The 230,686-nt window shown below is 39.0% G+C and carries 210 protein-coding genes, 10 pseudogenes and 1 riboswitch (2 of these 221 only partly in view); of the genes and pseudogenes, 144 read left to right on the plus strand and 76 right to left on the minus strand.

The features are described from left to right. The 6 genes from BW986_RS20015 to BW986_RS20040 all read right to left on the minus strand — a co-directional run. Positions 1–350, minus strand: partial view of an MmgE/PrpD family protein gene (locus BW986_RS20015; RefSeq protein WP_076370060.1) — the start only. The gene continues 991 nt to the left of window position 1, outside the view; 350 of the gene's 1,341 nt are visible here — the first part of the coding sequence; the start codon lies at positions 348–350; its stop codon lies off the left edge, out of view. 5 nt (positions 351–355) lie between these two features. Beyond that, on the minus strand, positions 356–1,123 hold the full coding sequence (locus BW986_RS20020; RefSeq protein ID WP_076370062.1) for an amino acid ABC transporter ATP-binding protein: 768 nt from the start codon (positions 1,121–1,123) through the stop codon (positions 356–358). A 4-nt stretch (positions 1,124–1,127) separates the two neighbouring features. Continuing rightward, positions 1,128–1,799, minus strand: a complete 672-nt coding sequence (locus BW986_RS20025; RefSeq protein WP_076370064.1) for an amino acid ABC transporter permease — start codon at positions 1,797–1,799, stop codon at positions 1,128–1,130. A 24-nt stretch (positions 1,800–1,823) separates the two neighbouring features. After that, positions 1,824–2,624 (minus strand): amino acid ABC transporter substrate-binding protein, encoded by an 801-nt coding sequence (locus BW986_RS20030; RefSeq protein WP_076370066.1) that lies wholly within the window; start codon positions 2,622–2,624, stop codon positions 1,824–1,826. A 19-nt stretch (positions 2,625–2,643) separates the two neighbouring features. Next, positions 2,644–3,177, minus strand: coding sequence for a GNAT family N-acetyltransferase (locus BW986_RS20035; protein ID WP_076370068.1), 534 nt, complete (start codon positions 3,175–3,177; stop codon positions 2,644–2,646). Positions 3,178–3,262: 85 nt separating this feature from the next. Then, the gene (locus BW986_RS20040) at positions 3,263–4,591 is read right to left on the minus strand and encodes an LLM class flavin-dependent oxidoreductase (RefSeq protein WP_076370070.1); all 1,329 of its coding nucleotides are present in this window, start codon (positions 4,589–4,591) and stop codon (positions 3,263–3,265) included. Positions 4,592–5,017: 426 nt separating this feature from the next. Here BW986_RS20040 and BW986_RS20045 point away from each other — a divergent pair, with 426 nt between their 5' ends. Beyond that, the gene (locus BW986_RS20045; protein ID WP_221408334.1) at positions 5,018–6,160 is read left to right on the plus strand and encodes an amidohydrolase; all 1,143 of its coding nucleotides are present in this window, start codon (positions 5,018–5,020) and stop codon (positions 6,158–6,160) included. A gap of 24 nt (positions 6,161–6,184) precedes the next feature. Further along, a complete protein-coding gene (locus BW986_RS20050; protein ID WP_179086133.1) occupies positions 6,185–6,613 on the plus strand; it encodes a cytidine deaminase in 429 nt (142 codons plus the stop codon). A 52-nt stretch (positions 6,614–6,665) separates the two neighbouring features. Here the strand turns inward: BW986_RS20050 and BW986_RS20055 are convergent, their stop codons facing one another. The 3 genes from BW986_RS20055 to BW986_RS20065 form a co-directional block, all read right to left on the minus strand. Then, positions 6,666–7,235, minus strand: coding sequence for an MEDS domain-containing protein (locus BW986_RS20055; protein ID WP_076370076.1), 570 nt, complete (start codon positions 7,233–7,235; stop codon positions 6,666–6,668). 141 nt (positions 7,236–7,376) lie between these two features. Next, positions 7,377–8,012, minus strand: coding sequence for a FusB/FusC family EF-G-binding protein (locus BW986_RS20060; RefSeq protein WP_076370078.1), 636 nt, complete (start codon positions 8,010–8,012; stop codon positions 7,377–7,379). 158 nt (positions 8,013–8,170) lie between these two features. After that, positions 8,171–8,434, minus strand: coding sequence for a CD3324 family protein (locus BW986_RS20065; RefSeq protein WP_076370080.1), 264 nt, complete (start codon positions 8,432–8,434; stop codon positions 8,171–8,173). 357 nt (positions 8,435–8,791) lie between these two features. Here BW986_RS20065 and BW986_RS20070 point away from each other — a divergent pair, with 357 nt between their 5' ends. Further along, positions 8,792–9,436, plus strand: coding sequence for an SDR family oxidoreductase (locus BW986_RS20070; protein ID WP_076370082.1), 645 nt, complete (start codon positions 8,792–8,794; stop codon positions 9,434–9,436). A gap of 44 nt (positions 9,437–9,480) precedes the next feature. Here BW986_RS20070 and BW986_RS20075 read toward each other — a convergent pair whose 3' ends face one another. Beyond that, positions 9,481–10,047, minus strand: coding sequence for a sugar O-acetyltransferase (locus tag BW986_RS20075; protein ID WP_076370084.1), 567 nt, complete (start codon positions 10,045–10,047; stop codon positions 9,481–9,483). A gap of 364 nt (positions 10,048–10,411) precedes the next feature. Here BW986_RS20075 and brnQ (BW986_RS20080) point away from each other — a divergent pair, with 364 nt between their 5' ends. The 4 genes from brnQ (BW986_RS20080) (at position 10,412) to BW986_RS20095 (ending at position 15,939) form a co-directional block, all read left to right on the plus strand. Further along, positions 10,412–11,743, plus strand: a complete 1,332-nt coding sequence (gene brnQ / locus BW986_RS20080; protein ID WP_076370086.1) for a branched-chain amino acid transport system II carrier protein — start codon at positions 10,412–10,414, stop codon at positions 11,741–11,743. A gap of 494 nt (positions 11,744–12,237) precedes the next feature. Further along, positions 12,238–13,104 carry an ATP-binding protein gene (locus BW986_RS20085; protein WP_076370088.1) on the plus strand — a complete coding sequence of 289 codons (867 nt, stop codon included), beginning with the start codon at positions 12,238–12,240 and terminating at the stop codon, positions 13,102–13,104. Between the two features lie 15 nt (positions 13,105–13,119). Next, the gene (locus tag BW986_RS20090) at positions 13,120–15,036 is read left to right on the plus strand and encodes a vWA domain-containing protein (protein ID WP_076370090.1); all 1,917 of its coding nucleotides are present in this window, start codon (positions 13,120–13,122) and stop codon (positions 15,034–15,036) included. Positions 15,037–15,243: 207 nt separating this feature from the next. Further along, positions 15,244–15,939 carry a hypothetical protein gene (locus tag BW986_RS20095; RefSeq protein ID WP_076370615.1) on the plus strand — a complete coding sequence of 232 codons (696 nt, stop codon included), beginning with the start codon at positions 15,244–15,246 and terminating at the stop codon, positions 15,937–15,939. Between the two features lie 51 nt (positions 15,940–15,990). Here BW986_RS20095 and BW986_RS20100 read toward each other — a convergent pair whose 3' ends face one another. After that, a complete protein-coding gene (locus BW986_RS20100; protein WP_061465287.1) occupies positions 15,991–16,110 on the minus strand; it encodes a DUF4023 family protein in 120 nt (39 codons plus the stop codon). Positions 16,111–16,464: 354 nt separating this feature from the next. Here BW986_RS20100 and BW986_RS20105 point away from each other — a divergent pair, with 354 nt between their 5' ends. The 6 genes and pseudogenes from BW986_RS20105 to eutC all read left to right on the plus strand — a co-directional run. Next, positions 16,465–17,841 carry a sensor histidine kinase gene (locus BW986_RS20105; protein ID WP_076370092.1) on the plus strand — a complete coding sequence of 459 codons (1,377 nt, stop codon included), beginning with the start codon at positions 16,465–16,467 and terminating at the stop codon, positions 17,839–17,841. A 9-nt stretch (positions 17,842–17,850) separates the two neighbouring features. Further along, entirely contained in the window at positions 17,851–18,435 is a 585-nt protein-coding gene (locus tag BW986_RS20110; RefSeq protein ID WP_076370617.1) for an ANTAR domain-containing response regulator, read from the plus strand. Positions 18,436–18,580: 145 nt separating this feature from the next. Next, positions 18,581–19,852, plus strand: a complete 1,272-nt coding sequence (gene eutH / locus BW986_RS20115; RefSeq protein WP_076370094.1) for an ethanolamine utilization protein EutH — start codon at positions 18,581–18,583, stop codon at positions 19,850–19,852. A gap of 18 nt (positions 19,853–19,870) precedes the next feature. Next, a complete protein-coding gene (locus tag BW986_RS20120; RefSeq protein WP_076370096.1) occupies positions 19,871–21,277 on the plus strand; it encodes an ethanolamine ammonia-lyase reactivating factor EutA in 1,407 nt (468 codons plus the stop codon). Positions 21,278–21,295: 18 nt separating this feature from the next. After that, entirely contained in the window at positions 21,296–22,660 is a 1,365-nt protein-coding gene (locus tag BW986_RS20125) for an ethanolamine ammonia-lyase subunit EutB (protein WP_076370098.1), read from the plus strand. 32 nt (positions 22,661–22,692) lie between these two features. Further along, positions 22,693–23,418 (plus strand): annotated as a pseudogene (gene eutC / locus BW986_RS20130) (ethanolamine ammonia-lyase subunit EutC); the annotation flags it as partial. Positions 23,419–23,776: 358 nt separating this feature from the next. On the opposite strand, the gene BW986_RS20140 reads toward eutC, so the two are convergent. Then, positions 23,777–24,502 (minus strand): DUF4261 domain-containing protein, encoded by a 726-nt coding sequence (locus BW986_RS20140; protein WP_076370102.1) that lies wholly within the window; start codon positions 24,500–24,502, stop codon positions 23,777–23,779. A 262-nt stretch (positions 24,503–24,764) separates the two neighbouring features. Here BW986_RS20140 and BW986_RS20145 point away from each other — a divergent pair, with 262 nt between their 5' ends. After that, on the plus strand, positions 24,765–25,484 hold the full coding sequence (locus BW986_RS20145; protein WP_053536610.1) for a YebC/PmpR family DNA-binding transcriptional regulator: 720 nt from the start codon (positions 24,765–24,767) through the stop codon (positions 25,482–25,484). 99 nt (positions 25,485–25,583) lie between these two features. Here the strand turns inward: BW986_RS20145 and BW986_RS20150 are convergent, their stop codons facing one another. Continuing rightward, positions 25,584–26,990 (minus strand): polysaccharide deacetylase family protein, encoded by a 1,407-nt coding sequence (locus BW986_RS20150; protein ID WP_076370104.1) that lies wholly within the window; start codon positions 26,988–26,990, stop codon positions 25,584–25,586. 184 nt (positions 26,991–27,174) lie between these two features. Here BW986_RS20150 and BW986_RS20155 point away from each other — a divergent pair, with 184 nt between their 5' ends. After that, positions 27,175–27,690 carry an RNA polymerase sigma factor SigV gene (locus tag BW986_RS20155; RefSeq protein ID WP_076370106.1) on the plus strand — a complete coding sequence of 172 codons (516 nt, stop codon included), beginning with the start codon at positions 27,175–27,177 and terminating at the stop codon, positions 27,688–27,690. Then, complete coding sequence (gene rsiV, locus BW986_RS20160) at positions 27,675–28,544, plus strand: anti-sigma-V factor RsiV (RefSeq protein ID WP_076370108.1); 870 nt, start codon at positions 27,675–27,677, stop codon at positions 28,542–28,544. Before BW986_RS20155 ends, rsiV begins: the two co-directional genes overlap by 16 nt. Before the next feature lie 88 nt (positions 28,545–28,632). On the opposite strand, the gene BW986_RS20165 is transcribed toward rsiV, so the two are convergent. After that, positions 28,633–28,857 carry a hypothetical protein gene (locus BW986_RS20165; RefSeq protein WP_076370110.1) on the minus strand — a complete coding sequence of 75 codons (225 nt, stop codon included), beginning with the start codon at positions 28,855–28,857 and terminating at the stop codon, positions 28,633–28,635. A gap of 345 nt (positions 28,858–29,202) precedes the next feature. Here BW986_RS20165 and BW986_RS20170 point away from each other — a divergent pair, with 345 nt between their 5' ends. Further along, positions 29,203–30,696 (plus strand): peptide MFS transporter, encoded by a 1,494-nt coding sequence (locus BW986_RS20170; RefSeq protein WP_076370112.1) that lies wholly within the window; start codon positions 29,203–29,205, stop codon positions 30,694–30,696. 153 nt (positions 30,697–30,849) lie between these two features. Here BW986_RS20170 and BW986_RS20175 read toward each other — a convergent pair whose 3' ends face one another. Then, positions 30,850–31,122, minus strand: a complete 273-nt coding sequence (locus tag BW986_RS20175; protein ID WP_076370114.1) for a YesK family protein — start codon at positions 31,120–31,122, stop codon at positions 30,850–30,852. Positions 31,123–31,691: 569 nt separating this feature from the next. Here BW986_RS20175 and BW986_RS20180 point away from each other — a divergent pair. Then, entirely contained in the window at positions 31,692–31,883 is a 192-nt protein-coding gene (locus BW986_RS20180) for a hypothetical protein (protein ID WP_063234934.1), read from the plus strand. Positions 31,884–32,093: 210 nt separating this feature from the next. On the opposite strand, the gene BW986_RS20185 is transcribed toward BW986_RS20180, so the two are convergent. The 4 genes from BW986_RS20185 to BW986_RS20200 all read right to left on the minus strand — a co-directional run bounded on the left by BW986_RS20185 (position 32,094) and on the right by BW986_RS20200 (position 35,916). Continuing rightward, positions 32,094–33,041 (minus strand): hypothetical protein, encoded by a 948-nt coding sequence (locus BW986_RS20185; RefSeq protein ID WP_076370116.1) that lies wholly within the window; start codon positions 33,039–33,041, stop codon positions 32,094–32,096. Positions 33,042–33,266: 225 nt separating this feature from the next. Then, the gene (gene bioA, locus BW986_RS20190) at positions 33,267–34,649 is read right to left on the minus strand and encodes an adenosylmethionine--8-amino-7-oxononanoate transaminase (protein WP_076370118.1); all 1,383 of its coding nucleotides are present in this window, start codon (positions 34,647–34,649) and stop codon (positions 33,267–33,269) included. Continuing rightward, the gene (gene bioD, locus BW986_RS20195) at positions 34,646–35,353 is read right to left on the minus strand and encodes a dethiobiotin synthase (RefSeq protein ID WP_076370120.1); all 708 of its coding nucleotides are present in this window, start codon (positions 35,351–35,353) and stop codon (positions 34,646–34,648) included. The genes bioA and bioD overlap by 4 nt, the downstream gene beginning before the upstream one ends. After that, on the minus strand, positions 35,332–35,916 hold the full coding sequence (locus BW986_RS20200; RefSeq protein ID WP_076370122.1) for a biotin transporter BioY: 585 nt from the start codon (positions 35,914–35,916) through the stop codon (positions 35,332–35,334). Before BW986_RS20200 ends, bioD begins: the two co-directional genes overlap by 22 nt. 382 nt (positions 35,917–36,298) lie before the next feature. Between BW986_RS20200 and bioB the strand changes: the two genes are divergently transcribed. From bioB to BW986_RS20225, 4 genes are all read left to right on the plus strand, one after another. After that, positions 36,299–37,264 (plus strand): biotin synthase BioB, encoded by a 966-nt coding sequence (bioB, locus tag BW986_RS20205; RefSeq protein WP_221408335.1) that lies wholly within the window; start codon positions 36,299–36,301, stop codon positions 37,262–37,264. A 1,151-nt stretch (positions 37,265–38,415) separates the two neighbouring features. Further along, entirely contained in the window at positions 38,416–39,114 is a 699-nt protein-coding gene (locus BW986_RS20215) for a polysaccharide deacetylase family protein (protein WP_076370128.1), read from the plus strand. Between the two features lie 17 nt (positions 39,115–39,131). After that, positions 39,132–39,731 carry a DedA family protein gene (locus BW986_RS20220; protein WP_076370130.1) on the plus strand — a complete coding sequence of 200 codons (600 nt, stop codon included), beginning with the start codon at positions 39,132–39,134 and terminating at the stop codon, positions 39,729–39,731. Between the two features lie 131 nt (positions 39,732–39,862). Continuing rightward, positions 39,863–41,029, plus strand: a complete 1,167-nt coding sequence (locus BW986_RS20225) for an MGDG synthase family glycosyltransferase (RefSeq protein WP_076370132.1) — start codon at positions 39,863–39,865, stop codon at positions 41,027–41,029. 177 nt (positions 41,030–41,206) lie between these two features. On the opposite strand, the gene BW986_RS20230 is transcribed toward BW986_RS20225, so the two are convergent. Beyond that, on the minus strand, positions 41,207–42,127 hold the full coding sequence (locus BW986_RS20230; RefSeq protein WP_076370134.1) for a substrate-binding domain-containing protein: 921 nt from the start codon (positions 42,125–42,127) through the stop codon (positions 41,207–41,209). Between the two features lie 148 nt (positions 42,128–42,275). Between BW986_RS20230 and modA the strand changes: the two genes are divergently transcribed. The 4 genes from modA (at position 42,276) to BW986_RS20250 (ending at position 45,146) form a co-directional block, all read left to right on the plus strand. Beyond that, the gene (gene modA, locus BW986_RS20235; RefSeq protein WP_076370136.1) at positions 42,276–43,079 is read left to right on the plus strand and encodes a molybdate ABC transporter substrate-binding protein; all 804 of its coding nucleotides are present in this window, start codon (positions 42,276–42,278) and stop codon (positions 43,077–43,079) included. Between the two features lie 646 nt (positions 43,080–43,725). Next, the gene (locus BW986_RS20240; RefSeq protein ID WP_081395721.1) at positions 43,726–44,097 is read left to right on the plus strand and encodes a hypothetical protein; all 372 of its coding nucleotides are present in this window, start codon (positions 43,726–43,728) and stop codon (positions 44,095–44,097) included. Then, positions 44,094–44,594 (plus strand): hypothetical protein, encoded by a 501-nt coding sequence (locus BW986_RS20245; protein WP_076370138.1) that lies wholly within the window; start codon positions 44,094–44,096, stop codon positions 44,592–44,594. Before BW986_RS20240 ends, BW986_RS20245 begins: the two co-directional genes overlap by 4 nt. Before the next feature lie 39 nt (positions 44,595–44,633). Beyond that, complete coding sequence (locus tag BW986_RS20250) at positions 44,634–45,146, plus strand: GrpB family protein (protein WP_076370140.1); 513 nt, start codon at positions 44,634–44,636, stop codon at positions 45,144–45,146. 127 nt (positions 45,147–45,273) lie between these two features. Here BW986_RS20250 and BW986_RS20255 read toward each other — a convergent pair whose 3' ends face one another. The 3 genes from BW986_RS20255 to kduI form a co-directional block, all read right to left on the minus strand. Then, positions 45,274–46,281 carry a LacI family DNA-binding transcriptional regulator gene (locus tag BW986_RS20255; protein WP_076370142.1) on the minus strand — a complete coding sequence of 336 codons (1,008 nt, stop codon included), beginning with the start codon at positions 46,279–46,281 and terminating at the stop codon, positions 45,274–45,276. Positions 46,282–46,465: 184 nt separating this feature from the next. After that, the gene (gene kduD, locus BW986_RS20260; RefSeq protein WP_076370144.1) at positions 46,466–47,242 is read right to left on the minus strand and encodes a 2-dehydro-3-deoxy-D-gluconate 5-dehydrogenase KduD; all 777 of its coding nucleotides are present in this window, start codon (positions 47,240–47,242) and stop codon (positions 46,466–46,468) included. A gap of 48 nt (positions 47,243–47,290) precedes the next feature. Next, on the minus strand, positions 47,291–48,121 hold the full coding sequence (gene kduI / locus BW986_RS20265; protein WP_076370622.1) for a 5-dehydro-4-deoxy-D-glucuronate isomerase: 831 nt from the start codon (positions 48,119–48,121) through the stop codon (positions 47,291–47,293). 302 nt (positions 48,122–48,423) lie between these two features. On the opposite strand from kduI, the gene BW986_RS20270 reads away from it, so the two are divergent. From BW986_RS20270 to BW986_RS20310, 10 genes are all read left to right on the plus strand, one after another. Continuing rightward, complete coding sequence (locus BW986_RS20270) at positions 48,424–49,389, plus strand: sugar kinase (protein WP_076370146.1); 966 nt, start codon at positions 48,424–48,426, stop codon at positions 49,387–49,389. A gap of 84 nt (positions 49,390–49,473) precedes the next feature. Then, the gene (locus tag BW986_RS20275) at positions 49,474–50,499 is read left to right on the plus strand and encodes a 2-keto-3-deoxygluconate permease (RefSeq protein ID WP_076370148.1); all 1,026 of its coding nucleotides are present in this window, start codon (positions 49,474–49,476) and stop codon (positions 50,497–50,499) included. Positions 50,500–50,640: 141 nt separating this feature from the next. Next, the gene (locus BW986_RS20280; RefSeq protein WP_076370150.1) at positions 50,641–51,189 is read left to right on the plus strand and encodes a GrpB family protein; all 549 of its coding nucleotides are present in this window, start codon (positions 50,641–50,643) and stop codon (positions 51,187–51,189) included. Then, complete coding sequence (locus BW986_RS20285) at positions 51,170–51,583, plus strand: YdbC family protein (RefSeq protein ID WP_179086122.1); 414 nt, start codon at positions 51,170–51,172, stop codon at positions 51,581–51,583. Before BW986_RS20280 ends, BW986_RS20285 begins: the two co-directional genes overlap by 20 nt. Positions 51,584–51,591: 8 nt before the next feature. Then, positions 51,592–51,768, plus strand: coding sequence for a hypothetical protein (locus tag BW986_RS30325; protein ID WP_179086123.1), 177 nt, complete (start codon positions 51,592–51,594; stop codon positions 51,766–51,768). Positions 51,769–51,845: 77 nt separating this feature from the next. Further along, positions 51,846–52,601, plus strand: a complete 756-nt coding sequence (locus tag BW986_RS20290; RefSeq protein WP_076370152.1) for an AAA family ATPase — start codon at positions 51,846–51,848, stop codon at positions 52,599–52,601. A gap of 184 nt (positions 52,602–52,785) precedes the next feature. Next, complete coding sequence (locus BW986_RS20295) at positions 52,786–53,166, plus strand: GntR family transcriptional regulator (protein WP_076370154.1); 381 nt, start codon at positions 52,786–52,788, stop codon at positions 53,164–53,166. Continuing rightward, the gene (locus tag BW986_RS20300; RefSeq protein WP_076370156.1) at positions 53,163–53,849 is read left to right on the plus strand and encodes an ABC transporter ATP-binding protein; all 687 of its coding nucleotides are present in this window, start codon (positions 53,163–53,165) and stop codon (positions 53,847–53,849) included. The genes BW986_RS20295 and BW986_RS20300 overlap by 4 nt, the downstream gene beginning before the upstream one ends. After that, positions 53,846–54,673 (plus strand): hypothetical protein, encoded by an 828-nt coding sequence (locus BW986_RS20305; RefSeq protein ID WP_076370158.1) that lies wholly within the window; start codon positions 53,846–53,848, stop codon positions 54,671–54,673. Before BW986_RS20300 ends, BW986_RS20305 begins: the two co-directional genes overlap by 4 nt. A gap of 27 nt (positions 54,674–54,700) precedes the next feature. Beyond that, positions 54,701–55,915, plus strand: coding sequence for a hypothetical protein (locus BW986_RS20310; RefSeq protein WP_076370160.1), 1,215 nt, complete (start codon positions 54,701–54,703; stop codon positions 55,913–55,915). Positions 55,916–55,975: 60 nt separating this feature from the next. Here the strand turns inward: BW986_RS20310 and BW986_RS20315 are convergent, their stop codons facing one another. From BW986_RS20315 to BW986_RS20325, 4 genes are all read right to left on the minus strand, one after another. Beyond that, positions 55,976–57,175, minus strand: a complete 1,200-nt coding sequence (locus BW986_RS20315) for an MFS transporter (protein WP_076370162.1) — start codon at positions 57,173–57,175, stop codon at positions 55,976–55,978. A gap of 12 nt (positions 57,176–57,187) precedes the next feature. Continuing rightward, positions 57,188–57,616 (minus strand): MarR family winged helix-turn-helix transcriptional regulator, encoded by a 429-nt coding sequence (locus tag BW986_RS20320; protein WP_311316565.1) that lies wholly within the window; start codon positions 57,614–57,616, stop codon positions 57,188–57,190. A gap of 237 nt (positions 57,617–57,853) precedes the next feature. Then, positions 57,854–58,042 carry a hypothetical protein gene (locus tag BW986_RS29755; protein ID WP_142244698.1) on the minus strand — a complete coding sequence of 63 codons (189 nt, stop codon included), beginning with the start codon at positions 58,040–58,042 and terminating at the stop codon, positions 57,854–57,856. Between the two features lie 189 nt (positions 58,043–58,231). Next, positions 58,232–58,882, minus strand: coding sequence for a DUF6944 family repetitive protein (locus tag BW986_RS20325; RefSeq protein ID WP_076370164.1), 651 nt, complete (start codon positions 58,880–58,882; stop codon positions 58,232–58,234). A gap of 129 nt (positions 58,883–59,011) precedes the next feature. On the opposite strand from BW986_RS20325, the gene BW986_RS20330 reads away from it, so the two are divergent. The 10 genes from BW986_RS20330 (at position 59,012) to BW986_RS20375 (ending at position 69,285) form a co-directional block, all read left to right on the plus strand. Further along, a complete protein-coding gene (locus BW986_RS20330; protein ID WP_179086124.1) occupies positions 59,012–59,491 on the plus strand; it encodes a DUF4306 domain-containing protein in 480 nt (159 codons plus the stop codon). 262 nt (positions 59,492–59,753) lie between these two features. Next, positions 59,754–60,401 carry a pentapeptide repeat-containing protein gene (locus tag BW986_RS20335; protein WP_081395724.1) on the plus strand — a complete coding sequence of 216 codons (648 nt, stop codon included), beginning with the start codon at positions 59,754–59,756 and terminating at the stop codon, positions 60,399–60,401. A gap of 198 nt (positions 60,402–60,599) precedes the next feature. Beyond that, a complete protein-coding gene (locus BW986_RS20340) occupies positions 60,600–61,286 on the plus strand; it encodes a VOC family protein (RefSeq protein WP_076370168.1) in 687 nt (228 codons plus the stop codon). Between the two features lie 155 nt (positions 61,287–61,441). Then, positions 61,442–61,837 (plus strand): VOC family protein, encoded by a 396-nt coding sequence (locus BW986_RS20345; RefSeq protein ID WP_076370170.1) that lies wholly within the window; start codon positions 61,442–61,444, stop codon positions 61,835–61,837. Between the two features lie 708 nt (positions 61,838–62,545). Next, positions 62,546–62,746, plus strand: a complete 201-nt coding sequence (locus BW986_RS30330; RefSeq protein ID WP_063595989.1) for a DUF3311 domain-containing protein — start codon at positions 62,546–62,548, stop codon at positions 62,744–62,746. Next, positions 62,743–64,218: a sodium:solute symporter family protein gene (locus tag BW986_RS20355; RefSeq protein WP_076370172.1), complete on the plus strand. Its 1,476-nt coding sequence runs from the start codon at positions 62,743–62,745 to the stop codon at positions 64,216–64,218. The genes BW986_RS30330 and BW986_RS20355 overlap by 4 nt, the downstream gene beginning before the upstream one ends. 169 nt (positions 64,219–64,387) lie before the next feature. Then, positions 64,388–65,296 (plus strand): alpha/beta fold hydrolase, encoded by a 909-nt coding sequence (locus BW986_RS20360; RefSeq protein ID WP_260320912.1) that lies wholly within the window; start codon positions 64,388–64,390, stop codon positions 65,294–65,296. Between the two features lie 142 nt (positions 65,297–65,438). After that, on the plus strand, positions 65,439–65,753 hold the full coding sequence (locus BW986_RS20365; protein ID WP_076370176.1) for a thioredoxin family protein: 315 nt from the start codon (positions 65,439–65,441) through the stop codon (positions 65,751–65,753). A gap of 173 nt (positions 65,754–65,926) precedes the next feature. Continuing rightward, positions 65,927–66,433: an RrF2 family transcriptional regulator gene (locus tag BW986_RS20370; RefSeq protein WP_076370178.1), complete on the plus strand. Its 507-nt coding sequence runs from the start codon at positions 65,927–65,929 to the stop codon at positions 66,431–66,433. A 2-nt stretch (positions 66,434–66,435) separates the two neighbouring features. Further along, entirely contained in the window at positions 66,436–69,285 is a 2,850-nt protein-coding gene (locus tag BW986_RS20375; protein ID WP_081395726.1) for a YhgE/Pip domain-containing protein, read from the plus strand. A gap of 46 nt (positions 69,286–69,331) precedes the next feature. Here the strand turns inward: BW986_RS20375 and BW986_RS20380 are convergent, their stop codons facing one another. The 4 genes from BW986_RS20380 to BW986_RS20395 all read right to left on the minus strand — a co-directional run bounded on the left by BW986_RS20380 (position 69,332) and on the right by BW986_RS20395 (position 71,339). Further along, a complete protein-coding gene (locus tag BW986_RS20380) occupies positions 69,332–69,703 on the minus strand; it encodes an ArsR/SmtB family transcription factor (protein WP_061465208.1) in 372 nt (123 codons plus the stop codon). Next, the gene (locus BW986_RS20385; RefSeq protein WP_076370182.1) at positions 69,704–70,132 is read right to left on the minus strand and encodes an SRPBCC family protein; all 429 of its coding nucleotides are present in this window, start codon (positions 70,130–70,132) and stop codon (positions 69,704–69,706) included. It lies immediately after the preceding gene. 125 nt (positions 70,133–70,257) lie between these two features. Then, on the minus strand, positions 70,258–70,701 hold the full coding sequence (locus BW986_RS20390) for a DUF6376 family protein (RefSeq protein ID WP_076370184.1): 444 nt from the start codon (positions 70,699–70,701) through the stop codon (positions 70,258–70,260). Positions 70,702–70,733: 32 nt separating this feature from the next. Further along, a complete protein-coding gene (locus BW986_RS20395; protein ID WP_076370186.1) occupies positions 70,734–71,339 on the minus strand; it encodes a protein kinase family protein in 606 nt (201 codons plus the stop codon). 588 nt (positions 71,340–71,927) lie between these two features. Here BW986_RS20395 and BW986_RS20400 point away from each other — a divergent pair. Next, complete coding sequence (locus BW986_RS20400; RefSeq protein ID WP_076370188.1) at positions 71,928–75,026, plus strand: SH3 domain-containing protein; 3,099 nt, start codon at positions 71,928–71,930, stop codon at positions 75,024–75,026. Between the two features lie 46 nt (positions 75,027–75,072). Here the strand turns inward: BW986_RS20400 and BW986_RS20405 are convergent, their stop codons facing one another. Continuing rightward, the gene (locus BW986_RS20405) at positions 75,073–75,507 is read right to left on the minus strand and encodes an Rrf2 family transcriptional regulator (protein ID WP_076370190.1); all 435 of its coding nucleotides are present in this window, start codon (positions 75,505–75,507) and stop codon (positions 75,073–75,075) included. 313 nt (positions 75,508–75,820) lie between these two features. On the opposite strand from BW986_RS20405, the gene BW986_RS20410 reads away from it, so the two are divergent. From BW986_RS20410 to BW986_RS20445, 7 genes are all read left to right on the plus strand, one after another. Beyond that, a complete protein-coding gene (locus BW986_RS20410) occupies positions 75,821–76,510 on the plus strand; it encodes a DsbA family protein (RefSeq protein ID WP_076370192.1) in 690 nt (229 codons plus the stop codon). A 2-nt stretch (positions 76,511–76,512) separates the two neighbouring features. Further along, a complete protein-coding gene (locus tag BW986_RS20415; protein WP_076370194.1) occupies positions 76,513–76,923 on the plus strand; it encodes a disulfide oxidoreductase in 411 nt (136 codons plus the stop codon). A 410-nt stretch (positions 76,924–77,333) separates the two neighbouring features. Continuing rightward, positions 77,334–77,975 (plus strand): NAD(P)-dependent oxidoreductase, encoded by a 642-nt coding sequence (locus BW986_RS20420; protein WP_076370196.1) that lies wholly within the window; start codon positions 77,334–77,336, stop codon positions 77,973–77,975. 403 nt (positions 77,976–78,378) lie between these two features. Further along, on the plus strand, positions 78,379–79,266 hold the full coding sequence (galU, locus tag BW986_RS20425; RefSeq protein WP_076370198.1) for a UTP--glucose-1-phosphate uridylyltransferase GalU: 888 nt from the start codon (positions 78,379–78,381) through the stop codon (positions 79,264–79,266). A 155-nt stretch (positions 79,267–79,421) separates the two neighbouring features. After that, on the plus strand, positions 79,422–83,024 hold the full coding sequence (locus BW986_RS20430) for a CDP-glycerol glycerophosphotransferase family protein (protein ID WP_076370628.1): 3,603 nt from the start codon (positions 79,422–79,424) through the stop codon (positions 83,022–83,024). Between the two features lie 88 nt (positions 83,025–83,112). Further along, entirely contained in the window at positions 83,113–84,084 is a 972-nt protein-coding gene (galE, locus tag BW986_RS20435; protein ID WP_076370200.1) for a UDP-glucose 4-epimerase GalE, read from the plus strand. A 463-nt stretch (positions 84,085–84,547) separates the two neighbouring features. After that, positions 84,548–85,438, plus strand: coding sequence for a PhzF family phenazine biosynthesis protein (locus BW986_RS20445; RefSeq protein WP_076370204.1), 891 nt, complete (start codon positions 84,548–84,550; stop codon positions 85,436–85,438). 207 nt (positions 85,439–85,645) lie between these two features. Here the strand turns inward: BW986_RS20445 and BW986_RS20450 are convergent, their stop codons facing one another. Further along, positions 85,646–86,365, minus strand: coding sequence for a pentapeptide repeat-containing protein (locus BW986_RS20450; protein WP_076370206.1), 720 nt, complete (start codon positions 86,363–86,365; stop codon positions 85,646–85,648). A gap of 16 nt (positions 86,366–86,381) precedes the next feature. After that, positions 86,382–86,660 (minus strand): PadR family transcriptional regulator, encoded by a 279-nt coding sequence (locus BW986_RS20455; RefSeq protein ID WP_397222812.1) that lies wholly within the window; start codon positions 86,658–86,660, stop codon positions 86,382–86,384. 332 nt (positions 86,661–86,992) lie between these two features. Between BW986_RS20455 and BW986_RS20460 the strand changes: the two genes are divergently transcribed. The 3 genes from BW986_RS20460 to BW986_RS20470 all read left to right on the plus strand — a co-directional run bounded on the left by BW986_RS20460 (position 86,993) and on the right by BW986_RS20470 (position 89,912). Next, positions 86,993–87,613 carry a class I SAM-dependent methyltransferase gene (locus BW986_RS20460; protein WP_076370630.1) on the plus strand — a complete coding sequence of 207 codons (621 nt, stop codon included), beginning with the start codon at positions 86,993–86,995 and terminating at the stop codon, positions 87,611–87,613. 397 nt (positions 87,614–88,010) lie between these two features. After that, the gene (locus tag BW986_RS20465) at positions 88,011–88,706 is read left to right on the plus strand and encodes a class I SAM-dependent methyltransferase (protein WP_397222814.1); all 696 of its coding nucleotides are present in this window, start codon (positions 88,011–88,013) and stop codon (positions 88,704–88,706) included. Positions 88,707–89,078: 372 nt separating this feature from the next. Next, a complete protein-coding gene (locus BW986_RS20470) occupies positions 89,079–89,912 on the plus strand; it encodes an STAS domain-containing protein (protein WP_076370212.1) in 834 nt (277 codons plus the stop codon). A gap of 141 nt (positions 89,913–90,053) precedes the next feature. Here the strand turns inward: BW986_RS20470 and BW986_RS20475 are convergent, their stop codons facing one another. Both BW986_RS20475 and BW986_RS20480 read right to left on the minus strand, forming a co-directional pair. Then, positions 90,054–90,710 carry a potassium channel family protein gene (locus BW986_RS20475; RefSeq protein ID WP_076370214.1) on the minus strand — a complete coding sequence of 219 codons (657 nt, stop codon included), beginning with the start codon at positions 90,708–90,710 and terminating at the stop codon, positions 90,054–90,056. A 23-nt stretch (positions 90,711–90,733) separates the two neighbouring features. After that, positions 90,734–92,065, minus strand: a complete 1,332-nt coding sequence (locus BW986_RS20480) for a TrkH family potassium uptake protein (protein ID WP_260320913.1) — start codon at positions 92,063–92,065, stop codon at positions 90,734–90,736. A gap of 175 nt (positions 92,066–92,240) precedes the next feature. Continuing rightward, positions 92,241–92,383: riboswitch (cyclic di-AMP (ydaO/yuaA leader) on the minus strand. 331 nt (positions 92,384–92,714) lie between these two features. On the opposite strand from BW986_RS20480, the gene BW986_RS20485 reads away from it, so the two are divergent. Next, the gene (locus BW986_RS20485) at positions 92,715–92,906 is read left to right on the plus strand and encodes a hypothetical protein (RefSeq protein WP_076370632.1); all 192 of its coding nucleotides are present in this window, start codon (positions 92,715–92,717) and stop codon (positions 92,904–92,906) included. 241 nt (positions 92,907–93,147) lie between these two features. On the opposite strand, the gene BW986_RS20490 is transcribed toward BW986_RS20485, so the two are convergent. Then, complete coding sequence (locus tag BW986_RS20490) at positions 93,148–93,747, minus strand: TetR/AcrR family transcriptional regulator (protein ID WP_076370218.1); 600 nt, start codon at positions 93,745–93,747, stop codon at positions 93,148–93,150. Positions 93,748–93,865: 118 nt separating this feature from the next. Between BW986_RS20490 and BW986_RS20495 the strand changes: the two genes are divergently transcribed. The 4 genes from BW986_RS20495 (at position 93,866) to BW986_RS20510 (ending at position 97,937) form a co-directional block, all read left to right on the plus strand. Next, on the plus strand, positions 93,866–94,591 hold the full coding sequence (locus tag BW986_RS20495; protein ID WP_076370220.1) for an ABC transporter ATP-binding protein: 726 nt from the start codon (positions 93,866–93,868) through the stop codon (positions 94,589–94,591). After that, positions 94,588–95,604, plus strand: a complete 1,017-nt coding sequence (locus BW986_RS20500) for an ABC transporter permease (protein ID WP_076370224.1) — start codon at positions 94,588–94,590, stop codon at positions 95,602–95,604. The genes BW986_RS20495 and BW986_RS20500 overlap by 4 nt, the downstream gene beginning before the upstream one ends. Before the next feature lie 218 nt (positions 95,605–95,822). Beyond that, on the plus strand, positions 95,823–96,428 hold the full coding sequence (locus tag BW986_RS20505) for a VanZ family protein (RefSeq protein ID WP_076370226.1): 606 nt from the start codon (positions 95,823–95,825) through the stop codon (positions 96,426–96,428). A gap of 42 nt (positions 96,429–96,470) precedes the next feature. Beyond that, positions 96,471–97,937: an aminoacyl-histidine dipeptidase gene (locus BW986_RS20510; protein WP_076370228.1), complete on the plus strand. Its 1,467-nt coding sequence runs from the start codon at positions 96,471–96,473 to the stop codon at positions 97,935–97,937. Positions 97,938–98,404: 467 nt separating this feature from the next. Here the strand turns inward: BW986_RS20510 and BW986_RS20520 are convergent, their stop codons facing one another. After that, positions 98,405–99,010 carry a hypothetical protein gene (locus BW986_RS20520; protein WP_081395727.1) on the minus strand — a complete coding sequence of 202 codons (606 nt, stop codon included), beginning with the start codon at positions 99,008–99,010 and terminating at the stop codon, positions 98,405–98,407. A 380-nt stretch (positions 99,011–99,390) separates the two neighbouring features. Here BW986_RS20520 and BW986_RS20525 point away from each other — a divergent pair, with 380 nt between their 5' ends. After that, positions 99,391–100,089 carry a GntR family transcriptional regulator gene (locus BW986_RS20525; RefSeq protein WP_076370232.1) on the plus strand — a complete coding sequence of 233 codons (699 nt, stop codon included), beginning with the start codon at positions 99,391–99,393 and terminating at the stop codon, positions 100,087–100,089. A gap of 61 nt (positions 100,090–100,150) precedes the next feature. Here BW986_RS20525 and BW986_RS20530 read toward each other — a convergent pair whose 3' ends face one another. Beyond that, complete coding sequence (locus BW986_RS20530; RefSeq protein ID WP_076370234.1) at positions 100,151–100,738, minus strand: TetR/AcrR family transcriptional regulator; 588 nt, start codon at positions 100,736–100,738, stop codon at positions 100,151–100,153. A gap of 166 nt (positions 100,739–100,904) precedes the next feature. On the opposite strand from BW986_RS20530, the gene BW986_RS20535 reads away from it, so the two are divergent. Both BW986_RS20535 and BW986_RS20540 read left to right on the plus strand, forming a co-directional pair. Further along, a complete protein-coding gene (locus BW986_RS20535) occupies positions 100,905–101,822 on the plus strand; it encodes an ABC transporter ATP-binding protein (RefSeq protein ID WP_076370236.1) in 918 nt (305 codons plus the stop codon). Beyond that, complete coding sequence (locus BW986_RS20540; RefSeq protein ID WP_076370238.1) at positions 101,822–103,426, plus strand: ABC transporter permease; 1,605 nt, start codon at positions 101,822–101,824, stop codon at positions 103,424–103,426. Before BW986_RS20535 ends, BW986_RS20540 begins: the two co-directional genes overlap by 1 nt. 81 nt (positions 103,427–103,507) lie before the next feature. On the opposite strand, the gene BW986_RS20545 is transcribed toward BW986_RS20540, so the two are convergent. Next, complete coding sequence (locus BW986_RS20545) at positions 103,508–104,257, minus strand: sulfite exporter TauE/SafE family protein (RefSeq protein WP_076370240.1); 750 nt, start codon at positions 104,255–104,257, stop codon at positions 103,508–103,510. 818 nt (positions 104,258–105,075) lie between these two features. On the opposite strand from BW986_RS20545, the gene BW986_RS20550 reads away from it, so the two are divergent. Further along, positions 105,076–106,491, plus strand: coding sequence for a LysM peptidoglycan-binding domain-containing protein (locus tag BW986_RS20550; protein WP_076370636.1), 1,416 nt, complete (start codon positions 105,076–105,078; stop codon positions 106,489–106,491). Positions 106,492–106,767: 276 nt separating this feature from the next. Here the strand turns inward: BW986_RS20550 and BW986_RS20555 are convergent, their stop codons facing one another. Then, complete coding sequence (locus BW986_RS20555) at positions 106,768–107,352, minus strand: LysE family transporter (RefSeq protein WP_076370638.1); 585 nt, start codon at positions 107,350–107,352, stop codon at positions 106,768–106,770. A gap of 103 nt (positions 107,353–107,455) precedes the next feature. Between BW986_RS20555 and BW986_RS20560 the strand changes: the two genes are divergently transcribed. From BW986_RS20560 to BW986_RS20590, 7 genes are all read left to right on the plus strand, one after another. Beyond that, complete coding sequence (locus BW986_RS20560) at positions 107,456–108,010, plus strand: helix-turn-helix domain-containing protein (RefSeq protein ID WP_076370242.1); 555 nt, start codon at positions 107,456–107,458, stop codon at positions 108,008–108,010. A 1,067-nt stretch (positions 108,011–109,077) separates the two neighbouring features. Next, the gene (locus BW986_RS30845) at positions 109,078–111,888 is read left to right on the plus strand and encodes a bifunctional metallophosphatase/5'-nucleotidase (RefSeq protein ID WP_260320914.1); all 2,811 of its coding nucleotides are present in this window, start codon (positions 109,078–109,080) and stop codon (positions 111,886–111,888) included. Positions 111,889–111,941: 53 nt separating this feature from the next. After that, entirely contained in the window at positions 111,942–116,273 is a 4,332-nt protein-coding gene (locus tag BW986_RS20575) for an endonuclease (protein ID WP_076370246.1), read from the plus strand. A 299-nt stretch (positions 116,274–116,572) separates the two neighbouring features. Beyond that, positions 116,573–117,235, plus strand: a complete 663-nt coding sequence (gene sdaAB / locus BW986_RS20580; protein ID WP_076370248.1) for an L-serine ammonia-lyase, iron-sulfur-dependent subunit beta — start codon at positions 116,573–116,575, stop codon at positions 117,233–117,235. A 40-nt stretch (positions 117,236–117,275) separates the two neighbouring features. Then, positions 117,276–118,151, plus strand: a complete 876-nt coding sequence (gene sdaAA / locus BW986_RS20585; RefSeq protein ID WP_076370250.1) for an L-serine ammonia-lyase, iron-sulfur-dependent, subunit alpha — start codon at positions 117,276–117,278, stop codon at positions 118,149–118,151. Positions 118,152–118,443: 292 nt separating this feature from the next. Continuing rightward, entirely contained in the window at positions 118,444–118,590 is a 147-nt protein-coding gene (locus tag BW986_RS31420; protein ID WP_464683590.1) for a YuzK family famiily protein, read from the plus strand. A gap of 160 nt (positions 118,591–118,750) precedes the next feature. Then, positions 118,751–119,278, plus strand: a complete 528-nt coding sequence (locus BW986_RS20590) for a DinB family protein (protein ID WP_397222816.1) — start codon at positions 118,751–118,753, stop codon at positions 119,276–119,278. Between the two features lie 158 nt (positions 119,279–119,436). Here BW986_RS20590 and brnQ (BW986_RS20595) read toward each other — a convergent pair whose 3' ends face one another. Further along, positions 119,437–120,777 (minus strand): branched-chain amino acid transport system II carrier protein, encoded by a 1,341-nt coding sequence (brnQ, locus tag BW986_RS20595; RefSeq protein WP_076370252.1) that lies wholly within the window; start codon positions 120,775–120,777, stop codon positions 119,437–119,439. A gap of 281 nt (positions 120,778–121,058) precedes the next feature. Here brnQ (BW986_RS20595) and BW986_RS20600 point away from each other — a divergent pair, with 281 nt between their 5' ends. The 7 genes from BW986_RS20600 to BW986_RS20635 all read left to right on the plus strand — a co-directional run bounded on the left by BW986_RS20600 (position 121,059) and on the right by BW986_RS20635 (position 129,385). After that, positions 121,059–121,583, plus strand: a complete 525-nt coding sequence (locus BW986_RS20600) for a hypothetical protein (protein WP_081395728.1) — start codon at positions 121,059–121,061, stop codon at positions 121,581–121,583. A 28-nt stretch (positions 121,584–121,611) separates the two neighbouring features. Then, entirely contained in the window at positions 121,612–121,842 is a 231-nt protein-coding gene (locus BW986_RS20605) for a hypothetical protein (RefSeq protein ID WP_076370256.1), read from the plus strand. Between the two features lie 538 nt (positions 121,843–122,380). Next, a complete protein-coding gene (locus BW986_RS20610; RefSeq protein ID WP_076370258.1) occupies positions 122,381–123,481 on the plus strand; it encodes a GerAB/ArcD/ProY family transporter in 1,101 nt (366 codons plus the stop codon). Positions 123,482–124,426: 945 nt separating this feature from the next. After that, positions 124,427–125,365 (plus strand): agmatinase, encoded by a 939-nt coding sequence (gene speB, locus BW986_RS20615; RefSeq protein ID WP_076370260.1) that lies wholly within the window; start codon positions 124,427–124,429, stop codon positions 125,363–125,365. Positions 125,366–125,422: 57 nt separating this feature from the next. Further along, the gene (locus BW986_RS20620) at positions 125,423–126,790 is read left to right on the plus strand and encodes an APC family permease (protein WP_076370262.1); all 1,368 of its coding nucleotides are present in this window, start codon (positions 125,423–125,425) and stop codon (positions 126,788–126,790) included. Between the two features lie 270 nt (positions 126,791–127,060). Next, complete coding sequence (locus BW986_RS20630) at positions 127,061–128,704, plus strand: amidohydrolase (protein ID WP_076370266.1); 1,644 nt, start codon at positions 127,061–127,063, stop codon at positions 128,702–128,704. 102 nt (positions 128,705–128,806) lie between these two features. Further along, complete coding sequence (locus BW986_RS20635) at positions 128,807–129,385, plus strand: TetR/AcrR family transcriptional regulator (RefSeq protein WP_076370268.1); 579 nt, start codon at positions 128,807–128,809, stop codon at positions 129,383–129,385. Between the two features lie 358 nt (positions 129,386–129,743). On the opposite strand, the gene BW986_RS20640 is transcribed toward BW986_RS20635, so the two are convergent. From BW986_RS20640 to BW986_RS20660, 5 genes are all read right to left on the minus strand, one after another. Next, positions 129,744–130,274 carry a PadR family transcriptional regulator gene (locus tag BW986_RS20640; RefSeq protein ID WP_076370270.1) on the minus strand — a complete coding sequence of 177 codons (531 nt, stop codon included), beginning with the start codon at positions 130,272–130,274 and terminating at the stop codon, positions 129,744–129,746. A 46-nt stretch (positions 130,275–130,320) separates the two neighbouring features. After that, a complete protein-coding gene (locus tag BW986_RS20645) occupies positions 130,321–131,502 on the minus strand; it encodes a YhgE/Pip domain-containing protein (protein ID WP_076370272.1) in 1,182 nt (393 codons plus the stop codon). A 231-nt stretch (positions 131,503–131,733) separates the two neighbouring features. After that, the gene (locus tag BW986_RS20650; protein WP_076370274.1) at positions 131,734–132,942 is read right to left on the minus strand and encodes an MFS transporter; all 1,209 of its coding nucleotides are present in this window, start codon (positions 132,940–132,942) and stop codon (positions 131,734–131,736) included. A gap of 17 nt (positions 132,943–132,959) precedes the next feature. Continuing rightward, a complete protein-coding gene (locus BW986_RS20655; RefSeq protein ID WP_076370276.1) occupies positions 132,960–133,841 on the minus strand; it encodes a LysR family transcriptional regulator in 882 nt (293 codons plus the stop codon). Between the two features lie 509 nt (positions 133,842–134,350). Then, positions 134,351–135,256: a LysR family transcriptional regulator gene (locus BW986_RS20660; RefSeq protein ID WP_076370278.1), complete on the minus strand. Its 906-nt coding sequence runs from the start codon at positions 135,254–135,256 to the stop codon at positions 134,351–134,353. A gap of 132 nt (positions 135,257–135,388) precedes the next feature. Here BW986_RS20660 and BW986_RS20665 point away from each other — a divergent pair, with 132 nt between their 5' ends. From BW986_RS20665 to BW986_RS20675, 3 genes are all read left to right on the plus strand, one after another. Beyond that, positions 135,389–135,967 carry a LysE family translocator gene (locus BW986_RS20665; RefSeq protein WP_076370280.1) on the plus strand — a complete coding sequence of 193 codons (579 nt, stop codon included), beginning with the start codon at positions 135,389–135,391 and terminating at the stop codon, positions 135,965–135,967. Between the two features lie 136 nt (positions 135,968–136,103). Next, a complete protein-coding gene (locus tag BW986_RS20670) occupies positions 136,104–136,544 on the plus strand; it encodes a cell wall hydrolase (protein ID WP_076370282.1) in 441 nt (146 codons plus the stop codon). 58 nt (positions 136,545–136,602) lie between these two features. Continuing rightward, on the plus strand, positions 136,603–136,863 hold the full coding sequence (locus tag BW986_RS20675; protein WP_311316566.1) for a hypothetical protein: 261 nt from the start codon (positions 136,603–136,605) through the stop codon (positions 136,861–136,863). Between the two features lie 112 nt (positions 136,864–136,975). Here the strand turns inward: BW986_RS20675 and BW986_RS20680 are convergent, their stop codons facing one another. Continuing rightward, positions 136,976–137,338 (minus strand): hypothetical protein, encoded by a 363-nt coding sequence (locus BW986_RS20680; RefSeq protein WP_076370284.1) that lies wholly within the window; start codon positions 137,336–137,338, stop codon positions 136,976–136,978. Between the two features lie 634 nt (positions 137,339–137,972). On the opposite strand from BW986_RS20680, the gene BW986_RS20695 reads away from it, so the two are divergent. The 9 genes from BW986_RS20695 (at position 137,973) to BW986_RS30340 (ending at position 144,005) form a co-directional block, all read left to right on the plus strand. Next, positions 137,973–139,064, plus strand: coding sequence for a GerAB/ArcD/ProY family transporter (locus BW986_RS20695; protein WP_076370290.1), 1,092 nt, complete (start codon positions 137,973–137,975; stop codon positions 139,062–139,064). Between the two features lie 321 nt (positions 139,065–139,385). Then, a complete protein-coding gene (locus BW986_RS20700) occupies positions 139,386–139,568 on the plus strand; it encodes a hypothetical protein (protein ID WP_076370292.1) in 183 nt (60 codons plus the stop codon). Positions 139,569–139,651: 83 nt separating this feature from the next. Next, on the plus strand, positions 139,652–140,476 hold the full coding sequence (locus tag BW986_RS20705; protein ID WP_076370294.1) for an SAM-dependent methyltransferase: 825 nt from the start codon (positions 139,652–139,654) through the stop codon (positions 140,474–140,476). A 222-nt stretch (positions 140,477–140,698) separates the two neighbouring features. Further along, a complete protein-coding gene (locus tag BW986_RS20710; RefSeq protein ID WP_076370296.1) occupies positions 140,699–141,559 on the plus strand; it encodes a transporter substrate-binding domain-containing protein in 861 nt (286 codons plus the stop codon). Between the two features lie 261 nt (positions 141,560–141,820). Then, a complete protein-coding gene (locus tag BW986_RS20715) occupies positions 141,821–142,096 on the plus strand; it encodes a hypothetical protein (protein WP_076370298.1) in 276 nt (91 codons plus the stop codon). 63 nt (positions 142,097–142,159) lie between these two features. Continuing rightward, entirely contained in the window at positions 142,160–142,315 is a 156-nt protein-coding gene (locus BW986_RS30335) for a hypothetical protein (RefSeq protein WP_179086125.1), read from the plus strand. Further along, positions 142,302–143,093: a phosphotransferase gene (locus BW986_RS20720; protein ID WP_076370300.1), complete on the plus strand. Its 792-nt coding sequence runs from the start codon at positions 142,302–142,304 to the stop codon at positions 143,091–143,093. Before BW986_RS30335 ends, BW986_RS20720 begins: the two co-directional genes overlap by 14 nt. Before the next feature lie 107 nt (positions 143,094–143,200). After that, a complete protein-coding gene (locus tag BW986_RS20725) occupies positions 143,201–143,659 on the plus strand; it encodes a GNAT family N-acetyltransferase (RefSeq protein ID WP_076370302.1) in 459 nt (152 codons plus the stop codon). 196 nt (positions 143,660–143,855) lie between these two features. Then, on the plus strand, positions 143,856–144,005 hold the full coding sequence (locus BW986_RS30340) for a hypothetical protein (RefSeq protein ID WP_167555960.1): 150 nt from the start codon (positions 143,856–143,858) through the stop codon (positions 144,003–144,005). Positions 144,006–144,239: 234 nt separating this feature from the next. Here the strand turns inward: BW986_RS30340 and BW986_RS20730 are convergent. The 4 genes and pseudogenes from BW986_RS20730 to BW986_RS20745 all read right to left on the minus strand — a co-directional run bounded on the left by BW986_RS20730 (position 144,240) and on the right by BW986_RS20745 (position 149,334). Beyond that, positions 144,240–145,666 (minus strand): annotated as a pseudogene (locus BW986_RS20730) (spore germination protein). Positions 145,667–146,562: 896 nt separating this feature from the next. After that, positions 146,563–147,780 carry a Ger(x)C family spore germination protein gene (locus BW986_RS20740; RefSeq protein WP_076370646.1) on the minus strand — a complete coding sequence of 406 codons (1,218 nt, stop codon included), beginning with the start codon at positions 147,778–147,780 and terminating at the stop codon, positions 146,563–146,565. Between the two features lie 340 nt (positions 147,781–148,120). Continuing rightward, the gene (locus tag BW986_RS30345) at positions 148,121–148,279 is read right to left on the minus strand and encodes a hypothetical protein (RefSeq protein ID WP_179086126.1); all 159 of its coding nucleotides are present in this window, start codon (positions 148,277–148,279) and stop codon (positions 148,121–148,123) included. A 209-nt stretch (positions 148,280–148,488) separates the two neighbouring features. Further along, complete coding sequence (locus BW986_RS20745; RefSeq protein WP_142244700.1) at positions 148,489–149,334, minus strand: TVP38/TMEM64 family protein; 846 nt, start codon at positions 149,332–149,334, stop codon at positions 148,489–148,491. 793 nt (positions 149,335–150,127) lie between these two features. Here BW986_RS20745 and BW986_RS20750 point away from each other — a divergent pair. Further along, a complete protein-coding gene (locus tag BW986_RS20750; RefSeq protein WP_076370306.1) occupies positions 150,128–150,964 on the plus strand; it encodes an alpha/beta fold hydrolase in 837 nt (278 codons plus the stop codon). 903 nt (positions 150,965–151,867) lie between these two features. Continuing rightward, the gene (locus BW986_RS30350; protein WP_179086127.1) at positions 151,868–152,017 is read left to right on the plus strand and encodes a hypothetical protein; all 150 of its coding nucleotides are present in this window, start codon (positions 151,868–151,870) and stop codon (positions 152,015–152,017) included. Between the two features lie 560 nt (positions 152,018–152,577). Here the strand turns inward: BW986_RS30350 and BW986_RS20760 are convergent. Together BW986_RS20760 and BW986_RS20765 are read right to left on the minus strand one after the other, a co-directional pair. Further along, positions 152,578–153,471, minus strand: coding sequence for a prephenate dehydrogenase/arogenate dehydrogenase family protein (locus BW986_RS20760; RefSeq protein ID WP_076370310.1), 894 nt, complete (start codon positions 153,469–153,471; stop codon positions 152,578–152,580). Between the two features lie 20 nt (positions 153,472–153,491). Further along, positions 153,492–154,172, minus strand: a complete 681-nt coding sequence (locus BW986_RS20765) for an RraA family protein (protein ID WP_081395730.1) — start codon at positions 154,170–154,172, stop codon at positions 153,492–153,494. Positions 154,173–154,854: 682 nt separating this feature from the next. Here BW986_RS20765 and BW986_RS20770 point away from each other — a divergent pair. The 4 genes and pseudogenes from BW986_RS20770 (at position 154,855) to BW986_RS20785 (ending at position 159,882) form a co-directional block, all read left to right on the plus strand. Continuing rightward, positions 154,855–155,706: a MurR/RpiR family transcriptional regulator gene (locus BW986_RS20770; protein WP_076370312.1), complete on the plus strand. Its 852-nt coding sequence runs from the start codon at positions 154,855–154,857 to the stop codon at positions 155,704–155,706. 844 nt (positions 155,707–156,550) lie between these two features. Next, positions 156,551–157,849, plus strand: coding sequence for a CitMHS family transporter (locus BW986_RS20775; RefSeq protein WP_076370314.1), 1,299 nt, complete (start codon positions 156,551–156,553; stop codon positions 157,847–157,849). An 848-nt stretch (positions 157,850–158,697) separates the two neighbouring features. Further along, positions 158,698–159,254 (plus strand): annotated as a pseudogene (locus BW986_RS30355) (recombinase family protein). A gap of 187 nt (positions 159,255–159,441) precedes the next feature. After that, the gene (locus tag BW986_RS20785; RefSeq protein WP_076370316.1) at positions 159,442–159,882 is read left to right on the plus strand and encodes a cell wall hydrolase; all 441 of its coding nucleotides are present in this window, start codon (positions 159,442–159,444) and stop codon (positions 159,880–159,882) included. A gap of 264 nt (positions 159,883–160,146) precedes the next feature. Here BW986_RS20785 and BW986_RS20790 read toward each other — a convergent pair whose 3' ends face one another. Beyond that, complete coding sequence (locus BW986_RS20790; protein ID WP_076370318.1) at positions 160,147–161,283, minus strand: site-2 protease family protein; 1,137 nt, start codon at positions 161,281–161,283, stop codon at positions 160,147–160,149. 298 nt (positions 161,284–161,581) lie between these two features. Here BW986_RS20790 and BW986_RS20795 point away from each other — a divergent pair, with 298 nt between their 5' ends. Then, positions 161,582–162,049 (plus strand): hypothetical protein, encoded by a 468-nt coding sequence (locus BW986_RS20795; protein ID WP_076370320.1) that lies wholly within the window; start codon positions 161,582–161,584, stop codon positions 162,047–162,049. A gap of 409 nt (positions 162,050–162,458) precedes the next feature. On the opposite strand, the gene blaI is transcribed toward BW986_RS20795, so the two are convergent. Together blaI and BW986_RS20805 are read right to left on the minus strand one after the other, a co-directional pair. Next, a complete protein-coding gene (blaI, locus tag BW986_RS20800; protein WP_076370322.1) occupies positions 162,459–162,839 on the minus strand; it encodes a penicillinase repressor BlaI in 381 nt (126 codons plus the stop codon). After that, on the minus strand, positions 162,820–164,631 hold the full coding sequence (locus BW986_RS20805) for a BlaR1 family beta-lactam sensor/signal transducer (RefSeq protein WP_076370324.1): 1,812 nt from the start codon (positions 164,629–164,631) through the stop codon (positions 162,820–162,822). The genes blaI and BW986_RS20805 overlap by 20 nt, the downstream gene beginning before the upstream one ends. A gap of 303 nt (positions 164,632–164,934) precedes the next feature. On the opposite strand from BW986_RS20805, the gene bla reads away from it, so the two are divergent. Then, positions 164,935–165,867: a class A beta-lactamase gene (bla, locus tag BW986_RS20810; protein WP_076370326.1), complete on the plus strand. Its 933-nt coding sequence runs from the start codon at positions 164,935–164,937 to the stop codon at positions 165,865–165,867. A 158-nt stretch (positions 165,868–166,025) separates the two neighbouring features. Here the strand turns inward: bla and brnQ (BW986_RS20815) are convergent, their stop codons facing one another. Both brnQ (BW986_RS20815) and BW986_RS29370 read right to left on the minus strand, forming a co-directional pair. Beyond that, the gene (brnQ, locus tag BW986_RS20815; protein ID WP_076370328.1) at positions 166,026–167,369 is read right to left on the minus strand and encodes a branched-chain amino acid transport system II carrier protein; all 1,344 of its coding nucleotides are present in this window, start codon (positions 167,367–167,369) and stop codon (positions 166,026–166,028) included. 643 nt (positions 167,370–168,012) lie between these two features. Then, entirely contained in the window at positions 168,013–169,692 is a 1,680-nt protein-coding gene (locus tag BW986_RS29370) for a NucA/NucB deoxyribonuclease domain-containing protein (RefSeq protein WP_179086128.1), read from the minus strand. Between the two features lie 523 nt (positions 169,693–170,215). Here BW986_RS29370 and BW986_RS20825 point away from each other — a divergent pair. The 5 genes and pseudogenes from BW986_RS20825 (at position 170,216) to BW986_RS30360 (ending at position 176,162) form a co-directional block, all read left to right on the plus strand. Beyond that, positions 170,216–171,385 carry an MFS transporter gene (locus tag BW986_RS20825; RefSeq protein WP_260320915.1) on the plus strand — a complete coding sequence of 390 codons (1,170 nt, stop codon included), beginning with the start codon at positions 170,216–170,218 and terminating at the stop codon, positions 171,383–171,385. A 644-nt stretch (positions 171,386–172,029) separates the two neighbouring features. Next, positions 172,030–173,508 (plus strand): multicopper oxidase family protein, encoded by a 1,479-nt coding sequence (locus BW986_RS20830; protein ID WP_076370332.1) that lies wholly within the window; start codon positions 172,030–172,032, stop codon positions 173,506–173,508. A 761-nt stretch (positions 173,509–174,269) separates the two neighbouring features. Next, positions 174,270–174,451 (plus strand): annotated as a pseudogene (locus BW986_RS30850) (hypothetical protein); the annotation flags it as partial. A 420-nt stretch (positions 174,452–174,871) separates the two neighbouring features. Next, entirely contained in the window at positions 174,872–175,396 is a 525-nt protein-coding gene (locus BW986_RS20840) for a tubby C-terminal domain-like protein (RefSeq protein WP_076370334.1), read from the plus strand. Between the two features lie 616 nt (positions 175,397–176,012). After that, the gene (locus tag BW986_RS30360; protein WP_179086129.1) at positions 176,013–176,162 is read left to right on the plus strand and encodes a hypothetical protein; all 150 of its coding nucleotides are present in this window, start codon (positions 176,013–176,015) and stop codon (positions 176,160–176,162) included. A 628-nt stretch (positions 176,163–176,790) separates the two neighbouring features. On the opposite strand, the pseudogene BW986_RS20855 reads toward BW986_RS30360, so the two are convergent. Next, positions 176,791–176,907, minus strand: a pseudogene (locus BW986_RS20855) (YjcZ family sporulation protein); the annotation flags it as partial. 553 nt (positions 176,908–177,460) lie between these two features. Between BW986_RS20855 and BW986_RS20860 the strand changes: the two are divergent. Next, positions 177,461–178,429 (plus strand): hypothetical protein, encoded by a 969-nt coding sequence (locus BW986_RS20860; RefSeq protein ID WP_076370342.1) that lies wholly within the window; start codon positions 177,461–177,463, stop codon positions 178,427–178,429. Between the two features lie 312 nt (positions 178,430–178,741). On the opposite strand, the gene BW986_RS20865 is transcribed toward BW986_RS20860, so the two are convergent. Continuing rightward, positions 178,742–179,197 carry a YfmQ family protein gene (locus tag BW986_RS20865; RefSeq protein WP_076370344.1) on the minus strand — a complete coding sequence of 152 codons (456 nt, stop codon included), beginning with the start codon at positions 179,195–179,197 and terminating at the stop codon, positions 178,742–178,744. 346 nt (positions 179,198–179,543) lie between these two features. On the opposite strand from BW986_RS20865, the gene BW986_RS20870 reads away from it, so the two are divergent. From BW986_RS20870 to BW986_RS20885, 4 genes and pseudogenes are all read left to right on the plus strand, one after another. Further along, positions 179,544–179,879 carry a hypothetical protein gene (locus tag BW986_RS20870; RefSeq protein WP_076370346.1) on the plus strand — a complete coding sequence of 112 codons (336 nt, stop codon included), beginning with the start codon at positions 179,544–179,546 and terminating at the stop codon, positions 179,877–179,879. A 43-nt stretch (positions 179,880–179,922) separates the two neighbouring features. Next, positions 179,923–180,741, plus strand: a complete 819-nt coding sequence (locus tag BW986_RS20875) for an SMI1/KNR4 family protein (protein WP_076370348.1) — start codon at positions 179,923–179,925, stop codon at positions 180,739–180,741. A 270-nt stretch (positions 180,742–181,011) separates the two neighbouring features. After that, the gene (locus BW986_RS20880) at positions 181,012–181,683 is read left to right on the plus strand and encodes a hypothetical protein (protein WP_076370350.1); all 672 of its coding nucleotides are present in this window, start codon (positions 181,012–181,014) and stop codon (positions 181,681–181,683) included. Positions 181,684–181,936: 253 nt separating this feature from the next. Then, positions 181,937–182,098 (plus strand): annotated as a pseudogene (locus BW986_RS20885) (IS110 family transposase); the annotation flags it as partial. 162 nt (positions 182,099–182,260) lie between these two features. On the opposite strand, the gene BW986_RS20890 reads toward BW986_RS20885, so the two are convergent. Beyond that, positions 182,261–182,848 carry an SET domain-containing protein gene (locus BW986_RS20890; protein WP_076370351.1) on the minus strand — a complete coding sequence of 196 codons (588 nt, stop codon included), beginning with the start codon at positions 182,846–182,848 and terminating at the stop codon, positions 182,261–182,263. Positions 182,849–183,283: 435 nt separating this feature from the next. Between BW986_RS20890 and BW986_RS20895 the strand changes: the two genes are divergently transcribed. The 4 genes from BW986_RS20895 (at position 183,284) to BW986_RS20905 (ending at position 187,661) form a co-directional block, all read left to right on the plus strand. Beyond that, on the plus strand, positions 183,284–184,552 hold the full coding sequence (locus BW986_RS20895; RefSeq protein WP_076370353.1) for a saccharopine dehydrogenase NADP-binding domain-containing protein: 1,269 nt from the start codon (positions 183,284–183,286) through the stop codon (positions 184,550–184,552). 1,033 nt (positions 184,553–185,585) lie between these two features. Beyond that, a complete protein-coding gene (locus BW986_RS30855) occupies positions 185,586–185,759 on the plus strand; it encodes a hypothetical protein (RefSeq protein ID WP_260320916.1) in 174 nt (57 codons plus the stop codon). Further along, positions 185,699–185,836, plus strand: coding sequence for a hypothetical protein (locus BW986_RS31125; protein ID WP_311316567.1), 138 nt, complete (start codon positions 185,699–185,701; stop codon positions 185,834–185,836). Before BW986_RS30855 ends, BW986_RS31125 begins: the two co-directional genes overlap by 61 nt. A 472-nt stretch (positions 185,837–186,308) precedes the next feature. Further along, entirely contained in the window at positions 186,309–187,661 is a 1,353-nt protein-coding gene (locus tag BW986_RS20905) for a TrkH family potassium uptake protein (RefSeq protein ID WP_076370355.1), read from the plus strand. A 449-nt stretch (positions 187,662–188,110) separates the two neighbouring features. Here the strand turns inward: BW986_RS20905 and BW986_RS20910 are convergent, their stop codons facing one another. Continuing rightward, the gene (locus BW986_RS20910) at positions 188,111–188,755 is read right to left on the minus strand and encodes a YczE/YyaS/YitT family protein (RefSeq protein ID WP_076370357.1); all 645 of its coding nucleotides are present in this window, start codon (positions 188,753–188,755) and stop codon (positions 188,111–188,113) included. A gap of 255 nt (positions 188,756–189,010) precedes the next feature. Here BW986_RS20910 and paiA point away from each other — a divergent pair, with 255 nt between their 5' ends. Beyond that, positions 189,011–189,529 (plus strand): spermidine/spermine N(1)-acetyltransferase, encoded by a 519-nt coding sequence (paiA, locus tag BW986_RS20915; protein WP_076370359.1) that lies wholly within the window; start codon positions 189,011–189,013, stop codon positions 189,527–189,529. A 273-nt stretch (positions 189,530–189,802) separates the two neighbouring features. On the opposite strand, the gene pdxR is transcribed toward paiA, so the two are convergent. Beyond that, positions 189,803–191,182, minus strand: a complete 1,380-nt coding sequence (gene pdxR / locus BW986_RS20920; protein WP_076370361.1) for a MocR-like pyridoxine biosynthesis transcription factor PdxR — start codon at positions 191,180–191,182, stop codon at positions 189,803–189,805. Positions 191,183–191,355: 173 nt separating this feature from the next. Here pdxR and BW986_RS20925 point away from each other — a divergent pair, with 173 nt between their 5' ends. The 4 genes from BW986_RS20925 (at position 191,356) to BW986_RS20940 (ending at position 195,381) form a co-directional block, all read left to right on the plus strand. Next, complete coding sequence (locus BW986_RS20925; protein ID WP_076370363.1) at positions 191,356–191,967, plus strand: FMN-binding negative transcriptional regulator; 612 nt, start codon at positions 191,356–191,358, stop codon at positions 191,965–191,967. A gap of 348 nt (positions 191,968–192,315) precedes the next feature. Continuing rightward, positions 192,316–193,917: a bifunctional metallophosphatase/5'-nucleotidase gene (locus BW986_RS20930; RefSeq protein ID WP_076370365.1), complete on the plus strand. Its 1,602-nt coding sequence runs from the start codon at positions 192,316–192,318 to the stop codon at positions 193,915–193,917. A gap of 285 nt (positions 193,918–194,202) precedes the next feature. After that, complete coding sequence (locus BW986_RS20935; RefSeq protein ID WP_076370367.1) at positions 194,203–194,592, plus strand: cupredoxin domain-containing protein; 390 nt, start codon at positions 194,203–194,205, stop codon at positions 194,590–194,592. Between the two features lie 234 nt (positions 194,593–194,826). Next, complete coding sequence (locus BW986_RS20940; RefSeq protein ID WP_076370369.1) at positions 194,827–195,381, plus strand: hypothetical protein; 555 nt, start codon at positions 194,827–194,829, stop codon at positions 195,379–195,381. A 242-nt stretch (positions 195,382–195,623) separates the two neighbouring features. Here BW986_RS20940 and BW986_RS20945 read toward each other — a convergent pair whose 3' ends face one another. Continuing rightward, positions 195,624–197,042: a PQQ-dependent sugar dehydrogenase gene (locus tag BW986_RS20945; RefSeq protein WP_076370371.1), complete on the minus strand. Its 1,419-nt coding sequence runs from the start codon at positions 197,040–197,042 to the stop codon at positions 195,624–195,626. Positions 197,043–197,567: 525 nt separating this feature from the next. Between BW986_RS20945 and BW986_RS20950 the strand changes: the two genes are divergently transcribed. From BW986_RS20950 to BW986_RS20960, 3 genes are all read left to right on the plus strand, one after another. Continuing rightward, positions 197,568–198,176 carry a DedA family protein gene (locus BW986_RS20950; RefSeq protein WP_076370373.1) on the plus strand — a complete coding sequence of 203 codons (609 nt, stop codon included), beginning with the start codon at positions 197,568–197,570 and terminating at the stop codon, positions 198,174–198,176. Between the two features lie 265 nt (positions 198,177–198,441). Further along, the gene (locus tag BW986_RS20955) at positions 198,442–198,900 is read left to right on the plus strand and encodes a hypothetical protein (protein WP_076370375.1); all 459 of its coding nucleotides are present in this window, start codon (positions 198,442–198,444) and stop codon (positions 198,898–198,900) included. A gap of 325 nt (positions 198,901–199,225) precedes the next feature. After that, on the plus strand, positions 199,226–199,645 hold the full coding sequence (locus tag BW986_RS20960; RefSeq protein ID WP_076370377.1) for a VOC family protein: 420 nt from the start codon (positions 199,226–199,228) through the stop codon (positions 199,643–199,645). 345 nt (positions 199,646–199,990) lie between these two features. On the opposite strand, the gene BW986_RS20965 is transcribed toward BW986_RS20960, so the two are convergent. Next, the gene (locus tag BW986_RS20965) at positions 199,991–200,947 is read right to left on the minus strand and encodes a sporulation hydrolase CotR (protein ID WP_076370652.1); all 957 of its coding nucleotides are present in this window, start codon (positions 200,945–200,947) and stop codon (positions 199,991–199,993) included. A gap of 855 nt (positions 200,948–201,802) precedes the next feature. Between BW986_RS20965 and BW986_RS20975 the strand changes: the two genes are divergently transcribed. The 7 genes from BW986_RS20975 (at position 201,803) to BW986_RS21005 (ending at position 206,622) form a co-directional block, all read left to right on the plus strand. Further along, on the plus strand, positions 201,803–202,165 hold the full coding sequence (locus BW986_RS20975; RefSeq protein ID WP_076370381.1) for a hypothetical protein: 363 nt from the start codon (positions 201,803–201,805) through the stop codon (positions 202,163–202,165). 424 nt (positions 202,166–202,589) lie between these two features. Further along, positions 202,590–203,216 carry a YesK family protein gene (locus BW986_RS20980; RefSeq protein ID WP_260320924.1) on the plus strand — a complete coding sequence of 209 codons (627 nt, stop codon included), beginning with the start codon at positions 202,590–202,592 and terminating at the stop codon, positions 203,214–203,216. Positions 203,217–203,340: 124 nt separating this feature from the next. Next, positions 203,341–203,580: a hypothetical protein gene (locus tag BW986_RS20985; RefSeq protein WP_076370385.1), complete on the plus strand. Its 240-nt coding sequence runs from the start codon at positions 203,341–203,343 to the stop codon at positions 203,578–203,580. Positions 203,581–203,699: 119 nt separating this feature from the next. Continuing rightward, entirely contained in the window at positions 203,700–203,993 is a 294-nt protein-coding gene (locus BW986_RS20990; RefSeq protein ID WP_142244702.1) for a hypothetical protein, read from the plus strand. Positions 203,994–204,163: 170 nt separating this feature from the next. Then, a complete protein-coding gene (locus tag BW986_RS20995; protein ID WP_076370389.1) occupies positions 204,164–204,571 on the plus strand; it encodes a hypothetical protein in 408 nt (135 codons plus the stop codon). A 269-nt stretch (positions 204,572–204,840) separates the two neighbouring features. Beyond that, positions 204,841–205,191: a hypothetical protein gene (locus BW986_RS21000; protein WP_081395734.1), complete on the plus strand. Its 351-nt coding sequence runs from the start codon at positions 204,841–204,843 to the stop codon at positions 205,189–205,191. Between the two features lie 513 nt (positions 205,192–205,704). Continuing rightward, positions 205,705–206,622: a bifunctional helix-turn-helix transcriptional regulator/GNAT family N-acetyltransferase gene (locus BW986_RS21005; RefSeq protein WP_076370391.1), complete on the plus strand. Its 918-nt coding sequence runs from the start codon at positions 205,705–205,707 to the stop codon at positions 206,620–206,622. Between the two features lie 163 nt (positions 206,623–206,785). On the opposite strand, the pseudogene BW986_RS21010 reads toward BW986_RS21005, so the two are convergent. The 3 genes and pseudogenes from BW986_RS21010 to BW986_RS21020 form a co-directional block, all read right to left on the minus strand. Further along, positions 206,786–207,116 (minus strand): annotated as a pseudogene (locus BW986_RS21010) (tRNA-binding protein). Positions 207,117–207,134: 18 nt separating this feature from the next. Beyond that, on the minus strand, positions 207,135–208,037 hold the full coding sequence (locus tag BW986_RS21015) for a DMT family transporter (protein WP_076370393.1): 903 nt from the start codon (positions 208,035–208,037) through the stop codon (positions 207,135–207,137). A 268-nt stretch (positions 208,038–208,305) separates the two neighbouring features. After that, positions 208,306–208,419, minus strand: a pseudogene (locus BW986_RS21020) (helix-turn-helix domain-containing protein); the annotation flags it as partial. 140 nt (positions 208,420–208,559) lie between these two features. On the opposite strand from BW986_RS21020, the gene BW986_RS21025 reads away from it, so the two are divergent. Next, the gene (locus BW986_RS21025; protein WP_076370395.1) at positions 208,560–209,114 is read left to right on the plus strand and encodes a GNAT family N-acetyltransferase; all 555 of its coding nucleotides are present in this window, start codon (positions 208,560–208,562) and stop codon (positions 209,112–209,114) included. A 695-nt stretch (positions 209,115–209,809) separates the two neighbouring features. Here the strand turns inward: BW986_RS21025 and BW986_RS21030 are convergent. Genes BW986_RS21030 through BW986_RS21040 form a run of 3 tightly spaced genes read right to left on the minus strand, consistent with a single transcriptional unit; the run spans position 209,810 to position 211,150 of the window. Next, a complete protein-coding gene (locus BW986_RS21030; RefSeq protein WP_057214919.1) occupies positions 209,810–210,337 on the minus strand; it encodes a permease in 528 nt (175 codons plus the stop codon). Next, a complete protein-coding gene (locus tag BW986_RS21035) occupies positions 210,334–210,816 on the minus strand; it encodes a hypothetical protein (RefSeq protein ID WP_076370397.1) in 483 nt (160 codons plus the stop codon). Before BW986_RS21035 ends, BW986_RS21030 begins: the two co-directional genes overlap by 4 nt. Continuing rightward, a complete protein-coding gene (locus BW986_RS21040) occupies positions 210,809–211,150 on the minus strand; it encodes a PadR family transcriptional regulator (protein WP_076370399.1) in 342 nt (113 codons plus the stop codon). The genes BW986_RS21035 and BW986_RS21040 overlap by 8 nt, the downstream gene beginning before the upstream one ends. Before the next feature lie 369 nt (positions 211,151–211,519). On the opposite strand from BW986_RS21040, the gene BW986_RS21045 reads away from it, so the two are divergent. Together BW986_RS21045 and BW986_RS21050 are read left to right on the plus strand one after the other, a co-directional pair. Continuing rightward, positions 211,520–211,705 carry a hypothetical protein gene (locus BW986_RS21045; RefSeq protein WP_034306238.1) on the plus strand — a complete coding sequence of 62 codons (186 nt, stop codon included), beginning with the start codon at positions 211,520–211,522 and terminating at the stop codon, positions 211,703–211,705. Further along, a complete protein-coding gene (locus BW986_RS21050; RefSeq protein WP_076370401.1) occupies positions 211,702–212,208 on the plus strand; it encodes a hypothetical protein in 507 nt (168 codons plus the stop codon). The genes BW986_RS21045 and BW986_RS21050 overlap by 4 nt, the downstream gene beginning before the upstream one ends. 703 nt (positions 212,209–212,911) lie before the next feature. Here the strand turns inward: BW986_RS21050 and BW986_RS21055 are convergent. Both BW986_RS21055 and BW986_RS21060 read right to left on the minus strand, forming a co-directional pair. After that, positions 212,912–214,309 (minus strand): sensor histidine kinase, encoded by a 1,398-nt coding sequence (locus BW986_RS21055; protein ID WP_076370403.1) that lies wholly within the window; start codon positions 214,307–214,309, stop codon positions 212,912–212,914. A 6-nt stretch (positions 214,310–214,315) separates the two neighbouring features. Further along, positions 214,316–214,990: a response regulator gene (locus BW986_RS21060; protein WP_076370405.1), complete on the minus strand. Its 675-nt coding sequence runs from the start codon at positions 214,988–214,990 to the stop codon at positions 214,316–214,318. 558 nt (positions 214,991–215,548) lie between these two features. Here BW986_RS21060 and BW986_RS21065 point away from each other — a divergent pair. The 9 genes and pseudogenes from BW986_RS21065 to BW986_RS21105 form a co-directional block, all read left to right on the plus strand. Beyond that, positions 215,549–216,109, plus strand: coding sequence for an iron transporter (locus tag BW986_RS21065; RefSeq protein ID WP_081395735.1), 561 nt, complete (start codon positions 215,549–215,551; stop codon positions 216,107–216,109). A 79-nt stretch (positions 216,110–216,188) separates the two neighbouring features. After that, positions 216,189–216,725, plus strand: coding sequence for a DoxX family membrane protein (locus BW986_RS21070; protein ID WP_076370407.1), 537 nt, complete (start codon positions 216,189–216,191; stop codon positions 216,723–216,725). Between the two features lie 270 nt (positions 216,726–216,995). Continuing rightward, complete coding sequence (locus BW986_RS21075; RefSeq protein ID WP_076370409.1) at positions 216,996–218,498, plus strand: FTR1 family iron permease; 1,503 nt, start codon at positions 216,996–216,998, stop codon at positions 218,496–218,498. Further along, positions 218,485–218,904, plus strand: a complete 420-nt coding sequence (locus BW986_RS21080) for a hypothetical protein (RefSeq protein WP_076370411.1) — start codon at positions 218,485–218,487, stop codon at positions 218,902–218,904. Before BW986_RS21075 ends, BW986_RS21080 begins: the two co-directional genes overlap by 14 nt. Positions 218,905–219,095: 191 nt before the next feature. After that, positions 219,096–219,479: a DUF1259 domain-containing protein gene (locus tag BW986_RS21085; protein WP_076370413.1), complete on the plus strand. Its 384-nt coding sequence runs from the start codon at positions 219,096–219,098 to the stop codon at positions 219,477–219,479. A gap of 430 nt (positions 219,480–219,909) precedes the next feature. Then, positions 219,910–220,497 (plus strand): annotated as a pseudogene (locus BW986_RS21090) (ArsR/SmtB family transcription factor). Between the two features lie 11 nt (positions 220,498–220,508). Beyond that, complete coding sequence (locus BW986_RS21095; protein WP_076370415.1) at positions 220,509–221,786, plus strand: MFS transporter; 1,278 nt, start codon at positions 220,509–220,511, stop codon at positions 221,784–221,786. 674 nt (positions 221,787–222,460) lie between these two features. Then, on the plus strand, positions 222,461–223,561 hold the full coding sequence (locus tag BW986_RS21100) for a CotS family spore coat protein (protein WP_076370417.1): 1,101 nt from the start codon (positions 222,461–222,463) through the stop codon (positions 223,559–223,561). Continuing rightward, positions 223,558–224,691 (plus strand): annotated as a pseudogene (locus BW986_RS21105) (glycosyltransferase family 4 protein); the annotation flags it as partial. The gene BW986_RS21100 and the pseudogene BW986_RS21105, both read left to right, overlap by 4 nt. A gap of 529 nt (positions 224,692–225,220) precedes the next feature. On the opposite strand, the gene BW986_RS21110 reads toward BW986_RS21105, so the two are convergent. Then, on the minus strand, positions 225,221–226,561 hold the full coding sequence (locus BW986_RS21110; protein WP_076370421.1) for a nucleobase:cation symporter-2 family protein: 1,341 nt from the start codon (positions 226,559–226,561) through the stop codon (positions 225,221–225,223). Positions 226,562–226,808: 247 nt separating this feature from the next. On the opposite strand from BW986_RS21110, the gene BW986_RS21115 reads away from it, so the two are divergent. After that, complete coding sequence (locus tag BW986_RS21115) at positions 226,809–227,996, plus strand: PucR family transcriptional regulator (RefSeq protein WP_076370423.1); 1,188 nt, start codon at positions 226,809–226,811, stop codon at positions 227,994–227,996. Between the two features lie 111 nt (positions 227,997–228,107). On the opposite strand, the gene BW986_RS21120 is transcribed toward BW986_RS21115, so the two are convergent. Continuing rightward, a complete protein-coding gene (locus BW986_RS21120) occupies positions 228,108–229,298 on the minus strand; it encodes a PucR family transcriptional regulator (RefSeq protein ID WP_076370425.1) in 1,191 nt (396 codons plus the stop codon). Positions 229,299–229,536: 238 nt separating this feature from the next. On the opposite strand from BW986_RS21120, the gene uraD reads away from it, so the two are divergent. Both uraD and pucL read left to right on the plus strand, forming a co-directional pair. Beyond that, positions 229,537–230,034 carry a 2-oxo-4-hydroxy-4-carboxy-5-ureidoimidazoline decarboxylase gene (uraD, locus tag BW986_RS21125; protein WP_081395737.1) on the plus strand — a complete coding sequence of 166 codons (498 nt, stop codon included), beginning with the start codon at positions 229,537–229,539 and terminating at the stop codon, positions 230,032–230,034. 13 nt (positions 230,035–230,047) lie between these two features. Continuing rightward, on the plus strand, positions 230,048–230,686 hold the 5' portion of the coding sequence (gene pucL, locus BW986_RS21130; protein WP_076370427.1) for a factor-independent urate hydroxylase. 345 nt of this gene lie beyond the right edge of the window; only the first 639 of its 984 coding nucleotides appear in the window; its start codon is at positions 230,048–230,050; the stop codon falls past the right edge of the window.

The following is a 230,686-nucleotide window of genomic DNA, read 5'->3' on the forward strand; positions in this document are numbered from 1 at the left end:
CCGGTCATTTCAGGCTCTCCAACTGCTAACAATGCAGACAAAATGACTGCGCTTGGATGACCTCGTACATCTGAATGTACATCATCATAATCTAGTAAATGAGCTTGAAAGCCATTGAAGAGTGCTGCTTGGGATCTTGTTGCATGCATGTGACTTCCAATCAAGTAACTCGTCCCATTTCCGCCTTCTTCCAAAATGATTTGCTTTAAAATTGTCATTTCCTTTTCGGATTTTGTTTGATAGGAAACAGCAAGATAATCAAGAAGCCCTTCGATTGCAGCCTGTAATACTTCTTCATTTACCAACGGATTGGAATGATAAATCATTTCAGATAACCTTTCCGTGTTCATGCACTTCACTTCCTTTTTTGCCTGGCAGGTCCGTCCGTTTCATCTCCCATTTGCCGTAAAAAACGCTGAGTTCGCGGATTAAGGGAATGCTCAATTACTTGTTCTGGGGTGCCTTGTTCGATAATATGTCCGTCTGCCATGAATATGACATGGTCAGCAACTTCCTTCGCAAATTGCATTTCGTGCGTCACGATCACCATTGTGGTATCCTCTTTCGCTAACTCCCGTATTACTTGTAAAACCTCATTAACCAATTCGGGATCTAGAGCGGAGGTAGGTTCATCAAATAAAATGGCATGTGGTTTCACAGCTAATGCTCTAGCGATGCTGACACGCTGCTGTTGTCCGCCGGATAAGGTAACGGGGTATTGCATGGCTTGTGTTTCCAAGCCAACCCGTTTCAATAAATCCATGCCGATTTGAATGGCTTCTTCTTTTTTCATCTTTTTGCTGACAAGCAAAGCTTCAATCACGTTTTTTAGGGCCGTTTTATTTTTAAAAAGGTTATAGTGTTGGAATACCATCGCTGTTTGCTGTCTTAATTGGTACGCGTCTTTCTCTTTATATTTTTGGGTATCCAATTTTACATCCTTGATTTCGATGGTGCCGCTGTTGGGCTTTTCCAACAGGTTCAGGCAGCGTAATAACGTTGATTTTCCAGAACCTGAAGGGCCAATGATGGCGACAACTTCCCCGGTTCTAATATCCAAGTTAATATCGTTCAATACTTGTTTATCACCAAAATATTTAGATAAGTTTCTTACTTTTATCATATGATCACCTTCTAAGTGGTTTGCTGAGCCAAATTTCCAGGTATTGTTGTATCCAAGAATAAAGAATAACCAATAGCCAGTAAATCAAGCCAACCACCAAATACGTCTCGAAAAAGCGCATGTTAGCGGATGCAATAATTTTTCCCTCTGCAAATAGTTCCGTAATTCCTAATGTAAAGGCAAGGGATGTTTCTTTAATCAAAGATATGAATGTATTCCCTGTTGCTGGCAATGCATTTAAAGCAGCCTGTGGTAATATGATTCGCGAGTAAATCTGCACTCTTTTCATGCCGGTTGCAAGGCCCGCTTCCATCTGCCCTTTGTCCACGGAATTCAATCCGGCTCGGAAGATTTCTGCTAAATAAGAGGATTCTTTCAAACTGAATCCAATGATCGCAGCTGTCATTGCTTCCATCGTAGACAACGACGGGAATAACTGTGGTAAACCGTAATAAATGATGAATAATTGTACTAACGTTGGCATACCTCGGAATAAAGAGATATATAAGCCAGCCAATTGGGTGATTCCAAAAATATTGCTATTCCTTATTAAGGCTACTACAAGTCCGATAATAATGGCTAAAGCCATCGAAATGATGGCTAAAACCAGAGTGATTGGAATAAATTTCGCGATTTGCAGGGAAATTTCCAACATATATTGTAAATCAAAATTCATAATGCTTTAAAACCTCCGCTATGCTTATTCGCCGGAATTCGTGGTGATATCTTCACCAAAATATTTATTGGACAGCTTCGCTAATGTACCATCTTCTTTAAGTTTTTTGATTTCTGTCGTGAATTCATCATTTAATTTTTTGCCTTTTTCTGTTTTTGGAAATGGATACCCTACATTTTCATAGGCCACTGGATCACCAACCAGTTTTAACGGAAGATCATTTTTCTTTATTTCTGCAACCAGGATTGGGCGGGAATTGATATATCCATCTACACGGTTGTTAATGGCATCTTGCATCGCGCCATCCCGGGTTTCATAGGTTCGTATTTTGATATCGCCGTTTTTATCATATTTTTCTAGGTTTGCGACGTTATTAGACCCCAGCACACCGGAAACGGTTTTGCCTTTAAGATCAGCCAAACTCTTAATATCATCGTTTTTTGTGCTTGATACAATTTGTGCACCATAATAACTATACGGCTCTGTAAAATTAAATTGATCTTGGCGTTCTGGTGTTATAGCAACGGCATTTGCAACGGTGTCCAATTTACCTGATCCCAATTGCCCCATTATCCCACTGAAATCAGAAGTGACCCACTCTACCTTGTATCCTAAATTCTTGGCGATGAGTTCTGTAAGTTCAACGTCAAATCCTATTAATTTACCATCCTCTTGATAACCATTTGGATAGCTTTGGCCAGTGGACCCCACTTTAATTGTTTTTTGTTCGGAATCTTTGGCAGCATTCTCTTGTTTTGAACTGCCACATGCTGCAAGTACTAATATGAAAAGTAAAGAGAGTCCAAGGGAAAGAATTTTTTTCATCGTTATTTTCCTCCTATTATTAAATGGTTTGATTATGTTTTTCAGTCCAAGCTTGATATTGTCCCGGCTGCAAGATTTTCCTCAAATATATTGTGAGATGACCTTTGCCTAAATCCTTTTGCCCGATCTCTTCAAACCCACTTTTTTCGTACATTTCCTTTAGCCATGGATGATTATCCGCGGTTCCGAGCGTAACCGCGGGGGCTCTCAGCTGCTTCTTCAAAATTTCTTCTTCGAGCCATGACAGAACTTTTTTCCCTATGCCTTGACGCTTATATGCAGGGTTTGTAGCGAACCAGCCTATGTGTGGCAATACGAGCGGTCCAGGATTAGGGCCCCAAGGTAACCGGATCGATACGGTCGAAATAAATGTCCCATTTTCCTCCAGAACAAACACCTTATTTTCGGATATATGCTTAATCGCTTCCTCTCTCGTGGCCGTTGCCGCAGAGAAGTGAATATCCAACTCTCTTATACTCGAATAAGCATCCAATGTTAATTGGAGGAATTTATCCACATCTTCTACACGTACTTCACGAAATATTTGACTCATCTTGCGCCTCCTATACTCTATCTAGTTAATTCCTCTTCGGTTCGGTGATTCTGTCTTTGAGAACTATCAGCCAGGTGTAAGGTATTTAAAGCTTATGGGAATATTGGTTGGCCGGTTTATCCAGGCCAAGATTCCCTCGTAATGTGTTACTTTCATATTTCGTACGGAAAATTCCCTTCGATTGCAGTTCAGGGACAACAAGTTCTACAAAATCCGTTAAAGAATCAGGCAAGAGGGCTGGCATGATATTAAAGCCGTCAGCTGCATTTCCATTCACCCAATCTTCAATCTTATCCGCAATCTGCGTTGGTGTTCCAATGGCGATATGATGTCCACGTGATCCAGCAACCCACTGATATGTCTGACGTAACGTCAAATTTTCATTGATCGCCCGTTTAACGATCAAATCATATTTACTTTGGATGCCATCTACATGTTCTGGTAGCGAAATATCAGCAAACGGTGTATCCAAAGGGATGTTCGAAAAATCCACATTTCCAAAATACCTTCCCATAACAGCCAATCCTATTTCGGGAATGATCAGCTCCTGCAATGCCTCGTACTTTTCTTGGGCTTCCTTCTCGGTCTGTCCTACAATCGGGAACAAACCTGGCATGATGCTCAAGCTGCTTTTCTCCCGATTAAAAGCGGCCAATTGCCCTTTTAACTCATGGTAAAATGAAACAGCATCCTCCTTGTTCTCCTGGGCTGTAAAGACAATCTCCGCGTGCTTTGCTGCAAGCAATTGCCCAGCGCCAGAAGAGCCTGCTTGTACAATGACCGGATGCCCCTGAGGGGAGCGGGAAATATTTAATGGTCCTTTTACATTGAAAAACTCTCCTTGATGATTGATTTCATGAAACTTGCTTTCATCAATGAATTGGCCTGTTTCTTTATCGATGACCAATGTATCGTCTTCCCATGAGTCCCACAACTTCTTGGTAACTTCCACAAATTCAGTCGCCCTTTTATAACGGAGACCATGTTCTAAATGTTCTGATTTATTGAAGTTCACGGCAGTAGAGGCAAGGGACGTTGTGACTACGTTCCATCCAGCGCGGCCGGAGGTAATATGGTCTAAAGAAGCAAATTTCCTAGCAACATTAAAGGGTTCTTCGTAGGTGGTGGAGGCCGTTGAAACCAAACCAATATTGGAAGTCGCCGAGGCTAGGTAAGATAACAAGGTCAATGGCTCGAATCGAGTCAGAATATTAGGATGCGAGTCCTTTGCAACTGACAAACTATCTGCCAAGAATAATAAATCGAATAAACCCTTTTCGGCAGTCTGGGCCAACCCTTTAAAATAATCGATGCTCATATTACCTTTCGGATTGGCGTTAGGGTGTCTCCAGGAAGCAACGTGATGTCCTGTTCCGGCCAAAAATACACCAAGTTTTACTGTTTTCTTTTTCATGTGTCAATTGCTCCTTTATGTCTTCACTTTTAAACGCAGGGGATTTATAATATGAATATCCTTACTGGTTTACTATGAATTAATGCTGAAATAAAACCCGCTTCCAGTTTAGAAGAGGGTTCCTTCCGACTATGTATTTCCTTACTTGTTTTCTACTATAGAAATGGAATCCTTTTTTGGATTGATACGTTAATATAATATAGAAATTAAATCAAATGGTAGCATCTAATATAATAAATTGTCAATGTTAAATATTCGGAATAAACACACTTTTCATTTCCGGAAATTCATTGTAATGATGCTTACGATGCGACCTAATTTAGAACTCATTCTTTACACGTTTATCACTTAGCTTATTTGATAGCTGCTTCATTTGATATTCGGTTTTTACTATTCGGATTTTAAGGAGATGGACAACCGTTGACCATAAGCAATGTAGAATTGGAAAATTATCTATTGGCATTCAGACGCGATCTTCATATGACACCTGAATTATCAAACCAAGAATTTGAAACGACTAAAAAAATTAAAGAAGCGCTTCAATCTCAAGATATTAAGATACTTGATTTTCCATTGAAAACTGGTGTCGTAGCTGAGATAAAAGGGAGTAAGCCGGGACCTACGATAGCACTTCGCTCCGATATTGATGCTTTACCAATTTTGGAGCAATCTGAGGTGGACTTTCCTTCAAGGCATAACGGTGTGATGCATGCATGTGGTCATGATTTTCACACTTCCGTCATTTTGGGGACTGCTATTTTATTAAAAAAGGAAGAAAGAGATCTTTCCGGAACGATTCGCTTGATTTTTCAACCTGCGGAGGAAACGGGACATGGTGCAAGTGCTGTAATGGAAACCGGTGTGCTGGATGACGTGGATGTGATTTTTGGCCTTCATAATGATCCGACATTGCAAGTTGGGGAGTTAGGGACAAAACATGGCGCACTGACAGCGGGGGTCGATCGTTTTGAAGTGCATGTTAAAGCAACTGGCTCACATGCGGCCAAACCGGAAGAGGGAAATGATCCGATAATCATAACAGGACATATTATCTCAACGTTGCAAACCATCATCAGCCGCAATGTGGCACCAAAAGAGACTGCGGTTTTGAGCATCACTCAAATTCATAGTGGCTCAACGTGGAATGTTATCCCGGATCGTGCATATTTGGAAGGAACCGTCCGCACCTTCAGTAAAACTCAACGAGAGTTCATCCAGAAACGCATGAAACAAGTCCTGCACGGTATAAGTGAAACTTTCAATGCAAATGTTGAATTATCCTGGCATCCTGGCCCCCCATCAGTTGATAATACGCCTGAATGGGCAGATTTGGCGCTTCAGGTTGGAGACACAGCAGGTTACACGACAAAAACGTTAGAAGCCAGCTCCATAGGGGAAGACTTCGCTTTTTACCAAGAAAAAATACCAGGTGCTTTCGTAATGATAGGATCGGGCGGTTCATATGACCTGCATCATCCTAAGTTTATAGTAGATGAAACGGCACTTTTTCCAGCTGCTTCTTATTTCCGCTTATTGGCTTTAGAAGCGTTAAAAAAAATCCCTAAATGAAATATTAGAAGGTAAGGAGGTCCCATCATCAAAACTTATCCATTGAATGAGTCGGATCGTGATTTAATAGAAGCTGCAAGTGCAAAAATTAGGGATCTTTACGAGGAAAATAGGCACCATGTTGGCGCTGCATTAAAAACGAGCTCAGGAAAAATCGTTGCTGCCGTACATATTGAAGCATATATTGGCCGGGTTACCGTATGTGCAGAAGCCATTGCGATCGGCAAGGCGATATCGGACGGGGAAAGGGGATTCGATACCATCGTGGCGGTTAAGCATCCCTATTCCGATGATGAAGACAGAGCTTTAAAAGTGGTTAGCCCGTGTGGGATGTGCCGGGAATTAATCTCGGATTATGCCAAAGAGTGCTTTGTCATACTGAATGTTAATGGGGAAACGGTCAAGGTGAAAATCGGTGAATTACTGCCGTATAAATACACGAGGGACTCATGATCAATCCAACGGAAAACAACACGCTTAGGAGAATTCATAAGCGTGTTGTTTATTATTTCAAACTAGATGGCAAGTATTGTTCACAAATGATGATATCATCGTCTTTTAGGACATAAGGATGTGTTTCCAACAATATGGTTTTCAGGTAGTCTGGCATCCTCTCACCTTTGTACGCACAAATTAAAGGAAACGAAATCAGATTTACAGCTTCATCTACTGTTCTCTCAAAATCTTCTATTATATGCAGCGGTTCTTCCATGGTTGCCCATTCCACATGTGCCCATGTTCGGAAAGAGATTTTATTTTCCACATAGGGCTGTACCGTTTTATTAAAGTATTCTTCGATTGCAGGAGGATGATAACTGCCGCTTGAACAATAGAAATCGAAGTTGTTCACAAAGTGAAGGAACTCCATCTGATCCTTCGTTAACCGTGTGCTCAGTTCTTTATGAATAATGGGGTAAATACGGTCATTTTCAACAAGAATGATGTAATCTCCCGCTGCGATGCCATCTTGGATGAAGTTCAAAACTTGTTTAATGTACTTTTCCATTTCATTATAGGAATACAGCACATGAACGTTTTTTTGGTCTTCGAACAACTGATTCATTTTGCTTTTCAATATATCAATCCTTCTTTCCTGTTATCGCTTCAATTATACTTGAATTCCATAAGCAGGACAAAATGAGAATTTTTTTAACTGACGGCTACAGTGCTTAGCAAAAAAAAGCAATCCTTCGCCATTGAAGGATTGCTTTCCTTATTATTTCAGCCGTTCGATTAGGTCGGTCATTTTATCCAAGGTGGTTACGTTCTGGTTGCATTTCATACTGTCTAGACAAATATAATTCCCTTTTTTAATGAATGTCCCTTGGACGGTGCCTTTCGTTTCAGACATGAACATCCCTACTTCTTCAAAGCGGCTGCATATGGCACAGATCCCTTTTTTGTTGGCTGGTTTAATGGTTCCATGCAACCCGGTGAGTTTATAATGATGGGGTGCAATGATGAATTTCTTTCCGGAACCGACATCATCCCATCCCAAGTATGAAATCTCCCTCAAATCAATGTTTTCCAGCAAAGGAGCTTTTAATTTCTTTGCTTTAGGAAATAATTTTTTTATCGTTTTTTCGGTTACTTCTTTAAATGGGATCACAAATGGCTTTACCTGTAAGAGAAAGACTTCGGCTTGTGCGGGATCTTTAATGGTATCTACTGGATCCAGCAGTTGTTTTTGCTCTTCGCTCAAGTCACTGAATAAGCTTAATACTCGTTCTTTGGCGACTGTTTTCAGGGTGTTGATTACATCTTTATCGTTGGCAGTCGCGTGTCCATTTATAAGAATCTGTGTTTGGGATTTTATGAAATTATACTGTTCGCTCCGGATAAAAGGTTCCATTTTCTTCACTCCTGTTTCTTTGCTCGTTACTTGTCACATGATACCGTTGCTCTTAACTTTACCGAAATCGCATCAGCTTTAAAAGGGGGAAAACGACTAAGAAACATACTCGGCATACGAATAGCACTGATATCATTATCAGTGCTACCCATGCAATCCTATTTGGAATAAACGATTTTCTTGATGGTTTCCGCGGAGAGAAAATATTCTTCGGCTAATTGATGGATGGTATGACCGTCTTTGAATGCATATTTTATAGAGGCATTTCGGTCATCGATCAATTCCCTTGATCCCGAACGGGTTCCCCATTTGTGATGGGCCTTTTCAGGTTTAGGGATATATATGGTTTCACCTTGCACATACTTTTGAATTTCAACGATCAGCTTTTCAGGCAAAACGGCCGTCGCTTTTACATATTTCATTTCTGCCAGCCCCTTATTCTTTTTTAAGAATGAAATAAGGTGCAAAGCCGAATATTAGAAATGATAAGGCGGGCGATTAATTAGCTTAATTCAACCCCATGCAAAGTATCGCCTCCAATACTAGGCTTTGCATGAGATGCTGCAGAAGGTGGCATTAACATTCTTATTGCCATCTTTACACCTCCCCGTTATGTCCCTGAAGAACACGTATTGTTTTTATTATAAAATATATAAGGGTGGTTGCCAAACTTTTTCCAATGGTAAAGAAGACCCGGCGGGCTGATTGTTTGATAATGTTCTGAGTCCATGAAATAATTTGAATGGAAACCAAACTAACCATTATGGGAGCTGACCTTTATGAAAGTATTCGTAGTTGGGGCAAATGGGCAGATCGGTAAATATCTTGTAGATTTATTAAAAGATAGCCCGGATCATAGTGTACGGGCAATGGTTCGTAAAGAAGAACAAAGTAAGCATTTAGAGAAAAACGGAATTGAATCCGCTGTCGTGAGTTTAACCGGATCGGTGGATGAGATTGCGAATGCGGCAAAAGGCTGCGACGCCATTGTGTTTACAGCAGGATCTGGAGGAAGCACCGGCGCTGATCAAACGCTGTTGATTGATTTGGACGGTGCTGTTAAAACGATTGAAGCGGCAGAAAACTTGGGAATCAACCGATTCATCATGGTGAGTGCATTTCAGGCCAATAATCGCGAAAACTGGAATGAAGCCATCAAACCGTATTATGTGGCCAAGCACTATGCGGATAGGGCATTGTTACAAAGCGATTTAAATTATACGATCATTAGGCCAGGCGGTCTGGTGAATGAGCCGGGGACGGGCAATGTGGCCGCCGCCGAAGAATTGGAAAGAGGTTCGATTGCCCGTGAAGATGTGGCACGAACGATTCTTGCTTCTTTGACTGAAGAAAATACTTACAAGCGTTCATTTGATTTAATCTCTGGTGATACTGCAATCGCGGAAGCATTAAGGAAAATTTAACGAAATAAAGGAGGCAGGGCCACTCCGGGGGAGTGAGCCCTGCCTTATTTAATTCCTTCAATATGCTTGATGACCTTCGCTGGGTTTCCGCCGACAACAACACCTTCAGGAACATCCTTTGTTACGACTGCCCCTGAAGCGACGACGGAATGATTCCCAATTGTTACACCAGGATTGATGATGGCCCCTCCGCCAATCCATACGTGATCCCCAATCGTAACCGGCTTTCCGTATTCCACTCCAGAACTGCGTTCAAAGGGATCCAGCGGATGTGTGGCTGTATAGATATGCACTCCGGGAGCCAACATGCAGTCCCTGCCAATTTTCACTTCACAAACATCCAAAATGACACAATCGAAATTAGCATAAAAGTTTTCCCCGACAGAAATGTTGTATCCATAGTCACAACGGAAAGTGGGTTCAATATAAACATTTAGCCCAGTGGAACCTAAAAGCTGTTTCAGCAGGGCAGTTCGTTCGTTCCCTTCGCTTTCCGTTGTCTGATTGTATAACCGGGTCAACTTTCTGGCATTTTCCCTATCTCTTATTAATTCCGGATCAGCGGCCATGTAAGGTTCCCCGTTCACCATTTTTTCTTTTTCAGTACTCATGTTAACTCCCCCTATTTTCTTGTTTTTTAGATAGTTTCAATAAATATCTGAATATTAAAATATTTTTCCCGCAAAATAAATTGCAGTACTTTTTACTTAACTTTCCTGTTGAATCTAGATACCTCGCTCATTTTCTTGAAAAGTAGTAAGAAAAGAAAGATTTTTCCGAATAATGAATGAAATAGCTTTGACAAACGTTACGCCTGATTTTATAGTAAGGAGAGTCATGGATGATTGATAGTTTCATGAAGGTACATTTTAACAGATAGGTAGAATACGTTCGCAGTTCATGTCACTTTTTGTACGGGAAATGATGGACAACTCTTTTCTTCGTTAAGATAATCAAAACAATGGAGGGCTCTATATGTCACAGAAAGCACCACTTTCATTTATCATTGTAACAGGGCTAATGCTTTTTGCTTTATTTTTTGGTGCAGGAAACTTAATTTTCCCTGCCATGCTCGGGCAATCCGCCGGGACTAATTTATGGACGGCCAGTTTAGGGTTCATCATTACTGGGGTGGGTTTGCCATTCATTACAATATTGGCATTTGGTTTTTCGGGTAAAAATGATGTTCAATCGCTTGCAAGCAGGGCACACCCGTTATTCGGCATCATTTTCACAGTCGTTCTTTATTTGTCTTTGGGACCGCTTTTCGCGCTTCCCAGAACGGGGAGTGTATCCTACGAAATAGGGATTAAACCTTTCCTTTCTAATGATGTCGGCTTTTTACCATTGCTGATATTCACGATCATATACTTTGGAATTGCCTGTTTATTATCCATCAATCCATCAAAAATGCTGGATATCGTCGGGAAAATATTAACACCATTATTATTGATTTTCATTGGGATCCTCATTGTGGTCGCCATCATTAACCCAATGGGTGAAATCCAGTCACCAGTGGCTGATTATTCAGATAATTCTTTCTTCAAGGGATTCAAAGAAGGATATTTGACTATGGATACGCTGGCCGGATTTGCATTTGGGATCATAGTCATCAACGCAATCAAAGATAAAGGGATAACATCAAGAAAAGAAGTGTTAGGCTTCTGTATGAAAGCCGGCTTAATAGCTGCCGCTTTGTTGGTGATCGTTTATGCGTCTATAACTTATGTCGGGGCAACAAGTGTGGAAAAGCTCGGTCAGCTGGGTAATGGAGGAGACGTTTTGGCTCAAGCCTCGAATCATTTTTTCGGATCGGCTGGTGCTGTGTTGTTAGGGTTGATTGTAATCGCAGCATGCTTAACGACAAGCATCGGTTTGATAACGGCTTGTGCAACGTATTTCAATAAAATACTGCCTGCTGTATCGTATAAATCATATGTCGTCATCTTCTCTGTTTTTAGTGCGGCTGTTGCCAATGTAGGTTTGACCAAGCTCATTTCCATTACAGTGCCTGTGTTAACGGCGCTTTACCCCGTGGCGATCGTTTTGATTGTTCTAACATTCTTCCATTCCTTTTTCAAAGGGAAATCGGAGGTATATTTAGGAAGCTTATTATTAACGGCGATCATCAGCATAATGGATGGAATAGTGGCATCAGGCATTAAAATGGAAGCTGTTTCGGACCTTTTCACTCAATACCTTCCACTATATAGTGTAGGGGTGGGATGGGTGATTCCTGCCATCATCGGCGGTGTATTGGGCTATATGGTATACATTATGAAAGGTGACCCTAAGGAAGCCTATTAAGGGATATCAGAGTGAACTTCGAATAACGTTGATTTCCTCTCCCTTGGACGTGCTTTTCTAAACAGGGGTCTCGAATACCCGCTCCGATCAACTGGTTTGTTTTTAAAAGAAAAAACTGTAGTCTGGTTTCATTTCGAACCTTAAATAAGACAAGGTTACACTTTGGTTTTTTATTATTTTATAGCCCTTATTGGATGGAAGAAATTTGCGACACTCGTGCCGTATAACTGGCTAGCCGAGACCCCACAGGCGTTTACGCCGAGGAGGCTCACCGCCCGCCCCGCGGAAAGCGAGCATCTGGAGGGGAAATCAACCACACCACACCACATTACTTGGAAAATGCAACAAAGTATGCGAAAAAAACTGCAGGCAAACTAGCTTTTCTTCTAGTTTGCCTGTAGTCTGGGAGCTGTCTTGATGACAGCTCCTTTTCTTAGTGTTTGTTTTTAATGGGAAAGAGCCTTAAAATGTTCAGAAAGGGGTGTAGGAACACAATGATTAATCGATTACCAATAGAAATCGCAAATACATTACAAGCAAGCAGAAAAAATCCTGCTGAATTCGAGGAATTGATCAGGAGCGGCGGATATCTGCCTCCTGAGATGGAGTTGATGGTGGATGCCATCACGGCCTTAAGCATGGGGAAGAATATCCTTTTGAAGGGTCCGACAGGGGCTGGAAAGACAAAGTTTGCCGAGACATTATCGAATTTATTCAACCAGCCGATGTTCAGTGTCAACTGCTCAGTCGACTTGGATGCCGAAAGTTTATTGGGCTTCAAGACGTTGGCTTATAAAGAGGAAAAACAGGTGATAGAATTCGTTCCTGGACCTGTGACCAATTCGATGAATCACGGTCATTTCCTATATATAGATGAAATCAACATGGCAAAACCGGAAACCCTTCCGCTTATCAATGGTGTGCTTGATTACAGAAGGACGATAACGAATCCGTTCACGAATGAAGTCATAACGGCAAAAGATGGCTTTAATGTGATTGCTGCAATCAATGAAGGGTATGTCGGTACAGTGCCGCTGAATGAAGCGCTAAAAAATAGATTTGTCGTAATTGAAGTTCCTTATATCGAAGGAGAGCAGTTAAGGCAATTGATTGAAACCAATACAAAGTTGAAGGACCCAAGAAGCATTGAATTGTTCGTTAAACTGTCGAGTGATTTGATAAATGCCGTGAATCAAGGGAAGGTGGCTGAAGATGCGGCATCGATCAGGGCTTTGCTTGATGCTTGCGATCTGAGTGTGTTGATCCCGCCGAAACGGGCGATTCTTCGTTCCATAGTGGATAAGCTGGACGAGGAACGGGAGCGTGAGTTTGTGAAGAACTTGGCTGACACATTATTCTAACTAGGAGAATGCCTCATGAAGTATATCCGTTTCAATGATTCAATAATAGATACGGCTCTTTTTTTACAGCTGCAGGATCTTTCGACCGTATTATCCGGCATTCCTGAGCTGGAATTCGAATACAATTATGGCTCCTTCATTGATCTGATCGAGAATAAGGTCACAGCCAGCCATTTTTGGGAAAATGGCAATAAGGAAGTGAAGGAAGCGGGACTGAAAACGGACGTGCTCCTCAGGACGATAGGTACGCTGCATCATTCAACAATCCAGAGCATGAAGGAGTACAAGGACATTCTCGGGGAAAGTTCGCTTCCGAAGTTTGCAGCCCAATTATTCGCGTTACTGGAAGACTTGCGTTTGGAAGAATTGGTGAAGAAAGAAAGGCCAGGCACGAAAAAATGGTTCTCGGTAAGGGGGGCTTACCTTAAACAATATTTCGAAAGCCAATTGGCGACGAATGTCACAAGAAGTTTTGCACTGGATGAATTATACTGCCTCATCTATTTACTGCTTCAATCTGACAGGCCGGACCCGATTTTCCCAAGAGCCAATGTACGGCAGCTGGAAGAACTGGAGAAACTCAAACCGTTTATCCATTCTGTCTTTGAAGCCACAAAAACGAGTGACATCACGAAGATTTGCGAGCAAATCGTTTTCCGTGTGAACGATGGATACGAGGATACGATGAATGAATATTTCATCTTCCCCATTGCAAATGTGGAAAAGTATAAGGCAAATACCTTATTTGATGAACTGACTAGAAATGATGAACTGTTGAACGATGATACAGAAGATGCTGATGAAGAAAAAAGTGAGTTCATTGATGAAAAATTCTCGACATGGCACCGGGAGAATAAGAACGGCGAGAGTAATTCGACTTTTCTTCAATTTGAATTGGAGCAGGGAACGAAAACAAGTCTGATGGGCGGAGGTGCACGGGAAGCGGAAGATGCCGACCAGGCACTGGCTTCCATCCAGGGTTCATCAGGGGAAAGCCAGCAAAAGGAATACAATCAGCAGGAAACGCTGGAGAAGAAACAAACGAATATGGGCAAAAGTGGTGAACATCCATTTGGTGAAGAAAACAAAGACGTCGTTCAAGTAATCAAGGAAGCAAAAATACCAACACTTACAGAAGAGAAACGCTACCGTGAATTTGTTGCGGATATCGAACCGTTCAAGAGAAAACTCTCCAGTACAATTGAAAAGACACTGGAAAATAAAAAGAACGCACCAAGAAAAGATTTGGTTTTTGGCCGCTTATCGAAGAAATTACTGCCGCTTGTATTTGAAGAAAATCCTCGGGTCTTTTATAAAAAGAACCAGGATTCAAATGAAATGGATGCCGTATTCACATTGCTGATCGATTGCTCCGCTTCCATGCATAACAAAATGGATGAAACGAAACGAGGGGTCGTCCTGTTTCATGAAGTACTGAAAAAATTAAAGATCCCCCACTCGATCGTTGGATTTTGGGAAGATGCAAATGAAGTGAGAGAAGGATATCAGCCGAACTACTTCCATGTGATCCAGTCCCATTCCGATTCGCTTTATCTAAACTCAGGAGCTAAAATCATGCAGCTTGAACCAGAGGAAGACAACAGGGACGGATACAGTATCAGGGTTGCTACAATGGAATTGGAAAAAAGGCGTGAAAAGAACCGGTTCTTGCTCGTGTTTTCCGATGGTGAGCCGGCAGCAAGCGATTATGATCAAAATGGCATTGTCGATACACATCTTGCTGTTTCGGAAGCCAGGAAAAAGGGCATAGAAGTCATCGGCCTGTTTTTAGCGGATGGAGGCATCGAGGAAAGTGAAGAATTGACGATGAAAAACATCTATGGCAAAGAGCGCCTAATGATTCCGAGTGTAGCTGAATTGCCAGAGCAATTTACACCGCTGTTAAAAAAACTGCTGCTGAAGACCATTTGAGAAAACAATTTTAATCGGGCAAATGCATTTGATTGGAATATAAGTGAAAAACGCAGGAGGATTCAATGGATCTTACTGCGTTTTTTTGGTTTGTCATGGTAGTTATTTTCAGTAAGCAAATATATGGATGGAAACTTGAAAAGAACAACGAATGCGATTCTTTTTGCGGAATTGGGGTAAACCATAGATGAGGAAGTGATCATTTTGATGAATTTACTTTTTATGTTGCTTTATTTTTTAATCATTGTTCTTGTTATTGAAATATCGGTTACCTTGATGAAATTGACTGGATTAAAAAGCACAGTGGCCAGATTTCAGGTTATCTCCATGCTGACGGGTACTGGTTTTACAACTGACGAGTCAAAATCCATCATTGATCATCCCGTTCGAAGGAAAATAAGCATGTTTTTAATTTTATTTGGTGCTTTCTCACTTGCAGTCATCATTTCATCGATCAGTACATTGCTTACGGATGATCTGCGCTTGATGGAGTTAAGCATCATTATAGGGGTACTGTTAGTTCTGGTCGTATTAGTGAAAGCTCCATTCTTGAATAATAGATTATCGAATAAGATGAAAAGTGAAATGTACAATCATTATGAATTATGGGAACACCCGATAGAGGAAGTCCTCTTTTTAGAAGATGAAGACGTGGTCATGGAAATCGATATTTATGAGGACTCCGAATTCATAGATGTCAAAGCCTGTGATGTCATATCACATGGAGCCGACATTAATATTTTATTTATTGAAAGCGGAGAAGTGAAAATCAGGAAAGAGTTATATGAGTATAAAATCAAATTAGGGGATAACCTCTTTTTGTATGGAAATAAAAAAGAGATAGAGGACACCTTCTCACAGGAAATCGAAGAGATGAAGAAGAAAAAAAGTGCATCGGAGTGAAAAGAATCCCAGCCTTCTGTTAAGGCTGGGATTTTTTGAGAATGGGCCTCATTAATGCTTTTTATTCGGTAATTTCTGAGCGGGATTCCCATTACCTTGACGGCGGAAATTACCTTCTTCCTTTTTCTGCTGCTCTTGAATGCTTTCAACAAATTCCTTTGAACTTTTCATGGAATGTACCTCCTCCGATATTTTCTTCTTTACTATAACCAGAAGAGGTGGAATTCATGAGTAATGCAAGAAATCTGACTACCTTGTAAAGGGTGTAATATAGAAATATCATGATAAGTATGGGCACAGAACTATAAAAAAGGAAGACTTTGATTGACGAAGTATGATGTATCCATCATACGACCATTTCGGGGAAATTCGTTTTTTTACGTTTGGAAAATAACCCTTTAAATATCTCCATCTAATGTTAGAATACATTACATTAGAATATTTTGAATATTGACAAAAATAAGGGCGGTATCTATAATAATCAATAATAATATCCATGAATAAACATTTATTGGAGTTTTGCCTATGGAACGGACAATGACTGTCCGAGAATTATGTGAGATGTATACTCATTTACTGGACAAGGATATTCAGATTCTTGAAAACCTATCAATGAATTTATCGTTGATAGCCAACTTGAATAAAGCGAATGTGTTTATCGATTGTCCTGTGCTTGAAGGGAAGCATGCCATTGTCGTCGCAGAGGCATGCGGACATTCCGTGAAATCGGTTTATGATCATCCGGTTGTCGGGAAATTTGCCTATGAGGCTTTTGAACCGGCAGTATTTTATGTATTGCGCACCGGAAAGGACATGTTCGTGAACCGGGCATTGACTCAAGAGGGAGCAATGGTGCAGCAAAGTGTCGTTCCAATCAAGGGGGAATGCAATCGGGTCATCGCCGTTTTGATCATGGAAAAGGTGATCCATGAAGAACCTGAAACTTCTAAACAGTTTGATAGGCAAGATCAACAAAATTCCTTAGTTCCTGAATTTATCGAGGAGTCCATTTTCCTGATTAATAACCAAAACCGACTTGTCTATACGAATCCTGCTGCCGTTAATCTAGTATCGGATATATGTATGAAGGACTGTGTTTTAGGTGAATCCATTTTCGATTATTTTCCTGGCTTAGCCGATGTTCTAGCTTCAAAAGAGGACATTTTGATGAAGGAAATGAACATTGGTAAAAAGATTTTCCAAATAAAGAAATTCCATTTGGGCAACAAGAATTCCGATGAAACGTTCATCATCATCCGGGACCTGACAGAACTGCGGGATAAAGAGAGAGAGCTGATTAGCAAGTCGGTGGCCATTCGTGAAATTCATCATAGGGTGAAGAACAATTTGCAGACAGTCGCCAGTTTACTTCGGCTGCAAATGCGGATAGGAGCCCCTGAAGAAAGCAAGCCCCATTTATTGGTCAGTTTGAATCGGGTGTTAAGCATATCGTCGGTTTATGAAATCATTCTGGCAAGCAGTCAGGTCGATCATGTGGACCTGCTTGAGCTTATTAGGAAAATTGGAGATATGATCGTTCATACGGAGGGTCATGCCCGTCAAAGCCTGAGCATTGAATATAGTGGTGGTGAGCTTCATTCCATTGATTCCGACATTGGCATTTCTGTCGCACTGGTTGTGAATGAGCTCATTCATAATTGTGTGAAGCATGCATTCAAGGAAGGGACGGAAGGGAAGATTACCGTATGCTTTCAAAAGGATGGTCCCCAATTGGAGATTCAAGTAAAAGATGATGGCATCGGATATTCACCTGCAGTGAAACCAACTTTAGGGCTGGATATCATCCGCATGACGGTGGAAAATGATTTGGATGGGGAGTTTTCGATTCATCGGATTAAAGAAGGTACCCTGGCTTCTGTAAGATTTCCATACAAGAGGTAGGTGGGAGAAGTGGTCAAGAGGATTTTGGTCGTGGAGGATGAATCGATTGTTCTGCTTGATATAACGATCATGCTCAAGGATGCAGGCTTCGATGTGGTAGGACATGCCCGTAATGGCGAGAAGGCGATTGAAATGGCACATGCACTACAGCCAGATCTCGTTTTGATGGATATCAAAATGCCAAAAATGAATGGGCTTAAGGCTAGCGATGTGATATCCAATACCTTTCAGATTCCGGTCCTGCTTTTAACTGCATTCAGCCAGCGTGAATATATCGACGAGGCGAAGCGCGCGAATATCGTCGGATATCTTGTAAAGCCAATTTCGGAGGCGAATTTGATTCCGGCAGTGGAGATAGCTTTGCAGCAAGCAGCCAATACAAAGAAGCATCAGGAACGAAATGCTCAATTGGATGAAACGCTCACAAATCGTAAAGTCATTGAAAAGGCAAAAGGAATTATCATGAAAAGGAAGAATGTAACAGAAGAAATCGCTTATAATAAACTGAGAAGGCTAAGTATGGATAAGCAGCTTTCCATGGAGACGGTGGCACGTCGAATCATTGCAAATGATCAAAAACAAGTAAATAGATGAAGCAATGGCGCTTTGATGGACCAAATTGGTTATAGGCAGGCATTTCTGCCGAGCAACCTAGTTTGGGCTATAAGAGGCGTCTTTTTTTATACCCTTTTTTTAAAGACGATAGGCCAAATCAAATCGGAATTCAGGGGGAATATGTATGGAGATGGTTGGTAAATTCGTAATTTATATCATTATGGTGTGTGCCGTTGTCGGTGCTATTGCATCGATTAAAGACAGTGAGCAAGGCTTGGGCAAACAGTTCATGGAAGGTTTGCATACCGTTGGCCATATATTTATCCCGGCAGCTGGAATCATGGCATCAATCCCTTATTTATCATGGTTCATCGATGCAGTATGCGGCCCGATTTTCGCTGCGATCGGTGCAGATCCCGCCCTCGCCGCAACAACGATTTTGGCAACGGATATGGGGGGCTACCAATTGGCGGCCGAGCTGCAGGAATCATATGAAGGCTGGATCATGGCGATGATTGTCGGATTCATGTCTGGTGCAACGATTGTATTCTCGATTCCAATGGGGCTTGCGATGCTGGAGAAGCGTGATCATAAATACATGGCACTTGGTGTCATGTCAGGAATCCTGACGATTCCGATTGGCGCTTTTATCTCAAGCGTGCTGGTGGTGGCAACGAATTCGAAAATCCGTGAAGTGATTTCCACGAATGCGGATTCTACATATGAATTCGCGTTGAGCTATTTGAAAATTGCCCTGAATCTTTCCCCTCTTCTTATTTTTGTGGTCTTGCTCGCGTTAGGTCTTTATTTCCTGCCGGATTTGATGATCAAAGGTTTCATGTGGTTTGGAAAAATATTAGATGCCGCAATCAAACTCGTACTCGTGTTTTCGATCGTGGAAATTTTCACTGGGCTGTTTTCCAATGTATTTGGTGCTTGGGGGTTCCATCCGATCATGGCCGATAAGGCAGACCAGTTCCGTGCCCTGGAAACGGCGGGGTATATCGGGATAATGCTGGCAGGTGCCTTTCCAATGATTTACCTCATTCAAAAATACGCAGGCAAGCCGCTTGAAGCGATGGGTAGCAAAATCGGGCTGAGCAAAGCGGGGAGTGCAGGGATATTAGCCACGGTAGCCAATATATTGGCGATGTTCAAACTTGTTAAAGATATGCCGCCGAAGGATAAGGTCATTAACATTTCCTTCGCCGTGTGTGCGGCCTTCCTATTAGGGGATCATTTATCATTCACAGCCAACTTTCAGCCCTCCTTGATATTGCCGATCATCGTCGGCAAGCTATCTGCCGGAGCGATTGGAATCGGTCTTGCTTACTGGCTGTCCGTTCCGAAAGCTTTGGAATTGGAGGAAAAGGATCGTGAAGCAGGAGTTATCGGCGTAAATGAATATAAAACGAAAAACGCAGAAGAAAACGGCAATGAAATCCAAGTGGTGTAAAACTGGGGTGTGATTTTAATGAATGAACAGGTGGAACGAATCATCAGTGCAGGAATTGATATTGGCACCAGTACGACAAAACTTGTCATCAGCGAGCTTTCGCTTAGGAATGTGGCGGGTGGCGGACAGGTGCCAAAAATCGAAATTACCGATAAGAAAATTCTGTATCGAAGTCCCATTTTCAGGACCCCGCTTTTATCCGATTCGGTAATTGATATACCTGCTGTTCAAAGAATGGTGGAAAGTGAATACCATCAGGCCGGGATCACGATCGATAACATACAAACAGGGGCTGTCATCATTACGGGGGAAACGGCAACGAAACAAAATGCAGAAGAAATGGTTTACCGGTTATCTAAAGCGGCGGGGGAATTCCTTGTAGCGGCAGCCGGTCCGGACTTGGAGGGAATCATTGCCGCCAAGGGGTCGGGTGCCCATCAACATTCCATAAAGACCAAAAAGACTGTAGCGAACATAGACATTGGCGGGGGAACGGCGAATATTGCCGTATACCGTTCCGGTATGCTTTGCGGAACTTGCACACTGCATATAGGAGGCCGTTTGGTGGAGTGGGAGGGAGTGAAGGTGAAGGTTGCCCCTTCAATAGGGAAATGGCTGAAATCAAAGGGGCACTCTCCTTTGAATGGTGATGGGTCAATCATCACAAATGAAATGGCGAAGGTGCTTTCGAGGTTTTTGTCTGGTTCATTCACAAAAGAAGATGAACTTCTATTAATTGGGAAGGAGCCATCATGGACAGGGCAAATCGATGTGCTGATGTTCTCGGGAGGTGTCAGTGATTGCATCTATCATCAAGAACGGGAGGACAAAAGCTTCCGGGATATCGGCATGATGCTTGCCGCCTCTATTAAGGAAAATGAAGAATTGGCTGCATGGGAGTGGGAACAGCCCGTTGAAACGGTTCGGGCGACTGTCCTTGGAGCAGGCGCACATACGACTGAAATAAGCGGTGCGACCATCGAGGTGAATGATTCTCATCTGCCCGTTCGCAATATCCCGGTCTATCGGGTCGATTTTCATGACGGGATAGATGATGTAACCGCGAGAATGGCACAAGCTGTTCAGGATGCGATCACGATATACGATCCCTTGCAGGAGGGCCTGAATTTTGCCTTTTATTTAACGAATTTACCTTATCAATCATTTCGGGACATTCACCAGCTCGCAGTCGCTTTTACCGAGGCCTTGATGCAAAAACCGAATCGGCAGCAGCCTCTGATCATTGTCATGGATAGTGATTATGGGAAAGCACTTGGTCAAACCATTCTAGCGAACCAACCGGATCTGCCGGTCATCTGCATTGATCAGACAGAAGTGGAACATGGTGATTATTTAGATATAGGAAGGCTGCTGCGGACAGGGGTCGTTCCGGTTGTAGTAAAAACGCTAACCTTTCACAGGTAGGAAAAGGAGGATTATACGATGAAATTATCCACTCAATACTTTGGGGAAATCCATCAATTCAAATCGTTGAAAGAAGTCATGGCCAAAGCGAATGAAGAGAAATCAGGAGATAGGCTTGCGGGAATTGCAGCAGATTCGGTCCAAGAACGGATTGCGGCGAAAGCGGTGCTTAGCGAATTGACTTTGGCGGACATCAGGAACTATCCCCTGCTCTCCCCGGAAGAGGATGAGGTGTCGCGGATCATAGATGGTCTCATCAATGGAACCATCTATCAATCCGTGAAGAACTGGAGCGTTGCCGAGCTGCGTGAATATATTTTGAGTGACGAAACGACCGGCGAGGATTTAAAGCGATTAAGCAGGGGATTGAATAGTGAAATGATTGCTGCGGCAGCCAAGTTAATGTCGAACCTCGACCTTATCCATGCAGCCAATAAAATCGAAGTGCTCACCAAGAATAATAGCACGATCGGATACAAAGGAACGCTTGCTTCGCGGCTTCAGCCTAACCACCCAACCGACAATGTGGATGGCATGCTGGCTTCTTTAAAAGAAGGCCTCTCCTATGGAGTCGGGGATGCACTCATTGGAATCAACCCTGTCGATGATTCGGTCGAAAGCGTAAAGCGGCTGCTTCATGCGACACAGGATGTCATCCAGAAGTGGAACATCCCGACCCAAAATTGTGTGCTTGCGCATGTGACCACGCAAATTAAGGCCGTACAGCAGGGTGCGCCTGCCGATATGATTTTTCAAAGCATCGCCGGAACGGAAACGGCCAATCGTTCTTTTGGAATTAACGTACAAATGCTCGAAGAAGCTAATGAGGTCGCGAAGTCATATGGGACCGGCACAGGCCCGCAGCATCTTTATTTTGAAACGGGGCAAGGCTCCGAGTTATCGGCTGAAGCGCATTTTGGAATCGATCAGGTGACGCTTGAGGCCAGGAACTATGGATTTGCCCGCTATTTTGATCCGTACATTGTCAATACGGTCGTCGGATTCATCGGACCTGAATATCTATATAACAGCAAGCAGGTCATCCGCGCCGGGTTAGAAGATCATTTCATGGGAAAAATGCATGGACTGCCGATGGGTGTGGATATTTGCTATACGAATCATATGAAGGCGGATCAAAATGATATCGAGGACTTGGGTGTACTTTTAACGGCGGCTGGCGTGAATTTCATCATCGCAACTCCGATGGGGGATGACTGCATGTTAAACTACCAGTCTTTGAGTTACCACGATATAGCGACTTTGAGGCAAACGATGGATAAGCGACCCGCCCCATTATATGAAGCCTGGCTGGAGAAGATGGGGATTATGGAGAATGGAAAATTAACAAAGCGTGCCGGTGATCCGACTATATTTAACCATTAGGAGTGGATGATATGGGAATGAATAATAAGGAAGATTTGGCTGCATTGATGGCTAAAACCCCTGCGCGGATAGGGGTGGGCAGGTCAGGGACCCGGCCGAAAACCGATTCTTGGCTGAAATTCCGTTTTGACCATGCGGCGGCCGTCGATGCTGTATATGGTGAAGTCAGTGATATTCTTTTGAAACGCCTGGATTTATTCAAGGTGAAAACGAAGGCCGATGATAAGGAAGTCTATTTACGGCGTCCGGATTATGGCAGGAAGCTTTCGGATGAAGCAAAGCGGGTGATAGAAGCCAAATGCATAAAGGCCCCAACGGTTCAAATCATCATTTCCGATGGCTTAAGTGCCAAGGCGATCGAAGAAAATGTGGAGGATGTCTATTTATCTTTCAAACAATCTTTGGCAGTGGCAGGTCTGGATACAGGTACACCTTTTTATATTGAAAAGGGCCGGGTTGCGGTGATGGATGATATCGGTGAAATCCTTGGACCTGAGGTCATTGTCCTGTTGATCGGTGAACGGCCTGGTCTGGTCAGTGCTGAATCATTGAGCGCTTATATATGCTATAAACCACGTTTGGGCACCATTGAAGCAGAAAGGATGGTCATTTCCAACATCCATAAAGGAGGGATTCCCCCGGTTGAAGCTGGGGCGCATCTTGGCACGGTCATTCAAAAGATCCTCAAATACCAAGCGAGCGGCATGTCCCTTGTGAAGAAGGAGCATGAAGAAGAAAAGCGTGAAAAACTCGGCTGAACCACTTTTGTCTAAAAAGGGGGTTCGGGATGGTCTCATTCCGGACGATGATTAAGACTAGGTCGTTGATTTCCTCTCCAGGCACCCGCTTTCTGCGGGCGGTCCGGGGGCCTCCTCAAACTCGCTTTATATGTTTTTTTTATGAACTCCTTATTGGATTGAAGAAATATGCGACACTCCTGCCGAATAACTGGCTAGCCGAGACCCCACAGGCACTTGAGCCGAGGAGGCTTGGCAGACAGTCGGCGGAAAGGGAGCGGATTTCTGAAAACGACTGGAACGTTTTTTAAATAAAAAAACTGCAGGCAAACTCGCTTTATGCGATTTTGTCTACAGTCTGGGGGAGCGAATCGCTCCTCTATTTACTTGTCCCTAAATTCCATAATCCAAACGGGTTGTAGAATGGATGGTCTTCTTCATATCTAAAGTCCTGAAGGCCCGTCAATATAAAGTCGGGTGCATCTTGTTGAATGCTAAAGGTTTCGCCATTCTTAAAGAGAGGACGTTCACCTAAATGGTAATAATTAAATGTGTTTAGCAGCGCAGCCGCTTCTTTCGGACTCATTGTGTTAAGTGTCACGGCATCCGGAAGACCAAAAGCTTTCATTCCGAATGAACAATAATAATCTTCCTCCCCGATGATCGTGACAAAATGGGCATATACCGAGAGAATATCCGGGCTATGATGAAGATGCTGCCAATCTTCCTTTGAATGGGCAATTCCAGCCGTTTCTATTTTCACTGCCATTCCGCCTGCCCTTAGGATCGCTGCCCCGGCATCGATCAAATCGATAACAGTTCCGGTATCGGATACATCGGCTATAATATAAACGGTAAAGGTATGGTCATTGATTTCCTCTAACGCATTCTCCGAAAAGGCGTCTTTACTGGCGTAGGAAAAGCTCTCTTTTAAAGTGGGTTCATAATCATGGATCTCCGCCTGAAAAGTAATGTTCTTATCGCTGTTGTGAAAAACATTCCCGGCTAACAGATACCCTTCGCTTTGGGAAGCGACCGTTTGAATCAATTCTGTCCGGTCCTTCCATTTACCGGGTATCCCGATGATGATTTGGTTGTCCTTCATGGATCATCTCTCCTTTCCAATCACTTCATACTATACCACTGCTGATGTTTTCCAAAGTATTTCATATGAAATAGTGCAAGAAACCGATAAATGCCAGAGTGAGGGATGTGCAGGACTTTTTCAAAATTATACAATTGATGTATAATATAATCTAGTAAACGTATAGCCTATCTTCAAAGGAATTCCCCTGGTGGGTTTTCTCATAGGGCCGTATCTTAATAATCTATTCGTATATATCAATGATGAAAGAGAGTGGAATATAATGGGTCGTAAGTGGAATAACATTAAAGAAAAAAAAGCGTCAAAAGATGCTAATACTAGTCGGATTTATGCCAAGTTCGGACGGGAAATATATGTAGTGGCAAAACAAGGTGAACCAGATCCAGAGTCCAATCAGGCATTAAGGGTCGTACTGGAGCGTGCGAAAACGTACAATGTCCCAAGAGCGATCATTGACCGTGCGATTGAAAAAGCCAAAGGCGGTTCGGAAGAAAACTATGACGAACTTCGTTATGAAGGATTCGGTCCGAATGGTTCAATGGTCATCGTGGATGCATTGACAAACAACGTGAACCGGACGGCATCTGATGTGCGTGCCGCATTTGGGAAAAATGGCGGAAATATGGGTGTCAGCGGATCTGTTGCTTATATGTTCGATGCTACGGCTGTCATCGGGATTGAAGGCAAAACGGCTGATGATGTTCTTGAACTGTTAATGGAAGCGGATGTTGATGTACGTGACATCATTGAAGAAGAAGAAAGTGTCATCGTTTATGCCGAACCTGAACAATTCCATGCTGTACAACAAGCTTTCAAGGATGCAGGAATCAGCGATTTTACAGTGGCCGAGCTGACGATGCTTGCACAAAATGACCTAACCCTTCCAGAAGATGCACAAGCACAATTCGAAAAAATGATTGATGCATTGGAAGATTTGGAAGATGTCCAACAAGTTTATCATAATGTAGATCTTGGTGAATGATAAAATGAGCAGACCTTTGTTATATGATCAAAGGTCTGCTTATTTTATTTGAAAGGAAAGAGCCTGTTCCGAATCACGGAACAGGCTCTTTCCTTTTGCTTATTCATTTATGGTGATTCCGGAAAGTTCACGTTCTTTCTGTACCTTTTCCAATTCCGAAATTGTGACCAGTTGATAACCTTGGTCATGCAGTTGTTTGATGATTTTTCCTGCAGCCTGGGCGCTAGTTTGATAGATATCATGCATTAATATGATACTGCCATCTTTGGCTTTGCTCATCACTTTGTTCACGATTTTCTTTTCATTCCGTTCTTTCCAATCTTCGGGATCGACATCCCAAAGTGTGACTTTCATATCCTCCATGTATTCACGGACATTATTGTTAATCGCTCCATATGGGGGACGGACGAGATTTGGCTCAGCACCTGTAGCTTTTTCTACAGCGTCTTGGGTCTTTTCGATTTGACTTTTGATCTTGTTCTTGCTTAAGCGCGTCAGCTGCGGGTGATCCCATGAATGGTTGCCGACCTCATTTCCTTGCTGCAACATTTTTTGCAGAACTTCCGGATAATGCTGTACGCGGCTTCCAAGCACGAAAAACGTCGCGTGTCCATCATACTTGTTCAGGTCTTTAAGAATGGACATGGTATGACTTGGATGCGGCCCGTCATCGAACGTCAAGGCAATGACCTTTTTTGAAGGGTCGATCCATTCATTTTGCACGGGCAGTTTGGCGACGATATGTTTCGGCTGCCATTCCTTTACACGATCCGCATTCAAATCTTGACTTTGATATGAATCTAGCAAACTATCTTTAAAAAGTTCCTTCTTGATGGCTATTGTATGGATCTTAGTTGAATGATCAGTCTTAACGTGGAATACAAGCGTATCTTTCAAGACTGAAAAAGAATTGAAGTTGGCTGCCTTCAGTTTGTTTTCCTTTTTAATGAGACTGTTTGAAATGCCTTCTTCTTCCTTCTCCGTTAACTCTTCAAAAACAATATCGGATAAAACGGATAAATAATCAGTATCCGTGGCAAAGATGTCTTCTATGGAGAGCTTTTGCTGAGATGGAATATCATAAGTGAAGATCTGGGATCCAGACTGCTTCTTTCCTTCCACTTGCTCATATTTATCGAAGGAAATCGTAATGGTCTGTTTGCTGAAATGGAGGATCGTATAAGTGAGGTTAAGCTCGGAAGCTTTTCCGTCGGATGCTTTCCATTTCTTTTCATAATCCTTAATTTCTTTCTTTATGTAGGCTTCTAGCTGCTTGTCGATATTTTCTAAATGCAGAACGGGCCTGCTGGCTGAATACCCGCCTTTCGTATTATCTTTCACATACGTTTGAATATCGGCTTCTGGGTAATTTTTATCAGTTGTATAGGCCGAAACGGTTCTTTTCTTATCAAAAGCAAGGCTTTTGATGGCTAACCCCAACGTTCCCATGGTAGCGGTTAGACAAAATAGAAAAATAAAGACTTTTTTATAATTTAATTTACTCATGATGCACTCCACCTCGATAATCATTCTACTATATAGACGCGCCAAAAGCCTTAAAAGTTTGTAAAAAATTTCATTTTTTTATATTTATATATTTCTTGTTCATTTTCAAACTTTTATGGCTGCAAAAACGTCTATCCTTTGTACCCAGGATACGTAATTTAAATGTAAGGAGCTCTTTCATGCAATGAAAAATCTAGATATGAATCAATTAATCGCGGCCCGGATAACCGAACGGCAAGAAAATTTGTACAGACTTGCTTTTTACTATGTTAAAAACCAAGAGGATGCGCTTGATATCGTGCAGGAATCAATCAGGAAAGCGCTGGCCTCCAGCAGCAAAATCAAAGACGCTGCTTCTATTGATAGCTGGTTATATAAGATCATCGTCCGAACGGCACTGGATGTTTTGCGGAAGAAAAAGAAACTGACCATCGCCGATGACGAAACAATAGAATACTTACGCAGCGGTGAGGAAGATCACTATCCTGACCTGGATTTGCAAAAGGCGCTTGAAGGACTTTCGGTCAAGTACAAAACGGTAGTCGTTCTCCGTTTCTTCGAGGACCTGAAGCTGGAAGAGATAGCGGAAGTGCTGGAAGAGAACGTAAGCACGATTAAAACGAGATTATATAAAGCACTGCAACTATTGCGGATCAACATGACTGAACGGGAGGAAACGAAAAGATGGAAAAAAAACTAAAAGATCTGCGGGAAGAATATCTTAAAACACCGATACCAAAGGAATTGAATGATGTCGTTCAAGCGGCCTTGAATGAAAAGCCCAGGAAGAAGCCAAGGGTTGGCAGGAATGTCCTCATGTCAGCGGCTGCAGCGCTTCTGATTGTGACAGCTTCCGTAAACATCAGTCCGGCAGCGGCGAAAGCCATGAGTGAAATCCCGATAGTCGATAAGGTCATCAAAGTGATTACCTTCGTCGAATGGAAAGAAGAAGCGAATAATTCTTCGGCAGTAATCAAGACACCTGCCATATCCGGTCTGGAGAATAAACAGCTCGAAGATAGCTTGAATGAGAAATACTTATCGGAAAGCAAGCAGCTTTATAAGGAATTCACGGACTCCATGTCAAAACTGAAGGAAGGGGAAAAGGGCAATATGTCGGTGGAAAGCGGATATGTGATATTGACGGATAATGAAACGATCTTATCCGTACAGCGTTATACGGATAAGATTGCTGCTTCCAGTTCTACAGAAAGTCAATTTGATACAGTCGACAAGAAAAACGAAGTGCTATTAACGCTAAATAGCTTATTTAAAGATGATCGTTATCTTCAGGTGATCAGTGAAAACATCAAAGAACAGATGAAGCGGCAGATGGCAGAAGATCCGGAAAAGATATATTGGGTCGAAGATGATGACCTTACTGCTTTTAAAGGCATCGATGAAAACCAAAACTTTTATATAAACGAAGATGGCAAGCTAGTAATCGCCTTTAACAGCTTTGAAGCTGCGCCGGGATATATGGGGGCCGTCGAGTTCGTCATCCCGACAAAGGTGCTGTCAGACCTTCTTGTGGGCGATCAATATATCCATTAAAAAAATCTTATTTGTAATTCTTATGACGGGCGGGAGGCTTTTAAAACGGCAAAATACCCATTAAAAAAGACGAACCAACGTTACTTGATTACAGTAACCTTGGCTCGTCTCTTTTTTGTTCGAATTTCATCTGGTCCAGTTCCAGCCTCATTTTTTCCGTCTCCATTAGAAAATTTTCATGCTTCAGTTTCTCAAGTTCCAATTCAACCTTTAGCATATTGTGTTTGGTTTTTGACTGTTTTTCTAAATGGCTTGTCAGTATGCCGATTATAGGGATGGAAAAAATCAGCACAACGGTTATAATCCCTAGCATTATCGTGCCTCCTCATTTTTTTATATCTATTATACGTTGTATATAACGGATGAAGTGAGTTTTTTGAAAAATGGGTCTTGCTATTTTTACGATTCTGATTGCATCTGCATGGCAACCAAAGTGATATGAAACGTAATACCATTGGTGAAGTTAGGGCAATATATCTTTGATGGTAGATCCCTATTAGACTATAAGGGGTGTTTTTTACTGTAAAATACGGGTATTGTCATGTAGGGTGGCAACTCTCTTCTATTTATTTTGAAATTAATTATTTAAATATACTAAATATTTATTTACAATATAGAAAATAAAAGTTATTATACAATAATAAAAGGAGGGCTAGGTATGGCAACGATAAATAAACAGAAAATTGTGGATAGTGTACCTCAAAAAGGTTTTTTCGGAAACCCTAAAGGATTATTCACCCTTTTCTTTACTGAGTTCTGGGAGCGTTTCTCGTATTATGGCATGAAGGCCATTCTTGTTTACTATATGTATTACGAAGTTTCTAAAGGGGGACTAGGTCTTGATGAAACCACAGCCCTTGCCCTTGTATCCATATACGGATCTTTAGTATATATGTCAGGTATAATTGGCGGATGGCTTGCCGATAGGATCTTCGGGACTTCCAAAGCCGTATTTTACGGTGGTATCTTGATCATGCTCGGGCATATTGTCCTTGCTGTACCAGGCAGTCTCTCCATGTTCTTTGTTTCCATGGTACTCATTGTTCTTGGTACTGGTTTATTAAAACCGAATGTTTCCAGCATTGTCGGTGAAATTTACGCAGAAAATGACGAACGCCGGGATTCCGGTTTCAGTATATTCTATATGGGTATCAACATGGGTGCATTCCTTTCACCGTTTGTTGTCGGTACAGTCGGAATGGACTACAGCTTCCATCTTGGTTTTGGACTTGCGGCAATTGGAATGTTAATTGGACTCATCGTCTTTGTTGCAACAAAGAAAAAGAACCTGGGCCTTGCTGGAACTCTACCTGCAAACCCATTATCACAGAATGAAAAGAAAAAAGTATTCACGAAATTGGGGATAGCTACACTTATCTTAGCTGCCATCATCGGCATCACTGCCGCTAAAGGCATCTTAACGATTGAAACCTTTATTAATCTTGTAGGTATCCTAGGGATCGTTATTCCGACCCTTTATTTCATTTTCATGTATCGCAGCCCTAAAACGACTTCTGTTGAACGTTCACGCTTGATTGCCTATATTCCTTTGTTTATAGCAGCTGTCATGTTCTGGGCGATTCAAGAGCAAGGTGCAACTATATTAGCAAGCTATGCAGACAAACGGACACAGTTGAATTTTGCTGGAATAGAAATAAACCCGGCATGGTTCCAATCTTTGAACCCTTTGTTCATCATCACCCTTGCACCAGTATTCGCATGGTTATGGATTAAACTAGGAAAGCGTCAGCCGACCATTCCTCAAAAATTCTCAATAGGTTTATTGTTCGCCGGTTTATCATTCCTGGTGATCCTGCTTCCTGTTTATTTCGGTGGATCGGATGCATTAGTCAATCCGCTATGGCTTGTACTTAGCTATTTCCTTGTAGTGCTTGGGGAACTTTGTTTATCTCCTGTTGGACTTTCAGCAACTACAAAATTGGCTCCGGCCGCATTCTCGGCACAAACGATGAGCCTGTGGTTCCTGGCAAGTGCAGCAGCACAAGCACTGAATGCACAAATCGTCAGATTCTACACACCTCAAACCGAAATGGCTTATTTTGGCGTGATTGGTGTTGCTTCAATGGTCCTTGGACTGGTCCTGATGGTCTTATCACCAAAGATTCAAGGTTACATGAAAGGCATTCGCTAACACTTAGCCAGCAGCAAAAAAAGATGACCTCCGAGTTAAACGGGGTCATCTTTTTTATTATTATTTCATTCCATCTAACGGTCCTGCTTAGTCTTTTCCAATTGAATTATTACAAGTAGCTATTTAAGTTTTCATAGTTATTTGAACTGAATTCTAGCTTTGTACACCTTTGTTTTTACTCGCAATAATTGAAGCCGCAATAGCGAAGGGAAGTAAAAAGAAAGCCAGTATTCCATATCCAGCTCCTTCAAACCCCCTAATGTTCACAAAACCAATGTAAAACAAAATAATTGAAGTTATAACAGTTAATATGCCAGGTAAAAGCCTTACAAATAAAGATAAATGTAATTTCCTAAACCACCACGCCAGAAGTATTACTAACATTCCAGGGACACAAGCAACCAGGAGAGGAATTCCCAACATCATTTTGTAACCTCCTCAAATATCTTGTGTAAATAATACCATAATAAGGAATAACTTTTCTTTTTTATTTAAAGAATGAGAAAGAAAGCAATTTCCACTCCAGGCACTCGCTTTCCGGGGCGGGCCGGGAGCCTTCTCGGCGCCTGGGGGGGTTCCCTTTGACGCACTTTTCTAAGCAGGAGTCTCGCGCCTTCCGTTCCAATCAACTGAATTTTTTCAAAAAAATCTGCAGGTAAACTCGCTGGATTGAAGAAATTTGCGACACTCCCGCCGAGCTACTGACTTGTCGAGACCCAGAAGACGCTTGCCTTGATAAGGCTTGGCAGACAGTCGGCGGAAAGGGAGTGGATTTCTGAAATCAACTGGAACGTTTTTTCCCTAACCAATTTATCGTTTGGCCCTTGAAGTATTACAGGCTAGATTTTGTAATATAAACAAATATGATACCCACGAGGGTGCCTTTTCTAATGCCATCGATTCATTGAAGAAGATGACCAATCGCTGCGCATAAAAAAGTCATTTAAGCATAATTATATATAACGATAGGTGTTTTTATGGGTAGGAGGGAAGATATGGAGGGAAGGAAGTATAAGTATGAGCTACTATTGAGAAGCGCCAGGAAAGTCGGGTCCAAACCTAAAGGTATTGAAATGCCATCTTCACCTGTATGGAGTCCCGATCATATAAAATCAGCTAAGGATTGGATCGGCAGGAGCCCCATTCTGGAACCGTATATTAATACATATCTTGGACTTAAAAAATAACCCCGTGAGTCATCAGGGGTTATTTTTAATTTACATTTGATAATACTTTTTTTACTGACGGACTATTCGGTGTCAACTTGTTCGAATGATAAGTTGGAATAACGACCTCATGAGGCTGTGACTTACCAACCTTACTTGCGGATTTAAATAGTTTGGATTTACTATATTTTCTTTTAGGTAAAGACATCGTTATCACCTCTTTCCTTTATTTTACTTAATTTCTTCCTCAGATTCAACATCTTCCTCTTCTTGAATAGCCAAAGATGTGTGATATCTTCGGTATAATTCATATGTTAATGAAGCTAAGCCTGATACTAAATGGCCGTCATATTCATCAAAAATGGTTCGATAGCTCTTTAGGACAATGACATAAGTAATTAAGCATTCTTCCTCAGTCAGCAGATTTTCTTCGACGTTAATTGTATGGATCATAAAGTTTTTAAAGTGTATGTATCTATCATTCTCTTTATTGATAGGAAGCCCGATTCCTTTCACTTTTGCTGAGGGAAGAGATTTTTTAACAAGTTTAGGAGCTGAGTAATTCTTTTTAAACTTGGTTTCCGTCACTATATCAAATTCAAAATGGGAGTCCCAATTATTTTTATAATGATCTCTCATGTAATAGAGCATTTCTTCAAGAAAGTCCTTATAGCTTGTATTATCCCTTTCAACTTCTAAAAACAATGATTTAAAATCCTCTTTTAACCAGTAAGAGAGAAGTCCGAATTTATCTTGTTGAATGGTCAAATTCTTAGCTACCTCGATGGCTTGAGATTCTCTTTCAACTTCGAGGGTCATGAATTTAAATCTTTTAACGCTCAATAGCGGGATTGGTATCAGTATAAAAAGGAATAGCAGGATTAAAAAGTAACCGACATGTTCAAATATGATTTTTGCTTTCGGTGATTCCGCTAATGGTTTTAAGACCAGTGATGTAACGGTGGGATCCTTTTCAATGACTTTACTTTCCTTAACTTTTTCACTTTTACTTGATTGTTCCTGTTTCGACTCTTGAACATTACCAGCAGGTGCCTGAAAATAGCGAATAATTCCAGAGACGATAATTAGAATGAGCAGACTTATATAAGCAAAAGTATAAATAGTCCTGATCCAGTCTTTTCTGGTAGGGGAATCATACTCTTTTTCTATGCCTGACAAAGCAGTTCACCTCTTTTCTTTTACCCTGATTATAGCAGAAATACCCAAAAATATTAAAAATATCTAGGTTCATCTATAGGTTTGTAAAACGGAAAAAGAGGCTAATAATGATTTTTTGCCGTGCAGACAATGGAAGGAAATCAGCATAAGTACTCCGTATTTCCAAAGTGCTTTGGGAAGAAAGGAAGAAACCGGATGAGCCCTGCTCTTCCGGTTCTTTCTGGATCAGTTTGCTGCTGGAATCAATCCTTTATGAATGGAGACTTCCTGGATGGCACGGTAGACGGTTTCGACCATGAAATCGAGTTCCTTTTCTGACATGGAAAGGATCGGCATCATCGTGATGACTGGACCAAGTTCCCGGATGATCAGGCCATTTTCCCGTGCTGTATGGATGATTCCGGAAACGACGTTCTCTTGGAGGGTGAACGTTTCTTTTGTTTCACGATCTTTAACGATTTCCACTCCAATCATGAAGCCGCGCTGGCGAATATCGCCGACGATCGGAAGTTCATATAGCGCTTGCAGCCTTTGTGATAGGTATTTAGATTTTTTCTGGATGTCTTTAATGAGATTGCGGCTTTCCATCAGCTCGATATTCTTCAGGGCCAGTGCACAGGCTAGCTGGTTTCCTGTATAGGTGTGGCCGTGATAGAAGGTTTTATGTTCTTCCCGTTCTCCCAAGAAGGATTGAAAGATCTGCTCGTTCATGATGGTGGCTGCGAGTGGCATATATCCCCCAGTGATCCCTTTGCCCATACACATGATATCGGGGACGACATCTTCCTGTTCGCAGGCAAACATTGTACCGGTGCGACCGAATCCTACGGCCACCTCGTCACAAATTAAGAGGATATTGTACTTCTTGCATAAGTGTTCGACCTCTTTCAAAAAGCCCTGGGGATGGGTTATGATGCCAGCTGCTCCCTGCACCAGCGGTTCGATGATCAATCCTGCAATTTCCTCTGATTGTTCTTGCAGTAACTTCTCCAGTTCCTTCAAGCAATGGTTTTTCACGGCTTCTTGATCCCCATATTCAGTCATGTGATAGGCATATGGTGAAGGGGCGGAAATCCGTTGAAATAAGAGGGGCTTAAAGATTCTATGGAATAGATCCATTCCGCCCACACTCACAGCTCCAACAGTATCGCCGTGGTATGCTTCGTCAAGTGAGACGAATTTGTTTTTATTCTGATGCTTGACGGGATCGATATTCTGCCAATATTGATAAGCGACTTTAAGGGCGATTTCCACTGCGGCAGATCCCGTGTCGGAGTAGAAGACTTTCGATAAAGAACCAGGAGTGATCTCTGCCAGTTTTTTTGCCAGTAAGATCGATGGTACATTCGCAGATCCAAGCAGCGTGGAGTGCGCGACTTTATTCACTTGTTCAATTAGGGCGCCGTTCAATTCCGGCTCGTTATGCCCGTGCACATTCACCCATAATGAAGCATAGCCGTCGAGGTAGCGTTTGCCATCCACATCAATCAGGTAGCTGCCTTCGCCGCGCTCGATGATCAGCGGTTTACTTTCCCGGTACGTTTTCATTTGTGTGAACGGATGCCATACATATTCCTTATCCCATTGTTCTAAATCCTGACTGTTCATGCTTTGAACACCTCTTTCAGTTGTTGGGTATAATTTTGATCACCAAGCAATTCAAGGATGCAGTTCCTCAAGTCTTTTCTGACATCGGCCATTGTCGGAATGCAGGCGAGGCCATTCAGCCCTGTCAGCTTTTCGATGGTTTCGATATTGTCTTGATGAATCCGATCTTCTGGCCGGTAATGATTATACAAAATGGTTTTCACGTTTATATCATGGACCTGGGCATAAGAATGGGTCGTCACGACATCATGAATCGCCCCTAAACCGCTTGTGGATACGAAGAGGACAGGCATGCCGCAATCCCTTATGAAATCCGCGGTCATATAGAAACCTTCCGTCCGTTCAATGAGCGGCACAGCCAATCCGCCAGCGCCCTCGACTAATACGATGTCATACATTTCCTCAAGTTCATGAACCCTTTCCACGACTTTCTTCTCATCGATTTGACTACCAGTCAATTTAATCGCCAAATGTGGGGAGGTTTCGGGTTCCAGTGTGTAAAACCCTGATTCCTTTACACCGAGTTCCTGCTCAAACCAAGAAATATCCGGGTATGTATTATTTTCCTCATTGATTCCAGTTTGAAATGGCTTGAATATCGTGACGCTTTTTCCCAATGTTTGAAGAGACAGATAGAGTGCACTCGTGACGATGGTCTTTCCAATATCCGTGCCAGTTCCGGTTATAAAGTAGGCTTGGCCCATGGATGATTCAACTCCTTTATGTTTATATATTTTGCAATGCGCGGACGTACTTGCTGAATGATGACAGCACATAGAATGCATAGCATTAAATCACCGGGTACAGGTAATAAGAAGCCGTAAAGAATCGTTTGGTTGATGGAAAGCGGCGTTTCCACAATCCACTTCATCGCACCATAAAGCCAGATGCAGCCGAAAAAGTAAACTGTCAGCAAAGAGGCGGCATTAGCAAAGAATATGGAACGAATCGTTGAGAGGGAAAACCGGTTGATCAGCCATCCGTTTACATAGGCTCCCAGTATATATCCGAGCAAATAGCCGAAAGTGGGTTTGAATATATAGCCGAATCCCCCGCCTTCAGCAAACACGGGCACCCCGATAAGTCCGATCAAGACATAGCATAACTGACTGAGCATCCCAAGACGGGGCCCCAATAATGCGCCTGCCAAATAGACTGCCAGAATTTGCAGTGTGAATGGTATGTAAGGGATAGGTATCTTAATAAAGGCGCCAATGGCAGTTAACGCGGTAAAAAGGGCCACATAAGAAATCGTCCTTGCCTTCAAGGTTTTCAACCTCCTTTTTAGAAATGACTGGCAGAATGCCCACTATTAGTTTGCCTGAATCCCATTTTATATGTCAACTAATTTATATATTTAGTTAACATATAAAGTACCAGCTTTCTTAGGATTAGAAGGGCATACTAGGAAAATATTGAAAAAAGATCATTGAATAATATTTTGTTTGTATGTTATTATTCAAACGATATGTTAACTTAAAATATTAAAGGTTAACATATTAAAAGTTTTATTATGTCTTGAGTGTGCAAAATGAACCAATCCGTTCCAAGGATTCAGGTAATTAATCGTGGAAGATTCATGGGAAGGAATATAGAACATAAAAAGAAAAGAGGGATTAGGTTTGGAAACATTGGTTAGGGATTGGAAGATGTTAGCGGAGAACGTTATCAAAGGATATAAAGTGACGGAGGAAGAGGCATTATCCATCGTACAAGCCCCAGACGAAGAGGTTTTGGAAATTCTGAATGCAGCCTATCTCATACGTAAACACCATTATGGGAAAAAGGTTAAATTGAATATGATCATCAATACGAAGTCAGGATTATGTCCCGAAGATTGCGGCTACTGCTCGCAGTCGATCGTTTCGGAAGCCCCGATCGATAAATATGCTTGGCTGACTAAAGAAAAGATTGTCGAGGGAGCGCAAGAATCAATTCGACGCAAAGCGGGTACTTATTGCATCGTTGCGTCCGGCAGGCGTCCGACTAACAGGGAAATCGATCATGTCATTGAAGCGGTAAAGGAAATCCGCGAATCGACGGATCTTAAAATATGCTGCTGTTTAGGTTTCCTGAATGAGGAACATGCCGGCAAACTGGCGGAAGCGGGCGTTCATCGCTACAACCACAACTTGAATACATCACAGGAAAACTACAGCAAAATTACATCGACACATACATATGAAGACCGGGTAGATACAGTTGAAGCTGTGAAGGATGCTGGCATGTCCCCATGTTCTGGTGCCATTTTCGGTATGGGGGAATCTGAGGCGGAAGCGGTGGAAATCGCCCTATCCTTACGAAGCCTTGATGCAGATTCCATTCCTTGTAATTTTCTCAATGCAATTGACGGAACGCCGCTTGAGGGCACTTCCGAGTTGACCCCGACTAAATGCCTGAAATTGATTTCGATGATGAGATTCGTTAATCCGAGTAAAGAAATTCGTCTGGCCGGCGGTCGTGAGGTCAATCTCCGTTCCATGCAGCCCATGGCACTTTATGCAGCCAATTCCATCTTCGTCGGCGATTATTTAACGACAGCCGGTCAAGAACCCACAGCGGATTGGGGAATCATCGAAGACCTGGGATTTGAAATTGAAGAATGCGCTCTTTAATTGGATTTTTTTAAAAAAACACCCTTAGGGTGTTTTTTTTCAGTTTGTCGATAAAATACTGTTTTATGAAACCCTAACTGGATTGAAGAAATGAACTGAATGGTATTTTGAGGGTTTGATAATATAAAATGTTGATTTCCTCTCCAGGCACTCGCTTTCCGCGGTCTCCCTGAACTCGCATTTCCCGCAGGAGTCTCGCGCCTTCCGTTCCAATCAACAGGAATGTTTTTTTAAAAATCTGCAGGTAAACTTATTGGATGAAAGAATGAACTGAATGGTTTTTTTGAGGGTTTGATAATATAGAATGTTGATTTCCTCTCCAGGCACTCGCTTTCCGCGGGCGGTCCGGGAGCCTCCTCGGCGCTTTGCGCCTGTGGGGTCTCCCCTGAACTCGCATATCCCGCAGGAGTCTCGCGCCTTCCGTTCCAATCAACTTTGTTTTGAAAATTTAGATAGAAACCCATTTTTCGACAAAAGGAGGTTCCGATTGATCTCACCCCGAACCGTGATAATAAAACAAGACCAGATTACACTTAATGTTTTTTTCCTGTAATCCTCATTAGATTGAAGAAATTTGCGACACTCCTGCCGAAAAACTGGCTAGCCGAGACCCCGCAGCCGCTTGCGGTGAGGAGGCTTGGCAGACAGTCGGCGGAAAGGGAGCGGATTTCTGAAATCAACTGAACACTTTTTTTAAAAAAACAGCAGGCAAACTTGCTCTTTATGGTTTTTTATTGTTTTATCAAACTCTTATTGGATTGAAGAAATTTGCGACACTCCTGCCGAAAAACTGGCTAGCCGAGACCCCACAGCCGCTTACGGTGAGGAGGCTTGGCAGGCAGTCGGCGGAAAGGGAGCGGATTTCTGAAATCAACTGAACACTTTTCAAAAACTGCAGGGGAACCCGTTTTCTTCTTTAGTCTGGGTGTTTTATGAATTTGCTGTAAGCGGGCTATTGGTCTGTCAATCTTTACAAAAATAAAAAAATAATTGATAAGTGAAAATAGTGAAAAAAAAATGCTAAATTGTAAGGAGAGGTTTTATAATGAATTACCTGAATGCAATAACATTGCTGCATTGTGGTAAATGATCATGATAAAGGGAAAGGATCAGTATTGGTAATATCAATAATGAGAGGATAGTTTTGTGTGATGCATATATGGCTGATTAGTTTTATTATTTTATTATTGCTATTAATATTATATACGATTATCCCAACGGTGCTTATTCGTGTATGCAGTCTGGGAATAACAAAAAAAATCAATTCGAATCATGGGATTGCGCTAACTTTCGATGATGGCCCAAACCCTGAATATACGATAAAATTGCTTGATCTTTTAAAGGAATATAAGATAAAGGCCACATTTTTTGTTGTTGGCAGTAAAGTGAAAAGCAATCCTGAGATTATTAAAAGAATGCATGAAGAGGGACATGCTATCGGTATCCATCATTTCCATCATGTTTCAAGTTGGGTGCTATCACCAATCCATCTACGGAAGCAGTTGGAAATGACGGAAAAGGCGATAAGTGAATGTACGAATGAAAAGGTTGTTTTTTATAGACCGCCATGGGGACATTTTAATCTATTCACCCCACTTTTCAGTAAGAAATATAGAGTGATAATGTGGTCCGGCATTTTCGGGGATTGGAAGGCCGAAAATTGCAAAAATACTCTGCTCGATCAACTGCGAAGCACTGCGACGGAAGGTTCCATCCTGTTGCTTCATGACTGTGGTGAAACCTTGGGGGCGGATAAAGAGGCACCAGGCCATATGATTGAAATGTTGAAAATTTACCTGCAGGAAAGTAAGGAAAAAGGAACACACTTCATTTCTTTAAAAGACTTATAACTAATTCTGGGGGTATTATGAATATAGATACGCTTTTACATTTTATTGATTCATATGGATACCTGATCATTTTTCTTTTTTTATTCTTTGGCATTGTGGGAGTGCCTGCTCCAGAAGAATCACTTCTATTCCTAATCGGGGTGTTGGCTATCCAAGGTAAGCTCTCACTGGGTTTGGCAATGCTGTGTGCAATTCTCGGCGCCTTTATCGGAATGCTTGCAGCTTATGCATGCGGAAAATATGTGGGGTATCCATTTATAAATAAATATGGAAGGTTCATTGGGATTACGAGTGAACGCTGGGAGAAAGCAAAGAAAAACTATACGGATAATGCACAAAAAACATTGGTATTGGGATTTTACATTCCGGGAATAAGGCAAATTAGTCCGTATTTTGCAGGGATCTCATCCATACCCTTTCGGAAATACTTCCTATTTTCCCTATTAGGCACCATACTCTGGACCGTCCCTTTTATAGTGGCCGGTTATTATGTGGGGGATGCTTTTAATGTTAATCCAAAATATGTTCCATATTTAGGTATTGTATTTTTAGTTATTTTTGTACTATATGTTACTATCAAATACATGAAAAAGAGAAAACAAATGTCCAAAAGTTGAGTCGGCTCCTTATTATAAACCGTTAGGAATGAAATTCATTTAAAGGATTTGTTCAACGATATTTTAAGAGGAAGATATCATGACCTATATATTTTCGTATTTTCAGAATGATTTCTTAGGAGATGACACATATGAAGAAGATTTTGTTTTTACCTCTCTTTCGAATGCAGTCGGGACATCATCAAGTTGCAGAGGCATTAATGGATATGTTAAAAAAGCATTCAAATGGGATTACTTATAAAAAAATCGATCTAATCAGTTATACCAATACTTCTCTAGAAAAAATCATCGCAAGCAGTTATCTAACATGGATCCGTTATGCGCCGGAAACCTATAATCTTGCCTATAAGAATCTGTTTTATGTACACTCCTCAAAGGAACGGATATTTAAATGGTATCAGCAATTATTCATGAATAAGCTGGAACAATTGATAGCAGAGGAAGAGCCTGATTTAATTGTGTGCACACATGGTTTCCCTTCCTATCTTTTGAGCCAGCTAAAGATGAAAGGGAAGTGCAGCACACCGGTAATAAACGTGTACACGGACTTTTTCATTAATAATGTGTGGGGAAGCGAAGGGATAGATGTCCACTTTCTTCCTAGCCAAGAAGTGAAAGAAAAGCTGATGAGCAAGCGTCAAATACCAAAACAAACGATGATGGTCACTGGCATTCCCGTGCACGAGGAAATCACTAAAAATGCTTCTATTCAAAAAAACACAGAACGGCCCAAAATTTTGATATCCGGAGGAAATAGCGGTCTGGGAGGGATTTTGAACTTAGGTGATGAGTTAAAGACTTCAACCGACTTTGATTATTTAGTCCTTTGCGGAAATAACAACAAGCTGTATGAAGAAATCAATACATGGAACTTACCTCATATCAAACCATTGCCCTATATCTCATCAAGGACTGAAATGAATAGGCTTTATGAAGAAGTTGACGCAATCGTTACGAAACCCGGCGGTGTCACGATTAGCGAAGCATTGCGAAAAAGGCTTCCCATTTTTGTTCACTCCAGGCTTCCGGGGCAGGAGGAAATTAATCTGCAGTATTTAAAACAACAAGGTCTTGTATTTAAACTTAATCAGAAAACGCCTTTTGAAAAACAATTGCGAAGTATATTAAAAGATCAGAAAAAAATGAAAAAATGGAGCACATCCATAGAATCCTATCATAAGGAAATAGAGTTGGAGAAACCTGAGGGAATAGTGGAGGTCATGAAATTGATCCTTAACCTTAATCAAAATGGTACGCCTTCCTATCTAGCCCGACAGCCCAAACTCCTATTTAGCTGAGATGTATTGTGTTCCCCGTAAGAAAGCTAGTCTTCTTTTTTGAATTGCATATATGAACAGAAGAACGCGAAAAAAGGCATTCAAAGCAGGGTGGCTTCAATTGGAACCATTTGAAGTAATTGATCATGGCTTGATGCATACGAAACAGGAAGGCTGCTGAATCAGTAGCCTTCCTGTTTAATATGTCTCGTATATGATAGAGCCTGTCTGAGAAATATCATAATCGCCTAAAGCGTTGATTTCAGCTTGAAATGGATTCGATGATAAAATCCGCTTAACGACGTTTATGAGCTCTTCGTTTTTCGGAGATTTTAACATAACAAGGTCATAACGTTCTGTAATTAATGGAACAAAGTCAACTCCAACGATTTTTGCAGCTTTTTCAATTCCCACACCAACATCCGCTTTCCCCGCAGAAACCGCTGAAGCCACACTTAAGTGGTTGGTCTCTTCGTTTGCATATCCCTTAAGGTCTTTAGAAGATATTCTGTGAATCCTGAGCTGCTCATCAAGAAGAATCCGTGCTCCGGATCCTCTTTCCCGATTGATGATGGCCAAGTCTTTATGTTTTAAATCAGTCCAATTTGTGAGGCCAAAGGGATTTCCCTTTTTAACATACAAACCAGCTTTCCTTGAAACAAGATTAAGTAAAATATAAGGATAACCGACCAAAATTTTTTTTATATAAGGAAGATTATATTCCCCAGTATCTCCATCGAACATATGCAAACTAACGATGTCGGAATCCCCATTGTACATAGATATAAGACCGCTTAGACTTCCAGCGTTAGATCGCAGTGTTTTATAGCTGGAGTGCTTCTGAATGTGCTGCCCTAGTATATCTAACACCATGTCTTGCCCGCTTATGACAAGGGTAAGGGAATCCTTCACTTCGTTTCCAGGGGGTTCGGCAACGGGGGATGTACTGGACTTATGGTTATTAATATATAACTCCAAGTCTTTTGCATCCATTCTCATCTGCCTTCCCACACGGAATACTGGGAGTTCCCCTTTTTTAACAAGATCATAAATTGTCAATTTAGATACCTTTAAAAGCTGTGACACTTCCTCGATCGTATAGGAAAGCTCTTTTGACATGTGCATCCCTCCGTTCCTTATTGTATCTTAGAGTCCTTAAAAAAGTAAATTCACAGCAAAAAGGGCATTGATTAAAACCTTTTATACGTCTTATACTAGTTATAATTAGATATAATTAATTATAACTAGTAAGGAAGGAAGAGGGACTTTGAAGAAAATATACCTTATGATTTTTTCGATAATGATGCTTGTGATAGTGGGGGCAGGGTGTTCAAGTGATGAAGGAAAAGATGCAGGAAAGCAGGCGCAACAGGCTGACGAGAAAGTGGAACTGACGATTTCGGCAGCTGCAAGTTTGCAAGATTCCTTAAATGATATAAAGAAGTCTTTTGAAAAAGAAAATGAGAATGTGAAAGTCCATTATAACTTTGGAGCCTCTGGAGCGCTTCAGCAGCAGATATCACAAGGAGCACCTGTTGACCTGTTTTTCTCAGCTGCAGAAGATAAATTTGATAAATTAGTAGAAGAGGGCCTTATTGAAGAGAAAAACGGAATCGATTTAGTCGGCAATGAGCTGGTGCTGGTGGTGCCAAAGGATTCCAAAAAGGGAATCGGATCACTGGAAGACCTCACTAAGGCCGCAAAAATTTCGATTGGCACTCCAGAGTCTGTACCGGCAGGGCAGTATGCGAAACAAACTTTGGAAAATATGAACCTCTTTAAAGAGGTTGAAGATCGATTGGTATATGCCAAGGATGTCCGGCAAGTGCTTACATATGTGGAAACGGGGAACGTGGACGCAGGCCTCGTCTATAAAACGGATGCGCTCACTTCATCAAAAGTTGGAATCATTGCAACAGCCCAGGCAGATTTACATGATCCGATCATATATCCCGTCGGAATGATCAATGACCTGGATCATGCCAAGGAAGCCAAGCTATTCTATGACTATCTCCAAACGGAAGCCTCCATGAAAATCTTTGAAAAATACGGATTTAATGATTTGAAATAACCGCCAATCTGGAGGTTTCAGTTAGAAGAAAAAAGGGGTTCGGAAAACATATCTTTGATCAAATGATGTTCCCAAACTAACACCTTCAACTCATCAGGTATGGTTTCTATTTAAATGTAATAACAAAGTTGATTGGAGAGAAAGGTGCGAGACTCCTGCGGGAAAAGCGCGTCTAGGGAGACCCCGCAGGCGCAAGCCGAGGAGGCTCCCTGACCGCCCGCGGAAAGCGAGTGCCTGTAGCGGAAATCCCCTGCAAATTGTACAAGCCATAAAAAAACTGTAGGCAAACTCGATTTCTTCGAATTTGTCTACAGTCTCTAACCACCAATCTGGTGGTCTTTTTTTATGCGCCCTAAGTAATGTTGGGTATATTTTCCTTTATATTGAAACTTTTCCTCACTTTAAACGTAGGAATAAGAGCATGCATGTATTCATCTTTCATCATAAGCGGATAATTCGACCCACGCGAGAAGTATTCAACATAGAACCATAAATAACAATCATACAATTTTCACGAAAATTTCATGATACAACTCCAATATAAAAAGTAGGAAATATTTATCATTTTATCATAAATGGTATATGATGAGTTTGATGTAATATTTTACAAGTTAAATAGAGCAAATTTACCAAGGAGGATTAAAAAGTGGAGGAAGCAATAATTGATTTTCTCATTGCAGTCATGTTAATTATTGGTTTCACATACGGTCTCATAAGGCAATTTAGACAATGTGTCAGAATCAGGAAGGGAAATAAATCGGAGTATGCACATTACAAGCGGATACTGATTGGAAACTATCTGATTTGCCTATCTTATTCAGGTTTTCTTTTTTCTTATATTTTGAATTCATTATTGGCATCCCGTATTATACCGGCTTCATTTATTACAAGTGATAATACTAGTTTTTGCTGTTTCAGTTTTCTTGCCATTCTATTAATCGCTAAATTTGGGATTGTTCCAAAGGAAAATGAACAAGTTGAATTACAAGAATACATAGTTGAGAAAGAGGAAATATGAAGAAATTTCCGCTTACCTTATTAATCGTATGTATATCGATCACCTTTTTATTGAATTTTGCCCTGCCAGAATTTGCTGGCAAAATGAAAGATAATATAAGTTCCATGAACATCCTTTATTCATACAGTGTCACAAAAACATTCTCGGAACAAATCCAGGATACGATTGAAATCGCTTCCGTGCCTTCAGGGGAAACCGAGAACAGGAACGGCGATTTCCGAAGTGATGTTAAGCTTGAGGGCACGCCGCTGAATATTAAAAGTGTAGTGAAAGAGAGCTTGAACAAACCGCATGATTATAAATTTAAAGAAAAATTAACCGGTCCGGAAGAGGGGTTTTCATACCGGAAATATTATCTTACCAAAAATTATGATAAAGGAAGATATACAATCATCCGAACGAATAAAATAACGGGAAAAGAAAAAGTGTATGTCGGAACCTATCATGAGCCGAGCGCGCAAGATCCTTTCGTCGAATGGTCACGTGATGAAAAATGATGGCTGACAATACCATTTCATGAAAAGTTGAGTGATTATATGGAAAAAACAGTGAAGATCGAGGATTATAATCTTGATTGGGTAAGGGAATTTCAACAGGAAAAAGCGAGGATAATGGAGGCATTAAAGAACTATTCACTTTGGGTTGAGCATATTGGAAGTACGTCCGTCAAAGGCTTGGGAGCAAAACCGATTTTGGACATCATGGCTGGCGTCCATCATTTAGATGAAGCTGACAAGTTCATTGAACCCTTGAAATCGATTGGGTATGAATTTGTCCTGCATAAGGAGTTTCCCGAAAGGCGTTTTTTTAGAAAAGGTCAATGGAGAGCGGGAACACACCATTTGCATATCTATAAATACGGAAGTGAACAGTGGAAGAATCAACTTTCATTCAGGGACTATCTAATAAGCCACCCTGACGTACGAAGACAATATCAGGAATTAAAATTATCCTTAGCTCAAAAGCATCCTGGGGATGTAGTGGGGTACACGAAAGCGAAAGCTCCATTTATATTATTAAATATCATAGAATCAGCAAATGGTGGGTGACCTCCAAGTTGAGAGTTTTAGCCGTGTTTTGGTAAATTACCTGAAAGAAAATTAAACTCCAACGGTTAGCTGTTCTGAAGGAAAATGGTAACGGCAGTGAATTTAAACTGCCGTTTTTGTATGAGCATTAGCATGAATTTCGTACAATAAGTTCGGGGGCAAACCGGTAAGTAATGTACGGGGTCTGATCCAAATTAGTTATCCGGTTCAATAATAACTCTGCTGTTTTAATTCCCATTTGCTGTATGGGTTGTCCAATTGTTGTGATGGATGGTTCATAAAACTCCGTATAAGCGACATCATCAATGCTGACAATGGCCACTTCCCCGGGAATCGAGATTTTTTGCTTTTTCAAATAGCTAAGGATTTCACGTAACACTAAATCATTTCCTGCCACTATGGCTGTTGGAGGTTTTTCTGCATCGAATATCTGGGCCAATTTTTCTTGAATTTGGTTTCTGGGTAAAGAATGAATATCATCTTCCCTGACTTCCAATTTATGAGATGCCATCGCTTTTTTAAATCCTTCGATTCTCTCCAACCTCGGTGTGATCGGGATATCAATAGGCAGGGTTAAAAACGCAATATTTTCGTGGCCTTTTTCAGCCAGCATGGAAACAGCTAAAAAGATGGCAGCATGATTGTCCAATAGGACGGAATCAGATGTAACTCCATCAACTAATCGATCAACGAATACCATTGGAATTGAATGATCGATCAAGTAATTATAGACTTTAAAATCATTTCCTACCGGAAAGATGATGATTCCATCTACTTGAGTAGATACCAGCAAATCAAGGTATTCCTTTTCTTTCTCCGGATCATCGGCAGAGTCACATATGAATACCTTCATGCCATGCTGCTGAAGCTGTTCTTCTACGGTACGAATGATTTCGGTGGATAAAGTATGTAAAATATTTGCTACGAGTATGCCTATGACTTTTGTTTTTTTCACTTTTAAATTCCTGGCATTATCATTGGGCCGAAAATCAAGTTCTTGGATGACTTGCTCGATTCTGTCTTTTGTTTCAGCGCTCATATAGCGAAAACGTTGGTTAATATATTGAGAAACCGTACTTTTGGAAACACCGGCCTTCTCAGCGACATCTGATATGGTAGTTTTCTTTTTTTTCATGATGTTCTCCTAAAGGATATTATTTCTTGAAATAGAACGGGATACCTTCATCATAACAAAGGAGCATTACGATTCCAACGCCAGTTAGATGATTTTGTTAAACATTGGATGTAAGAAACACCCTAAGCACTTTGGCTAAGGGTGTTAACCTTAAACTATTAATTTACAATTCTTATTCACCGGATTAACGAACGAGCCAGCCTCCATCAACAGCGAGGATATGGCCATTCATATAATCAGAGGCCTTGCTTGCGAGAAAAACGACGGTTCCCATCACATCAAAGGGAGTTCCCCATTTTTCAGCCGGGATCCTTGAGAGAATGTCTTTGTTTCTTGACTCATCTGCACGAAGCGCGGCAGTATTGGCCGTTTCAATATAACCTGGGGCAATCGCGTTAATTTGAATGTTTTTAGACGCCAATTCATTAGCGAAGGCTTTAGTCAGCCCGGCAACGCCATGTTTACTCGCAGTATATGCGGGAACGAACTTGCCTCCTTGGAATGTGAGCATCGAAGCGATATTTATGATTTTTCCGCTGCCTTGTTCAACCATTTCTTTGGCAACGAGCTGACTAAGAAAATACAAGGAATTAAGGTTAATGTCCATTACTGCATTCCAATCTTCGTCTTTATATTCCAATAAAGGAGCACGACGAATCGTTCCTGCGTTATTAACAAGGATATCGATTTTCCCGTATGCATCAAGACAGCCTTTTACAACACCTTTAAGGCTTTCCTTATTCGTAAGTTCGGCTTGATAAAAGACTGCTTTTTGGCCGGTCGTTTCGATTAAATCCTTTGTTTCCTGCCAATTATCACCATGAACAACGATAAAAACATCTGCACCCGCTTTTGCTAATGCAACCGCATATCCTTGGCCCAATCCAGTATTTCCTCCTGTTACGATGGCAACTTTCCCTTTTAAACTGAAAAAGTCCATTGAAAAATCCAGTAAACTCATCTTGTTTCCTCCATCCCCATATGGAATTAGTAAACCACTCTTAGCCTGTTACTTCATATCTGAAATAGGAAAGGCATCCATATCCTCATATGTATAATTCTCTCCAGCCATTGCCCAAATAAATGTGTAGTTGCTTGTAGCGGAACCACAGTGTATGGACCATGGAGGTGAAATGACAGCTTGTTCATTTTTCATGACAATATGCCTTGTTTCATCGGGTTCGCCCATCATGTGGAACAAAATCGCATCTTCTGCCAAGTCAAAATACATATAAACTTCCACTCTGCGGTCATGAACATGAGGAGGCATGGAGTTCCAGACATTTCCTGGAGCCAATTCAGTCATTCCCATACACAGTTGGCAGCTTTGGATCCCATTTTCATGAATCATTCTGCGAATCGTCCGCTTATTTGCCGTTTCCTGTGACCCCATTTCATCACCTTGCACTTCCTTGAATGCTACGTGTTGAACGGGGTAATTTTTATGTGCTGGAGCAGAGGCTAAATAAAATTTGGAGGGCTCGGAGTCTGAATCACTAGTGAATATCAGCTCTTTACAGCCTAATCCTATATATAGACAATCCCGATTTTGAAGGGTATATACTTCTCCATCAACTGAGATTTTCCCTGATCCACCTATATTGAATACCCCTAATTCTCTTCGTTGAAGAAAATAATCAGCTTTTATGAAATCATGGCCCTCAAGCTTAACCTCTTTAGAAACAGGTTTGATTCCTCCTATGATGATTCTGTCATCAAGGGAATAGCATAAAGAAACGTCATCATCGAGAAATAAATTTTCCACTAAAAAGTTTTTGCGGATTTCACTTGTATCAAAGTGCTTGGCTTGTGACGGATGAATGGAATAACGTTTTTCCATATGCATATAAATAACCTCCTATTTAGTAAAACGGTTTATCATGATTTTTCAAAATGTTAGCGCTATCAATATTAAAAATATATATAATATTTTCCAAATAGTCAATGATAATAGAAAATTTTAGTAGGTTGATCTGCATAAAATAAGAGATTGAAACTATGTTTTTATGCAAAATAAAAATCTGAAGATTAGTATTGTTAAAAACTGGTTTATATGGTAATCTGACTTTATTAAAAAGAAAGCGCTTTCTTGTAATTTAGGTTTACTAAACCGAAATACACCTTTTTCAGGGGGAATTATGAATGAAAGATTTAGATGTGATCACCTTTGGGGAACCGATGACCATGTTCTATGCAAATGAAGTAGAGCCTTTACATGAGGCTAAATCCTTTTCCCGAGCGATTGCGGGGGCAGAATCAAACGTAGCCTGCGGATTGGCACGTCTTGATTTAAATGTTGCGTATATGACGAAACTTGGCAACGACAGTTTCGGTAAGTTCATCATCGGAGAATTGAATAAAGAAAAAGTCGACACGACAGGTATCCGTTTTACAAGTGATCACCCGACAGGAATGCTAATCAAGTCTAAAGTGCTAGACGGAGACCCGGAAGTGGAATATTTCAGGAAAAATTCAGCAGCTTCCACTCTGGAAATTGACGACTTCTCAGAAGAATATTTTCTGCAAGCTAAACATCTGCATGCAACAGGTATCCCATCCGCACTATCTGAAAGCTGCCATGAATTTACAGTTGCTGCCATGAAATTTATGAAGAATCAAGGAAAAACCGTCTCTTTTGACCCGAATTTACGGCCTAACCTATGGCCGGATAAACAAAAAATGGTGGATTGCATTAATCAGCTTGCTTACATTTGTGATTTCTTTCTTCCAGGCATGTCTGAAGCGGAAGTTTTAACAGGACTCCAAACACCTGAGGAGGTGGCCGGATTTTATTTGAACAAAGGAGTTAAAATGATCGTCATCAAGCTTGGAGCAGAAGGAGCCTATTACAAAAATGCGAATGAAGAAGGGTATATTAAAGGATTTGTACCCGAAAAAGTCATTGATACAGTAGGGGCCGGCGATGGTTTTGCCGTCGGGGTGATCAGCGGCTTGCTTGAAGGTATATCCACGATGGAAACCGTTACTCGGGGTAATGCGATTGGCGCCCTGCAAGTCATGTCTCCTGGTGATATGGATGGTATGCCCAGCCGGAAACAATTACAGGACTTTATCGAAAGTCAGAACAAACTTTTAAACGTTGAATGATCGATAACAGCAGCCAGTTAACTCCACAACTAGACTTCCAATTACAAATAATCATAAATTTGATAATGAAGTGGAGAGATTGTGATGAGAATAAAAGCCGGAATAGAAAAAATCCCTGGTGGCATGATGGTTGTCCCTTTGTTCATAGGTGCTTTGATACATACTGTTTTTCCTGACACAGCAACCTTCTTTGGCGGATTCACAGGTGCGATGCTAACAGGTACTGCATCGATATTAGCCGTTTTTTTCTTTTGTGTCGGGGCTACGATAGATGTTAAGCAATCCGGGTATATCGCAAGAAAAGGATTTACATTGCTTATCGGTAAAGTCGTATTTGCGGCATTATTAGGATATGGGGCAGCTTTGCTGCTTCCAGAGAACGGGATTCAAACTGGTCTCTTTTCCGGTCTTTCGGTCTTAGTGTTAATAGCAGCTTTTAATGAAACGAATGGCGGTCTTTATACCGCACTCATGACAAAATTGGGCAGAACGGAAGATGCTGCTGCATTCCCGTTCATCAGTATTGAAAGCGGACCGTTCTTCACGATGATCATCCTTGGTGTTGGGGGCCTTGCAACGTTTCCATGGCAAACGATCGTCTCCACTTTGATTCCATTTGCAGTCGGTATGATTGTAGGTAATATCGATAAAGAATGCCGGAAATTCTTTGGACAGGCCGTACCGGTCCTTATCCCGTTCTTCGCACTAGCTCTAGGTTTCGGGCTGGATTTTGGAATGATCATAAAATCCGGATTCATGGGCATTTTAATGGGGGTTGCCGTCGTCTTCCTTTCCGGGGGTGTCTTATATCTACTGGACCGCTACGTTACAGGCTCGGATGGTGTTGCCGGGGTCGCAGCATCCTCAACAGCGGGGGCCGCAGTTGCAGTGCCTTTCATTATTGCCGAATTAAACCCGCAATTTGCTCCTGTAGCAGAATCAGCAACAGCAATCATCGCGACAAGTGTATTGGTGACAGCAATTCTAACACCCATGCTGACGATGTGGGTTGCAAAGAAACAAGAAGAAAGAGGGATTCCGCAGCGAAGAGGCATGAAACCAACTATTTTGAAAGATCCAACTGTGACTCCCATCCAAAAAGCGAAGTAAAACAAATGAAATGTAAGCGTTATCTAAAAAGCAACTGGGTTTATTATCCCGGCTGCTTTTTTTGTGATACAGGCACAATGATGTTAAAATAAGGAAATGGAAAAAGGGATGTAAATGCCAATTCCTATCAAGGAGGCTTTCATGAGAAAGGTCGAGGTCGTACCATATAGGACAGAATGGTCCAAGCTATTTCATGATGAATGCCAAAAATTAGAGGGTATTTTCGGGCCTGAATTGATAAAGTTATACCATATTGGCAGTACGGCCATTCCGACCATCCATGCCAAGCCAGTAATAGATATTTTGGCAGTGGTAAAAGATGTGGAGTGTGTCGCTGATTTTAATAAAGAGATGGAAGAAATAGGGTATGATGCCAGGGGGGAAAACGGAATCGCTGGACGGCGGTTTTTTCGTAAAGGCGGGGATGAGAGGACACACCATATTCACATGTTTCAAAAAGGACATGACGAAATAGCCAGACACCTCGTTTTTCGGGATTATTTGCTATCACACCCTGATGAAGCACAAAAGTATAGCAGGTTGAAGCAGCGCTTGGCAGCTCAATTCCCAGATGATATCAAAGGATATGTAAACGGGAAAAATGATTTTATAAAAGAGGTTGACGAAAAAGCGAAACATTGGGCGGCGTCCTTGAATGAGGGGGATCATCATGTTAATGAAGTGGATTAAATGCCAAGTGAATGAGGAAAACAAGCGTTCATTCTCAAAAGCACAAGAGAGATGGAGGGAATTGCGCCATTGTGCTGGTTTCATGGGACAAATCGGAGGGTGGAATAGAAATGAACCCTATGAAGCCGGCATTCTCTCCGTTTGGAAAGATCTTCATTCTTATCAAAGTTTCATGCAGCATCAGCATGATGAAATATTCGGGAAGAGTGACCAAGGAAGTACATATACAAATATTTCTGTCGATATCTACGGGAAAATATTCAATATAGGAACAAAGACATTACGGAATTTTTTTGCAAGGGAAAATTACTTCGAGTGGCTGACTGTTCTGTTGAAAATGATAAACAAGCCGGATTTGAGCAGGTTCAAAGGGACATATGGAACAAAGGGATGACATCGGGCATGCTGTCTGGTGCAATCGGAAAAAGGCAATCAGGGACATACCTGGCCGCATCAATATGGGACAATGAATATTCACATCAACGGTATGTGGATAAGGAATTGGCTGCCCTGATAAAGGAATCGGGAGGTAATACAGGAAGTTTATTTGAATTGCATTCAAAGTGGGCGGTCATTTAGAATCAAACATTATCAATCTATGAATGTAAGAAGGACATTTCAACGCTCTAAATATATTCTACAGAAGGTGATTATAAATGAAACTAGATTATGATTCACAGTATATCAGGGGCATCTACCTGAATAGAGACCGAATATCTTCATTTGACCATTTCCCTCTTGACCTGCCGGTTATCAAGCACCTTCAAGAGGTGGCTTTTCATCCCAGTGTCACCTATGTTATCGGGGAAAATGGAATGGGGAAGTCCACCTTGCTTGAAGGCATTGCGATTGCGTATGGCTTCAATCCTGAAGGCGGAACGTTGAATTTCAATTTTTCCAATTATGATTCACATTCCAATTTGGACGAATATCTCCGTTTGAAAAAGGGCGTGTACAAACCGAGGGATCATTTTTTCTTTAGGGCGGAAACCTTTTATAATTTAGCAACGAATATAGAGGAATTGGACAGGGAGGCATCGTTCGGGTCGAAAATCATCGATTCCTTCGGTGGAAAATCACTTCACCAGCAATCTCATGGGGAATCGTTTTTTTCAGCTTTTGTAGAACGATTTCAAGGCAATGGATTGTATATCCTCGATGAGCCTGAAGCTGCTTTGTCGCCATTGAGACAAATATCGATGCTGGCTAGGATAAATGAGCTTGTTCAACAAGGATCCCAATTCATCATTTCCACCCATTCACCGATCATCATGGCCTACCCGGATGCTAAAATCCTCCAAATTTCAGATGAGGGAATGAGTGAGGTGACTTTAGAGGAGTCCAATCACTATTTGCTAATGAAACAGTTTTTTGAAGATAAAGATCGGCTGCTTCATCATCTATTCGAATGAGATTTTAGCATGAAGCCCCCGACTGCACTTCGCATTCGGGGGTTTCATTTTGTTGAAATTCATTATTGACAGTTCAAGTGTATTACGGGTATAGTACATCTATAATGTGTATGAACCACTTAGTACATACACGCAAGACTCTATGCATATCAGACTTTTTTTAAATAAATAGGGGGTGGTTTTAATGAACGTAAATACCAGGGAACCGGTATATCTGCAAGTCGTTAGGCATTTTAAAGAACAAATAGCCATAGGCAAATTCGTGGCTGGACAGGAAATTCCCTCCCGAAGAGAACTGGCGGCTACACTGAACATAAATCCTAATACCGCTCAAAAAGCGTATAAAGAAATGGAGGAACAGGGCTTGATTCATACTGAACGAAATTTTCCCAGTCAAATCACGACGAATGAAACGATTTTACAGGCTGTGAGGCAGGAATTGATTTTGGCAGCCGTCGATACGTTTGTCGACGCGATTCGGCCGATTAATGTACCAGTCGATGAATTGCTTCGTGTGGTTAAAGAAAAATACTCGGAAGAAATAAGGGAGGAGGAAGAAAAATGATAGAAGTAAAAAGGATTTCCAAGAATTATGGCCGGAAAAAGATCTTGGATAGTGTTTCATTTACAGCCAATAAAGGGGAAGTCACTTGCCTGATCGGAATAAATGGTGTCGGTAAAACGACTACACTCAAAGCGATCATGGGATTGACTCCATATAAAGGTGAAATCCTGATCGATGATCAAAAGATGACTAAGGACAGTTATGAAAAAATCACCTTCATTCCGGACGCACCGACGATGCTTCCGCAAATGACCATTAAACAGGCCATGGTTTTCATGTCGGATTTCTATACGTCCTGGAATCCGGAAAGAGCTAACCAACTGCTGGGGTTTTTCAAGCTTAAAGAGGAGAGTCGCATTTCGGAACTGTCAAAAGGGAATACAGCTAAGCTCAACCTGATGCTTGGTCTGTCACTTGACGTCGATTATGTGCTGATGGACGAACCATTTTCGGGTATCGATATATTCAGCCGCGAGCAAATCGCCGATGTTTTTGCGAGCCACCTCATTGAGGACAGGGGCGTCATCATCACGACCCATGAAATCGGTGATATCGAGCATTTGATCGACAAGGTCATTTTATTGGATAACGGTACGGTGCTTAAAGAGTTCAATACAGAAGAAATGCGTGAAGAAGAAGGGAAATCGGTAGTCGATGTAATGAGAGAGGTGTATCAATCATGATGCGATATATAAAACTAGTGAACTTTGAAATCAACCGTTTCAGTAAAATCTATCTTAGCTTATTGTTGATAACCTTGGTTTCGCAATTTGCAGGAGTGATCTTCGTAACGAAGAGTCTTCTTAATGATGCCAGGGATGTCATGAAAGTAGAAAGACTATCTGAAGCCGCTTATATTACCAATTATGGAAGCTTTGATTTTAATCATATCGCAGATACCCTCTTTTTTGCAGGACCGATTGCGCTGAGTGCGGTTGCCCTTATTTTTTACATTTTCCTTATTTGGTATCGTGATTGGTTTGGAAAGAATACGTTCATTTATCGTCTATTGATGTTGCCAACATCCAGATTATCGATCTACCTTTCAAAAGCTACGGCCATCTTCCTGATGGTATTAGGGTTGATTGCTTTCCAAATCATCATTTTACCAATGGAAAATGCCCTATTTAATTCGAATGTGCCGGAAGCGCTCTTGAATGAAATGTCAATTTCTACTATCTCGAAAGCCAATCCGGTTTTGTCATTGATCATCCCAAGCACGTTCACGCAATTCCTGCTTTCTTATGGCATTGGTCTTATGATCATGTCGATATTATTCACGGCGATCATGTTTGAAAGAAGTTTCCGCATAAAAGGAATCATTTTGGGTTTGGTATATTGCGGACTCGCTGCTGTGTTGTTTTTAGCTCCAGTTTTAATGGAAATCGGGAATTTCTATTTCTATCCTAATGAATTATTTGGCCTGATGCTCGCATTAGGAATCATTTTGACAGGATTATCGGTTTGGCTTGGTGCATGGTTATTGAAAAATCGCGTTACCGTATAACAACAACTTTAAAGGAGAGTGAACAAGGTGAAACGTTATTTATGCAGCATCATTATTGGAATGGTTGTCATCTTAAGCATCGGGACCTATTATGTCAAAGTAGCTTCCTCCGCTTCCAGCCTTCCAAAGTATACGTTCAAGACACTGGAAGGCAGCGATAAAGAGCTTGATCCGGTGATCATAAATGGTACGCTTCAAAATAGCAGTACTTTTTATGAACCTTTAACAATTGAATCCAATACAACGACATATGCCAGTGAAAGGTCTTACTTGGAGAACTTAACTGGAAGACAAGATCAGAAAATTGAAAGATTAGTAAAAGAACATCGTTCGTTTATGCGTGGCAAGGATTCCATTAGTTCTTTATATGAAGACGATGATTTTCTCGCTTACGCTTGGGTGAATAGCGATTTTACGAATAACGGCAAAATGGAAGCGGAGTTTGATATCGGTTTACTGGAGAAGAAGGACGAAGAGGAAACTTCATTCCAAATTAAACTTCCCGATCAAGAGAGAATCATGAATGTTGATGTCAGGGATGTACAATTGGTCCATTCAAAACTACAGGTGTTAACGATGATCGATGTGAATTCAAACAATGAGAAGCAAACAAAAGAGGTTCATCTGTATACGATCGATGTAGCCAATAAAAAAGTCTTGAGCGATAAAACCCTTGTATCTGAATCCTTTACTTACCCTAATCAAGTTGATTTTGAGATGCCAATTGAAGTTGCTCCTTCCCAGCCAAACAGCATGGTTTTAATTTCGTTAATTAAAGGAGTAAATCATGAGGAGGGTCCCTTTGAGGAAAAACTAAAAGAAAGCAAGCTGATATCTTATAATTATGAAACGGAAAAATTAGAAACAGTTAAAAAAGGACCGCTTAGCCTTGACATAGCAAGATCAGGATATGCAGACGGGAAAAACCTATATGCAGTTGAAATGAAATCAGGAAAATACCGCATTAAAACATTTGACCTCAGCAGTCAAACGTTAACGAATGATACGGAGCTTGATATGGCTGTTAATAAAAAGGCACAATACTTTGCTGCCATTAAGAACGAACATGTGTATTTCCTATTAGGCAACGAAGTGGATCAAGACGTTTTAACATACAAGCCTGCCAAACTTCTGATTGCAGATATAAAGACTGGAAAGACTTTATATAAAGGTGAAACAGTCATAAATAAAAAGAACAGCAAAGGTTATGGACTTATTATCGATGAATTGGAAATAAAATAAGGACCTACTAAAGCTTTAAATAAAAAAAGGGATATCCCCAAATGGGATATCCCTTTTTATTTAAATGGAAGCCAAGTTCGTTCTGGCTGTACGTTCCTTCTTGCCGTGCAAGAAGTAGTAAAGGACGGAGGTTGCGATGACCAAAACGCCCAGGATGACATAAAGTGTGCTATACCCTGTTACTGGAATGATGAATCCCAGAATATAAGGGCCGAAACCAAGTCCTGCATCAAGCATGATAAAGAAGGTGGACGTTGCCATCCCCATTCGGTGAGGCGGAGTCAGTTTAACGGCAATCGCCTGCGAGCTTGATTGCATATTACCGAATCCAAGGCCGATGAGGAAACCAGCAGCCAGTAAAGTCAAACTATTGGTTGTGATACTTAAAAGCAGCAAGCCGATCCCGAAAACTATGAACGCCGGATACATAATGAAGTTCGATCCTTTCCGGTCCATTAATGGTCCTGAGAAAGGACGTGATAACAATACGGCTACTGCGTATACTACAAAGAAGAAGCTTGCCGTATTGACCAGATCAATTTCAATGGCATAAAAACTGATGAAAGAAAGGACACTGGAATAACAGAATGCCAATAACAGAGTGATGATTGAGATGGGCAGTGCCTTAGGTTCAATGAAATTGGAAAGCTTGAATCCTTTGCTTTCCGTAACTTTTGCCGTCACTTTCAATGCCGGGACATACAGGAAGAATGCAGTAATCAAGCTGATTACCCCTAAAGCCAGGCAGAAACTGAAAATCACTTGGAAGCTTGTATGTTGAGCCATATACAGACCGATGAAAGGACCGATTGCCGTCGCAAGTGTCGCGCTCATGCTGTAATAGCCGATGCCTTCTCCCTTTCGAGTTGCCGGGATGATCTGGGCGACAATCGTTCCCGTCGCAGTACTCGCCATCCCCATCGCCATCCCATGGATCAGGCGGTTAACAAGCAGGAAGCCAATTCCAAGGTCCACAAAATATAGAAGTGTTGTCAAAGTGAAAAAGATCAAACCTATGAATAATGTTTTCTTACGGCCGATTGAATCAATGAAACGGCCGATGAACAGACGTCCGATTAACGTCCCGATAATAAAAATTCCCGATATGAGTCCGGCTTCGCTTGTAGAAGCATCCAATTCATTAACAGCATAGATGGCAAGCGTCACCATCAGTAAATAAAAGATTAATGTTATGAAAAAATTGATGGACGAAACGATGACAAAGTCCTTCGTCCACAGTCTGGTTCTGAATTGATCCATGTTAGTATCTCCCTACTTTATAATGTTATTTCTTATTTCGCCCATGATACGTATGGCTGCAAGTTGTTCCTCCTCAGTGATCCCTTTCAAGATATCCTGTTCGTATCGATCGATTGTCACGCGGACTTCGCTGTAGATCTTTTTGCCAAGCTCCGTAAGCCGCATTCTTTTCTCGCGTTTATCTTTGCTGGGCACATGCTCGACATAACCCAGCTCTTCCAAGCGGGCAATGGTCCTCGTAATCGTGGGTTTTTCCACACTTTGATAATTGGCAAGCTCTACAAGCGTTGCCGAATCATAATTGAATAAGAAATGTAAAATGGACCATTGCGCCCTGTGTAAATCATGCTTACCAAGCTGGATATTAAGATTATTTTCAAACGGACGGTACAGCAGTAAAAATTGCTGAAAGAACTTTTGGTAAATCTCTATCAGAAACACCCCTTATACTTAATATATAGTTACCTTTAGTAATTGTTACCCTCGGTAACTATAATAGCAAAATAAATCCTTTCTGTCCACTCGGATTTGAAGTGCTTAAAAGAACCAAACTCACGAGTAAACGCCAAAAATTCACGAGTAAAACGACGAAATTTACGAGTAAACTGTCGAAACTTACGAGTAAACGGGCCAAACTCACGAGTAAAACGACGAAATTCACGAGTAAAAGGCGTAAACTCACGAGTAAACGCCAAATTCACGAGTAAAACGACGAAATTCACGAGTAAAAGGCGTAAACTCACGAGTAATCGCCAAATTCACGAGTAAAACGACGAAATTCACGAGTAAAAGGCGTAAACTCACGAGTAAACCGTCGAAATTCACGAGTAAAACGCCGAAATTCACGAGTAAACTGTCGAAACTCACGAGTAAACCGCCCAAACTCACGAGTAAACCGTCGAAATTCACGAGTAAAGGGCGTAAACTCACGAGTAAAAGGCGTAAACTCCCGAGTAAACGCCGAAACTCACAAGTAAACCGGCCAAAAGCGGTCATATTTCTTCTGTATGTTTCAAATTTAAAGAGGACCATTGATCTTGGATGGCCCCTTCATCATCATACATAATAGTTGGCATAGCTATATTGGCCGTTATGTCCATCTTTACTTTTCTCGGGCTTTTCGGGTTCTGGGCCAAGTGAAAAGGCATCGATCAATATGAATGCACCGAAAACTTGGGTCCAGCTGCCTAGTAAAAGAATTTGTTCTCCCATTCGTTGTTTTTCATTTAAAATGAAAATATTTCCGATCGATTCCAAAAAAGAACCGGCTGCAATGAGGCCATTTCCCTTGATCTCAAAAGAGCGTGAAAGGGACTCCTCCGTCAGTGATGCCCCGAATGCTTCAAAAGCGGCACCTAGGCCTTGGATTCCACTGCCGATTGCATCGGTTCTGGTGCCCTCCTCCTCTGAACCATTCAACTGCATATCTATTCCAACTGCATTTGCCGTATTGCCAATAGCCTCAAGCCAAGCACCGAATATGAAATAGGTTTCTATACTTTCATTTTCCGGGTTCAGCATTTTCGAACGGCCGATTGCCTGCAGCGAATTTCCAACGGCTTCAATGCCATTCCCTTTAAGGACCAGGTCTTTTCCGAGGTTAGTGCCCGTTAAAGTTTGCCGGGTTTGCCCGATTGCACCTACAAGTGTGCCGATGCCAAGTAACCATGCTCCTGAAATAAGGAGGTCCTCTCCATGAGTGATCATATCTCAAACGCTCCTTAAAAGTGGTTAGATTATATTATTCAGGAAACAGTGTTTGTTTACATATTGCTTTAACCGGCACATTTAAAAGTAAACCAATTATTGGTATAATGGCAGATGGGGGAGATGAGATTGACTTTTAACAATTTATTGCAAATGATCATTGCTGCACTTTTCCTTATTGTTTTTACGTTCTGTACCTGGTATGAAGGCAGCGAAATCATGGATAGACCTTGGGAATGGAAGTACTCCACGTATTTCACACAAGTAGATGATGATCAGGCGATGGATGCAGGTGATATTTCGAATTTCGATCATTTCGTGTATGCCGCAAAATTCAAACCGTTATTTCCATTTCTTATGGTTCTTACCGCATCGTACTTAATCATACTTACGGGATATATCCTATTTAAAAGAAGTATTAAAAAAGTGGCTCTATTCTTGTTTGGATTGGGTGTCCTTTTTCTGCTTTCAACTGGTTTTGTATCCAATTCCCCGACTGTTGGAGGAAATATCTTTCAAGCATTTTTTCTGATAGGCGGAATGATAGCGATAATAGGTGCAGCGCTATATTATTTCCGGATGCTAACAGGATTACATACTGAAATTTAAAGTTGCAAGGCTGCCGATGTGGCAGCTTTTTCTTTTGCAAAATGTTGATGGATGATGACACAAAATAACGAAAAATAATAGTCATTTTCACGAAATTCTTAGATTGAACTTCACTGAAATATAGCTTACGGTTAGTATATTACCGGCGGTGAATCGGTTCAGACCTTTAAAAAATAAATCATACCGTTGCCGCTAAAGAAGTGTGATGCAGTTGGAAAAAAGTTATCCAGTGATTGAAGAAATAAAGTGAAAAGGTGATAATATGTCAGGCAAAATCAAAATTGAACAGCCAAAGATCCCTCAAGACTTAACTCAAGCGAACTTTCAGGAAATATATTATCAAGATGAGCCTTATCTGGATTCATGTTTTATAACCAATTGTACGATCGATAGAGAAAAGATGGACAAAATCGTATTATCACAGGTAGTTTTTAAAAATGTGACATTCAGCGATGTATCTTTCAGGAATATCGAGCTGACGGATGTCATTTTCGATCATTGCGATTTGACGAATGCCGATTTCATGGGCGGCTCGATTCATCGGGTGGAATTCAAAGAGTCCAAACTATTAGGCATTAACCTGTCTGACGCGAGTTTAGGCAATGTCTACTTTGAGAATTGCAACTTGAATTTAAGTGCTTTTGGTTATTCCAGTTTAAAGCAAGTGAAGTTCGATCATTGCTCATTGGAAAGTGCTGATTATTATGAGTGTAAATTCATAAAAGTGAAGTTCGAAACATGCAGATTAAATGAAGTGAACTTTTCCCGGACACCGCTCAAGGGAATTGATATTAGCAGTTCCACATTCCAAAGGCTTACCGTTTCCCTGGAAGATTTAAATGGATGCGAAGTTTCCCCGGACCAAGCAATAGTTTTTGCAACCATACTGGGGCTGAAAATTAAAGAGTGAACCTTTTAAGATGGAAAAATGACTCAATGGAGCTGAAACGAGGGACCACCGAATTTGGTGGTCCTTTTTTGAGTTGGCTTGTCGCTAACTGTTGGCGATTTGTAGTAAAAATGGGCAGCTTGCATATGAAAGTACGGAATGTTTGCACAAATGCAGGATTACTTTACAATATTTGTTAAGTGGAAGGGGGATTGAACGTTGATTATCAATAAGGTCACTTTATATAGTCATGCATGGGATGAAATGCGGAATTTTTATGTTGATGTGTTAGGATTTGAGTTACTATCACAAACTGATGATGTATTTGAAATGAAGGCAGGGGAAAGTGTGCTTGAAATCAAAAAATATCATCACAATGAAAAGCCTTTTTATCATTTTGCCATGAACATACCGACCAATTTATTTACTTCGGCAAAAGCCTGGGCGAAATCAAAAGTGGAATTGACTAGAGAAGATGATTATGACGAAGTTTATTTCAGCTATTCTGATGCACATGCTTTTTATTTTACAGACCCTTCAGGCAACATTGTCGAGTTTATATCGAGATATTCCGTATCACCCAAATCCGAGGCTAAGTATTTTTCAGCTCAAGACGTCCTGTGCATCAGTGAAATAAACATTACGACAGATGAAGTCAGGGCTTTGGGAAACCAGTTGATCAGTAATGGTGTACCTGTAAGGAATGGTGAAGAAATAAGTGAAGATGGATTGAATTTCATGGGGGAACATGAAGCGGGTTCGTTTTTACTTTTAGGTCCAAGGAAACGGCGGTGGATTTTTTCGAATAAAGAGTCGAAAATCTTTCCGCTTTCGATAGTCATAAATCAGCAACTGGATATTTCAATGGATGGCAAAGGATTTATGGAATTGAAAAAAGTGGAATGATATTTTGGTAACACTTCATTCGACCGATTCCATCATGAAAGCTAACGCAGAAGCAGGGCTGCCTGCCGTTGGTGTATCTCCAAACCACCATTTAATCTTATTACTGATTAATAAATGAAGAAACTTAATTAAAGATGAACAGGAGTTTGATGAGAATGATGAAAGTCACACCTTTCTTGATGTTCGAAGGAAATGCGGAAGAAGCAATGAATTATTACACATCATTAATCGAAGGATCAAAAATAACCAGCATGATTAAGTATGGTGCCAATGAAGCAGGTACAGAAGGGAGTGTCATGCAGGCCACCTTTACCTTGAAGGATCAGGAATTCATGTGCATCGATAGCAATGTTAAGCATCAATTTACGTTTACACCTTCGTTTTCAATATTCCTTACATGTGATAGTGAAGAGGAAATTGACAGGCTTTATTCGAGCTTAGCTGATGGCGGGCAGGAGCTGATGCCATTGGGTGATTATTCTTTTAGTAAGAAGTTCGGGTGGATATCTGATAAATTTGGTGTTTCCTGGAAGCTTACTCTCCCAATATGAATAACGTGAAAAAAAGCCACTGAATAGTGGCTTTTTTCAGTTTGTTTGACCAAAGGTGTTCGTAAGTGACACCCCGGGCCATGAGATCCAGACGGTCGAAAAAAGTGCGAACCAACTTTTTTAACGAGACCTGGTTGTACTACATGATTTCCACTCCAGGTACTCGCTTTCCGTGGGCGGTCCGGGAGCCTCCTCCGCGCCTGTGGGGTCTCCCTTGCACACGCTTTTCCCGCAGGAGTCTCGCACACCCGCTCCAATCAACCTTGTTTAAAAAATTCAGATAGAAACCGTTTCGCGGAAAGGGAGCGGATTTCTGAAATCACCTGGAACGTTTATTAAATAAAAAAACTGTAGAGAGACTCTTGTTTCTATAAGGGATGAAAAAATTTTTTACTTGTAAAAATTTTTTTACCCATTAATAAGGATTCCCCCATCAACAGCACGTTGATTTTTCCTCAAGCATAAGTATGGCCCAACTAATTCCCTTGATATATACCCCATTCACTCCTGATGTTTCTGAAAATTCCAACATTGGCATGAGGATTGCTAGATTAAAAGTAATATCACATATTGACGACGGCAGAAAGGGGGACCATGAAACTGCGGCGGCTCAGTACTTATCAAGATTGCTGCGCAGGTGATGAATCGAAGGTATCAATGTTCGTGTTACCACATTTAGTTCATATCATTAGACAAGAGGAGAATCTCATGAAACCAATTTATTTTCTTTCTTTAATTCCTGTAATCGCCATACTTGGCGGGCCTTTTTGGGCTAATAGTATCGAACCGTACATTCTTGGCATGCCGCTATTCTTTTTTTGGAACTTTTCGTGGCTGATCTTTACCGCTTTAGTCGTTTTTATCATTTATATGCTAGATCCCAAGAATAAAGAGAGGGAAGAGAAATGAATATTGCGATCATCATTATTTTCAGTTTCCTGTTGCTGTCACTTTATTTAGGGATTAGGGCAAGAAAAGGCAAGGACATGGACCTTGAACAGTGGACAGTCGGCGGACGCGGGTTCGGTCCTTTCATCATCATGATTTTACTGGCGGGAGAGATTTATTCCACCTCCACTTTCCTGGGGTCCAGCGGGTGGGCATATGGTATAGGCGGTCCGGCATTGTACGGAACGGCGTTCGCAGCGTTGGGCTACCTGTTTTCATATTGGATTTATCCTGCCATTTGGAGCTACGGAAATAAACATAAGCTCATTTCACAAGCAGACTTTTATGTTAAAAAGTACAAAAGTCCGTTATTGGGGGTACTCGTTTCAATCGTAGGTGTTTTGGCCCTGGTACCGTTTTTGGTGCTGCAATTAAAGGGTCTGGGAATCATCGTATCTACTACTTCCTATGGTTCGATTTCACCGACGGTTGCCGTTTGGATCGGAGCTGTTTCAGTTACGGCTTATGTGATGATTTCAGGTATCCATGGATCGGTTTGGACAGCTGTTCTCAAAGACATCATGATCGCTTTGGTCGCGTTATTTTTAGGGATTTACATTCCGCTTCATTATTTTGGCGGAATCCAGCCGATGTTCGAAGCAGTCAATGCCGTCAAGCCTGATTTCCTGACACTACCGGATATGGGGATGAGTGCTTCATGGTTTATATCCACGATCATCTTGACGACGTTAGGTTTCTATATGTGGCCGCAAACATTCGGTTCTGCATATACAGCTAAAAGTGCCAAGACATTCCGTAAAAATGCGTTCATCCTTCCGCTTTACGGAGCATTATCCGTCGGTGCGATCTTTGTGGGCTATGCCGCCATCATTAAAGTTCCCGGGCTGCAGGGGCCGGATATGGATCTTGCGTTATTGAAGCTTTCGATCAATACCTTCGATCCTTGGTTTGTGGGGGTCATCGGGGCAGCGGGTCTATTGACCGCCCTTGTTCCTGGCTCGATGATTTTAATGAGTTCAGCGACGCTGCTTGCCAAAAACGTGTTTCAGCATTTTTCTCCTTCTGCCTCGGATAAACAAATCACGACGATTGCCAAGTTGCTCGTACCTGTTCTTGCTCTCATTGCCGTGTATTTTACTTTGACTGGAGGAAATACGATCGTGGCCCTTTTATTGATGGGATATAGCATGGTGACTCAATTATTCCCATCTTTTATCGCCAGTCTCCTGCAAAATAACTTCGTGACGAAAGAGGGTGCGTCAGCGGGCATCATTGCCGGTTTAGCCACTGTTGGGTATACAACCATAACAAGCGCTACAATTGGGACACTTTTCCCGGCATTGCCGCAAGCCGTTAAAGATTTGAACATTGGTCTTGTTGCTCTCCTCATAAATGTGATTGTAATGATTGGAGTCAGTCTCATTGCAAGGAAATTTTCCAAGGATAATAAAGGTGAATTGGAAGCTGCTTGATAATTTTGGATTTTAATAAAAAGGCTGTTTTCGCATACTTTGTTGCTATTTTGCAGCGGGACAGGTGAGCATCTGGAGGGGAAATCAACCACACCGCTTTACTTGTTTTAAATCGTTTCGTTTTAAATCAACAATCTTTACGAAAAGAGCCTAAAAAAAGAGGAGGGGCATGATGTTTGCAAAGGTAAACGGAACAAAGATATATTTCGATGTGGAAGGGGCGGAATTGGTGCCTGAAGGAGATTCATGGAGAAAGAAGCCGGTCTGTTTCGTCATTCATGGCGGACCCGGGGGCGAGCACATTGGATTTAAACCGTTCCTGACGCCGCTTTCGGAATCAATGCAGTTGGTTTACATTGATCAGCGCGGTTGCGGACGTTCTGAGCGCGGTCCGAAATCGACATATAACCTGGAGAATAACGTGGAGGATCTAGAGGCGATCCGGAACTATTTGGGGTTGGGAAAGGTTATTGTACTGGGCCATTCTTACGGGGGGATGGTTGCACAAAAGTACGCCATTCGCTATCCGGACAATGTGGCTGCCCTTCTTCTGATCGCAACTTCACCAAGCCATGTCTTTGGAGAAGAGGCAATGGTGAAAATAGAGGAAACCGGGACGGATGATCAAATAAGGATGGCAAAACTTCTATTTGAGGGGGCTATGGAAAAACAGCATATGGCTGAATTCAGTATAGTCATGGAACCGCTCTATTTTTACTCATCAAGGGGAAAGGTAAGAACTGAAGCGGAAAAAGAGATGATGCGAAAGAAGAAATCGAATTTTAATTGGGAAGCGGCTAATGAAGGGGCCAAGTTTTTGAAAACATTTGATTTAATGGACCAGCTGGATCAAATACCGTGTCCAACATTAGTGGCAGGCGGCCGTCATGATTGGATCACCCCTGTTGAGGCATCCATTCTCATCGCCGAAAAGATTCCTGACAGTGAATTGATCATTTTTGAAAAAAGCTGTCATTATGTTTTCATTGATGAAAATAGGGAGTTCATTTCAAGGATTTCCTCTTTCATGAACGGTAGATTAGGACTCCATGAAATAGCGGCTTTGCCCAAAGCATAGAAAAGGTACATGAACCGGGCAAGAGTTTGATGGATCCAGGATGAACCGTTTGTGCTGTAAAGGAATTAATTATATATTAATCCTTGTGTACATTAATTCATGGATTAAAGTATGATGATAAGAAAGCCCGGAGGAGAAGATCATGAAAAATATCAATACTGAACAAGAATACCGTGAACAAATCAATCAAGAGGGACTGACGGTCGGGATTTTTACGACTACATGGTGTCCAGACTGCAAACGTTTAGACATGTTCATCGATGAAATCACTCAGGAACATCAAGACAAACAGTGGTTTACAATCGATCGTGACGAGTTCCCTGAGATTTCTGACGAGCAAACGGTAATGGGAATTCCATCACTATTAGTATTTAAGAATGGGGAAAAGGTTGCACATCTGCACAGTGCAAATGCTAAAACTCCAGAAGCGGTCAATGAATTTCTAAATGACCTATAAAAAACCTTGAAAGGTGAACCCCTTATTACGCTGTCATAAGGGGTTCACTTTTTTTTAGAAATTTTTTCTAGAATTAACTTGATTTCTATGATGAAACGGGTTTTAATTATAGATACCGAATATCCATTATGGATATCAAACATCCACATACATACTGAAAGAGGTGAAATGATTTGCAATTAACAAAAGGGGTCGAGCAAGCTATATGCATCATCGTTATCCTCTCCACCCAGGATAAAAATGTACCGCTTTCGTCCAATGAGATCAGCAGACGATTGGAGGTGTCTCCTTCTTATTTGAAAAAAATCATAAGGAAACTGGTCGTTAAGCAGATAATCACTTCCGTTCCTGGTAATAACGGCGGCCTTACTCTTGCCAAAAGTGTAGATAAGATTAAAAACCTTGAAATTATCGAGGCGATGGAAGGCCCGATTTCGATGTTTCCGGATACGGGGCTTATAGAAAAAGCATTTAAAGATGGAGAGTATGCAGAGAAGGGGATGGACGTCCTTCGTCGGATGTTTTCCCGGGCGGATCAACTTTTGATAGAGTTCTTTTCCAGCCAAACAGTGGCAGATTTGCTGAAAGAAAGCTTTGGCACCACGGACATACCGACTCTTAATTGGAATTCGACGTCATTGAGTGATGTACTGCGTGAAAAGAAAGGTGAAAAGAAGTGAACATGCTTAAACAAGAATGGAAGCTTTTCCTAACAAATCGAAAACTGGTCGGTGTCGCAATCGTTTTACTGTTCGTACCGATTATTTATGGGGGATTATTTCTTAGTTCCGCTTGGAATCCATACGGAAATACAGGCAAATTGCCTGTTGCAGTCGTGAATAAGGATGTGAAGGCGGAATATGAGGGAAAAACCTTAACAGTCGGTAATGAGCTAATCGAGCAATTAAAGGACAATGATGATTTGGAATGGCATTTCGTAACGGAAAAAGCGGCGAAAAAAGGGTTTGATGATGGTACATATTATATGGTCGTTACCATTCCGGAGGACTTTTCAAAAAATGCTGCAACCGTCATGGATGATAAGCCAAAAAAAATGAATTTGACGTATGACGTGAATCCTGGACGCAGTTTCGTTTCTGAAACGGTCGGAAAACAGGCAACGAATAATTTGAAAACGGAAATTGCCGAAAGTGTCACAAAAGAATATGCGGAAGCGATTTTCTCCCAGCTTGATAAAATCGGAGATGGATTCAATGATGCAGCAGATGGAGCATCAAAGCTGGATGACGGCGCTAAAAAACTGCATGATGGAAACAAAGAAGTGACGGAAAATCTGAATAAATTGGCTTCAAGCACATTAACTTTTAAAGATGGAGCGAATAAACTTCAAATTGGCGTAGGCGAGTTTTTGGAAGGAGCCAACAAGCTTGAAAGTGGCGCGTCGGAATTAAATAAGGGAGTTTCACAATATACTTCCGGTGTCGGTCAGTTGCAAAAGGGTGCGGACGAACTTGCATCAGGCACAGGGGAATTAACTAATAATAGTGAAGCACTTTTACAAGGTTCATCCCAACTTTCCACTGGGCTCGCCAAAGTGGTTCCAGGGGCCCAAACTTTAAATACGGGATTGGCACAAGCGCAAACAGGCAGTGCGAATTTAAATGATGGATTGAATCAATTATCACAAAATGCAAGCCAGCTGACAGACGAATCGACAGGAATTCCAAAATTGGCAGCAGGTCAGCAAAGTTTAAATGAGGGAATCAATAAACTTGCAGTAGGAAGCCAGGCGTTAAATGACGGCCTGAAAAAAATGGATGGCCAATTGCCTGCAGAAGAACAGCTGAGTCAGCTTAAGCAAGGACTGACAAGCATTCAAAGCGGTGTGAATCAATTGCAAGAAGCTGTTCCTGCAGGGAGCAGCGCGTCCGGTACCGTATCTGGCATTACTGAAGACCTCAATAACAGTCAAGCGGCCTTAACGGAACTACAATCAACCATTGCGAATAATGGTCAGAGCACGATCAATGCCGTTCAAAGCACGGAAGCATTCAAAAGCATGACCGGCGAACAACAATCCGAATTAATCGGGGCCATTCAAAATGAACTTCAAAACCAAGCGGAAGCACAAAAACAAATCGCATCGACTCTTGCTGCAAGTGTATCCGACTTATCAACGCAATTAAAGGATAAAGTAATGCCTGTATTGAATGGATTAGGCCAGCTTCCAGAACAAGTGGCCAATTTAAATAATGCGGTGAATAAAGTCAATCCAAACGCCGTTTCAGCGTTAAACGGCTATACAGCAATTAGGAACGCACTTGAAGAACAATTGATTCCTGGTGCAACTCAATTAGATGGCGGCTTGAATGAGGCTGTTGAAGGCAGCAATCAATTAACGGCGGCAACACAAAGTTTAAATGAACGGACTCCAGAATTAGTGAAGGGGATCAACCAGTTAGCACAAGGCGGTTCCTCGTTGAATAATGGCCTATCAAAACTAACTGAAGGATCTGGTCAGTTGGTTGATGGAGTTTCACAACTTCAAGCAGGTTCAACCTCCTTTGGGAATGGTCTTCAGAAGTATGCGTTCGGTGTTAGCCAAGTTGGCGAAGGGGCAAGCAAACTTGCGAGTGGGGCCAATGAACTGAATGCCAACTCAGCTGCCTTGAACGATGGCTCATCAGCACTTGTTAAAGGCACTGAACAATTGGCAAGCAATCTGCCTACTTTAAGCAATGGAGTCATCCAGCTTGCCGATGGGGCAGGTAAGATCAATGAAGGTTCCTCGGCACTTGCTGAAGGTTCCGGAAAATTGGGTGATGGAATATCCTCACTTAAAGATGGAACGGTCGAACTTTCGGAAAAACTCGGTGATGGGGCAGAAGAAATAAGTGAAAATAAAACAACCGATGATAATTACAGCATGATTGCCGAACCGACACAGGTTAAAGAACAAAAAAGCAGTGACGTGCCGAATTATGGTCATGCACTGGCTCCTTATGTATTGTCTCTTGGCTTATTTGTAGGAGCTATTGCCTTCAATATGGGATTCCCGACAGGCTTGCCTTCTACAAGGCCTACTTCAGGAGTGGCATGGTGGTTCAGTAAATTTACGGTCCTGTTTATCCAAGCGACGCTTTCGGCATTAGTGTTGGATGCAATCATGATTTGGGGAATGGATTTACAGGTCGAGAACATGGGGCAATTCATTGGGGTTTCCATACTGACTTCCCTTACCTTCATGTTCATCGTCACCTTCTTGACCGTAGGATTTGGAAATCCGGGTCGTTTATTAGCGATGATATTCCTTGTATTACAGTTAGGTGCAAGCGGAGGAATGTTCCCTGTGGAACTGACCAATAACTTCTTCAGTCATGTTCACCCGTTCATACCAATGACATACTCTGTCATGGGCTTCCGTCAGGCGATGAGCACGAGCCTTGGAGCGGATGCATTGACAACGAGTATAGTTTTCCTTACTGGATGCATCATTGTTTTCAATCTACTGCTATTGCTAACGATGGTCATCAGGAAGCGTAAAGAACACAATGTGGATATGGATGCATAAACTAATGAAAAAAACCCCCGGTGCAATGCGCCGGGGGTTTTCTTCATTAAGATGGTTCATCCGTGTCCTTTTCTTTATCGATGACTTTCAATCCATTTTCCCCTGAATTTTCAATTACATGTTTAAGGATGGATAATTTGTTATCCCAGAATTGATCGTAAAAAGAAAGCCACTGTTTCAATTCCGCTAAAGGTTCAGGCTGAAGCCGAAAGCGTTTCTCTCTGCCTACCTTCCGGCCACTGACCAATTCAGCTTCAGAAAGGATATGAAGATGCTTGGCAATCGCTGTACGGCTCATGGAAAAGTGAGAAGTGATTTCTGAAATGGGTAAATCCCCTTCAGCAAGCAATTGCAGGACCTTTCGGCGGGTTGGGTCGGCGATAGCCTGAAATACATCATGCTTTTCTGCTGCGGACACTTAGCCCTCAACAACCTTTTTAAGTTTTGCATGAACGATCTGTTCCCAGCCATGATCCATTCTATCGCGGATCACTGAGCTTTTTTCATTCGGTTTCGGAAGAATCGTTTCAGGCTCTTTCCAGCCACCATGAATAAGAGTGAACTCCGTTTTGCCATCAAGCTCTTTTAAAATGAAGGAAATGAACCAACCGTCCGTATCCCAACTGAATGAAAGACGATGAGGAGCATCTAACTCCGTTACCTTACAAGGAGATGGACCAAAAGGTGATTGCACATGGAACTCATGTCCCACTTTCGGTTGAAAATCATTTGGCATGAACCATGAAGCAATGCCCTCTGCAGTCGAAACTGTGTCCCAAACTTGTTGGATGGGGGCTTCAAGAATGACCGTCTTCTTGATATCCTGTAGTGTATGTTGATTTTCCATACTGATTCTCCTTTTTAAGTGAAAATATGAAACCAATTGGTTTTGCTTTGTTGATTATATAAAACCTTTTGGTTTCATGTCAATAATTTGTTTCAAGCGATTCCTTTTTATTCATTGCAGGATGCTTAATTACCCAAGTCTTCAATTTGTTTTGCCAATCCTGTTATATTATCGATTGATTTCATTATCTCTGAATCTTCCAATGCCTTAGGGTCAATTTGACCATTTTCAATATTATTCAGATATAATTCAATTCCATCTGAAAGCTGTTGATTCGAGCTGACGATCTTCTCATGGATGCCTTCAGCGATTTGGGGTGGTTCCGTTGCATTGAATTCTTCAATCTCCGTTTTCATCAATTCCAGTTCTTTTTCAAGATTTGCTCTTGCTTCGTCATTCGTGACGGCATCCTGTGACAATGCAGGCACCTCATTGGCGAAATCCTTAACGGTATTTACATACTCCGTCGCATTATCTGCATATTCCAATGATGAATTGACTTCTTCTAAAGTTGAGCATCCGCTTAATGTAAGGATGGACAGTAGAGCAATGGTCATTATTTTTTTCATATGTGCCTCCAATGTGATTTTTTAAGTATTGATCAGATGGGCAGAAATCTCTTTTTATAAATTGCTGCAATGGAATTCAGTATGAAACTCGGGATCTTCTTCGGAAAAAATGACTTCGAATAGAAAAGGTGAAAAGCACTTTTCAAGTCGTGCCACTGATTGCAGGATTTCACTTGCTTAAACCTTGCAACATCAATGATCTTCACCTTTTTTTCGGAAGTGATGAAAATGTTTCGTAAATGGATATCCGAAGGGTTCAACCCCTCTTTCCGTGCCAGTTGCAGGGCATGGTCTATCTCCGCAATGTTTTCTTCCGTTATCGGGATTCCCAATGTTAAACATTCAAAAAGAGTGTTGCCTTCAATGTGATCTATAACCAGGTAATTTATCCCTGCATCATATAGGGTTGGATAGTATTCGATGGATTGGACGGTTTTGTATATTTCAGCTTCAACTTTAGCTGTATGAGTATGATCCGGGAAAAACACTTTTAGTGCCTTATTGGTGGAATGTATTTTGAATACATATGCGCTGCGGCCTTTTCCGATAAGTGATAAAGATGGGTCGGCATCAAGCAATATATGCTTTTTATCATCGGAAATCTTAACGCTTTGAGCTAATTCATTATAGTTCTGCATACTTTTCACCTCTATTGTGCAATTTTTCGAATCAAAAAAGACGGTATAACCGATTATTGGTTATACCGTCTTTTAAAAATTAAAAGACCTCACCAAATAATCGGCAAGGTCTTGCAAACAACTAAAATCTGTTGCCAATAAAGCCGAGGATTCAATCCTGTACTGACGACTTTATTGTATAGCTACTCCCCTTAACAGAAGGATTCTTATAAGTTATATACAGTAATTATATAGGTTATTGCCTCGATCCGTCAAATATAAGGATAGTGTGCTCACCCTTTATGTATATTCAGTAAATGAAGAAAGATGCTCGTCTCACAAGCATTAATTTGAGTGGTAAGTAATTATATCAATATACTTTATATTCATCATTTGCTTGCCAGGTACCCTTCGTTGCGAATGTTTCTATATTATTACTTAAATGTCTATAAGTTTACTATTATGTTACAATCTTCTTTATCCTCCTGTAGATCTAAAGAAATATGATATATTTTAAACGAATGAGTACATATGCCTATATTATTATACTGATTTTAACCGATATTTAAATAAATGTTAAAAATATAATTCTTTAGTAGGGAGAATGAGATGAAGAAATTAATTATACCAACTTTCTGTTTTGCAGTGTTGTCTACAGTTGCTTTCGAAGAAAAAATATCTGCAGCTCCACTACATGCGGAACAAGCCAGTATTGAGGACGTCATGTTTGTACATGTAAGTTCCGGTTCGCTCAATATGAGAAAAAACGGGACGGAGAATGCAAGCATAGTTGCAAAGTTGGCAAACGGCACACAGGTAACGGTGTATTCGGAGTCCAAAGGCTGGGCGAAGATCAAAGCCAATGGAAAAGATGGGTATGTCAGTACAAAGTATTTATCGGCAACGAAGCCAGGGACTTTAACGAAAACTGCATTAACCATTAAAACGACAACAAAATATGTGAATGTGAGCACAGGTTCACTGAATATGCGAAAAAGCGGCAGTGATAGTGCCAGCATAGTCGCAAAGCTGACAAGGGGCACACAGGTAACGGTGTATTCGGAATCGAAAGGTTGGGCGAAAGTCAAAGCCAATGGAAAAGAAGGATATGTCAGTACCAAGTATCTATCGGCAACGAAGCCTGGAGCGGTAAAAAATGCTGCGGCAACAGTTAAAACGACAACAAAATATGTGAATGTGAGCACAGGTGCGCTTAATATGCGGAAAAGCGGGACAGACAGTGCCAGCATAGTCGCAAAGCTGACAAGAGGCACACAGGTAACGGTGTATTCGGAGTCCAAAGGCTGGGTGAAAATCAAGGCCAATGGAAAAGATGGATATGTAAGTACGAAGTATCTATCGGCAACGAAGCCAGGAACGGTAACCAAAGCTGCGGTAACGGCTAAAACGACAACGAAATATGTGAATGTCAGCACGGGTTCACTCAATATGCGAAAAAGCGGAAAAGCTACCGCAAGCATAGTCGCAATCCTTTCAAAAGGAACGAAAGTGACGGTCTATTCGGAATCCAATGGCTGGGAGAAAATCAAAGCCAATGGAAAGGATGGATATGTCAGCGCCAAATATTTGTCTGCTTCAAAGCCAGGATCGGGATCAACGTCAGCCACACCTGCAAAAACGACAACGAAATATGTCACGGGTTCCCTCAATATGCGAAAAAGCGGAAAAGCTACCGCAAGCATAGTCGCAATCCTTTCAAAAGGAACGAAAGTGACGGTGTATTCGGAATCCAATGGCTGGGCGAAAGTCAAAGCCAATGGAAAGGACGGATATGTCAGTACCAAATATCTATCGACGGCAAAGCCAGGAACGGGATCAACGGCAGTAACGCCTGAAAAAACGAAGACGAAATATGTAAACGTAAGCTCTGGAACGCTCAATATGAGAAAAAGCGGGTCGGCAAGTGCGAACATAGTCGCAAAGCTTTCAAAAGGAACGAAAGTGACGGTCTATTCGGAATCCAAAGGTTGGGCTAAAGTCAAAGCCAATGGAAAAGACGGCCATGTCAGTGCCAAATATCTATCGACAACAAAACCAGGAACGGGATCAACGGCAGTAACGCCTGAAAAAACGACGACGAAATATGTAAACGTAAGCTCTGGAACGCTCAATATGAGAAAAAGCGGGTCGGAAAGCGCGAGCATAGTCGCAAAGCTGTCAAAAGGAACGGAAGTGACGGTCTATTCGGAATACAAAGGTTGGGCGAAGATCAAGGCCAATGGGATGGAAGGGTATGTCAGTGCTGACTTTCTTTCTACGACAAAACCTGAAATGGACTCCAAGCCATCCATACCTGAAAAAACGACAACGAAATATGTAAATGTCAGCTCGGGTTCACTTAATATGCGGAATAAGCCGTCAGAAAGTGCTTCCATCATTGTGAAATTGGCAAGGGGTGTAGAGGTAGAAGTCATCTCGGAATCAAATGGCTGGTCAAAAGTTAAAGCGTATGGCGGGGAAGGTTATGTCAGTACGCAATATATATCAGCAACGAAGCCTGGTTCTTTACCGGGGCTGAATCCGGACGGAGAAGAAAACACGTTAGTTAAATATGTAAATGTGAATGATGGCTCCAGTCTGAATATGCGGTCACAAGCATCAGCTTCCGCTTCAATAACAGCCAAGCTTGTAAACAATACGGCCGTAACGGTGTATTCAGAATCTAATGGCTGGTCAAGAGTCACGGCAAATGGAAAAACGGGATATGTCAGTACGCAATATTTAACGGTCAAAGCACCGGAAGGGCCAGGAAGTTCGAATGGATCGATAATCAGGATCGATAAAGAGTATGATCTTACGATGGAAAAGATGGTTGAAATTCAAATGGCCGTAAATGGTCAAACGGATAAAAATTATAATACCTACATACGTGAAGATGGATTAACTTTAATTAATTCTACAAAAGGTACGGTTGAAGGAACCGGATGGCGTGTCAGGGGCGGCGCTGGATCTAATTATTGGGTAGTCGGTCCTGTCAGTAATAATCAATCATTGAATATTAAATCAAAGGTAAAGGGCTCTGACGGATATTATTGGTATGAGGTGGACTATAACAAGACATGGGTAAATGCCAGTCCGGAAGATATAGAATATAATCTTAACCCGAATAATTTTGTGGATGACCCAATCAAATCATTCCAATTCGTCAAGCTCTCTCAAGTCACCAACATGGACGTTTCTGAAGTGAATGATAGAATCCTTTCAGGTAAAGGGATTCTGCAAGGCCAAGCTGCAACCTTCACTGCGGCAGGGGAGAAATATGGGGTCAATGAAATCTACCTGATTTCACATGCTTTGCTGGAGACCGGGAATGGCACTTCACCGTTAGCGACTGGCGTAAAGGTTAACGGGAAAACGGTCTTTAATATGTATGGAGTGGGAGCATTTGACGGAACGGCGCTAAGCAGCGGCGCTCAATACGCCTATAATGCTGGCTGGTTCACTCCGGAGGCGGCCATCATAGGCGGTGCCGAATTCATCGCCAAAGGATATATCTCTGCTGGACAGGACACGCTTTACAAAATGAGATGGAATCCTACAGCTGCAGAGAAATATGGATATGCTTCACACCAGTATGCGACTGATATTGGCTGGGCTACAAAACAAGTGAAACAGATTTATAATTTGTATAGTTTACTAGATTCCTATAAATTGACGATTGAAGTTCCTAAGTATAAGTATAAATAAGAAAAACGGCAAAAAACACATGAGTCAGGCTCATGTGTTTTTTTTGCTATTTGGCTTTATCCTTTTCCATAATATCCCTAACGACATCCTCGATCGTAACCACTCCCAATGCCTTTTCCAAGGCAAGTTCCGCAACTGAAAAGATGGGTTCTATTGTATCTTGTATATTTCTTCCAACAGTGCATGCTGGATTAGGATTTTCATGGATTCCAAATAATTCTTTATCGGAGGCAACGTTGACAGCCTGATAAACATCAAGCAAAGTGATATCCGATAATTCCTTGGCCAATGTTGCTCCGGCGATACCCGGACGAACGTTCACTAAACCAGCATTCTTTAGCATGCCGGTGATTTTTCTGATTAAGGCTGGGTTGGTGTTTACACTTTTTGCAATAAAATCAGAAGTGTTAACGCCTTCTTTGTTTATTTCTAAAAGAGATAATATATGGATTCCTACGGAAAAGCGGGTACTGATGGACATCTCTTTTTTCTCTCCTTTAAAATCTCTATTCTTATATAGTATAAATTATTTAACATGTAATTCAAGTGGTTACAAGTTATAATGGCCTGCAAGAATAATATTTATCCATTAACCGTATCCTTGTCAAGTAACGCCGTTTCTGCAAAGGCAAAAATAAAAAGTATGTGTAATTGACAAACCAGCATGGTGAAACTTATATTATAACGTGTAAATGAATCAGTTACAGGTGAAAGCAACAGGAAGGGGGAACCGAAATCGGCCGCTATGGCTGGAGAAGAAATATCGACACAACTACAAGTGATGGAGGTATATGATGGCTAATAAAAAAAAGGGTAATCAAAAACAATCTTCTGCATTCACGTTCTGGATGATTGGGTTAATCGCTGTAATCATTATTGGCTTTATATTTTTGGCAAATGGGAAGGACGAAGATACAGCCGTTAATGAAATCGATTATAAATCACAGCCTTATTTAGGTGAAAAATCAGCACCTGTCCAAATAGTGGAATTTGGTGATTATAAATGTCCAGTATGTAAGACATTCGAGGAGCAATTCTTTCCTTCTATACAAAGTGAATTGATTGATACAGGAAAAGCGCAATTTTATTTCATGAATTATTCGTTCATTAACGTCGATTCAACCAGATCCGCTAAATTTGCGGAAAGTGTTTATCAGGAATTAGGAAATGATACCTTTTGGAAATTCCATGAGCTTCTGTACGATAAGCAGCCAGAGGACCTGAAATATGAAAAGAAAGATGTGTTTACGGATAAATTCTTAGAAGAAACATTGAAAGAAATCGCTAATGACAAAGATGTGAAAAAGGTAGTTTCCTCCTTTAAAGCCGGTAATTCCGAGGACCAATGGAACAAAGATATGGATTTGGCCAACGAATTGGGCGTTTCTGGGACTCCTTCCTTATTTGTCAATGGCAAGAAGTTTGAAGGAAATACAATTGATGATTTAGAGAAAATGGTTGATGATGCAGCGAAGGAGAAATAGTGATGAACAAGCCATTATTATTTTCTTGGATCCTATCGATCATCGCCACTGCTGGAAGTCTCTACTTTAGTGAGATTCTTCATTATGTACCCTGTACCTTTTGTTGGTATCAAAGGATCTTGATGTACCCGCTCGTTATTTTATTGGGCCGTGCCTTTTATGAGCAAGACCTGAAAATTTACCGATACATCCTTCCATTATCGATTTTGGGCATGGTGGTGTCAGGGTATCACTATAGTCTGCAAAAAATCCCAGCACTAAAGCATTTCGAAATGTGCCAAAGCGGTGTTCCCTGCTCAGGTGAGTATATAAATTGGCTAGGATTCATCACGATCCCGTTTTTGGCCTTTATTGCTTTTACTCTCATCACTATCTGCATGGGACTGCTAATGAAAAAGAAAAACAGCATGTAATTTAAGCGCACCGTTCTAAAAAGAATGGTGCTTTTTTTATATATATCGACAAAAAATCAGGATATATCTCCGAAATCTGCAATATATCGACGAAAAATCAGGATATTTCCCTGGAAATTGCAATATATCGACGAAAAATCAGGATATACCTCCGGAAATTGTAATAAATATCAACGAAATAACAGGATATATCTCCGAAATCTGCTATATATCGACGAAAAGCCAGGATATATCTCCGGAAATTGCAATATATCGACGAAAAACCGGATATATCTCCGAAACTCGAATATATCTCCGAACTCTTCTAAATAATAAAGTTGACAAAATGGCAACCTGTAACTTATATTATTACATGTAAGTAATTAAGTTACAATTGAAGTTTCAATAACAATATATAGGAGGAATTTAAAATGAAAATCGGCATTATTGGTGCGAGCGGAAAAGCTGGAAGTCTGATTTTAAAGGAAGCATTGACTAGGGGACATGATGTTACGGCCATTGTCAGGGATGGAGCTAAAGTCCAAGTTCAAGGAGTTTCCGTACTGGAAAAAGACGTATTCGATCTGAAAGCTGAAGATATTAAAGGTTTCGATGTGGTGGTGAATGCTTTTGGCGCTGCTCCAGGGAAAGAAAATCTGCATGTCGAGGCAGGAAAAATTTTGATTGAGGCTATGAAAGGGGCTCCTCAAACTAAACTGATCGTTGTTGGCGGAGCTGGAAGCCTTTTCGTTGACGAGGCAAAAACGATCCGCGTATTGGATACGCCTGAGTTCCCTAAAGAGTACTATGCAACAGCCTATAATCAATCCAAGAACCTTGGGGATTTACAAAATGCCACTGGCATCCAATGGGCGTTCATCAGTCCTTCCGCCTTCTTTGATCCGCAAGGAAAAAGAACAGGTGGGTATACACTGGGAAAAGACAATCTCCTTGTAAATTCAAAGGGTGAAAGCTATGTAAGTTATGCCGATTTTGCCCTTGCAGTACTTGATGAAATTGAAAACCCGCAGCACATCAACCAACGCTTTACCGTTGTTGCCGAAGCTGAATAATTTAGTGGACGTCGCTCCTTGTGGTGACGTCCATTTTTTTACGTTGAAATAGATGAATCATAGGCAGGCTGTTGATCGCAACAGATCCGGATGCAGACTACTTGTTAAAATCGAATGAAATGATAAGTGGACCTAAATAGTCAGGTCCTTGGACCTATTGGTCATATAGTGAAAAAAAATAAGGCCTTTTCCTGAAATATCGGGGAATGGCCTTATTTTTTTCAAGAAGAAAGCGGGATATTGCATTGAATGGCAGTCGAAATTATGGTTGAATTTACAAAAGAAGGGTATTTTTTCTGTTAATATATTTACAATAAACGAGTCTATGTTACTATAAAAAGGATGATTCAGAAAAAAATGGTATTTTTTGTAGATTTATCTTAATATGAAGGAGTTACAAAGTATGAAAAAAGTTAAAAAGGCGATTATACCTGCAGCGGGATTGGGAACTAGATTTTTGCCCGCAACGAAGGCGATGCCTAAAGAAATGCTGCCGATAGTCGATAAACCAACTATTCAATATATTATAGAAGAAGCCGTGAAAGCGGGAATTGAAGATATAATCATCGTCACAGGAAAGAATAAACGAGCGATAGAAGATCATTTTGATAATGCATATGAACTAGAGAATAATTTGTGTGAAAAAGGGAAATTCGATTTATTGGAGAAGGTGCGGTACCCATCCAATTTAGCTAATATCCACTACATTAGGCAAAAAGAACCGAGAGGACTCGGACATGCTGTTTGGTGTGCACGTAATTTTATTGGTGATGAGCCTTTTGCCGTCCTTTTAGGCGATGATATCGTGGAAAGCGATGTGCCCTCCCTGCGCCAATTAATCAACGAATATGATGCGACAGGTTCGTCGATCATTGGAGTGCAGCAGGTAAATGAGAGCGAAACACATAGATACGGCATCATTGACCCGCTTATGCAAGAAGGCAGAAGATACGAAGTGAACCGTTTCGTCGAAAAACCAAAACAAGGAACGGCACCTTCCAATTTAGCCATCATGGGAAGATACATCCTGACTCCGGAAATATTCGATTTCCTGGCCAGGCAGGAAACAGGAGCTGGCGGTGAAATCCAGTTAACGGATGCCATCCAAAAACTGAATGAAATCCAAAAAGTCTTCGCTTACGACTTTGAAGGAAAACGCTTTGATGTCGGTGTTGTTGATGGTTTTGTGAAAACGACCATTGAATTTGCCCTGCAACGTCCTGATTTAAGGGACGATATCATAAAAGTAATGGAAAATATCCTCGAACTGCACAAGGCAGTGGACAAATAAACTTTTACTGCCCATTCATAAGCTTTGAATTTAATAGAGTAATTTTTTAAAAAATCTCCAACTATTGATCATTCATAGTTGTTATTTTTGGTTAATGAAAGGCTAACATAATTTTGAATGGTGAATATAAATCCATAAAAGGGGATGCCTATTTAGTGAATAAGAAGGTAATAAAAAGAAAAGTCGATTTCCTTAAACAGCCTATCGCCAATTTCTTTTTAAAGGAAAATCATCAGCGTGTAAATAGATATGCAAAGTATTATGAGAAATTAAGCGTGCAAAAAAACACAATTCTATATGAGAGTCGTGATGGAAACAGTATGACTGACAGTCCATACGCGATGTTTAAATATATGCTGGAAAATCAAGACTATCAAGATTTCATGCACATTTGGTCCATCCAGGATTTCAGTGTCCTCTCAGGTGTAATGGCGAAGTATAGGGATATGCCGAATGTTCAATTCGTTCAACGCAATTCAAAGGAATATTTAAAATGGTTGGCTACAAGTGAGTATTTAATCAATAACTCCACATTCCAGTCTTTTTTCATCCCTAAAGGCGATCAAATTTACATCAATACCTGGCATGGAACGCCTCTTAAGAATATGGGCTTTGATATACCCGGTAACCCTTCGGTCTCTCAAAACGTCGTTAGGAACTTTTTAAGTGCGGATTTCATTTTGAGCCCTAATGCCCATACTACCAACATATTTACACATAGCTATAAGCTAAATGGATTGTATAAAGGTGAAATTATAGAAGAAGGATATCCGAGAATCGATTTGACGCTGAACACGAATCCGGGGGAGTATAAGGATTATCTAAGGACTCTAGGTTTGAAAATCAGCGATGCCAAGGAAAGTATTTTATATGCCCCGACTTGGAAGGGGACGAATCTGGCGAAAGTGGATAACGATCTTCTTCAAATCATTGCAGATATTAATTATTTACAAAGCCAAATCGGTGAGCGATATAACCTATTCATTAAGGTGCATCCATTTCTATATAAAGAAGCTGCCAAGCATTCGGAAATCAAGGATCGACTAATACCTGACCATGTGGATACAAATGAATTGCTTGCTGCCGTCGATTTGCTTATCACGGACTATTCCAGCATCTTCTTCGATTACCTTGTTACCGATAAGCCAATTCTGTTCTACACATGGGATACGGACGTTTATGCTGAGCAAAGGGGACAATATCTCCAAAATGACGAACTCCCGGGACCGATGCTTTTTAATTCAAAAGAATTGGCACTTGCCATTAAAGATATTAAAAATGTGAAATTGAGATATTTCGATAAATATAAAAAAATGCAGGAAAAATTCACGAACCATGAAGATGGAAAAGTAACAGAGAGAATAGTCAAAAATATTTTCAATAAGTCTACGAAACAACTGAACATAATTACCGGCCTTGATTCCGTTAAGGAAAAAATATTGATTTATCCAGGTGGACTGAGGGATAACGGAATTACTTCCTCTTTCCTTAACTTAATGAATAATATTGATTATGATAAATATGATGTCAGCTGTTTTACTGCCACTCCTCACTCGCAAGAGGTTTTGAAAAATATGGGAAAGGTTAATAAGAATGTGCGTTTTCTATTCAAACCTGGCTTGCCTGTGTATAAAATTTTGGAAGTCTACAAAGATAAATTCATCCATAACAGAGGGGAAAGAGGGTTCTTAGGGAAGAAGCTTTACCCGGAAAATGCCTATATTAGGGAGCATGCCCGTTTATTCGGTAAAACGAAGTTTGATTTTGTTATCGATTTTAGCGGTTATAGCCATTATTGGGCTAAATATCTGCTGGCGGCAGATGCAAAAAAGAAAGTTTGTTATATGCATAATGATTTGCTTTCTGATAGTGAGCGCGTCATAAATGGAAAGAGACCTCACCGTATTAATCTACGGGGGATTTTTTCGGTATACAATCGATTTGATAAGCTTGTAAGTGTTTCTGAGGGAACGATGGAATTAAACCGAAAGAATCTATTGGAGTACGCAGACTACGATAAGTTTGATTTTGTAATGAATTCGATCAACCCGGATAAAATCCTTCAAATCGAGCCAAATGAATCTGAAGTTATCGAAAATGATGAAAAGGCATTGATCACAGAAAACTTCAAAGCAAGGGCGATATTAAGGGACGTTAAGGATAATCATGTTTGGAATACTCTTCCGGGAATGTCGAATGCCACTCAACTTCCACTGGAAGAACGATTTGAAGGTGCTGAAATCGTGATTTCGAGAAAGGCCCATGCTGATCAGAACACTTTTTACAAATTCAGTCATAACAATCAAATCATTGGCTGGATCAGTGAAGAAGCTGTTGATCTGTTGCCAGACAGCATCATTTATGAAAAAGAAGTGGATAAAATTGCAAGGTTAGTAAGACCTCGATCGAACTATATTTGGTCGTTGCCGTATAAGGTTGAAGGCACGTACAAAATCTCCGGCAGTCATGATTTTAAAGGGATCATTGTAAAAGTCGATAGGGAAGCAAAAACCCAGCATTCGATTTATAGCAGAATATCTGTAAAGGATAAAATAATAGGCTGGATAGATAATTCGGCTTTATCCATGCTTGAACATTGTACAATCAATGAAGACATGAGCTTTAATGACAAGCTGCAAATCATGATGAAAAGAAAGTATATAATATCCAGAAACTATAAAAACAATAAAAAATTCATTGATAAGATCGAGAATAGGACGCTGAAGGAAATAAATACGGGTAATCAGAAGTACGGAAAAATAACCAATCCGGAGGACCATACAATCTGGACGAAGGCTTATCCGAACTACAAGGCCAAAAGAGTGAGCAGGGCAATCGATTTTGAAGGGCAAATCGTCAGGATCATAAAGTATAACAGAACCAACAAAGGCGGCTATTACCTTTTCGAAATCGATAATAAGAAAATTGGCTGGTTAAATACGGGGGCATTCGAAGTCATAGAAGAGCCAATCCTGTTAAAAGAACGGGAAGTGCGCGGCACTGCCGAAATTAACTTGGGCGATTATAATATTTGGGATAAGCCTTATGGGCTGCAAGATGCCATGGTCTTGGAAAATGGGCCAAGCTTCAATGGGCGGATCGTAGAATTCGATAAAGAAGCGGTTACCCAACTTGGTACTTATGCCCATATATTATTGGACGGGATATCTATAGGCTGGATCGATAAACAGGCGTTAAGCGTACAGGAGGTCCATGGATTGGAAGTGAATAATCAATTCGTTCCATATCCTGATAAAAATGATTTTAACTTTGTCAATATGGGAAGATTATCACCTGAAAAAGGTCAAGATAATTTGATTCGTGCATTCGCAGGCTTTCATGAGAAACACAAAAATAGTAAACTATATATTTTAGGACAAGGACCTTTAAAGGAAGATTTGCAGGCAATCATTGATGAGCTGGACTTAAATCATTCCATTCATCTTTTGGGCCAGCTTGAAAATCCATTTTCGTTCATGGAAAAATGTGACTGCTTCGTTCTTTCCTCACATTATGAAGGGCAGCCTATGGTATTATTGGAGGCAATGACTTTAGGAATGAAAATCATGGCTACTGATATAGTGGCTAACCGAACCGTTTTGGAAAACGGCAAATATGGTTTACTTGTCGAAAATAGCATAGATGGACTGGAAAAGGGCTTATCTACCATGGTTAGTAATGATAATCCTAAACTAGCGAAGTTTGATTACACCCAATATAATGGATTGGCCATGGAAACCTTCAATAAATGCTTATAAAATGAGGGAGGGCTTATAATTAGATCTCACACTTGTGGCATATATATGAAGAATTCATTTAAGCTTAAAGTAAAAGGGGAAATTCTATATGATTTTGGTTGTTGGCGGTGCAGGATATATTGGAAGTCATCTTGTAAAAGAGTTAGTGAATACTGAAGAGGTTGTCATTCTGGATAATTTCTCAACCGGTTTTCGTTCGCTGGTCGATTCGAAGGCCATCTTGGTGGAAGGGAATTTAGGGGACGAAGCGGTCTTGAATGACATATTCCTTAAGTATCCCATTAAAGCCGTTATGCACTTTGCTGCAAATAGCTTGGTTGGGGAGTCTGTCCAAGATCCTTATAAATACTATGAAAATAATGTAGGTGCAACTCTTACATTGTTGAATACCATGCTCAAGCATGATGTTAAGAATTTCATTTTTTCATCAACGGCAGCTACTTATGGGATACCGAAAGTTGATATGATTGATGAGGGTCAGCCAACAAATCCGATTAATCCATATGGCCGCTCGAAATTGATGGTAGAGCAGATCTTAGGAGACTTCGCAAAAGCATATGGACTCAATTATGTCGTCTTGCGTTATTTTAATGCTGCCGGAGCACATGCATCGGCAGAAATCGGTGAAAGCCATGATCCGGAAACACACTTGATTCCGATCATTTTACAGCATTTATTAGGTCAGCGTGAGAAGATTTCCGTGTTTGGTACGGACTATGACACAGAAGATGGCACTTGCATCCGTGATTATATCCATGTAACGGATTTAGCCGAAGCTCATATAATCGCGCTTCAAGCCCTATTATCCGGGAAGAAGGATACGGCTACCTACAATCTTGGGAATGGAAAAGGATTTTCGGTTAAGGATGTAATCGACACTTGTGAAAAAGTCACGGGAGTGAAACCGACCATCGAGTATGCAGACCGTCGTCCTGGAGATCCAGCCCGCCTGGTTGCTTCGGCCAATAAGATATATGAAGAACTTGGATGGAAAGCATCGATAGATTTGGAAGAAATCATTGAAAGTGCGTGGAAATGGCATAAATCTCAAATGAATTAATGGTCCCTTGGGCCTCGATGGTCGTTTTTCAGACTGCAGGCAAACTCTAAGAAATACGAGTTTGCCTGCAGTTTTTTTATTTTAAAAGAGTTGCAGTTTATTTCAGAAATCCTCTCCCTTTCTGTGGGGTCTCGGCTTGCCAGTCATTCGGCAGGAGTGTTGCAAATTTCTTCAATCCATTAAGGGTTACAGGAAAAAACGTAAAGGATAAACTGGTCTTAAATATATTTAGGGATGAGACCAGCCAACTCAAAAGAATACTTTGGCTAAGGCCAACCGCCATTCATCTCCCCCTTACCGTTTGGCTCTCGCACTTCACACGCTTGAAGAGGGAGTCTTCTGGCGGGAAATGATAAAATCAATGGTCGTTTCACTGAGTATAGGACGAAGAAAAGGGATTTTGTTGGAGATATAGAATTACTATTCAAGAGAAGCACCATTCATTTAATAGGAGATGTTAGATTTGAAGATGGTAAGGGTTTTTCATTACGATGCGTTCAGTAGTAAACCGAATAAAGGAAATCCGGCAGGTGTGGTTTTAGATGCGGATGGACTGACGGAAAAGGAAATGCAGGATATAGCGCTGAAGGTGGGGTTCAATGAGACCTCTTTTCCCATGGAGTCTGAAATTGCGGATCTTAGAATCCGTTATTTTACACCAGGACACGAAATGAATCTCTGCGGTCACGCGACAATGGCTACCATCCATGCACTGAAGACAAGGGGATTACTGGATAAGGATGAGCTGATGATTGAAACAGGAGCGGGAATATTGCCAATCAAGATCCATACGACCGCGGATCAAGAGGTATACATCACGATGAAGCAGGCCGCGCCACAGTTTGAAGCGTTTAGCGGAGATAAGGGTAGCTTGGCCAGTTCCCTCGGACTAAATATAGATGATCTTGAAAATGAATTACCTATAGTTTATGGAAGTACAGGTTTATGGACTTTATTGGTTCCGGTAAAAGAACGCGATTCATTCAAAAGAATGAAGGCCAACAATAAACTGTTTCCGCAATTATTAAAGGAAATGCCAAGAGCTTCAGTGCATCCCTTTTGCCTGGAAACGTATGATAGTGATGCCCATATGCATGCCCGGCATTTTTCCTCACCATTTTCAGGTACGCTTGAAGACCCTGTAACAGGAACGGCTTCAGGTGTAATGGGCGCTTATTATGCAAAATACATTAAGGATGGTCTTGAAGATGAAGTGCACCTATTAATCGAACAGGGACATGAAATCGGGAAGGATGGCAGAGTCCGCGTTACGGCTGCCAAAAACCATGACACATACGATATTGAAATCACCGGGAATGCTGTCTACGTTAAAGAATTTGAAGTGGAAGTCTAAAGGTTCATGCATAGTAGGATGGGCGGTTGAATGATAAGTATATAAAAAACCCTTTGCTAAGACGTTTCATGTCTTAGCAAAGGGTTCTTATTTAATCATTTTCCCGTGCTCATTCCGTTTAAAACGACCGCAGTCAGAAACACGGTCACGCATATGATTAAGGTGGAAACTTACAATCGCTGTCGGTCAGGTCAGACCCTCCTTTGTTTAGATGAGGGTCACGCCGCTAAGATCAACCTTAGCTCCATATAAAAAGTTGTAAGTGAGTTTATCCATCGAAGCTCCCGTAAAGTCGATTTTCTTTAAATCGGACATCCGGAATTGAACGTTGATGAGTGTGGCATCGCGAAAGGATGCCTTTTTCAATGAAGATCCCTCGAAAATGGTTTGGTTGAATGTTTCCCCATCAAATATAAGACCAGATAAATTACATCCTTTAAAATGGGTTTTATTATAAATGCTGTTCTTGAAAGTCACGCCTTTTAAATTTGCACTTTTAAATAAGGTACCAGTTAAATTTGCGTTTTCAAAGATGCAATTATTTAAGTTACTGCTTTTAAATGTGCTGTTCGTCAGGTCGGAATGGCTGAAATCAGAACGGCTTAAATCGCAAGAATTAAACTTCCCATCATGCACCGAAACCGAGCGGAAGTCGGAATCCAATAATCGATGCCTGGAATAGTCCATGTTTATCGCCTGCTCAAGCACATTGTATTGAAGATTGAGTGATTCCATGAGCTCTGATACTTCCCCAATCGAATCCACAGTCAGCTTATACGCTTCATGCTCACTGGCACCATTCCTTCTATGGTCATTGTATTTTTCCAGTAAGTTTTGAAGCAGTTCTTCTTCCAATTCCTTTGCTGTTTTTGCACTTTTGTAGGGGGCAAAAATGCTATGAACATGTGCATTCAGTTTTTCAATCACATTTCATCTTCCTTTCTTATAGGAGGCGCTCAAGTATTCGCTTGGCCTGCTCCCAGTCAGTTTTATTTTGGGTATATGTGTCCTCCCCAATCGCGGTGATTTTGTAATATTTCCTTCTTCCGCCTTGTGTGGCATCTCCCCAATAAGAGATGATGCATCCGTCCTTTTCCAGTCGTTTTAAGCTGGAATACATCGTCGCTTCCTTAATTTCATATTGCTCATTGGAATTCGTATATATCAGTTTGCTGATTTCATAACCATATTTATCGCCACTTTGCAGGAGTTTTAGAATCATCGTATCTACATGTCCGCGAAGCAAGTCAGAGGATAGTTGTCTATGAACCAATTCCTCACCTCCTTTGGTATATCCTATAATATATTACTATGACAGTCAAGGTAATTTGGTTACTATGGAGGAGTCTCGCACTTGCGCTCCAATCAACCTTAAATCGTTTTGTTTTAAAAACAACAATCTTTACGAAAAGAGCCTTATGGAAAGAAACATGTCCGATTTCGCGAATCAATGCGGCGCATACTTTTTTAATTGTACTAATTAGCCAGATATAATATCGCTTTGAAGGGATATTTAATGCTTTATAGAAAAAGTAAGCAAGGGGGGTGGGGATGTTGAATAATTCGTGGAATAAAGTGATTTATAAGGTTTGGTCGCCAATCTATGACAAAATCTTCAATTCGCATCTCTTTTTAGATGCCAGAAAAAGAATATTTGAAGAGATGCATTTTCAAGATCATGCAAAGGTTCTGTTTGTGGGCGTAGGTACTGGGGCCGATTTGGAGTTGATCAACAACCTTGACCTGGAGATAACGGCGATAGACCTGTCAGCCGATATGCTAAATAAAGCGATGGAGAAATTTGATCATACATCGATCAATTTCCTCGAGATGGACGCGCAGCATATGGAATTCGATAATGAATCGTTTGACTATATAGTGGGAAGTTTGATTCTTTCCGTCGTACCTGATGCCGATGAATGCCTTCGGGAAATGATCAGGGTTTTAAAAGGCGAGGGGAAAATCATACTATTCGATAAGTTTATTTCTAAAGATGAACGGCTTTCACTACCCAAAAAGGTACTGCGGCCCATCATTAGATTTTTAGGAACGGATATTGGCTTGCGGTTTGAAGACTTGTTCAGCAGACATGATAAGAATATGAAAATTGAAGAAGATCGACCGATCATGCTGAATGGAATGTACAGGAAGATAATCATCAGTAAACGGATTTGATAGAAGGTGGATGAGGGATGTTTCAGAAGCGGTTTGGAAGCTAAAAAAATAGGATCCTGACTCCACTGTTCCCTTGGGATGGTCTGTTAAACCATGTCCCGCTGTAAGGAGCATGTAATATTTGACATGCATGTATAAAAGCCATGTCTTCTCTAACATGGATAAGGAGCTGTTCATCGGGTTATTAAGTAAGAATGGATCTTACCATTGGAAGGTCGTTTGAAGACATCTTTGATGCCTTTAAATTCCAGTGACCACTATATAAACAACAAGGTCCAATAGTGTCTGAACGCCATATGTTACGTATTTTTGATGCAGCTGTTACATAGGCACAGGCTAAAAACCAGCATAATTAAATGGCGGGATACGATGGGAAGAGGTGAGGGTATTGTCGGAGATGATTACAACCTATGAAGATCTATTGAATATGCTGGACTCGTTATTGCGTGAGCCAACTGCATTCTGGAATGATTTTTATGAGGACCGTGAAAAGGGGGTTCCCTTTTTCGAAAATTTCCCTGATGAGAATTTGGTTACCTATTTTGATGGTGGGTCAATTGGGCGAGGAAAGGTTCTTGAGCTTGGGTGCGGACCTGGGAGAAATGCCATTTACCTTGCTCAAAAGGGCTGTTCCGTTGATGCGGTGGATCTTTCGAAGGCAGCCCTGGAATGGGGAAAAGAACGAGCGGCAGAAAAGAAAGTGCACGTGAACTTCATTCAAAGGAATATATTCGATTTGGATATTGAGGAAGGGCAATATGACTTCGTGTATGATTCAGGTTGTTTTCACCATATTGCTCCACATCGAAGGATCAATTATTTGGAAATGGTGAAAAGGGCGCTAAGGCCTAAGGGATTGTATTCGATCACTTGTTTTGTCGAAGGCGGCATATTAGGTGGTGCAGATCTTTCAGATTGGGAAGTATATAGGCAAAGAAGCCTTAAAGGCGGATTAGGTTTTACTGAAGAAAAACTCAGAATGATCTTCAAGGATTTTGAAGTGGTGGAAATACGTAAAATGAGGAAAATAGAACCAACGGATGAAATATTTGGGGTGCGAGGTTTATGGACGGCTTTATTTATGAAAAGGTAAGGTTGGATGGTGATGCAATGTTTTTAAACGGAGGATCTGAGAGCAGGTCCTTTTTGTTATGAAGGAAAGGGAGGATTTGTTAACGAAATATAAAAATGGTAAACTATATTAATGGATGAACGTAGATTTACCAGAATAATAGGTGTAGGTTCTTGCTGATTTTTTTTTTGAAAAACAGTGGTTGTATGGTTTCAAAAACAGCTGGGAAGGTATATGGAAAGAAGGGACCATTGGGCATCAGAGCATAAGATTTTGAGTATGGAAGAGGTTATCTTCGATGCTTACTTTGTTGATATTTCAATAACCTGACAATGCTGATTTCAGCGTTGGATTTACAGACTGCTTTTTATAAAAACTAATTAGGAGGAGTTTATGCATAGAAATAAAGAATTATATTCCTTTTTATTGGGTGTGGCGGCACAATTGACTGAGGATTGGTACGCAACATTGAATAAAAGCGGTAAGGCGGGTGTTTATAGCTCATCCGATCCCAAAGTGATTCAAAAGCTTAAGCAACAAAATAATGAATTCCATTTACGTTTCTTTCAGGTCTTTGTTACAGAGGAGAGGGAATTCTTTAAGCGGCTTAGTGATTGGATTGAAGATATCGGTCAGGATGAGCAGCATTTGAATACACCCATCTATTTTATATTGAGGGAGTTTTTTCGAACGCAAGAGCAATACCTTGATTATATTGACCGGTTTGTGGGATTGCATGGAGATCAATATACACAGGAGGAAATAAATTCCTGGTACCGGATAGTGGTGAAGGTGTTCAGTGAAGTGATGGAGAGGTTTACTGAAGCGAATCATAGATATGCCAATAAAATCATGAAAGCCCAACAGGCAACGATCGATGAATTGAGCACACCCATCATTTCCCTTAAAGATAACACGGCGTTGCTTCCCTTGATAGGCGATATTGACACGACGAGGGGCATGTCCTTGCTTGAAAACACATTACAAAAATGCGCTGAAAAAAATGTCACCAGGCTTTTCATTGACCTATCGGGCGTTCATGCAATTGATGGTGCATCCGCTCACCAGCTGTCGCAATTGATTGAATCCTTACAATTGATCGGTATTCAGACAACCCTTTCAGGACTTCGGCCGGAAATAGCCATGACTGCCGTAAAGCTTCAACTTCCTTTTGATAAAGTGACGATAAAGTCCACTCTTGCCCAAGCAATCAGTACGATAAAATAATACATACATATCCAGGGCATGGGATGCTCGTTATAAACCTTCAGCAAGAAGACCTCCATATGGCGGTCTCCTTGCATTTATAAGTATCTGCATTCAAAATGGGTACAGGGCCCATATAAGCAAGAGCCGGAATCTGTTGGTTTATTCAATATTGGCAAAGACGGCTAAATCTTCTTTATTGCCAACCACTAAAAGCATATCATTTTCATGGATATCCTGATCCGGTGAGGGTGCTATGATGATTTCTCCATTACTCACTATGGCAATGACGCTGATATTATATTTTGCCCGTAGATCAAGCTCCCTGAGGCTTTTTCCCTTCATGCTCATGGGCAGGATGATTTCCTCGATATTGTATTCTTTAGAGATCTCTATATAGTTCAGCATGTTAGGGGACAGGAGTTGATTCGCGACCCGTTCCCCCATATCCCTCTCAGGATAGATGACCCAGTCGGCACCGACTTTGGTGAGCACCTGACCGTGATTTTTATTAAGTGCTTTGGCAATGACCTTATCTACCCCAATCTCTTTTAAAAGCAAGGTAGTTAAAATGCTCGATTGCATGTCATTTCCGATGGCTACGATGACACAATCGAAATTACGGATTCCGATTGACCTCAAAGTCTCTTCTTCAGTCGTATCCGCCATGATCGCATGGGTAACGCTCAGTTCCGCATTCTCGACTCTTTCCTCGTTGACATCAATACCCAATACCTCTTGGCCAGCCGTATATAATCTATGGGCCACACTGGTTCCGAATCTGCCTAAACCGATCACGGCATATTGTCGTTTTCCCATCTTTTACACTCCTTCATTTATGTTTAACCAATCATGATTTTCCCTTTTGGACGTCGGAACGGATCTGGTTTGCGCCTCATAGTTATTGCAAAGGCCAAAGTCAAAGGACCCACACGGCCTGCGAACATCGTGAAAATGATGAGCATCCGGCCAACCGGTGATAATTCGGGGGTCAAACCCATTGAAAGTCCCACGGTGGCGAATGCTGAAGTGGCTTCAAATAAAATCATCAAGAAGTCAGTTCCACTTTCAGTGATGGTCAGCAGAATGGAGATGATTGAAACCATGAATACGCCAATGAATGTAACGGATAATGCTTTAAAGATCGTTTCACTCACAATGCGGTGACGGAATAATACCACATCACCCTTTCCTTTAATCTGTGACCAGACCGTTCCGACAAGCGTCGCCAATGTAGTCGTTTTAATCCCGCCGCCTGTCGATCCGGGTGAAGCCCCGACGAACATCAAGAAAATGATGAGCAGTAATGTAGGCTGAGTTAAATCAGGGATATTCAGCGTATTGGAGCCTGCCGTCCTTGGTGATACCGATTGAAATAATGATGCCAGCGTTTTACCCATGAAAGATAAAGGCTGCAATGTCTTGGCATTGCCGAACTCGAATAAAAAGATTAAAATTGCGCCGGAAATCGTAAGTGCCAAGCTAGTCGTCAGAACAACCTTCGTATGTATGGATAAACGATGGGTATCACGGTATTCGTATAGTTCATTCATCACGATAAAACCTATTCCGCCAAACGTGATGAGGAAGACGACCGTAAGGGTTACGAATGGATCCGATACATAAGGGGTCAAACTCCTGAATTCCCCCATTAAATCAAAGCCGGCATTATTGAAATTCGATATGGAATGAAAAATCCCGTAATAAATTGCTTTGCTGATTGGCATGTCAAAAGAAAACCGAATCGATAGAATAATGGCACCAATGCCCTCAATGATGGCCGTGAAAATTAAAAGCCGTTTCACTAACCTGACTACACCTGCCATGGATAGATTATTTAAGGATTCCTGCAAGAGTAACCTGCCTTTTAAAGAAATCTTTTTGCCTAAAAGGAAAAAGAAAAATGTCGCAAACGACATGAACCCTAAACCGCCTATCTGAATCAGTGTTAAGATGACCAACTCACCAAAAGTGGTGAAAGTCGATCCAGTGTCCACTACGACAAGTCCAGTTACACATGTAGCGGAAGTCGAGGTGAATAAAGCATCCAGAAAAGAAAGACCATTGCCATTTTCAGTGGAAATCGGCAGGGTTAATAAATAGGCCCCAATAAGTATCAGGACGGCAAAGCCGAGTACAAGTATTTTTGGCGGATCCAATAAATTTTTTTTCATTCTCAAATAAATCATCCCTACCTATAAAAAAATTGTGTAAAATTGTATGATATTTTAATCATCAATCTGCTTTCAGAATCTTTTTATAGGCATAATAAAAAGACCAGCGAAAACTTGGAACAGTTATTTTGCCACAAAAAGCGTGCAAAAAAACTCCCAAAATAGGCGGTCTTATGACCTCCTTCGCTTTAGCCGACGAAGTTAGCTGACGGGTAGGATGGCGAAAGAGCTGATCTCATCCCTTCTGCAAGGCAGAATTAACCCCAATTGATTGGGTCCTCCGTACTCAATTCCCTTGAGTTTAGGCCGAAATGCATTAAATTGATAAACGTATTCTACTCCCATCAATTGGCAGTTGTAAACCCCTAAATCGTAAAAAAACATTTCTTTAACAAGACTGAAAATTTACGTTTCATTTACATTTTAAAAACGTATTGACAAATATTAGTTAGCACATTATGATAGGTTCGATTAATCCAATTATGATAACCAGCATCGATTTACTTTATTCAATACTTTCAAGCAGAACACGCTATTGCCAATCAAAATTTCTAAATATATATATTATGTTTCTTTTGTAAATGATAAAGAAAATGCAGTGCATTCGTATTTAAAGATTCAAGACATTTTATTAAAAAGGCGGGCAATTATGGAGAAAACGTTCAATAGATATGTTATTAATGCTACAGGCAAGGGTGGCCAGACATATTTAACACAATGCCAGGATAAAGATGCACTAAGGAAATGGATAGCCGATCATGAGGATCAAATCATCATGGATGAGTTAAGGATAACGGATAAGAAAAAGAATCCGTTTTTAAAATTGTTTTCCCTTAGGTAAATCAACTAAAATCCCAACATCATTAGCGGTATTCAATTATGAAATCCCTGTGTTCTATCCGGGAACGCTGAGCGAAAAATCCATATCTTGTTTTGCTTTTAAACTCATTTATTTGAAAATGAGTTTTTTTGCTATGAAAACCTCTAAGAGCAGGTATTATACCGTTGATAATAAAGGAGAGAAGAAAAAGATGTAATCAGATTTAAAGGCATGTTGATGGGACATGCCTTTGATGATTCGTTCATTGTATGAATGTGCGCAATTGGCTGATGAAGTTTAAGATTTGAAAATGGATTTTCGCCATTTCTTCCGCCGTTTGCTCTTCGCAATTCTCCAGCCACTCAGTAATCACCCCTAAAATCGCCGATGTCAGGAAGGCGTGCATATACATGCGGAACGCTTCATTTTTAGCTGCTGGATGCTGGCTGATCAAACGCTCCAATAGTTCTTCACCGAATACGCGCTTTATTTTTTTGGCAAAAGAAGGATCGCCCTGATCGCCAAGAATGGCCCTCAAAGCGTGGGCATGTTCACTGATGAATTGAAAAATCTCTACGAAGGGCGGGTATAGCTGTTGTTGATGAAGAGCCATGAAAGCCTCTTTCGGCAATATGGCAGTAATGCGGGTTTGAAGTTCATTTAACAATTCCTGCTGTAAGTGATCCATCAATTCATATTTATCTGTGTAATGCAAATAGAATGTACCCCGATTGATGTTGGCGCGCTCTGCAATTTTCTTCACTGTTACATGTGAGAAACCCTCTGCCTCAACGAGTGCAATAAAATGATGTTGTATCTGCATCTCCGTCTTTTGTACCATATCCTCATGAATCGATGCCATGTAATGTCTCCTTCACTGAACATTTTTCCAAATATGTTGATTGTATTAGACCAAATGCTGCCTTAGAATGATGATACACTCAACACCGTGTTAATTAAAGAGGGAGGATGTGTGTACATTGAAAAATGCGATTTCCATTGAAGGAATTGCCAAAGGTTTTCATCAGAAAAAGGTCATTCAGCCATTAAGCCTGAGGATTGAAAAAAACGGGATTTTTGGCTTGCTGGGTCCATCCGGATGCGGAAAGACGACCTTGATTAAAATGATTGTCGGATTGATTAAGCCCGATGCGGGTAAAGTCACGGTTCTGGATCATGAAGTGCCAAATCAATCACTGTTAATGGATGTCGGCTATATGGCACAGTCCGATGCTTTATATACAGAACTGACAGGAGCTGAAAATCTCGAGTTTTTTGCGAAGCTATACCGTTTTTCGAAAAAGGAACGAAGGGAACGCATTCAATATGCAGCTGAAATCGTACAGTTGACGAGTGATTTGAATGTTCGGGTTGCGCATTATTCCGGGGGAATGAAACGCCGTCTGTCACTGGCAGTGGCACTCATCCAAAATCCGGCGATTCTCATTTTGGATGAACCGACAGTAGGAATAGACCCTTTGCTGAAAAAATCGATTTGGCAGGAACTTGAGCGTTTAAGAAATGAAGATCATAAGACGATCATCATCACGACGCACGTGATGGATGAAGCGGAACGATGCGATAAACTGGCGATGCTGCGTGAAGGTGAAATCATCGCGGCAGGAACCCCGGCAGCTTTAAAGACACAATTTGCCGCGGAAACGCTTGATGATGTTTTTTTAAGGATTGGAGGTGGCCTAAAATGAGAATTGCCTCTCTAGTTACTCGAATTACACAGCAGCTGCGCCGGGATCGAAGGACACTCGCTTTATTTTTCCTGGCTCCATTGCTCATTTTAACGCTCATGTATTTTATTTTCGATACAGAAGCAAGTGATTTGAAACTCGTAGTTACAGGCAGTGATGGAACCATGGTCAAAGCATTGAAACAGGCGGATTTTCAAGTAACGGCTGCTGAGGAATTTTCTCAGAAAAAAATGATTGAGAATGATACTGATGGCTGGCTGCATGTTGAAAATGGCAAAATGAAACTGACACTATTGAACGACGAACCGTCCCGTGCAAAGGCCGTTCAAATGCAAATGATGCATGCTTTGCAAGGGGATGAAAAAAACACGCCTTCAATTGAGGCGCAATATGTATACGGAGATGCCGACACAAAGGGTTTTGATACTTTCAGTCCGATGCTCGTCAGCTTTTTCGTTTTCTTCTTTGTATTTTTGATAGCGGGGATTGCGCTTTTGAAAGAGCGTACAAGTGGTACGCTGGAACGGCTGCTTGCCACCCCGATTAAAAGATACGAAATCGTAGCGGGCTATGTAATCGGATATGGCTTATTTGCTCTCGTTCAAACCATAATTGTCGTACTATATGCTGTCAATGTATTGGATATCGTCCTTGTTGGCTCCATTTGGCTCGTTTTACTGACGAATATACTGGTCGCGCTCGTTGCATTATCGCTTGGTACATTACTATCGAGTTTCGCGACATCCGAATTCCAAATGGTACAATTCATACCGCTGGTCATCGTGCCGCAAGTCTTCTTTACAGGGATTTTCCCATTGGATGGCATGGCGGACTGGCTGCAAAAAATCGGCAAGATCATGCCTCTCTATTACGCATCGGATGCCATGAACGGCATTATGTACAAAGGCTTCACGTTCAATGAGGTTTTACTGGATCTCCTCATTCTCCTAGCATTTGCAGCCGTTTTTATCACCATCAATATTATTAGTTTAAAAAAGTACCGTTCACTATAAGATGAACTTTATCATTAAACAAAAAGCAGGATTCCCGGAACATGGGGAACCTGCTTTTTTGTTATAGCGGAAGATTATCCTTCCCATCGGTAATTCGAAAAGCGTCCCCCCGAAGGTTTTCTACTGACAGGTTAATGCAGTTTGTTGACGGGTTCTTAAAGTTGTCCTAGGATATAAGGACATGCAATGATTGGTAAGAAATAGAAGAGGGGAGTTATATGTCTCTAAAATCGGTCATGCTTTCCCTTTTGCTGTCGCAAGCATTGTTTTTGTGCGGTTTGCCTTTTTTTCTTCAGCTCCGATTATATTTGAATCCTTTGGCGGTCATCGTTGTCTGGTTTTGTATACTTCTTTTCGTTTCGTTTGCGGTTCTTTTTTTTCGAGGTGAAACGGTCATGATTCCGCACCTTTTGTGGCAGGTTGTATTGTTTGGTTACAGTTTATCATTATTGGTTTTGCTGTTCTTTCGACCAGAAGGGCAGGTATATTCGTACAATTTAATTCCTTTTTCTACGATCCTTTCATATTTATCGAACGAAATGAACGGGCTTGTGTCATTTTATAACCTTAGCGCCAATGTGGGGTTGTTCATTCCATTCGGGCTGTATTTGTTGTCGAGGGAAGGGAAAGAGCCCTCCGCTAAAAGGAAATTTCTTTATCCATTACTTTCGATTTCGGGCATCGAAATCTGTCAGTTCGTTTTTCGGCGCGGAAGTTTGGATGTCGATGACCTAATCCTGAATATGATCGGTGTTTATCTGGGGTACGTTCTGTATCCTTTGTTCACGAGAGTGGCAGTGTTCCGTTCTGGAAAAGTAAAATGATGAAAGACAGTATAAATATTTAAAATGAAAGGATGTTTTTTCATGTATAGCACGTTAGAAGAATTATCGAGCCATCCGGTGTTTCATTATTTTGCAGCGATTTCCAAAATCCCGAGGGGATCGGCTAATGAAAAAGCGATCAGTGATTATCTGGTTCGCTTCGCTAAGGATAGGAACCTGGAGGTGATCCAGGATGAAGCGCTGAATGTGATTATTAAAAAGCCTGCGACAATGGGATATGAAAGTGCACCTACCGTCATTATCCAGGGGCATATGGATATGGTTTGCGAAAAGAACAAGGGTACGCTTCATGATTTTGAGAAAGATCCGCTTCAATTAAGGATTGTGGGAGACATGTTGTATGCGACGGATACAACATTGGGGGCGGATAATGGGATCGCTGTTGCGTATGCTTTGGCATTATTGGATGCAAATGATATTCCGCATCCCTCTCTTGAAATAGTCATAACGACTGAAGAAGAAACGACAATGAACGGTGCACTTGCCGTGGATCCGGCTCACTTCAAGGGAAAAATGCTGATCAATATCGATTCGGAGGAAGATGGAAAGCTGCTTGTCAGCTCTGCAGGAGGAATACGCGTGCGGCAGGTCCTGCCAATCGGATGGGAATCGGCTTCTATTGTTGATGCTGTATCTTATCACATCAGGATTAAAGGGTTGAAGGGCGGACATTCCGGTATGTCCATCCATAAGGAAAGAGGGAACTCCAATAAACTTTTGGGCAGAGTATTACATGGATTAACGACAGCCTTCCCTTGTTACATACAGCAAATGAACGGGGGACTGAAAGGGAATGCCATTCCTCGTGAAGCAGAGGCAACTGTACTGATTCATGCAGAAGATGTTCAGAAGATAACGGAGAAACTCCAGCAATGGGAAGATACTTTTAAAAATGAGCTGCAATCTTCCGACCCTGAGGTATCGATCAAGTTTGAAAAGATCGAAACGGTTTCTTCAAACGTTTTTTCCAAAGAGACGGTGACTAAAGCCATTACCTCCTTACTGGTAATCCCGCATGGTGTTCAAGGAATGAGCATGGGAATAGAAGGATTAGTGGAAAGTTCGACGAATCTAGGTGTCGTTACAACAAATGAAGCGGAAATGCTATTCGAAAGTGAAATCAGGAGTTCGGTCAAAAGCATCAAATATAATATGGTCACGCAAGCAAAGGCGATTGCCGACATGCTTGGGTGCGAGCTATTGGTTGACGCGGATTATCCGGAATGGCCCTATAATCCTGATTCGAAACTCAAGAAATTATTTGAAGAGACATATAAAGAAAAATATCAAGAGGACATTGAAATCATCGCTGTGCATGCAGGGATCGAGTGTGGGGTATTCATAGATAAGATACCAGGGTTGGATACTGTTTCAATCGGACCGGATATGTTTTCCGTACATACACCTGAAGAACACTTAAGCATCCCTTCGACCATAAACAACTGGGAATACTTTGTTTACACATTAAAGAGAATGAAGGATCTATAAACAACTGCGTGTCTGGGAACATTATTCTATAGATTTGGAGACATCCTATCGTTAATTGATAGGATGTCTTTTTTTAGTTGATAAAGAATAGACCGTTGATTTCCTCTCCAGGCACTCGCTTTCCGCGGGCGGTCCGGGAGCCTCCTCGGCGCTTTTGCGCCTGTGGGGTCTCCCTTGGCCACGCTTTTCCCGCAGGAGTCTCGCGCCTTGCGTTCCAATCAACTGAGACGTGTTTTTAATAACAACTGCAAGCTGGTCTATTCCGAACCAAGTTTTAGACTAGGTTATCCTTCATTGTTTTTAACTGTAACCCTCAATGGATGGAAGAAATTTGCGACACTCCTGCCGAATAACTGGCTAGCCGAGACCCCACTGGCGCTCGCTTTGATGCGGCTTGGCAGACAGTCGGCGGAAAGGGAGCGGATTTCTGAAATCAAAGGGAACGTTTTTAGTCAAAAAGTATTCATTTATTTTTCTTCTATTTTAATTTTAAGTAAAAATATAATCCTATCATCCTTGATCATTTTCTTCACTTCATTTTCGTCTTGTAAATTATATGTCCTTATAGAGTTTCCTTTGGATTCCCTGTATGCACCTAATAAATACGTTTCTCCTAATTTTAATTCTACTTTATCTTCCCCTATGGCATAATCCCATCCACTAAACACACCGACAGAATGTATTTGGTCTATTTTTTGTGGTGTTGCGGTTACATTTGGTGCATAAAGAATACCTAAACGAGTATCATCAGTATTTAATATTCCAAAACCTAAATTTCCTTCCACCACTTTGTTAGGGTTTTCCCCATAAGATAGTTCAGCTAACGGTTGAGGTTCTTTTTTTCCATCTTTATAACTTTCTATCCAAACATTTACCCATGCCTTATCTGCTTTATTTAATTTAAAATCAAAATCATAAAGTTCCCCTAAATTTAATTCTTTAAAAGTATTCGCATGTTCAGAATCGGAATTAACTGAAATAGTAGCTATGCTGTCTTTAGAATTAGTGCAACCAGAAATTATGATCAAGGACAAAATTAATAGTAAGCTAAAAGTGAAAGGGTTTTTTTTCAAAAGATTTCCCCCAGTTTTTAAATAATTTTACCAAATTAATCCAGGTTATAGTAGCCTTTAGTTGCACAAAGAAAAAAGCTGCTTTAAAGACAGCTCGGATCTTCAGCTTACGAACCCGTTAATACATTAATGCGTAGTTTACTATTTGTGATTTTTTAATATTCGAACCTCATCTTCTAGCTTGAAGTTCTTTCTTCCGTAAGAAAATTAACAGCATCCTTAAACAAAGCCAAAATAAAAAACCTGCAGGCTAAGTATAGTCTGAAAGAAGCAGAGGTTTCTTTACAATCGTTATAAAATAAACTATTGTAAAGAAAACCTATCATTCAGTCTAAAATATTGTTCTAAATCATTATGTATAGAGGAAGGTATATGGAAATATGGATGTAAAGTATAGAATGGTCGTAGAACAAATGGAGAAAGAAATAGTAGAAGGAAAATATACATTAAATACTAAGTTACCTACTGAAGAAGAGTTGATGAAGAGGTTCGATGTCAGCAGGAATACCATTAGAAAAGCAATCAATATATTGGTTGAGCAGGGTTATATCTATCAAGTGCAAGGAAGCGGCATATTCCTAAGGGAGTTTTCCAGACCGGGATGCATTTCGATGAGGGATATGAGTGGCTTAACCAAAGTTTTTCCGAATGATGAAATGAAAAGTAAAGTGTTGAAATTAGAATTAATAGAAGCTGATGAAAAATTGGCCAAACAAATGAAATGCCAGGTGAAAACCAAAATCTATAACCTCAAAAGGGTTAGATACTTAAATGGTGCACCCATTGTAATAGAAGAGTCCTTTTTCAATAAAGACATCATCCCCATCTTAAATAAAGAAATTGCAAATGGTTCCATTTATGAATATATAGTCGAGGATTTGAAGTTGAATATCGGGTTTGCAGATAAAATCATTTCGTGTGAAAAACTAAATGACGATGATGCCAAGCTTTTGGACTTGCAGCCAGGAGATCCGACTTTAATCGTTGAAAGTACGGTCTTTTTAAAAGCGGGAGCCGTTTTTGATTTATCAATCGAGAAGTATAATTATACTTCGGCCAAACTGTTAACATTGACTTAAAAAGGTGGTGTGAATTGGAGTTATCGATTCACACCGTTTTTTTTAATTCCGGGGTTACGGTTCATTTCTCATCTTTCCCAACTATCCCATAAAACAAAATCTTCATGATATCTTCAGTCAAAGGCAGGATGCTTTGATAAACCTCTTCCCGTTGGATGTATTCATTCATCGCTTTTATATAAAATAAAATCGCTTCATTGGATAAATTTGGATCGACATATCCTTGTTCCTTCCCTTGGTTAAACAGATCAATAAAGCGTGGCAGAGCCTTTTCTGTATATATTTTTTCCATATAATTGACTCCGGAAGTATATTCCCTCATTAAATATTGATAAAAATCTTCATGAATGTGCTTCGCGGTTTCATTCTTCGTGAACATCAGCTGCTTTATTTTTTCAGGGAAAGCAATGTTGCTGGTAAGTATTTGTTCAAATTCATCCAAGGCCTTATTTGTATAGTGAATAAAAACCTCATGAATCAAGTTATGCTTACTTTCGAAGTAATTATATATCGTTACTTGAGATACATTTGCTTTTTTAGCTATTTCTCCAATAGAAATCTTTTGGACACCATACTCCATGAATAAAGCTAAGGCAGCCTCTAATATATTCAGTTTTTTTTGTTCCCTGCGGCGTTGAAATCCGTCCATTTATTTCACCTCAACTTTAGTTTAATTAAAAATATGTAATAGAACAATAAAATAAGTTCATAAACTATTGTCAGGAATTATTATTTTATATATTATGAACTAAATTAATTAAAATATTTCATAATTTTCTTCGTATTTAATCCAATGAGGAAGAGGTTGATGAGGAATGTCAGTATTGAAAACAACGGATTTAACGAAAAAGTTTGGAAAGTTTACCGCTTTAAATGGGGTGAACATTGAAGTGAATAAAGGTGAGGTGTTTGGATTCATCGGTCCTAATGGTGCTGGAAAGTCAACAACGATCCGTGTGTTGCTCGGGATTTTAAAAGCGACGGATGGGGAAGCGAAGATTTTTGGCATGGATGCATGGAAAGATGCCGTTGAAATTCACAAGCGGATCGCGTATGTTCCAGGAGATGTGAACCTGTGGCCCAACTTAACAGGCGGGGAAGTCATTGACCTATTTGTTGAATTACGCGGGGCAAACAATAAAAGCAGACGTGAAGAACTTATAAAAAAATTCGATTTGGATCCTTTCAAGAAATGCGGAACATATTCAAAAGGGAACCGGCAAAAGGTTGCTTTGATTGCTGCTTTCTCATCTGATGCCGACCTTTATATATTGGATGAACCAACATCAGGTTTAGATCCATTGATGGAAAGAGTTTTCCAGGAATGTGTGATGGATGCGAAAAAGGAAGGGAAAAGCATATTACTTTCCAGTCACATTCTTTCTGAAGTGGAAAGATTATGCGATAAAGTGGGCATCATTCGTCAAGGACAAATAATTGAAACGGGAACATTGGATGAGTTACGTCATTTAACGAGAACAAGCTTGCTTGTCGAAACGAAGCAACCTATCCCTGCTTTAGCGAATGTAAACGGTGTTCGGGATATCGTGAAGAAAGATCAAGCACTTTCATTCCAAGTGGATACAAATGAATTGGATAATGTCATGAAGTATCTAAGCCAGTTTGGAATCGTGAAATTGGAAAGCGCGCCGCCTACATTGGAAGATTTATTCATGAGTCATTATGAAGGCGAAAGGAAGACTTCAGATACTGGGGCGGGAGGTGCGTTATAATGGCGAACCAGTCCTATCATAATACAGGAAGGCTCTCACGATTCATCGTACGGCAAGATCGGATTAGGATCCCTGTTTGGGTAATTTCCCTATCGGTCCTTTCATTTATGGTTGCAATGGCATTCACCGATCTGTATCCGACTGGGCTAGAAAGGCAAATCATTGCAGAAACGATGAGGAACCCTGCAATGACAGCGATGGTGGGGAAAGGTTACGGTCTGGATGACTATACAAACGGAGCGATGATGGCGCATCAAATGTTACTCTTAACCGCTATGGCCGTGGGGATAATGAGTATTTTACTTGTTACGCGCCATACACGCGCAGATGAAGAGGACGGCCGCATCGAAATGATCCGTTCTTTGCCGGCTGGCCGGTTGGCTAATTTATTCGCAACCATTTCCGTATCGTTTGGAACGAATGCATTGATCGCGATAATAACGGGTTTCGGATTGTATGCTCTGGGAATTGAAAGCATGGATTTGGAAGGTTCCCTTATGTATGGAGCAGCTTTAGGGGCAACAGGTATTTTCTTCTCGGCGATAACGGCATTATTTGCCCAGCTTACGGAGAGTGCGCGAGGTACGATTGGTTATTCCATCACTGTATTGCTTCTCTCTTATCTTATTCGGGCGATTGGGGACGTTAGCAATGAAACCCTTTCCTGGTTTTCTCCATTGGGTTGGGTTTTAGGTTCAGAAGTATATGTGAAAAATTATTGGTGGCCCATCATCCTTACGATCGGTGCGGCAATCACTTTGGTTGTCCTATCTCTATATTTGAATGCCATAAGGGATTTGGAAGCTGGATTCATACCGGCTAAGCCAGGCAGGAAATATGCTTCATCGTTTTTAAAAAGTCCGCTTGGCCTTGCGCTAAGGCTTCAGCGTATAGGATTGATTGCGTGGGCATCCGGGATGTTCGTTTTGGGAGCATCTTACGGTTCGGTTTTAGGTGATTTGGAATCATTTTTTGCAAAAAATGAAATGATGGCCGAACTATTGACGCCTGTTGATGGCTATTCGCTGACAGAACAATTTTTGACGATGTTGATGTCAGTCATCTCCATGATTTGCACCATTCCGCCTTTAATGGCGATGTTAAAGCTTAAAGGGGAAGAAAAGAAGAATCACACTGAACATTTACTGAGCCGCGCTGTATCACGTACAAGGCTTATGGGCAGCTATCTTATCATCTCCGTCATGGCCGGTTTTCTCATGATTACGCTTGCTGCAATCGGTCTTTGGGCAGTCGGGAATTCGGTGATGGATGAAGGGATTGCTTTCGGCACTTTATATAGCGCAGCAATGGTCTACCTGCCTGCAATGTGGATCATGATTGGTCTCACTGTGCTGTTTGTTGGCTTTGCACCGAAATTATCTGGCTTGACTTGGCTTTACTTGACATACTCAATCTTAGTCGTTTATTTAGGGGGAATGCTTCAATTTCCGGAATGGATGGGTGAATTAACACCATTTGGCCATATTCCGAAACTTCCTATTGAAGATATGGACTTCATGAAAGTATCCATACTTACCATCATGGCCATCGTATTGCTGGCTGTTGGCTTTATCGGATATAACAAGCGGGATATCCGGGGTTGACGATTCAACCATGATTCTATTAATCCTGCAAAAAGCCTGATTTCTCGATGTTTCAATGAGAAATCAGGCTTTTATTGGTTTTCAGCCATGGGGTAGCAATAATAGTACACCTAGCGCAATGATGATAAAGAATAAATAGCTTTCGAATTTCTTCGCAGGAATCCGCTTATTCATGAAGATTCCGAGACCTGTGGCCAGTAATATGGCTGGGATGGAATAAACGTAGAGAATTAATGAATCGGCTGTCCACAGTCCGCCTAGCGCATGCCCCATCACGACAAGGATTCCGGATATAAGAAAATGGGCTTGCAATGTTCCGCGGAATCGATCGGGATTCCATCTTCTTAAAGTTCCATAGACGACGACCGGGACTCCATTAAAGTTATAGGCGCTGCCAAGGACTCCCGACGCAAAACCGAACGGCCATACCCAGCCCTTAGAGGTGAGTAACGGTTTATCCACTGCCTGGAAAAGTTTTTGCTTAAGAAGGGAGTATCCTCCATATGCCATCAAAAAAACACCGAGTGCAGAAGTAATGATCATCGAAGGTGCGTAATGGAGCAAAGCGAGGCCGGCTGGTATGCCGATGACCGTTGAAAGCGCGAGCCTGATTAATACCGAACGTTCGATATGACGCCATCCGCTAACGACGGTTAGTGAGGCAACGGTAAGACCTGCCAACCCAATCAGGGAAACCGAAGTATTAAGCGGAATGTGAAGTAAGGCAAGCAGGGGCATGCTGACTATCGCTTCACCGAACCCGAACATCGTCCGCATCAAGGCGCCGATAAAGACTGCACCTACCACCAATATGATGCTGCTGATCGTCATTATTTAACCTCCTGAAGCAAAAATTCATCTTCTGTAATTATACCATACTAATAGGGTTTCGGTTTGGCGGAATCTTGATTTGAAACGGGTTATTTCGGGCTTTTATAGCTCTTTGTGACGCGTTTGATATGTATTTTGATGGAGAGGTACACAGCACTTGCTTTCGTCGCTTAGGAGTCAGGAATGAGGCTGAAAAAGCGGGGGTGTATTTTGAAGTGTTGATTTATTTTGATGTGAGGGTTTTCTAACAGATTAATAGAGGTAACGAAGGATTGTTTGTTACTGGCAATACTTTTTAGGGAAGCCTTTTTAATTTAAAGAAAAAGTCATAGCCTTTCATTGGATTCGAACCAAGAAAGGCTATGATTGCGTTCACCTTTTATCAAGTTTAGCAGATAGATAATCGTTTGGAATCAAAGTTCATAAAGAAATAATATGCACAAGAAATTTTGGGTGAATGGTGAAACTCTTAAATACGAAAGACTGCCATATGGCGGTCTTTTTTCATTTTAATGAGATAAAGAGAGCTCTTTAAAAACAAGACTAGATTATCCTTAGTCAATGATCACCAGCTTTGCATGTAACATCTCTTGGTCGGACTGATGCAATGTCCCTGTCATTGGGGGATTTGTTCACCTCTTTTCCTCTACCGTAATCACTACCTTGTTTAAGAATCCGGGCCACAATGAGTAACAAAAATGATACGCAATAAGAGCGAAAAAACTAAGAATACTGGAATGTTGAACGCAAAAAACATATTAGCGCTACCTGGGGAATAAAATGAAGGGAATATTTTGAAGGAAAGCGGGGCAGTGCATGTGAAAATCCATGTGGTGAATAGGGGGGATTCTTTGTGGGGAATTTCCCAGCAATATGGTGTCAGTATCAACCGGATTGTTCGGATCAATGGACTTGAAAATCCAGATAAGCTGGTGATTGGCCTAGCTCTTTTGATTCCTGAACCTTATCTTCAGTACAGGGTTCAGCAAGGGGATACTCTAAATAATATCGCAAATCAGTTTGGAATTACGGTACAGGAAATCATGCAAACGAATCGCATCACAAATCCTTCCGCCATCTATCCAGGGCAGAGACTAACCATCCCGGTTATTTATCATACCGTAAGGGAACGGGATACCCTTTATGATATAGCAAGACGTTATGGAACGACGACAGTTCAAGCCATTATGCAGATGAATCGGATTACAGATCCGTCCAATATCCATATCGGACGGATCATAAGGATTCCCCAGAAACCAAAACCGATCATTGAAGTAAATGGTTTTACAAACGTTTACGGGCAAGCCGGCGCGGAGCAGGTACGTGAAGTAGCCCACCATTTGACTTACGTAAGTCCATTTGGTTATAGAATGAGGAAAGATGGCAGCTTAGAGGTCATAGATGACACCCCGACGATACGGGCGGCACAGTCGACTGGCGTCATACCCATGATGTGCATAACGAATTTTTCCGCGACGGAAGCGGGAACTCAGCTTGCACATACGATACTTTCCGATTTAAATTTAGTGGAAACATTATTAACCAACGTCATAAAAACGATGAAAGATAAAGGGTATCGTGGGTTGAATATCGATTTTGAAAGTGTAGCACCAGAGGACCGTGAGTTCTATAATCGCTTTCTCCGAAGAGCAGTGGTTCGATTGCATCCTGAGGGCTACTTTGTGTCATCCTCCCTTGCCCCAAAAACTAGCGGCAATCAAAAGGGAGCATTGGTTGAGGCACATGATTATCCAGTTCACGGACGGCTTCTCGACTTCGTGGTGCTGATGACATATGAATGGGGTTACCGAAAAGGGCCGCCGCAGGCAATCTCCCCCATTAATGAAATAAAGCGTGTCCTTGACTATGCCGTAACGGTGATACCAACAAATAAAATCTTCATAGGATTTCAAATTTATGCACGGGACTGGCTTATTCCTCATGAAGCGGGGCAGGAAGCAGAGACTTTCGACATGCAGGAAGCCATCAGACGCGCCGTCCAATATAATGCTGAAATAAAATATGACGAGACAGCCCAATCACCTTATTATAGGTACAAAGATAATCAGGGACGCACACATGAAGTTTGGTTTGAGGACGCACGCAGTGCTAAAGCCAAATTCGACCTGGTGAAGATTTACAGGTCAAGGGGTCTCAGTTATTGGGTACTTGGTTATCCTTTTCCCCAGAATTGGGAACTGCTTGGGGATACATTTATTGTACGGAAACTGTAGGGTGTTTTGTTACGGCAAGGTGGATCACATAATTGATATAGTGATGGGCAGCTTTTTTTATAAAGCTGTCCATTTTAGTGATTTCGAAATGCACTTCAAGATTTACAGGGTTTTTATAACAACGTTAAAAACCGTTTGGAATCTGAGTCGATAAAGGGACTTAATCGAGGACGCCATATTGAAACTTTGAATGAAAAAAAATGAATCCAAAAGGCCGCCATATGGATTGAAGAAATATGCGAGACTCCTGCCGAAGTCGCGCAACCGGTTACCCTTTTAGTGTACAAGAATCGAAATGGCACTATACACTAATAACAAAGCCATGACTACATTAAACTGACTCCTATATTTTGATAAAAACGTTTGAAAAACCGAACCGAACATACTCCAACAGAACGTACTCATAAAACCGACAAAAGCCAGAAATAATGAAAAGAATAGTAAGCTGAAGTTTGAAGAGTGATAAGGAAGGATGAAGGTCGATATTGCCGTGATGCCATAAAGGATACCTTTTGGGTTTATGAATTGTAAAAGCATGCCCGCTATAAAACTGTTGTTCCTGTCATCATTATCGTCCTTAGATTTATTTGAACTTGAAATGATTTTTATGGCCAGATATAGCATATAGATTGCACCTAGGATAGTCATGATAAATTCGATCTTCGGTATGGAATTTTCAAGCAAAACATTAAAATAACTACACAATAACATGATTACAAAAAAACCGGCTCCTACCCCGAAACAAAATTTAATCGTCTTTTTTAACCCGTATTTGTTCGCAAATAACATGGCCATGATGTTATTTGGACCTGGAGTGAAACTTGTAACGAAAACAAATAGCAAAAAAGATAGTAAATGCATGGTTGACTCTCCTTTGTATGCTATAATGACCAAAAGTGACATTATAACGACTTCCTTTTTATTGTACAATGCCGACGTTATATTGTAAATAAGGAGCATTTTTATGGAAGAAATAAATTTTATTATTGCTAACAATTTAAAAGCCATCAGGGAAAGTAAGAAATTAAGTCTTGAAAAGGTTGCTGAATTAACTGGAGTAAGTAAAACGATGATCGGACAAATAGAAAGAGGGGGATCGAGCCCAACGATTACAACAATCTGGAAAATAGCCAATGGATTGAAGATTTCATTTTCTTCATTAATAAATAGCCCGCAGCCGGATACAAAAATCGTATTAAAAAGTGAAATTCAATCTTTATCTGAAGATAACGGCAAATATCGAGTTTATCCCCACTTTCCCTTTGAAGATGAGAAGCGCTTTGAAGTATATTCAGTCGAGATAGAAAAAGGCGGATTCCTAAGTTCCGATTCGCATAGGGAAGGAACGGAAGAGTACATAACTGTTTTTGAAGGGGAACTGACTGTACGTGTAAATAACGAAGAATATACAGTAAGGAATGGCGATTCTATCAGATTCAAGGCTGACAGACCGCATGCCTACCATAATTCAGGGGAAACGATGACTCGATTAAGCATGATCCTCTATTATCCAACTTAAAAGCCTGTATAATAAGGTTGATCCTCTATTCGATCAAGCATAATTTGAGTATCGGCAAGGCACTTTCCTCAAGCATTACCGTGGGATTTACAAGGGCATCGTAACTGATGCTCTTTTTTTGTTTTTTTTTGATGGTTTGCAAAATTACGTTGATTTCCACTCCAGGCACTCGCTTTCCGCGGGCGGTCCGGGAGCCTCCTCGGCGCTTTTACGCCTGTGGGGTCTCCCCTGGACTCGCTTTTCCCGCAGGAGTCTCGCGCCTTCCGTTCCAATCAAATTTGTTTGAAAAAGATAGAACTGCTTTTGTCTACAAACTAGATAATCATTGTTTGCCAACAGTTTTTATGAAGGTTTGCAAAATGGGAACGTTGATTTCCACTCCAGGCACTCGCTTTCCGCGGGCGGTCCGGGAGCCTCCTCGGCGCTTTTACGCCTGTGGGGTCTCCCCTGGACTCGCTTTTCCCGCAGGAGTCTCGCGCCTTCCGTTCCAATCAAATTTGTTTTAAAAGATAGAACTCCTTTTGTCTACAAATAGATAATAAAGGAGGTTCGGAATGCTCTCACCCCGACCATTATTTTAAAACAAGACTAAAATATCATTAATGTTATTTACTATAATCATCATAGGATGGAAGAAATTTGCGACACTCCTGCCGAATTACAGGCTGGCCGAGGCCCTTACAGTCTGGGAGAGATTTAAATCTCTCTCTTTTTTTGCTTTTCGACAAATCGGGTATAAAGACCATGAGTGGTCACTAGGTAAGTAGAACTAATTTACCATTAAATCATTTTATCGATATATCATCTATCGAATAGTGGGTATTTTGGGGTGGATATATTGATAATATTCTGTTAATATTCCATGTTGTATTGTAAATTTGTTTTAAAATTGGATTATTTTGTTGTAATATAGGAGATACACGGATCTTTAGAGGAAAAAAGTAGGGTGGATTTGTGTATGGGTAAGTAAATTTGTCGGGATTCAATTTTTGGAAAAGCGTGTCAATTCTATGGATAAGTTAGCAGAATGTTATGTCAGTATATAACTTATGGGGGGACTAACTATAATGGGGAAAAAGAAAATCGTAAAAATTGCATCAGCTACCATAATGGCTGCGACAACGATCGTAGCGGTAGCACCGGCACCTTCTGATGCTGCCACTAGCCTGAATAGTAAAATCAAAACGGCCAAGGCCGCCATCAAAAAACCATTCGATACCTATTTCTACACTTCTAAACTCGCTTCAGTGTCCACTGTTGAAAAACAAATCAAATCTGCAAAACAAGCAAAAAAGGACATCAACTCTACCATTAAAAAATCAATGTTAAGCAAAAAAGAAAAAGATGCCAAATATAAAGAAATCGAAGCTTATGATAAGTACATCACTCGTTCAGAAGGTTATGTAAAAGGATATAAAGCGGCAGAGAAAGCAAAAGCTGCACATGGCAAATCGATTGGCACCCTTACGAATGCAATCGTTGCCAAGAAATCAGTTGATATCAGGAATCAATACGAGGCACTGGATAAAGCCGTGAAAAAGGCAGATAAAGATATTAAAGATACCGTTTACGGTGCGAAAATCGAAAAGCTTTTATACGATAAATTCACCAAATCGACCAAAACAGCTTTGAACGGTGACCTGAAAGTTCCGTATTACTATGAAAAAGCTGCTTACTGGGTGAAGAAGGGTGATTTAAAGACTGCGGACAAGCGGATGCAAACCGTTTCTTCGCAGTTGAAAAAGGTCAGCAAAACATCCAAGCTCGGAAAAGCCATACACGCCTATGTTAAAGAAGTGAAAGGTAAGTATGATGATGCGGTATATGCAGAAAAGAAAAAAGAAGTGGCAAAACGGGTCAATGCCTATGTAGCTCTTGCCAATGGGGAACTTAAAACGAAAGAACAGATAAATGCGGCAAAAAAGGCGAAGGCAGCCATTAATTTAAATGGAATCAAGGAGTCGGACCGAAAGGAATTCCTTTCGAAAATGGCATTGGCGGATAAGAAAGTCGCTGCAGCCGAAGAGGCCTTGAAAAATCCAGCGAAGGCCATCACCCTTTCCTTGATGCATACGAATGATACGCATGCCCACTTGGACAATGTGGCAAAAAGGGTGACGGCTGTTAAGGAAGTGCGTAAGAGTAAGCCTCAAGCTCTTTTGGTGGATGCTGGTGACGTATTCTCGGGAACTCTTTATTTTAATGAATTCAAAGGGCAAGCCGATCTTCGCTTCATGAATTTAATGAAATATGACGTCATGACGTTCGGGAATCATGAGTTTGATTTGGGATCAAGCGCCGAAGGGCATCAAGCTTTGGCTGACTTCATTAAAGGGGCACAGTTCCCATTTGTCAGTTCGAATGTCGACTTCTCCAAAGATGATAAGTTCAAGGGACTATTCTCGGACTTGATTTCAAGTAAGCCAGAGCAAGGGAAGATATACAATGGAATCGTAAAACAAGTGGATGGCCAAAAGGTAGGGTTCTTCGGGCTTACAACTGAAGAGACGAAAGATATTTCAAGTCCTGGAAGTATAGAATTCGAGAACTATCTTGAAGAAGCCGAAAAAGCGGTCAAGGCGTTCAAAGGCATGGGAGTCAATAAGATCGTTGCCGTATCCCATATTGGTTACGATGACAATGCGGCTTATGACAATGATTTAACATTGGCTGCCAAGGTCAAGGGCATCGACGTGATCGTGGGCGGACATAGCCATACGCAGTTAGACGCCCCCGTTGTTGTTGACAAAGATGATAAAGGGAAAACGAAAGAGCCGACTGTCATCGTTCAAGGTTATCAGTATAGCGACTATTTAGGAACGATCGATGTGGAATTCGATAAGGATGGCAAGATTGTCGGACAAGCCGGTAAGCTGATTAAGCTTTCTGAAAAACAGGATGATACCGAAGCGGCAAAAGTGCTCGAAACATACTCCTCTAAGATTAAGGAGCTGAAGGAAACGAAGACTGGTGCAACAGCTGTGAAAGCCCTGGAAACGCCGCGTGATGCAGGGGATGAAACGAAGCCGAGCGTTCGTAAAAATGAAACGGAACTGGGCAATTTAATTACGGATGGAATGCTAAGCAAAGCGAAAGAATTCAATAAGGAAACGGTCATAGCCTTCCAAAATGGGGGTGGCATCCGCGCTGGCATCGATCAAGGTGAGATCACTTTAGGGGAAATCCTGACCGTTTTACCGTTTGGGAATACGTTAGCGACGATGAAGCTTACGGGAGCAGAAATCAATGAAGCATTAGAGCATAGTGTAAGCCTCGCTCCTAAGGAAAATGGCGGCTTCTTGCATGTTTCCGGAATGAAATTCAGCTACGACAGTTCGAAGGAAGCGGGAAATCGTGTCACAAAGGTTGAAGTCCTTGGACAAGATGGAACATATTCCGAATTGGATGCAGTGAAGGAATATGTCGTGGCGACCAATGCTTTCACAGCCAAGGGCGGAGATGGATTCACCGTTTTCAAGAAGGCTTATGAAGAAGGAAGGGTGACGGATATCGGACTCGCTGATTGGGAGAATTTACGGGATTACGTAAGCGGGCTGAAAACAGTCGATCCAAGCATCGAAGGACGCATCAAAGATGTTGCCGGGAGCAATACAGACCCGACTGTCGTATTGGCCAAAGACTTTGGCGGAACGGCTGATGCCCCCAAAACACATGAAGGTCATGTAGTTGTGGACATCACGGATATCGCTTCATTGGAAAATGCAGTGGTTAAAGGGAATCTTACATTAACGGGAACTCCTCCGGATAACTTTACTTTTTCACAGGTTACTGTCGAGGGTAATTTGGATTTATCGGGACTTAACGGTAAGACCGTGAGCATGAGCGGTGTCACGGTGAATGGCGAAACCATTTTTTAAGCGGCATTCAAATGATTCCTTGTCTGTGAAAAAAAGTTGGAGGGGTTGAGATCTTGAAGAAGAACGGGATAAGCAAGCTTTTCTTTGCCGTGCTGATCGTGCTTTCAACGGTTTTGCCAAATGCAGCCGCTGCAAAAGCGGAAGGGACAATATCGGTAATGGAAGCGATTAATAATAACAGCGGAACGGCGACGGTGAAGGGATATATCGTCGGTACAGCTAAAAGCGGTACAAGCTATCAGCAAACATCGCCTTTTACTGAAAGTACGAACATAGGTATTGCGGATAGTCCGGATGAAACGGATGTTAAGAAAATCATGCCTGTCCAGCTTCCAGCCGGAAATATCAGAACGGCATTGAATTTGGTCGAACATCCGGATTTACTTAAAGCGCAGGTGACGATTACGGGGAAGCTGGAAAGGTACTTTTCAGTACCCGGGCTGAAATCCGCAACGGATTACACGATCATCACTGATGGGGGAACAACTCCTGAACAGCCTGATGTGAAGGTTCTTGACTCCATTGCCGAGGCGCGCACGAATACTGAAGATGTAGTGCAGGTCGATGGAGTGGTCACCACCGGGCTTGGTTATTGGGGAGGAAAAGGCTTTTATATCCAAGATGAAACGGCTGGGCTATATGTTTATGGTTCTTCGTGGCCTGCAGATGTAAAGCAAGGAGATAAGGTTACTTTAATCGGAAAAGTATCCGCTTATAATAAGGAATTGCAAATCCAGCCAACCTCCCTTGAAGTGGTTTCTTCCGGGAATGAACTTCCTGAAATCCAAAAAATTGATGCATCCGGCGTCAATGAAGAAACACAAGGTGAGCTGGTCACCATTGAAAAAGCGACCATTACAGAATTGGCGGCATCGGGAACATACGGAACATTCGAATTCAAGGCGGAAGATACTGAAGGGAAATCTGTTATCGTTCGCCATGATAACCGGACCGGTTCGAGTTATGAAGATTTCGTGAGGAACTATAAAGCAGGGGATGTCATTTCCGTAACCGGGATCGGGTCGAGGTTCAATGACACGTATCAGTTGAAGCCGCGTGGCATTGAAGATTATGAACTGGTGAACAAACCAGCCGTTTACACGGATATTTTCCCTGGTACGGTTAGTGAAAATACAAAAGTATCACTTGAATCTGGCTGGGAAGGAGCGAAAATCCATTATACGCTGGATGGATCCGCACCGACGTCTTCAAGTGCCTTGTACACGGAGCCTATCATTTTAACGAAAGATACTGTCATCAAGGCAATCGCTGTCAACGATAAGACATCGGAAGTTTTCACTTTTGCCTATACCGTTACCAAAACCAATGAAGTGAAGATTCGTGACATTCAGGGGATGAATCATTTTTCATCATATGAAAATCAACTCGTCTCAGGTGTGGAAGGTGTCGTCACTTATGTAAAGGATGCGAATAATTTTTATATGCAAGATCCCAACCCGGATAAGGACTTAACGACTTCCGAGGGAATACTTGTGTACAACAAAGCACATGGTCTGAAAGCGGGAGATCATGTCAAAGTGGCAGGTAAAGTTGCTGAGTGGTATATCGAAGGATACGCTGAAATGAAAACGACGGATCTGCCAACAACTGAATTGACCAATACGACGATTGAAAAGCTTGGCACTGCAGCGATGCCAGAACCGATCGTCATTGGAAAAGATGTCATTCCTCCTTCCGAGAACATCGATGATGATAGATTGACAGATTTTAATCCGAGCGAAGACGGCATTGATTTCTACGAGAGTCTGGAAGGAATGCTTGTGCAAGTATATAACCCGAAAGTGGTCGCTCCTCAAGACTATGGTGAATTGGTCGTGATTCCAGGGAATATGGAAACGACGACTGCAGTAGGGGGCGTCAAAATAACGGAAACGGATTTCAATCCTGAAAGAATTACCCTGGATATAAATGATGAATCATTTGCAGCGAAAACGGGTGATTCCTTTGAAGGCTCGGTCACGGGTGTGATCAGCTATGGTTATAGCAACTATAGGGTAGTGAAGGATAAAGACCAGCTTCCTGCGATAAAGGATGGCGGTACGGCCCGGGAAGTGACATCCTTAGAGAAGGATGCTGATAAGCTATCGATCGCTTCCTATAATATAGAGAATTTTTCCACTCAAACAGCTAATTCTAAAGTCGAAACGATCGCAACATCCATCATTACCAATCTTAAACAACCCGATATCATCGGCGTAACGGAAATGCAAGATAATGATGGGGCAACGGATAGCGGGACAACGGATTCTGCTCAAAGTGCCAAGAAGTTAACCGACAAAATAAAAGAGCTGGGCGGACCGCAATATCAATACATCGATATCGCTCCAGAAGATAAACTTGATGGCGGGGCACCCGGCGGGAATATCCGTGTAGGCTTTTTATATAATGCCGACCGTGTCAAATTGACTGAAGGAACGAAAGGAACGGCAACACAGTCCGTTGCCTTCAAGGATGGAAAACTTACCTTGAACCCTGGACGAATCGAGCCTACCGACCCCGCCTTCACTTCAAGTAGGAAGCCTTTAGCCGCTCAATTCGAATTTAAAGGCGAAAGCGTAGTGGTGGTGGCCAATCATTTTAATTCAAAGGGCGGTGACCAGCCATTATTCGGCAAAAACCAGCCTCCTGTCCTTTCAAGTGAAACGCAAAGGCTTCAAATTGCCTCCATCGTCAATCGGTTTGTCAGTGATATTAAGTCACAGGATGCCAAAGCGAATGTCGTCTTGCTTGGAGACTTTAATGATTTTGAATTTTCGGCACCGCTTAAAACATTAAAGGGCAATGATCTAACCAATATGATCGAGAAAGTCCCTTTTGAAAAACGATATTCTTACACATATCAAGGCAATTCTCAAGTACTGGACCATATCCTTGTATCGAATAATATGGCCGAGGCGACAAAAGTCGATATTGTCCATATTAACTCATCCTTCATGGAAGTTCATGGAAGAGCAAGCGATCATGACCCTGTACTGGTCTCAACCTCTTTATCTGGATCAGGCGGAGTCGAAACTCCTGCTCCAGAAAAAACGTATAATTTAACAAACGTTAAAACAAAAAGACTTACGATTGCTTCGCCTAGTGTTTTGATCGATCTTGACGAAACATCCAACATCGAAGAAGGTATCTGGTTAAAAGGTTCATATGCTGTACTCAAAGGCCTTGGGCTGGAGAATGCTGCTGTGACGATAAAACCGGATAAGGAAGGCGCAATCATTGATTTTGGAGGCATGGCGGTGAAGGAAGTCATCATCGATAACGCCAATGTAAAAGAAATCAGGGGCGCTGAAAACGTTCAGAAGTGGTCGGTAACAGAGGGTGTCGACACATCGAATATCAAGTTTTTCGATTCAAAGGGGGAAGCGATTGCTTCCCCTTTCGACCCTAAAGAAAATCATGCACCAGTCGTAACGAAAAACTTGGAAAATCTTGAAGTGAAAGCAGGTTCCAAGGTCACCATCGATTTGAGTGAGCACTTCTCAGACCCAGATGGAGATGAACTAACCTTTTCATCCACTATCGGTACGGTCACCGGCCAGACATTGACCCTTCCTGCAAATGAAGCTGGAACATACCTTGTCGCAGTCAAGGCCGAGGACCGGCAAGCGGAAACGGTAGCCCGTTTCACGTTGACCGTATCGAATGAAAAGCCGCTGGAAGCTTATTACGAAACGGCTGCAGGGAAAACGGGAACGGAATTGAAAGCGGTACTGCACTCGATCATTAAGGGGCATACGATGTTATCTTATGATCAAGTGTGGAATGCCCTTAAAGAAACGGATGAAGACCCGGTGAACAAACAGAATGTCATCTTGCTTTACTCTGGAAAATCCATCTCGAAGAACGCGAATGGGGGCAATACCGGACAATGGAACCGTGAACATGTTTGGGCAAAGTCCCACGGTGACTTTGGGACAAGCAAAGGTCCCGGGACAGACCTTCATCACCTCCGTCCCGCTGATGTGACAGTGAATGGCAAACGGGGCCACCTTGATTTCGACGAGGGCGGTCAAACATATAGTGGATGTGAATGTAAGTTTGATTCAGATTCATGGGAGCCGCCAGATCATGTTAAAGGGGATATAGCAAGGATGTTATTTTACATGGCGGTCCGGTATGAAGGAAACGGCGAGCTTGATCTTGAATTATCCGATACAGTCAATACGTATCCGAAGCCGCTTCATGGAAAGCTATCGACACTCTTGAAATGGAATGAACTCGATCCAGTCGACGATTTCGAGAGCCATCGCAATGATGTCATTCAAGACTGGCAAAATAACCGCAATCCATTCATCGACCATCCTGAATGGGCATCCGAAATTTGGGGTGCCGCTAAATCCATCGATGAGAAAAAGGCGAGTTAAAGCGGAGATAGAAGGGAAAGCAGCCTGATGGCTGCTTTTTTCATGCTTTTCTACAAATTTAATGATCGAAAGTTAATTATCTCAATATACTGAAAAATCAATCATTTGTTTCGCGTTAAATAATATAGATTTTGGTAGGTATGTTATGTAATATATGTTAATATGGGGTATGCAATGAAAGGGTTTTCATTGCAGGAATGATAAAAATATTTTAATATAGTAATTACGCCGCTTTTTGATCTTCATTCATCCTTAAAAGACGGTTAAAAAATATATTGCCAGAAATGGGGCATTACACGATGAAATACAGATCTGCATTCGATATAATCGGTCCCGTCATGATTGGACCTTCAAGCTCACATACAGCAGGAGCTGCCAGAATTGGCAGAGTAGCAAGGACATTATTCGGAAAGCAACCGAAGAAAGCCATTATTTCTTTATATGGTTCTTTTGCAAAAACATACAGGGGACACGGTACGGATGTCGCTGTCGTAGGCGGGATATTGGATTTCGATACGGATGATGAACGAATCCCTGCCTCTTTAACGATAGCGGAAGAAGCCGGCATGGAAGTTTCCTTTACAATCGAGGATACTGTGATGGATCATCCTAATACAGTCAAGATCAGACTGTTCGACGAAGATAAAGAATTGGAACTAGTTGGGATCTCGATTGGCGGCGGAACGATAGAAATAACGGAATTAAATACGTTCAAGCTTAAATTGTCGGGTGAAAACCCAGCCATTTTAGTCGTGCATAACGATGTATTCGGAATCATATCTTCCGTTTCGACAGTATTGGCTAACCATGAAATTAACATTGGACATATGGAAGTTTCACGAAAAGAAAAAGGTCAAATGGCCCTCATGGTGATTGAAGTCGATCAGAAAATCAAGAGCGATGTCATGAAGGAAATTGAAGGATTGGAAAACGTGTCGCAAGTCATAAGGATGGTTGAATGATAATCATTAAAAGTGTTGGCATAGATATGGAGGTAAAAACATGTTCCGAAATGTAGCAGAGTTAGTAGAACTTGCTGAAAGTAAAAATGTAAAAATCGCGGAAATCATGATTTTACAAGAAATGGAATTCTCAAGCCTGTCGAGAGAACAGATCATTGAAAAGATGGACAGGAATTTGACAGTTATGGAGCAAGCGGTGGAAAGAGGTCTGAAAGGTGTGCAATCAGTAACTGGCCTAACGGGCGGGGATGCCGTTCTTTTGCAAAATTATATCAAGTCGGGCAAGGCGCTCGCAGGCGATTTATTATTGGATGCCGTCAGTAAAGCTGTTGCAACGAACGAAGTGAATGCAGCAATGGGAATGATTTGTGCCACTCCGACTGCAGGTTCGGCAGGCGTTGTTCCTGGTACATTATTTGCCGTGAAAGAAAAATTAAACCCGACCCGGGCAGAGATGATTGAATTTCTTTTCACTTCCGCTGCATTCGGATTCGTGGTTGCAAACAATGCTTCCATTTCTGGAGCGGCTGGTGGCTGCCAAGCAGAAGTGGGCTCGGCAAGTGGCATGGCCGCAGCTGCGATAGTAGAAATGGCCGGCGGTACACCAAGCCAAGCCGCAGAAGCGATGGCGATCACATTGAAAAATATGCTTGGACTGGTTTGTGATCCAGTGGCTGGATTGGTTGAAGTTCCTTGCGTGAAACGTAATGCAATGGGTGCTTCCAACGCGATAACGGCAGCTGATATGGCGCTTGCAGGCATTACGAGCCGCATTCCATGTGACGAAGTTATCGATGCCATGTATAAAATAGGATTGACCATGCCGGTTGCACTTCGCGAAACGGCAGAGGGCGGACTGGCTGCAACTCCTACCGGACGCAGATTAGCAAAGGAAATTTTCGGTTCATATAAATAAACACTTAGTCCCATTAACAACAGGTTTGTTAATGGGACTTTTAATTTGTCTTCAACCTGCTCATTTTGTAAGTGAAAAAAGGAAATTAGAGGAAGATGGAGGGATTTGGCGTTTATGGACACGGTGATGGAAACAGCTGTTGAAAAATCTGAATTATCAGTGAATATGGAGTCATAGCAACTTTGTGAGTTATCACTAACAATGATAAGATGAGTACGAAATTTACTATGGGAAGGATTGATTCTTCATTAATTTTCTCGAATTAACGTACACGTCGGCAATGGAAAAAGCGATGTTTCAGGCTCATGGAATCGGCTATGCACTATATGCTCAAAAACTGGAGCAACGCATGATGGTTGAACAAGAACGGGAACAGGATTATCTAAAAAGCAGGCGTATAACAGAGGAGATGAGAGCCAATCTCTTTTTGGGGAGTTAATTACGATCTACGATATCGATGACATAAACGAAACAATCAGGAACAAGCGAAAGAGCAATCTAAAAAGATTGCTCTTTTTGCCCTGATCTCAAAGGTAATTTTTCCATTTAAAAGAAGGAAACAACAAGTTTAAATAGAATGTACGTTCATGAAGAGGAGGATGATCTTGGTGGAGAGAAGAGCATTAATGGTATCTGCATTACCGGGATATGAAGCGGAAATTGGGCGGTGGTTATGGTGTTTAGAAGATGTTCGCCGTACGCTTATAGCGGAATTGACTGGAATCAGCCAAAATTTACTCGATTCGAAAATCGATGAAAGGCAAACGATTGGCTCGTTGTTATATCACATAGCGTTGATAGAGGCAGATTGGTTATACGAGGAGGTCCTTGTAACGGAATGGGATTCGGAAATACGCGCGTTGTTTCCATTTGGATGCCGTGCTGAAGATGGCTCCCTAGCCCGCATTGAAGGACAAACATTAGAAGAACATTTCTACCGCCTCAATAAGGTACGTGAAGTATTTCTTTCAAACTTTCGCACAATGGACCTAACGGATTGGCGTAAACCGAGGGTACTTGAACAATATGACGTCACACCTGAATGGGTCGTTTACCATTTGATTGAACATGAAGCACATCATAGGGGCCAGATTTTTCAATTGCTGAAGAAATTACGGAATGAATGACTCCTGCCGAATAACAGGCTTGCATAGAGAAGGGTTGGCAGACAGTCGTCGGAATGGGGAAATCAACTGAACGTTTTGCAAAGAAAAAAACTGTAGGCAAACTCGCTTTTCTTCGAATTTGTCTACAGTCAAATATGCCTGAACCGGTTTTATATCATTTAATGTATTTGGTGATTATGACCGAATTTGGACCGTAAGACGCTGCTGGCATACCCAATGAATCCTCCGACAATGGCAGGGATGATCCATCCTAGTCCTGCCTCATACATAGGAAGTATTGTGGTGAAGAAATCATTGATGAATGAAATGTGTACACCTGCTCCATTTAATCCTTCGAATAAACTGACGATGAATGTTAAAAGTAAGCTGCCTTGATAAACTTCAGATCTGCCTTTAAATAAAGGATGAAGAAATGTTAAGAAGATCAAAACAATGGCTAATGGATAAATGGCTGTCATTACCGGCACAGATATGGCAATTAACTGAGTTAGTCCAATATTGGCAATTATTGCACTGAATATGGATAAACTTATGGCAATTGTTTTGTAAGGCAGGTTTGGAAATAGCTTATGGAAGTACGTCGAGCAAGATGTAATGAGTCCTACACTTGTCGTTATACAAGCTACTGTGATCATTAATCCTAATAATAGCCCGCCATATGCTCCAAAGTAATAATCCGAGACTTTTGCCAAGACAACGCCCCCATTATCCAAGCGTCCAAGTTCTCCAACGCTTGAAGCACCCATATAAGAGAGAGCTGTATAAATGGTAGCAAGGATAACGGCCGCAATCGCAGTCGCTTTTCCACAAACGATCATTATTTGTTTTTTTGTTTTAGCACCCTTTTCTTTGATGGCATTAATGATGATGATGCCAAAAACAAAAGATGCAAGAGTGTCCATCGTTAAATAACCTTCTCTGAACCCATTGAAAAATGGTTGAACCATATAGTGTTCGGCAGGTGCTTGAAAATCCCCAATTGGATTAACGAAAGCGACTACCACAAGGATTCCTATGAATGTCAACTTGATGGGTGTCAAAACTTTCCCCACAATTTCGACAATTTTCGCAGGATTGAGCGAAAGAAGGCACGAAACTGTAAAAAAGATGATGGTGAAAATAAGTAAAGGCAGTGGACCTGAATCTTCAGGTAAAAAAGGTTTTACACCGATCTCAAAAGAAACGTTTCCTGTTCTAGGCATTGCGAATAATGGACCAATGGCTAAATAAAGAACGGTTGTGAATACAATACCAAAGACTGGATGGACACGGCTCGCTAATGATTGTAAGTCATCTTTTCCAGAAAAACCGAGTGCCAGCACACCAAGTAATGGTAATCCCACTCCTGTGACCAAAAACCCTGCATTGGCTGACCAGATATTCGTACCTGCTGATTGACCAAGCATTGGCGGAAAAATTAAATTCCCTGCCCCGAAGAAAAGGGCAAATAACATGAACCCAATCACAACTATAAATGATGATGGTACCTTATTAGACAAAATAAACCCTCCGAAAAAACCAAAATTTGCTATTTTAGAAAATTATTAAATTTTCTAAAAATTATACACAGACTAATTTCAAGACCGTATCGTATTATATCTAAATTAAATTAATATTTCAATATATTTTTTGTTTTTTATTATTTCCCCTGATGATCAGTGGTCCGCCCTTACCTTATTTTGAACATTTAAAGGCTGCTCATACTAAAGAAATTCATTTTTAAACAAATGAAATGTAAAAAGGAAATGAGGGAGTTGACATTAAAAAAATTCTTAGCTTTTTGTTGTTAATCGCAGTATTTTTCGGTGCAGGTGCATGTAACAAGGAAGTGGTCAAGGAAAACGGTGAAGTTATAGGGGGGATCCCTGTTAAAGAGGGAAATGCGGTCAAATTGAGAGGGGCAGAAAAGTTATTTAAAGGCTATTATACTGCACGATATACCATTAAAGATCCGGCCAATCCTCCAACGTTTGATGAAATTGCAGAAAATATTAAAGGATATTTATCAGAAGATGAATATAATGCCCAAATTCTTAACCGTTTTTATTCAATGCCTGCACTGGTAGCCAAAGAAATCAAGAAAAGCATTGAAGTGCAAAGTGTGAAGCTTGAAGAACAAAGTATAAATGAAGATGGCACAGTGGATTACACATACACAACGGTATTTAAGGTTTATGACGAGAATTCATCCAAGATTTATAAGAAAGAAGGAGAGCTCACGATAGCCATCATAGATAGTGAATTAAAAGTCACTCGTGATTGGAGCAGAGGGATAAAGATTGACGGTTTAGACGGCGGACTTTAGAGTGGAAAAGTTAAGGCGGTGTTTTATAATGGGATCAGTTTTTGAAAAAATAATGGGATTGTTCTTTGAAAAACGGAAACAAAGTAAAAAAGATGTTTTCTTACTAATTTTCTTATTCGGGCTTCCTATAATAAGTATGGTTGAGTTTATCACGGATAAGGACTTATTTTGGTTAACTAACATTGTGTTAATTGCAATCATTGTTCTATCGGCATTCATATATTTTGAAGGAAAAAGAAACAGGGAAAATGATAAATAAAAACCCAAATCTCGTGGAGTATGGGGGCAGAAATGCTATTGATTGCCAGCTAGGGATATCTATAGAGGAATTGATCAATCTAATCCTTGAGACCTGAAAAAGGTTTCAGTTTGTCAAGTAAAGGGGGGCGGAATGGTCATCCCGATCCGACTGTTTTATGAATCCCACATTGGATGAAGAAATTTATTAGTCGCTTCTGCAGAACCGGGACGCCCTTTTTCTCATTCTGAACCTGTACTTAAACTAATGGGTGCTTTATTTTATGGGAGCTGCTTTGGCAGCTCTTGAGTTTGTAGACATAAGGGGGTTTAGTCAGGATTCATAAAACACATTATTTCTTACTTTTCAAACTGCCTGCGGCTTGCAGTGGCAAAAAATAACTCGTACTCAACAGGGTTTGTATATTCTTCTTCTGTCAATAATGGTATGGAATCACAAATGAGCTGGGTGCGCCAGCAAAAAGGAAACAAATTCAGCATTTCTTTGTTATTTCGTTTGTATATAACTTACCGTTTTGTTGTGAAAGGAACTTATGAATATGCTCGAGAAGGGTAAAATCGGAAGCCGTCAACTAATGATATTAGTGATATTATATACGCTTGGTGATTCTATTTTAGTTATACCCTCCATTGTCGCTTCTGAAGCCGAACAAGATGGCTGGATTTCAGGTATTATTAGCGTGGCAATAGCACCGTTATTGGTTGTTTTTTTATATGACGCTTTAAGGAAAAGCTATCCTGATTTAACATTAGTGGAATACAGCCAAAAAATTTTGGGTAAATGGCTGGGAATTGCAATTTCTCTTTTATTTATAAGCTACTTTTTCATAACCACAGCGACTTACTTGAGTGAAATTGGGGATTTTATGAAAAATCATATTATGCCTGATACTCCCATTCAAGTGATTATGATTCTTTTTATGAGTGTCGTCCTCATGGCCGCGCGTCTCGGTTTGGAACCCTTGGCCCGAAGCGCGGAAATATTTTTCCCTTTTGTTGTAATCCTTGTATCAGCACTGATGATTCTTCTACTTCCTGAGGTTAAATTTCAAAACTTGCAGCCAGTCGGGGAGGGAGGATTGAAACAGGTTATACGGGGATCTATACCATTTATTGTTTTTCCGTTTATTGAACCGGTTGCGATTCTAATGATCCTCCCGTTCGTGAGTCAAAAAGACAAAATAAGAAAAAGCCTTTTTATCGGTCAATGGTTGGCTGGAAGTGTTTTGATCATTATAACCATGTTAGCCATTCTTGTACTTGGTCCAGATTTAACAGCAAGACAAAATTATCCAATCTATATGTTGGCTAAGAAAATCAATATCGCTGATTTCTTGACGCGTCTGGAAGCAATACTAGCCATAATATGGTTCATCACAATTTTTATAAGATTTAGTTTGTTTTTTTATGTGACCGTTCTAGGTATGGCACAAACGTTAAAAATGCAGGATTATCGTCCTCTGGTTTTTCCGTTTGGTATCCTTTTGATTGCCTTTACATTGATTATGTCGCCCAGCATCGTCCACTATAGTAAATTCATTTCAGACATCTGGCCGTTTTATGCTATGACATTCGGGTTTCTGCTTCCATTGATCCTACTAATAATCGCCAAAGTTAAGAAAATTGATGGATCAAACTAAGGTCGGGTCTTATTTGTTAAGAAAATAGTGTGAAATTTTAAGCTCAGGTGTTATTCCATTAAAAGGCACAATTTTTTACTTTGTCTCAGTTTTTATAAGGGTTTATAAACCTCGACCGTCGATTTCCACTCCAGGCACTCGCTTTCCGCGGGCGGTCCGGGAGCCTCCTCGGCGTCATGCGCCTGCGGGGTCTCCCCTGGACACGCTTTTCTAAGCAGGAGTCTCGTACCTTCCGTTCCAATCAACTTTGTTTTAAAATTCAGATGAAACTCCTTTTGCCGACAAACTGGTTACTTGCTGATTCCGATTAAGTTTGTGAGGGTTTATAAACCTCGACCGTCGATTTCCACTCCAGGCACTCGCTTTCCGCGGGCGGTCCGGGAGCCTCCTCGGCGCCTTGCGCCTGCGGGGTCTCCCCTCGACAAGCTTATCCCGCAGGAGTCTCGTACCTTCCGTTCCAATCAACTTTGTTTTAAAATTCAGATGAAACTCCTTGCCGACAAACTGGTTACTTGCTGATTCCGATTAAGTTTGTGAGGATTTCTGAAATCAACTGAACCCTTTAAATAAAAAACTGTAGCCAAACTGAGTTTTCATATAGTTTGTCTACAGTCTGGGAGCTGTTTTGCAGCTCTTTTTCTTATGGAGAGCAAAAGGGTCAGGTTAGTGTAACAAGAATTGGTGGCTTTACTTTAATAGAGGCAGGATTGAAAGGAAAGGTTATTTTGATTAAAAGGTAATTTAATAGACAATAAAAAATAGTTTGACTTTTTTTACAACTATGTTTATATTTGGTTTAACTAACTACCGTTAGTTAATAAAGTACGAAAAGTGGGTGTTAGAAATAAAAAGTAAGCGAATGAACCATAGGTTGTAAGCGATTACACCCTGTGTTTGTAAAATTTGTATGAAATGATTTTTATTTAAAACCAGGAGATGATATTTATGAAATATCCACTTACACCAGATGTAAAGCCAGAGTTTTGTACAACAGGAACTTTTATGCGTTTACCTTCCCAAAATCATGATGCAAAGCTGGCAATTGTAGGTATGCCTTTTGATACAGCAGCTTCTTTTCGGGTGGGGGCCAGGTTTGCTCCTCAAGCCATCCGCCAAGCATCCATGACCCTGTTTCCTTATCATCCTGTCCATGAGGTATATCCTTTTGAACAAATGAAGGCTATTGATATTGGCGATATCCCTGTCATTCCTCATAATATTCACCGAAGTTATGATTTAATGAAGGAATCCATGTATGAATTGATGTCTAAAGGAGTCATACCTATTGGATTAGGGGGAGATCATTCTGTCACTTTAGCTAGTTTACGCGCTGCGGCAAAGGTATATGGCCCTGTAGCCATGATTCATTTTGATTCCCATACAGATACTTGGGATACTTATTATGAGGAAAAATATTGGCATGGATCTCCCTTTATTCGTGCACACGAAGAAGGTTTGCTGCAGACGGATAAAGTATTTCAAATAGGTATCCGAGGCACGCTAAACCACTCTGGAGATTTACAGGCAAGTCTTGATTTAGGTTATCGTTTGATTACAACTGGTGAACTATCCAATCGTGGATTTGATGATGTTTTGAAAGAAATCAGAAAAACCATTGGCAACACACCTTGTTTCTTAACATTTGATATAGATTTCGTCGATCCTTCTTTTGCTCCGGGAACAGGTACGCCTGAAGCAGGTGGTTTTAGCAGCTTTGAAACACTAAAAATGATTCGTTCCCTAACTGAATTTAACTTTATAGGATACGATGTGGTTGAAGTGCTGCCTTCATATGATCCAAGTCAAATCACTTCACTTTTAGCGGCAACACTTGTACATGAATTTGCCAGCCTCGCAGCATTAAGTGAGAAAGAGGATAATTGATAATCACTTTAACTTAAAAACAACCATTATATTTAATAAAGGAGGTAGCTCTTTGCGATGGAAGGATTACCCGAGCTTAAGCGTTCACTGAATACAAGATATGTAATTGTATTTGGACTTTCCTTTATGGCGCCTGTGACAGTCTTTAGCACATATGGTATCGCTATTGATCGTACCCATGGGATGGTCCCTACGGCATACATAATTGCTTTAATCGTTATGCTATTCACCTCATACAGTTACGCAAAAATGGTTCAGGTATTTCCCACTACCGGTTCAGCTTATACCTTTGTGCAGAAAGGGATTAATTCACACCTTGGTTTTCTGGTAGGATGGGTCATTTTATTGGATTATCTTTTCAGTCCTATGATCAGTGCTTTACTTTTTGGGATTATGGTGAATGCTTACTTCCCTGGTATTCCTATCATTGCAGTTATTGTTTCTTTTATTATTGCTGTGACAACCATTAATATTTTTGGGATTAAGGTTGCTGCAAATGTGAATACCTTTTTGGTAATATTTCAATTTCTTTTTATTATTATTTTCAGCCTGCTTTGCATAAATGGACTTTTAGCAGGAAAGGGTACCGGGGAGTTATTTTCTAATGAGCCTTTTTTTAGTCCTGACGTGAATTTTAATGATCTACTCTCGATTGTACCTCTATTATGTTTTAGTTTTCTTGGGTTTGATGCGGTTACTACATTAGCTGAAGAAACCAAAAATCCCAAAAAAACACTTCCTAAGGCTATTTATGCTACGACATTAATTGGGGGTTTATTATTTGTTGCATCTACCTATTTTGCACAATCGATTTTCCCGAATTTTAATGCTTTTAAGAACCCTGATACAGCTATAGTGGATATCATGATTTATACCGGTGGTAATTTACTGAATAGTTTGTTTATTTCGGTAGTGGTGACATCTGCTACTGCTTCTGCTATTGCTTCAGGAGGAAGCGGAGCAAGGATTTTATATGCAATGGGGAGAGATAGTGTTCTGCCTAAGAGGATTTTCGGATATGTTTCTCCAAAATTCCAAACGCCCATATTCAATATCTTGATGATTGCGTGTGTTGCCATGACTGCTGTTTTTTTGGATATTGAAACAGCTACTTCTTTCATTAATTTTGGAGCCCTGTTTGCTTTTACATTCGTTAATCTTTCTGTGCTCATCCATTATTTTGTGAGACAGAAGCAGAGATCTCCTAAAAGCATCATTTTATATTTACTTCTTCCCTTAATAGGCACCGGTATAACTATATTGTTTATGACAAAGTTAGATATCCATTCTTTAGTATTAGGAATTACTTGGATGGCAGTAGGGTTCATTTACTTATTGTACTTAACAAAAATGTTTAAGGAACGTCCTCCTGAACTGAATTTTGAAGAGCAAAAAGAAGAGTTCGATGTAAAGCTAGTACAATGATCCGTTACTGTTTTATTATTTGGCTGTTTTCGCATACTTTGTTGCTATTTACCAAGTAAAGCGGTGTGGTTGATTTCCCCTCCAGATGCTCGCTTTCCGCGGGGCGGGCGGTGAGCCTCCTCGGCGTGAACGCCTGTGGGGTCTCGCCTGTCCCGCTGCTCCCGCAGGAGTCTCGCACTTGCGCTCCAGTCAACGTTAAATCGTTTCGTTTTAAAAACAACAATCTTTACGAAAAGAGCCTATTATTTTAAATGAAAAGAGGTAACTCCTATGGCTATTAAAAAAGCAGATATTGTTCTTTCTAGTGATGCTATTTTCACGGGGCTTACACATGAGCCGACGTCTGGTGCAATTGCTATCTTAGGTGACAAAATCATGAGTGTAGGATCAAAGGCTGAGATTGAACCTTTCATAGGAAGTACGACAAAAGTATTTAACTATGGAAATCAATTGATCATGCCTGGATTTCATGATTTTCATCTCCACATTATGTTTAGTGCACTAAGTTTAAATAGTATTAATTTATTTGATGCCAGGTCAGCCCAAGATGTAGCTGCAAAAGTACTGGAATTTTCTAAAGGTTGTTCTGAGGATGAATGGATTATAGGTATGCAATGGGACGCAGGTTATTGGCATGATAAACAAGAACCCCATTATAAAATACTCGACTCTGTTATTCCAGATCGTCCTGTGGTTCTTTTTCATGCTGAAGGTCATTATACATGGGTGAACAGTAAAGCCATGGATTTAGCAGGTGTTACTGAGGATATACGTGATCCGGATTTTGGTCGGTATGAAAGAGATAAAGATGGTTTACTTACTGGGATTTTCTATGAAGATGCTCAACAAATCGTTTTAAAAGAGGCATTACGGTTAACACAAAATAAAAAAGAAACGATTTTAAAAAAGTTTTTGCAATTGTTATCCCAATATGGAATAACCTCTGTAAACGATTTGTATGCGCCGATAGATGACTTCATTCAAGACTATAACCTTTATGAAAAATTGGATAATCGAGGAGAATTAACGACTAGATTTCATATCACTCCTGAATTGGATGGCAATTTGGAGAGAGCTCAAATACTGAGAAATAAATATGAATCAAAGAAACTTCAATTCTCAGGATTAAAGCAGTTTGTTGATGGAACAGTCACGGGTCATACAGCTTACTTCCTCAAACCTTATTCCGATCAATTGGATATCTGTGGTCATCCAGCTCTAGATCCAGAAGTATTGATTGATCGAGTTGTTAAAGCAGATGAACTTGGATTCAGAATCAGGTTTCACGCTATTGGAGATGGGGCAATCCGTTTAGCTTTAGACGCTTTTGAAGAAGCTGTACGTAAAAATGGAAAAAGGGACTCAAGGCATACAATAGAGCATATTGAAGTAATCGATCCGGATGACATTGAACGTTTTTCGAGACTGGGTGTCATTGCCTCCATGCAACCTGATCATATGGCTGCTTCATCAAGAGAGGTATATTCTTCAATTATAGGTCCTGAAAGGGAAAAAAATGTTTTTCTGACGAAGTCGCTTTTAAATTCAGGGGCATCTTTAGCTTTAGGAACGGATTTTCCGGTCTCTATCTCATTAAATCCCATGCGACAAATATATACGGCAATTACAAGAGTTGATAGTAGTGGAGATCCAAAAAACACATGGCATCCTGAACAAAAGCTCACTTTGGCAGAGGCATTGCAAGCATATACATATGGCTCAGCCTATGGAAGTTTTAGAGAGCACGAGCTAGGTACGATAGAAGCGGGAAAACTTGCCGATCTTGTGGTTTTAGACAGAAATCTTTTTGATATTCCTGAAAATGAAGTGCTCAAAACTAAAGTGGAACTTACAATAAATGATGGGGAAGTTGTGTATAAAAGCGAAGAAACTTCTTTATCCGGCATATTCTAATTCTCTTATCAATAGAGGAATAGAGGTAGCAAATGTTTAGTTTAAAAAAGGAAATGAGTTTATAATGATATTAACTAACGTTAGATAGTTTGGGGGCTCATTATGACAAAAAATGAAATTAAAAACATTTCCTTAACACTTTTTACTAAGTACGGATACGAGGGAACCGCTTTATCGGAAATTGCCAAGAGGGTAGGTATACAAAAACCTTCAATTTATAACCATTTCAAGAGTAAGGATGACCTTTTCTTGTGTCTGTTTGAAGAAATTCTGGAAGAGCATATACACCAGGTCGAACAATTTGTCGAAGAAATAAATACACTCTCTTGTGAAGAAAAGTTAAAGCACATCCTTCTTGATACTTGTAATTATTATAAAAACCATGAAGATAAAGCAACATTTTTAAAGAGGGCAATGATCTTTCCGCCGGAGCATTTGAAGCACATCTTAAATGATAAATTCCTTAGATCTGAAGAATTATTTTCCGCTATCTTACATGCCATCTTTGTCGAAGGAATTGACAAAAAAGAAATACGCCAAGGGAAAATCGAGAACTTAATCATGTCTTATCTCTGTTTGATTGATGGGATATTCATGGAATTTTCTTATTATGGTAAAGAGAATATGGAACCGAGAATTCAGAATATATGGGAAAATTTTTGGTTTGGACTAAGTGGATGATTCGTTAACTTATTCCGATTAAGTATGTGAGGGTTTATACAATAATTGTTGTTGATTTCCACTCCAGGCACTCGCATTCCGCGGGCGGTCCGGGAGACTCCTGCGGGGTCTCCCCTGGACACGCTTTTCTAAGCAGGAGTCTCGTACCTTACGTTCCGATCAACTTTGTTTTAAAATTCAGATGGAGCTCCTTTTGCCGACAAACTGGGAAATATGAAAAATAACAGCTATGTGTTTTCACATAGCTGTTATTTTTGGTTAAGCGATTGGGCTAATTTCGCTACATTCGGCGTAGTACCGCCATGTGCACGTAAATCTTGTTTTTAATCTAAGTTTGAAACGCCTGCCAAAAGTAGACTTACAATTCCTTGGTCTTAATCCTTTTAATTAACTCTTCAAACCAATATATTGTGTGATCTGTTCTGGTCGAAAAATAACCATCCAAAAATTCACGAATATTCTCGTTGCCTTTAGGTTCTGGCTCGAAATTCCCAAGATGCTCCCAAAGTGCCTTGATGGACTTTACTTTTTTTTCTAATATATCCACTACTTTATCCCGATCTACATACTTGATGTTGGCTAAACCAACAATCATATCCTTAATTTCATCCGCACTTTCAAATAATTTATAGATTTTCTTTGGTAGTTCTTCGCGACCCTTATCCGTAATCGCAAATACTTGTTTATCAGGCCGATGTTCTTCTTTTATCACTTCAACTGGTTCGACTAAACCTTGTTTTACCAATGATTCAAAATGGTAGTACAGTTTACTTTCCGTTAACCCGCCTAGACGATCCAAAGGAATGGGTTCTGAAAGCTGCTTTTTTAATTTATAAGGATAATTTTTATCTTCCATCAGCTTGCTCAATATAAAAATTTGAATGGACATTTTCTACGCTCCTTTAAGAAGTATCATCTCCTTATTGTAGCAAAACTTAAGCTGTGATTTCAGCCGCTTTCTTTTCGACTTCTGTTTCAGAAACCTCTTCTGGCATCGGTTTTTGTATAAACGCGACAATAGCCATATTAATTACCATCGCAGCGGCACCAACCGCAGCCATTGACCAAATATACGGACTTGGACTGATGCTGCCATACAGGTTTGCAAAGTACGCTTGCACCGAGTAATACATCGGGGAAATGTGGCTCATCCATTCATATGGTAAATGCATCATATCACGTGAGATGGTGGCACCATTTGCTATTGTTTGCATTAATAAAATCGGTAAGTTTAAAATCATGCCGCCTTCACCCAATAAGAAGATTAAAATCGCAGTGAAGTTAAAACAAACCATATAGTTCAGTATTTGTTGACCTACTATACCGAAGAATAGGTCACCGCTTGGCTTATCAATTAAATACGCTACACCTACAGCGATGAGTGATGAAACCACTGCAATCAATAACGCAGCCAATTGCACATAAATGAATAAACGTGTTTTACTTGCTTTTCCCCGGCTGTCCCTAAATGCACCTACTATTTGCATCGCCCCGATCATCGCCCCGACATAACCGGCCATTGTCAAGAACATGGGCAGCATATTATGATTCATGCCATCTGGTATTTCGTTGATTGTAACTACATTTCCTACATAGGATTTCTCAATCTTTTCCGCTAATTCAGCGGCTTGCTTTTCTGGTACATTAAAGTTCATCAATACGCCCTGGGCCGTTTGTTGTGAGAATTGCGTGCTTAACTGATTGTTAATTTCAGTTACGACAGAATTCATAGTAGAAGAAACGGCTGTTGCCCCTGCCTCATTGATTGTAAAGTCAATGCTTGATGACGCTTCACCTTTTTGTATATTTTCAGAGAACGTTTTCGGGATGTGAACGACTAATGCTAAGTCATTTTTCTCTAAATCTTTTAAGGCTTGTTTATTGGTTATATCCGTCTCTATTTCTTTAAAGGGTAAATTTTCTTCTAACTGATCGGCAATCATCGCACCACTTTCACCAGCATCATCATTGATGATGGCGATAGGTAATTTATCGACATTTCCTGGTATGGCTGTATACCCAGGCAAGAAGATGCCTAGCATGGCAACTGCATAGAAAATCCCCATAAAGATTGCTGCAGTTGCACCTCTTGTTTTTAAGAATGCAGTAAATTTCATATGTTGAATCCATCCTTTTGATTTAATAGTATAGTACTTGATTTAAACTACTCTAATTAGAGTAGTTTAAATCAAGTGCTTTGAATTTTATTTTATTTTACTCAAAAAGTCAATTGAAAAATTTATGTTTTTTATTCAAAGGAAAAAACCCCGAACAAAGCAGGATGTCAAATCTTCTACTTTGTTGGGGGTAACTAGTACATTTTTTGAGGATGTTACAATAAAATTGCTTTATTGAACTTTCAAGAACTTTATTTTTCGTGAAGAAATCGCTCCTAAACTAATTGAAATCAAGAGTGATATTGTTGAAAGAACAGCGATCATGATGACAATGCCAATCCACCCAAAATTAATATAAAATGTACCGCTGGCCGTTCCTACAATACTTCCCCCAAAATAATAGGAAAATAAATATAGTGAAGCTGCTTGGGCTTTATTTTGAGCGGCCAATCTGCCAACCCAGCTGCTAGCTATAGAATGGCTGGCGAAAAAACCGAAAGTAAAGATTGCTATTCCGAAAATTTTTATCCATAGATTGAGGTTCAATGTGATACAAACCCCAAACATTAATATAATGATGGATAATTGCAACATCCTGCTTTTACCATATTGATCTGCTAACATTCCCATCCATGTAGAACTGAATGTACCAACAATATAGACGATGAAGATAAATCCAACTAAGGTTTGACTAAGTGAATAGGGCGGGTTAATGAGCTGAAACCCAATGTAGTTATATAAAGAAACAAAGCCAGCCGACAATAAAAAACCAATCAGAAAAAGATGAATGAGACCGGGTGTTTTAAAATGGCTAAACAACCCAATCCCAAATTGTTTTACTTTAAAGGTTTGCACTTTAAAATTGGTTGATTGAGGGAGGAATGACCAAAAAATAAAAGTCGCAGCCAAACTAACGACGCCAATCCCGGTTAATGCGGTGCGCCAACCAAAATAATCAGTCAATATCCCAGTAATGATCCGCCCTGCCATTCCTCCAAATGAATTTCCGCTTATATATAAACCAATGGCCATTCCTAAGCTTTTTGGGTCGATTTCTTCTCCTAAATATGCCATCGCCACCGCTGGAAGCCCTGCTAACGTTATGCCCAGTAATATTCTGCAAGTAATCAGCAAATCAAGATTCGGCATGAACCCTGTTAATACGGCAAGCATGGATGATGCTACCAAAGATATGGTCATGACTCGCTTACGCCCATAAATCTCTGATAATGTGCCAGCGATCAATAGGCTAATGGCCAATGCAATCGTTGTGGATGTTTGACTCAAACTTGAAGCCGCCGGTGATATTTGAAATTCCTTTGCGATTTCAGGAAGGAGGGGCTGTGTTCCCCAAAGTATGGCAAAGGTACAGAATCCACCTGCAAATAAAGCAAAGTTTACCTTTTTAAATTCTTTTGTTCCACGCTTCATGTAAGTCATTTTTCAAGGCTGCTCCTTTAATCGTTTTTGAAAAAGCGATTTATATACTGAATGAATCTCCCGGCAACAGGCGACAAGTAGGCATCTTGTAACCAAGCCATTCCAATTTCCCTTTTGCAGACTGGGTTACTGATACGTATAAGCTTCACTTTGCTTCTATCCAAAACATGTAATTCAGGTATTAAAGAAACGCCTAATTTTGCACCGACTAACCCGGATACCGTCCCAATATCCTCGCCTTCAAACACAACATCCGGCGAAAATCCGGCTTTTTTGCATAAATCATTAATAATGGTCTGAAGTACATTATCATTTTTAAAAGAGATGAATGGTTCATCTTTAACCATATTTAAGTCAAGAGCATCCCAAGATGCTAAGTGATGATCGAAAGATACGGCCAAAAATAACTCTTCGGTTAAGAGTGGCTGACAGTTCACCTCTTTATCCTCATGGAGCAGTGAGGTAAGAGCCAAATCGACCTTTCTTGATTTTAATTTCTCTATAATTTGCCGATTCGAGGCTTGAGTTAATTGAAACTTGATATTCGGATGCATTTTTTGAAATGAACTTATTATGTCTGGAACCACATGTATCCCAAGAGAGGGCAAAAAGGACAAGGAAATCGTGCCATGATCAGGGTGGATTTCATCCCATATTTCCTGTTTTCCAATTTCAATTTGTTTAATTGATTGCTCCACACGGTTTAAGAACATCTTTCCATATCGATTCAAATATATATTCCTGCCTTTTCGATCAAAAAGCTGTACACCTAATTCGTCTTCAAGCTTTGAAATGGACCGACTGAGCGCAGGCTGGGATATGGATAATTGTTCTGCTGCACGAGTGATATGCTGGACACTTGCAACTTTTTGAAAATAATTGATTTGATGCCAATCCATTAAATTACCTCACTTGTTTTTTTATTATTTCTCTTTAATACTATGCTCCTTCACCCATAACTTCTAATTGTTAATATGCATGAAAATGATACCTAAAAGGCATTAATTTTATTGATAGAAGATTTGCCCCTTTTTGGCCATAAAAAATCCCCTTCAAATAGACAATCGAGAACATCAAGTTCTCTTTTTTTCTGTCCATTTAAGGGGAGAGTGTTTGTCATGTGGATTCTTTCGGCAACCTTATCCGCCAAAAAATATCCTTATCTTACTAGCATATGATTATTCAATTAGGCTGTTTTCGCATAATTTATTGCTATTTACCAAGTATGCGGTGTGGTTGATTTCCCCTCCAGATGCTCGCTTTCCGCGGGGCGGGCGGTGAGCCTCCTCGGCGTGAACGCCTGTGGGGTCTCACCTGTCCCGCTGCTCCCGCAGGAGTCTCGCACTTCCGCTCCAATCAACCTTAAATCGTTTCGTTTTAAAAACAACAATCTTTACGAAAAGAGCCTTCAATTAAGACACATTTTCTCGGTATTACTAAACGAGTTCAATACAACTTCAACAAAAGCCTCCACTGCTGGCGAAAGCCATTTTTTCTTTTTTATCAGCATATAGGAATAAATTGGATCTAGATTTTCAGAATGACCAAGGATTTTAAGCTTGCCGCTCTCCACTTCTTCTTTCACTGTAATGAAAGGCAAAACGGAAAACCCAAGTCCGCTCATGACAATCTGTTTGATCGCTTCTATACTCCATAGCTCCATGGTTTGAAAGTTATCCATTTCATGCTTGAATAGATATCTTTCAAACATTGTCCGATAACTGCAGCCTTCTTCATTTGTGATGAAAAAATGGTTGGTGTTGGTGCCGCCTTTTTTATATTCATCAAAATGATCAGGACCATCAGGACTGCTCACAAGAACGATTTTCTCCTCAATCAAGGAATAAGAAATGCATTTTTCCGATTTTATTTCTGGATACACCATTAAAGCGACATCTACCCGCCCACTTATTAAGTCGATTTGGTTTTGGCCACATGTACCGTTTGTTAATATGATTTTGACATCAGGATATTTCAAGGAATAATCCCTTATTATTGGACCTAACCTGGAGATTGTTAAAGACTCTGGTGCAGCCACTTTTAAAATACCTTTAACTTCGTTGGTGCAGTGCAAATTCTTGATCTGTTCGTGGGTGGAAAGTAAATCTTCCGCTAACGGCATTAAGTCTCTGCCTAGAGCGGTAAGCTGCAAATTTCTATTTGCATAAGTGAAAAGTTCACCGCCAATCTCATGTTCGAGTGCCTGTATATGAGAAGTTATCGTGGATTGAGTATAACCCAACTTCGAAGCAGCCCTTGTATAACTTCCTATTTCTACAATCGTCTGAAACGTTATAAGGTGTCTAATTTCCATATCGTTTCTCCTTATGCTGGATGATGTATCGAAAAAAATGATAATGAATTTTTTAATTTCAATTTTATTTATAGTTATAGACATCTTACAATAAAGACTGTTCTTTAGGAAATAGTAAATGAAGGTGAGATCATGAGTATAATAGCATTTCTATCGTATGTGATTATCACATCGATTACGCCTGGACCAAGTAACATCTTATTGATGAATGAAGCAAGGAGATTTGGCTTTTTAGGGTCTTGGAGGTTCACTGGCGGCATCTTGGCAGGATTTGCAGCATTAGGGATCTTGAGCGGAGTATTTACAGCAAGCCTCTACAATTGGATTCCTATTGCAGAGCCATATTTTAAAATAGCCGGTGCAGCGTATCTACTTTACTTAGCTTGGCAGATTGGCATTCCAAAGGGTTCAAAGAAGGAATCCAGAGATGTGCAATCTTCTTTTTTATCAGGTTTCATTCTTCAAATTATCAATGTCAAAAGCATATTGTTTTATTTAACCGTGTTGAGTGCGTTTATTCTGCCGTTTAATGAGTCGCTTAAATTCGTTGTTATCTATTTAGCGATAACTATTTTTCTGGGATGGATGGCATTGCTTCTGTGGTCAGGATTCGGCTCGCTGTTCAAAGATTTTTTTGCTAAACATGACAAGCCATTTCGGTTAATTATGTGTTTGTTATTGATATACTCCGCGGGTACAATTTTCCTGTGATTATTCAATGCTTCAGTGGGAGCTGTCTTTAAGTTTGCGTCTCACTTAAAAACGATGAGCTTTAAAAGCATTCTTATTTTATGAACCATGGCATTAATGCAGGCTTTTTTTCATACGATATTTTTGGGGTGAAAAAATGGGAAGAGTAAGTTACCGAAGTTCAGACGTTGACTTAATGGCAAGGATGATGAGAGCTGAAGCCGAAGGTGAAGGATTACAAGGAATGTTATATGTTGGAAATGTAATTGTTAATCGTCTTAAAGCAAATTGTTTGGACTTTAAAGATTTAAGAACCATTCCACAAGTCATTTATCAAGTACAAGGAGGAAATTATTCTTTTGAAGCTGTTCAAAAAGGTAATGTATTTTACCAAAGAGCGAGAACTGCTGAAAAAAGATTAGCAAAACAGAATCTGGAATATTGGAGACAACACCCAGGGAAATATGCCCTTTGGTATTTTAATCCATATGCTCCATGCCCTCCAACATGGTACGATCAACCTTTTGCTGGTCAATTTAAAAATCATTGTTATTATGAACCAAAACCTGGTACGTGTGAAAGTGTTTATACCGGTTAGCCTGTCTGTGGATGGGCTATTATTCATTTCAAGGAGTTGTTCAGCAGCTCCTTTTTTTATGCAACAAACGGTTACTTCAACAAGGAACTGTGGATTTTATGGTAAAATAAAGGAAAATAATGGCATGCTGTTTGAGGGATTTTTAGTGAAGGAAATTATATTTTTTGTTGTTGGGTTATTCATTCTCTATATAGTTATTGAAAAAGCAGTAAGAAAAGGAATTAACAATTCAAATATCGGTCAAATTCTTGAAAAAAAGTATGGAGTTATAGAAGATAAAAGGTCTTTTCTTGATGATGATTTAGATAATGATAAATAAAACGGATTGGAGGTTGCTGCGGCAGCCTTTTTTGAACTCTTTTTTTAAAACAAATTCACCAAGAAAACAATGATCTTTCATAAACAGGCCGCCAGTTTGTGGAACAGCACATCTATTCAGCGTCTTTTCCAGTGCGACGAAATTCGCCGTAGTACACCTTTCGCTTTTCTGGTTCGGATTCAATATTTTCGATGAAAGCTGTTTTGGCTTTCTCCAGTAACAAGCACTTTAATTGCTGAAGCTTTATTGGTACCACTCCTGGCAATTTATCAGATATATGTACTTCGAGATCCCCCCGAAGTTTATAAAGGCGAATGCTGCCAAGCCCCGTTTTTTCGACTTTTCCCAAGGTGTATGCAAATTCAAATCGCTGCTGAATGAATGAAGATACCTCAAGCAGCCCTAAACCTTCATAGAGGGGAGGGAATTCATGATAAACAGGAGGTTCTTTGAATGATATTGAAGAGATCTTCAAATAGATACTCCTCCTTTAGTGGGATAAAGACAGACATACGTTGCTTATATTATTGCGCTATGGTCCCATTTTTTAAACATCTTTACAGTGGTCGTAATTTCCTGCACCCAGGAAGTGATGATTATCGTATAGGGCTGCATTACACTTTTGAAAATAGCGCAGGCATCGCGAATGATTGTGCTTTAACTTACGTGGCTCCGGATTCAATTGGGGAGATACTTCAGCTAATCCCAATTAAGCCAAAGCCAATTTATTATTCTTTAATATAGGCTCTTTTCGTAAAGGTTGTTGTTTTTAAAACGAAACGATTTAAGGTTGATTGGAGCGCAAGTGCGAGACTCCTGCGGGAGCAGCGGGACAGGTGAGACCCCACAGGCGTTTACGCCGAGGAGGCTCACCGCCCGCCCCGCGGAAAGCGAGCATCTGGAGGGGAAATCAACCACACCGCATTACTTGGTAATTAGCAACAAAGTATGCGAAAACAGCCTTAATATAAAGATAGATATTGAAAACTTTTAGACCTTCAAAATGAGTAAGCATACCTACTTAACGTTTGTTTCCTTTGAATAAATTAGTCCTGTAAAAGCCAGATTATTAACATAGGAAATAAGCGTGATATAAATGAGGGTACATTATGAACCAAGCTGGTGTGAATGAAAAGTATAAGGTATCGCCATTCTATGTGTTTTTTTTATTGCATTCCATGCAAACTGGATTAGGCGTGTTAAATTTTCAAAGGGATTTAGCTAAGGCGACGGGAACCGATGGCTGGATCTCCATACTCCTAGCCGGACTGATTGTTCATATATTAATATGGCTTATATATAAGATTTTCAGTATTGTTCCCGGTGATATCATTTCTGCTAATAATCAGGCATGGGGTAAATGGATTGGGAATTTCTTCAGTTTCTTATTCATTCTTTATTTTTTTATTCTTGGAATGACGATCATAATCGGCTATATAAACATCATTCATGTTTGGATGTTTGAAGAGATACCTTCTTGGGCATTTGCTTTGGTTTTCCTGATCCTGATTTATTATATATGTACGGGAGGTTTCCGAACCATTACGGGTATCGCCTTTTTAACCGTAATCGCTTCATACTGGCTTTTATTTGTACCTCTATATGGCTTTAAATTCGCGGATTTCACCGGTTTTCTTCCTATTTTCGATCATACGTTAAGCGAAATAATGAAAGGAACCAGAACTACTTCATTATCAATGCTTGGTTTTGAAATGATCCTGATGTTTTATCCGTTCATCAAAAATCCTGAAACATCAAAAAAGTATGCTCATGGAGGAGCCTTGACCACTACGTTATTGATCCTATTGCTTTATTTTGTTTCGACAGTCTTTTATTCACAGAAACAGCTGGTCCTTACCCTATGGCCAACACTCTCATTGACCAGTGTCATTGAATTGCCCTTTATTCAACGTTTCGAATACATAACTGTTTCTTGGTGGGCCATCGTCATCATACCCAACATGATCATTCCTTTGTGGGCTGCCAGCAGGGGTGTCAAACGTTTATTCAACGTCCAGCAAAGGTATCCCTTATGGGTAATGTCCATAATCATACTGCTTGTCAATATACTTTTTTTCGATGTCGAATCCTTATTTATATTAAATAAAGTAATCAATCCATACAGCGTGGCCTTCCTTGTTTTATACTTGCCTCTTCTTTTGGTTGTACTAAGCATAAAAAAGTGGAGGAAACGTTTATGACCCAATTATCACTCATATAAAAGAATTAAAGATATATTACTCTGACAACACTCTAAGAAAAGAGAGGTTGCCTGCATTTTATTTTATTAAAAAAACGTTCCAGGTCATTTCCGAATCCGCTGCCATTCCTCCGACAGTCTGCCAAGCCATCTCGTCGGTAATGGTGATAATTACCTCCACTAGATCGTGAAACATAATATTCCTTTAAAAAGGAGTTGCTTTGGCAGCTCCTTTTCTTATGGAGCAAATAGGGAAGGATAGTTCATAACTAGAAATCGTCTATTTAAAGTATAATATTGGTAGAAATCCGAGGTGATACCATTGGAACTTGAAGAGGGATTTGAACCAATAAATCAACAAGTTGAATATGAAAATGGTAACGAAGCCACGATTAAATGGAGTATTTGGCACATGGCAGACCATAATAGATATCATCAGGCTCATATTAGCCAACTGCGAAATGGTTTGGCCAAAGTTGAGATGTTCGTTACTTTGTTCAACTAACGAGTGCTTTACTTAGGAGATTGCTAGGCATCCTTTTTCAGTGTTGATGAACCAATGCACAATAAATGTGGGGTGAATGATACTTGAAGTCATTTCAACTAAACGAAAAAACAAAATCCTTTTTATCGAAATATCAATTATTTGAGGATGATTTGATACAACAAGTTCAGTTGCAGCACCGTTTGGACTTAGTAAAAGCATTCGGGATTCAAAAAGGAATGCGTGTAATAGAAATAGGTTGCGGGCAGGGGGATACAACCGTTGCAATAGCCGACGCGGTAGGAGAAAACGGATATGTTGTCGCAATGGATATTGCTAGTCCCGATTACGGAGCACCGTTAACTTTAGGTCAAGCAACTGAACGTATTAAGAAATCTCTATTAGGAGAACGTATTGACTTCCATTTTGAAATGGATTTTGATTCTTTTGAATCAACTTTGCCATTTGATGTGGCGGTATTATCCCATTGTTCTTGGTATTTCAAGCAACCAGAGGATTTATTGAAATACTTTAAAAAAATTCGTGGTTTGGCAAAACATATATGTTTTGCAGAATGGGACCTCGATTTTACCTGCATTACGCAACGTTCCCACTTTTGTGCAGTTTCCATTCTGGCATTGTATTCAAACTTCGTAAAGAATGAAGGAAATATCCAAAACTTGTTTCATAAAACTCAAATACACGAGCTACTCCAGCAAGCAAATTTTGATGTGGTGAAACAACTCACAGTCGATGCAACCTTATTACAAGACGGTCAATGGGAAAAAAATTATGCAAATAGTATCCGTGCAGAATTTATTAAAGTTCCTTCCATGATACAGCCGTTGATAACTAGTTATTATGAATTGATGAACACTTCAAATGGAAATGAGAATTCATTGAATAGTTTCATTGTTTGTGCAAAATAATAAGTTTTTCATTTGGTGGTTCAGTTCAGCAAGAAATTAAATGAGGATTGCACATGTTAGATATGTCCAATATATGCAGTCCTTTTCATATTAACGGCTACGCTAATTCAACCTAAATATAAAAAAGTGTTTGTTTTTTTGAAGGTGATTCGTTTATTTTGTTGTATTTTTAATAATTGGTAGATTAATTAAAAATATAGAAAAAAATGGAGGTAAAATCACATGTTTAACAATTGGAAAAAAACACTAATGGCTGGAGTGATCAGCTTATCCTTGCTAGGTACAGGGTACGTCGGTCACGACCTGATCTCCTCGCAAAACGTCTCGGCTGAACCCGCAACTGGACATGCACCAGGGCATTTGAAAAATGCAGAGGCTTCCCAGCTTGATGAAATAATCGAACGTGGATACATTCGGGTAGGAATGACCGGGGATTACAAACCTTTTACCTATTTGAATCCGAAAACAAATGAGTATGAAGGCTTTGATGTGGACGCTGCCAAAGAACTTGGCAAAGACCTTGGTGTGAAGGTGGAATTTGTCGCCACCACATGGCCTGCGATGATGAAAGACCTGGAAGCGGACAAATTCGATATCGCTGTGGGCGGTGTGACCCGAAATACAGCCAGACAAAAAAGCGCTTATGTATCACAAGGTTACCTTTCATTCGGTAAGGTGCCTTTGATTCGCAAGGAAGATAAAGACAAGTATCTTACCATTGAGGATATCAACAAGCCTTCTGTACGCATCGGTGTAAATCCTGGCGGAACAAACGAAGAATTTGTCCGTCAGTATCTAAGCAATGCTAACGTAACCGTTGTAGAAAACAACCTTGATATCCCGCATCTTGTTGCAGAAGGTAAGTATGATGTCATGATCACTGACACAGTAGAAGAAATGCTGTATGCAAAAGCTGATTCCAAACTGTATGCGGCTCGAACTGACAAGCCTTTCACAAACAGTGAAAAAGGTTATATGATCCCGAGGGGTGATTTCATTTATGCAAGCTACTTGGAAATGTGGATGGATGAAATGAAGCTGCAGGGGAAATTTGATGCCCTCTACAAAAAGTGGATGGAATAGAATATAGAGGTGCCCCCAAAAAACCTACCCTTAATACTGTCGTGTCAGTATCGAGGGTCGCCTTTTTCTTCAAGAAAGGTATTTATAATTGTTGTTCTTCAGCTAACAGTCCTTCATTTCATTAAAAGGAGCTGATCAGCAGCTCCATTTCTTCTTCAACTAACGGAGCAGGTTAGTTGCATAAAATAATGGGAAATTGACCCAAATATAACTTGTTTTATGTTAGCATTTAAGGAACATACTTTTTCAAAGGGGCTTTTTATGCAAAAGACATTTATTATTGTTTCTTATTCTTTATTCTTTGTTCCTCTAATTTTCATTGTGAATTTTCTGTTTGATATAGTTACACTCGAAAAGATAGAAGGATTGCCTATATTTTTTCCTTTAGTATTTTGTCTTTTTGGTCTTTTCTTCGCTTCAAAAGCACATAAAATCCAAAAGGATGCTTTGACGATTGGTGCTATCATTGTAAATTCGGTCTTATTATTTTTTCCTTTTGTATATATGATTTTAGGAACATTGATATTTGGTGTTTAAGTTTTAGATAATACGATGACAATTCTTCAATAACAGGTGCTTTACTTCAATAAGAGAGTTGCTTTGGCAGCTCTTTTTCTTATGGCACTAAAGGGGCAGGATAGTTCAACAAAATTAATGGATATTTGTGGTGAAACATCAAAAGGAATGATTGTTCAATGGGGTGCTCAAATGAGTGAAGATAAAAATAGGGAGGGGTATTTAGATGTCAAACCATGAAAACGAAGAAATGCTAACAGGAGGGAATGTCTCTAACGTTTATCGTTCGGGAGATACTGTGCGACGAGAATTAAAGCCAGATAGTCCTAGAGTTCATAAGCTATTAGAGCATTTGGAGAACAAAGGTTTCAGTTATGCCCCAAAGTTTTTAGGTATTGATGAAAAGGGAAGAGAGATATTATCATTTATTGAAGGAGAAGCTGGTAATCATCCTTTAAAAGAATACATGCGGTCTGATGATGTTTTAATGGAAATAGCGAAAATGCTCCGTCTTTATCATGATTCTGTCAGCGATTTTTCATTTGATGGTAGCTGGCAATCGATAGATAACACCCCTCAACAATTTGAGGTACTATGCCATAATGATTTTGCGATATACAACATTATTTTTAAACATGAAAGACCAATAGGTATTATTGATTTCGATGTCGCTGGACCCGGCCCAAAACTTTGGGACATAGCTTACACTCTTTACACTTGCGTCCCCTTAAGTAGATTTTATCTTTCTGAAACAGGTGAGAAAGTTAATTATAATTCAATACAGCACGCTAACCGTATAAAACAAAGAGTTAGATTGTTTTTTGAATCTTACGGTGAGGGAATAGAAGAAGATTATTTGGAAATGGTATTGCTACGATTGGAGGGGTTATGTAAAACCATTACAAGAAAAGCAAGTGAAGGTGACATTGCTTTTCAAATGATGATAGATGAAGGGCATCTTGAACATTATCAAAACGATATTAAATTCATTCGTGAACATGGAAAAGAGTGGATTTAAGTGCAACGGGTGCATTGGCTGAAGATCAGAGCTGTCTTTAAGGCAGATTTTTCTTATGGAACTATCGGGGCAGGTTAGTTTAAGAAGAAATTAAAAGGAGAACAACTTTGATAAAAAAAATCGATATAACTAATCCTAAATTAGCTGAGGAAGTATTAAACATTCAATTACCTTCCTATATGGTAGAGGCAAAGTTAATTCATTTTTATGAAATACCGCCATTAAAAGATACAGTTGACACGTTACAACAATCCGGTGAAACTTTCTATGGGTATTACTTGAATGAAGAGTTAAGTGGAGTCATTTCTATAAAAGTTGAAAAAGGTGTAATCGATATACATCGTCTAATGGTTCATCCAACACATTTTAGAAAAGGAATTTCCAAAATGTTATTAGAATTCATTGAAAAAAATGAGGAAGATATTGAAACAATAATAGTATCAACTGGTTCTAAAAATACACCAGCAATAAATTTCTATGAAAAAAATGGTTTCTCAATTACAGGAGAAACAAATGTGACAGAACGTCTAGCTGTAACTTCTTTTAAAAAGAAAATTAAATATTAAATTAGGCCTTATTAAGCTATTAGGTACGTTAGCTGATAATCGAAGTTGTCTTTAAGGCAGCTTTTTCTTATGGCACTAACGGGGCAGATTGGTTTAAGCAGCATAGTTTATTCGAACTGTGCAACATCATCATTTAAAAATTTCTTTGGAATATTTTTTGATTTACTACGAATCCTAATTTTAGGAGGCGATAAAAATGAAAAAACAAGAAAAATCAAAAAATCTCGGCCAAAAAGCCGATTCAATGAATGCTTTGGATCAGGGGTTAAACTTGTTTCCACAAATAGTTAATAACGCCACTGGTATCGACAAGGGGAACGACGGTAAAATAAATAAAAATGATTAAATTGAACGCCTTTTTTGGGGCGTTTTTCTATCTTTTCTAATGATCTTCCCCATCCTGCTTCCTCCTCCTTCACTTGTCAACTCAACAATAAGTCTTATAGAACTAACGGGTGCGTAAGCTGAAGATCGGGGCTATCTTTAAGACAGCTTTTTCTTATGGAACTGTATGGGCAGGTTAGTTCAACAAAGATGAAATTACGATTTAATTAAACCGTAATCTCTCTTTGATGTTTTTTTAGCTATCGTTATCGTTTGGAAAGCTATGCTTACTGTTGTGTAATTTCTTCAATTTCCCTCTGTATAACGTATCTTTTAATTCTTCAAGTTTAAACGGTATGATAGGCGACAAGTATGGGACGCCAACAGAACGTAGAGAGACCATATAGATATTAATAGCGTTGTGACTATTATCATTCCTGGAACCCCAAAGAGATATCCCACAAGTAAAAATAGTATGCGAAGTGTTGATATCACAGCCGCTGATTGTTTGTTATAAATGACCAAACCTAAAAGAAAGGTTATCGCTATCGCAATTAGACTTGCAGGATGGATGATCTTAGCTGTGACTGCCGTTTCTCCGATTGCAATTGTAGCTAACAAGGAGATAAGGATGATGGCACTTTGAGGAACTCTAAAAGTAACGTCTATTAAGATAGTTGTTAATACGATAAGTATTATCATCGTCCAAAATGCAGGAACCAGTTCATCGTTTGTTAGAAGGGTTTTTGTAACTTTATCTGGATAGCCATCTGCATAAAACTTTACAAGTACCACATATATGCTCGGTAAGTAAATGGATAGGAAAAAACACGTAAACCTTAATAATCGATTCATTAGTCTGCCATACTTTTGATCGTATTCATCAGGTGCCGAGAACATCGAAACAAATAGACTTGGTAATATAATGCCGTATGGACTCCCATCTACCAGGACCACAACTTTTCCATCATATAAAGAAGATATAACAACATCCGGGCGTTCTGAATCCTCACTCATCGGGAAGAGAATGGTTGACCTACCTTCAAATGCTTCTTTAATCGTCATGGATTCTAGTACATAGTTAATCGATATTTTATCAATATGATTTCTTACCTCTGCTAATACTGTCTTGTCAACAACTTCCTTTAAAAAGAGAATAGAAACATTTGTCTTGGAAAGTGTTCCGATTTCTATTGATTCCACGCAAAAATTAGGTGTCTTAATCATTCCGCGCAGTAAGCTTACATTTGTATTAAGATTTTCGGTAAGTCCAACTAAAGGCCCTCTTGGTGAACGCTCACTGATAGCTTGTTCAATATTCCTCTCTTTAAACTGTGTAGTACCAGCAATAATTCCTGATTCGATACCTTCAAATAGGATAACCGTTTTACCGTTAAGAATAGCATCAATTAATTCCTTTTGCTCATTCGCAACGAGTACTTCTGCTGTTTTAATAATATGCTCTGAAACATCCTCTAAAAGCGAGTATTTTTTTATGGTCTCCTTCGTTGGATCTAATAGTGGTTTAATTACGTTAAGATAAATAAGATGTACCATTATAGGACGATTAGACCCGATTTTTAATTTCCTGACTCTAAAATCAGCTGTGTCGTTGAAACGTTCCTTTAGCTGTTTGGTGTTTTCTTGGAGACTCGTAAGTATTTTCTTGATTATCCTAACCACCTTATATACAGTGTCACCTTAGTATGTTCTTTTTTTTAGAAAAAATAACTGATATGTATGCAATTTCCATTCGTCTTTATAACAAGTATTTTTTTGTTTTTTAGTCTCAAAAAACCGATTTTATATCTAATCATTAAACGACAAACACTTATAAAGCTCATAAATACGTAAGAGTTAGGATTTATATCTTTTTTTTTTCACATCAGTACCGTGCGACTTTCACCGCATATGGCGTTACAGGTAATCCAATGTATCAGTTTTTATAAACAATTATGTAATTAAAGAAATTTTCTTATGGAACTAACGGGGGCAGGTTTGTTGAAGAAGGATTGAAACTTTATTAATTTAGGAATCGTATAAAAGAGAGTAATGCGGGTAGGATACGATAACTTATAAGGGATGATAAATAATGGAAACTTGTAGCAAATGCGGCAACGAACTTACGAGAGCATATATTTCTGGAATTCAAGGAGAATTTCAGATAAACAAAAAACCAAGGGGTATTTTCACGGATAGTCCGGTTTACAGCAAAGTATCTCCTTATGTTTGTTCTAAATGTGGGTATATAGAGTTCTATGTAGAAGAACCTGACAAATTCAAATAATGAAAGTTAATCTTCTATGAAAAAGATGTCAATAAATTTAAAAAGAGTAAAGGGAGAGATGCCTTAAAACTTTGCAATGCTCCCTTTTCATATGTTTAGATTGCTTTATATACGTGCCTTATTCAATCGTACTTAACATAAAATCCCCCATAAATTGAAGGGGAAAAATCTCCGAGTTTATATTGCCTTCCAGCAGGTCCATTTGTTCATGTTGGGGGCTGGACAATTGTCCAATCAAGGTTACTTTTTCTACAATTTCATCTTGCTTTTCTTTATCTTTCTACATACGTTTTCACTTCTTTGCAGATCCTGATGTTCCATAATCGTTAATCGTTAATTTTACATTAAAGTTGACCGTGGTTTCACTGAATGTTTGGTCCCAATCCTTTTTGACCTTCTTCCATACTTTGGGGTTCTCAATTCTCAATTGATTTCCGAAGCCCGCAACGTCCACTTGGTATTCTTTTTGCATTTTTTCTACTACATTCTTCACCAAGCGTTTCACTTCTTTTTCAGAGGATTTTTCTACTTTTTTTAGAAATTCATTTTTAAAAGTATCTCCCGGAACCACCCAGGTTTCAGATAGCCTTCCCTCTGATTCAATGTTTACATCAAAAGAGATGTTGTTTCCGTTAACTCGCGGTTTAATTCTGCTTTTCATGGACTCTATCTCATACACAATCTGCTGACCAGTCTCTTTATAATAGCTTTTCACTACACCGCCTTTTCCCTTGCCTGTTATCCATGTTACGCCTTCCAGTTCTTCCTCATTCAAAACACCGGTCATTTTGTGGGTCTTTCCATCGATAACGGCGGCTCCCACAAGTTTGACTTGCCCATTCACTGATAATACTTTTTGCAACAGAAAACTAGATCCTGAATGGAGCTTGCTCTGTACTTTAATTTGCGGCATAGGAGGCAAAATCCTCGTTGTTCGATAGGCATTTTCTATAATATCAACCAGGCGAAACGCTGGAATCTCTCCTGCTGTCTTTGTTTCCAGAGTTTTGCTTGCTTTTCCTTTACTAATGAGCACAAGACAGCTTGGTCTAATTTCATTATCACGAAGAACTTGATCAAGTAGATTTCCCAATTTAAACGATTTTGCAAGATCTTCACCGATGACAATCACTTTCATATGATTACTTGTTATGGGATTTTCAACTTTTAATGAGAGTTCACGAATCATCTGATGGACGGAATCTCCAGTTTCGGAAACATTCATATAAGATTTTTGTTGTGGTCCGGCTTGTTTAGTTGTTGAACTTGCAACTTCTGGAGTGATAAATTGATAGGTTGAAGTAATCAGGTCTTTTTTTGAATAATATCCTTCCTTTTGTTCATTAAACTCTTTCTCAATGATGGACTCCTTGCCTTTATCGAAGGCCAAACCTATACTTAAACTTTGCTCTTCAATTTCACGAGTGCTCCAACATCCTGTAAGAGATAAGAATAAGAGAATGGAGAGTGAAAGGAAGAGGGGCCGTATATTGATTTGTGATTGTTTCATACTTTCCTCTTTTACTCTTGAGATAATAAGCAGGGGTAGCGGGATTGAACCGAATAACAACAATGCGCCATGTCCGACGGAATCTCCGGGTATTAAAAGGTCATTGATATTTTTTTGTATCATGGCAATCATATATAAAATCGAAGCAAACCATGGATACATGTGTGAATCCTCTTTTTCGAAAGTAATAAATAGACATGATTTATAATGTGCTGTTTCAAATAATAGTATGCATGAAGTAATCGAAAGGATTTATTTACAAAAAACCTTAAGTTAACCTTGTTTTTATTCTTTTTGAAACTTGTGTTCAAGCATATAAAAAACCACTCAGAGTGGTTTTTTAATCGCGCATTGATCCTGCCTCTCGCGAAGTCATTGCACCTTGTCCTGCGCTTACATCTTTTTGGATTTGTTGTTTTACTTTTTGTGGATCAGTTCCGGAAAATCCTGGTTTCATAATTGATCCCGAACTCTTTTTAGCTTGGTGATCCTGTTGCATGCAAGTCCTCCTTAATCCATTGTTAACACTCTTATTATTCGCAAATGGCACTCAGTATATCCCGAAGATTTGAGCGGATTTTAATACTAATGGGGCAGGTTAGTTCATAAACGTAGCAACAGTGTTATGAATGAATTTGATGCCTGGTGTTTTTTATTACACAAAAAAAAAACGCTCTCCTTTCCAGCGTTTTTCCCATAATACATGCTCTATTCCATTTTTCTTTTGTTTAAAACCCATTTTACCCCTAAAGATAAAATAAACAATCCACCGGCAGCAAGTGACACAGCCCAGATTAATTCCTGTCCTGTCAGGGAGAGGGCTTTTGCCAATTCGACTGAATAGGATAGGGATGAGGCTGTCATTAGTTTTGATAGTGAAGCGATCAGGATAAATCTGCTGAAAGAAACTCCGCCTATACCCGATCCCAGGCAAATGATTTCATCTGGGATAATCGGGATAACGAACAGGAGGAAGAGGATAGCCGTTTCATTTTTTTGCATATATTTCTGGTAGCTTTGCAAGTGCTTTTCTTTTACTAATCTTAATGCAAGCTTTTGCCCACCAATCCTAGCTATAAGGAACATGATTGCTATTCCGGAAATAGTTCCGAAAAAACTTAGATAAGTTGCGGTGAATGAACCAAAAACTGCACTGCCTGCAGGAACCGTCAAAGCTTCAGGTAAGGGCAATACGATTGGCTGAAGGAAACAAATAAGGAGGAAAAGGAGTTTACTTAAGAGGGGGTTTCCTTCTAAAACGCTTCCAATACCGATCCCGTCAGTCAGAACCAAAAGCTTTGTTGTATAAAAAATCAGACAGGCAATAATCAAAAAAATGCTCAAGTACACTAATGCGAGGCGTGTAAGTTTTAAATAGTTTTCTTTTTTCATGATTATTAAAACAAGATTAATAGACAGAATGCCCATTAAAATGACTGTACATATAACTTTATATATTGTCAGCAGCGATGGCAAAAACACAAAAATGCAGATGGCTACAAAAGTGCCCATCAATAAATGCGTCCACAACTCAGGTTTCCTTCCAAGAATCACAGTATTCTTTCTCCTTTTAAGTGAATGTTATTTGTATGATTAAGTGTACTGACAAAGCCATCTTAAGAAAACAGACCTGGGGTTTAATTGAAAGTAAGACCTGAGATTTAGAATCCCTAAAGGGGAAGGATAGTTCAACAAGGTGGTTTTATCTAACATATTGCCATTTGAATGTAAAGTTCAAAAAGACGAAAGGGATATATCTTGAATTGCAGCCCTTTGTCTTACTTTGGATGTCAATTGTTCTATTCTTTTCATCCAGAAGTTATAGTAATTGAACCCATACACAAAAAAGCCTTGGACTCTATTAATTCAAGGCTTTTCGAAATCACCTTTTTATTCATCTTTTTTATTCCATTATTGGAACCTATTTCCACATTTGATGAAGTATAGTATCATGAATAGGTATTACAAACAAGGAGGGGGTATGATTAAAAGTCATGCAAGCTAATGTCATCCATTAACTAATTTCGCAAGTACACGAAACGATTGACTCCAATCAGAAAGCACTTACCGACGAAAAAAGGAAACGATATCTTCAGAGCTATTTACGACAATTTATTCATTGGATCGATCACACTCCTCTTCTAGATTAACAAAAGGAGATTATCAGTTTTAGATACCCTTCTTTTAAGTTGCATTCATGATAAAAAAGGTAGTAGGTGGGGAATTGTTACAAACAAAAGGATTATTATGCTTGGAGTCCGCAAGATAAAACGTGAAATAGGCTACGGGATTCATCCGTATCATTGGAGAATAGAATATATATCGGAATATTTTTGGAGGTAGAAAAATGGCAAAAATTACTGTAGGAACTGAAAATGAAACACCGATTGAACTATATTATGAGGATCATGGTTCAGGGAAGCCAGTAGTATTAATTCACGGTTGGCCATTAAGTGGCCGATCTTGGGAATATCAAGTTCCTGCTCTCGTTGAGGCTGGATACAGAGTCATAACTTATGACCGTCGAGGGTTCGGGAACTCTTCTCAGCCATGGAACGGTTACGATTATGACACATTCGCTACTGATTTGCACCAGTTACTAGAGCATTTGGATATCCAACGTGTGACACTGGTCGGATTTTCAATGGGGGGTGGAGAAGTAGCCCGCTATATCGGAACTTATGGAACAGATAGAGTAGAGAAGGCTGTATTTGCAGGAGCTGTACCACCATTTCTTTACAAGTCAGCAGAACATCCTGAGGGAGCATTTGATGATGCAGACATTCAAGGATTGGAAAATGGAGTGAAAAATGATCGCCTAGCATTTCTTGATGAGTTTACGAGAGGATTTTTTTCTGCTGGAGATCGAACTGACTTAGTCAGTGAACCATTCCGACTTTACAATAGGGATATTGCAGCGGGTGCATCGCCTAAAGGGACACTAGATTGTATCGCTGCTTTCAGCAAAACGGATTTCAGAGGGGATTTAACCAAGTTTAATATACCTACCCTTGTTCTTCATAGTGATTCAGATGCAATTGTTCCATTTGAATATAGTGGGAAGCTGACACATGAAGCAATTCCTGATTCTAAGGTAACTTTAATAAAGGGTGGTCCACATGGGTTCAATGCAACACATGCCAAAGAATTTAATGAAGCACTGTTAACTTTTTTAAAGAGCTGATTACAAATATTAAATTGAATTGTTCTTTTATGAAAATTATGAAAGATTATCGGAAATAACGATTTTTATGGATATAAAAGATATTGATGGAACGGTTTATACATTACATCTATTTTCATATCCAGGTATTTATATGGGTGATGTACCAGATAAACATGCATCTTACATTGCGGAAATTATATGGAGAAATGCCTCTGGGGAAAATTTACTGAATCAATTAACTTAATATAAGACCGTTACATTCAAAAAGTATTTTGAATATGGGGGCTATATTAAAGTATTCGCCCTACGAAGTAATAAGCGTATTCGATTTTAAAATCGAATACGCTTATTTTTTATTGAAAAGTAGGCTTTCCTTATTCTTATAGGTGTTTAATTAACAATAAAGTCGTACCGATTTGAAAAAAGTTTAACCGTTTTTCTTATAAGGTAATATTTGGATCAAGATAGATATAAGTAGAAAAGTTAATAACAAGGGGTGATTTTTTGGAGAAAAATATTGGGGATGTATATTTTTTTAAACAAGTAGTAAAAAGACTTTGCAAAAAAACAATATTTCCCCTCAGAAACCTAAATTTGAAATCACGAGAACGTAATGGTTATTAGCATTAAGAACCATTTAAAAGATGGAGTAGACTTAGATTATTTTAATATTTTAAACCTTATTTATCGAACAATTGGACCTTTAGAAGAGAGCTGAACAAACAAGAAATAGAATTATTGAGGCTTGATTATAGCAATGAAACGAATACCAATTATTTTACTAATTTTTTTTATGTTTTTACTGATATATGCAAAGTTAGCAGTACACTAATAAAGTAATAAGGTTTATTTCAGTAAAATAAGGTATATTATATTTGTTGAATAGATTCTCTTTAAAGACAAGAAAAGTAGGTGAACAAAGTGGGAAAATATCAATTGGATACCAAAGGTCAGGTAGCTGTGAGAAAGTTTCATGAAAAACAGAAGCCTGCCAAATTTGATAAAAAGCAGCAACTTGAAAAAATACGTGCGGAGTATTTGAAAAAGAAGCAAAAACAAACAGATAAATAATATGAATGAAAACATAGGAAGACTAAAATCTCCCTATGTTTTTCTTATTCGAAGTTCTTTTATCAATTGATGATAGAGTTTATTATTCCCATAAATTTCAGTAGCAGAATCAATAGACCAGCCGTTATTTTGGATACACCAGTAATATCCAGCAGGAATTTTTAAAACATTTGGATACTCACTTGGCTTAGATAGCTGAATAAAAAGATAAGTTCCTGCTAGGCAATTTTCTTTTAAACAGGTGCTTTAGTTCGTAAAAAGATAAAAGGAGAGCACATATTATACATGGTTAATATGTGCTCTCCTTTAATATTAAGGTTTTTATAATTTTGGTCTTGATAATTGAAGTTCAGTTATAAAATCTCGATCTTCGAAGGGTTGCTCTGTTTTGTGTAATAGCGTTGGGAAGATAAACAAAGTTACCATCATAAAAAATTGTCGCACTAAAAATCAATATTCCCTTAGGTAGATAATGTAAAATCAAAGGGGAGGTGTTATTGATTCGAAGCACAAAGGAACAGGTACCAATGGTGGTACCCTAGTGATATAGCTTATTTCATTTAACTACTTACAATTGTATTTTCTTCTTTGCATGCTTTAATGACTTCTAACCAATGATTCGGTTTTTGACCTTTAAACTTCTCTTTCAAATTGAATGTAGCTAATCTTTCTAATTTGTTTTTTGCTGCCTTAGACATGACTGAATTAAGATTAGAAGCTTCTAACATTTGGATAGAACCATCTAGTTCAATTGATCTTCTTAATGCATGAATAGACGATCCCGTTACTAATCGATTCATGGTTTCTTTAAAGCTCTTGCTATCCATAGTTTCACTTATCGAATCTAAAACCAATTCTTCTATATTAAATTCATGGGCGGCTTCTAACAACTCTAGATAAAGGGCGGCAACTCCCTTCATATAAATACTACGGACTAGTTTTATAGCAGAAGCGTCGCCAGGATTCTCACTCACCTTAGTTATATCCATGCCGTATGGAGTCATTAAGGCGATAAGCCGATCCACTCCGTTGCCACTTGCTGAAATAGGAACTTTATGTTTATAAACTGGTAAGGGCCCTAACATTGCTGCGTCGACAAAAAATGCATTCTTTTCTTGAATGTTTTTATTAATATTTTGTTTTACTACAGGAGTCGAAGCCGATACGTCAACGTAAATACAATCTTTCTTCAGATGAAGTTTTAACACTTCGCTAACCTCATAAGCTTTATCTGCTGGTACTGCTACCATGACTACATCAACTTCATTTAATACACCCTCGGGATTGGAACGAAGCTCCACTTGCGCTTGTATAGCCCGTTCTTTTATTTGCGGACCGAAAGTAGGATGGTCTAACATGACATCATGAGCCAGAATCTTTTCTAAACCTTCTTGTTTTAATCCGACGGATAATTCAAAGGCTGCTTCTCCAAATCCAATAAAACCTAATTTCATTCTAAAGTTCTCCCTTCTTTTTATAGTCCATACGCTTTTATTTGTTCTCTCAACCATGGAGGTTCAATGCTTCCTTCTGGTTTGCCTTGCTTGCGGGTTGTTTCATAAGCTGTAATGGTTTCTATGCGCGTTTTCTCATAATCTAGTTTTTTCTCTGCCTTAGAAAGAGCCACTTCAATCTTGTCTCTTGGAACCACAATAACACCATCATCATCACCAATGATCAAATCCCCTGGAATTACGGATACCCCTCCACAAGAAATAGGTTTATGAAGCTCACCAGGACCATCTTTAAGAGGACCATTTGGAATAAATCCTTTTGCAAAAATAGGGAATTTTAATTCGCTAAGTGTTTCTTTATCACGAACTAATCCATCAATGATGACTCCTTCAAGTCCAATGGCTTTCGCAGCTCCTGCCATCAATTCTCCAAGGTAGGCGTTTGAAGTATGTCCTTTTCCATCCGCAACTAATACATAACCTTCTTTCCCATCATAGATAGCTTGATGAAGGAACAAATTATCTCCAGGTCTTAAGCTTACAGTTAGAGCAGTACCAACTACTTTCATACCTGGTGCTACAGGCTTTATTTTATAATCCATAGAACCTGTACATCCCATCGCATCTGATATAAGTGTAGTGTTAAGACGTTTTGCTCTTTCGATAATTTCTTCCGACAATAACGGTGCTAAGTTACTCAATGACATACACTCCTTTACTTTTTTATGTTTCCATTAACTAAACAATTAGCTACTAAATGTAACTTGTTATCTTTGATGTACAATCAACTAAGATAACGCTTTCAAAAATTACATAATTTTTAGTGTATTTCCTGTCTCTTCAACACTTTGTCACGTTATTTTTCTAAGTTTATTGACAAAAAAAAGATTTGTAGGTCATTGGAAAATCCACTATTTTTCTTAACTTCAGTTTTAAAGTAATAAATATTACTAAAACTTGTTTGGGGGTAATATTTATTACTAATAACTTAAATGTATACTAACAGCGTTATTTATTAAAGTAAACCCTTTTTTTTAATGACATTGAAAAGAAACTGAATTTTAAGAAGAATAAGGGCTTAAGAACAAAGAAAGCGAATTAGATTGTTAACTTGAAAGGTTCAATCACCTTTATTAGCTCATTTATTCCGGAGTGCTAAAAGAAATTAATTTTATTTACTATTTATGAAGTAATCATGCATACGTTTATGGATACGTTCTAGAAGTTTCAGGTAAGGAAATTATTAATACTCTTATTTAAGGGACTCTTTTTTACATTAATAAATAAAAATGATAAAATTCAATTAAATATCGTAATAAATACTTTATTAGAATAAAAAAATATAAAATTTACACTATAATATGTTCAATTGGAGCGAATCTTATGGAAAACCCAATATTAAAATTAAAAAACAAGATATCAGAATTAACAGAAACACAACAAAGAGTTGCGGACTATATTATTAAAAATCCTGTGGATGTCGCTTTTTTAACCGTTGATCAGTTGGCTGGAATTGTAGGAACTAGTACTACCACCATTATGAGATTGACTTTTAGTCTGAATTATTCGGGATATACTGAATTTCAAAAAGGACTTCAGGAACTTTTACGTAATAGAGCAGCTCCTCAAATTAGATTAGAGGCAAATTTAAAAGATTTAAATGAAAGTGATTTGTGGATTCGCTCTGCAGAAAGTCAACTCAATAATATTCAATCTACAGTAGAGATGATTTCCACGGAGAGTTTAAATAAAACGGTGGAAATGATTGTGTCTGCAGATCGAATATTTTGTACCAGTGTGAGAAGTGGATTACCTGTGGCACAACATTTAACTTTTGGACTTAATCGTCTACTTGGAAACTGTGAATTGATTGTTGCTGATTTAAGCGATTGGGTTGATAAAGGAATTAATTTTACTTCGAAGGATTTAGTCATCGCAACCTCTTTTCCAAGATACGCTAGAAGAATTGTTGAATTCGCGATGGCAGCTAAAGACAATAACGCACAAATTATTTCTATTACTGATAGTTATTCTTCTCCTCTAGTTAAGTATTCGGATTTAGTATTGCCATGTAATTCTAGTAGTATCGCTTTTCATAATTCACCAATAGCATCTATGCTTGTAGCAGATTATCTTGTAAGCGCCATAGCCATCAATTATCCTGAAAAAACCAAAAATCGTCTTGATGAAATTAATTCAATTCTTACCAAAATGAATTATCACTATAGTGATTAAATTTATAAGGTGATAGGAACAAGGATTCAGATGAATCCTTGCTCCTATCACCTTTTTATTTCTTCTTAACCAGATATCCTACTAACCATCATCTACTCTCTGGTTGATAAAAAAAGGTTTACTTTTAATAAGCATCCATGATAGTATGCTTTTAATAGTTAAAAATATTACAACATAAACTGTATGAGTAAAAAATATTACTACAAAAAGGACGTTGATTCTTAGAGATATAGTTATTTTTCTCCAATTTCTGGTTTTGTTAAAAATATCACCAGTATATGCCGGAATATTTTGACAAAAGTAATTATTATAATATGCTGAATGACTATTGGAATCTAAGAATCACCGAATATTGCTTTATTTTTAAATTAAAGGTTTTTGAAAACGCTATCTTTTTGAGTTTTTTGTTTAAAGGTATTGAATGATCTTTATGTTACTTTAACTATTAGAAAAATTTCTTACATGTAATGAGCACTCTTTAATTAAAGTGGTGATTCATAAAAAAATTTAAATTGAAAAAGAGGTGTAATTAAGTGAATAATTTAAAACTGTAAAAATCAGATGAGACTATTAAAAGAGCAAGTTACCAGCGTATTGGTAATATTATCTTAACGGATCTAATGATCAATTGGATGTATAATTACTAGTACTTCAAGATATGGTTCATAGCAACAATTATAGGGGAATTCAATAATGTCAACTTTGTAAACCCTTACAATGAAATGATGTTAATAGTCCATTAAGCAGTGCTAACTTATATTATTGAAAATTTTCATATATGATTCGAAATAATGTATTCAACATGTATTCTAAAAAGTCAGGGAAGATAAAGAGGGGGCATACTATGTTAACATTTCTGGGATTTGCCATGATTGTGGTCTTTATGTATTTAATCATGAGTAAGCGCTTATCAGCGTTCAGTGCACTTACGGTTGTTCCAATCATTTTTGCGCTAATTGCAGGATTTACGGATTTAGGACCGATGATGTTAAAAGGTCTCGAGACTATAGCTCCTACTGCTATTATGATTATTTTTGCCATTCTTTATTTTGGTGTATTAATTGATACAGGATTATTTGATCCACTAGTAACAAGAATTTTAAAAATGGTAGGCGGTGACCCATTAAAAATTGTACTGGGCACTGCAATTTTATCATTGGTAGTTGCTTTAGATGGTGATGGTACTATTACCTACCTTATTGTAGTAACAGCTTTTCTTCCTCTATATAATAAACTGGGTATGAATAAACTCATTTTGGCCTGCATTCCTGCATTAGCGATGGGGGTTATGAACTTGTTACCGTGGGGGGGACCAGCTGCCCAAGCTACGGCGGCGGTAAAAGTGGATATAATAGACTTGCTTTTGCCAATCATTCCTTCTATGATTGCGGGTGTGTTATGGATTTTAGGAGTGGCTTACTTCTTGGGTCGACGTGAGCGTAAGAGATTAGGAGTTATCAATATTGAAGCTTTTAACGAAGAAGAAATTGCTGCTGCAGTTGAGGTAGGAATGGATTCATCAATAAAACGACCTAAATTATTTTGGTTTAACCTAGGCCTTACGATTTTAGTATTGGCAGCTTTACTTACGGGCTTTCTACCGTTGCCTGCGTTATTCATGCTCGGCTTTGCCATCGTTATGATTGTAAATTATCCAAACTTGCAGGACCAGAAGGATCGCTTACACGCACATGCAGGTAATATATTAACTGTTGTCTCCATGATATTTGCAGCAGGTGTATTTACTGGGATTATAGATGGTACTGGCATGGTTAGCGCGATGGCAGATACCCTAATTGCAGTTATTCCAGACTCTCTCGGACCAAAATTAACAGTCATTGTTGCACTTATAAGCATGCCATTTACATTTTTCATGGCGAATGCTCCCTTTTATTTCGGGATTATTCCGATTATGGCAGAAACAGCTGCCAACTTCGGTATCCATCCGATGGAAGTTGGACAAGCTTCTTTATTAGGACAACCCTTGCACTTGTTAAGTCCACTCCAAGGTTCTATCTATATATTAATGGGGCTTCTTGGTATAGAAATAGGTGATCATATTCGCTTTACAGCCAAGTATGCGGTAGGTACAGCATTAGTTATGATAATTGTTGGTGTATTGTTCGGAGTACTATCCATTTAATCATATAAACATAATAAATTGCAGAGAGCTAGTATTTCAAAATAGCTCTCTCTTTTATTGGTCTAGAATTACTTATTATAGTAACTATTTTATTTCACGCTAATTAATAAAGTACTAAAGTTGATGTTACATTTTAATAAACTTCTAATGCACCAGGATTAAGCAGCGTACAAAAGTTTTAAAAGAAGTCCAGGAAGCTTAGTAGGCCTGTATAGCAATGGGTAATGGAGATGAATAATTATTTTTTTGGCTTATCTTTACTAAAAAAACAGTGAAGGTATAGCTTTTGCATAGAAAAAGTATGTGAAATTTTGTACTTAAACTAACGGGTACGTTAGTTCATTAAAGATTACTAAAAATAATCAAACTATTTAATAAAAACCGTATACTAAATCACTAGATAAGAATCCATTTTGATCATCTTTTTCAAAATAGATTCTTTTTATTTACGCTAATATGGGGGTTCAGGAGGACCTTTTGATCAATCCCTACAGTTGATTCTTTTACGTGCAAAATAACTCTTAAAATAAGTTTAAATTATCACCTAAAGTAACAGCCTTTTCAAATCGGAAAAGTGGTGTGTTCAGAAAAGGACGAGTTATGAAACAAATAGGGTGTTCCATAAATGGATACACTGTAATGGACTAAATACTTTTTTTAGTTTGTTCAGCAATCGGGCGCGATTGCTGAACAATAAGCATTCGCTTTTTACTAGGTGGATCCGAATAGTTCTATAAATGATTGGATGTAAATAATTAAGAAGCCCAGCTAATCTTCTGAAGATAGCTGGGTTTTTAATGTTGAATGTGCAAAATAGCACTTAAAATAAGCGCAAATTAACTCCCAAAGTGACAGCAAGAGTTTCAACTACTGGCCAGGATTTAGAAACACAAAATGAAATATTGGCAAATGAAGGGTGTGAAAAGCTTTTTGTTGAGAAAGTAACTGGAACAAGTACCAAACAAAGAACTCAACTTTATGAAGCTATGGAATTTGCGCGAGAAGGAGATACATTAGTGGTAACAAAAATAGATCGTTTAGCTCGTTCTATTATGGACTTAAATAAAATAGTTCAAGGGTTGGCTGAAAAGGGGGTAAAGTTAGATCTGTAAAAGAGGATATGAAGTTTGATGGTTCAAACGAAGGAAATAGCTTACAAACACTCCTTTTTAATATTTTAGGTTCTTTTGCACAATTTGAACGTGATCTTATTGTAGAAAGAACTACAGAAGGTCGGGAGAGAGCAAAAGGGCAAGGGAAACATATGGGAAGACCAGGACAAGATGAAAAGACTTTAAAACGAGCTATTAAGCTTTATAATGAACGTGAAACAAACGGAATGAGTGTAAATGACATAGTAAAAGCTACAGGAATTCCACGTTCCACGTTATATGCTAAAAGGTAATGGGGTTGCTGTGGCAGCTCTTTTCTTATACAACTAACGGGGCAGTTTAGTTGAATGAAGGGAAAAAAGAATGTAAAAGTTTTCATTTTACTTAAAAGCTTTAAGTTATTATAACTAAGCATTTATATTATATAAATAATGACATGACTGTAGGCTATCTTTCATACAATATTTTTGGGGTGGAAAAATGGCAAGAGCAAGTTACCGAAGTTCAGACGTTGACTTAATGGCAAGGATGATGAGAGCAGAAGCCGAAGGTGAAGGACGACTAGGAATGTTATATGTTGGAAATGTAATTGTGAATCGTCTTGTAGCTAATTGTTTAGACTTTAAAGGTTTAAGAACAATTCCACAAGTCATTTATCAAGTACAAGGAGGAAATTATTCTTTTGAAGCTGTTCAAAAAGGGAATGTATTTTATCAAAGAGCGAGAGGTGTTGAAAGAAGATTAGCAGAACAGAATTTGAAGCACTGGAGACAGCATCCGGCTAGATATGCCCTTTGGTATTTCAATCCCTATGCGCCATGTCCTCCAACATGGTATGATCAACCTCATACTGGTCAATTTAAAGACCATTGTTTTTATGAACCAAAACCTGGAACATGTGATAGTGTTTATAGAGGTTAAGCTTACTCTTTGAGTAAGCTTTTTTACATATTTAAAATATTTATACAATATAAAACTTTTAGTAATAGTTTTTATCTAAAAAAGTAAGATTGTGAATTATTGTGCTTAAGCTAACGGGTGCTTTAGTACAATAGGGTGTAATAAAAGAGAGTACAAGAAGTAGTCTCTTTTATTTATACATAAACAACATTAATGTTTCACAGGCCTAAATAAATAGACAGTCAAAGGGGACCTTCATAATCGAGGTCCCTTTTTCATAATGTATTAAGGTAATAACGTTTTATAATGTTCCATTAAATCACCTGCATATAAGCTTGTTATCATTAAGAAAATGGCAAGCCCAATGTATAATGAGAACCAGATGACTTTTGTTTTGAGACTCGATGAGTAATAGGATTTCTCTTTATCCCTAATTTCAGTTTGTTCTTGAACTTCTTTAAAGAAAGTTGCTACTATTCGTTCATACGTGCCTATATTTTTAAAATCGGTCGGTCCGTACTGATATTCATTCGAATTAGCAGCATCGATTAAGGACCTATAAATATTTAATTTTACCTCGGTCAGCTGTTTTTCTTTTAGCTTATTATCATCAAATAGCGGGATATGCCAACTCTTCATGTTGTTAAACTTTTCATGTAGTTGGCTTAACTCCATATTCCAAATATTAACCAGGCGAATTTTTTCTTCATCTGTTGCACCTTCATATTGTTCTAGTTGCCTTAAACCAAATTGATTCAATTCAATGATGTTGTCTCTTTGATTTCTGGTTGTCTCGCTACGGAATTCTTTCCACCACTTAGAAATACCCAATAATAAGAAAAGAATTAAAAATGGATTTGGATGGAGAAACAAATATACAACCATTCCAATAATCCCTAATATCCAAAGCTTTGTGGATATGACTCCCACTATACGTCCTCCATCAAGAGGATGTACAGGCATTAGATTAAATAGGTTAATCATGGCTCCAAGTGTAATAACTAAAAGCCAAAATGGATTTTCCGTCATCATAAATAGAGGGATGGCTGGTAGAAATGCTAATGTACCTAATAAAGGACCTCCGAAGGCAAGATAAGCTTCTTGATTAGCATTCTTGGGTTCTTCCTTAAGGGCAATTAACGCTCCGACAAAAGGGATGAAAATGGCATTGGATGTTTTGATGCCTTTTCTCTTAGCAGCTAGTAAATGCCCCATTTCATGGATGTAAATTAGATAGACTAGGGCTACGGCAAATTTCCAACCGTAAACCAAGGCATACGCTCCTAATGAAACGAAAATAGAAATCAGAGAACCTACTTTTGCTATTTTCAATAGCGCAAACAACCATTTCATTTTTCCTAGGAAAAATAACCCGATTGCCCCCAAACTTAACCATCCTTTATTCGATTTAGATTCTTTCAAAATGTACCTCCTATAGTAAATGGGAAAACAGATGACCCCATTGACACTATGTCTATCTGAGCTCCTTCTTGATTTATCATCTTACTAATATCCTTATTATATCGTATTCGATAATCCTTTTCTTTTCCTTTAAGGAAAATTTTTCTAGAATATTAACTTTATGGAGATTGTGAAAATTTCTACTTAAACTAACGGGGCAGTTTAGTTCATTAAGAATTCACACCTATATTGGAAATCATTGTTATAATGAAGTAACTAATTTCGGTAGGAAGGTTGCTATTCAAGGTGGAGGATAGATATGAAATCTAAAAAGACAATAGTGATTATTGCTTTTGGCATAATATGTATAACTATCTTTATAAATCTATTAAAGAAGGATATATGGATTGTAAACGAAGAGTTATTAAAAGAAGAAGTGTTATCAATTGAAAATTCTGTTGAAACAATAAATTTATTGGATGTAACACCGTTTGACTGGGATGAAGTATATTCCTTTGGACCATATACCCCGAAAGAGGATATTTATGAAACGGTAGGCTATAAATGGGATACTATTAGTGAAACTGTAAATGAAGGAATGAATCAAATTGTATTTTTGAATGATGGAAAAGTGGTCTGCTATTTATATGGTTATCCTGAGAATAATGGATATGGTATATCTTTTGAATCTGAGAATTATAAAGATGCTGGTTATATGCTTTATATTAAAGATGATTTAAATTTTCAAGTAGAAAGAAGCGACAGTGTCGTATATTTGAGAAACTAAGTAAGGATATGAGTTTTTCAACTACCTGATGCTTTTTCTTACGGAACTAACGGGGCATTTTTAATTGAATAAATTCATCCTTCATAGTTAATGGCCTCTTTCATATAGCCTGCACTTGTTTTTTAGTTTATGTCTAACGGGCGCAGTATTTACAGAGAAGAAAGCGATAATTACATGAGAAATATGTCCTCAGCTATTTCGATTTCGACCGAAAAAAGCGATCAGGTTGATTGGAGCGCAAGTGCGAGACTCCTGCGGGAGCAGCGGGACAGGTGAGACCCCACAGGCGTTTACGCCGAGGAGGCTCACCGCCCGCCCCGCGGAAAGCGAGCATCTGGAGGGGAAATCAACCACACCGCTTTACTTGGAAAATAGTAACAAAGTAAGCAAAAACAGCCTTTTTTTATTATTACTTTTTAGGCTTCTTATTTAAAATAAAGCGTAATTCATTGATATCATCATCAGATAGGGTATCTTCCTGAATGAATTGGACAAGCATGGATTTCAAGGTACCTCCATAGATACGGTTGATGAATGATTCGGTCTCGGCACGCTGGCACTCTTCCTGTGTATAGAGCGGGTAAAAGGTGTAAACTCTTAGATTTTTATTGACACCTACTACATCTTTTTGAACCAATCGATCTAGAAGAGTGCGTATGGTTTTCGGCTTCCAATGGCTACTCTCCTGTAAGGAAACTATGATGTCATTTGCTGTTTGAGGGGCTTTATCCCAAAGCACGTTCATGATTTCCCATTCTGATTCTGATATGCTAGGAATGTTTTTCTCCATTTTTCTCCCCTCCATTTTCTTTATAGATTCCTAAATCTTTTAAAATTGATAAAGTAATTTCTCCCGCCTTGCTTCCAGATGAATCATCTTCATTTTGTATATCGGTAGCAAAGAAATAAGTATTGTTCTTCGTCTCTACATACCCGATAAACCAACCATTGATGTTTTTTCCATTCACTGTTCCTGTACCTGTTTTCCCTGATAGGCGGGCTTCCTCATTCTTTTCTAAGAGTAGGGCTTCCTTTACAGCTTGGATATGCCTTTCCTTATATCCCAATTGATTGTAATAAAAGGCTTGCAGCAGTTGAACCTGCTCGACTGGAGAAATTTTCAATGAGGATTCGAGCCAGAATTCACCCAATCCCCCAGATACATCGGAATTTCCATAGTTTATCTCTTGCAGATTGGATTGTATTGTTTCGAATCCTGTTCTGCGATCTAATGCTTGGAAATACCAGTTTACAGAATTTTGTAGAGCAGATGAGACATCCTGATCCATATTCCAAGCGTCATAGGGTTGCTCCGTCCCATCCCATGAAAGGGTGGATTCTTCGGGAGATATCACATTCGATTCCAGTGCAAATAAGGCACTATAGATTTTATATGTGGAATCAGGTGATACCCGCAATGTACTTTTCTCTTCATTATAAATGCGATATTGCTGTGCGTCATGATCATATAAAACAAAGCTTCCTTCATACCCTTTAAAGAGTTGATGTAAATCCTCAAAAACGACTCCATCATTATTAAAATAGTATCGGTCGTTTTCCGTCGCAAATGCGGAAACGAAAGGTAATTGGATTGTCAAAATGATACTGGCCAACACATAAATAACGACGCTTTTTCTTATTGATTTTTTTGTGGAATGTTTATAGGCAGAAATTCGTTCAATCCGTTTTTTGATTTGAAGCTTCGAACCGTTTAAATGTGTCACTATCTGTAGCTTACTTGACCGATTTGAAAGATCCAAAAAATTAATGATTGTATTTCCATATTCAATATATGAATGATCATCTAGTAACTGTAAAACAGATGTATCACATGCGATTTCCCGATCCAATCTCATTTCTCTAAAGGCAAGCCAGACAAGGGGATTAAACCAATAAATGATTTGATAGAACAATATCACGTAATTCGTCAGCAAATCCTTGTTTTTATAGTGACTCAGTTCATGAAGAAAGATATACTCGTAATTTTTCAAGCTAAGCCAGTTTTCATGCTGGGAAGGTAAGACGATATATGTTTGAAAAAGTCCGAATATCATTGGAGATTGGACTCTTTTCGAAATAATAATCTTTATTGATTTTTTAATCTGTAGTCTTTTCTTGCATTCCTCGAAAAGCACGAGAACTTCTTGATTGGAAAACGGAGAAGAATAATTCTTTATCCTTCTAAGTGTGAGCCATCCACGAACCAGAGTAAAGGTAAATAAAAGCATCCCTGACATCCATAAACCCATCACTCCAATATTAAGTAAGGACAGGTCCGGCCGATTGACCGATACAGAAAAGTCTTGTATTAGGTGCAGGCCTTGTATCATATCAGTTCCAGTTATTTTCATATTAGAGCTGGGTGCATTAGCCTGATATGCATCCCCACCGCTAAAGAGAGTACTAAAATTAAATAAATCAGTAGGTATGAATGGAAGTGCTAAAGCCATGAAAAGAAACATCCACAAATGATAGTGCCATTTTGCTGTTAATTGTCTTCCAAACCATTTTCGTATAAGCAGAATGACAGCAACGGAAAATGAAGACACCAATAGACCTATTATAAAATGAGTTAAAAACATGTCATTCAATACCAACTCTCGACTTTTAAATTTTAAAAACAGGTATATAGCATATTTATAGTGGCTTGAGGGTGAAAAAATAAAAAATTGACTTTATTTGATTACATATGTAATACTGTACTACAGATGTAATAAGACTACAAATGTAATCCGTTAAAACTCCTTGGTTTTTTCAACTCGTACATAAGAGTCTAATCAAATAATCAGGAGGTCTGCATCATGAACAAAAGATAGGGTGCAAGAGTTAAAGAGCCGGCTGCTATCCCAGGAGAATAAATATATTTTAGAAAGAGGTTGAATCTTATGAAATCATTGAGCAACATTTTTAGTACTTCCGCATTCAGAAAAATTGTGCCAGTTCTATTTCTTTCATGTGCAACGCTTGTAGGTTGTTCAAACAATAACGTTAATGCTGAATTAACTAAACCAAAAAAACAAGAAACTGCCAATAATCATGCTTTTGCTAAGCTTGAAGAAAAATTTGATGCTAAACTTGGTGTCTTTGCGTTGGACACTGGTACAAACCAAACAGTAGCCTATCATCCAGATGAGCGTTTTGCTTATGCATCCACTCATAAGGCTCTTGCTGTAGGAGCACTTTTACAACAGAAATCAATAGAAGATCTTAATCAAAGAATTACCTATACACCTGAAGATCTTGTTAATTATAATCCGATTACAGAAAAGCATGTTGATACGGGGATGACTCTTAAGGAGCTTTCTGATGCTTCTCTTCGATACAGTGACAATACTGCTGGAAACCTTATCCTTAAACAACTGGGGGGGCCGACTGGATTTAAAAAGGCACTGGAGGAAATCGGGGATAATGTTACCAACCCTGAGCGATTTGAGCCAGATTTAAATGAAGTGAATCCTGGTGAAACTCATGATACGAGTACACCAAGGGCACTTGCTACTAGTCTTCAGGCTTTTACATTGGGAGATGCACTTCCAACTGAGAAACGTGAACTTTTAATAGACTGGATGAAGAGAAATACTACTGGAGATGCGTTAATTCGTGCTGGAGTGCCGAAAGGTTGGGTAGTGGCTGATAAGACTGGAGCAGGATCATATGGTACGCGAAATGACATTTCGATCATTTGGCCATCAAAAGGAGACCCTATTGTTCTTGCTGTACTTTCAAGTCGTGATAAAAAAGATGCCGATTACAACGACGACCTTATTGCTGAGACAACAAAAGAAGTAATTAAGGCCCTTAAAGCCAAAAATAAATAGAACGTTAAGTAGCCTTTTTTAGTAGTTTAATTACTAAAACGATTGTTATGGTGATGTCTTTCATTATCCGCGGGACTAGGGAGTTCCTGGCTTGGACATACAATTTTAAAAGGTCAACCAGTAAAGAATCACTGGGTTGACCTTATTTTAATATTTACTTAACTACTAGTTGGGGGATTAAGACCGAATTTCCCTCGTAGTATGCTGCTGCTAAACCCAATAAATCCTCCAACAATTGCTGGAATGATCCACCCCAGTCCGACATCGTACATAGGAAGAATTTCATTAAAAAAATTATTAATGGAAGAAAAGTGTATACCAGCTCGATTTAATCCATCAAATAAACTAATTATAAATGTTAAAAGTAAGCTTCCTTGATATACTTCAGCTTTCCCTTTAAATAAAGAATGACAAAATGTCAAGAAAATTAATACAATGGCTAATGGATAAATAGCTGTTAATAGAGGAATGGAAACAGCGATTAACTGTGTTAACCCAATATTGGCAACTATTGCACTGAAAATAGATAAACTAATAGCAATTGTTTTGTAAGGTACCTTTGGAAATAGTTTATGGAAGAATGAGGAACAAGATGTAACAAGTCCTACGCTTGTTGTTAAACAAGCTACTGTAATCATTAATCCTAATAATATCCCGCCATAAGCTCCAAAATAATAATCCGAGACTTTTGCCAAGATGGTGCCTCCATTTTCCAGGTGCCCAAGTTTTTCTACACTTGAAGCACCCATATAAGAAAGGGCTGAATACATGGTTGCCAGGAAAAAGGCAGCAATCCCAGTTGCTTTTGCACAAACAACCATAATTTGTTTTTTTGTTTTAGCACCTTTTTCTTTAATGGCATTAATGATGATGATGCCAAAAACAAAAGATGCAAGCGTATCCATTGTTAAATAACCTTCTCTAAACCCATTAAAAAATGGTTGAACTGAATAATTCTTAATAGGTGCTTGAAAATCCCCGATTGGATGTTTAAAAGCAACCACTACTAGGATTCCAATGAACGTTATCTTGATTGGTGTTAATATTTTCCCGACAATTCCGACAACTTTCGCGGGATTGATCGAAAAAAGGCACGTAATGCTAAAAAAGATGATTGTAAAAATAAGTAAAGGTGCAGAGCCTGGATTGTCGGACAAAAAAGGTTTTACACCGATTTCAAAAGAAACGTTTCCTGATCTAGGCAAAGCAAATAAAGGACCAATGGCTAAATAAAGAACGGTTGTGAATACAATGCCGAATACAGGATGGACCCGACTTGCTAACGACTGTAAATCATCTTTCCCCGAAAAACCAAGTGCTAACACACCAAGTAACGGTAAGCCAACTCCTGTTATTAAAAACCCTGCATTTGCCGACCAGATATTCATTCCTGCTGATTGACCAAGCATTGGTGGAAAAATTAAATTTCCTGCCCCAAAAAATAGAGCAAATAACATTAAACCAATAACCAATATAAATGAAAATGGTACTCTAGTAGCCAAATTAAAACCTCCATGAAAGAACTAAATTTTACTTTTTTAAAAAGAAATAATTTTCAAAAAATTGATCACGGACTAAATACATAAGATTGTATTGTATTATGACCTGTTAATAAGTTTCTCCTTTTGGGCGGCCTTATTTAATATGCAATAAGGTTCTTTTTAACGACAAGCAAATTGTTGATACTACCATGATTGGATTTCAAATGATAATCGCTATGAAATGCAGAAAATTCCCCTATTAGCCCCCTATTAGTGATATGTAATCATTAACTAAAATTACATTTTATAACTATTGATATATTGTAATACATACTTCTTTCTCTTTAAAGGATACAAAGGAGGAAAAAAACAAGAAATAAAGTTGTCATTGGGAGGGATAAAAGTGGTAGCTTTGAAAAAACAACGTATCAGATTAGTGAAACAAGAACCATAGTGGATTTAAATATAGAAGAGAATTAAGGAGTGTTTCTAACTCTCTTGAAAATGAATTGGAATGTTATCTGTGAATAATACATAATTTGCTTATTTCGTTATCGGGGATATGATGGAGGCAGTCACTATAAATACCTAGTCAAAAGAGCTTAGATTGGAGTCCAAGCTCTTTTGACTAGCCTTCGTCTTTTATTCAACTAAACTTCTATTATTAGGGGATTGCATAGACTTCGACAGTGAAGCTTTCTCCATTGGTGTTTTCCGGTCTGGCGATGTAGAAATCTTCACTCGTTTTGATTTCTGACTCGGATCCGTCTGTAAGATCATAGAAGATCGTTTCGTCGATTCCGAAGCTGATGTCTTTCATGACATCGAATTTTGCATCTTTAGGGCCGTCGACGATTTTCCATTGTAACTTGGTCGCGTAAGTAGGGATGTTCCCGATCGTGAAGTTATCACTCGATCGGTTATCCTGGCCGTCCTGAGGCTGACCTTCCGATCGAATCGTCGCGATTTTCTCGGGAGCTTCGACCTCCACATTAAAAGCGTCTCCATCCAGAATCCGGTCATAGGCGTACCAGGCACCGAGCCATGTACCTGCAGCACCGTTCGAATCAGCGGAAATCATTCTTACAGAAAAATTATCCGATCCGTTCGTCGATGAACCTTCCCAGGTGGAAGCGAAAGGATATTCGTCACACTGCTTTCCTGTCCGATCCTCATCTCCGAACTCCCGGTCACAAATCCTTCTTGTCTTGTTCCTATTACGGTTGTATTCCTCCTGATGACGTTTTGTATACATCCGTGTCAGTGTACTGTCTCCAACGGCTCCAGGTATTTTCTTTCCAACCATTTGAGGCTTTGTCTGTTCTGGGTGGTCCATGGCGTCCTTCCAATGCTGGCCGGCTTCAGTTAGCATTTCGAATTCCGGTTTCGTGATCGGGACATTGAAGACCGGTGTGGCTTTGCTGAATACGGCTCCTTGCCAGAAATATTGATCTGGGAAAGCGAACATGTATTTTGCAGAGTCATAACGGACGGTCTGTTTGATGCCATCAATGCTTTTTTTGTATTTCCTTGCTGAATGGGTAAGGGTGAGTTTCGGCCAAAATTCCATGTATCCCAACTGGTCAGGATTTGAATCAGTTGCTGGGGGCGCTTCTGAGGTGAAGATTTCTGTATCGAAGTTCGTGTTTTTCCAGTGGGCGATCGTTCGTTCCGTCGGTGGATAGTCTGGATCCTCTTTACAGTCACCTGCGTTCAATTTCGATTCACATACCATATCGATTTTCAACTTGGCTCCATTTAAAGCTGGATCGGTCACGATGATATCGTCAAGTGTATAATAGATTCTCATGTTCCGGCTTTGGTTGGAACCATAACCTATTTCCGTGAATTGGAATTGAACCCCTGCGTTTATACAGATCCCTCCGATGCATTTTATAGGGACTTGATATGTCGCCACATGGGACCAACAGAAGGAATAACGGTTCTTGATATACCCTGTTTCTGAACTGCTGTCAGGACTTCTTCGGCATTCATCTACAGTCTGGATATGATCATAATCAAATTCCGGGGGTACCCATCCGACCGCCGTCTTGATCGGAGGTGCCAAGTTCGCTCTGTATGTCGCTTTACTTTGCTGGTCTACCTCCATCAATTCATCTAATGTCTGAATGCCTTCTTTTTGCTGGATTTGATCTTGTTTGATTTCAAGCTTCCCGAGGGATTTGCCTTGCTTCATCAGTTCGGTTGCCTTCTTGATCTTGTCGTCTGGAACCCAGTATCCTCCACCTTCTGAAGTTGCTTGTGTCTGTACAGGTGCAAAGATGCCAAGAGTCAAAAGCATGACAAGGACAATTGTGAAAAATTGCTTGTTTAACCTGGACATTATAATTCCTCCCTTATTGAGCAGTAACAGCTGTTTATTACCCATGGACTAGTGCGCTATTAGGCCGGTGTGATTTAAATCGCTGATAGGTTACTACAAAATAAAATATTTGACAATACATTCCAAATCAAATAATGCTATCAACCTACATTTTTTACCAAATGATAAATAAATAGGAAGATGGTGGCCGATTCAAAAGACCTGATAATGTTGAAGACAATAAAGATGTTGCATTAAAAGTTGGTTAAAGACGAGGATATGTAATTCAATTGCAGACCGAAGCAGGGATTGCATTCTTATAAATGTATGTGACCAACAAACTGGAATATTTCGAACGTTTCGATTTCAATGCTTACTCTATAGATTATAAAATGATATAATTTCATTTATTGGGAAAATTTATTAATATTTCTTCGTTTGTAAATTGTTCATTATTGTGAAGTGGTTCACTTGAACTAACGGGTGATTTAGTTCATTACCAGAGTTGATCATGGGCAATTTATATTTAAGGGGCGGTTTCGAATTGAAAAACAGCAACATTTGGTTATTAAGCTTCGTTAGTTTTTTTACAGATATGGGCACCTATATGGTGACTCCTTTAATCCCGATTATTCTTGCTTCGTCAGGCCCTTTAATTATTGGGATTGTAGAAGGTTTATCAGAAACCTTGGCAAGTTTTTTGAAATTTTTCTCTGGTCGTCGTTCGGATCGTTTGAAAAATAGAAAAGGGTTTGCTTTGTTTGGTTATGGCTTATCAGGTTTAGGAAGAATATCTTTGATTATTTCAAGTACCTGGGTCGGCGTTTTCATATGGAAACTGATAGATCGTACGGGAAAAGGGATACGGACGGCTCCAAGAGATGCTCTTATATCCGAGTCTGGAGGAAAAAATAAACAAGGAAGAGTTTTCGGATTACATCAAATGATGGATATGTTAGGTGCTTCCATCGGGATTGGAGCTGCTTATTTCATATTACAGATGAATGGAAATCAAAACTTTCATGATGTTTTCCTGTATTCTTTAATCCCTGTAATTATTGGTTGGCTACTGTTATTGGGCATAAAGGAAAGAAAGCATGAACCACTAGTTAAAGAAATGCCGCCTGCCACGAAACCTAAACTTGATGTGAAACTTCTAAATCCGAATGTAAAAAAATTATTGTTTATTGTATTTCTCTTCACTATTGTGAATTCATCAAATTCGTTTCTTTTACTAAGAGCTGCAGATTTGGGAGTTTCTACTGCCAATGTTCTATTGTTATATCTACTCTTTCACCTTACTGCGTCTTTATTTTCTTATATTTCCGGAGCGTTCTCAGATCGATACGGACGAAGAGGTATACTAACTGTAGGATATGCGTTATATGGATTTGTGTATATTGGTTTTGCGGAAGTAAATACAACGATTGGTTTAATCGGTCTATTTACATTATATGGGCTGTATTCAGCTTTTACTAAAGGGGTCGAAAAGGCGCTGGTTGCTGATATATCCAATCCAGAAAGTAAGGGAACTGCACTTGGTTTCTATGCCATGATTACGGGGATTGGCCTATTTCCGGCTTCTTTGCTTACAGGTTTGTTATGGCAGATATTTGGCGCTGAAGTTTCATTCCTGATTAATGGGATCATCGCATTGATCGCATCTATTTTGTTATTTAGAATGCTCTCCATTAACGTTAGAAAAGCAATATAGATCTTAAAAGATTGATAGGATGCAGTTTATAAGTAGTTAGGCAGAGTATGAACAAAAAATGAATATGCTTCCATTAAAGGCGTGATTCTTTTATAAGAATCGCGCCTTACTAACGGGTGCGTTAGCTAAAGATCGGAGCTGCCTTAAAGGCAGCTTTTTCTTTATGGAACTAAAAGGCAAGGATAGATGAACAAGAGAGATGAAATTTTTATCTCTCTTTTATGTCGTATTTGACACAAATTCTAAAAAAACGGAAAATTTTAATGCTATACCTATACATTTGTTTTGCTCACTTTACACAAGCACTCCCCTTATTCATTTCATAATTTGATAGAAAGGGGGGGAGTGGGGTAGACCATTTTACTATTTCCAGTGTTTTTATACTTACATCTCGGACATGTGTCGTTTCACAACGTTTTTAACGCCATAAAATAATATATAGCTTGTATTTTAATGAGGTAGTATCCATTGTGTTCGTGTGGCATTAGTGAACGAAGTTTCCGATGTTTTCCCGAAATTCAATTTGAAGAGTTGGTACAAGGCCATTTAAATCTCTTTTTGCTTTCGACCAGTCTCACGGTTCAAGCCATGAACCTTCCTTTGTTTTCAATATTTATAAATTAAAGGAGTGAAAAAAAGAAAATATGCAATTTAAGAAATTTGTTGATCGACTCCCAATTCCGCCGGTAATCAAATCAAGAAAAACTACCAAAAATAACCCTTATGTTGTAAGCATGGTACAAACACGACATCAATTTCATCAAAATTTGCCCAAAACAAAAGTATGGGCGTATAACGGGTTAGTGCCTGGTCCAACGTTTGAAGTCAAGAAAGACAAACCTATATACGTGAAATGGAAAAATAAATTACCTAAAAAACATTTTTTACCCATCGATACAACGATTCATGGGGCTTCTCATACCCCTGAAGTTCGAACCGTTGTACATTTACACGGAAGTCCGAGTGCACCAGCAAGTGATGGACACCCAGAGGCGTGGTTTACCAAAAATTTTGGGCAAACAGGGCCAGAGTTTGTAACAAAGACCTACAAATACCCAAACCGAGAAAGAGCGACCACTCTTTGGTATCATGACCATGCCCTTGGTATCACCCGGTTAAATGTGTATGCAGGTCTTGCAGGGCTTTATTTAATACGCGATGAAGAAGAGAAGGCGCTGCCTCTTCCGAAGGGAAAATATGAGGTACCACTCATCGTCCAGGATAAGTCATTTAATCCAGATGGATCTCTGTTTTATCCAGCCCAGCCAAGCAATCCCTCACCAGATTTACCTTTTCCATCTATCGTTCCTGGTTTTTTTGGAGAAACAATCGTAGTGAACGGGAAAGTTTGGCCTTATTTAAACGTGGAGCCCCGCAAATACAGATTTCGTATAGTAAACGCTTCTAACTCTCGCGCATACCAGTTTCAATTAAGTAATTCTCAGTCTTTTTTTTTAATCGGAACAGATGGGGGGCTTCTTGAACGGCCGATTGAGGTACAAAGTCTACTAGTTGGTTCAGCTGAGCGGATAGACATCGTTGTGGACTTCTCTAAATTGCAAGGCGAAACCATCATCTTGCAAAACCAGTTTGAATTAGGGAATCCTACAGGCGATGTGATGGCATTCAAAGTGACAAAGCCCTTAAAAGGAAAGGACAACAGTCAAGTGCCGGCGATTTTAAGTAATATTGATCATATTCCACTCACAGAAGTCAAAAAGGTAAGACACTTAACACTTGTGGAGACACAGGATGAATTTGGACGTCCTATGCTTTTGTTAGATGGAAAAGAGTGGGATGATCCAGTGACAGAAACACCTCTGCTTGATTCGGTTGAAATATGGGAGCTGGAAAACATAACTGACGGCGGCCATCCAATTCATCTTCACTTGGTGGATTTTCTCGTCCTTGAACGCCGTGACAGTAATGGAAACCTCAAACAACCTCTTCCCACTGATTTTGGCTTAAAAGATACAGTGACAGTCAACGCGGGAGAAACGGTTCGAATCATCATGAGATTTGAACCATTTGCTGGAAAGTATGTATGGCATTGTCATAAGTTGGAGCACGAAGACCATGACATGATGCGACCATTAACCATAAGAAAGCATAAGAAATCATAATGAACTAGATAACAGGTCATAGGTCGATATTTCTTATAAAAGTGAATGAAAGGAGTTATTGACATTAATATAAAGGTCTATTCTTTATCAGTTCCATATGATCTTATAAGTTTAAAGCAGAAACTTACCAAGCAATTTGACTTGAAAGTTTCTGACGGTAAATTCGAGACTTAAAAAGTAAAGAATTCGGTGAGTGTGAAGGAGATTGGTTTTTTAATATCGTGAAAATCTCAACTTAGAGGAGAGCCGGAACAACAGGCTCTCTTTTTCTTGTTAGGAAAAGTCGGGATTCCTTCCACCAGTATCTACAAAAATAATTATCAACAAACCAATGCGACTTTATGACACTCTAATTTCAAAAATCCCCTTAAAAAATTAGCATTGTTGACGACACCCGTCAAATTGTCTTAAACATAAATCTTCACATGATCGATCACGCCTACAAGCTAAAAGACACCCACTAAGATTTGATAGGCATCTCTCTATACACGTTTCGCCGGGACTTCTCGGAGGACAAGTACAGTTACAGTTCTGACGACGTCTTTGATTACACCGTTCTCTTTGAGCTGCCCAAGCAGGTTCACATTTGTTATGAAGATATGTGGTATCTACAAAAGGTTTACAATGTGGAATAGGATTAAAAGGGTTTATTTTAATCACCTCTTTTTTTATTTTCGAGTTATTATATTCATTAATAGAAAAACTGTTTGTACAATATAGTACAAACAGTGAAAATAGAACGGCTAAAAACAGCATAAATCTTAGGCGCATACCTAATACACCATGGACTTGTCAAACATGATAATACTTTATTTAGTTTTAAAGCAGTGCAGGGCGAAGCTATAAACCGGGCGTCATTGATGTTCAAGTGGAAATTTGTAATCAGGAACAAGAGGAAGTAAGGATTGCGGGAAATGCTGTAATCGTATTTAAGTCCGAGTAATTACTGGAATAGCCATTCAACGTGCGTTAGTTTAAGATTGAAGCTGTCTTAAGGCAGCTTTTTAATGGTTCAGGTTAGCTTAACCTGGACCATATAAATATTATTGTAGTGTATTTAGATTTTGTGCCCTTACTAACCTTACAACTACCTCGAGGTTGAGTGAATAATTCCTTGTTACAAAAACTATTAGTTTTCTTCTTTCAATAAGGCAGGTCGTTGAGGCAGCCTTTTTCTTATAGCACTAACGGGGCAGTGTAGTGAAAGAAAAAGTATATCAACATTAATGAAAATATGGTATTTTTATACAGTGATTTTAATAGTGGAAAATTGATGAAGAAAAATGGAATTTATGAAGACGTTTAGTCAGCAAGTAAATCAAAGGTTCAAAGTAAATTTTAAATAAAGGATATAGGATCTTAAATGCAGAAACTTACATACTTTCCCCCAAAGATTAAGGATTCAACTAAATTAATTGATGTGATTGATGAACAAGGTAATGTGAAATGTAAATTCAAAAGGACTTTTAAAAACTTTATTACCAGAATAGTAACTTACTTATGGAGTTTTGATTGGTATGTTCAGTTTGATGTTTATTCAAATGATAACGATTTAGTTTATCAGTGTAAAAAAGTAACAAAGTGGATGGGAAAAACAGAATATAGAGTGATAAACTGTAAAACCAAAGAAGTATTTAATGTTAGTTATAAATCTTGGCAAGTAGTTGTCCCCGAATTCCTCATTACAAATGATTCATCAGAATATTTAGTAAAAAAGGAAATGATGGATTGGGCAAAACTTTATCATCAAGGTAGAGAAGTAGCAAGATGGAAAATGAAGACTACTGAATGGTCCAAGACATATTTAGAAATTGAAGAGGAATGCCCTATACAAGAGCCAGAATTTTTTATTTGTCTTTTTCAAGCAATTTTCTATGTTGGCGACTAAAATTTCAAGTTATTTATACCCATTCAAAATTGTGAAGTAATGTACTTAAAGTAACAGGTGCGTTAGCTGAAGATCGGAGCTGTCTTTAAGGCGGCTTTTTCTTATGGAACTAACGGGGCAGGTTAGTTCCATAAGATAAGGAAATTTATTCTTGAGGTATAAAGGATGATTTTTGGTAAGATGTCTTTATGGAGAAGTGATATTACAATGAAAATTTTAAAAAACAGAATAAAGCCCTTGTTTATTCCAGCGTTACTCTTATGGGTAACAGCAGGAATTATCCACTTTGTTTCCACCTTGTATTACGGTGTTTACAATGATTATCGGTCTATGGCTTATATCCTCATATTCATTGGGCTGTTTTTAATATTAATTGAACGGTATTTACTAGAAAAGGCAACAAAAAAGGAACTAATAGGGCTAGGTTTGACATTTTTACTAAGCATTTTATCTCTATTGTGGGTAATATATTTTTTGTGATCGAACAAACGGTTGCTTTACTTCAATATCAGGAGCCGAACAGCAGTTTTGTTTCTTATCTAAAAAGGTAGAATAATTGAGGAAGTATTTTAGAGGAATATAATTGGAGTAATTATGAAAGATAAAGAGGATACAAATGATGAATAAAGAAAAAAAGAAAGGCAAAGAAGGTTTTTTCAAATGCGTAATGAATGAAATTCGTGATTCAATCTTATCTGAATTGGTTTTTAACATCTTAACTCTTATCCCAAGAATGATAGTTCGTTTAGTAAAGAGTTTATTTTAACTGGTTGAGTCTGAAGAATTCTTAATGAACTAACGGGTGCTTTAGCTGAAGATCAGAGCTGTCTTTAAGGTAGCTCTTTTCTACTGCAACTAAAAGGGCAGGTTAGTTGCAGTAGAAAAGTGACAAACTAACAGGTATATAAATTTCCTTAAAAGGAGTAAGAAAACATTACGTTTATGGAAATAGTGGCTATTGGTATTCTATTGGTTGTAACTGGTTGTAGCATTTTAGGGTGGTTAATTAAAGAGTCTTATAAAAATTATAAAAATGAAAGTACAAAAACTAAGATTTTCTATTTCTTATGGGTAGTAATAGGTGTTCTACTAGACACCAGTGGATTAATCATTATTTTTGGTTTTATCTTTTTAGGAATACTATTAATAATTTATTACCCACTCTTCAACTAGGATCCTAAGCGTTGGAAATTCGGGGCTTTATTTTTCATAAAATGTATTATCATAGTTTTTCGCGTTTTGTCATCTGGACCATAATTAGAGTGTTCAAAATAGCTATCATTCCCCAGAAATAGGAATCAAATTTGAAGAAGCCGACCAATAAAGGTCGGCTTTTTTCATACTATTTAGCAGCAGCCTCCGTAACCGCCCCCGTAACCATATCCACCGCCGCCGTATCCACCGACAAAGCTAGCTCCAACAATGATTAGGAGTATAAACAAAACGACTATAAAGGCGAAACCTCCACCAAATCCAAAACCGTCATCACAACTTGATTCACAACGTGACATCTAGAAACATCTCCTTAATTGTTTTTAAGGAGGAAATTAATTAAATGGGTAATATCACATTATGCTCAAATTAGGAAAATGACACAATAGTCTCCTCTCCATCTCTGTTCATAGGATAAAATGTTGGAGGTACCTCTTATTGAGCTAACGGGTGCGTTAGCTGAAGATTAGAGCTGTCTTTAAGGCAGCTTTTTGTTATTCAACTAAAGGGGCAGGATAGTTCAAGAAGAATTGACACAAGAAGGTCGTCAATGAAGGCGATCTTCTTGTGTCAATTTTTAGAATAAGTGATTTATAATTGGGATATTATGTTAAAATAAACGCGAGCAGAGCAGTTTTTAGGGTATTGATGGTGAGAGTATTGGGGGAAATGATTATCTTCGTGAAAAGTCCTATGATTCATTAAAACTAAAACAGTTTAAATTATAATTCTTAAGGGGTGTTTATTTATAGTTATAAATAGAAATAAAAATGAGAGTTTAATTGGAAGCGCTCTGTTCATTGTAGAGGTAGAGATTTACGAACTCACTGGTCTGGCGGCCGAGGTGACCTCATGACAGTAATGAAAAAGCAGCTAATTTCACATTTGATGAAAAAGCGTAGATATTGGGGTTATGGTGCCGCTATAGCGGTAATGCCTTATCTGTTAATCAAAATCGCCTGGACTTTCGGTCTCTTCATGCCGACCGAACAAATGGGCGACCCAAGTTGGCGCACTGCAAACGCAGTAACAATGGTTCTAGCTGCAGTTGGTTTCCTGTTAGCATTGGCGTTTAGCATGACATGGGGTGAGCGACTGCCCGCCTGGTTGGTTGCCTTGCCCGTCTGGGTAGGTACTGGTTTACTTATTCCTATGCTGTTGCTGGCGCCTGTGCTTGGTCCTGCTGCTATGATACGCGATCAGCAGGCAGGAGCTGCCAACGTTTGGGTATATGAGCAGATTTTCGTAATGGTCTCACTGGTTGGAGTCGGCATCTGCCTACCTTTCGCCTTAGCTGGATACGCTAAAGCGCGTTGGCCAGAGGTATTTGCCGAACCAATCGACATTGAATTACTCCCGGGCAACAGCCAGAGACTGCATATCACCTTGGCTAGGCTTGTCGCGGCTGGATGTATCCTGCTTGGATTTATTAAGCTATTTTGGGCGGTCGGTGGAACTATTGGCATCAACCCAGCTATGTTGGATAACCGCGATTTATGGTGGCACCTATTGTCGTTGAGTACCGGTGTATGGGCCTTCGCGGGGGCGTGGGGTTTGTTGGTACTGACCACCCGCCGCGGGTTGAAGAGGTTCTTCCCTCCTATGGCAACTGCATGGATCTCGTCGGGAATGCTGTTCTCTTATAACCTCTTTAACCGCTTGGCCGCCACTCGCCCCGATGCACAACCTGCTCTAGAGAACCCGCTTGCATATGTACTAACCACAGAGTTAGGTAGCGTCTTGGGAGTGATGATGGGAATAATTATCCTGATGGTACTGCACGACCGCCGGAGAGCAATGCGTAGTTTTAGAAGTAATTAACGTTCCTAATATTGTATTATATATTTATAAAAAGAAAATAAATTAAATGAAAAGGCCCCCAATTTTTGGGCCTTTTAAATGTACGATTCTTTACATTATCATACATTAAAATTTAGTAAAAAAGATTCCCTTGTTCGGCTAAAGTGTGCGTCGTACTAGAAAATGGTCACTGATTATCAAGACCGCGATCTAGGTGAGCGAGCACAAAAAATGAAGGCATCCTCATAAGAGAAGAAGAAGACGTGTAAGAAAATAAATAATTCCTAATCAAAAAACCACACATCATGGTGTGGTTTGTCATTTTTCTTCCTTTTATGCTTCCTTTACATCCAGTCCTTTCATCATCGAACGGTCTTGGAGGCTTTCGGAACGCATGCTATATGCCACGAGCTTCTTCTTGTCCTGTTTTACGACATCCACATGGTCGCCGTATACGAACACCAATAACCGAATATCTTTTTTGCCTTTTTTCGTATCGATGACCAATGGCTTAACACCGCTCTTTGGCTGTAAAAACAAGGATTCGTTTCCAGGAAATATATGATTTTTCTTCAAAACCATCGCGTGGTTAACATCCTGAATCACTTGGTTCTTCTCTTCCCCTTCCAATCGTTTTCCGTCCATCGTGATCACGGTATTCACGTCACTAAGTGTTGGATGCATCTTAAATTTATTCAAAAGCCAATTGACGACATCGGTTGGAAGGCAGGTAACAACTAGTTTAAATATCGTTAAAATAATGGTCAAAATCAAAACGGGTCCTGTCATTTTTTCATCATCTCCGTATGTTATAAATGCCTCATTATAAACAGCTGCCTCTATATTACCAAAAGAATGGCCATTTTTTCTTTCGAAAATATGTCCATTCTCGCAACGTTTTCCTTTTGGGGCGTGCGGTATAAACTAACGGACAGGGGGTTGCTTCCGCAGCTCCTTTCATATTGAAAAGGGTAGATTAGTTTAAGAAGCGTAGTGTATTCATAACGGGTGCTTTACTTCAATAACAAGGGGTGCTGCGGCAGCCTTATGGCACTAACGGGGCAGGTTTGTTCAATAAGGGACTTGAGTACAATCTGCTAAAATAGTTAGAAATAGGTAGGGAAGGGTGAAGTAAATGTGTGGAATCAATTTCATTTTAGCTAACACCTATAAAGAAGCGTATAAGGAAGAAACACATGTAGAATTTGAAGAGGGAATACACTCATATCTTTTAAGCAAGGAAAAGGACTCTAATAATGAGTATGGTTTACTTTTAAATCTTAATATTTATGGTGTAACAATATTGTATAGAGACGAGATTAATGAATTAATAGGTATATGTGATGGCGTAATTAATAAATACACAGGGGAGGACAAAGAACAAAAAGTTAGACGTTTTGCTAAAGAGTTAAAGTTTTTTTGCATAGAAGCGTTACAGCGAAAAAAACATATATTTGCCATAGGTGATTAGTTTTAAAAAGTATGATATTAGTATTTTATGGGAGTGGCAGAGGATGGATTTGTGGGAAGAAGAATTTGATGATAATTTTAAAGGTGAACTAAATGCGGAAACGCTTCAAAAAGTTCAAAGAGAATTACAAGTGGATTTACCCGAGTCATATATTAACGTACTGAATAAACGAAATGGATTCTATCTAAAAAAGAAATATTTTCCTACCAGTATCCCTAATAGTTGGGCCAATAATTCCGTATATGTCGATGCTTTATACGGAATAGGGGAAGACTCAGGACTAATCGACACAATCTATTTACGTAAAGAATGGGGGATACGGAGTAAAAAATTAGTCATCATTTCAGCAGAGGCTCCTGCGTTTATATGCTTGGATTATAGACGTAGAAAAAATCCAATTGTTACTTTTATCGATGTTGAAGCAAATCAAGAGATAAATTTAGCGAAAGATTTTGAAGAATTTATGAATGGTCTTGTTGAAGAAATTAAAGAAGAGGAAATGGATCAATTTGACGATAGTTCTCTAACCCGACAACAAATCGAGGAGTATTATTCGAAGATTGATCATGGCATGATAAATGGAAAACCAGGTGAAATAGACCAACTATTTATAAAAATTCTTTCAACAAATAACGAACTAATTAGATATATGGTTGAAAAAATGAGACACCACAAAAAACCTAAAGTGCAATATTATTTAATGACGTTCTTATCTGAATGTGCAGAAGGGAACAATAAAGGGATTATAGAAGATGACTATCTACGAGAAGTTTTAAATGAAATTTCAAATAGTAAAAATAAGGATGCTGAAGCTTTAGCCATTTATAGCTTAAAAGATTTAAATAAGAGACTTAATATTTAGTTTATAAACAAGAACTCTTCGTGAACTAATAGGATTACTAAACTAAATGGTTAGGATTCGGCTGCTCTTTGTGGGCTGCTCTTTTTATTGAGCTAACGCGGGGCGGGTTATCAAGATTGTGAAGGATTGTACTTAAACTAACGGGTGCGTTAGCTGAAGATCAGAGCTGTTTTTAAGAGCTTTTTCTTAATGCTACTATCGGGGCAGTTTAGTTTAATAAGTTCAAATGATAAGATAAAGAAATAAAGGTGAATATAGGGGAGATTCAAAATGGATAACTGGAGAAATAATACGATTTGGTTTGAACAAATACCAGATAATCTTCAGTCTTACTTAAACTTAAAAGAAGATAAGTTTAATGAGATGCAGCTTGAAAACATTAAGTATTTAACTTTTTGGCATCATAAAAAGAATAAGCTGGGCAACTTTGTTGGTATTCCTGAAAATCTCCTCTATCTAGAATTAAACTGGTCTAATATACAAGATTTCCTTGGGATAGAAAAAATGAATAAATTAAAGCGTTTAGAATTACATTATTGTACTAAATTACAAGAGGATTTTGGTTTGTCTGGCTTAGGCAATACGCTAGAACATTTACATATTAATCAATCAAAGAAATTTGTACCAAATGAAGAATTATTCTCTCTGAAAAATCTTCGGGTTCTGTGTCTTAATTCTTGCGGTAATCTTGATAATTTGAAATTTTTAAATCAATTTCCTAACCTAATTGACTTTAGATTTGTTGATACTAATGTGCTAGATGGTGACTTATCACCAATTTTAGACCATCCAACAATCCGAAGTGTAGGCTTTCTGAATAAGAGACATTACAATATTAAAGATGATAAGATGGATGCTTTGTTAAATGATAAAAATGGTGGAGAAGAATTTAAAACTGTTATCAAGTATGGAAAATATGAGACTTTTAGATATATTTATTAACTCAATTGTTAATGAAATAACAGGTGCTTTAGCTGACGATCTGAGCTGTCTTTAAGGCAGTTTTTTCTTATGGCACTAAAGGGGCAGCATTCCTGTTAGAAGGTTGTTCGAGGTCTTGAAAGAAAAAGAGCCCTCTTGTAAGATGCATGAGTGTCAACGACAATTGACCCAGCATCAAACAGGAGGACTTCTCTATCCAGTTTAAATGAAATGAAAAATTAATCAAGTTACTGAAAATACACTCGTTGTTGGTATGGATATTGCCAAGCGTGTTCATTACGCTTGTTTTGTTGATGAACGAGGGCGCGTGATAGAAAAAGCCTTCGCAGTCCATCAATCAAAAGAGGGCTTTGAACACCTGTATGAAAAGATTCGTCAAACGATGAAGGAAGCTAAGAAAACAGAAGTAATAGTCTTTTTTAGCACTTTCTACTTGTCAGAGGTGCGAACTTTTCTGGGTTTTAAACTCTCACGTTGATGATTCAAGTTCGATCTTGCTAGATCGCCAAAAAAAGCTGGTAAAATTAACATAGACAAACCAACAGATCCGTCTGTCCTGGTGGTTGTTTAGTTGCCTTTACTCCTCTTCATAGAGCGTAAGAAAGGAATCTGGCTCGGCACGTCCCTCTGCGATCGCGTTTACCCTGTCGACGAACTCCGGTAGAATCAGATGACGCAACGGCTGGTCTACTTGATTCAATTGTTTGAATGCCTCCCTAGCCAACTCATCCCATTCCTTATAGCGATACAGATAATCATCAGGCATCACTACGGTGCTAGAAGTCCCTCCCTCCGGTTCACACTCAAAAGGTTCGTCCAACCCGAGCGTAGCATAGTCGCATGTGATTTGTTCTCCGGGAAGAATATCCCTCGACGCCAATTCAATCTCATAGACCGTCGATACCACATTTGGACTGAAGCTGTGATTCATGTATCTGGCATGATCCCAGCACAGCACGTAGTAATCGTCATCGTTGAGGTAGGCATATTTATAGACGATTTCCCTTCGCACGATATCAAGCGATTCAATTTCATCTTCCTTGAGAATAATGTCCAAATCATCCAATGCCCAGATGATCGTTCCTTTGGGGATCATTTTTGTGGCAAAAACGCCCACACCAATCTTTTCATTGACAAACCGAATCTCGGTATCTGGATGTATCATTGATTCTATTCACCCTTTCTCAAAACTTACTATTACTATATACAGCAGTTTCGATTAAGTGACCGTTCATTAGCGTATTTTATCCAAGTTCAATCAGCGGAATGTCCCCCCTGGAAAACGAGAAAGCTCTTTTATTCTTGTTCCACAATCGGGAGCTTTTTTACATTCAAAAATCATCCTGCCATAAACGATAACTTTTGAATGCCGAATACACCTTCAATCAGATATGTTTCTTCAATGGTATAACCCCTTTTTATTAAACTACTGCCCCCTTAGTTGAAAAAGCACTTATTCTAAATCTCATATTATTAATTCTAATACCTCTCTTATTCATAGACAGAAGCACATACGAAGCGATCATTAGAATCATATATTGTTTAAGAAATCATTGCACATGTTTCACGTACAGTATTAATTGGCGAAAGGAGTGATGAAATGTTAAATGGGACAAGTTCATTTTCCATTTCTATATTAGGCAGCAGTGGAGGTGTTGCAAAAGCGGTATTGGCCATAATAAATCAATCCGCCCAAGATAAAAATGACCCTATGTACCCCATCATTAGCATTTCCCAGCTTCACCTAATTGATATTAAACAAAAGGATAAAGAGTATTACGACCAATTATTCCCAAACCTTGCGGATAAAATCAAAATTTCCCAGCTTGATCTCATGGATGTAAGTCACTTTCAGAAACATTTAAAAAGGACAAAAACGAAAGTAGTCATTGATGTTTCATGGGCTGATACAATTGAGATGATGAAATGCTGTAACGAATTAGGTGTTTTTTACATCAATTCAGCCCTCGAGAACACTGAGGTCGATGAGGACGAAAGTCTATATGGTTTCCCATTGACCGAGCGATATATTAGATTTGAAGATAGCAAAAAAAATCTTACCAATATGAAGGCGATTGTTGGCTCGGGTATGAATCCTGGTGTAGTGCAATGGATGGCCATAAAACTCATAAACGAAAATCCGGATCGAAAACCATTAGCCTGCTACATTGTGGAGCATGACGATTCCTTTTTTAAAGACAAAACGTTGATCAAACCTAACACACTCTATACTTCTTGGTCGGTCGAATGCTTCCTGGATGAAGCGATATTATCTTACCCTATGTTTGTCCATCATCATTTGCCACAATATTTTTATGAAGAAGTATATGCAATGGAGTATAAAGTAAAGTTAGGGCAAAAAGAGTTTTATGGTTGTCTAATGCCACATGAAGAAGTGATTACATTAGGTAAATTATTTGATATGCAATTGGGGTTTATTTATCGTGTAAATGAATATACAACGGAATCAATCCGAAATAATTTGGCTAATGTAGACGTTCTCTGGGATTGGAATCAACAATTACTTGATCCAGATGTAGGTGAAATTGAAGGTGAAGACCTAGTTGGTGTCCTATTAGTTTACGAGGATAGCGAAAAGTATATATATAATGTGATGAAAAGTAGTGAAATATATCCGAAATTCAAAACAAACGCCACGTACTTCCAAGTTGCTTGTGGCATTTATGCTGCTATGGCGAGCATAATCCTGGATGACCTTTCTTTGGGTATCTATTATGTAGATGAGCTTTTGCTCAACACCAAGAGCAAGTACGGAGGGTATTTAACCTACCATATGACTGACTTTGTCACAGGAGAAAATAAAGGCTCCGATGGATTATTGCATCAAAGACTTAAATGGATTGAATAGGCTGATTAATGATAAGCAGAGACACTGCATTCATTTGTTTTCTACAGCATCCTAATAAGTTGATGCACTGCTAGTTAGTTTGTTATTGACTTCCCTCTTTCATTTACAAAATCTATTTAGTTAGGAGATTAGAATAGGAAAAGCACTTATTATTGTTTGTGGTGGGGTAGCTTCAGTAGCCATTCATAAATGTTGCCCATGATTGAAATCGTTCACATGAAGGGTTATTGAACTAACAGGTGCAATATTCGTCAGAAAAGAGGAATCCACAGAGCAGCATTCTTTAATGAGTATTCCGCAATAGCGCAATAGGGCTGCCATGTCACCTCTTCAATTTCTTTTAGAAAGTCTAAAAAATGATCTAGTTCCTCTATGATATGCTTCATTGAAAACTCTTCCCATACGGTTTAGATTGATCTAAAAATGAACTTGGCTCTCTCCTTTTGCCACATCCAGACCAATGGATTCATCGTTTTTTCCTCCTCAACTTACTAGCCAGTACCCCTTAGTCCTCCATGTAGTGTCATAACTTCGCTTGTTATACGAGATCTAAGTCCCAACCAGCCTCAAACATGTTTCTACAAGTAGGGGGGCGGACAGTTCAGTTCACGGGATCAAGTCCCACGCACCCGTACGTCATACCCTGGCTACTGATATAATAGATTCTATTGTTGATTTGCTTTCAGAAGTTGGAAGCTTTTTACTTTATGAAAATCCACGCCAATTGATTAAACTAGCGGGATTAACATTATGGGAAAACTCATGAAAATAGCTAATGATTTCCATTAGTTTTAGCGAAGCGTTCGCTCAATTTGGTAATAAAAACTAAAATTTTAATATTATGTTTAAAAGTAGAGTGGGGAAAATAATTCCCCTAATACACCGAGTGATGCAAACCGTTGATACATCAATGTTTATAGAGGGAGGTTAGTTGAACAAATATGCTTGAAACTTAAAGTTACTTATAACGTCATATAAAGTAAGAAAGGGTGCTCCAAAAATAACTGAGGTATGTCGGGAGTTCATTGATAAAGTGGAGGAACGTATTGAAAATAGGGAAATATTCACCTACACCAAAGGAAGTATTCTTCTTGGAATAGGGATTATAGAAACAAGTAAGTACTCGACAAATATGGAAATATCGGCATGTTTACAAATGAACAATACAGAAAAAACGGAATTGGCAGAACGATCATACATCATTTAAAGGAATGGTGTTATGACAATAATCTAAATCCGATTGCGGTTGTTGGTTTTATAACGCTCCCTCGAAACAAACGTTAGAAAGTGCTGGTATGGTCTCTAAAACAAGATTATTAAATATCAAAGTCCTATAGATTTTTAAATGAATGAATTTATAGCTAATCTAGAGTTATTCAAGAATCGCTTTTCTTAATGAACTAGAGGGGCACGTTAGTGAAAGAAGGTTAGGTAAACTTAACTTATGAAAAATACAAAAAGGTATTTTGGGGTTTACTGATCACCTAGCAAACCATTGCTACAGCAAGGTTGTATAAAATCCTGAATAAACGATAAAAAATGACTAAGAACCAAACCCCTGATACACGGGTTTGGCTTTTTTAGCTACTTCCTAGAGTTGTATATCGTATTCATTCGATCCTTTGAGGTCTTCTTCAACGAGGTAGTTTATTTTCTTACTTTAATGGACAAATTATTATAAGTTGAAATTGTGCAAGGGTACGTTAATACAAATTAGGTATAAGTTTGTCAAAAAACATATAGAAGTTGGAGAGAAATGAATAGTAAAATAGAGGACTTAACAAAACGACTATCTGCTGCTCAAATAATTGTTTTTTATTACCTAGTAGCTGTAATGGTTTCAACCATTTTATTGCTGCTACCTATTACTCAAAAGCAGAATGCAGAGCTCGCGTTTATTGATGGAGTATTCATTTCTATTAGTGCGGTAACTGTAACAGGATTATCAACGGCAGATGTAAGCCAGCTGCTTAGTGTTCCCGGTACGTTTATTTTTACAATTATCCTCCAGTTTGGTGGTATTGGGATCGTGGCTTTCGGAACCATACTATGGCTATCAGGAAAGAAAATAGGGCTCAGGGCAAGAATACTCATGACGACAGAACAAAACAGCCCCACTTTTTCAGGGATTGTTCGGTTCATACGAATGATCTTCTTTTTCTTTGTCATGATTGAGCTATTAGGGGCTGTTGTATTCGGTACATATTTTTTGAAGTATTTCCCAACATGGCAAGAGGCTTATTTGCAAGGTTTTTTCGCCTCTGTGTCTGCTACGACAAATGCTGGTTTTGATATTACAGGAAAATCATTGATTCCGTTCGCAGACGATTATTTTGTCCTGACCCTAAATATAGTACTCTTCATTATCGGATCCCTTGGGTTTCCTGTTTTAATGGAGGTAGGTCAGTGGCTTAGGCATAAGGGAAAGATGCCATTCCGGTTCAGCTTGTTCACAAAAATTACAACCGTAACTTTTTTCATACTGATCGTAATTGGAGCCATTTTCATCTATCTGTTTGAGTACAGTCATTTATATTCAGAAAAGACTTGGCATCAATCCTTTGTCCATTCTTTGTTTTATTCTACATCTTCAAGGACTGGCGGAATGGCGATCAGCGATACCAACCAATATTCAGTACCTACCCTTTTGTTACTGAGTATTTTTATGTTCATAGGGGCATCCCCCAGCAGTGCTGGGGGTGGGATAAGAACCACCACGTTTGCTGTGATGCTGCTTACCATTTACAACTATGCGAAAGGGAACAGAACAATAAAAATATTCAAAAGGGAGATCGATGAAGAAGATATCATCAAGTCATTCATCGTTTTCACAACAGGTATGATACTGTGCAGTGTGGCAGTTATCATTCTTACACGCATTGAATCTGCCTTTTCCCTAATGGAAATTTTATTCGAAGTTTCCTCTGCTTTTGGCACTGTAGGCCTTTCGCTTGGCATTACACCGGAATTGAGTACTGCTGGGAAGGTCGTAATCATGATTTTAATGTTTATAGGGAAAATCGGCATGTTTACCTTCTTATTCAGTATGGGAGGCAACCCAGTTAAACATGCGTATCACTATCCGAAAGAGCGCATCATTATAGGGTGAAGAATGTTCTACTGGAAAGGTGATCCAATAATAAAAGTGCAATAATTGTATTGAAAATCCTTTTCTTCTTCAACCATCCTCCACTTATATTGAATAAGCAGCAAAAAGGATCTTTCTGTTTTGAAGATCCTTTTTTAATGCCGATACCATCTGATGATGTACAAATATGGTTTTAGTTGCATTGATGGCAACCTTTTAGCCTTTAAGGCTAGTATTTTATCTTTTGGTCTTTACCCTTGTTCGTATAAGAATTTCGAAATGGGAGGTATAGCATTGTTCTACCGTTCGCAAAAGTAGAAATTTGTGAAAGGTTACTATAAGAGGAACGGCGTTTTCTTGTGTAGTATGGGAAATATTGCACTTAAACTAACAGGTGCGTTAGCTGAGGATCGGGGCTGTCTTTAAGACAGCATTTCTTTATGCTACTATCGGGGCAGGATAGTTGAACTCTATATTGAATGGTTTTTATCATTATCATAATTTGGTGATGGACTAGAGATTGTTAATATGCGGTCTAATACTTTTTCAGTAAGCGGCATGAAGAAATTAAGCATTAGCCCCCCTAAACAAACGGTTAATAAAGTTCCAACGCCAATTGGTCCATTTAGGACCATTGCCATTAGCAAGAATACGAGGTAAATGAAGGTTCTCGAAAAAAAAATATTTGTTCTAGTTAATTCTTGTATGATTAATGTTAATCGGTCAACTGGAATCGGTGCAAAATTTGTGTGTAAATATGTAGCAGTTCCTAATCCTATAACTACCAAGCCGATTCCAAAACAAACAACTTTGCTGTACCATAGTTCAGGTGTTAGCAAATTGTGCAATAAAAAAAGCCACATATCAATACCAATGCCCGTTATAAAAGCTGTTAACAACCCCAAAACTTCTGGTCTTTGCCTTTTTAAAAATGAATTACAACATATCAATATTAAAGCCATTATGATTTCCCAACTTCCGACAGTAAGCCCCACATTCATGGACAGTCCTACTAAAAGTGCATCAAAAGGTGAAGTTCCAAGGTCTGATTGTATAGTGAAACAAATACCAAGAGTTAATAGTAAAATTCCTAATACATAAAAAACATATTTCACTTTGCTCGACCCCTTTAATATTATTTTTTATTGCAAATGCAACAAAGTAAGGTTACATTTAATATATGTCATTTTTATTGCATTTACAACAAAAATCTTTGCTGAGGAGTTAATCATGTAGGAAATTCTTCGTGAAATTGGAATGATAGCAAGAGCATTAGATTCTATAAGTAATATAGAATTTAAAGAATATGGAATTTGTTAAAAAGGGAAATAAGAGAAATTATTGATTATATGAAGGAGCGACATATTTAAATGACTAAAAATATTAAAAAGTGTACCCTTGAAGATTCACGCGAACTTCAAGAAATTAGTTATGAAACATTTGATGAGACATTTAAGGATCAGAATTCAGCCGAAAATATGAATGCCTATTTGGAAAGGGCGTTTAACTTAAAACAATTAGAAAAAGAATTATCCAATATTTCTTCGCAATTCTTTTTTGTTTATTTTAATGATCAAGTAGCTGGATATTTAAAGGTCAATATCAATGATGCTCAGACTGAAGAAATGGGTGATGAATCACTTGAAATCGAGAGGATTTATATTAAGAACAAATTTCAAAAACATGGGCTGGGTAAATATCTGCTAAATAAAGCTATGGAAATTGCGAAGGAACGTAATAAAAAGAAAATCTGGCTCGGCGTATGGGGAAAAAATGAAAATGCTATTGCCTTTTATAAGAAACTGGGGTTTGTTCAAACTGGTGCCCATTCTTTTTATATGGGTGATGAAGAACAAATGGACTTTATAATGACCAAAGCACTTCTATAACTTGTTTTGGAAGGGTGAACTATTATGATAAGCCCACTTTTATTTCACCCTCAAATGCAAGAATTAAAGAACGGAACGGAGCTGTCATATTGGCAGCTTCTCTTTAGATTGTACTTAAAGTAAAGGGGGAGTTAGTTCATTAGAGAGCTGTGACGATCAGCTCTTTTCTTATGGAGCTGACGGGGCATGTCAGTGGAATGAGGAGCTGTGTTTTGAAAGTCCATGATCTGCCCCGCCAAGTAATAGATATAAGCTGCGATTACGATGTGTTTTTTATGACCAAGCCTTTTTTAGGAGTTCCACGCCAAGCTCGATTTCCTCACAAGAAAGATTGCTGAAGCCAAGTTTGATAATTGGTTCAGCGGTATTATTTTTAATGAAGTAGAGTGAGGTGGGGTACACTTTAACACCATGAAAGGAAGCTCGCTCTATTAGCCATTCTTCTGAACGTTCCAGGTGTACTTTGATTAATACATACAAACCTGACTGCTTACCGATAATGGATATATTTTGATTGAATTGCTTTTTTAATATTGATGCCAAGTGCTGCATTTTTCGTTTATAAACAAGACGCATACGTTTAATATGGCGATTCCATTCTCCCTCTTCCATAAATTTAGCCATTGTGAGCTGGCTTAGAAGTGAAGTGGTACTTTCGAAATGAAGAAATTGATTTTTATAACGGTTTAAAAGTGGCTCTGGCAACACCATATAACTTAAACGAATTCCTGGAAGAAAGGACTTTGAGAAATTCCCTAGATAAATGACTCTAGCAGAATCAATGGAAGCGAGAGCTGGAAATGGTTGTTGCGTATAGCGAAATTCACTATCATAATCATCCTCGATAATATACCCTTGCATCTTGTTAGCCCAATGAATAAGCGTTTGCCGTTGTTGAATGGACATGCTTACCCCATATGGACTGTGATGGGAAGGGGTTACATAGATTAGACGTGATTTAATTTGTTCCAATTGCGAAAAATCAGCACCTGTCTCATAAACTGGTAAAGTCTCAATCGTAAAACAATGGAATTGAAAAGCTTCCCTAGCGCCATCATATCCAGGGTCTTCTACTGTAACGCTTGGAAAATCACCCTTCAGTATATGTCCAAGATTGATAAGCATTTGTTGGGTACTGCTGCCGATAATGATGGCATTTGCATCTGTTTTCACCCCACGGGATTGGAGTAAGTATGTGGCAATTTGTTCACGTAGGCACACCTCACCAAAGGGTTCCCCATATTGAAAACTCTCCTGTAACGTTAATACTTGATTGGCAATCCTCCTCCAAATTTTCAGAGGAAAATGTGCTTGATCTACGGCACCAGCCCGGAAATCAATGAGGGTAGGTGTCACTGGCTCCCTTTGCGTTTTATTATGAGGAATTAACTCTTCTTGGGATAAAAGTGGCTCTAATTCATTTACAAAATAACCCTTTCTCCCTTCTCCACGAATATAGCCTTCAGCTACAAGTTGATCATAAGCCATTAATGTCGTATTGCGACTTACTTGAAGGGAATCTGCCAGTTGGCGGATGGAGGGCAATTGTTCATCGGCAAGTAAGTCACCCCTTTCAATAAATGACTTAAACTGCTCGTAAATTTGTTTGTATCTGGGGGAATCCTCCTTAAAAGCAAAAATGGCATTTATCATTTACGATCTCCTTTGACATGTCTATTTGTTTAGAATTGTACCTTTTTATATGTCAGTTTATATATTACCATATTTTACAGAAGAGGTTCACGAGCAGAAATGAGGATGGACACTTAGTAAAAGTCGCTATGATTGTGAATGGAATAATATTGACGGATGAAAGGAGATTTTTTATGTATATCCCTAAGCAATTTGAAATAAAAGAATTAGAAGCAGCCTGCGATGTAATACAGGAGAATGGTTTTGCAACATTGTGTTCAATGCATGAAGGCATGCCTTTTGCTACACATTTACCACTGCTGTTGAATAAGGAGAAAACCTATTTGTATGGTCATTTTGCTCGTCCGAACCCTCAATGGAAAGATATTGAAAATCAAACTGTCTTAGCAGTCTTTCATGGTCCTCACTGTTATATCTCATCTTCTTGGTATGAGACGAACCAAGCAGTACCAACATGGAATTATGTGACTGTTCATGTATACGGCGAAGTCGAACTTATTGAGGATGAACAGGAGTTAACGGATACCTTGCATGACATGGTATTGAAGTATGAAGCCCCTGATAGTTCATACAATTTGCAAGATTTAGATGCTGACTTTCTCGCTGGGATGAACAAAGGGATTCAAGGCTTCAAAATTAAAATTAACAAAATAGAGGGGAAAGCGAAGTTAAGTCAAAACCATTCATTACATCGACAAGAGCTGGTTATCAATCAACTGGAACAGATCCAAAATACAGATGAGCAAAAAATTTCCTCTTTAATGAAGGCAAACCTAAAAAAATAACGTTGAATGTTACTGCGCTAACGTGAGTGTTGATCCAATAAGGATTTACACTCTTTTTGTTGAACTTCTGTTACTAACGGAGCAGATTTCAATACTAATGTAATTAGCAGCAACGTTTTTTCACTATCGTGTTAATGGAAGAAAAATTGGATCCTTTTTAAATAATCTAGTCAAAATCTTAACAAATTTCTAAATGTAAAGCCGTATGGGCATTTTTAAAAAAATATGCATGTACTGGGTTAATTTAATAATTATTATTTAAAATATAACAAAAAATCACGGTCCCTTTATACGGATATAAAATTCCAGAGTTATTCTTAATTTACATCCAGAGGGAGGGATCGGAAGTTGTCAAAATTTCAGGCCATAGCTTCTTTGTTCATCTTGGTATTTTTCATCATTTTCGTAACTTTTAAAATCACAGCACACTCAACCAAACATTCCACAACGAATCGTTCCACATCCAACCGCAACATCCAAGTACAATTGTTAGGCGTTAATGATTTTCACGGCCAGCTGAACAAATATCAAATGGTTTCAGGGAACACGGCAGGCGGTGCTGAATACCTGGCTGCCTATTTAAAAAAATATAAACAAGAAAACCCGAATACACTGCTTGTTCATGCTGGTGATATGGTAGGAGGAAGTCCTCCAATCTCTTCTCAATTTCAAGACGAACCCACGATTGAATTTTTAAACCTCCTGCACTTTGATGTCGGGACACCTGGAAATCATGAATTGGACCAAGGCGTAAATGAAATGAAACGTCTTATTCATGGAGGATTCAACAAAAAAACAGGTTATTTTCAAGGTGCCAATACTTCTTACAGTTCTGCAAATATCATCGATAGAAAGTCGGGTACTCCCTTGTTACCACCGTATGTTATTAAACAAATTGACGGGATTAATATTGGATTTATCGGTGTGGTCACAAAAGAAACCAACCTGTATGTGGCCCCTGAAAATCGAAAAGAAGTAGAAATTACGGATGAAGTTTCAGCTATTAACCGAACCGTTAAGCTTTTAAAGGAAAAAGGGATCAAAGTAATTGTTGTTCTGGCACATGATTCAGCTAAATCAGATAAGGCAGGAGAAAATTCCAGTGGAGCTTTAGTGGAGATGGCTCCAAAAATCGATGATGAGGTCGATGTCATTTTTGCCGGTCACAGCCATGAATATGCCAATACCGTTGTAGCCGGTAAACTGATCGTTCAAGCTTATTCCAATGGGAAAGCCTTTTCTCAAGTAAATCTTGAAGTTGACCCACAGACTAAAAATATTGTTAAGAAACAGGCAAAGGTTATTGTCACTTCACATCATCATATAAAACCAGATAAAGAAACGGCTGCTCTTCAAATTAAATATAGAAAAAGATTGGGGAGCTATTTTAATCAGATAATAGGAGAAATGCCTGAAGAAATAACACGAAATCAAGATGCAAACGGTGAATCCCCATTAGCGAAAATGATTGCAGAATCTGAGCGGGAAGCCATGGGGGTAGATATAGCTTTTGTCCATCAAGGAGAAATGCGGAAAAATTTAAAAAAAGGGGAAATCACTGTAGAAGACATTTATACAGACTTGCCTATGGGACATAATGTCAGTAAGTTAATCTTAACAGGAGACCAAATAAAGCTTGCTTTAGAACAGCAGTGGGCGAAAAATTATGAAAATAGGTTACAAACGGTTGGTTTAACGTATAATTGGGACCCCAATGCTCCAATTGGCAACCGCATTGTTGCGCTGAAAGACATGAAGGGTCAAGAGATTCAGCCAAACAACGAATATGAAGTAGCGGTTAGTAATTATTTAGCTTCAGGCGGTGATAACTTCACTGCATTTGAACAAGGTAGGCTCGTAGAATCCGGTCCACAAGTTGTCACTGCACTTATAAATTATATCCAACAGAAGTATCCCCATGAAAGTTCTCACCATTCATTGAAAGAATGAAGGGGATCATACAGGGATTCGCATAAGTTGCTTTTGAGTAAGTATTACCAAAAAATAAATTCAGTTACTCAAGATTGGCTTATTAAACGAGAAATAAGGGGTAGGGAGTTGCTTTGGCAGCTCTTTTTTGTTGCATAAGAATAGATACCAGAAGATCGTCATTAGAGTCGAGCTTTTTCTTTTCACTGTTTCAGATAAAAAGCTACTATCTGAAAGTACGCAACCAAATTTATCGTAATAATATTTCATGGATTAGAAAAAAATAGAGAAAAGGAGGGATTGCGAATGTCTGTGAAAAAGTGGGTAACACGATTGGTCGTTGTGCTTGCAATGTTTGTGGTTGTGACAACACTAGGCTCACTCGGCGTATTTGCCGAATCCGGTGTTGTGACACAGCCTATGGAGACGGGGAAATCGATTGAGGTCGTGTTGAATGATGACTTCTTTAATCCGAAAGTCATCACCATTCCGAGTGGAACAGCCACAACGATGATATTGAAAAACAAAGGCAGTAAAGAGCACACCTTCACACTGGAAAAGCTCGGAATTGACGTTGAGGTTCAGCCAGGTGAAGAAAAAAACATTACCGTGAATCCGAAACAGCCCGGTACATATGAATTGATATGCCGGTACCATTTCCAGGAGGGAATGGTTGGGAAAGTAATAGTCGAATAAAATGCAGGGCCGATAAGGCCTTGTTTTTTTTATAGGCAAAGGAAATTACTTACTTCCTCCGCGAACGGACTTCTCTACTTTGTATTATCGATTAAGGTTTAGAGAGAGTTTTTATTAAGCTTATTTTTCATTACAGAGAATATTGATGCTTGGATCATTAATAATTGTTCCACCTCTATAAATGGTAAATATAATGTATGGTAATGTATAAACCATTTAAAATGAGGTGGAAAGGTGTATTTTTTAAAACCTATTTCTGATGAGGCTCGTTTATCTCAATTAATATTCAATAAACATAAAAAAACGATGAAGCTCATTCAAGTATCTATTTTTTCCTGTATTGCTGCCATTCTGCAGGCTGCCGGAGTTTTACCGGGGGTAGGATATTTTATAAGTCCGCTGGCCACTGCACCTATCCTGTTATGTTCCATGTTTTCCATTCCATTTGGGGCAATGTCCTACTTTCTGACAATGATGCTGTTATTCATCCTGCAGCCAACTGAACTAATTGTATTTCCTTTTACAACAGGATTGTTAGGACTTGGCATAGGGGCATCTTTTCACCTTTTTAGAAAGAGGTTAAGTATTATTGCTACTGGTGCCATTCTTTTAATATTAGGAATTATGAGTCTAATATTTATTTTTCACTTTCCGGTATTAGGTCCAGCCGTCTCTGTTTCACTTTCATTTCTTACAATTGGCTTTTTATTTGCCTTCATTTATAGCTGGGTATGGGTTGAAATTGCTTTAATCATTTTTAAAAGGCTAAAAATGATTATATTGAATTAGGCTGTTTTCGCATACTTTGTTGCTATTTACCAAGTAATGCGGTGTGGTTGATTTCCCCTCCAGATGCTCGCTTTCCGCGGGAGTCTCGTACTTCCGCTCCAATCAACCTTAAATCATTTCGTTTTAAAAACAAAAATCTTAACGAAAAGAGCTTTAAATTGATTCTCCATTACCTGGTTTTTCGATTCATTTAATCCATGTAAGAGATTTATCAAGATTAAGTTGAAATGTATTGTTTTGATTCATGGAACTATTTCAAAAACAGTGCCTTGGTTAAAATCAGTCACTTTCATAGAGCCATAAACCGCTAAATATAAGCTGGTTTGATTCAGGTTCGTTCCCAAACTAACATAATAGGCTGATTGGGACCCAAAATCATAATCGGTTTGTATCACACTGAAATCATTTTGTTCACCATTTGGTCTTACGGTGGTATAAGCTAATGCCCCTTTAACCTGGGGTTGAGAATCTTTCCGGGCAAGATCGGTAAACACAACGCTTCCTGTTAAACCAGGGATTGTATTCCCCATATAGGCTTGCACTCCTGTAAGTGCAGTTCCTCCAAACTTATCGGGTCGGGTATCTTTATGAAAATAACTGGTTAAAGGCTGAAGGCGACTCGCTGAATGTGTTACTGCTTCATTGTAATAAGCAATCGTTTTCTTATCCAAAGTCTGATTTTGATTATCAGTGCAGCCACTTATAATCGAAGTAGGAAAAGCACCTTCCCAGCCTCGCCAGCCAAAGTTAATGAATCCTTCTTTGTCAGGTTCAGAATTCATGAAAGAAGCTTGAACAAGCTGAGTAACCGGTATTGGTTTATATTGAACGAATGAAAATATCGACTCGACCAAATTCTGGCCGACATTTCCCGCATATTTAATATACTGATTATAAAACCTTTGAAATGAAATGCCTGGTATATTGCGAACCCCTTTGGCCATTACCATGAGCGTTTCCTGAATAGTTGTGGGCAGTTCATTAAGACGTGTGACAATGGGTGGATTATTGAAGGATATATTCTTATTAACATCAATTTCAATTATTTTACCCGCGATTTCCAAATCGTCCTGGCTTAAATTAAATGGATCATAGCCTGATCCACCATCACCGGTTGTTAAAACAAGCTTTCCTGTTTCAGGTGAAAAGTTTAAACTATTGACCCCATTATGATTTAAAAATGGTCTTCTTAAGTTAAGTAATGTCCGCCTTTTTTGGGGTTGACCATTCGATTGTAAAACCCATTCTTCAATTGTATCTATATGATCATATCGAGTTTCTCTATTTATCCACCTTAGGTTTAAAGTTTTAGGATCACACGGGTCTGGATTAAAAGATTCAGGAAGAGCACCTGGTCCTTGTGATCCTGCTACTGAATAATGAAGATAAAACAGACCGTTATAATAAAATTCGGGATGAAACGCCAGCCCCAGCAATCCCCGTTCATCATATCCGCCGCCAGAAGCACCTAGTTTTAGGATTCGCGGGCGAATATCCAAAAAAGTCCTTATAACTCCGTTTCCTATGTAAAAGATCTCTCCTACCTGGGTTGCAATAAATAATCTTTCAATTGAGTCACCTGGAAGTATGGTTGTCTTTAAAACAGTAGGTAAATTTATCTTACTTACAATGGGCCGTAAACCAACCTTAACTTTTATCAACTGACTTTGCACCCCTTCTAATGTTTTCTTATAAGAATATGATTAGAACCGTCTATTAGTACCAAATTAGGCCGGGAATCCGATAACGCATTGCACTACTTTCCGCACGAGCGTAATTAAACTAAAGGGGCAGGATAGTGCAATAAGAAAATCAAAAATTGGGGATGATACCTTTAATATTGTTAAAGGTATCATCCCCAATGAAGAGTGAATTTCCTTTTTTATTATGGCTCTTTTCGTAAAGATTGTTGTTTTTAAAACGAAACGATTTAAGGTTGATTGGAGCGCAAGTGCGAGACTCCTGCGGGAGCAGCGGGACAGGTGAGACCCCACAGGCGTTTTACGCCGAGGAGGCTCACCGCCCGCCCCGCGGAAAGCGAGCATCTGGAGGGGAAATCAACCACACCGCTTTACTTGGAAAAATAGCAACAAAGTAAGCGAAAACAGCCTTTATTATTTAAATACTGCTGATAGTAAATAATCAGAAATGATTGTTAGACATTACCTAAAGGTTGGAGTGAGAAAGTGGAAAATCATGTTGCTTACCTTCTAGAACATTATGGGTACGTCGGAATAATATTTGCTTTAATCGGAGGTATTGTAGGACTTCCTATACCCGACGAGGTTCTTCTTACATATATTGGTTACAATGTGTTTCAGGGTAAATTATCTTACTTAATTTCAATAGTAAGTGCCTTTGCAGGAGCAACAGGGGGGATTTCGCTTAGCTACTTCATTGGTTATAAATTTGGGTTGCCTTTATTAGAAAAGTTTGGACCAAAACTTCACATAACCGAACAAAAAATTAATATAACAAAGAAATTATTCAAGAAATTTGGACCCTATCTTTTATTATTTGGTTATTTTATTCCTGGGGTACGGCACCTTACAGCGTATATAGCATCTGTCAATCGCTTCTCTTTTAGAAAATTTATTGTTTACGCCTATACTGGTGCATTAATATGGAGTTTTACTTTTATCACATTAGGAAGAATATTAGGGGAAAATTGGAACAATGTTGAACTATATATGTCAACATACAGTATTTATGTGATTACGAGTTTATTTGTCCTTTCAATATTCATTTATTTTTTATGGAAGAGAAGAAATCGATTAAGAAGGGGTATTTCATAAAAGTGACGGTTTAGATGGAGGACTTTAATAAAATTATATATAGAGCTTATAGAACTATGGGGTGTGTTAGCTGAAGATTAGAGCTGTCTTTAAGTCAGCTTTTTCTTTATGGAACTATCGAGGCAGGCTAGTTGAATAAAGAATTTAGTTTTAAAAAAATATAGGTTTTTTGAATGAATTAACGGGCACGAGTGCTGAACAAGGGTAGACCAAAATATAAATGATACATAGCATATTTTAGAATTTTTAAAAGTGGGTGAATGTATTGAGCTATTATTTTCCCTACCGGCAAGACTGGTCTACTGTATTGGAATATTTAAACTACAGTCTGAACGGCGAACAAATGGTTTGTTCAATGACGACGCAATTATTTCATATCCCTGTCACTAAAAATCTAAAAGGACACGCAGAAATGCATAATCATCTTATTCCAGCCTCCTATCACCGGGTTACAGCATTAGGCTGCGCAAAACGATTGCAGAGTGGTGAATACCATGAATCCATTATTAAAGCCCTGGTTGCATGTGTTAATAATGGGTTGAAGCAAGACAAGGAAGTAACGAAATGGTTAAGGGTTATGAGGGAAAATGCTCCAAGTGAATTTAAAGAGTTCATGGATACCGTTATCGACTGGCAGCAGAAGACAGAGGAAAGTTTAGCTTATACCCAGCAGTTGCTAAGGGGAATGGGATTTGACACTGAAAACGGGGAGTCAGCTTACTAAAGTAAATATTCATATTGAGCTAACGGGTGCTTTACTTCCATAAGGGAGTTGCTTCGGCAGCTCATTTTTTATGGAGCTAAAATTAGGTTACTTCAACAATTGGGCCATTTTCTTGAATAAGGGAAGGGATCATTCGTAAGGAAATCGAAATTAATCAAAGGAATAAATGTTCAAAGCACTTTTGAAAAAATATTCATCTCCACTGACATACTGTTGTCAGCATTAGACGTTTACATTAGCTTTTGGAACAACAACCAGGAAATAACCCGGCGACCCTGAATTTTAAAGAACAGTTACATACTCGACATTGAGGAGGAAATCGAATATGAGCGACCAAAAGACATTACGAGGACTCACCACCGTCAGTTTTTGGGCGGCTGATCTAGTGGCAGCAAAGAAGTGGTACGCCGAGCTGTTGGGTATCGACCCATACTTCGAACGCCCAGGATATGCCGAGTTTCGCCTCGGCGACTACCAGCACGAGCTTGGCCTGATCGATAGCCGCTACGCGCCCGATGGTTCGTCGACCGGCCAGGCCGGTGGTGCTGTCGTGTACTGGCACGTCGATGATGTGACAGCAACTTTCGGGAAGCTGTTGTCCATGGGAGCGAAAGAACACGAAGCACCTACAGTTCGCGGTGAGGGGTTCATTACTGCCTCTGTGGTTGATCCCTTTGGGAACATACTGGGCATTATGTACAATCAGCACTATTTGGAAGTTCTAGGTTCGACCAGAAAAGCGTGATCCGAGCTGTCGGCATTCAGCTTAACGCATGCCCAGTTTGTACTACTCACATCGCTGGTATGTTTACACAATTTATTTTATAGAATCGTTCAATCGAACAAATGAAATGATTAAATGGTAATCCGCGAAGGGTACGAACCTTTGATAATGAACTAACGGGTGCTTTAGGTGAAGATCGATCGGAGTTGTCTTTAAGGCAGCTTTTTCTTTATGCAACTATCGGGGCAGTATAGTTGAAGAAGAACTGAATAAATAAAAACAGCCAGGTTCTGGCTGTTTTTTTATAAAAAATCCAAATGCTTACAATAAAAACAAAAATTCAATCAGATTTATGGGATAATTTTATTAATTCCAGTTTTTCTCTATAAATTGAACTGCAGGTTGTAAATTTGTATTGTTAGCAATTGAAATGACAATGGGAACCACAGAAGGGTCCGTTTTGGATAAATTAGGGATCCGTGGATTTAACCGAAAAAAACGATTTCCTAGAAGCTGAGAACTGACCATGGATTCATAGTAACCAGATCCACTAGCGACTATCTGAAGAAATGGCAGTAAGGGTTCATTGGGCGATCGGTCCAAAAGAACTCCCCAATTTGGGGGAAGGTTCTTCATATTTTCGGGGCGTATGTTATCTGCACTCACCATCCCCCACCCCTTCGTATCTCTTCTTAATTGAGTCGGCTCTTCACCTGTTCCAATGGATAATACCGCAATTTGATCCAACGGCTGTTTGGCTTTCCCAACTGCAAACGCGATACTGGCTGTACTGGGGTTAGTTGTTACTGTATACCCATCCACGTAGTTTTGATAGGCTCGTTGCGTCGCGGGAGCACCACTGCTCCGTAGTATTACATCACTCGCTTTCTCATTTAAATAGGGAGAGCCAGGAAAGTTGTGGAATAACACAGGAGTCCAACGATTCAGCTCCGGTGAGAATAGATGAAATGCAGGGACAACAATTCGTCTTTTTAAGTCTTTGAGGAGAAGATCTGGGGGAAAAAATGTTTGTACCGCTTTAATGAATCCGGAATATGGTAATTGTTGGTTAAAAACAGGTCCGCCTGGTCGGGAAACGCTGAATGCCGGCAGGATTTTATCCTTAAAAAACTGGAGTGTCTCCTTCGGCGATCTTCCACTTGCTAGCGCAAGGGCAGTGAATGAACCGATTGAATTTCCCGAAAAAACATTGGTTCGACTAATTAATTTTGGGTTTTGCCGAGCCAGCCTGTTCAAAAGTTGTAAACTTAAAGCACCTAATGTGCCGCCTCCATCAAAGGACATGATTCGATATTTTGTCAAAGCTGATTTCTCCTTTCTAATCTGGTCAAAAGTATCATTCAGTATATGTTTATTTTTCAGGAGCCGGATTATGTAGCTAAACATCCAAGGAAAGACTCCATCGAGTATATAAAAAATACGACGAGGATAAGAAGACTACGTTTGAGTGGCAGTACGGGCAAGCCAAACGGGAATTTATTAAACGTACTTTGTTTGTAATGGGTGATGAGAAAGGCAGAAAGTACAGCCAAAAAAAATGAAAGAAAAAAAGCCATAGCGGTAGGATACGGCTGCCTGTTTCGTCCTCAAACAGGTTATTTTGCAACCCTGTGAACAAAAGGTTATTGATTATTGTTATTAAATATCGTGCAATCCTTCAAGATGGAGACCGCTTTTTTCAACAACAGGAGTGTGAAGAATTACACTTAAACTAAGGGGTGCGTTAGCTTTAGATCAGAGCTGTCTTTAAGGCAGTTTTTTTCTTATGGAACTATAGGGGTAGGTTAGTTGGATTGCCTGACAAAGAATAGGAGTGGTTTGTATTTATGGCAATAACAAAGAAAAGATTCTTCATTAGTTATATAGTGGTTTTCATACTCATGTATATTGCAAGCTCTGGTCTGCAATACTTCAGGGGGCAAACGATAAATTGGTTAGGGAATTTAGCATACGCATTTTGTTTCGTAGCATTTCATTCCCTTTTTAGTTGGTTATGGGGAGATTTTGATAAGAAAAAAGCCGATCACTAATACATAGTCCCAAGACGCTTATAGTATTATGGCTTATTGGAATTGGGAGTGTAGAAATTATTTTTTAAAGCAGTAGTCAGTAAACGGGTCATTTAATACTTTATTGAAATACAAAGGGAGGGAAGAAATGGTGGTTGGCAATAGTCTTGAAAACGTTAAAACTCATAAGAAATTGGGATTGGGTTCATTGTCTCTATTACTATTTTTACTAGGATTATTATTTTCCTTTTCGTTTGGCAAATACGGAGCTTTTGGCGATCATATATTGCGTTTTATAGGGATAAATCCTTGGTCAAATGGCGATACAGGTTTACATTATACGATATTTTATGCGCTTACTTTTTATATACCAGGATTGATGGTTGGTTATAAATTCAAAAATGATTGGGGAGCAAAAATAGGTAAAAATTTATCATTAATTTTGGTTGTTCTTGTTTTATTTTTGGTTGTTCTTGTTTTAGTCTCACTATTATTTTTCGCTGTTGTGTAATTCTTTCCACAATCGGGCGCAATTGTAGAGGAAGGGTAGCGAAAGCTACTCTTCTTTTTTTGTCTTTTCCCTTTCCTTTAAGGCAGCCTTTTTCTTATGCAACTACGGGGCAGGATAGTTCAAGAAATGTAGTGTATTCGAACTGTGCGGTAAACATTAATACTCCTTAAGAATAGTAATAAAATAAATGAATGTGGTATCCTACTAATTAGTAATATTATCCAAAGTTGAGCGTGTAAAAGAGAATGAACGACGACCAATGCCCTAAATGTTACTCAAACAATATTAAGAAAGGAGCTCTTGGAACCGGGTGAAAATTTGACTGGAATTCCTTAACAACCATTTATACAAACATATGCTTATATAAATACTAACCAAGGGAGAGATAAGTATTTTTTTATACGTTTATGAAGCAGGAATTATACTGGGAATTATTATGTGTGGACTCACCTATCTATTTTTGAGAAAGATAGAGGACAGAACTCAATTCTTACTTCTATTCTCACTAGGCATTTTAATTTTAGTGTTTTCACTTTTTGTGATTGGTGGGTTCGAGGGGATGCCGTATGGTGTATTGAGCCTTGGTGTATTGACACTGGCGGTTTTATATTTTTTCTTAAATAGGTATTCCTTAGGAAGGAAAATTCTCTTTATTGGGGTTCCATTACTCATTGCTCTTCATATATTATTCGTATTTATCAATCAAGTTGACTACAGGGTAGTGGATAAAGAAAGACTGACGGAGGATGAAACCGGGAATTATATTGAAAAAATCGAGAAAGATACATCGATTGTCGGTTACAAAAAGTTTAAAGGAGGTGAAGGGGAGGACTTTTTATTAATATCAATGGGTGGTGAAAGAAAGGGAAATACCATTGAAGTGTTGGAAGTGAACGAAGATAGTGAAAAGACTATCATCCGCATTCGGACATCTTATAATAAAAACCCTGAGCCAAATCCGTACATAGCTGTAGCACTTACTCGTATAAAATCAAAGGTAGTCATTTTGGATACTGATGGAACAAATTATGGAGATGGTTTATTTGATTAAACCTTTATAATTTTTCGTACTTTGGATGGTTCCTTTTTCTTATGCAACTAACGGGGCAGGATACTTGAAGAAAGACATTGGATTTTTATGGTAAATAAATCGCGGAATTTAAGGAGGATTTTTAATGTACATAGTGTCCAACTACTTAAATAAATTCAAATACTATATTTATGAGGATTCACGTTCAACAGGCTATCCGGACAGGTGCTCTGGTGATGGTTATGCTAAACGCTTTAAAACCATTGAGGAAGCTGAGGAATACGTAAGGAAAGGACATATATATCTTAAATATGATTCTCCTAATTTTACTATTGAAGAAGTCATAGTAAAGCCAGTAAAAAACTTTACTGTTGAACCTGAATGAATATAGGAGGAGCAGGCAATGTAGCCTTTTTGTTATTAAGCCAACGGGGCAGGTTAGTTGAATAAGGATTTTGTTTTTACGTTAAACTGTATACAGTTTAACGGTTTTAGGAGGTGAAAATGATGAAACGTGCGATAGGAATATTTCTTACTCTTTCATCTTTACTAACATACTTAATTGTGGACATGCTTTATGATCCTGTTGAGAATAAAATAACAACAACAGATATGAATTCAGGAGTTACAACAGCATCAGTACTATATCAATATCCTTTGATGTATTGGGTAATTTATGTCATTTTAATAATTACTTTTATTCTTGGGATTTACTTTATTCTAGCAAAGGAAAAGCAATATGAGGAATGTCCACTCTGTGATACTCCAGAATATACTAAAATAAGTGAATCGAACTAATGCGTGCGTTAGCTGAAGATCGGAGCTGTCTTTAAGGCAGCTTTTTCTTTATGCAACTAACGGGGCAGATTAGTTCAAGAAGCGTAATTTATCCGTACTGTGAATTAATTGCAATACATTTTGCTACCACTCTTTATGAAATGGTAATATTTAATGCTGAGGTGGCGTTTATGAAAAAATTATATTTGATCCCTATTTCTATACTTCTTGCAGCTCCATTGTCATCGTTACTTAGTGCTTCAATTGATAGTTTAATATCTTTAAATGAGGATCTTCCAAAAGATGAATATTTCCCTTTTTTAAATGGAGTAATTATTGGCACATTATATGAATTAGCAATATATTGCATTATTGGTATTCCTGTAACTCTAATTATTGATACCATAACTTATTTTGTGGGTTTACATACAAACTTAAAAGTATATCTTTTACAATTTTCTTTGTATACTATTTCTGCAATCACTCTTGCCTACATATTAGACTCTGATAATTTGTGGGCTTATTTAATGGTAGGAATAGCAGTACATACCTATTTTCATATATTGTTTTTTTTGAAAAAAACTAATAGCAAACCTTAAACAGAATCTATGACGAAATATTGGTCTACTGGTGCGTTAGCTTCATAATAAGGCCGAAAATTGGCTGCCTTTTTAAAGTATGATTTTAAAAATTATCGTACTGTCATATTCAAACGAAAATCACCCTTATACAGCTAATGGGAAAGATTATTGGAGTAGGCTATTAACGATATGTGGATTAAAATTGTTTAAATGTAAAATTAAAAGAGGGAGATTAAATTTTTAAAAACACGCAGCACTTTCAGGACCGTAAAAAGGGGGGGATTTTTGTGTTTATAAAGAAAAAAGCTATTATTCTTGTTATTAGTATAGTTATTTTAGTTTCAATGTTTAGTTATTTTTTCTTATCTTATCGTGAATCAGCAATAAATAAAGGATTCCCAATACCATTAGGGGCCGAATTATTAAATAAAGACGCTAAAAAGATGTATGAAGAATATAAATGGGGCCCAGCTTCCGAAGAAAACGGACTTCCACTTTATTATTTAACGGTTATTAAATTATGGGGGTGGGATAAAAAATCACAAGAAGGGGCATTGACAATCTATGAAAAAGAAGGAAAAAAGCTATGTGTAATCTCTCAAACCGATTCTTTATTTGTTAGTCCATCAGAAGATTAATATTTTTTCCAAGATATCTTCTGTTTAACATGAAAAAGGTAGGGCTCATATACTTCATTCACCCAAGGCAGATATCAAATGATAAGGATAAAGTGAATATAGCTATAGGAGTGGAGGCTTATCCAAATGGGAACAATTAGATCAAACTTTGTTTCAATCCAACATCAGGATGGTTCTTTTCTTGTAACAAAGTTTACTTCAACAGGGGGATAAAGCTATTCTTGTTCAACTACGAAGCAGATAATAGAAGTTCGTCGGTCTTCAACAATGGGGGGCTTTAATAAGGATTTTTTTCTTAATCAACTAACGAGTGCGTTAGCTGAAGGTCAGGGCTGTCTTTTAGGCAGCTTTTTCTTTATGGAACTATCGGGCATTTTTGATTAAGTGTAATATTTCACATGAAAATACTATAATAAACTCATTTAAATAGTTGACTTAAGCAATCATATTGCATTATGATTTCGTTATAGTTGCCAAAGTCAATCATCTTAATTTTTAAGGAGTTGTTTATGTATGACGCAACCTACTGTTCCAATCGTATCTGAAATTAGAAAGTTTAATCGGTTTTATACTAAAGTTCTTGGTTTGCTCAACCAGCAAGTGTACGATAGTCCTTTTTCTTTAACTGAAACAAGGATTTTATTTGAAATTAATAGTACAAGTAATTGTACAGCAAAGTTTTTACAGGAAGAACTGGATTTAGATCGTGGGTATGTAAGTAGAATATTAAAACGTTACGAAGAACTAGATATAATCTATAAGCAGAAATGGGAGGAAGATGGTCGTACATATTTTATTCATTTAACAGAAAAAGGGAAGATTATTTACCACGATTTGGAGACAAAAGCCGAACAGCAAGTCAAATTTCTTCTGAAAAATTTAGAAATGGAAAAACAACAAAACCTAATCGAATCAATGAGAACAATTGAAATGATTTTGTCGGAGTATATGGAACAAAATGAATCTGCCATTTCCATCCGAGATGAATATACAGCTGAAGACAAAGAACTTATTATTGAAAAGCAAAGAGCTTTTTATAGTGATAATTATGGGTTTGATGAAACATTTCTAGATTATCTTCACGATTCCTTTGATGGGAAAATCAAAAAAATTTGGATTGCAGAAGATAACGGAAAATTTGCAGGTTGTGTCGGTTTAGTCGAAGAAAATGAAGCGACAGCTATATTAAGGTGGTTCATTGTCGAGCCATCCATTCGCGGAAAAGGAGTAGGTACACACTTAGTTCAAACGCTACTTAATTACTGCAAAGAACAACAATATGAACGAGTGTTTTTATGGACTGTGAGTAGTTTGCCAATAGCAAGACGATTATATGGAAAATTTGGATTTAAAATCACTGAAACAAAAGAGGAACAATTATTGTGGGGGCAAAGAATCGTGGAAGAACGGTGGGATTTAGAATTGAAGTAACTAAAACACGCGTCCGTACTAACCCAAGTGAAAAGGATTAAATAGTAAATACCAGTGGTGAATAACGGGGGCTTTCCCTTTTATTATTTCGCTATAATGGCAGCATAGAGGAAGAAGGGTAAAAAAGAACACAAATGAAATGTATCATTTGTGTTCTTTGAACTTATCCTAATCGGTCGCCTTTTTTAACCCTTTGTTGAGGTTCAATTAGAACAGCACCTTGCTCTGAATAAGTCCCCATCACCAAAACTACTGAACTAAAATCAGCAACTTTAATAGGATGGAAATGGACCACTCCTATTACTTGCTTACCAACTAGATCATTTAAATCATAGCAATCTGTTATTTGAGCGCTCCTTTGTTTAATCCCTATTTCTTCTCTAAAATCAACCCATAATTTATAGGCTGGTTTTTCTTGCTTTAGGAAATTCTTCTGCTTTTGTAATTTCCTCAACACGCATATCTAATTTTTGAAAATCGTCGAAAGTTGCCAATGTTATTCTTTTTTGTATTTATTGAGATAATGATTGATTTTGTTCTTCTTGTCTATCTTTAATAACGATTAAGACTCCTATCAGAATCAAGAAAGATCCTATCCAAAAAGTGATACTAATCGTTTCACCTAATATCAACCAACCTAATAATGTTCCAACAACGGGTTGGAAAAAAAAGAAAACTCCTCCACTAGATGCATTTAGCATTTGTAAACCACGATTCCATAATAGAAATGCAATAGCTGTTGATATTACCCCTAAATATATTATTCCCCCAAAAATGGTAGGATTCATTAAATCATTTATATTTATTTTAGGTAATCTTGTTATAACTAAAGGAGTTAGAACAACAAAAGCAATTAAAGTAGCATAGGTATTTACAACAATTTGTGAATAGTCACCAGGCAAGAGTTTTATAAGTACTGACATTAAAGCCCATGTCAATGCAGCTATAATAAGGGAGACTCCTCCTAGCAAACTAGACATATCAATATCGTCAATTCCAACGATAATAATGACACCGATAGTGGCTAAACTAACAGAAATAGCTTTCTTAAAAGTTAAACGTTCTTTAAGAATTATACTAGCAAACAAAACCATGAATGCAGGTGTTGTAGAAGTGATAATAGCCCCCATTTGTGCGGTAGAAAGCATTGTACCTGTTTCTTGAGTAACAATGGAAATGACGTATCCTATAATTGCAATGGCAATTATAATTCCAAAATGCTGTCTTCTAATTCTCCAATTTTGTTTAGTCACAAATCCAATGATTACTAACGCAACAAGTGCTATAAGATAACGCATCCACACAAGTTCTAATGGTGGTATGACTGCCACTACTACTTTAACGACAACATACATACCTCCCCAAATACTTGAAGCTAATATTAAAAATAAAGAACCAATTAGTGTATTTTTCATGTTTGTACCCTCCGTATTTATTTTAGGCTTGTTATGCCTTAACGGAGAGAAATAGCTATTCTAAAGCTCTCTCCGTTAAGCGTGGGAGAGTACTGTTGGTACATCGTTTTCAAATAATGGAGTCCAAAACATCTTAGTCACCTCGTTACCAAAATTTCATAATTTTTTTAAGTGTAACAAAAATTAATATTGATGAACACCTTATTTTTTTCGGATTCATAACTAAAATATTGTTATTAACCTAGTGTTAATAAAAGGGTAAGATACTTTATTTGGTAAAATCAATTCCGTATTTCTTCATTTTTTTATAAAGAGTAGCTCTAGACATTCCTAATTCTTTTGCAGTGATGCTTTTATTTCTATATGTTTTTTCAAGAGTTTGCCAAGGGAACAATGAACATATATATGAAAAATTATTTGAAAGGATATACTAAGATGAGTGCGATGATATTTAACCTTAATTGGGGACATTTTCGCTACCATCGGAGGTTCATTAACAAAGCGTAGTTAGAGGAGGTTAAAATGGAGAAGCAGGCTGTTTTATTTCATTCATTAGAGGGTGAAAAAATCTACTTCAAAGCACTAAGGATAGAGGATGTTCAAGAGATACATCATTATGCGTCAGATCAAGAGGTTTCACGATTTATTGGCTGGAATTTGATGAGTACTTTTGAGGAAACTCGTCAGTTCATTGAAATAATGTTAAAACGTGAGTCGGCAGGAACTCATTTATATTCCTCCATTGTTGAAAAATTAACTCAAGCAATTATAGGAACAGCCATAATTTTTAATTTTGACCAAGAAGCAAACCAAGCTGAAATTGGTTATGTGTTGCATAAACATCATTGGGATAAGGGGTATGGAACAGAGATTGTTGCATTGATAAGTGATTTTGCATTTAAATCACTTAATCTTCATAAGCTCCATGCTATGGTAGTGCATGCCAATATTGGCTCTGCACGGATACTTGAAAAGAACAGGTATGAGTTAGAAGGACGATTAAAAGACCACTATTTTATAGAGGATAAGTATTATGATGCATTACTTTTCGGCAAAATTACTAACTTGGAAACTTAGCGTTCTTGTACAGATAAAATGAAGAGGTTTGTTGACGATAATTTCAATAAAATATAATCCCTTCTTATTCAATTAAAGGGCGCGATTCTTTAATAAGAATTGCTTTTCTTTTAGAACTACAATGAAAATATGTTTCTTTAAAAATGGAAAAATGACAATACATAAGAAGACCCTGCTCAATCGTTTAAAAAAAGAGGAGAGCGTTAATTAATTAGTCTATGGATTAGGGTTGACTGGATTAAGGTCAGTATCAGTATTGACACTTCCTAACCATTTTCATTCTTTGTGGTGAGTCGCCGATTTTTGCGTTTCATGGATGGCTAACGAGTGTGTTAGTTGCAGATCTGAGCTGTCTTTAAGGCAGCTCTTTTCTTATGGAACTAACGGGGCAGATTAGTTTAATAAGGGAATTAAAAAGAGGATACAGTATGTACTGTATCCTCTAATCTTTTGCTGCATACAGTAGTCCGTTGTAGGTGCAGGATTAACTGAAAATGATGGTATTCATGATCAAATTCTGGAGCCAAGTCCAGCAGCGACAAGTGAATACTCTCAAAATTTTTTGCAACTTATTTCCCTCATTATATCCCTAGTTTCTGTAAAAAGTCCGGCTCCTAATGGAATATTATAAATTTAAAAGCTACAGTTACAAAAGAATCTGGGATTGAGGGGCTTAAAGACTTATTGGTTTAAATCTATACTTCCTTAGTTATATCATGCTTTAAAAACTTTTGTTGGCCATAAATTTTTTCAAAAAGAATTCCTGTTGAATAGTAAAACACGAGGCCAAAACAAATGTGAATAAGTGTAAATTTAGAACCGAATGAAGTGAATTCATACACTAGAACTGGCAATTTCACTGTTGACCAAGCGCCTAAGAAAAACACTATATATCGGACACTGGCTCCTTTTTTCAATAAAAGTACTGCAATTGGAAAGGCTATATAAAGAGGGCCTGCAGCTACTATTGCTAATAATAAGGTGAAGAAGACACCATATATACCTGATTTTTCACCCATATATCGAATGAGTGATTCTTTCTTTACCCATTGATCCAATAATCCCACTAATATGAATATAGGCGGAAGTAGGAATAACATATCCAAAATACTTTTACCAGTTAACTGAACTGTTTTCAAAGCAATAGCTTGATTCATAAATGCAATAAGAAGAAGCCCTAATAATAAAATGAAAAAGAACCGATATCTTTTTAGTTTTGTCATGTCATCACCACCCAAATAATTAATGCAAATAGAAGCGACATTATAATGGCAGAAATATTTCGAGCATAAGCAAAACTTCGTCCAAAAGTTTTTTGTTCCATAGGTAAAGTTGCAAGTCCTACAGACATTAATGTCGACATTAATACAGCTACTTGTGGAAGAGCAGCACCATTTTGAACTAATGTATGTCCGAGAGGAAAGACGATAAAGCTTGGAACTAAAGCAATTGAGCCAATGATTGTTGAATAAATGATGCCTAGTAAGCCAGAATTTTCGCCAATAATTGAAGAAATAAGGGACGGTGTCAATAAAGATAATGCTAGCCCAACAAAAAGCATAATAGCTAATAAATCCGGCAAAACATTGCGAAACATTTTCCATGAACTTAATAAAGCTGCTTTTGTTTTATGTTTGTCTTTTATGAAAGAAATACCCAAATAAATAATGGCTATGGTATAGAGAATAATTCCATTAATCATTATTTTGAGCCTTCCATTCTTTATACTTTTCTAGGAAAAACGATAAATTTTTAATTTTTTCTTCAATATCTATTTGAAAATCTTCTAATTTTCTTTTTCCAACTGTAGTGATTTTGTACATCCTTATCGGTTTATCATGATTAGATATATCCAGATAAGATTCAACAGCACCTTCTTCCTCTAATTTTTTTAGTGTGCGATATAATATGGCACTATCAATTGGATTGATGGGAAGCTCTTTCTCACATTTTTGCAGAAGTTTCCCTCCATAGTTATCTCCCTCTGTTAAAAACAGCAAAAGAAATGCACCTGTATGTCTACCTGTATGTTTCATGAAATATAAAACCTCCTAATTTTAATGTAAAAAATTTTTCCGGTAACAATTTACTGTTAATAACAGTATGCTTTCATAAACAGTAATGTGTCATTTTTTTCTTTGTGATAACAAAAAAATTAGAATGTGAAGGGTTGTACTTAAACTAACGGGTGCGTTAGTTCACTAAAGAAAAAAGGAGAGTACATACTATACATGGCTAATATGTACTCTCCTTTATTTATTAAAGGTTTTTTATGATTAGGTCTAGATAATTTTGAAAAACTAACAAACATTAAAGGACCGTCAATAGACCTGTTTTTTGTACGAAAGAAGGATGGCCACCAAGTTTCGACGAATATATCAATATACTTTTTGGAGGTGTTGGATATGGGGATTTGTTGTGGAGAGTGTCACGTTGAATTAAAGAGTGATGATTATGTCACATTGGATGAATTTAGCACGCTGAGGCACACATATTGCGGTTATGATCTTATTGCCGAGCTGATCAAAGACATTGGGACTTATCGAAATATCAAAACAAAGTATTGGTTTTCCCGTGAGCGCACTAAATGAAAATCGGGGAAATCTTGGAGTTAATTAAAACTGATACACCAGCGAATATTGCCAAAAAGGCTGATTTTCATCTTTCAGAAAAATTACTAAGAAAAGCATTGAAAAAAGCTGGTTATGAGTATAGAAATTCAGGCGAAAAAGGCTGGTATTTCGTTGGTGAAGGTGACGAGGAAACGGTACAAGAGCAGCTTATTTATGACTTTGCAACAGCAGGAAAAGCAAAGGCGAACGTTACAACTAATGTAAATAAAGAATCTATTAACGATACCAACCAACGTTCTAACGTTGGCATAAAACGTGGTAAAGAACAGGTCAAACAAGCGAACGAACAATCAGCACCAACCATAGAACGAACCAATGTTATAAGAAAACGTTCTTCATTCGATATGGATGTTGAACTTATGAAGGAACTAAAAATACAAGCAATCATTCATGATAGTACGGTTTATGAACTAGTTGAAAGTGCCGTAAGACACTATTTAGCTGAATTAAAGGGAAAATGATATGGCTGTGAAATAAAGTCACGATGTTTATAATAAAGTTACGCCGTTTTACCCCTTTGGATAATATCCTCTAAAGGGGTGTTTTTATGTCCAAAAGATAAAGTACATCTGAAATTTAAAAATGGATCAAGGGAATTTTTGAGTGGTAATAGAGTTGTTCCGTTAAAGAGCGATTCTTTAATAAGAATTACTTTTCTTATAGAACTAACGGGCACTTTAGTTCATTAAGGAACACAAAATTATCAATCTTTTTATAAAAGGATAGTCCAAATAAATATTACAAGGGCATGTTTTGATTAAATTTTTTTCAAAACATGCCCTTTCTATTTGTATATTTATCAAGGTTATTTAGGATTCCTGTATCAAAACGCGGACAACATATGCTTTAGATTCTGTTCAAAAAAATCCGAGTTTCTAAACACCTTATCATTAAAGGATTTATGAGAGGTTAACTCTTTTTTAATGTCTAATAACCTCATCACTTTATCTATGTCAGTTAATAGGTCAAATTAAGTTTAGTTACACTATTGATGGTCTTAAAGTACAATAAACATCAATTTTTCATGTGAGAATTTGCTTAGCGTATTTTCTCAGCGAAAAACTACTGGACCCCTGTAAGAAGAAATAGGTACCGAAAAATACAAACCTGGAAAAACTTGTTTTGAAATTGCAATCTTGGATAGTGGGAGCCGTCTGTATACCATTAACCAGCGTGCAATTTTACAATCACTCTAGTTCCTTCATCAGGCTTGCTAAAAACCTCAATCGTCCCTTTGTGAGCTTCTACAATCCATTTACATAAAGACAATCCTAAACCTGTTCCTCCTTGACTTCTTGATCGGGAATCGTCCACACGATAAAATCGCTGAAAAATAAAAGGCAAGTGTTTATCTGGAATCCCAATCCCATGATCATGTACTTCAATATAAATGAATTTTTCTTTACTGCATGCTTTGATTTCTACCTTACCACCTTCTGGGGTGTACTTAAGCGCATTTTCTATCAAGTTAATAAATAATCTTCGCAAGAGATCTTCATCCCCGTATAAAATGAATGGATCAGGTATTTGAATATGCATTTCAATCTGTTTTTTCATACTCAAAGATAATAAATGGTTCCTTACATATTGGAACAACAACATTCCGTCGACTGTTTTTTGTTCAATCTGATTTGAATTGGAGGTATTTCTTGATAAATATAAGAATTTTTCTACCATATCAGATAAATAGATGATTTCTTCCAAAACAGTTTGTAGGATACGTTTATATTCCTCTTCCGATCTATTTCTAATAAAAGCAACATCTAATTCCCCTCGCATAATCGTTAAGGAAGTACGAAGTTCATGAGAAACATCGGAAGTAAACTGCTGGATTTGAGTGAAAGAGGTTTCTAATCTGTTAATCATATGATTAACAGTTTTAGATAAACTCTGCAATTCATCTTCTGGCCCTTCAATAGGCAACCGTTCATGTAAATTTGATGCGGTAATTTGATTGGTAGTATTGATTATTTGATGAATCGGATGTAACGTTTTTTTCGATATCAGCCGTCCCATGACCAGTGAGATCCCCGCAAATCCGAAAATAAAAAATAAAAGAATGCTTTTTAAATTCAAAATTGATAATTCTAATATTCTGCTGTATGTTGCAACTGTAATTTGAAAGTTTAATATTCCCTTAGAACTCATTGGTGCTGACATGGCGCGAAGAGGTGTACCATTCAACTCTGTATTCCAGATCAAAACATTCTCATCCTTCTTCTCCAACACATCTGAACGTTTGATTCGTTTGCCATGCAAGTTATGAGATCCCGCGATGATTTGTCCTTGTTTGTTTTCAATTTGCCAATATATTTCTTCTTCGTTAACCATCTCAAAACTTGGCGATCCGTTAATGTGCTGTTCGATTTCAGAAAACGTATCTTTTTTTCCCAAACAATATGTAATTAAACTGAGCTCTCTGGCCAGCATCGAATCAACTTTTTTGGTTAACATATCAGTAAATGTAAAATATAAGAATGCGCTAAATAGGAATAAAATGAACATAAACATAATTGAATGCCAAATCGTAATTCTCCATCCGATACTTTTAAAAAAGTTCATGATGGTTTATTTTTCTCCTTTAATCATATAACCTACACTATAAATCGTTTGGATGAGTTTTACATTGAAATTTTTGTCGACTTTATTCCTTAGGTGATTAATATAAACATCAACCACGTTTGTTCCTATATTATAAGCATCTAACCACACACGCTCTAAAATCAAGGTTCGAGACAAAGTCTTACCTGCATTTCTCATCAAAAATTCCAAAATTGCATATTCCTTATTGGAAAGGAATATATGGAGTCCATCTCGAATCACTTCTCTCGTAGAAGGATTCAACGTCAAATCAGCGACTTGCAAAAGAGGTGATGACTTCTCTTGATTTCGTCTTAACAGACTCCGTATACGTGCTAATAACTCCGTAAAAGCAAAAGGCTTTGTCATATAATCATCCGCCCCGAAATCAAGTCCCTCTACTTTATCTACTACTGAATCTTTGGCACTCAGAATAAGAATAGGAACATTTCTTCCATTCAACCTTAGTTCCTTAATTAACCGCATTCCATTTTTTTTGGGAATCATAAGGTCAACAATAATAAGATCATAATCTTCTGCATAAGCCAGCTCAGATGCCATTTCACCATCACTCGCCACATCTACAACATAATGGTATTCTTTTAGCCCTTGCGATATAAAGCGCGCTACTTTTGTCTCATCTTCTACCAATAATAACCGCATCCCATTTCCCCCAACAAATTCACTCACTTCAATTAGATAATGATAATCATTATCAAATTATTTATAACAATATCTTAGATTAACGCTCTGACCTGGTCAATCGAACAATAATTTCCATTTAAAAGCTAATAAGAAAACATACTCTGGTACCATTGCTATTTCTCTGTGGAATTTACTACAAAAACTAACTATTTTTATGATTATTTGACTAGAACGAGAAAATTTAAAACCTAATTTAATTAAGGAAAAAAAACGTATCATAAGGGAGGATTTTAGAACTCGGAGTGAAAAATTAATTTTTTTTAATTTTGTTTTAAAGTATTTTTAATTTTTTTTTTGTAGCATACGAACATCGACAAGTTATTGATAATGATTATCATTATTATTTTAACTTTCTATCCGATGGAGGAATTAATGATGTAACACTAAGAGTTAGAAGGATTGCACCTATAGATAGAAAAATAAAATCATGTTGAAAAATAAAATAATTGAAAGAATTAAATTTTAAGAATGAAATCATTTTTTACACACTTTAGATCATATATGGAGGTATAGCTTATGAGAAAATTATTATTAATTTTGGTATCAATCGTAATTCTTGCTTTATCTGTTGCTTGTACCGATCAAAAAGATAAGGCTTCTGAACAAAAGGGAAAAAGTATAAAACATGAACAACATGAAGAAGCTGGAGAAGATGTAACAATTGGTCAGGTAAATAAAAACGGAATGGAGATTAATGCAGTTTATATGCCTCATTCAGTTGAAGTGGCACCGGTTGAACATGGAGGAAAAGAAGGTAACATTCATTTAGAAGCAGACATTCATGCAACGGGGGATAATACTTTTGGATTCCATGAAGGTGAATGGATTCCTTATCTATCAATTAAGTATAAAATACATCATCTAGATTCAAATAAAGTGATAGAAGAAGGGCAACTATATCAAATGGTGGCAGGCGATCCGCATTATGCTTCAAATGTTTATATTCCACAATCAGGAAATTATGAATTGACTTATGAGATCAGTGCACCTGATTTAGCTCGTCACGTTGGAGATGTTAAAGGTTTCTATGAACCTATGACATTCAAATGGAAATTCAAGTATGAAGAATCTAAATAATTGTCCAATTATTAATGGGGATTTTATAAATTTGATTCAAAGTTGACACAAAAAAGTTAATTTATTAAGAGGTGACGATATGAAAAATTCAATTGATAATATGATATTTAAATCTCTAGTAGTACTCATGAGAATATTATTTGGATTAGGGTGGTTTTTAGCGGGATTAACCAAAATTACAGGTAAAACAGGTGAAGTATCATGGTACGAACAACCCACAGTGTTCCTAACTGAATATTTGACAAAATCATTGGATAAGCCAAATGTACCCGAATTTTATAAGAACTTTATTGATGGGGCAGCTTTAAATCATGTGCCGTTTTTAAATTACACAATACCCATTACCCAAATAATTATGGGCATATGCTTAATAGTTGGCTTTATGACATTACCTGCTATTTTTATCTGCTTATTTATGCAAATTAATTTCATCCTTTCCGGTAATATGAATTTGCTTAGCTTAACTCTCTATACATCTGCGTTCGGATTATTGTTCTTTAGGAAAGATGCATTGATTTTAAGTTTAGACAGATATTTTAGAATTAAAATACTTTGCCCCAGCCCGCTTTTGAGTGAGGCAAATGAAAATAAAAACTGGGTCTCTTTTAATGATTAATTGGACACATGGTAAACATGAGAATTACCATCAAATAAGATCGCTACCAAGAAAAATTTAACAGCCTTACCCCGATTGAATACCGAGAAAAGGCAATAGTTTTTTATATTCGTTAGGGGTATTAGTAAACTCCTTCATATCAAAATATTTATTGACATCCATTAATTAAAGAACGTTTATTTTCTATAGATATAATTCATAATTATTTTCATTACGGATTACAAAATTTTTTTGCATAAAAAGATACTTTTCATTCCAAAGGAGGCCTTTATGAAAAGCAAGTTAGTTACGACTTTTTTAATTTTACTCACAGCTTTTGTCATTTTACCAATAAACAGTTTTGCAGCTAATGCATCCGATGACATGAAAAAGGCAAATGAGATAGTTGTAGAAACTATCCAATCTGTGGATAAGGGCGACACAAAGGCAGCTTTTAGGCAATACGAAACCTTTACATCTACTTGGATTTCAATTGAAGATGGAGTGAAAAACCAATCTCAGCTGGCTTATCATGATATTGAAGATATCATGGGTCAAGCTCAGTTCGCTTTTGCTCAGCAGCCTGTGGATCATGAGAAATTAAAAAATGCACTTATTAGATTAAAAGAGACCAACCAAAATTTTATAGAAGGTAAGTATTCTTCTTCATCTAAAAGTGGTAAAAATTCAGGTACCACTGGAAATGTAGCAGAACTTGTGACACTGCTGAATCAGTCTCTTTCGAAGATTAATGATAATGATATTGAAGGCGCAAAGGGGGACATAGAGAAGTTCCGAAAATCATGGTTGAATGTCGAAGGAATTGTCCTTACGCAATCCTCAAAGATATATGGTAATGCGGAAAGGGATATGGTTGATAGTTACGCCATGTTATCCTCCAATCCCGCGGATGTTCAAAGTGCAAAGAAAACGATTGAAGGTATGCGTGATTACCTCTCTCCACTGGTAGCAAAGACAAGCTATACCATGCTGGATGCCACCACCATTCTTCTTCGCGAAGGATTGGAAGCATTGCTTGTAGTGGTGGCTTTGCTTGGATTTTTGAGAAAAGCTGGCCATGAAGCGAAAAGTAAATGGATCTGGTACGGAGTAGGAGCCGGACTTGGAGTAAGCCTTGTACTTGGCGTAATTGTAAACCTATTATTTTCTACAGGTACATTTGGAAGTAACAATTTCTTGATATCCGGCTGGACAGGGATATTTGCAGCAGTGATGCTTCTATATATGAGTTATTGGCTTCACAGTAAATCAAGTCTTGCTGAATGGCAACGATATATTCGGACACAAAGTACAAAAGCACTTGATACCGGTAGCTTGTTCTCCCTAGCCATTCTTTCGTTCCTGGCTGTTTTCCGTGAAGGAACAGAGACTGTCCTATTCTTTATCGGGATGGCTGCTTCCATTAAGTTAGCATCGCTTTTACTAGGGATTGCCATTGGACTGTTCATCCTTGTAATTGTTACATACCTCATACTCAAGGTAGGTTTGAAAATTCCAATGCGTCCATTCTTTCTCGTATCAAGCATTTTGATGTTCTACCTATGCATTAAGTTTGCTGGCATGGGGATTCATGGGCTGCAGCTTGCCGGGTTATTACCCGCGACTCAAGCACCCATCCCTAGCATTGACTTTTTCGGTATATATTCAACCTGGGAAAGTTTTATCCCTCAGGTGATCTTACTTGTTATCGCTGTTATTACAGCAATTTTAAATAAAAGAAAAAATAGTAAAATAAAAGTACATACTGGAGGTAACAAAATTGAAATCTCGTAAATTACTAGCCCCTATCCTCGTAGTAGCTGCATTAAGCTTAACTGCTTGCGGAAACAATAATGAAAAGGCAGCAGATGAAACCAAGAAAACAGAACAGTCCTCTCCAAAATCTGTTTCCATTAGTGATGGTGCGAAGGATATGAAACAAACGATTGCTGATCTAAATGCACAACTAAAAGCCAAGGATGCTACAAAAGTAAAAGAAAGTGGAGCGAAGCTTGAGGAATCTTGGCAAACATTTGAAGACGAGGTGAAAGATAAAAGCCCTGATTTATATGGCAAGGTCGAAACTCCCCTTCACACGATAGAAGCTGGTGCAACGTCTTCACCGCTTGATTTGCCAACACTTACAAAAGCTGCAAATGAGTTAGATGGTGTTTTATCTGACGTTCAAAATTTAAAATAAAAGTAAATCGTTTTCTATTAGTTAAACAAACCATAGGAAGAAAAGGGATAGAAGCCTATAGGCTCTATCCTTTTTTTCATATGGAGCTAACAGGAGCAGGATAGTTAATTTTCATTTCAAAATAGATGCATATCCGTTTCGAATCTATCCATTGATTCATATCCTATTAATATTAGGGAGGGGATGAATAGATGGCATCTAATGATGAATTAATTTGTCAAAAGTTTGCTAGGATTATCGGCGGCCAAGAAGGATTTGCGGGTGGAAAATGTGTGACAACCATAAATCGAAATGAAATCAAGGCAAAAATTTTAGGAAAACGTTTTAGAGTGACCTCTTCTTTCTCATTTGAATCAAGAGATAAGACTGGACAAGCATTGTGCCTAGGTAGGGTAGCACTCTTGCAAAGTGAAGTCGAGAATTTTGTTGCTTTGATTCTTAAACAAGGAATAATAGTTTCATCCATACACAATGAGTGGCTATTTGATGATCCGAATTTGATTTACGTTAATATCGAAGCTGTTGATGATCCATTAGTTTTTGCAAAGAAAGTCAGAAAAGCGTTAAGGAACTAACGGATGTCCCACTAGTTGATTTTTAATGAACATAATACACGGTGAAAACCTGGTTTTGTTGAACTGACAGGTGCGTTAGCCGAAGATTGGAGCTGTCTTTAAGGCGGCTTTTTCTTTTGGAACTAAAGGGGCAGGTAATCTTAGTTTATTCGTACGGCACGATAATGGTCTGGTGATGACTCTGCAGCCTATTTAGCATGAAAACAAACTGCCCCCTTTAAAATGGTTTAGTGCCATACTAAGTACAAAAGGATGTAAGGGGAATTTTTAACAAACGGTTGGAGTAAAATTTTATAAGGAATTGTTTGACATTTCTTATAGCTTTGCTTAATATTCAAGTATTTAATAAAACATCTGAATAGATAGATGGTGATTTTACATGTTTAACGATCGAAATTTAAAAGATTTATTGTATTAAGAGTTCGCAAGAATAGGTAAAAGACTTCTAGTCCAAAACGATTGGAAATTCTATATTTTATCTCAAGGGTCCAAAGTCGGTGGAGGCATTATCTAAAGCTATTGATATGTCTGTGGCGAATGTATGAACCCTTGCTAATTCTAGATTGGTAAAGTTTCAGAAGAAAGGGATCTACGTCATTTACGAACTAGCGGATGCAGCCATTTCGGATTTTTTAACTTCCTTGCATACATTATCAGAAAAACAGTTCGTACAGGTTCAACAAATTAAGCAGGAGTTCTTGAATGTCAATCTTGGCATGGATGGGGTTTCACCTTCAGAACTTAAAGAACGGATGGATAAAGGTGAAGTTATTTTGTTGGATGTAAGACCTATGGAGGAATATGAAGAAGCTCATATTCCTGGTGCAGTTTCTATGCCAATTGAAGAGTTAAGTGAGAAACTTTCAACTTTACCAACCAATTGTGATGTGGTTGTTTATTGTCGTGGTTGTTACTGTTTAATGTCAGTGGAAGCTGTTGAACTTTTAAGCCCAAAGGTTTTAATGCATTTCGTCTAGAGGAAGGTGTACATGATTGGAAATTACAGAATGATAAATGAGGTATTAACAAATGTCTAATAAAGCATATCAAATGAACCAGGGCTATATAGATTCTCAAGAAAAACAAAAAATGTTATACAAACGCACATTAATTATTGTAAGTATTTCACAAATTTTTGGTGGTGCTGGGTTAGCTGCTGGAATTACGGTGGGGGCACTTCTTGCTCAACAAATGCTTGGCACTGATGCATTTGCTGGACTTCCTTCGGGTTTATTTACTTTAGGGTCTGCAGGAGCTGCTTTAGTCGTAGGGAGACTTTCTCAACGTTACGGCCGTCGTACAGGTCTAACAGCCGGTTTTATGATAGGTGGACTTGGAGCAATAGGAGTCATAACTGCAGCGATAATAAATAGTGTATTCCTTTTATTTGCTTCCCTGCTTATTTATGGAGCAGGAACAGCGACGAATTTGCAAGCGCGTTACGCTGGAACGGACTTAGCAAACAATAAACAACGAGCTACTGCTATTAGTATTACAATGGTGTTTACAACATTTGGTGCAGTTGCAGGTCCGAATTTAGTGAATGTAATGGGGGGTTTTGCTGCATCTATAGGCATTCCATCACTTGCTGGTCCTTTCATTTTATCGGCAGCAGCATTTATCCTGGCAGGTCTTGTACTTTTCGTCATGCTTCGCCCAGACCCATTAGTAATAGCAAGAACGATAGAAGCGTCCAACCAAGAAAGTAAGGGAATAGAACATTCGACTGATACTGAACAAACAGTAAACAAAAGAGGAATTATTGTTGGTGCGACAATTATGGTTCTTACTCAAATCGTAATGGTGGCTATCATGACAATGACACCAGTTCATATGGGACATCATGGACATAACTTGGGTGATATAGGTCTTGTTATTGGATTTCATGTATGTGCCATGTATCTCCCGTCACTGGTTACAGGTTTCCTTGTTGATAAGTTCGGTCGTACTGCCATGGCTATTGCCTCTGGAGCCACTTTGCTTCTGGCAGGTTTAATATCAGCGATTGCACCAGGCGATTCCATGATTTTCCTAGTAATTGCCCTTTCTTTACTTGGATTAGGTTGGAATTTTGGTTTAATAAGTGGGACTGCTCTTATTGTTGATTCAACTGAAACTTCAACTCGGGCTAAAACTCAAGGTAAAGTGGATGTTTTAATTGCATTATCAGGAGCTTCGGGCGGAGCCTTATCCGGAATGATCGTGGCTGGTTCAAGTTATACAACATTATCATTTATTGGAGGGCTATTATCTTTATTATTGATTCCAGTGGTTATCTGGTCCCGGGGAAGCAAAAATAAAATTTGAACTAACAAATGCTTTAGCACAATAAGCGAAATAAAAAAGCCGTTTCCTAACGTATAGGAAACGGCTTTTTTTGCTGGGATTTGCTTATCATACAAAATACCGTAGTTTGTGTGATTCCCCTTCTATGATGAAGGCTCTTTTCGAAAAGATTGTTTTTAAAACTAAACGATTTAAGGTTGATTGGAAAGCGAGCATCTGGAGGGGAAATCAACCACACCGCTTTACTTGGTAAATAGCAACAAAGTATGTGAAAACAGCCATGATAAAAAAGCGACAAACAAACGAAAGGTAAAGCATGTTTTAAAAGTTTGATCGAAACATGCTTTTATATATTCAATTGAATTGTCCAAGTCGAGCTTGAATTCATTGACGAAAATGATATCGAGATTCGATGATTCTAACAGGTCATATTTACACCAGAACCCAATTACCTAACAATTTGGGTGAATTGTCTGATACAAAAGTTTTTTTTCCACATAGTTTAATAAAAAGTATGACTACTCCAGCGGTGTCGACTAATCACGGATATTTAATAAAGAACAATATTCAACATTAGAGTATGAAATTATGCTTGTATATGGATACAACCTGATATTGGAACATAACAAATCTGTCGTGACCTTACCCTTATATTGGCGGAAAATACTTTTATATATATCACAGGAGGGGTTTTCATGGAGAAAGCAATAATTGTGCCTTGGGAAGAAGATGAACTTACTCATGAGTTTTTTGTTCCTGAATATATTGAAAAAATGGCACTGGAAGTTCTTGAACATTACGGTTTCTCCGTTCAGAACATGCATGTTGTTACAACAAAACCAGATAAAGGCGGCTCTATTTGGAAAATGGAAACAAGTTCAGGGCCAAAGAGTTTAAAGCTTTTACACAGAAGACCTACAAGAAGCATGTTTAGCTTGGGAGCTCAAGAATATTTAGTCAATGTTAAGGAAGCAAGAGTACCGCCCATCGTGAAAACCAAAGATGGAAAAGATTATGTTGAGGCTGGAGGGAAGTTATGGTTCGTCGCTGAGTGGATCGAATCCTTGGCACCTGTAACAAAAGATTTGGAAGGAGCCAAACACCTTTGCAATGCCCTCGGCGAATTCCACCTTTTAAGCAAAGGGTATGTTCCGCCTCAACAAGCTGAAGTTGCATCCAGATTATATAAATGGCCAGCGACTTATGAAAAAGTCATTAATAAAATGGATTGGTTTCGAAACATTGCCAATGCATATGAAGAAATGCCTGCAAGCCCCCACTTGCTGAATGTGTTAGATCAATTCGAAGAACAAGCAAAAAGAAGTTTAGAACAATTAAATGAATCAAGCTATTTAGAGTTAGCACAACAAGGAAATGAATATTGGGGATTAGTGCATCAAGATTATGGCTGGTCAAATGGACAAATGGGAGATAATGGAATGTGGATTATTGACCTTGATGGTGTTGCTTATGACCTTCCCATTCGCGATTTGAGAAAACTGATTACAGGCACAATGGCAGATTTATATAGATGGGATGCAACTTGGGTAAGAGAAATGATCAAATCCTATCATGAGGCAAATCCAATTTCATCGCAACTATATGATATTTTAATGATCGATTTAGCTGGTCCAAATGAATTTTACAAGAATATTAAAGAAGTAGTATATGAACCTGAATTATTTCTAAATGATCAAACAACAGCCATGATTCAAACAATTGTTGATACCGATCAGACAAAATGGCCAGTTTTAGAAGAAATTAAAGATGATTGGAAGGGAATGGAACAAACATGAAAATTTTAATGATTTGTACCGAAAAGCTTCCTGTTCCTCCGGTACTAGGTGGTGCCATTCAAACCTATATCTCAGGCGTCCTGCCACATTTAAGTAAAGCCCATGATATTACGGTTTTAGGAATTAATGATCCATCACTCCCTGATCAAGAGACGATTGATGGAAACCATTATGTACGTGTACCTGGAAAAATATTCGAAGTATATCGTGAAGAGGTTATTCACTATCTTGAAGCAAATCATTTCGATCTAATTCATATATTCAATCGACCTCGACTAGTCCTTCCTGTCCGAAAAGCGGCACCTAATTCAAAAATTACCCTTAGCATGCATAATGATATGTTTAATCCAGAGAAAATCAATCCGGAAGAAGCAAAAGCGGCCATAGATGAAGTTACAAATATTGTGACTGTCAGTGACTATATAGGAAATGTCATAAAAACTTTATATCCACAAGCTTCATCAAAGATTCGCACAATCTATTCTGGTGTTGACACCAATCGATTTCTGCCCGGCAGTCACCCGAAAATGCAAAAAATTCGTAATGAATTACGCAAAGCAAACGGTCTTGAAAACAAAACGGTCATATTATTTGCAGGAAGACTTTCAAATAATAAAGGAGTCGATAGGCTAATTCGGGCATTACCTGAGCTTTCAAGTAAATTTAAGGATTTGGCTATAGTTATTGTCGGAAGTAAATGGTTCAGCCAAAATGATGTTACCGATTATGTAGCTTATGTAAGAGCATTGGCAAAAAAGCTGCCTATCCCAGTTGTTTCAACAGGTTTTGTTGCACCTAGTGAAATACAAAATTGGTTTGCTGCTGCTGATTTATTCGTGTGTACATCAATATGGCAAGAACCACTTGCACGCGTCCATTATGAAGCAATGGCTGCAGGGCTTCCAATCGTAACAACTGCAAGGGGCGGAAATCCAGAGGTCATTCGTATAAGAGAGAATGGGCTTGTAGTGGAGAATCCAGAAGATCCTGGATGTTTTACAGAGAAGATTACAGAAATTCTATCAAACAGAGCCCTAATGAAAAAAATGGGCGAACGAGGCAGAGAACTTGCCCTTACCTTATATGAATGGGATCGAGTAGGATCTGAAATACTTGAAGTTTGGAAAAAATAACTGTATAACCAATCAAGAGTAGATGAGAATTGCGCTTACTAAACCACTTGTCACTGGTGATGCAGGGGTTAAGGATTACATTTATGTGAACAATTCCTAAAGGGTACGGAAAACAAAATTAGGTGATGATGCATTTTCAGGACCTACCCCTACTGCCCCCTCTAAGCTAAGCAAGTTAAGCTTAAAGCTCTCCAGAACCACCCCAAGTTTCAATTTTATGCAATAAATTTGTCAATCACACCCCTGACTCAACAATCTTTACGAAATCAGCCTTATAAAAAAAATACAATTTAAGGGACCCTTGAATATAGTCTCAAAAAAAGGGCATTTTCCATATTGGAGGGTATATCGCTCTCTTTTCAACCCTAAAATTGAGTAAAAAAAGCACCTTGCTTACCTATTAAATAGGCTGTTACAAGGTGCTTGCATTATTTGTTTGAAAATTATCTGAATAAGGTTATAATTAAAAGTGTTGGAGAATTTAGCCAACTAGACACCCTTAGAGACTTGCCTTGTCCGCTACTTTCTAAGGGTGTATATTAATATTCTGGCTTATACTTGGTTGAATATCGGGTATGGAATGATGGTGTGTAATGGATGGATTTGTTTTTCCATTCAGGATGGCATTTAACACAACTAGGGTTATTGTACCCATCACTACTCCATTTCCACATATTAATTGGACTGTTTCAGGGAATTTATCGAATGCTTCAGGGACCCCCTTGATTGCTAGACCGACTCCTATTCCAAGTGCAATCGTCAATTGATTCGATGGTTTGCTCAAATCAGCTTTTGCTACCATTCCCAAAGCTGCAGATAGAAGCATTCCAAACATTGGTATCATAGCCCCACCGAGAACAGGTAAAGGGATCATCGTCGTAAGACCGGCAACCTTAGGCACAAAAGCTAGAATGATTAGAATACAGCCTGCCGTGACTACTACCGAGCGCTGAGTTATCTTTGTCAGCAGGACCAAGCCAACATTTTGTGAGAAGGTAGAATGGTTAAAAGAGTTGAAGATACCACTTATGAAGCTCCCTATTCCTTCTGCCCGGAGCCCCTTTTCCACATCTTTTTCGGTTATTTCCTTCCCGCATACTTCCCCGAGTGTCAAAAAGACACCTATGCTTTCAACAGCAATGATTAAAGATATGATTGTCATAGTGATAATAGATGAAAAGTCGAAGGTGGGTACCCCAAAATAGAAAGGAGTCACCATTGTAAACCAGCTGGCCTCTGTAAAGCCTGAGGTATCGACCATACCTAAGAAACCAGCCAATATAGTACCAAGAACCATGGCGAAAAGAACTGAAACCGCTTTCAAGAAACCTTTAGTAAGTGTATTCAACAGAAGGAAACACAGTAGTGTAAAACCAGCTAGCATTAGATTCATAGGATCTCCAAAGGTGGGGGAACCGCTTCCACCCGCTGCATTTTTCATGGCAACTGGCATTAATGACACGCCTATAATTAAAATGACGGACCCTGCAACAATTGGTGGGAAAAAGGGTATTAATTTACCAATTACTCCTGATAAAATAGCAACAATTAATCCAGATACCATAACTGCGCCTAATACCCCGGTTATACTATGGACTGTTCCTATAGCTATTACTGGCTCAACCACGATAAAAGAAACAGCCATTAAGGCCGGTAACCTTATACCAAATCCTTTACCGCCAATAACTTGAATCAAGGTGACTATCCCACAGGCGAGTAAATCAAACGAGATCAGGTATATGATCTGTTCTTGTGTCAAGCCGATTGCAGGACCGACGATTAGTGGAACAGCTACCGCTCCTCCATACATTACACAAACATGCTGTAAACCTAACAATAGCGTGTTTACTTTGCTCAAATTTTCCATGATTGCCCCCTTTTAATTAGTAAGAGCTTTCCAATTATGTGGATCTAATGAAATCGCCTCCTTGTGATTTTGTAAACGCTTCCTTATGGTCGAATTTATTGTTGCTTATTAAGAAACAGCATTTACAAAATTAATCTGTTTTTATATTATCACCGCCATAATGCTAAATCAAGACTATTTTTTGGAAAAATATGAATATTCATTCAAGTGCATTCTGTTTATAATTAAGAAGAATAGGGGGAGAAATATGTATTTAACGATCGAAAAAGCTTTGAAGCTTCCTGCCCTAAACCAAGTGGAAGTTATTGGAGGAAATCAAGGGTTAGCTCGGGTAATTAATTCAGTAAGTATAATGGATCATCCGGATATATCATGGATTAAACGAGGGGAACTCCTACTGACAACTGGTTATGTGTTTAAAGATGACCTGAATGCTCAAATCAATCTTGTTAGGGAATTGTCGAAAAGAGGAAGTGCTGGATTAGCTATCAAGATTAAGAGGTTTCTTTCTACGATTCCTCCTGGAATGGTAGAAGAAGCGAACAAGCACAATTTCCCCTTACTGGAGATTCCTTATGAAATGCCTTTATCCGACTTATTATTCAGCTTTACATATGAACTTGTTAATAAGGAAAAAGTGAAAAACAATGGAAAAGGAAGTTTTGAAGTTTTTCATTCTCTTTTGAATGGGGAAAATAGGACTTCACCTTTTATCCCCCAATTGCAGGAATTTGGCTTTAATCCCGATAGGCCATATATTCTGCTCTTAATAAATGTAACGAAAGAAGAAGGGGATTCATTCTTTCCAATTGGTAGAATGTTGGAGAAATTAAACCAAACGGAAAAAAAAGATTTTAAGTATTGGAATATCGACTTCGATGGTCAATTGATTATCCTGCAAGGAAAAGGAATGGTGACTGATGAACACCTACTTCTGCAGGCCCAAAGAATTGCCGGCATTTTAGAAGGTCTTATATCCGAAGATAATCCTGGCACTTCACTATCCATGGGGTTAAGTAAGGTGAAAAAAGAAATCCACAATATGAAAGAAGGGTTTTCTGAAGCTAAAAAGGCTATTCAACTTGGCTCGAGGGTCAACCCGACTAACATCAATGATTACGCAAGCATTGAAGTTGAAGATTTAATAAATCAAATCCCTAAGGATGCAATAACTCAATACGTGCTATCCATGATTCAACCGATTATTGTATATGATAGGGAAAATGAGGGGGAGTTGTTAAAAACGCTGGAAACATATCTATTTTCAAGAGGGAGAATAGAAGATGCGGCACGAGCTTTGTTTGTTCATCGAAATACTGTAAAGTTCCGTTTGTCCAGGATTGAGGACTTATTGGGAGTTGATTTAAAATCGAGGGATATTGCTTTTAAATTGCAGTTTAGTATAAAAGCTGCGAAGTTATTATTACATGACTAGGTAAAGGTAGCAGGATTTGAAGGAATCCGGAATCAAGTGTTACTGGACTTAGAAAAAAACTGCCAGGGAATAGGTATCTCTGGCAGTTTTTCATATGGTATGGACTATTTCTTATCGGTCATCCAGCAGACGTTTGGCATATAGGGCAAGTTTTAAAGTGAACAGATCATCATTGCTTAAGTCCATTCCCAATAGTTTTTTTATGCTTTTTATTCGAAAATGGATAGTGTTTCGATGTACCCCCATTTTTCTGGCCGTTTCAGCAGGCCGAAGATTGCATTGCAAATATGCCTCCAAGGTTTTGATAAGGTCAGACTGGGTTTCATCGTCATGGTCCTTCAGCGGTGCTAAATTACCTGTAACAATATCCATGAGCATATTTTTTGGAGCATACTGCAAAATTTTAAATGTTATTAATTCTTTGTAGCTGTAAACTTCCTTTCCTGGGTTCAATCGTTTTCCCAAATCAATAGATTGTAAAGCTTCCTGTAAGCTAATAGCTAGATTTTTAATACCTGTATGATAGTTACCGACTCCCAGCGTAAGTTCCATTGGCAGGTGTTTAGATAAAGTGGAGATAATTTGTTGGCTTATCTGGATGACTTGTGAATAAAAGTGGGTGTTCCCTAGGGGGATGGTATCCAGATAAATGATAACTAGACTGCCCTTGATATTCCTTATGAGCTTATCGATTTTATATTGCCCGGTTAATGTTTCAATTGTCTTGATAAGCTGTTTATAAGCAATGGAATCATTCCTTTGATTCCATTGCAGCGTTAAAGGTAAAACAGTACATATGTATCCTCCAGTAATTTGAGTGAAGCTGGATTTGACCTCCGTCATCCCTAAAATCCCGTAACTTATATTTTCGGCACCATCTCCCGAAAAATCTTCAATACTATAACTCAACTCTTTTTGTTCATTCTGTCTCGTTACAATTTCACGAAGCAGGGGAGACATGATATCTGATAGCGAAAACTCAGTGGGGATTCTGAGAATAGGCAAATTGGCCATATTGGCGATGCTGATAGTAGTTTGTGGAATTTCTTCCAGTTTGATGAACAATCCTGAACAATTCATTTTTGCTAATTCGATTACGAATTGGTCTAATTGTTGCGGATTATCTTGAAATAAGTATCCTGTTGTTAGAATCAATTCATTTGGCTTCAACCAGGAAAGCACATCAGGAGCATCAAAGCTATTGATGGATTCTATTTCTCTATTAAGTCCCTGAATGCCAGCTACCACTTGGCATTGTTTGATCTGTGGTAATTTTAATGCATCAGTCATCGTTAAATGCATGATAGGTCCCCTTCGCTGTGCCCTTTTTCTCTAATTTAACTAATTTTTTGAATATTGGCAACTGAAGCTAAGCTATAAGGATAGCCTGTTTTTTAAAGGTGAGTGCGGTAAGCACAAAGGGTTTGGAAAAATATTAGCTTTTTCAGCTAATGACCTATAAATAAGCGCACGTATATAATTCAATTAAGTTAAGAATGTTTTGAATTGTAAAAATAATCTGAAGAAAGGAGGCCCCGCATTGATATCTGACCTTAATAGCATAAATGAGTTGAACAAGGTGGAATTCATCCAAAAGTTAGGTTGGGTATATGAACATTCTCCATGGATAGCAGAGCGTTCATGGGATTACAAGCCATTCATTTCCTTAGAGGACCTAAAAGAGAAAATGGAAATAGTTGTGCAGAATGCATCATTATCGGAACAGCTCCAATTAATCAAGTCTCACCCGGACTTGGCAGCCCGGATTGATATGGCTGAAGCATCAGTTAAAGAACAATCCGCAGCCGGTTTGAATTCGCTTTCTCCGGATGAATATGAAGAATTTCATGCGTTAAATAATCAGTATAAAGAAAAGTTTGGATTTCCGTTCATATTTGCTGTCCGTGGCAGCGATAAAACGTTGATAAAGGCAGAGATGAAAAGAAGGATTGGTTTGGATCAGGCAAATGAACTTAAGGAAGCGATCAAGCAAATCCACTTAATTGCTAGCCACAGGTTATCTGATTTTATTAAATAGGAGGAGGAATAATATGACAGTTCAAAATGAAAACAGAACGATGTATTACGGTAAAGGGGATGTATTTGTATATAGGACTTTTGTACAGCCTCTTACAGGTTTGAGGAAAATACCGGAATCAGGTTTCACAGAAAGAGATAACACTATTTTTGGATTCAATTGCCAGATTTCTCTGAAAGGGGAAGCTTTCTTATCTTCTTTTACGGAAGGAGATAATAGCTTGGTGATTGCAACGGATTCCATGAAAAACATCATTCATCGCCAGGCCGCCAATTATCAAGGAAATACGGCGGAAGGATTTTTAAAGTTCTTATGTGAAGTTTTCCTTGATAAGTATAGCCACATAGATGCAGTAGAATTGACAGCAAATGAAGTTCCCTTCGATCATGTACTTGTTCCAAAAGGGGAAGGACATGAAAATAGTGATGTTGTGTTTCGATGTTCCAGAAATGAGAGGGCTACCACTACAATCGAAGTGAAAAGGACACCTACCGGAAGCAAAATCGTCAAGCATTCAAGTGGAATAGTTGATGTCCAGTTAATCAAGGTTAAAGGAAGCTCTTTTTATGGATTTATTCAAGATGAATACACCACACTGCCAGAAGCTCATGATCGTCCACTATTTATCTACTTGGATTTCGATTGGGAATAT

Source organism: Peribacillus simplex (genome assembly GCF_900156045.1).
Lineage (GTDB): Bacteria > Bacillota > Bacilli > Bacillales > DSM-1321 > Peribacillus > Peribacillus simplex_D.

Coding starts and splice junctions, on each gene's coding strand:
- BW986_RS20020 (WP_076370062.1), bottom strand. CDS start 1,123: ATGATAAAAGTAAGAAACTTATCTAAATATTTTGGTGATAAACAAGTA.
- BW986_RS20025 (WP_076370064.1), bottom strand. CDS start 1,799: ATGAATTTTGATTTACAATATATGTTGGAAATTTCCCTGCAAATCGCG.
- BW986_RS20030 (WP_076370066.1), bottom strand. CDS start 2,624: ATGAAAAAAATTCTTTCCCTTGGACTCTCTTTACTTTTCATATTAGTA.
- BW986_RS20035 (WP_076370068.1), bottom strand. CDS start 3,177: ATGAGTCAAATATTTCGTGAAGTACGTGTAGAAGATGTGGATAAATTC.
- BW986_RS20040 (WP_076370070.1), bottom strand. CDS start 4,591: ATGAAAAAGAAAACAGTAAAACTTGGTGTATTTTTGGCCGGAACAGGA.
- BW986_RS20060 (WP_076370078.1), bottom strand. CDS start 8,012: ATGGAACCTTTTATCCGGAGCGAACAGTATAATTTCATAAAATCCCAA.
- BW986_RS20065 (WP_076370080.1), bottom strand. CDS start 8,434: ATGAAATATGTAAAAGCGACGGCCGTTTTGCCTGAAAAGCTGATCGTT.
- BW986_RS20070 (WP_076370082.1), top strand. CDS start 8,792: ATGAAAGTATTCGTAGTTGGGGCAAATGGGCAGATCGGTAAATATCTT.
- BW986_RS20075 (WP_076370084.1), bottom strand. CDS start 10,047: ATGAGTACTGAAAAAGAAAAAATGGTGAACGGGGAACCTTACATGGCC.
- brnQ (WP_076370086.1), top strand. CDS start 10,412: ATGTCACAGAAAGCACCACTTTCATTTATCATTGTAACAGGGCTAATG.
- BW986_RS20085 (WP_076370088.1), top strand. CDS start 12,238: ATGATTAATCGATTACCAATAGAAATCGCAAATACATTACAAGCAAGC.
- BW986_RS20090 (WP_076370090.1), top strand. CDS start 13,120: ATGAAGTATATCCGTTTCAATGATTCAATAATAGATACGGCTCTTTTT.
- BW986_RS20095 (WP_076370615.1), top strand. CDS start 15,244: ATGAATTTACTTTTTATGTTGCTTTATTTTTTAATCATTGTTCTTGTT.
- BW986_RS20100 (WP_061465287.1), bottom strand. CDS start 16,110: ATGAAAAGTTCAAAGGAATTTGTTGAAAGCATTCAAGAGCAGCAGAAA.
- BW986_RS20105 (WP_076370092.1), top strand. CDS start 16,465: ATGGAACGGACAATGACTGTCCGAGAATTATGTGAGATGTATACTCAT.
- eutH (WP_076370094.1), top strand. CDS start 18,581: ATGGAGATGGTTGGTAAATTCGTAATTTATATCATTATGGTGTGTGCC.
- BW986_RS20120 (WP_076370096.1), top strand. CDS start 19,871: ATGAATGAACAGGTGGAACGAATCATCAGTGCAGGAATTGATATTGGC.
- BW986_RS20125 (WP_076370098.1), top strand. CDS start 21,296: ATGAAATTATCCACTCAATACTTTGGGGAAATCCATCAATTCAAATCG.
- BW986_RS20140 (WP_076370102.1), bottom strand. CDS start 24,502: ATGAAGGACAACCAAATCATCATCGGGATACCCGGTAAATGGAAGGAC.
- BW986_RS20145 (WP_053536610.1), top strand. CDS start 24,765: ATGGGTCGTAAGTGGAATAACATTAAAGAAAAAAAAGCGTCAAAAGAT.
- BW986_RS20150 (WP_076370104.1), bottom strand. CDS start 26,990: ATGAGTAAATTAAATTATAAAAAAGTCTTTATTTTTCTATTTTGTCTA.
- BW986_RS20155 (WP_076370106.1), top strand. CDS start 27,175: ATGAAAAATCTAGATATGAATCAATTAATCGCGGCCCGGATAACCGAA.
- rsiV (WP_076370108.1), top strand. CDS start 27,675: ATGGAAAAAAAACTAAAAGATCTGCGGGAAGAATATCTTAAAACACCG.
- BW986_RS20165 (WP_076370110.1), bottom strand. CDS start 28,857: ATGCTAGGGATTATAACCGTTGTGCTGATTTTTTCCATCCCTATAATC.
- BW986_RS20170 (WP_076370112.1), top strand. CDS start 29,203: ATGGCAACGATAAATAAACAGAAAATTGTGGATAGTGTACCTCAAAAA.
- BW986_RS20175 (WP_076370114.1), bottom strand. CDS start 31,122: ATGATGTTGGGAATTCCTCTCCTGGTTGCTTGTGTCCCTGGAATGTTA.
- BW986_RS20180 (WP_063234934.1), top strand. CDS start 31,692: ATGGAGGGAAGGAAGTATAAGTATGAGCTACTATTGAGAAGCGCCAGG.
- bioA (WP_076370118.1), bottom strand. CDS start 34,649: ATGAACAGTCAGGATTTAGAACAATGGGATAAGGAATATGTATGGCAT.
- bioD (WP_076370120.1), bottom strand. CDS start 35,353: ATGGGCCAAGCCTACTTTATAACCGGAACTGGCACGGATATTGGAAAG.
- bioB (WP_221408335.1), top strand. CDS start 36,299: ATGTTAGCGGAGAACGTTATCAAAGGATATAAAGTGACGGAGGAAGAG.
- BW986_RS20215 (WP_076370128.1), top strand. CDS start 38,416: ATGCATATATGGCTGATTAGTTTTATTATTTTATTATTGCTATTAATA.
- BW986_RS20220 (WP_076370130.1), top strand. CDS start 39,132: ATGAATATAGATACGCTTTTACATTTTATTGATTCATATGGATACCTG.
- BW986_RS20225 (WP_076370132.1), top strand. CDS start 39,863: ATGAAGAAGATTTTGTTTTTACCTCTCTTTCGAATGCAGTCGGGACAT.
- BW986_RS20230 (WP_076370134.1), bottom strand. CDS start 42,127: ATGTCAAAAGAGCTTTCCTATACGATCGAGGAAGTGTCACAGCTTTTA.
- BW986_RS20245 (WP_076370138.1), top strand. CDS start 44,094: ATGAAGAAATTTCCGCTTACCTTATTAATCGTATGTATATCGATCACC.
- BW986_RS20250 (WP_076370140.1), top strand. CDS start 44,634: ATGGAAAAAACAGTGAAGATCGAGGATTATAATCTTGATTGGGTAAGG.
- BW986_RS20255 (WP_076370142.1), bottom strand. CDS start 46,281: ATGAAAAAAAAGAAAACTACCATATCAGATGTCGCTGAGAAGGCCGGT.
- kduD (WP_076370144.1), bottom strand. CDS start 47,242: ATGAGTTTACTGGATTTTTCAATGGACTTTTTCAGTTTAAAAGGGAAA.
- kduI (WP_076370622.1), bottom strand. CDS start 48,121: ATGGAAAAACGTTATTCCATTCATCCGTCACAAGCCAAGCACTTTGAT.
- BW986_RS20270 (WP_076370146.1), top strand. CDS start 48,424: ATGAAAGATTTAGATGTGATCACCTTTGGGGAACCGATGACCATGTTC.
- BW986_RS20275 (WP_076370148.1), top strand. CDS start 49,474: ATGAGAATAAAAGCCGGAATAGAAAAAATCCCTGGTGGCATGATGGTT.
- BW986_RS20280 (WP_076370150.1), top strand. CDS start 50,641: ATGAGAAAGGTCGAGGTCGTACCATATAGGACAGAATGGTCCAAGCTA.
- BW986_RS20285 (WP_179086122.1), top strand. CDS start 51,170: ATGTTAATGAAGTGGATTAAATGCCAAGTGAATGAGGAAAACAAGCGT.
- BW986_RS30325 (WP_179086123.1), top strand. CDS start 51,592: ATGCTGTCTGGTGCAATCGGAAAAAGGCAATCAGGGACATACCTGGCC.
- BW986_RS20290 (WP_076370152.1), top strand. CDS start 51,846: ATGAAACTAGATTATGATTCACAGTATATCAGGGGCATCTACCTGAAT.
- BW986_RS20295 (WP_076370154.1), top strand. CDS start 52,786: ATGAACGTAAATACCAGGGAACCGGTATATCTGCAAGTCGTTAGGCAT.
- BW986_RS20300 (WP_076370156.1), top strand. CDS start 53,163: ATGATAGAAGTAAAAAGGATTTCCAAGAATTATGGCCGGAAAAAGATC.
- BW986_RS20305 (WP_076370158.1), top strand. CDS start 53,846: ATGATGCGATATATAAAACTAGTGAACTTTGAAATCAACCGTTTCAGT.
- BW986_RS20315 (WP_076370162.1), bottom strand. CDS start 57,175: ATGGATCAATTCAGAACCAGACTGTGGACGAAGGACTTTGTCATCGTT.
- BW986_RS20325 (WP_076370164.1), bottom strand. CDS start 58,882: ATGATCACTCATGGAGAGGACCTCCTTATTTCAGGAGCATGGTTACTT.
- BW986_RS20335 (WP_081395724.1), top strand. CDS start 59,754: ATGTCAGGCAAAATCAAAATTGAACAGCCAAAGATCCCTCAAGACTTA.
- BW986_RS20345 (WP_076370170.1), top strand. CDS start 61,442: ATGATGAAAGTCACACCTTTCTTGATGTTCGAAGGAAATGCGGAAGAA.
- BW986_RS30330 (WP_063595989.1), top strand. CDS start 62,546: ATGAAACCAATTTATTTTCTTTCTTTAATTCCTGTAATCGCCATACTT.
- BW986_RS20355 (WP_076370172.1), top strand. CDS start 62,743: ATGAATATTGCGATCATCATTATTTTCAGTTTCCTGTTGCTGTCACTT.
- BW986_RS20360 (WP_260320912.1), top strand. CDS start 64,388: ATGATGTTTGCAAAGGTAAACGGAACAAAGATATATTTCGATGTGGAA.
- BW986_RS20365 (WP_076370176.1), top strand. CDS start 65,439: ATGAAAAATATCAATACTGAACAAGAATACCGTGAACAAATCAATCAA.
- BW986_RS20375 (WP_081395726.1), top strand. CDS start 66,436: ATGCTTAAACAAGAATGGAAGCTTTTCCTAACAAATCGAAAACTGGTC.
- BW986_RS20385 (WP_076370182.1), bottom strand. CDS start 70,132: ATGGAAAATCAACATACACTACAGGATATCAAGAAGACGGTCATTCTT.
- BW986_RS20390 (WP_076370184.1), bottom strand. CDS start 70,701: ATGAAAAAAATAATGACCATTGCTCTACTGTCCATCCTTACATTAAGC.
- BW986_RS20395 (WP_076370186.1), bottom strand. CDS start 71,339: ATGCAGAACTATAATGAATTAGCTCAAAGCGTTAAGATTTCCGATGAT.
- BW986_RS20400 (WP_076370188.1), top strand. CDS start 71,928: ATGAAGAAATTAATTATACCAACTTTCTGTTTTGCAGTGTTGTCTACA.
- BW986_RS20405 (WP_076370190.1), bottom strand. CDS start 75,507: ATGTCCATCAGTACCCGCTTTTCCGTAGGAATCCATATATTATCTCTT.
- BW986_RS20410 (WP_076370192.1), top strand. CDS start 75,821: ATGGCTAATAAAAAAAAGGGTAATCAAAAACAATCTTCTGCATTCACG.
- BW986_RS20415 (WP_076370194.1), top strand. CDS start 76,513: ATGAACAAGCCATTATTATTTTCTTGGATCCTATCGATCATCGCCACT.
- BW986_RS20420 (WP_076370196.1), top strand. CDS start 77,334: ATGAAAATCGGCATTATTGGTGCGAGCGGAAAAGCTGGAAGTCTGATT.
- galU (WP_076370198.1), top strand. CDS start 78,379: ATGAAAAAAGTTAAAAAGGCGATTATACCTGCAGCGGGATTGGGAACT.
- galE (WP_076370200.1), top strand. CDS start 83,113: ATGATTTTGGTTGTTGGCGGTGCAGGATATATTGGAAGTCATCTTGTA.
- BW986_RS20455 (WP_397222812.1), bottom strand. CDS start 86,660: ATGATTCTAAAACTCCTGCAAAGTGGCGATAAATATGGTTATGAAATC.
- BW986_RS20465 (WP_397222814.1), top strand. CDS start 88,011: ATGATTACAACCTATGAAGATCTATTGAATATGCTGGACTCGTTATTG.
- BW986_RS20470 (WP_076370212.1), top strand. CDS start 89,079: ATGCATAGAAATAAAGAATTATATTCCTTTTTATTGGGTGTGGCGGCA.
- BW986_RS20475 (WP_076370214.1), bottom strand. CDS start 90,710: ATGGGAAAACGACAATATGCCGTGATCGGTTTAGGCAGATTCGGAACC.
- BW986_RS20480 (WP_260320913.1), bottom strand. CDS start 92,065: ATGAAAAAAAATTTATTGGATCCGCCAAAAATACTTGTACTCGGCTTT.
- BW986_RS20485 (WP_076370632.1), top strand. CDS start 92,715: ATGGAGAAAACGTTCAATAGATATGTTATTAATGCTACAGGCAAGGGT.
- BW986_RS20490 (WP_076370218.1), bottom strand. CDS start 93,747: ATGGCATCGATTCATGAGGATATGGTACAAAAGACGGAGATGCAGATA.
- BW986_RS20500 (WP_076370224.1), top strand. CDS start 94,588: ATGAGAATTGCCTCTCTAGTTACTCGAATTACACAGCAGCTGCGCCGG.
- BW986_RS20505 (WP_076370226.1), top strand. CDS start 95,823: ATGTCTCTAAAATCGGTCATGCTTTCCCTTTTGCTGTCGCAAGCATTG.
- BW986_RS20510 (WP_076370228.1), top strand. CDS start 96,471: ATGTATAGCACGTTAGAAGAATTATCGAGCCATCCGGTGTTTCATTAT.
- BW986_RS20525 (WP_076370232.1), top strand. CDS start 99,391: ATGGATGTAAAGTATAGAATGGTCGTAGAACAAATGGAGAAAGAAATA.
- BW986_RS20530 (WP_076370234.1), bottom strand. CDS start 100,738: ATGGACGGATTTCAACGCCGCAGGGAACAAAAAAAACTGAATATATTA.
- BW986_RS20535 (WP_076370236.1), top strand. CDS start 100,905: ATGTCAGTATTGAAAACAACGGATTTAACGAAAAAGTTTGGAAAGTTT.
- BW986_RS20540 (WP_076370238.1), top strand. CDS start 101,822: ATGGCGAACCAGTCCTATCATAATACAGGAAGGCTCTCACGATTCATC.
- BW986_RS20545 (WP_076370240.1), bottom strand. CDS start 104,257: ATGACGATCAGCAGCATCATATTGGTGGTAGGTGCAGTCTTTATCGGC.
- BW986_RS20555 (WP_076370638.1), bottom strand. CDS start 107,352: ATGCATTTACTATCTTTTTTGCTATTTGTTTTCGTTACAAGTTTCACT.
- BW986_RS20560 (WP_076370242.1), top strand. CDS start 107,456: ATGGAAGAAATAAATTTTATTATTGCTAACAATTTAAAAGCCATCAGG.
- BW986_RS30845 (WP_260320914.1), top strand. CDS start 109,078: ATGGGGAAAAAGAAAATCGTAAAAATTGCATCAGCTACCATAATGGCT.
- sdaAB (WP_076370248.1), top strand. CDS start 116,573: ATGAAATACAGATCTGCATTCGATATAATCGGTCCCGTCATGATTGGA.
- sdaAA (WP_076370250.1), top strand. CDS start 117,276: ATGTTCCGAAATGTAGCAGAGTTAGTAGAACTTGCTGAAAGTAAAAAT.
- BW986_RS31420 (WP_464683590.1), top strand. CDS start 118,444: ATGTTTCAGGCTCATGGAATCGGCTATGCACTATATGCTCAAAAACTG.
- BW986_RS20590 (WP_397222816.1), top strand. CDS start 118,751: ATGATCTTGGTGGAGAGAAGAGCATTAATGGTATCTGCATTACCGGGA.
- BW986_RS20605 (WP_076370256.1), top strand. CDS start 121,612: ATGGGATCAGTTTTTGAAAAAATAATGGGATTGTTCTTTGAAAAACGG.
- BW986_RS20610 (WP_076370258.1), top strand. CDS start 122,381: ATGCTCGAGAAGGGTAAAATCGGAAGCCGTCAACTAATGATATTAGTG.
- speB (WP_076370260.1), top strand. CDS start 124,427: ATGAAATATCCACTTACACCAGATGTAAAGCCAGAGTTTTGTACAACA.
- BW986_RS20620 (WP_076370262.1), top strand. CDS start 125,423: ATGGAAGGATTACCCGAGCTTAAGCGTTCACTGAATACAAGATATGTA.
- BW986_RS20630 (WP_076370266.1), top strand. CDS start 127,061: ATGGCTATTAAAAAAGCAGATATTGTTCTTTCTAGTGATGCTATTTTC.
- BW986_RS20635 (WP_076370268.1), top strand. CDS start 128,807: ATGACAAAAAATGAAATTAAAAACATTTCCTTAACACTTTTTACTAAG.
- BW986_RS20640 (WP_076370270.1), bottom strand. CDS start 130,274: ATGTCCATTCAAATTTTTATATTGAGCAAGCTGATGGAAGATAAAAAT.
- BW986_RS20645 (WP_076370272.1), bottom strand. CDS start 131,502: ATGAAATTTACTGCATTCTTAAAAACAAGAGGTGCAACTGCAGCAATC.
- BW986_RS20650 (WP_076370274.1), bottom strand. CDS start 132,942: ATGACTTACATGAAGCGTGGAACAAAAGAATTTAAAAAGGTAAACTTT.
- BW986_RS20655 (WP_076370276.1), bottom strand. CDS start 133,841: ATGGATTGGCATCAAATCAATTATTTTCAAAAAGTTGCAAGTGTCCAG.
- BW986_RS20660 (WP_076370278.1), bottom strand. CDS start 135,256: ATGGAAATTAGACACCTTATAACGTTTCAGACGATTGTAGAAATAGGA.
- BW986_RS20665 (WP_076370280.1), top strand. CDS start 135,389: ATGAGTATAATAGCATTTCTATCGTATGTGATTATCACATCGATTACG.
- BW986_RS20670 (WP_076370282.1), top strand. CDS start 136,104: ATGGGAAGAGTAAGTTACCGAAGTTCAGACGTTGACTTAATGGCAAGG.
- BW986_RS20675 (WP_311316566.1), top strand. CDS start 136,603: ATGCAACAAACGGTTACTTCAACAAGGAACTGTGGATTTTATGGTAAA.
- BW986_RS20695 (WP_076370290.1), top strand. CDS start 137,973: ATGAACCAAGCTGGTGTGAATGAAAAGTATAAGGTATCGCCATTCTAT.
- BW986_RS20710 (WP_076370296.1), top strand. CDS start 140,699: ATGTTTAACAATTGGAAAAAAACACTAATGGCTGGAGTGATCAGCTTA.
- BW986_RS20715 (WP_076370298.1), top strand. CDS start 141,821: ATGCAAAAGACATTTATTATTGTTTCTTATTCTTTATTCTTTGTTCCT.
- BW986_RS20720 (WP_076370300.1), top strand. CDS start 142,302: ATGTCAAACCATGAAAACGAAGAAATGCTAACAGGAGGGAATGTCTCT.
- BW986_RS30340 (WP_167555960.1), top strand. CDS start 143,856: ATGAAAAAACAAGAAAAATCAAAAAATCTCGGCCAAAAAGCCGATTCA.
- BW986_RS20740 (WP_076370646.1), bottom strand. CDS start 147,780: ATGAAACAATCACAAATCAATATACGGCCCCTCTTCCTTTCACTCTCC.
- BW986_RS30345 (WP_179086126.1), bottom strand. CDS start 148,279: ATGCAACAGGATCACCAAGCTAAAAAGAGTTCGGGATCAATTATGAAA.
- BW986_RS20750 (WP_076370306.1), top strand. CDS start 150,128: ATGGCAAAAATTACTGTAGGAACTGAAAATGAAACACCGATTGAACTA.
- BW986_RS20760 (WP_076370310.1), bottom strand. CDS start 153,471: ATGAAATTAGGTTTTATTGGATTTGGAGAAGCAGCCTTTGAATTATCC.
- BW986_RS20770 (WP_076370312.1), top strand. CDS start 154,855: ATGGAAAACCCAATATTAAAATTAAAAAACAAGATATCAGAATTAACA.
- BW986_RS20775 (WP_076370314.1), top strand. CDS start 156,551: ATGTTAACATTTCTGGGATTTGCCATGATTGTGGTCTTTATGTATTTA.
- BW986_RS20785 (WP_076370316.1), top strand. CDS start 159,442: ATGGCAAGAGCAAGTTACCGAAGTTCAGACGTTGACTTAATGGCAAGG.
- BW986_RS20795 (WP_076370320.1), top strand. CDS start 161,582: ATGAAATCTAAAAAGACAATAGTGATTATTGCTTTTGGCATAATATGT.
- blaI (WP_076370322.1), bottom strand. CDS start 162,839: ATGGAGAAAAACATTCCTAGCATATCAGAATCAGAATGGGAAATCATG.
- BW986_RS20805 (WP_076370324.1), bottom strand. CDS start 164,631: ATGTTTTTAACTCATTTTATAATAGGTCTATTGGTGTCTTCATTTTCC.
- bla (WP_076370326.1), top strand. CDS start 164,935: ATGAAATCATTGAGCAACATTTTTAGTACTTCCGCATTCAGAAAAATT.
- BW986_RS29370 (WP_179086128.1), bottom strand. CDS start 169,692: ATGTCCAGGTTAAACAAGCAATTTTTCACAATTGTCCTTGTCATGCTT.
- BW986_RS20830 (WP_076370332.1), top strand. CDS start 172,030: ATGCAATTTAAGAAATTTGTTGATCGACTCCCAATTCCGCCGGTAATC.
- BW986_RS20840 (WP_076370334.1), top strand. CDS start 174,872: ATGCAGAAACTTACATACTTTCCCCCAAAGATTAAGGATTCAACTAAA.
- BW986_RS30360 (WP_179086129.1), top strand. CDS start 176,013: ATGATGAATAAAGAAAAAAAGAAAGGCAAAGAAGGTTTTTTCAAATGC.
- BW986_RS20860 (WP_076370342.1), top strand. CDS start 177,461: ATGACAGTAATGAAAAAGCAGCTAATTTCACATTTGATGAAAAAGCGT.
- BW986_RS20865 (WP_076370344.1), bottom strand. CDS start 179,197: ATGACAGGACCCGTTTTGATTTTGACCATTATTTTAACGATATTTAAA.
- BW986_RS20870 (WP_076370346.1), top strand. CDS start 179,544: ATGTGTGGAATCAATTTCATTTTAGCTAACACCTATAAAGAAGCGTAT.
- BW986_RS20875 (WP_076370348.1), top strand. CDS start 179,923: ATGGATTTGTGGGAAGAAGAATTTGATGATAATTTTAAAGGTGAACTA.
- BW986_RS20880 (WP_076370350.1), top strand. CDS start 181,012: ATGGATAACTGGAGAAATAATACGATTTGGTTTGAACAAATACCAGAT.
- BW986_RS20890 (WP_076370351.1), bottom strand. CDS start 182,848: ATGATACATCCAGATACCGAGATTCGGTTTGTCAATGAAAAGATTGGT.
- BW986_RS20895 (WP_076370353.1), top strand. CDS start 183,284: ATGTTAAATGGGACAAGTTCATTTTCCATTTCTATATTAGGCAGCAGT.
- BW986_RS31125 (WP_311316567.1), top strand. CDS start 185,699: ATGTTTACAAATGAACAATACAGAAAAAACGGAATTGGCAGAACGATC.
- BW986_RS20905 (WP_076370355.1), top strand. CDS start 186,309: ATGAATAGTAAAATAGAGGACTTAACAAAACGACTATCTGCTGCTCAA.
- paiA (WP_076370359.1), top strand. CDS start 189,011: ATGACTAAAAATATTAAAAAGTGTACCCTTGAAGATTCACGCGAACTT.
- pdxR (WP_076370361.1), bottom strand. CDS start 191,182: ATGATAAATGCCATTTTTGCTTTTAAGGAGGATTCCCCCAGATACAAA.
- BW986_RS20925 (WP_076370363.1), top strand. CDS start 191,356: ATGTATATCCCTAAGCAATTTGAAATAAAAGAATTAGAAGCAGCCTGC.
- BW986_RS20935 (WP_076370367.1), top strand. CDS start 194,203: ATGTCTGTGAAAAAGTGGGTAACACGATTGGTCGTTGTGCTTGCAATG.
- BW986_RS20960 (WP_076370377.1), top strand. CDS start 199,226: ATGAGCGACCAAAAGACATTACGAGGACTCACCACCGTCAGTTTTTGG.
- BW986_RS20975 (WP_076370381.1), top strand. CDS start 201,803: ATGGTGGTTGGCAATAGTCTTGAAAACGTTAAAACTCATAAGAAATTG.
- BW986_RS20985 (WP_076370385.1), top strand. CDS start 203,341: ATGTACATAGTGTCCAACTACTTAAATAAATTCAAATACTATATTTAT.
- BW986_RS20990 (WP_142244702.1), top strand. CDS start 203,700: ATGATGAAACGTGCGATAGGAATATTTCTTACTCTTTCATCTTTACTA.
- BW986_RS20995 (WP_076370389.1), top strand. CDS start 204,164: ATGAAAAAATTATATTTGATCCCTATTTCTATACTTCTTGCAGCTCCA.
- BW986_RS21005 (WP_076370391.1), top strand. CDS start 205,705: ATGACGCAACCTACTGTTCCAATCGTATCTGAAATTAGAAAGTTTAAT.
- BW986_RS21015 (WP_076370393.1), bottom strand. CDS start 208,037: ATGAAAAATACACTAATTGGTTCTTTATTTTTAATATTAGCTTCAAGT.
- BW986_RS21025 (WP_076370395.1), top strand. CDS start 208,560: ATGGAGAAGCAGGCTGTTTTATTTCATTCATTAGAGGGTGAAAAAATC.
- BW986_RS21030 (WP_057214919.1), bottom strand. CDS start 210,337: ATGACAAAACTAAAAAGATATCGGTTCTTTTTCATTTTATTATTAGGG.
- BW986_RS21035 (WP_076370397.1), bottom strand. CDS start 210,816: ATGATTAATGGAATTATTCTCTATACCATAGCCATTATTTATTTGGGT.
- BW986_RS21040 (WP_076370399.1), bottom strand. CDS start 211,150: ATGAAACATACAGGTAGACATACAGGTGCATTTCTTTTGCTGTTTTTA.
- BW986_RS21045 (WP_034306238.1), top strand. CDS start 211,520: ATGGGGATTTGTTGTGGAGAGTGTCACGTTGAATTAAAGAGTGATGAT.
- BW986_RS21050 (WP_076370401.1), top strand. CDS start 211,702: ATGAAAATCGGGGAAATCTTGGAGTTAATTAAAACTGATACACCAGCG.
- BW986_RS21055 (WP_076370403.1), bottom strand. CDS start 214,309: ATGAACTTTTTTAAAAGTATCGGATGGAGAATTACGATTTGGCATTCA.
- BW986_RS21060 (WP_076370405.1), bottom strand. CDS start 214,990: ATGCGGTTATTATTGGTAGAAGATGAGACAAAAGTAGCGCGCTTTATA.
- BW986_RS21065 (WP_081395735.1), top strand. CDS start 215,549: ATGAGAAAATTATTATTAATTTTGGTATCAATCGTAATTCTTGCTTTA.
- BW986_RS21070 (WP_076370407.1), top strand. CDS start 216,189: ATGAAAAATTCAATTGATAATATGATATTTAAATCTCTAGTAGTACTC.
- BW986_RS21075 (WP_076370409.1), top strand. CDS start 216,996: ATGAAAAGCAAGTTAGTTACGACTTTTTTAATTTTACTCACAGCTTTT.
- BW986_RS21085 (WP_076370413.1), top strand. CDS start 219,096: ATGGCATCTAATGATGAATTAATTTGTCAAAAGTTTGCTAGGATTATC.
- BW986_RS21095 (WP_076370415.1), top strand. CDS start 220,509: ATGTCTAATAAAGCATATCAAATGAACCAGGGCTATATAGATTCTCAA.
- BW986_RS21100 (WP_076370417.1), top strand. CDS start 222,461: ATGGAGAAAGCAATAATTGTGCCTTGGGAAGAAGATGAACTTACTCAT.
- BW986_RS21110 (WP_076370421.1), bottom strand. CDS start 226,561: ATGGAAAATTTGAGCAAAGTAAACACGCTATTGTTAGGTTTACAGCAT.
- BW986_RS21115 (WP_076370423.1), top strand. CDS start 226,809: ATGTATTTAACGATCGAAAAAGCTTTGAAGCTTCCTGCCCTAAACCAA.
- BW986_RS21120 (WP_076370425.1), bottom strand. CDS start 229,298: ATGCATTTAACGATGACTGATGCATTAAAATTACCACAGATCAAACAA.